At 51.1% G+C, this 223,048-nt stretch carries 237 protein-coding genes, 4 tRNA genes and 1 pseudogene (2 of these 242 running past the window's edge); 139 read left to right on the forward strand and 103 right to left on the reverse strand.

The window, feature by feature from the left end:
• Positions 1–1,652, reverse strand: the 5' portion of a protein-coding gene (locus tag TON_RS07680) for a Piwi domain-containing protein (RefSeq protein WP_012572468.1). The gene continues 649 nt to the left of window position 1, outside the view; the window shows 1,652 of its 2,301 coding nt (coding positions 1–1,652); it begins with the start codon at positions 1,650–1,652; its stop codon lies off the left edge, out of view.
• Positions 1,653–1,750: 98 nt separating this feature from the next.
• On the opposite strand from TON_RS07680, the gene TON_RS07685 reads away from it, so the two are divergent.
• Positions 1,751–2,047: a DUF2103 domain-containing protein gene (locus TON_RS07685; RefSeq protein ID WP_012572469.1), complete on the forward strand. Its 297-nt coding sequence runs from the start codon at positions 1,751–1,753 to the stop codon at positions 2,045–2,047.
• A 16-nt stretch (positions 2,048–2,063) separates the two neighbouring features.
• Here the strand turns inward: TON_RS07685 and TON_RS07690 are convergent, their stop codons facing one another.
• Entirely contained in the window at positions 2,064–2,504 is a 441-nt protein-coding gene (locus tag TON_RS07690; protein WP_048055101.1) for an emp24/gp25L/p24 family protein, read from the reverse strand.
• 121 nt (positions 2,505–2,625) lie between these two features.
• Positions 2,626–3,261 (reverse strand): hypothetical protein, encoded by a 636-nt coding sequence (locus tag TON_RS07695; protein WP_012572470.1) that lies wholly within the window; start codon positions 3,259–3,261, stop codon positions 2,626–2,628.
• Positions 3,262–3,361: 100 nt separating this feature from the next.
• Here TON_RS07695 and TON_RS07700 point away from each other — a divergent pair, with 100 nt between their 5' ends.
• Together TON_RS07700 and TON_RS07705 are read left to right on the forward strand one after the other, a co-directional pair.
• Positions 3,362–3,997: a class I SAM-dependent methyltransferase gene (locus TON_RS07700; protein WP_048055102.1), complete on the forward strand. Its 636-nt coding sequence runs from the start codon at positions 3,362–3,364 to the stop codon at positions 3,995–3,997.
• A 10-nt stretch (positions 3,998–4,007) separates the two neighbouring features.
• A tRNA-Gly gene (locus TON_RS07705) sits at positions 4,008–4,085 on the forward strand.
• Positions 4,086–4,701: 616 nt separating this feature from the next.
• Here the strand turns inward: TON_RS07705 and lrpA are convergent.
• Positions 4,702–5,127 (reverse strand): HTH-type transcriptional regulator LrpA, encoded by a 426-nt coding sequence (gene lrpA / locus TON_RS07710; protein WP_012572472.1) that lies wholly within the window; start codon positions 5,125–5,127, stop codon positions 4,702–4,704.
• Between the two features lie 63 nt (positions 5,128–5,190).
• A complete protein-coding gene (gene rlmD / locus TON_RS07715; RefSeq protein ID WP_012572473.1) occupies positions 5,191–6,450 on the reverse strand; it encodes a 23S rRNA (uracil(1939)-C(5))-methyltransferase RlmD in 1,260 nt (419 codons plus the stop codon).
• 107 nt (positions 6,451–6,557) lie between these two features.
• On the opposite strand from rlmD, the gene TON_RS07720 reads away from it, so the two are divergent.
• Together TON_RS07720 and TON_RS07725 are read left to right on the forward strand one after the other, a co-directional pair.
• The gene (locus TON_RS07720) at positions 6,558–6,773 is read left to right on the forward strand and encodes a helix-turn-helix domain-containing protein (protein ID WP_012572474.1); all 216 of its coding nucleotides are present in this window, start codon (positions 6,558–6,560) and stop codon (positions 6,771–6,773) included.
• Between the two features lie 48 nt (positions 6,774–6,821).
• Complete coding sequence (locus TON_RS07725) at positions 6,822–7,655, forward strand: MinD/ParA family ATP-binding protein (protein WP_048055103.1); 834 nt, start codon at positions 6,822–6,824, stop codon at positions 7,653–7,655.
• On the opposite strand, the gene pyrE is transcribed toward TON_RS07725, so the two are convergent.
• Positions 7,605–8,162, reverse strand: coding sequence for an orotate phosphoribosyltransferase (pyrE, locus tag TON_RS07730; RefSeq protein WP_012572475.1), 558 nt, complete (start codon positions 8,160–8,162; stop codon positions 7,605–7,607). The genes TON_RS07725 and pyrE overlap by 51 nt on opposite strands.
• Before the next feature lie 107 nt (positions 8,163–8,269).
• Between pyrE and TON_RS07735 the strand changes: the two genes are divergently transcribed.
• Positions 8,270–8,977, forward strand: coding sequence for a membrane protein (locus TON_RS07735; RefSeq protein WP_012572476.1), 708 nt, complete (start codon positions 8,270–8,272; stop codon positions 8,975–8,977).
• Here TON_RS07735 and TON_RS07740 read toward each other — a convergent pair.
• From TON_RS07740 to TON_RS07760, 5 genes are all read right to left on the reverse strand, one after another.
• Positions 8,967–10,646 (reverse strand): ATP-dependent DNA ligase, encoded by a 1,680-nt coding sequence (locus TON_RS07740; protein ID WP_048055182.1) that lies wholly within the window; start codon positions 10,644–10,646, stop codon positions 8,967–8,969. The genes TON_RS07735 and TON_RS07740 overlap by 11 nt on opposite strands.
• 49 nt (positions 10,647–10,695) lie before the next feature.
• The gene (locus TON_RS07745; protein ID WP_012572478.1) at positions 10,696–11,598 is read right to left on the reverse strand and encodes a pantoate kinase; all 903 of its coding nucleotides are present in this window, start codon (positions 11,596–11,598) and stop codon (positions 10,696–10,698) included.
• Between the two features lie 73 nt (positions 11,599–11,671).
• Positions 11,672–13,330 carry a Na+/H+ antiporter NhaC family protein gene (locus TON_RS07750; protein ID WP_012572479.1) on the reverse strand — a complete coding sequence of 553 codons (1,659 nt, stop codon included), beginning with the start codon at positions 13,328–13,330 and terminating at the stop codon, positions 11,672–11,674.
• Between the two features lie 310 nt (positions 13,331–13,640).
• A complete protein-coding gene (udg, locus tag TON_RS07755; RefSeq protein WP_012572480.1) occupies positions 13,641–14,228 on the reverse strand; it encodes a type-4 uracil-DNA glycosylase in 588 nt (195 codons plus the stop codon).
• Positions 14,229–14,237: 9 nt separating this feature from the next.
• On the reverse strand, positions 14,238–14,597 hold the full coding sequence (locus TON_RS07760) for a hypothetical protein (protein ID WP_012572481.1): 360 nt from the start codon (positions 14,595–14,597) through the stop codon (positions 14,238–14,240).
• Positions 14,598–14,758: 161 nt separating this feature from the next.
• On the opposite strand from TON_RS07760, the gene tes reads away from it, so the two are divergent.
• Together tes and TON_RS07770 are read left to right on the forward strand one after the other, a co-directional pair.
• Positions 14,759–16,531: a tetraether lipid synthase Tes gene (tes, locus tag TON_RS07765; RefSeq protein WP_012572482.1), complete on the forward strand. Its 1,773-nt coding sequence runs from the start codon at positions 14,759–14,761 to the stop codon at positions 16,529–16,531.
• 10 nt (positions 16,532–16,541) lie between these two features.
• The gene (locus TON_RS07770; RefSeq protein ID WP_012572483.1) at positions 16,542–16,847 is read left to right on the forward strand and encodes a DUF3213 domain-containing protein; all 306 of its coding nucleotides are present in this window, start codon (positions 16,542–16,544) and stop codon (positions 16,845–16,847) included.
• Between the two features lie 14 nt (positions 16,848–16,861).
• Here the strand turns inward: TON_RS07770 and TON_RS07775 are convergent, their stop codons facing one another.
• Positions 16,862–18,310, reverse strand: a complete 1,449-nt coding sequence (locus tag TON_RS07775) for a DUF2139 domain-containing protein (RefSeq protein ID WP_012572484.1) — start codon at positions 18,308–18,310, stop codon at positions 16,862–16,864.
• A gap of 80 nt (positions 18,311–18,390) precedes the next feature.
• Between TON_RS07775 and TON_RS07780 the strand changes: the two genes are divergently transcribed.
• The gene (locus TON_RS07780) at positions 18,391–18,744 is read left to right on the forward strand and encodes a CidA/LrgA family protein (RefSeq protein WP_012572485.1); all 354 of its coding nucleotides are present in this window, start codon (positions 18,391–18,393) and stop codon (positions 18,742–18,744) included.
• Entirely contained in the window at positions 18,741–19,415 is a 675-nt protein-coding gene (locus TON_RS07785) for a CidB/LrgB family autolysis modulator (protein ID WP_012572486.1), read from the forward strand. Before TON_RS07780 ends, TON_RS07785 begins: the two co-directional genes overlap by 4 nt.
• Here TON_RS07785 and TON_RS07790 read toward each other — a convergent pair.
• Together TON_RS07790 and TON_RS07795 are read right to left on the reverse strand one after the other, a co-directional pair.
• Positions 19,380–19,820: a Tfx family DNA-binding protein gene (locus TON_RS07790; RefSeq protein ID WP_012572487.1), complete on the reverse strand. Its 441-nt coding sequence runs from the start codon at positions 19,818–19,820 to the stop codon at positions 19,380–19,382. The genes TON_RS07785 and TON_RS07790 overlap by 36 nt on opposite strands.
• Before the next feature lie 134 nt (positions 19,821–19,954).
• Positions 19,955–20,032: transfer RNA gene (locus tag TON_RS07795), tRNA-Tyr, on the reverse strand.
• 77 nt (positions 20,033–20,109) lie between these two features.
• Between TON_RS07795 and TON_RS07800 the strand changes: the two genes are divergently transcribed.
• Entirely contained in the window at positions 20,110–20,691 is a 582-nt protein-coding gene (locus tag TON_RS07800) for an FYVE zinc finger domain-containing protein (RefSeq protein WP_012572488.1), read from the forward strand.
• Positions 20,688–21,245: an aldolase gene (locus TON_RS07805; RefSeq protein ID WP_012572489.1), complete on the forward strand. Its 558-nt coding sequence runs from the start codon at positions 20,688–20,690 to the stop codon at positions 21,243–21,245. The genes TON_RS07800 and TON_RS07805 overlap by 4 nt, the downstream gene beginning before the upstream one ends.
• A 64-nt stretch (positions 21,246–21,309) precedes the next feature.
• Here the strand turns inward: TON_RS07805 and TON_RS07810 are convergent, their stop codons facing one another.
• Both TON_RS07810 and cobO read right to left on the reverse strand, forming a co-directional pair.
• Positions 21,310–21,561 carry a UPF0147 family protein gene (locus TON_RS07810; protein ID WP_012572490.1) on the reverse strand — a complete coding sequence of 84 codons (252 nt, stop codon included), beginning with the start codon at positions 21,559–21,561 and terminating at the stop codon, positions 21,310–21,312.
• A gap of 107 nt (positions 21,562–21,668) precedes the next feature.
• The gene (gene cobO, locus TON_RS07815) at positions 21,669–22,196 is read right to left on the reverse strand and encodes a cob(I)yrinic acid a,c-diamide adenosyltransferase (protein ID WP_012572491.1); all 528 of its coding nucleotides are present in this window, start codon (positions 22,194–22,196) and stop codon (positions 21,669–21,671) included.
• A gap of 95 nt (positions 22,197–22,291) precedes the next feature.
• Here cobO and TON_RS07820 point away from each other — a divergent pair, with 95 nt between their 5' ends.
• Positions 22,292–23,179 (forward strand): PDDEXK family nuclease, encoded by an 888-nt coding sequence (locus TON_RS07820; RefSeq protein ID WP_012572492.1) that lies wholly within the window; start codon positions 22,292–22,294, stop codon positions 23,177–23,179.
• An 85-nt stretch (positions 23,180–23,264) separates the two neighbouring features.
• Positions 23,265–23,552 (forward strand): hypothetical protein, encoded by a 288-nt coding sequence (locus TON_RS07825; RefSeq protein ID WP_048055104.1) that lies wholly within the window; start codon positions 23,265–23,267, stop codon positions 23,550–23,552.
• Between the two features lie 292 nt (positions 23,553–23,844).
• Here the strand turns inward: TON_RS07825 and TON_RS07830 are convergent.
• Positions 23,845–23,921, reverse strand: a tRNA-His gene (locus TON_RS07830).
• Between the two features lie 142 nt (positions 23,922–24,063).
• On the opposite strand from TON_RS07830, the gene taw3 reads away from it, so the two are divergent.
• Complete coding sequence (gene taw3 / locus TON_RS07835; protein ID WP_012572493.1) at positions 24,064–24,711, forward strand: tRNA(Phe) 7-((3-amino-3-carboxypropyl)-4-demethylwyosine(37)-N(4))-methyltransferase Taw3; 648 nt, start codon at positions 24,064–24,066, stop codon at positions 24,709–24,711.
• A 54-nt stretch (positions 24,712–24,765) separates the two neighbouring features.
• Here taw3 and TON_RS07840 read toward each other — a convergent pair whose 3' ends face one another.
• From TON_RS07840 to TON_RS07850, 3 genes are all read right to left on the reverse strand, one after another.
• Positions 24,766–25,515: a lipoate--protein ligase family protein gene (locus TON_RS07840; protein WP_012572494.1), complete on the reverse strand. Its 750-nt coding sequence runs from the start codon at positions 25,513–25,515 to the stop codon at positions 24,766–24,768.
• Positions 25,516–26,365: 850 nt separating this feature from the next.
• Positions 26,366–26,842, reverse strand: a complete 477-nt coding sequence (locus TON_RS07845) for a signal peptidase I (protein ID WP_012572495.1) — start codon at positions 26,840–26,842, stop codon at positions 26,366–26,368.
• A complete protein-coding gene (locus tag TON_RS07850) occupies positions 26,815–27,366 on the reverse strand; it encodes a DUF531 domain-containing protein (RefSeq protein WP_012572496.1) in 552 nt (183 codons plus the stop codon). Before TON_RS07850 ends, TON_RS07845 begins: the two co-directional genes overlap by 28 nt.
• Positions 27,367–27,430: 64 nt before the next feature.
• Here TON_RS07850 and TON_RS07855 point away from each other — a divergent pair, with 64 nt between their 5' ends.
• The 5 genes from TON_RS07855 to TON_RS07875 are packed head-to-tail and all read left to right on the forward strand — an operon-like array spanning position 27,431 to position 31,018.
• Positions 27,431–28,510 carry a hypothetical protein gene (locus TON_RS07855; RefSeq protein WP_012572497.1) on the forward strand — a complete coding sequence of 360 codons (1,080 nt, stop codon included), beginning with the start codon at positions 27,431–27,433 and terminating at the stop codon, positions 28,508–28,510.
• A 9-nt stretch (positions 28,511–28,519) separates the two neighbouring features.
• Complete coding sequence (locus TON_RS07860; RefSeq protein ID WP_012572498.1) at positions 28,520–29,455, forward strand: dipeptidase; 936 nt, start codon at positions 28,520–28,522, stop codon at positions 29,453–29,455.
• Between the two features lie 41 nt (positions 29,456–29,496).
• The gene (locus TON_RS07865) at positions 29,497–29,697 is read left to right on the forward strand and encodes an antitoxin family protein (protein WP_012572499.1); all 201 of its coding nucleotides are present in this window, start codon (positions 29,497–29,499) and stop codon (positions 29,695–29,697) included.
• Positions 29,688–30,164, forward strand: a complete 477-nt coding sequence (locus tag TON_RS07870) for a type II toxin-antitoxin system VapC family toxin (protein WP_012572500.1) — start codon at positions 29,688–29,690, stop codon at positions 30,162–30,164. Before TON_RS07865 ends, TON_RS07870 begins: the two co-directional genes overlap by 10 nt.
• 5 nt (positions 30,165–30,169) lie before the next feature.
• A complete protein-coding gene (locus TON_RS07875) occupies positions 30,170–31,018 on the forward strand; it encodes a class I SAM-dependent methyltransferase (protein ID WP_012572501.1) in 849 nt (282 codons plus the stop codon).
• Positions 31,019–31,023: 5 nt separating this feature from the next.
• Here the strand turns inward: TON_RS07875 and TON_RS07880 are convergent, their stop codons facing one another.
• From TON_RS07880 to TON_RS07895, 4 genes are all read right to left on the reverse strand, one after another.
• Positions 31,024–32,421 carry a metal-dependent hydrolase gene (locus tag TON_RS07880; RefSeq protein WP_012572502.1) on the reverse strand — a complete coding sequence of 466 codons (1,398 nt, stop codon included), beginning with the start codon at positions 32,419–32,421 and terminating at the stop codon, positions 31,024–31,026.
• A 6-nt stretch (positions 32,422–32,427) separates the two neighbouring features.
• Positions 32,428–33,750, reverse strand: a complete 1,323-nt coding sequence (locus TON_RS07885) for a tripartite tricarboxylate transporter permease (RefSeq protein ID WP_012572503.1) — start codon at positions 33,748–33,750, stop codon at positions 32,428–32,430.
• A gap of 10 nt (positions 33,751–33,760) precedes the next feature.
• On the reverse strand, positions 33,761–36,736 hold the full coding sequence (locus TON_RS07890; protein ID WP_012572504.1) for an OB-fold nucleic acid binding domain-containing protein: 2,976 nt from the start codon (positions 36,734–36,736) through the stop codon (positions 33,761–33,763).
• 201 nt (positions 36,737–36,937) lie between these two features.
• Entirely contained in the window at positions 36,938–38,809 is a 1,872-nt protein-coding gene (locus tag TON_RS07895; RefSeq protein WP_012572505.1) for a S9 family peptidase, read from the reverse strand.
• A 68-nt stretch (positions 38,810–38,877) separates the two neighbouring features.
• Between TON_RS07895 and TON_RS07900 the strand changes: the two genes are divergently transcribed.
• Positions 38,878–39,204, forward strand: a complete 327-nt coding sequence (locus TON_RS07900; RefSeq protein ID WP_012572506.1) for a hypothetical protein — start codon at positions 38,878–38,880, stop codon at positions 39,202–39,204.
• Here the strand turns inward: TON_RS07900 and TON_RS07905 are convergent.
• Entirely contained in the window at positions 39,172–39,819 is a 648-nt protein-coding gene (locus TON_RS07905) for a phosphotransferase (protein ID WP_012572507.1), read from the reverse strand. The genes TON_RS07900 and TON_RS07905 overlap by 33 nt on opposite strands.
• 52 nt (positions 39,820–39,871) lie before the next feature.
• Here TON_RS07905 and TON_RS07910 point away from each other — a divergent pair, with 52 nt between their 5' ends.
• Positions 39,872–40,099 carry an Lrp/AsnC family transcriptional regulator gene (locus TON_RS07910; RefSeq protein WP_012572508.1) on the forward strand — a complete coding sequence of 76 codons (228 nt, stop codon included), beginning with the start codon at positions 39,872–39,874 and terminating at the stop codon, positions 40,097–40,099.
• A 43-nt stretch (positions 40,100–40,142) separates the two neighbouring features.
• On the opposite strand, the gene TON_RS10135 is transcribed toward TON_RS07910, so the two are convergent.
• Together TON_RS10135 and TON_RS10140 are read right to left on the reverse strand one after the other, a co-directional pair.
• Positions 40,143–40,997, reverse strand: a complete 855-nt coding sequence (locus tag TON_RS10135; RefSeq protein ID WP_012572509.1) for an ABC transporter permease — start codon at positions 40,995–40,997, stop codon at positions 40,143–40,145.
• Positions 40,997–41,659, reverse strand: a complete 663-nt coding sequence (locus tag TON_RS10140) for a hypothetical protein (protein WP_012572510.1) — start codon at positions 41,657–41,659, stop codon at positions 40,997–40,999. The genes TON_RS10135 and TON_RS10140 overlap by 1 nt, the downstream gene beginning before the upstream one ends.
• A gap of 41 nt (positions 41,660–41,700) precedes the next feature.
• Between TON_RS10140 and TON_RS10655 the strand changes: the two genes are divergently transcribed.
• A complete protein-coding gene (locus tag TON_RS10655) occupies positions 41,701–41,850 on the forward strand; it encodes a hypothetical protein (RefSeq protein WP_012572511.1) in 150 nt (49 codons plus the stop codon).
• Positions 41,851–41,923: 73 nt separating this feature from the next.
• Here TON_RS10655 and TON_RS07920 read toward each other — a convergent pair whose 3' ends face one another.
• The 4 genes from TON_RS07920 to TON_RS07935 form a co-directional block, all read right to left on the reverse strand.
• Positions 41,924–42,271, reverse strand: a complete 348-nt coding sequence (locus TON_RS07920; protein WP_012572512.1) for a hypothetical protein — start codon at positions 42,269–42,271, stop codon at positions 41,924–41,926.
• Positions 42,272–42,393: 122 nt separating this feature from the next.
• A complete protein-coding gene (locus TON_RS07925) occupies positions 42,394–43,068 on the reverse strand; it encodes a TIGR00153 family protein (RefSeq protein WP_012572513.1) in 675 nt (224 codons plus the stop codon).
• 4 nt (positions 43,069–43,072) lie between these two features.
• Positions 43,073–44,293, reverse strand: a complete 1,221-nt coding sequence (locus tag TON_RS07930) for an inorganic phosphate transporter (protein WP_012572514.1) — start codon at positions 44,291–44,293, stop codon at positions 43,073–43,075.
• A 96-nt stretch (positions 44,294–44,389) separates the two neighbouring features.
• On the reverse strand, positions 44,390–46,027 hold the full coding sequence (locus TON_RS07935) for a metallophosphoesterase family protein (protein WP_012572515.1): 1,638 nt from the start codon (positions 46,025–46,027) through the stop codon (positions 44,390–44,392).
• A gap of 108 nt (positions 46,028–46,135) precedes the next feature.
• On the opposite strand from TON_RS07935, the gene TON_RS07940 reads away from it, so the two are divergent.
• Positions 46,136–46,492 (forward strand): cupin domain-containing protein, encoded by a 357-nt coding sequence (locus tag TON_RS07940; protein ID WP_012572516.1) that lies wholly within the window; start codon positions 46,136–46,138, stop codon positions 46,490–46,492.
• Here TON_RS07940 and TON_RS07945 read toward each other — a convergent pair.
• The 4 genes from TON_RS07945 to TON_RS07960 all read right to left on the reverse strand — a co-directional run bounded on the left by TON_RS07945 (position 46,489) and on the right by TON_RS07960 (position 49,253).
• Positions 46,489–47,055, reverse strand: a complete 567-nt coding sequence (locus tag TON_RS07945) for a signal peptidase I (protein ID WP_012572517.1) — start codon at positions 47,053–47,055, stop codon at positions 46,489–46,491. The two genes, TON_RS07940 and TON_RS07945, sit on opposite strands and share 4 nt — an antisense overlap.
• 19 nt (positions 47,056–47,074) lie before the next feature.
• The gene (locus tag TON_RS07950) at positions 47,075–47,476 is read right to left on the reverse strand and encodes a hypothetical protein (RefSeq protein ID WP_012572518.1); all 402 of its coding nucleotides are present in this window, start codon (positions 47,474–47,476) and stop codon (positions 47,075–47,077) included.
• Positions 47,477–47,649: 173 nt separating this feature from the next.
• The gene (locus TON_RS07955) at positions 47,650–48,927 is read right to left on the reverse strand and encodes a tRNA (N(6)-L-threonylcarbamoyladenosine(37)-C(2))-methylthiotransferase (protein ID WP_012572519.1); all 1,278 of its coding nucleotides are present in this window, start codon (positions 48,925–48,927) and stop codon (positions 47,650–47,652) included.
• 113 nt (positions 48,928–49,040) lie between these two features.
• Positions 49,041–49,253: a TRAM domain-containing protein gene (locus TON_RS07960; RefSeq protein WP_012572520.1), complete on the reverse strand. Its 213-nt coding sequence runs from the start codon at positions 49,251–49,253 to the stop codon at positions 49,041–49,043.
• A gap of 275 nt (positions 49,254–49,528) precedes the next feature.
• Here TON_RS07960 and TON_RS07965 point away from each other — a divergent pair, with 275 nt between their 5' ends.
• The 37 genes from TON_RS07965 (at position 49,529) to TON_RS08145 (ending at position 79,229) form a co-directional block, all read left to right on the forward strand.
• Complete coding sequence (locus TON_RS07965) at positions 49,529–50,707, forward strand: nickel-dependent hydrogenase large subunit (protein ID WP_012572521.1); 1,179 nt, start codon at positions 49,529–49,531, stop codon at positions 50,705–50,707.
• Positions 50,704–51,387 carry an NADH-quinone oxidoreductase subunit B family protein gene (locus TON_RS07970; protein WP_238516391.1) on the forward strand — a complete coding sequence of 228 codons (684 nt, stop codon included), beginning with the start codon at positions 50,704–50,706 and terminating at the stop codon, positions 51,385–51,387. The genes TON_RS07965 and TON_RS07970 overlap by 4 nt, the downstream gene beginning before the upstream one ends.
• Complete coding sequence (locus TON_RS07975; RefSeq protein ID WP_012572523.1) at positions 51,384–52,214, forward strand: Coenzyme F420 hydrogenase/dehydrogenase, beta subunit C-terminal domain; 831 nt, start codon at positions 51,384–51,386, stop codon at positions 52,212–52,214. Before TON_RS07970 ends, TON_RS07975 begins: the two co-directional genes overlap by 4 nt.
• 37 nt (positions 52,215–52,251) lie before the next feature.
• Positions 52,252–53,019 carry a formate dehydrogenase accessory sulfurtransferase FdhD gene (fdhD, locus tag TON_RS07980; protein ID WP_238516393.1) on the forward strand — a complete coding sequence of 256 codons (768 nt, stop codon included), beginning with the start codon at positions 52,252–52,254 and terminating at the stop codon, positions 53,017–53,019.
• A 350-nt stretch (positions 53,020–53,369) separates the two neighbouring features.
• On the forward strand, positions 53,370–55,505 hold the full coding sequence (gene fdhF, locus TON_RS07985; protein ID WP_012572525.1) for a formate dehydrogenase subunit alpha: 2,136 nt from the start codon (positions 53,370–53,372) through the stop codon (positions 55,503–55,505).
• A gap of 5 nt (positions 55,506–55,510) precedes the next feature.
• Positions 55,511–56,011 carry a 4Fe-4S dicluster domain-containing protein gene (locus TON_RS07990; protein ID WP_012572526.1) on the forward strand — a complete coding sequence of 167 codons (501 nt, stop codon included), beginning with the start codon at positions 55,511–55,513 and terminating at the stop codon, positions 56,009–56,011.
• Positions 56,012–56,015: 4 nt separating this feature from the next.
• Complete coding sequence (locus TON_RS07995) at positions 56,016–57,458, forward strand: hydrogenase 4 subunit D (protein WP_012572527.1); 1,443 nt, start codon at positions 56,016–56,018, stop codon at positions 57,456–57,458.
• Between the two features lie 3 nt (positions 57,459–57,461).
• Complete coding sequence (locus TON_RS08000) at positions 57,462–58,676, forward strand: complex I subunit 5 family protein (RefSeq protein WP_012572528.1); 1,215 nt, start codon at positions 57,462–57,464, stop codon at positions 58,674–58,676.
• Positions 58,677–58,678: 2 nt separating this feature from the next.
• Positions 58,679–60,751, forward strand: a complete 2,073-nt coding sequence (locus TON_RS08005; RefSeq protein ID WP_012572529.1) for a proton-conducting transporter transmembrane domain-containing protein — start codon at positions 58,679–58,681, stop codon at positions 60,749–60,751.
• Positions 60,752–60,761: 10 nt separating this feature from the next.
• Positions 60,762–61,685: a respiratory chain complex I subunit 1 family protein gene (locus tag TON_RS08010; protein WP_012572530.1), complete on the forward strand. Its 924-nt coding sequence runs from the start codon at positions 60,762–60,764 to the stop codon at positions 61,683–61,685.
• 10 nt (positions 61,686–61,695) lie between these two features.
• Positions 61,696–63,450, forward strand: a complete 1,755-nt coding sequence (locus TON_RS08015; RefSeq protein ID WP_012572531.1) for a hydrogenase large subunit — start codon at positions 61,696–61,698, stop codon at positions 63,448–63,450.
• 1 nt (position 63,451) lies between these two features.
• On the forward strand, positions 63,452–63,949 hold the full coding sequence (locus tag TON_RS08020; protein WP_012572532.1) for a 4Fe-4S dicluster domain-containing protein: 498 nt from the start codon (positions 63,452–63,454) through the stop codon (positions 63,947–63,949).
• Complete coding sequence (locus tag TON_RS08025) at positions 63,946–64,767, forward strand: NADH-quinone oxidoreductase subunit B family protein (RefSeq protein WP_012572533.1); 822 nt, start codon at positions 63,946–63,948, stop codon at positions 64,765–64,767. Before TON_RS08020 ends, TON_RS08025 begins: the two co-directional genes overlap by 4 nt.
• Positions 64,727–65,008 (forward strand): hypothetical protein, encoded by a 282-nt coding sequence (locus tag TON_RS08030; RefSeq protein WP_012572534.1) that lies wholly within the window; start codon positions 64,727–64,729, stop codon positions 65,006–65,008. Before TON_RS08025 ends, TON_RS08030 begins: the two co-directional genes overlap by 41 nt.
• Positions 65,009–65,013: 5 nt before the next feature.
• Positions 65,014–66,042, forward strand: a complete 1,029-nt coding sequence (locus TON_RS08035) for a formate/nitrite transporter family protein (protein ID WP_012572535.1) — start codon at positions 65,014–65,016, stop codon at positions 66,040–66,042.
• Positions 66,043–66,084: 42 nt separating this feature from the next.
• Positions 66,085–66,366: a monovalent cation/H+ antiporter complex subunit F gene (locus TON_RS08040; protein WP_012572536.1), complete on the forward strand. Its 282-nt coding sequence runs from the start codon at positions 66,085–66,087 to the stop codon at positions 66,364–66,366.
• On the forward strand, positions 66,363–66,722 hold the full coding sequence (gene mnhG, locus TON_RS08045) for a monovalent cation/H(+) antiporter subunit G (RefSeq protein WP_012572537.1): 360 nt from the start codon (positions 66,363–66,365) through the stop codon (positions 66,720–66,722). The genes TON_RS08040 and mnhG (TON_RS08045) overlap by 4 nt, the downstream gene beginning before the upstream one ends.
• Complete coding sequence (locus tag TON_RS08050; protein WP_012572538.1) at positions 66,715–66,969, forward strand: hydrogenase subunit MbhD domain-containing protein; 255 nt, start codon at positions 66,715–66,717, stop codon at positions 66,967–66,969. Before mnhG (TON_RS08045) ends, TON_RS08050 begins: the two co-directional genes overlap by 8 nt.
• Positions 66,970–67,725, forward strand: a complete 756-nt coding sequence (locus TON_RS08055; RefSeq protein WP_012572539.1) for an MnhB domain-containing protein — start codon at positions 66,970–66,972, stop codon at positions 67,723–67,725.
• Positions 67,722–68,126 (forward strand): Na+/H+ antiporter subunit C, encoded by a 405-nt coding sequence (locus tag TON_RS08060; protein ID WP_012572540.1) that lies wholly within the window; start codon positions 67,722–67,724, stop codon positions 68,124–68,126. Before TON_RS08055 ends, TON_RS08060 begins: the two co-directional genes overlap by 4 nt.
• Positions 68,123–68,608 carry a Na+/H+ antiporter subunit E gene (locus TON_RS08065; RefSeq protein ID WP_012572541.1) on the forward strand — a complete coding sequence of 162 codons (486 nt, stop codon included), beginning with the start codon at positions 68,123–68,125 and terminating at the stop codon, positions 68,606–68,608. The genes TON_RS08060 and TON_RS08065 overlap by 4 nt, the downstream gene beginning before the upstream one ends.
• Before the next feature lie 11 nt (positions 68,609–68,619).
• Entirely contained in the window at positions 68,620–70,188 is a 1,569-nt protein-coding gene (locus tag TON_RS08070; protein ID WP_012572542.1) for a proton-conducting transporter transmembrane domain-containing protein, read from the forward strand.
• Between the two features lie 51 nt (positions 70,189–70,239).
• Positions 70,240–70,827, forward strand: a complete 588-nt coding sequence (gene mobA / locus TON_RS08075) for a molybdenum cofactor guanylyltransferase MobA (protein WP_012572543.1) — start codon at positions 70,240–70,242, stop codon at positions 70,825–70,827.
• Positions 70,828–70,964: 137 nt separating this feature from the next.
• On the forward strand, positions 70,965–71,471 hold the full coding sequence (locus TON_RS08080) for a monovalent cation/H+ antiporter subunit E (RefSeq protein ID WP_012572544.1): 507 nt from the start codon (positions 70,965–70,967) through the stop codon (positions 71,469–71,471).
• Positions 71,468–71,731, forward strand: a complete 264-nt coding sequence (locus TON_RS08085; RefSeq protein WP_012572545.1) for a cation:proton antiporter — start codon at positions 71,468–71,470, stop codon at positions 71,729–71,731. Before TON_RS08080 ends, TON_RS08085 begins: the two co-directional genes overlap by 4 nt.
• The gene (gene mnhG / locus TON_RS08090; RefSeq protein ID WP_012572546.1) at positions 71,728–72,099 is read left to right on the forward strand and encodes a monovalent cation/H(+) antiporter subunit G; all 372 of its coding nucleotides are present in this window, start codon (positions 71,728–71,730) and stop codon (positions 72,097–72,099) included. Before TON_RS08085 ends, mnhG (TON_RS08090) begins: the two co-directional genes overlap by 4 nt.
• Positions 72,096–72,362, forward strand: a complete 267-nt coding sequence (locus TON_RS08095) for a DUF4040 domain-containing protein (protein ID WP_012572547.1) — start codon at positions 72,096–72,098, stop codon at positions 72,360–72,362. Before mnhG (TON_RS08090) ends, TON_RS08095 begins: the two co-directional genes overlap by 4 nt.
• The gene (gene mbhE / locus TON_RS08100) at positions 72,359–72,655 is read left to right on the forward strand and encodes a hydrogen gas-evolving membrane-bound hydrogenase subunit E (RefSeq protein ID WP_012572548.1); all 297 of its coding nucleotides are present in this window, start codon (positions 72,359–72,361) and stop codon (positions 72,653–72,655) included. The genes TON_RS08095 and mbhE overlap by 4 nt, the downstream gene beginning before the upstream one ends.
• On the forward strand, positions 72,652–73,098 hold the full coding sequence (locus TON_RS08105; RefSeq protein ID WP_012572549.1) for a Na(+)/H(+) antiporter subunit B: 447 nt from the start codon (positions 72,652–72,654) through the stop codon (positions 73,096–73,098). Before mbhE ends, TON_RS08105 begins: the two co-directional genes overlap by 4 nt.
• Entirely contained in the window at positions 73,095–73,454 is a 360-nt protein-coding gene (locus TON_RS08110) for an NADH-quinone oxidoreductase subunit K (protein WP_012572550.1), read from the forward strand. Before TON_RS08105 ends, TON_RS08110 begins: the two co-directional genes overlap by 4 nt.
• Entirely contained in the window at positions 73,451–75,049 is a 1,599-nt protein-coding gene (locus TON_RS08115; RefSeq protein ID WP_012572551.1) for a proton-conducting transporter transmembrane domain-containing protein, read from the forward strand. The genes TON_RS08110 and TON_RS08115 overlap by 4 nt, the downstream gene beginning before the upstream one ends.
• Before the next feature lies 1 nt (position 75,050).
• A complete protein-coding gene (locus tag TON_RS08120; protein ID WP_012572552.1) occupies positions 75,051–75,398 on the forward strand; it encodes a hypothetical protein in 348 nt (115 codons plus the stop codon).
• 4 nt (positions 75,399–75,402) lie between these two features.
• On the forward strand, positions 75,403–75,930 hold the full coding sequence (locus TON_RS08125; protein WP_012572553.1) for an NADH-quinone oxidoreductase subunit B family protein: 528 nt from the start codon (positions 75,403–75,405) through the stop codon (positions 75,928–75,930).
• Positions 75,930–76,499, forward strand: coding sequence for an NADH-quinone oxidoreductase subunit C (locus TON_RS08130; RefSeq protein ID WP_012572554.1), 570 nt, complete (start codon positions 75,930–75,932; stop codon positions 76,497–76,499). The genes TON_RS08125 and TON_RS08130 overlap by 1 nt, the downstream gene beginning before the upstream one ends.
• Positions 76,496–77,776, forward strand: a complete 1,281-nt coding sequence (locus tag TON_RS08135; RefSeq protein WP_012572555.1) for a hydrogenase large subunit — start codon at positions 76,496–76,498, stop codon at positions 77,774–77,776. Before TON_RS08130 ends, TON_RS08135 begins: the two co-directional genes overlap by 4 nt.
• A 5-nt stretch (positions 77,777–77,781) precedes the next feature.
• Complete coding sequence (locus tag TON_RS08140; protein WP_012572556.1) at positions 77,782–78,774, forward strand: respiratory chain complex I subunit 1 family protein; 993 nt, start codon at positions 77,782–77,784, stop codon at positions 78,772–78,774.
• On the forward strand, positions 78,771–79,229 hold the full coding sequence (locus tag TON_RS08145) for a 4Fe-4S dicluster domain-containing protein (RefSeq protein ID WP_012572557.1): 459 nt from the start codon (positions 78,771–78,773) through the stop codon (positions 79,227–79,229). The genes TON_RS08140 and TON_RS08145 overlap by 4 nt, the downstream gene beginning before the upstream one ends.
• Before the next feature lie 273 nt (positions 79,230–79,502).
• On the opposite strand, the gene TON_RS08150 is transcribed toward TON_RS08145, so the two are convergent.
• From TON_RS08150 to TON_RS08165, 4 genes are read right to left on the reverse strand one after another with little or no spacing between them, the layout of a single operon-like run.
• Positions 79,503–79,991 carry a ferritin-like domain-containing protein gene (locus TON_RS08150; protein ID WP_012572558.1) on the reverse strand — a complete coding sequence of 163 codons (489 nt, stop codon included), beginning with the start codon at positions 79,989–79,991 and terminating at the stop codon, positions 79,503–79,505.
• Positions 79,992–80,037: 46 nt separating this feature from the next.
• Entirely contained in the window at positions 80,038–80,211 is a 174-nt protein-coding gene (locus TON_RS10490; protein ID WP_012572559.1) for a hypothetical protein, read from the reverse strand.
• The gene (locus TON_RS08160; RefSeq protein ID WP_012572560.1) at positions 80,208–80,906 is read right to left on the reverse strand and encodes a SagB/ThcOx family dehydrogenase; all 699 of its coding nucleotides are present in this window, start codon (positions 80,904–80,906) and stop codon (positions 80,208–80,210) included. Before TON_RS08160 ends, TON_RS10490 begins: the two co-directional genes overlap by 4 nt.
• Before the next feature lie 37 nt (positions 80,907–80,943).
• Entirely contained in the window at positions 80,944–81,429 is a 486-nt protein-coding gene (locus TON_RS08165; RefSeq protein WP_012572561.1) for a THUMP domain-containing protein, read from the reverse strand.
• 61 nt (positions 81,430–81,490) lie between these two features.
• Between TON_RS08165 and TON_RS08170 the strand changes: the two genes are divergently transcribed.
• Genes TON_RS08170 through trxB form a run of 5 tightly spaced genes read left to right on the forward strand, consistent with a single transcriptional unit; the run spans position 81,491 to position 85,168 of the window.
• Positions 81,491–82,696: an AAA family ATPase gene (locus TON_RS08170; RefSeq protein WP_012572562.1), complete on the forward strand. Its 1,206-nt coding sequence runs from the start codon at positions 81,491–81,493 to the stop codon at positions 82,694–82,696.
• On the forward strand, positions 82,693–83,220 hold the full coding sequence (locus TON_RS08175; protein ID WP_012572563.1) for a metal-dependent hydrolase: 528 nt from the start codon (positions 82,693–82,695) through the stop codon (positions 83,218–83,220). Before TON_RS08170 ends, TON_RS08175 begins: the two co-directional genes overlap by 4 nt.
• Positions 83,221–83,257: 37 nt before the next feature.
• Positions 83,258–83,743 (forward strand): hypothetical protein, encoded by a 486-nt coding sequence (locus tag TON_RS08180; protein ID WP_148202381.1) that lies wholly within the window; start codon positions 83,258–83,260, stop codon positions 83,741–83,743.
• A gap of 59 nt (positions 83,744–83,802) precedes the next feature.
• Entirely contained in the window at positions 83,803–84,144 is a 342-nt protein-coding gene (locus tag TON_RS10385; protein ID WP_148202382.1) for a hypothetical protein, read from the forward strand.
• 31 nt (positions 84,145–84,175) lie between these two features.
• Complete coding sequence (gene trxB / locus TON_RS08185; protein ID WP_012572565.1) at positions 84,176–85,168, forward strand: thioredoxin-disulfide reductase; 993 nt, start codon at positions 84,176–84,178, stop codon at positions 85,166–85,168.
• A gap of 19 nt (positions 85,169–85,187) precedes the next feature.
• On the opposite strand, the gene TON_RS08190 is transcribed toward trxB, so the two are convergent.
• A complete protein-coding gene (locus TON_RS08190) occupies positions 85,188–85,394 on the reverse strand; it encodes a hypothetical protein (RefSeq protein ID WP_148202383.1) in 207 nt (68 codons plus the stop codon).
• A 265-nt stretch (positions 85,395–85,659) separates the two neighbouring features.
• On the opposite strand from TON_RS08190, the gene TON_RS08195 reads away from it, so the two are divergent.
• Both TON_RS08195 and TON_RS08200 read left to right on the forward strand, forming a co-directional pair.
• Positions 85,660–86,997 (forward strand): ornithine aminotransferase, encoded by a 1,338-nt coding sequence (locus tag TON_RS08195; protein WP_012572567.1) that lies wholly within the window; start codon positions 85,660–85,662, stop codon positions 86,995–86,997.
• Positions 86,998–87,071: 74 nt separating this feature from the next.
• Positions 87,072–87,671, forward strand: coding sequence for an ECF transporter S component (locus TON_RS08200; protein ID WP_012572568.1), 600 nt, complete (start codon positions 87,072–87,074; stop codon positions 87,669–87,671).
• On the opposite strand, the gene TON_RS08205 is transcribed toward TON_RS08200, so the two are convergent.
• The 6 genes from TON_RS08205 to TON_RS10145 form a co-directional block, all read right to left on the reverse strand.
• On the reverse strand, positions 87,668–87,952 hold the full coding sequence (locus TON_RS08205; protein WP_012572569.1) for a family 4B encapsulin nanocompartment shell protein: 285 nt from the start codon (positions 87,950–87,952) through the stop codon (positions 87,668–87,670). The genes TON_RS08200 and TON_RS08205 overlap by 4 nt on opposite strands.
• Positions 87,939–88,616, reverse strand: coding sequence for a deoxyribose-phosphate aldolase (gene deoC / locus TON_RS08210; RefSeq protein ID WP_048055106.1), 678 nt, complete (start codon positions 88,614–88,616; stop codon positions 87,939–87,941). The genes TON_RS08205 and deoC overlap by 14 nt, the downstream gene beginning before the upstream one ends.
• A gap of 172 nt (positions 88,617–88,788) precedes the next feature.
• Entirely contained in the window at positions 88,789–89,094 is a 306-nt protein-coding gene (locus tag TON_RS08215; RefSeq protein WP_012572571.1) for a hypothetical protein, read from the reverse strand.
• A gap of 31 nt (positions 89,095–89,125) precedes the next feature.
• Positions 89,126–90,343: a CGP-CTERM-anchored Cys-rich protein gene (locus TON_RS08220; RefSeq protein ID WP_012572572.1), complete on the reverse strand. Its 1,218-nt coding sequence runs from the start codon at positions 90,341–90,343 to the stop codon at positions 89,126–89,128.
• Positions 90,344–90,504: 161 nt separating this feature from the next.
• A complete protein-coding gene (locus tag TON_RS08225; RefSeq protein ID WP_012572573.1) occupies positions 90,505–91,722 on the reverse strand; it encodes an MFS transporter in 1,218 nt (405 codons plus the stop codon).
• 62 nt (positions 91,723–91,784) lie between these two features.
• On the reverse strand, positions 91,785–92,699 hold the full coding sequence (locus TON_RS10145) for a radical SAM protein (RefSeq protein WP_083757806.1): 915 nt from the start codon (positions 92,697–92,699) through the stop codon (positions 91,785–91,787).
• 166 nt (positions 92,700–92,865) lie between these two features.
• Between TON_RS10145 and eno the strand changes: the two genes are divergently transcribed.
• Both eno and TON_RS08240 read left to right on the forward strand, forming a co-directional pair.
• Positions 92,866–94,158, forward strand: a complete 1,293-nt coding sequence (gene eno, locus TON_RS08235; protein WP_012572575.1) for a phosphopyruvate hydratase — start codon at positions 92,866–92,868, stop codon at positions 94,156–94,158.
• Between the two features lie 181 nt (positions 94,159–94,339).
• The gene (locus tag TON_RS08240; protein WP_012572576.1) at positions 94,340–95,170 is read left to right on the forward strand and encodes a radical SAM protein; all 831 of its coding nucleotides are present in this window, start codon (positions 94,340–94,342) and stop codon (positions 95,168–95,170) included.
• A gap of 79 nt (positions 95,171–95,249) precedes the next feature.
• Here TON_RS08240 and TON_RS08245 read toward each other — a convergent pair whose 3' ends face one another.
• Genes TON_RS08245 through TON_RS08255 form a run of 3 tightly spaced genes read right to left on the reverse strand, consistent with a single transcriptional unit; the run spans position 95,250 to position 96,843 of the window.
• Complete coding sequence (locus tag TON_RS08245) at positions 95,250–95,702, reverse strand: Lrp/AsnC family transcriptional regulator (RefSeq protein ID WP_012572577.1); 453 nt, start codon at positions 95,700–95,702, stop codon at positions 95,250–95,252.
• 55 nt (positions 95,703–95,757) lie between these two features.
• Positions 95,758–96,312 (reverse strand): XTP/dITP diphosphatase, encoded by a 555-nt coding sequence (locus TON_RS08250; protein ID WP_012572578.1) that lies wholly within the window; start codon positions 96,310–96,312, stop codon positions 95,758–95,760.
• 42 nt (positions 96,313–96,354) lie between these two features.
• Positions 96,355–96,843: an adenosine-specific kinase gene (locus tag TON_RS08255; protein WP_012572579.1), complete on the reverse strand. Its 489-nt coding sequence runs from the start codon at positions 96,841–96,843 to the stop codon at positions 96,355–96,357.
• 57 nt (positions 96,844–96,900) lie between these two features.
• On the opposite strand from TON_RS08255, the gene TON_RS08260 reads away from it, so the two are divergent.
• Complete coding sequence (locus tag TON_RS08260; protein WP_012572580.1) at positions 96,901–97,818, forward strand: Lrp/AsnC family transcriptional regulator; 918 nt, start codon at positions 96,901–96,903, stop codon at positions 97,816–97,818.
• Here TON_RS08260 and TON_RS08265 read toward each other — a convergent pair.
• Together TON_RS08265 and TON_RS08270 are read right to left on the reverse strand one after the other, a co-directional pair.
• Positions 97,815–98,747, reverse strand: coding sequence for an SPASM domain-containing protein (locus TON_RS08265; RefSeq protein WP_012572581.1), 933 nt, complete (start codon positions 98,745–98,747; stop codon positions 97,815–97,817). The genes TON_RS08260 and TON_RS08265 overlap by 4 nt on opposite strands.
• Positions 98,748–98,854: 107 nt before the next feature.
• Entirely contained in the window at positions 98,855–99,283 is a 429-nt protein-coding gene (locus TON_RS08270) for a molybdenum cofactor biosynthesis protein MoaE (protein WP_012572582.1), read from the reverse strand.
• Between the two features lie 99 nt (positions 99,284–99,382).
• On the opposite strand from TON_RS08270, the gene TON_RS08275 reads away from it, so the two are divergent.
• Positions 99,383–100,255 (forward strand): hypothetical protein, encoded by an 873-nt coding sequence (locus tag TON_RS08275; RefSeq protein WP_012572583.1) that lies wholly within the window; start codon positions 99,383–99,385, stop codon positions 100,253–100,255.
• On the opposite strand, the gene TON_RS08280 is transcribed toward TON_RS08275, so the two are convergent.
• The 4 genes from TON_RS08280 to TON_RS08295 all read right to left on the reverse strand — a co-directional run bounded on the left by TON_RS08280 (position 100,248) and on the right by TON_RS08295 (position 102,360).
• The gene (locus tag TON_RS08280) at positions 100,248–100,946 is read right to left on the reverse strand and encodes a ThiF family adenylyltransferase (protein ID WP_012572584.1); all 699 of its coding nucleotides are present in this window, start codon (positions 100,944–100,946) and stop codon (positions 100,248–100,250) included. The two genes, TON_RS08275 and TON_RS08280, sit on opposite strands and share 8 nt — an antisense overlap.
• 1 nt (position 100,947) lies before the next feature.
• Positions 100,948–101,214 carry a ubiquitin-like small modifier protein 1 gene (locus TON_RS08285; protein ID WP_012572585.1) on the reverse strand — a complete coding sequence of 89 codons (267 nt, stop codon included), beginning with the start codon at positions 101,212–101,214 and terminating at the stop codon, positions 100,948–100,950.
• Between the two features lie 71 nt (positions 101,215–101,285).
• The gene (locus TON_RS08290; RefSeq protein ID WP_012572586.1) at positions 101,286–101,798 is read right to left on the reverse strand and encodes a CDP-2,3-bis-(O-geranylgeranyl)-sn-glycerol synthase; all 513 of its coding nucleotides are present in this window, start codon (positions 101,796–101,798) and stop codon (positions 101,286–101,288) included.
• Positions 101,799–101,838: 40 nt separating this feature from the next.
• On the reverse strand, positions 101,839–102,360 hold the full coding sequence (locus tag TON_RS08295) for a GbsR/MarR family transcriptional regulator (protein ID WP_012572587.1): 522 nt from the start codon (positions 102,358–102,360) through the stop codon (positions 101,839–101,841).
• Positions 102,361–102,465: 105 nt separating this feature from the next.
• Here TON_RS08295 and TON_RS08300 point away from each other — a divergent pair, with 105 nt between their 5' ends.
• Genes TON_RS08300 through TON_RS08330 form a run of 7 tightly spaced genes read left to right on the forward strand, consistent with a single transcriptional unit; the run spans position 102,466 to position 111,660 of the window.
• Entirely contained in the window at positions 102,466–104,724 is a 2,259-nt protein-coding gene (locus TON_RS08300) for a hydrophobe/amphiphile efflux-3 (HAE3) family transporter (protein ID WP_012572588.1), read from the forward strand.
• Positions 104,721–107,093 carry a COG1361 S-layer family protein gene (locus TON_RS08305; RefSeq protein WP_012572589.1) on the forward strand — a complete coding sequence of 791 codons (2,373 nt, stop codon included), beginning with the start codon at positions 104,721–104,723 and terminating at the stop codon, positions 107,091–107,093. The genes TON_RS08300 and TON_RS08305 overlap by 4 nt, the downstream gene beginning before the upstream one ends.
• A gap of 54 nt (positions 107,094–107,147) precedes the next feature.
• Entirely contained in the window at positions 107,148–108,047 is a 900-nt protein-coding gene (locus TON_RS08310) for an LEA type 2 family protein (protein ID WP_012572590.1), read from the forward strand.
• A gap of 45 nt (positions 108,048–108,092) precedes the next feature.
• Positions 108,093–108,611, forward strand: coding sequence for a DUF3201 domain-containing protein (locus TON_RS08315; RefSeq protein WP_012572591.1), 519 nt, complete (start codon positions 108,093–108,095; stop codon positions 108,609–108,611).
• A 9-nt stretch (positions 108,612–108,620) separates the two neighbouring features.
• Entirely contained in the window at positions 108,621–109,772 is a 1,152-nt protein-coding gene (locus TON_RS08320) for an RsmB/NOP family class I SAM-dependent RNA methyltransferase (RefSeq protein ID WP_012572592.1), read from the forward strand.
• Between the two features lie 2 nt (positions 109,773–109,774).
• On the forward strand, positions 109,775–110,821 hold the full coding sequence (locus tag TON_RS08325) for a lysylphosphatidylglycerol synthase transmembrane domain-containing protein (protein ID WP_012572593.1): 1,047 nt from the start codon (positions 109,775–109,777) through the stop codon (positions 110,819–110,821).
• 2 nt (positions 110,822–110,823) lie between these two features.
• The gene (locus tag TON_RS08330; protein WP_012572594.1) at positions 110,824–111,660 is read left to right on the forward strand and encodes an NAD(+) kinase; all 837 of its coding nucleotides are present in this window, start codon (positions 110,824–110,826) and stop codon (positions 111,658–111,660) included.
• Here the strand turns inward: TON_RS08330 and TON_RS08335 are convergent.
• From TON_RS08335 to TON_RS08355, 5 genes are read right to left on the reverse strand one after another with little or no spacing between them, the layout of a single operon-like run.
• A complete protein-coding gene (locus TON_RS08335) occupies positions 111,644–112,435 on the reverse strand; it encodes a DUF835 domain-containing protein (RefSeq protein ID WP_012572595.1) in 792 nt (263 codons plus the stop codon). The two genes, TON_RS08330 and TON_RS08335, sit on opposite strands and share 17 nt — an antisense overlap.
• Complete coding sequence (locus TON_RS08340) at positions 112,426–113,403, reverse strand: bifunctional N(6)-L-threonylcarbamoyladenine synthase/serine/threonine protein kinase (RefSeq protein WP_012572596.1); 978 nt, start codon at positions 113,401–113,403, stop codon at positions 112,426–112,428. The genes TON_RS08335 and TON_RS08340 overlap by 10 nt, the downstream gene beginning before the upstream one ends.
• Before the next feature lie 31 nt (positions 113,404–113,434).
• A complete protein-coding gene (locus TON_RS08345) occupies positions 113,435–113,968 on the reverse strand; it encodes a flavin reductase family protein (RefSeq protein WP_012572597.1) in 534 nt (177 codons plus the stop codon).
• Between the two features lie 48 nt (positions 113,969–114,016).
• On the reverse strand, positions 114,017–115,333 hold the full coding sequence (locus TON_RS08350; protein WP_012572598.1) for an acetate--CoA ligase family protein: 1,317 nt from the start codon (positions 115,331–115,333) through the stop codon (positions 114,017–114,019).
• Positions 115,334–116,539: a hypothetical protein gene (locus TON_RS08355; protein ID WP_012572599.1), complete on the reverse strand. Its 1,206-nt coding sequence runs from the start codon at positions 116,537–116,539 to the stop codon at positions 115,334–115,336. It abuts the gene before it with no gap.
• Positions 116,540–116,611: 72 nt separating this feature from the next.
• Here TON_RS08355 and coaD point away from each other — a divergent pair, with 72 nt between their 5' ends.
• On the forward strand, positions 116,612–117,094 hold the full coding sequence (gene coaD, locus TON_RS08360) for a phosphopantetheine adenylyltransferase (protein ID WP_012572600.1): 483 nt from the start codon (positions 116,612–116,614) through the stop codon (positions 117,092–117,094).
• Here coaD and TON_RS10390 read toward each other — a convergent pair.
• The gene (locus tag TON_RS10390; protein WP_012572601.1) at positions 117,072–117,299 is read right to left on the reverse strand and encodes a hypothetical protein; all 228 of its coding nucleotides are present in this window, start codon (positions 117,297–117,299) and stop codon (positions 117,072–117,074) included. The two genes, coaD and TON_RS10390, sit on opposite strands and share 23 nt — an antisense overlap.
• A gap of 113 nt (positions 117,300–117,412) precedes the next feature.
• On the opposite strand from TON_RS10390, the gene tpiA reads away from it, so the two are divergent.
• Both tpiA and TON_RS08370 read left to right on the forward strand, forming a co-directional pair.
• Complete coding sequence (tpiA, locus tag TON_RS08365) at positions 117,413–118,093, forward strand: triose-phosphate isomerase (RefSeq protein ID WP_012572602.1); 681 nt, start codon at positions 117,413–117,415, stop codon at positions 118,091–118,093.
• Positions 118,094–118,168: 75 nt separating this feature from the next.
• Positions 118,169–118,244: transfer RNA gene (locus tag TON_RS08370), tRNA-Gln, on the forward strand.
• Positions 118,245–118,794: 550 nt separating this feature from the next.
• On the opposite strand, the gene TON_RS08375 is transcribed toward TON_RS08370, so the two are convergent.
• The 6 genes from TON_RS08375 to TON_RS10395 form a co-directional block, all read right to left on the reverse strand.
• Complete coding sequence (locus tag TON_RS08375; RefSeq protein WP_012572603.1) at positions 118,795–119,481, reverse strand: hypothetical protein; 687 nt, start codon at positions 119,479–119,481, stop codon at positions 118,795–118,797.
• A 38-nt stretch (positions 119,482–119,519) separates the two neighbouring features.
• Positions 119,520–124,835: a DNA-directed DNA polymerase II large subunit gene (locus TON_RS08380; protein ID WP_012572604.1), complete on the reverse strand. Its 5,316-nt coding sequence runs from the start codon at positions 124,833–124,835 to the stop codon at positions 119,520–119,522.
• Positions 124,836–124,837: 2 nt separating this feature from the next.
• Complete coding sequence (locus TON_RS08385) at positions 124,838–126,943, reverse strand: DNA-directed DNA polymerase II small subunit (RefSeq protein WP_012572605.1); 2,106 nt, start codon at positions 126,941–126,943, stop codon at positions 124,838–124,840.
• Positions 126,943–128,190: an ORC1-type DNA replication protein gene (locus tag TON_RS08390; protein ID WP_012572606.1), complete on the reverse strand. Its 1,248-nt coding sequence runs from the start codon at positions 128,188–128,190 to the stop codon at positions 126,943–126,945. Before TON_RS08390 ends, TON_RS08385 begins: the two co-directional genes overlap by 1 nt.
• Positions 128,191–128,449: 259 nt before the next feature.
• Complete coding sequence (locus tag TON_RS08395; protein ID WP_012572607.1) at positions 128,450–129,076, reverse strand: hypothetical protein; 627 nt, start codon at positions 129,074–129,076, stop codon at positions 128,450–128,452.
• Positions 129,077–129,505: 429 nt separating this feature from the next.
• A complete protein-coding gene (locus TON_RS10395) occupies positions 129,506–129,703 on the reverse strand; it encodes a hypothetical protein (RefSeq protein WP_148202385.1) in 198 nt (65 codons plus the stop codon).
• A gap of 50 nt (positions 129,704–129,753) precedes the next feature.
• On the opposite strand from TON_RS10395, the gene TON_RS08400 reads away from it, so the two are divergent.
• The 3 genes from TON_RS08400 to nucS all read left to right on the forward strand — a co-directional run bounded on the left by TON_RS08400 (position 129,754) and on the right by nucS (position 132,796).
• A complete protein-coding gene (locus TON_RS08400) occupies positions 129,754–130,770 on the forward strand; it encodes a potassium channel family protein (RefSeq protein WP_012572608.1) in 1,017 nt (338 codons plus the stop codon).
• Between the two features lie 176 nt (positions 130,771–130,946).
• On the forward strand, positions 130,947–132,008 hold the full coding sequence (gene radA, locus TON_RS08405; protein ID WP_012572609.1) for a DNA repair and recombination protein RadA: 1,062 nt from the start codon (positions 130,947–130,949) through the stop codon (positions 132,006–132,008).
• A gap of 35 nt (positions 132,009–132,043) precedes the next feature.
• Positions 132,044–132,796: an endonuclease NucS gene (gene nucS / locus TON_RS08410; protein ID WP_012572610.1), complete on the forward strand. Its 753-nt coding sequence runs from the start codon at positions 132,044–132,046 to the stop codon at positions 132,794–132,796.
• Here nucS and TON_RS08415 read toward each other — a convergent pair.
• A complete protein-coding gene (locus TON_RS08415) occupies positions 132,793–133,173 on the reverse strand; it encodes a DUF473 domain-containing protein (RefSeq protein ID WP_012572611.1) in 381 nt (126 codons plus the stop codon). The two genes, nucS and TON_RS08415, sit on opposite strands and share 4 nt — an antisense overlap.
• A gap of 9 nt (positions 133,174–133,182) precedes the next feature.
• On the reverse strand, positions 133,183–133,911 hold the full coding sequence (locus TON_RS08420) for a proteasome assembly chaperone family protein (protein WP_012572612.1): 729 nt from the start codon (positions 133,909–133,911) through the stop codon (positions 133,183–133,185).
• 117 nt (positions 133,912–134,028) lie between these two features.
• On the opposite strand from TON_RS08420, the gene TON_RS08425 reads away from it, so the two are divergent.
• The 9 genes and pseudogenes from TON_RS08425 to TON_RS08465 all read left to right on the forward strand — a co-directional run bounded on the left by TON_RS08425 (position 134,029) and on the right by TON_RS08465 (position 143,335).
• On the forward strand, positions 134,029–134,802 hold the full coding sequence (locus tag TON_RS08425) for an S-methyl-5'-thioadenosine phosphorylase (RefSeq protein WP_012572613.1): 774 nt from the start codon (positions 134,029–134,031) through the stop codon (positions 134,800–134,802).
• Positions 134,803–134,948: 146 nt separating this feature from the next.
• Entirely contained in the window at positions 134,949–135,407 is a 459-nt protein-coding gene (locus tag TON_RS08430; RefSeq protein ID WP_012572614.1) for a thermonuclease family protein, read from the forward strand.
• 72 nt (positions 135,408–135,479) lie between these two features.
• Positions 135,480–136,754, forward strand: a complete 1,275-nt coding sequence (locus TON_RS08435; protein ID WP_012572615.1) for an amidohydrolase family protein — start codon at positions 135,480–135,482, stop codon at positions 136,752–136,754.
• Entirely contained in the window at positions 136,751–137,710 is a 960-nt protein-coding gene (locus tag TON_RS08440; protein WP_012572616.1) for a DUF835 domain-containing protein, read from the forward strand. The genes TON_RS08435 and TON_RS08440 overlap by 4 nt, the downstream gene beginning before the upstream one ends.
• Positions 137,711–137,720: 10 nt before the next feature.
• The gene (locus tag TON_RS08445; protein ID WP_012572617.1) at positions 137,721–138,278 is read left to right on the forward strand and encodes a [protein ADP-ribosylglutamate] hydrolase; all 558 of its coding nucleotides are present in this window, start codon (positions 137,721–137,723) and stop codon (positions 138,276–138,278) included.
• Between the two features lie 35 nt (positions 138,279–138,313).
• A pseudogene (locus TON_RS08450) lies at positions 138,314–138,946 on the forward strand (AAA family ATPase); the annotation flags it as partial.
• Positions 138,939–139,646, forward strand: a complete 708-nt coding sequence (locus tag TON_RS08455; RefSeq protein WP_012572619.1) for a hypothetical protein — start codon at positions 138,939–138,941, stop codon at positions 139,644–139,646. The pseudogene TON_RS08450 and the gene TON_RS08455, both read left to right, overlap by 8 nt.
• Before the next feature lie 170 nt (positions 139,647–139,816).
• Entirely contained in the window at positions 139,817–141,850 is a 2,034-nt protein-coding gene (locus TON_RS08460; RefSeq protein WP_012572620.1) for a PEGA domain-containing protein, read from the forward strand.
• A gap of 42 nt (positions 141,851–141,892) precedes the next feature.
• Complete coding sequence (locus tag TON_RS08465; protein WP_012572621.1) at positions 141,893–143,335, forward strand: bifunctional ADP-dependent NAD(P)H-hydrate dehydratase/NAD(P)H-hydrate epimerase; 1,443 nt, start codon at positions 141,893–141,895, stop codon at positions 143,333–143,335.
• 38 nt (positions 143,336–143,373) lie between these two features.
• Here the strand turns inward: TON_RS08465 and TON_RS08470 are convergent, their stop codons facing one another.
• From TON_RS08470 to TON_RS08485, 4 genes are all read right to left on the reverse strand, one after another.
• On the reverse strand, positions 143,374–144,750 hold the full coding sequence (locus TON_RS08470) for an alpha-amylase (RefSeq protein WP_012572622.1): 1,377 nt from the start codon (positions 144,748–144,750) through the stop codon (positions 143,374–143,376).
• Between the two features lie 149 nt (positions 144,751–144,899).
• Positions 144,900–145,457: an ArsR/SmtB family transcription factor gene (locus TON_RS08475; protein ID WP_012572623.1), complete on the reverse strand. Its 558-nt coding sequence runs from the start codon at positions 145,455–145,457 to the stop codon at positions 144,900–144,902.
• Positions 145,458–145,763 carry a DUF211 domain-containing protein gene (locus TON_RS08480; protein WP_012572624.1) on the reverse strand — a complete coding sequence of 102 codons (306 nt, stop codon included), beginning with the start codon at positions 145,761–145,763 and terminating at the stop codon, positions 145,458–145,460.
• A gap of 24 nt (positions 145,764–145,787) precedes the next feature.
• Positions 145,788–146,363, reverse strand: a complete 576-nt coding sequence (locus TON_RS08485) for a winged helix-turn-helix domain-containing protein (protein ID WP_012572625.1) — start codon at positions 146,361–146,363, stop codon at positions 145,788–145,790.
• A 144-nt stretch (positions 146,364–146,507) separates the two neighbouring features.
• On the opposite strand from TON_RS08485, the gene TON_RS08490 reads away from it, so the two are divergent.
• From TON_RS08490 to TON_RS08520, 7 genes are all read left to right on the forward strand, one after another.
• The gene (locus TON_RS08490; protein ID WP_012572626.1) at positions 146,508–147,824 is read left to right on the forward strand and encodes an SLC13 family permease; all 1,317 of its coding nucleotides are present in this window, start codon (positions 146,508–146,510) and stop codon (positions 147,822–147,824) included.
• Between the two features lie 58 nt (positions 147,825–147,882).
• The gene (locus tag TON_RS08495; protein WP_012572627.1) at positions 147,883–149,292 is read left to right on the forward strand and encodes an acetate--CoA ligase family protein; all 1,410 of its coding nucleotides are present in this window, start codon (positions 147,883–147,885) and stop codon (positions 149,290–149,292) included.
• Between the two features lie 120 nt (positions 149,293–149,412).
• Entirely contained in the window at positions 149,413–150,567 is a 1,155-nt protein-coding gene (locus TON_RS08500; protein ID WP_012572628.1) for a tryptophan--tRNA ligase, read from the forward strand.
• Between the two features lie 12 nt (positions 150,568–150,579).
• Complete coding sequence (locus tag TON_RS08505; protein WP_012572629.1) at positions 150,580–151,257, forward strand: fumarylacetoacetate hydrolase family protein; 678 nt, start codon at positions 150,580–150,582, stop codon at positions 151,255–151,257.
• Between the two features lie 34 nt (positions 151,258–151,291).
• Positions 151,292–151,618 carry a hypothetical protein gene (locus TON_RS08510; protein ID WP_048055107.1) on the forward strand — a complete coding sequence of 109 codons (327 nt, stop codon included), beginning with the start codon at positions 151,292–151,294 and terminating at the stop codon, positions 151,616–151,618.
• A 357-nt stretch (positions 151,619–151,975) separates the two neighbouring features.
• A complete protein-coding gene (locus TON_RS08515; protein WP_012572631.1) occupies positions 151,976–153,688 on the forward strand; it encodes an OPT family oligopeptide transporter in 1,713 nt (570 codons plus the stop codon).
• 4 nt (positions 153,689–153,692) lie between these two features.
• Positions 153,693–154,211, forward strand: coding sequence for a cell division protein (locus TON_RS08520; protein WP_238516395.1), 519 nt, complete (start codon positions 153,693–153,695; stop codon positions 154,209–154,211).
• Positions 154,212–154,304: 93 nt separating this feature from the next.
• On the opposite strand, the gene trm14 is transcribed toward TON_RS08520, so the two are convergent.
• From trm14 to TON_RS08535, 3 genes are read right to left on the reverse strand one after another with little or no spacing between them, the layout of a single operon-like run.
• Entirely contained in the window at positions 154,305–155,402 is a 1,098-nt protein-coding gene (trm14, locus tag TON_RS08525; RefSeq protein ID WP_012572633.1) for a tRNA (guanine(6)-N2)-methyltransferase, read from the reverse strand.
• Positions 155,403–155,408: 6 nt separating this feature from the next.
• Complete coding sequence (locus tag TON_RS08530) at positions 155,409–156,482, reverse strand: GTPase (RefSeq protein ID WP_012572634.1); 1,074 nt, start codon at positions 156,480–156,482, stop codon at positions 155,409–155,411.
• Positions 156,439–156,771 (reverse strand): TIGR04076 family protein, encoded by a 333-nt coding sequence (locus TON_RS08535; RefSeq protein WP_048055108.1) that lies wholly within the window; start codon positions 156,769–156,771, stop codon positions 156,439–156,441. Before TON_RS08535 ends, TON_RS08530 begins: the two co-directional genes overlap by 44 nt.
• A 76-nt stretch (positions 156,772–156,847) precedes the next feature.
• Here TON_RS08535 and TON_RS08540 point away from each other — a divergent pair, with 76 nt between their 5' ends.
• Genes TON_RS08540 through TON_RS08560 form a run of 5 tightly spaced genes read left to right on the forward strand, consistent with a single transcriptional unit; the run spans position 156,848 to position 163,144 of the window.
• Positions 156,848–158,293 carry a DUF515 domain-containing protein gene (locus TON_RS08540; RefSeq protein ID WP_148202387.1) on the forward strand — a complete coding sequence of 482 codons (1,446 nt, stop codon included), beginning with the start codon at positions 156,848–156,850 and terminating at the stop codon, positions 158,291–158,293.
• Between the two features lie 11 nt (positions 158,294–158,304).
• Positions 158,305–159,288, forward strand: a complete 984-nt coding sequence (locus TON_RS08545; RefSeq protein ID WP_012572636.1) for a hypothetical protein — start codon at positions 158,305–158,307, stop codon at positions 159,286–159,288.
• A gap of 6 nt (positions 159,289–159,294) precedes the next feature.
• The gene (locus TON_RS08550) at positions 159,295–161,154 is read left to right on the forward strand and encodes a CpaF family protein (protein WP_012572637.1); all 1,860 of its coding nucleotides are present in this window, start codon (positions 159,295–159,297) and stop codon (positions 161,152–161,154) included.
• An 11-nt stretch (positions 161,155–161,165) separates the two neighbouring features.
• Positions 161,166–162,233 carry a type II secretion system F family protein gene (locus TON_RS08555; RefSeq protein ID WP_012572638.1) on the forward strand — a complete coding sequence of 356 codons (1,068 nt, stop codon included), beginning with the start codon at positions 161,166–161,168 and terminating at the stop codon, positions 162,231–162,233.
• Positions 162,234–162,238: 5 nt separating this feature from the next.
• A complete protein-coding gene (locus tag TON_RS08560) occupies positions 162,239–163,144 on the forward strand; it encodes a type II secretion system F family protein (RefSeq protein ID WP_048055109.1) in 906 nt (301 codons plus the stop codon).
• Here TON_RS08560 and TON_RS08565 read toward each other — a convergent pair.
• Positions 163,118–163,609 (reverse strand): FKBP-type peptidyl-prolyl cis-trans isomerase, encoded by a 492-nt coding sequence (locus TON_RS08565; RefSeq protein WP_012572640.1) that lies wholly within the window; start codon positions 163,607–163,609, stop codon positions 163,118–163,120. The genes TON_RS08560 and TON_RS08565 overlap by 27 nt on opposite strands.
• Positions 163,610–163,731: 122 nt before the next feature.
• On the opposite strand from TON_RS08565, the gene TON_RS08570 reads away from it, so the two are divergent.
• Positions 163,732–164,025 carry a hypothetical protein gene (locus tag TON_RS08570; protein ID WP_012572641.1) on the forward strand — a complete coding sequence of 98 codons (294 nt, stop codon included), beginning with the start codon at positions 163,732–163,734 and terminating at the stop codon, positions 164,023–164,025.
• A 39-nt stretch (positions 164,026–164,064) separates the two neighbouring features.
• Here TON_RS08570 and TON_RS08575 read toward each other — a convergent pair whose 3' ends face one another.
• Entirely contained in the window at positions 164,065–164,559 is a 495-nt protein-coding gene (locus TON_RS08575; RefSeq protein WP_012572642.1) for a DUF2118 family protein, read from the reverse strand.
• Between the two features lie 69 nt (positions 164,560–164,628).
• Here TON_RS08575 and TON_RS08580 point away from each other — a divergent pair, with 69 nt between their 5' ends.
• The 5 genes from TON_RS08580 to TON_RS08600 all read left to right on the forward strand — a co-directional run bounded on the left by TON_RS08580 (position 164,629) and on the right by TON_RS08600 (position 168,589).
• Entirely contained in the window at positions 164,629–165,489 is an 861-nt protein-coding gene (locus TON_RS08580; protein WP_012572643.1) for a DUF4129 domain-containing protein, read from the forward strand.
• Positions 165,476–165,928, forward strand: a complete 453-nt coding sequence (locus TON_RS08585; protein WP_012572644.1) for a hypothetical protein — start codon at positions 165,476–165,478, stop codon at positions 165,926–165,928. Before TON_RS08580 ends, TON_RS08585 begins: the two co-directional genes overlap by 14 nt.
• Positions 165,897–166,850 (forward strand): AAA family ATPase, encoded by a 954-nt coding sequence (locus tag TON_RS08590; RefSeq protein ID WP_012572645.1) that lies wholly within the window; start codon positions 165,897–165,899, stop codon positions 166,848–166,850. Before TON_RS08585 ends, TON_RS08590 begins: the two co-directional genes overlap by 32 nt.
• 90 nt (positions 166,851–166,940) lie before the next feature.
• Complete coding sequence (locus TON_RS08595) at positions 166,941–168,167, forward strand: DUF58 domain-containing protein (protein ID WP_048055188.1); 1,227 nt, start codon at positions 166,941–166,943, stop codon at positions 168,165–168,167.
• Positions 168,164–168,589, forward strand: a complete 426-nt coding sequence (locus TON_RS08600; RefSeq protein WP_012572647.1) for a hypothetical protein — start codon at positions 168,164–168,166, stop codon at positions 168,587–168,589. The genes TON_RS08595 and TON_RS08600 overlap by 4 nt, the downstream gene beginning before the upstream one ends.
• On the opposite strand, the gene TON_RS08605 is transcribed toward TON_RS08600, so the two are convergent.
• Entirely contained in the window at positions 168,586–169,425 is an 840-nt protein-coding gene (locus TON_RS08605) for a carbohydrate kinase family protein (RefSeq protein ID WP_048055110.1), read from the reverse strand. The two genes, TON_RS08600 and TON_RS08605, sit on opposite strands and share 4 nt — an antisense overlap.
• A gap of 150 nt (positions 169,426–169,575) precedes the next feature.
• Between TON_RS08605 and TON_RS08610 the strand changes: the two genes are divergently transcribed.
• Positions 169,576–171,075, forward strand: a complete 1,500-nt coding sequence (locus TON_RS08610; RefSeq protein WP_012572649.1) for a carboxypeptidase M32 — start codon at positions 169,576–169,578, stop codon at positions 171,073–171,075.
• A gap of 68 nt (positions 171,076–171,143) precedes the next feature.
• Here TON_RS08610 and TON_RS08615 read toward each other — a convergent pair whose 3' ends face one another.
• Together TON_RS08615 and TON_RS08620 are read right to left on the reverse strand one after the other, a co-directional pair.
• Positions 171,144–171,494: an ASCH domain-containing protein gene (locus tag TON_RS08615; protein WP_012572650.1), complete on the reverse strand. Its 351-nt coding sequence runs from the start codon at positions 171,492–171,494 to the stop codon at positions 171,144–171,146.
• Between the two features lie 9 nt (positions 171,495–171,503).
• Positions 171,504–172,616 (reverse strand): geranylgeranyl reductase family protein, encoded by a 1,113-nt coding sequence (locus TON_RS08620; RefSeq protein ID WP_012572651.1) that lies wholly within the window; start codon positions 172,614–172,616, stop codon positions 171,504–171,506.
• 61 nt (positions 172,617–172,677) lie between these two features.
• Between TON_RS08620 and pcp the strand changes: the two genes are divergently transcribed.
• Both pcp and TON_RS08630 read left to right on the forward strand, forming a co-directional pair.
• Positions 172,678–173,280, forward strand: a complete 603-nt coding sequence (pcp, locus tag TON_RS08625) for a pyroglutamyl-peptidase I (protein WP_012572652.1) — start codon at positions 172,678–172,680, stop codon at positions 173,278–173,280.
• A gap of 50 nt (positions 173,281–173,330) precedes the next feature.
• On the forward strand, positions 173,331–175,325 hold the full coding sequence (locus TON_RS08630) for a DUF460 domain-containing protein (RefSeq protein ID WP_048055111.1): 1,995 nt from the start codon (positions 173,331–173,333) through the stop codon (positions 175,323–175,325).
• A gap of 138 nt (positions 175,326–175,463) precedes the next feature.
• Here the strand turns inward: TON_RS08630 and TON_RS08635 are convergent, their stop codons facing one another.
• A complete protein-coding gene (locus tag TON_RS08635; protein ID WP_012572654.1) occupies positions 175,464–176,435 on the reverse strand; it encodes a TIGR00269 family protein in 972 nt (323 codons plus the stop codon).
• A gap of 106 nt (positions 176,436–176,541) precedes the next feature.
• Between TON_RS08635 and TON_RS08640 the strand changes: the two genes are divergently transcribed.
• Positions 176,542–177,270, forward strand: a complete 729-nt coding sequence (locus TON_RS08640; protein WP_012572655.1) for a hypothetical protein — start codon at positions 176,542–176,544, stop codon at positions 177,268–177,270.
• Here TON_RS08640 and TON_RS08645 read toward each other — a convergent pair.
• From TON_RS08645 to TON_RS08655, 3 genes are read right to left on the reverse strand one after another with little or no spacing between them, the layout of a single operon-like run.
• Positions 177,267–178,406, reverse strand: coding sequence for a site-2 protease family protein (locus tag TON_RS08645; RefSeq protein WP_012572656.1), 1,140 nt, complete (start codon positions 178,404–178,406; stop codon positions 177,267–177,269). The genes TON_RS08640 and TON_RS08645 overlap by 4 nt on opposite strands.
• Before the next feature lie 51 nt (positions 178,407–178,457).
• A complete protein-coding gene (locus TON_RS08650; RefSeq protein WP_012572657.1) occupies positions 178,458–179,342 on the reverse strand; it encodes a glycosyltransferase in 885 nt (294 codons plus the stop codon).
• Positions 179,339–180,616: a sulfatase-like hydrolase/transferase gene (locus TON_RS08655; RefSeq protein WP_052289029.1), complete on the reverse strand. Its 1,278-nt coding sequence runs from the start codon at positions 180,614–180,616 to the stop codon at positions 179,339–179,341. Before TON_RS08655 ends, TON_RS08650 begins: the two co-directional genes overlap by 4 nt.
• Before the next feature lie 147 nt (positions 180,617–180,763).
• Between TON_RS08655 and TON_RS10150 the strand changes: the two genes are divergently transcribed.
• From TON_RS10150 to TON_RS08685, 6 genes are all read left to right on the forward strand, one after another.
• The gene (locus TON_RS10150) at positions 180,764–181,855 is read left to right on the forward strand and encodes a glycosyltransferase family 4 protein (protein ID WP_012572659.1); all 1,092 of its coding nucleotides are present in this window, start codon (positions 180,764–180,766) and stop codon (positions 181,853–181,855) included.
• An 85-nt stretch (positions 181,856–181,940) separates the two neighbouring features.
• Positions 181,941–183,143, forward strand: a complete 1,203-nt coding sequence (locus TON_RS08665; RefSeq protein WP_012572660.1) for a glycosyltransferase — start codon at positions 181,941–181,943, stop codon at positions 183,141–183,143.
• A complete protein-coding gene (locus TON_RS08670) occupies positions 183,094–183,531 on the forward strand; it encodes an acyltransferase (protein ID WP_012572661.1) in 438 nt (145 codons plus the stop codon). The genes TON_RS08665 and TON_RS08670 overlap by 50 nt, the downstream gene beginning before the upstream one ends.
• Positions 183,528–184,661, forward strand: coding sequence for a DegT/DnrJ/EryC1/StrS family aminotransferase (locus TON_RS08675; protein WP_012572662.1), 1,134 nt, complete (start codon positions 183,528–183,530; stop codon positions 184,659–184,661). Before TON_RS08670 ends, TON_RS08675 begins: the two co-directional genes overlap by 4 nt.
• On the forward strand, positions 184,661–185,686 hold the full coding sequence (locus tag TON_RS08680) for an SDR family NAD(P)-dependent oxidoreductase (RefSeq protein WP_012572663.1): 1,026 nt from the start codon (positions 184,661–184,663) through the stop codon (positions 185,684–185,686). The genes TON_RS08675 and TON_RS08680 overlap by 1 nt, the downstream gene beginning before the upstream one ends.
• Positions 185,673–186,635, forward strand: coding sequence for a sulfotransferase domain-containing protein (locus TON_RS08685; protein WP_048055112.1), 963 nt, complete (start codon positions 185,673–185,675; stop codon positions 186,633–186,635). Before TON_RS08680 ends, TON_RS08685 begins: the two co-directional genes overlap by 14 nt.
• Positions 186,636–186,677: 42 nt before the next feature.
• Here TON_RS08685 and TON_RS08690 read toward each other — a convergent pair whose 3' ends face one another.
• The 7 genes from TON_RS08690 to TON_RS08720 are packed head-to-tail and all read right to left on the reverse strand — an operon-like array spanning position 186,678 to position 193,389.
• Positions 186,678–188,228 carry a flippase gene (locus TON_RS08690; protein WP_012572664.1) on the reverse strand — a complete coding sequence of 517 codons (1,551 nt, stop codon included), beginning with the start codon at positions 188,226–188,228 and terminating at the stop codon, positions 186,678–186,680.
• Between the two features lie 20 nt (positions 188,229–188,248).
• Positions 188,249–188,992: a sulfite exporter TauE/SafE family protein gene (locus TON_RS08695; RefSeq protein WP_012572665.1), complete on the reverse strand. Its 744-nt coding sequence runs from the start codon at positions 188,990–188,992 to the stop codon at positions 188,249–188,251.
• A gap of 18 nt (positions 188,993–189,010) precedes the next feature.
• Positions 189,011–189,556, reverse strand: a complete 546-nt coding sequence (gene cysC, locus TON_RS08700; RefSeq protein WP_012572666.1) for an adenylyl-sulfate kinase — start codon at positions 189,554–189,556, stop codon at positions 189,011–189,013.
• Between the two features lie 39 nt (positions 189,557–189,595).
• Positions 189,596–191,026, reverse strand: coding sequence for an alkaline phosphatase family protein (locus tag TON_RS08705; protein WP_012572667.1), 1,431 nt, complete (start codon positions 191,024–191,026; stop codon positions 189,596–189,598).
• A gap of 5 nt (positions 191,027–191,031) precedes the next feature.
• Positions 191,032–191,967 carry a DHH family phosphoesterase gene (locus TON_RS08710; protein ID WP_012572668.1) on the reverse strand — a complete coding sequence of 312 codons (936 nt, stop codon included), beginning with the start codon at positions 191,965–191,967 and terminating at the stop codon, positions 191,032–191,034.
• Between the two features lie 29 nt (positions 191,968–191,996).
• The gene (sat, locus tag TON_RS08715) at positions 191,997–193,136 is read right to left on the reverse strand and encodes a sulfate adenylyltransferase (RefSeq protein ID WP_012572669.1); all 1,140 of its coding nucleotides are present in this window, start codon (positions 193,134–193,136) and stop codon (positions 191,997–191,999) included.
• A 25-nt stretch (positions 193,137–193,161) separates the two neighbouring features.
• Positions 193,162–193,389, reverse strand: coding sequence for a ribbon-helix-helix domain-containing protein (locus TON_RS08720; protein WP_012572670.1), 228 nt, complete (start codon positions 193,387–193,389; stop codon positions 193,162–193,164).
• 426 nt (positions 193,390–193,815) lie between these two features.
• Here TON_RS08720 and TON_RS08725 point away from each other — a divergent pair, with 426 nt between their 5' ends.
• Positions 193,816–194,676, forward strand: coding sequence for a cation diffusion facilitator family transporter (locus TON_RS08725; protein ID WP_048055113.1), 861 nt, complete (start codon positions 193,816–193,818; stop codon positions 194,674–194,676).
• Here TON_RS08725 and mfnA read toward each other — a convergent pair.
• From mfnA to TON_RS08740, 3 genes are read right to left on the reverse strand one after another with little or no spacing between them, the layout of a single operon-like run.
• On the reverse strand, positions 194,666–195,817 hold the full coding sequence (mfnA, locus tag TON_RS08730; protein ID WP_012572672.1) for a tyrosine decarboxylase MfnA: 1,152 nt from the start codon (positions 195,815–195,817) through the stop codon (positions 194,666–194,668). The two genes, TON_RS08725 and mfnA, sit on opposite strands and share 11 nt — an antisense overlap.
• A gap of 37 nt (positions 195,818–195,854) precedes the next feature.
• Complete coding sequence (locus TON_RS08735; RefSeq protein WP_012572673.1) at positions 195,855–197,030, reverse strand: cation:proton antiporter; 1,176 nt, start codon at positions 197,028–197,030, stop codon at positions 195,855–195,857.
• 1 nt (position 197,031) lies between these two features.
• Entirely contained in the window at positions 197,032–197,280 is a 249-nt protein-coding gene (locus tag TON_RS08740; RefSeq protein ID WP_012572674.1) for a TIGR00304 family membrane protein, read from the reverse strand.
• 73 nt (positions 197,281–197,353) lie between these two features.
• Between TON_RS08740 and TON_RS08745 the strand changes: the two genes are divergently transcribed.
• Positions 197,354–198,052 (forward strand): HAD family hydrolase, encoded by a 699-nt coding sequence (locus TON_RS08745; RefSeq protein ID WP_012572675.1) that lies wholly within the window; start codon positions 197,354–197,356, stop codon positions 198,050–198,052.
• Positions 198,024–198,653 carry a diacylglycerol/polyprenol kinase family protein gene (locus TON_RS08750; RefSeq protein WP_012572676.1) on the forward strand — a complete coding sequence of 210 codons (630 nt, stop codon included), beginning with the start codon at positions 198,024–198,026 and terminating at the stop codon, positions 198,651–198,653. Before TON_RS08745 ends, TON_RS08750 begins: the two co-directional genes overlap by 29 nt.
• Positions 198,654–198,693: 40 nt before the next feature.
• Here TON_RS08750 and TON_RS08755 read toward each other — a convergent pair whose 3' ends face one another.
• Positions 198,694–202,107, reverse strand: a complete 3,414-nt coding sequence (locus TON_RS08755) for a CARDB domain-containing protein (protein ID WP_012572677.1) — start codon at positions 202,105–202,107, stop codon at positions 198,694–198,696.
• Between the two features lie 110 nt (positions 202,108–202,217).
• On the opposite strand from TON_RS08755, the gene TON_RS08760 reads away from it, so the two are divergent.
• The gene (locus TON_RS08760; RefSeq protein ID WP_012572678.1) at positions 202,218–204,176 is read left to right on the forward strand and encodes an alpha-amylase/4-alpha-glucanotransferase domain-containing protein; all 1,959 of its coding nucleotides are present in this window, start codon (positions 202,218–202,220) and stop codon (positions 204,174–204,176) included.
• 69 nt (positions 204,177–204,245) lie between these two features.
• Here the strand turns inward: TON_RS08760 and ttuA are convergent, their stop codons facing one another.
• On the reverse strand, positions 204,246–205,157 hold the full coding sequence (ttuA, locus tag TON_RS08765) for a tRNA-5-methyluridine(54) 2-sulfurtransferase (RefSeq protein WP_048055190.1): 912 nt from the start codon (positions 205,155–205,157) through the stop codon (positions 204,246–204,248).
• A 47-nt stretch (positions 205,158–205,204) separates the two neighbouring features.
• Complete coding sequence (locus tag TON_RS08770; RefSeq protein WP_012572680.1) at positions 205,205–206,659, reverse strand: NAD(P)/FAD-dependent oxidoreductase; 1,455 nt, start codon at positions 206,657–206,659, stop codon at positions 205,205–205,207.
• Positions 206,660–206,815: 156 nt separating this feature from the next.
• Here TON_RS08770 and TON_RS08775 point away from each other — a divergent pair, with 156 nt between their 5' ends.
• The 4 genes from TON_RS08775 (at position 206,816) to hisS (ending at position 210,656) form a co-directional block, all read left to right on the forward strand.
• The gene (locus tag TON_RS08775; protein WP_012572681.1) at positions 206,816–207,361 is read left to right on the forward strand and encodes a CBS domain-containing protein; all 546 of its coding nucleotides are present in this window, start codon (positions 206,816–206,818) and stop codon (positions 207,359–207,361) included.
• 19 nt (positions 207,362–207,380) lie between these two features.
• Complete coding sequence (locus TON_RS08780) at positions 207,381–208,523, forward strand: cation:proton antiporter (RefSeq protein ID WP_012572682.1); 1,143 nt, start codon at positions 207,381–207,383, stop codon at positions 208,521–208,523.
• A 139-nt stretch (positions 208,524–208,662) separates the two neighbouring features.
• Positions 208,663–209,280 carry a MarC family protein gene (locus TON_RS08785; RefSeq protein WP_012572683.1) on the forward strand — a complete coding sequence of 206 codons (618 nt, stop codon included), beginning with the start codon at positions 208,663–208,665 and terminating at the stop codon, positions 209,278–209,280.
• Positions 209,281–209,342: 62 nt separating this feature from the next.
• Positions 209,343–210,656 (forward strand): histidine--tRNA ligase, encoded by a 1,314-nt coding sequence (hisS, locus tag TON_RS08790; protein ID WP_012572684.1) that lies wholly within the window; start codon positions 209,343–209,345, stop codon positions 210,654–210,656.
• A 4-nt stretch (positions 210,657–210,660) separates the two neighbouring features.
• On the opposite strand, the gene TON_RS10685 is transcribed toward hisS, so the two are convergent.
• The 3 genes from TON_RS10685 to TON_RS08805 all read right to left on the reverse strand — a co-directional run bounded on the left by TON_RS10685 (position 210,661) and on the right by TON_RS08805 (position 213,721).
• Complete coding sequence (locus TON_RS10685; RefSeq protein WP_274378405.1) at positions 210,661–210,786, reverse strand: hypothetical protein; 126 nt, start codon at positions 210,784–210,786, stop codon at positions 210,661–210,663.
• Positions 210,787–210,819: 33 nt separating this feature from the next.
• On the reverse strand, positions 210,820–211,584 hold the full coding sequence (locus tag TON_RS08795; RefSeq protein ID WP_012572686.1) for a phospholipase D-like domain-containing protein: 765 nt from the start codon (positions 211,582–211,584) through the stop codon (positions 210,820–210,822).
• Positions 211,585–212,092: 508 nt separating this feature from the next.
• Positions 212,093–213,721, reverse strand: coding sequence for a hypothetical protein (locus TON_RS08805; RefSeq protein ID WP_012572688.1), 1,629 nt, complete (start codon positions 213,719–213,721; stop codon positions 212,093–212,095).
• Positions 213,722–213,942: 221 nt separating this feature from the next.
• Between TON_RS08805 and TON_RS10495 the strand changes: the two genes are divergently transcribed.
• Genes TON_RS10495 through TON_RS08820 form a run of 4 tightly spaced genes read left to right on the forward strand, consistent with a single transcriptional unit; the run spans position 213,943 to position 217,599 of the window.
• Positions 213,943–214,083, forward strand: a complete 141-nt coding sequence (locus tag TON_RS10495) for a hypothetical protein (RefSeq protein ID WP_187146224.1) — start codon at positions 213,943–213,945, stop codon at positions 214,081–214,083.
• A gap of 24 nt (positions 214,084–214,107) precedes the next feature.
• Positions 214,108–214,404, forward strand: coding sequence for an initiation control protein YabA (locus TON_RS08810; RefSeq protein WP_012572690.1), 297 nt, complete (start codon positions 214,108–214,110; stop codon positions 214,402–214,404).
• 58 nt (positions 214,405–214,462) lie between these two features.
• Positions 214,463–217,192: an alanine--tRNA ligase gene (gene alaS / locus TON_RS08815; protein WP_012572691.1), complete on the forward strand. Its 2,730-nt coding sequence runs from the start codon at positions 214,463–214,465 to the stop codon at positions 217,190–217,192.
• A gap of 17 nt (positions 217,193–217,209) precedes the next feature.
• Positions 217,210–217,599, forward strand: a complete 390-nt coding sequence (locus TON_RS08820; RefSeq protein WP_012572692.1) for a hypothetical protein — start codon at positions 217,210–217,212, stop codon at positions 217,597–217,599.
• On the opposite strand, the gene TON_RS08825 is transcribed toward TON_RS08820, so the two are convergent.
• Positions 217,563–218,030 carry a hypothetical protein gene (locus TON_RS08825; RefSeq protein ID WP_012572693.1) on the reverse strand — a complete coding sequence of 156 codons (468 nt, stop codon included), beginning with the start codon at positions 218,028–218,030 and terminating at the stop codon, positions 217,563–217,565. The genes TON_RS08820 and TON_RS08825 overlap by 37 nt on opposite strands.
• 81 nt (positions 218,031–218,111) lie before the next feature.
• Positions 218,112–218,867, reverse strand: a complete 756-nt coding sequence (locus tag TON_RS08830) for a Nif3-like dinuclear metal center hexameric protein (RefSeq protein WP_012572694.1) — start codon at positions 218,865–218,867, stop codon at positions 218,112–218,114.
• Positions 218,868–218,999: 132 nt separating this feature from the next.
• On the opposite strand from TON_RS08830, the gene TON_RS08835 reads away from it, so the two are divergent.
• The 5 genes from TON_RS08835 to TON_RS08855 form a co-directional block, all read left to right on the forward strand.
• A complete protein-coding gene (locus tag TON_RS08835; RefSeq protein ID WP_012572695.1) occupies positions 219,000–220,778 on the forward strand; it encodes a tRNA uridine(34) 5-carboxymethylaminomethyl modification radical SAM/GNAT enzyme Elp3 in 1,779 nt (592 codons plus the stop codon).
• 276 nt (positions 220,779–221,054) lie between these two features.
• A complete protein-coding gene (locus TON_RS08840) occupies positions 221,055–221,630 on the forward strand; it encodes a hypothetical protein (RefSeq protein WP_012572696.1) in 576 nt (191 codons plus the stop codon).
• Between the two features lie 21 nt (positions 221,631–221,651).
• A complete protein-coding gene (locus tag TON_RS08845) occupies positions 221,652–222,179 on the forward strand; it encodes a hypothetical protein (protein ID WP_012572697.1) in 528 nt (175 codons plus the stop codon).
• A 31-nt stretch (positions 222,180–222,210) separates the two neighbouring features.
• Positions 222,211–222,732, forward strand: a complete 522-nt coding sequence (locus tag TON_RS08850; protein ID WP_012572698.1) for a YkgJ family cysteine cluster protein — start codon at positions 222,211–222,213, stop codon at positions 222,730–222,732.
• Between the two features lie 32 nt (positions 222,733–222,764).
• Positions 222,765–223,048, forward strand: the 5' portion of a protein-coding gene (locus TON_RS08855; protein WP_012572699.1) for a PUA domain-containing protein. 226 nt of this gene lie beyond the right edge of the window; 284 of the gene's 510 nt are visible here — the first part of the coding sequence; the start codon lies at positions 222,765–222,767; the stop codon falls past the right edge of the window.

The following is a 223,048-nucleotide window of genomic DNA, read 5'->3' on the forward strand; positions in this document are numbered from 1 at the left end:
TAGTATCGCCCACTTTTATCCATTTCCCGGGTTACATCCAGTCCAATTATAAAGTCATAGTTAAGATTATCGAGAGAATAGAAATAAATGCCAAATGCATAAAGTGCTTGTAGTATCATGCTTTCAATGAGTTTCTTTTGGTCTTTAGATGGATCACGCAAATTGTTTATGTTAATTGCTTTATGGAGAATTCCATTGTTAAAAAAGAAGCCCTTAATTTTATCGAATTGCTCTTGCCTCATATCCGGGATTAGCGTTATTGCAAGGTGGTAGTCATATTCAACTCCCTTTTTGGAATGTATCCTTGTAAATGCGCTCTCGATTAAGTTCTCATAGTTTACAGGTATTCTACTAATAATGTCAATGGCTGAGGGAAGACTAAGACCTTCATTAACTTTCCTGAGGAATGTAAAATATTCTGAGAGCCTTTTTATTGTGCTGTCCACACTCTTTATTAAGTTCTGGATAACCTTAAGACTTTCAGAGTTCTCCCGATATTTTGCTGGGTATAAAATGTACACTCCAATAGTTTTATCTCGCAGAAATTCTGGTGATTGGATAGGAATTATTAATTCAGAAATATCATCGAAAGGGGTGTTAGTGAACAGCCAATTAAAAGTCCCCTTAATATTGTAATATGGTTGGATCGTCTTTTCTGTAATTGTTTTGTTTTTAAGGAATACTGCCTTGTAACTAATTGTTCGTTCATCAATTTTAAATGCTGGAAAAATTGCTCGCCCGGGGTATTTTGTAGAGTCGTATATTATATCGGCAACCAACTTTTTTGCGATGTTAAGGGCTTTTATGAATTCGTTTGATCTATAGATCTCTCTCAAAATTTCTTTGTTTATCGGCCGAATTAATTTTGTCCTTGCAGAATGGTATGATAAATATTTTCCCCGTGTTTGACTCCTGAAAATGATATTATAGTCATCTGGATACTTAGAGTCATCAATGGGACCAAGTTCTGTTTTCTTAGTGAAATATTCGTTAATCCGCTCCAGTTCTTGCTGGTATCTATCTGGATCCTTAGTTTTCAATATAATTTCCACAACCCTATGTCCCGGAGGTAGAGGGACGTCTTTTCTGGAGGTTTGTATTTTCCATTTAGGGTCTTTTAAGAGATTGTGTACTAGCTCCTTAACAGTTATCTTTCCCTCGATCAGCAGTTCCATAATTGTATGATTTTCAATTATCTTGTACTTTGGTAGAGTGACGAGATAAAAATGCTGCCCGTCATACTCAACTGTCACTAAAAATTTACGTATGATACTTCTTTCGGAATTAATGCTTTTCACGACCTCTCTATGCCCACGAATGTCACGCAGATATCCTTCTGCGTTAAGGATATTGAGTACTAATTTAGTTTTGTTTTCTTTCGACAGTTCAGAAAAACTAAATGCTCTGACTTCTTTCATATCATCTGGATAATGATTTTGCAGCAGACTTTCCTTTCCCACTACCCATGCACTGTTAGTCATCTCATCGTAGTTTAGAATGATACCCCCAATCTTTTGTATCTCACTATACGCTTCTTCGGGGTTAGAAGGCATATTGGTGACTCGAGCAACGATAATATCGGATAATATGTCTTGGATTAACTCATCTTTTAGGCGGTACATATTACCTTGATAAAAAGTCTGTTTCTCCATAGCATCACCATATGAATTCCCTTAATGTGAAGTTTAATAATTTTTGTCTTAGATAATAAGGCATAACTCCTAAAAACCCTCTTTTCTATCTTCCCCACATGCCCAGACACTTCAAGCGTGGTGTCAAGAGGGAGCACCACTTTCTCAAAGGCCTTGAAAAGCCCCTCGAAGAGATAGCCCAAATTCCAGGAGTTAAGAAGGTAATTCCCGGGAGGATCTACGCGAGCGACTCAAGGGGCTTCGAGATAAAGGTCTCGCGGGAGACCCCAACGGGGCTGAAGCTTATAGCGAAGAGCGATGGCTCAGTTCAGGATGTCTTTCTTGTCGTCGACAAGGCTGACAGGGAGAGAGTCTGGGGGGAAATCGAGAAGCTGAGTGATGAATGGAAAAATTAAAAATAACGGCTTCAACTCATCCAATGTACACCAGCTTGGCATTTATAGTAACATCCTTAGATGAAATCAGCGAGAATGTGTTGTCGAGCACTAGATAGTAGGTACCACCACCATAGAGATTAACAGTAGTATACACCTTTGTCACTTGACCACTATTGTACACTACTCTTCCATTCGAATCGACAATTTTGACAATAATGTCATCTCCGGAGCCTCCTTTAGCCTCAAACTCCAATTTAACCCTGACATCACTGGCATCATAAGGGACACTAAAACTGAATTTCCGTGTAGTTCCAGGATCCACAGTATATGTGCCACTAGCTATAGTTATAGTCCTCTCATGAGGCACAGCTTCTTGAACCGTCTCTGGAGCAAAAGCCATCAAACCCAAAAGTACTATCACTATAATGCCTATCACAGCTCCTACTCCAATTAGGAGTTTTTTCGTCTGCACCATGGTACCACCCACATTACTATGACTATTTAGTTTTAAAAAAGTTTCCACAATAATACAAAAATGATCTAGTGACAGAGAACAAAAGAACATACAAGCGGACAGAAAAATAGTCCAAAGCCTATTAAATCTCTCCCTTCCCCTCGAAAAACGCCTCCAGTTCCTCGTCGCTAATGTCCCCAGCGTCATCGATGTATCCAAGATTTCTCTTCTGAAGGTCTATGAGACCCGGTGTTAAGAGCAGCTTTCCGTCCAGCTTCGGTACCGCATAGTGCAGCGTTATCTCGCTGAATTCGTCGAGCTTTATCGTTGGATTCTCCTCGTACTCAATCTCCTCCAGCTTTTTACCGTCTGCTATGAGCTTGGCAACTATCGAAGCGCCATCTATGGAGTACTGCGGCTTTCCTATGTGGCGAACCTTCACTCCCTCCATACGCGATGTTATGAATTCCTTCGTTCTGCCGCGCGGCACAGCGTCGCCGAGAATTCCACCGACTACTATCATGGTGTCCCCGTCGATGTCCTCGGGCTTGAGCTCCTCCTCGGCCTGGAGGTCGAGGACGATGATTTTCGAGCGGTCAAAGGGAAACGTTGTGACGCTCTCAGTGATGACACTCCCGAGCTTTGCCAATCTCTCGCGCTCGTCCTCGCGAACGTTGGTGAATATCAGCCTGTCTCCCCACCACTCCGCAACGTGGCTGTACTCCAGCCAGAGCCAGTCACTTATCTCCTCGAGATGCTCAATGATCAGGTACGGCATTTTTCTCACCGATGGGGCTAAGGCCGAGCCTCTTAAAAGCCTTGCTTGTAGGCAAGAATGTCCAGCAACGGTTTTAAGCACAAAAACTCCAGCAAATCCCATGAGCTTTCGGGAGAAGTACGCCAAGCTTGGTGAACGCTATAACTTCCTCGAAAAACCTCTCGAGAGGTTCTTCTGTCCGCTGAGACAAAAGGCTATAAGCTTTGTTAAGGGAAGAACTCTTGAGATAGGCGTCGGCGTTGGCAAGACCCTTCCCTATTACCCTCCAGACGTTGAGCTCCATGCAGTTGATGCTGTGCCTGAGATGGTCAAGATAGCAGAGAAGAAGGCCAGAGAACTCGATCTGAACGCCCGATTTTATATTATGGACGCTGAAAAACTGGAGTTTCCAAGCGAAAGTTTCGATACCGTGATTTCATCCTTCGTCTTCTGCACTGTGCCAAATCCAGAGAAGGCTATGAAAGAGATTTACCGAGTCTTAAAGCCCGGCGGCAGGGCAATATTCCTGGAACACACGAAGAGCGAGTGTGAGCTCCTGAACTGGCTGTTTTTAAAGCCTCTGGACCTCTTCCTTGGTTGGCTCATAGAGGACAACACTCTAAGGGAGACGCACGATCTCGTTAGAAAATACTTCAAAATTGAGCACGAGGAGAGCCACTATCAGGGGGTTATAAGACTAATCATTGCAAGGAAGCCAGAAAACCAAAGTAAAGCTTTTAAGCCAAGGGGAACTTAGTATTAAACGCGCGGTGGTAGTCTAGCCTGGTCTAGGACACCGGCCTCCCAAGCCGGTGACCCGGGTTCAAATCCCGGCCACCGCACCATTCTCACAAACTTCGCCTTTGCGACGTTGATGCCTTCCTCGCCGCACGAGACAACATCTCCGTTGAGCTTGATCGGGGTTTGCATGTCGTTTTTAACTGTTTTAAGGGATTTGTCTTTATACAGGCAGTTTTTAGTGTTTCACGATAAATTTAGCGCCCAAAGGAAGTTAGGAGAAAGTGAGACTTGTTTTATTGGCTTGTTTTGAGTCAAGTCCATACTGGACTTGCAATCTTTAAAGGACATGCAAACTCTTCTCTGACAATTGGGAAGTTGCTTCTTTGATTAAACTTTGCAAAGCAAAATTTGCTTTGTTTCAAATGTTGAAACTTCGTCTCAACACATCGGGAAGCTTCGCCTCTCACGAAGCGTTGACGGAAAACTTGAGTGCGATTCTAAAATGCTTGTTTTCAAGAGGGTTTACTCTTCAATTATCGATTTGTGATGTTTCACTCTCCAAAAGGCGTCCGAAGGACGCCAGAATAAGGCGTGAAACTGCTTTAAAGACGCACCTTTTCAAAATTAACCCCTACTTCCAGGAAGTTCTAAGAGTGCACGCTCTAAATCTACGACACCAAAAATGAGAAAGAAAATTTTCGCGAGCCTTTCTTAAAGGCTCTACTTCAGCTTCTCGAGGATTATGGCAGGGCAAACCTTGGTGACGCCGTTAAGTTTACCTATCTTGTTGGAGATTATGTCTGAAAGGTCCTCTCCGTCCTTGGCCCAGATCTCGGCCATTATCATGTGGTCACCGCTCGTGAGGTAGACGTTCCTCACGAACTCGAACTCCTTGAGCTTGTTTGCGACCTCGAATATCTTCTCAGGGAGTGTGTCAACCCCAGTAAGGCTGACAAGGTTGTAACCGAGCTTTGACGGATCAACCACGATGGTGTACTGCCGTATAACCCCAGCCTCCTCGAGAGCCTTGACCCTTTTCCTGACGGCCGTCTCGCTGATGCCCAATACCTTCGCTATCTCCGTGAACGGAGTGCGGGCATCTCTGGTGAGCATATCGATTATAATCCTGTCCCTTTCATCAAGCATTTTTCATCACCTCTATCTTATGTTATGCAGACCAAGTATATTAAGTTTTTGAACTTGTCGGTTCTAAAGCCAAACCTTGTGTTTAAGTTTGACAACCACTTCGATGTGGGGAGTGTGAGGGAACATGTCGAGACCAACTGCCTCTTCCACAGAGTACTTTCCAGATAGCTCGTTCAAGTTCAGTTTAAGGGTCTTTGGGTTGCAGGAGACGTAAACGATGGTCTGCGGTTCATCTTTTAAGATTTTCTTGACCAACTTTGGATGCAAGCCCGCTCTCGGCGGATCGAGGATTATCGTGTCGTATTTCGCCAAGTTCTTGACGTCTTTGTCCTCTCCAACCGAAAAGACTGCATCAATCCCGTTTAGTTCGGCATTTCTGTTGGCCATCTCAACCGCGAAGGGGTTAATCTCGATGCCCTCAACGGTAAAGCCCCTCTTCGCAAGGTAAACGCCGAAGGTTCCGACGCCAGAATACAGATCGAGAACTTTTTCACCCTCCACGAGTCTGGAAACTTCCCTGACTAAGTTAACCGCTTGGTAGCTGTTAGTCTGGAAAAAGCTGTTGGGGTGGATAAGGTAAGCAACGTCATCGAGCCTCTCGCGTATGAACTCTTTCTTCCAAACCCTTTCCACATCGCCATAGGAGACATCGCTTGGTGTCCTGTTCACGCTCCAGTAGATAGAGTCAGCGTAGTCGAAGTAGTCCGGGAACTCCTCGGGAAGTTCCCCCTCGGCAGTTACAAGGTTCACCATCAGTTCATCCGTGAACTTGCCCTCACGAATGACTACATACCTCAAAAAGCCCCTGTTTTTGCCTATCTCATAGAGGCTCGGCTTGTGATCCTCTATAAACTCCCTGAGCGAACGGAGAACCTTTCCACTGGCTTTTCCGAAGACGGGACACTCCTCGATGTCCACGACGTCCCACCAAGTGCCCCTCCTTCTGAAGCCAATCCCATTTGTCGAAATGACAACATCAATACGATTTCTATGGCCATATATCTTCGGTGAAGGAATAACCTCGACATCAAAACCAAGAATCTCCGAAAGCTTGTCAGATTTGAACTTCAGCTGCTCATCGTAGGGAAGGTGCTGTAAGAGACAGCCGCCGCAGGTTCCAAAATATGGACACTTTGGTTCGGTTCGAATCTCAGAAGGCCCAACTACTTCATACTCAGTTGCTATGAGCGTTCTCTTCTTTTTCCGCCATCTTTTAATCTCGACGATATCGCCAGGGGCTGTAAATGGGACGTGAATTTCCCGTTTATCCAGCCTGACTATGCCCAGTCCTTCCAAATCCAGTCTCTCAACGACTCCCCTCATGATTCTTCCTTCAGAGGGTGCCTTATAAATCTGCCCTTGAACGAGTGTCAAATGTAGTTTCGGAAGGTTTATTTAGGTGGAGAGAGTAGTAAATAACGGTGCCGTTGATGTTCGGCAGGCGTAAGGATGTTGTTTACAAAGTCCTCGCCACCAAAAAGAGGGCCGTGGCCCTTCAGAGCCTGAGCGCCGAGCTCGAGACTCCCATGCCCGCGGTTCTTAAAACTGTAAAACAATTAGAATCAGACGGTCTCGTAGAGGTTTTCTACGGCCAGGATAAAGCCTCAATCATGGTGAAAGCAAAGACCATTGAGGATTACATCTGAGGCTTTTTCAATCATTTTTTAGAATAAAACACTAAGGGGGCCTAGCCAGTGGTATCAGTAGTCATAACCGGTAGGGGTGGGGCAGGAAAGACCACCATGACAACTAATTTGAGCACTTACTTCTCCAAGAACAACTACAGAACTCTGGTCATAGATGGCGACCTCTATCTTCCAAAGCTCGCATTCCACTTCGGCATATACAATCCGGTTTACAACCTCCATACCCTGCTAAAGGATCCCGAGATGAGGGTCCCGGATGCAGTCTACCATGACATCAAAACGGGTGTCGATGTGCTCCCAGGAAGTTCAAAGCTCTACGACGTCCTTGACCTAGATCAGAGAAGGCTTAAGGACATTGTGAGAGAGATTCAAACGAGATACCAGATTACATTCATAGATTCACCGGTCGGAATACCCTTCGATACTATTTCAACCTTCAGGCTTGCCCAGTACCAGCTAATCATAGTAGAAATAGAGCGCTGTCCGATACACTCGGTTCACAGAATGATAGAAAACGAAGTTGTCAAACTGAAGGCCCTCGGGGAGGCCTACGGCCTGAAAGTTGGGGTCATACTTAACAAGGTCCGGGAATCCTCGCAGAACATCGACGAAATAGTGGAGTTCCTCGAGTATAGCGTCGATGTTCCGGTTGTGGGAATAGTTCCCTATGACTATCAGGTTCCAGAAGCAACCAACGAGGGAAGGCCAGTTGTTGACTACGCACCTCACTCAAAAGCCTCAAAAGCCATCGTCGAGGCGGGCGACATCATGGGTGAATGGATATTCGGGGAAAAGAAAAAGGAAGGGTCTCTCCACAGGCTCTACAAATCATTATTCTCTCATTTGCGAGGGGGCAGAATCCCTGCGGGCAAAAAGCTCTGAGACCGTAACGAGCGGAAGAAAAGTGTACTTCTCCGTCATTTTTTCTTTGGCCCCCTCTTCCCTGTCCACAACAACGCTTATAGCAACAACCACCGCGCCCTCTTTCTCAAGAATCTCAGCTGCCCTGAGGACGCTGCCTCCTGTGGTTGTGACGTCCTCGACCAGGAGTATCCTGTCGCCAGGCGTCACTTCACCTTCTATCTGCTTTCCTGTTCCGTACTCCTTCTTTTTTTTCCTGACTATGATGAGGGATTTATCCGTTTCGAGAGCCAATGCAGTGGCTATTGGAACCGCCCCAAGCTCAGGGCCGGCCACTTTATCAAACTCGATGCCAAGTTCCTCGACCCTTGATTTCATCAGCTTTGCAATAAGCTTCAGCGCCCGGGGATTCGTGATGAGCTTTTTGACGTTGATGTAGTAGTCGCTCTCCTTTCCGGAGGTGAGAACAAAGCGCCCGAAGAGTATAGCCCCTTCCCGAAAGATCATCTCGATGAGCTCGTCCTTCATTTTGGACACCTTAATGTTAATAGTCGCGTAAATTCTGGGAGAAATAGACACGAAACTTAAAAATCTTAGCGTCAGGTTAATAAGAGATAAAGGCTGAGGAAAATATTATGCTGACCGTCGAAAGGGTTATTGAGCACTACTTTGCCGTCGTGATCATCGTTGGGGGTCTCAGCCTCCCCTTGGGGATAAAACATACACTGAGAGCCTGGCGGACACTTCCAGAAGTCGGGTGGAGGGGCAGAAGCTTTGGAATGGGACTTCTGGCATTGGTACTTGCATCATTCCTCGAGCTCCCCATTCTTCTCCTTGAGAGCTGGCTGGCTCTGGCTTTTACAGCAGGCCTCGTCGAGGAGACTATCAAACTCCTCCCGCTGGGATTCTTCAGAGACTCCCCTGGATGGGAGAAGTGGAAACTCGTGATTGGAACTGGCCTCTTCCTCGGTCTTATGGAGGGCATTCTCTACACCGCTGGGATAATCGTACTTGAGGAGGATGTATACCTGATCGGTGTTAGGGCGGTTCTCATCGGACTCCACACCGTCTGGGCAGCGATCTCGATAGGCTTCCTGCTGGGTGGAAGTGGCTGGGAAAGGTTCTACGGACTGGCCTTTTCAATGGCGGCACACACGCTCTACGACCTGCCTCCGCTGGCGGTCGTCCAAGGGCTGTCTGCCGGGGCGGTGGCAGTTCTGGGAGCGGTCTCGACAGCCTTCATGCTCGCAACTCCCATAATGGCGAAGAGAGCGGCCGAGCTGGCGCTGAAACTCGCCCCTGAAGAAGAAAGGGAGGAGCTAGCTTCAGAATTCACTTTTTAGCCTTGAACCTCTCCTGGAACTCGTAGAGCTGGGCGATGCGCTCTATCGTGTCGGCCTCTTCAGGACTTTTATCCTCTCTCAGAGCCACGTAGCGCGGGAACCTCAGCGCAAACCCGCTCCTGTACTTCGGACTCTTCTGTATCTCCTGGTAGGTGACCTGGATGACCACCTTCGGCTCAATCTCCACGAATTTGCCCTCACCACCGATGATGAGGGGCTTGAGCATCTTGGTGAACTCAACGAGGTCTTCATCGGTGAAGCCGCTGCCAACCTTCCCGACCGGCACAAACTCACCGCTGTGCGGGTCATAGGCCGCAACCAGGAAGGAGCCGAGCAGGTGTGCCCTCCTTCCCTCGCCCCACTCCGCCCCAATTATGACAAGGTCGAGATCTTCCATGGTGGGCTTTATCTTGAGCCACTTCTTGCCCCTGTTTCCGGGCTCGTAGACGGAATCGAGTCTCTTCGCCATGAGACCCTCATGGCCAAGTTCAAGGGCCTTCTTGTAGAACTCCTCGGCCTCCTCGACCTTCTTCGTGACCAGTTGCTGGGCAAGCTTGAGCTTTTCGCCCTCCTCGACGATTTCTTCAAGCTTAGCTCTCCTCTCGCGGAAGGGGGTGTCGATCAGGGGTTCTCCATCGACGTAGAGGACGTCGAAAAGGTTGAGCTCCAGCGGGATCTTCTCTATCATCTCTTCGATGTTGTATTTCCTCCTGAAGCGCCTGAGGACATACTGGAAGGGTCTTGGCCTTCCACCCTCACCCACAGCGACAAGCTCACCCTCAACTATCGCTTTTTCGGACTTTATGCTCGCCTTTATGGCATCAACGACCTCGGGGATAGAGCGCGTGACGTTCTCCAGCCGCCTGGAGTAGATTACAACCCTGTCGCCGTCCTTGTGAACCTGAACTCTCGCTCCATCGTACTTTATCTCGAATGCCGCCTCGGCGCCCATCTCGAGGAGGGCCTCCTTGACGCTCGCCGCGTTCTGGGCGAGCATCGGCCTTATCGGCTTCCCAATCTGAATGTGAACCTTCCCTAGGCCATCGTTGCCTTCGAGCTTCGCCACCTTTGCAACGTAGCCGAAGTCGCTCGTGAGCATGTAGGCACGCTCAACGAGCTCGGCTTTGACTTTGAAGGCCTCGGCTATGGCATCGCGAAGTATGCCCTCGGCAACGCCCGTTCTCATCATGCCGAGAACGGTTCTTGCTATGTATTTACCCTCTTCCGGCTGGGCGTCCATGAAGATGTTTGCGAGGTACTTCAGCTTCCTGTCCTGGCTTCCCTCGCCACTCGCTTCGGCTATCTTAATGAAAGTCTGATAAACGCGCTTTATCGTGAGCGGCTGGCTGAAGAAGCTCTTCTGCTTCTTTTTCTTTAATGCCAAGGCAACGCTCTCGCCCAGATCTCCCGTGTCCTTGACTGAGTTCTCTATTTCCCTCTCCTGAACACCGGTTGCCATAGATACGGCCTTTATGAGGAGCTTCTCACCAACACCAAGCTCCCTCTCGTCCCAATCGGGAAAGACCTTACCAAGAATCAGGTATGGGACCACCTCGAGAAGCTCATCTGGAGTTTTCTTCAGAAAGTCGGCCACGAACTTAGTCTTGAGCGTTTTGAGGGTAGTCTTCTCGAGCCTGCGGTAAAGGTCAGAGAGTTCAGTGTATTTCATGTCTCCCATGCTCACCACCAAGAAGAATAGGAAGTAAGGGGATAAAAGACTATCCTACCCACCTGCCAACCTCGGGCTTGCCCATGAAAACATCGACGACGTCGAACGGAACTTCCAGGTCAGCGAGGATATCCCGAGCTTTTTCAACTTCTTCCGGTTTAAGGAGGGCAAAGAGACCCCTACCAAGCATTATCATCGAGCTTGGGTTTGAGATCACTTTGTCCAGCTCTCTGGCTAGTTCAAGGAGCTCGCCGTCCAGCAAACCGGTCCTTTCGGCGAACTCCCTCGCGAGGATCATCATGCGCTCGGGTTTAGGCTCTGCCAGAAGCTTCTCCAGGGCCTTAGAACCCTCGGCTTCTATGGCTTTGATGACGTCTCCGTCGAGAACCTCCTTGGTAGAGAGCCTCCCGAGTGGAACAACGAGAACCTTATAGTCCTCGAAGAACAGGTTATCGACCAGACCTATTCCCGGACCTCCTGCCTTAACCCGAATCTCTATCCCACCGGCGAGCTGTGCAATGACATCACCCAGGCCACCCTTGTTGATCACCTCGTGTCTGTGCGCCGTCTGCGCAGCCCTGAGCCACGTCCCACCGAAGGAGTAGCTCAGAGCCAGAGCCGTGCCCAGGGCCCCGCCGGCACTGTTGCCAAAGCCGTAGCCGTTGGGAAAGTCGAAGTACTGCCATATCTCAACCTCACCTGTGAAATCCATTGGAACGAGCTCTTCAGCGACGGAGTGGCTTATCACGGCCTCGTCCTTCTTCACAGGCTCGCCGTTGAAGGCCACGTGAATGTGCCTCTCCAGCGTTCCGGTTTCAACACTGAGAAAGACGTTCGTGCCCTTGGAGAGGTTCACACCGGCCCCCAGAGAGCCTGCTTTGAGCGGATCATCGTGAAAGCGCGGGACGAAAAAGGCTGTGATGTGGGCGGGAACGAAAGCTCTAATCAGCATCACCATCACCTCCAAGAAGAGTGCTCTCTCATGTTTTTAAAATTGGTGAAGGAAAGGATGGAAAAAGAGGAAATCACTCCTCGGCAACGTAGATGGGCACCTTGCCGTGCGGTATGCCGTACTTCTTGCCGTACCACTCGCTGAGGACGTACCACGCACCGACGAGGAGGGCTATACCCAGCGGCAGGAGTATAACCCAGCTCGTGACTCCCAGGGCGAACAGGAGGTACAGCACGCTGCCAATTGTCGCAACCGTGAAGGCATAGGGTATTTGGGTTGTGACGTGGTCTATGTGGTCAGAACCACTGAACATGGAGCTCATGATGGTGGTATCACTGATGGGTGAGCAGTGGTCGCCGAAGATGCTTCCGGTAAACGTGGCTCCGATGGTGGCGAAGACTATCTCATTAACCTGACCGTTGGTGAAGGCCAGGCTGAGCTGGACTCCAAGCGGAACCATTATGGCGAAAGTTCCCCAGCTAGTTCCCGTGGTAAACGCAACGAACATCGCAGAGAGGAACATTATCAGCGGCATCCATGGTCCGAGGTTCGCCCCAGAGCTGGTCGCAAGGCTGATGACGTAGTCGCCGGTTCCAACGCTTTCAGCGGCGGTTCCGAGGCTCCAAGCAAGGACGAGGATGGTGTTGGCGAAGAGCATCTGCTTCATTCCCCTGACTACTGTGTCTTCCCACTCCTCCACCGTCATTTTCCTCCTGCCCAAAAGCATTATGCTGGCAACGACGACCATTGCGAAGGAGCCCCAGAGAAGCGCGGTGGCAGCGTCGGCCTCACGGAAGGACTCAATGAAGCTGTAGTTGAGGAAGTTGACACCGAACGGGTTCTCCAACTCGGTCCACCAGCCGAGATCCTGACTATATGCCTCAAGGTTGGCCGCTCCGGTGTACCAGAGGCCAAGCATGGAGACGCCAACGAGGACAAGGAGCGGAATAACGAAGTCCCAGAGACTTCCGCCCTCATTGGGCGTGCCTAGGTCAACCTCGGTGGTCATGAGGGGCTTCGCACCGTCGCGGAGGACTTTGCCCTCAGTCCTAGCGCGATATTCTGCCTTCAGCATGGGGCCGTAGTGCCTGTGGGTGTATGCAACGATGAAAACGAGTATTATTGCCAGTATCGAATAGAACCTATAGGGCACGCTAGACAGCCAGGCGTCATAAGTTCCATAAACGATGTTGGCGTTATCAAAGCCCTTGCCTATCATGAGAAGTTCATAGCCTATCCACGTTGAGACGAGCGCAAGACCAGCCACGGGTGCCGCGGTAGAGTCGTCTATGTAAGCGAGCATCTCCCTGGAAACCCTCATCCTGTCGGTGATGGGCCTCATGGTGTTTCCGACGACTATGGTGTTGGTGTAGTCATCGAAGAACACCAGTATACCGAGGATCCATCCGAGGATCGAGGCCCCTCTGCTGCTTTTGACCCTCCTTACCAGGGAAGCCGCCAGCGCGTGGACTGCGCCGGACTTGTAGATAAGTCCGACACCCGCACCTATCAGGAAGTTAAATATGAGTATCCTGGCGTTCCAGTCGCTTGTAACGCTACTGACAATCCACTCCAGCGTCTGGGTGGTCCCGACTACCGGATTACCGCCGGCGACCATCACTCCACCAATCCAGACGCCCGCAAACAGCGCCAGGATGACCCTCTTTGTCCAGATGGCTAAGATAATGGCAACCAATGGGGGCAGCAATGCCAACACACCAAAGTCCGACACATTTTCACCTCCTGAGGTGTTTCATGCAAAGGAACACGGAGAGAATATAAAGCTTTCTGTATATCCTTTGTCGTATTGCCTTATTCTCGAAAAATTTTCTGGAACGATTCCATCCATTAAAGGCCTAGTTACTGCATTCAGGGCAAATTTTATGAATTTCTGCATTAATGAAGACTTTCAAGTACATTAATGCTCACTAATACCATAAAAACCTTTCCCAAAAAAAAGCTTCAGAAAAGCACAACTAAACCTTAAAAGAAGGCAGAAAGGAGAAGTCACTCAGAAGAGTAATTGAGAAGTTAAGAAATTTTCACAAAGATTCTCCAGTCAGCTCCCTCAGCTTTTGGAAATCCTTTCTAAGCTCTTCCTTCAGCGCTGGGCGGTAAAGAGCCACGGCCGGATGGTACATTGGCATTATGACGATTTTTCCAAACAGCGTGTGGGCTTCGAAGGCCTTTCCGTGGATTTTACTTATGGGTTCGACCTCGAAGCCGAACTTCTCGAGTATGTAACGCATCGAGTGCCTCCCAAGTGGAACGATGACCTTCGGCCTTATGATGTCTATCTGCCTGTCGAGGTATGGTGAGCAGGCCTTTATTTCATCCTCCGTAGGGTCGCGGTTGTCAGGCGGACGGCATTTGACTATGTTCGTGATGTAAACCTCATCCCTGTCCAGGCCTATTTCAGCCAGGAGTTCGTCGAGAACCTTTCCTGCCCTCCCAACAAAAGGAAGCCCCTTCTGATCCTCCCAGTAGCCAGGTGCCTCACCGACGAACATGACCTTGGCGTTATAACTTCCCGAACCGGGTACGGCGTTAGTTCTGAGCTCGCCAAGGGGACACTTCCGACAGGATTTTATTTTCTCCTCGAGCTTATTCATCAGCTCTTCCTTGCCCATGAAAACACCTCAACGCTTCAGTGCGAGCGTCTTCTGGGCTAGATAAGCCTTGAGGAACTCGACCCAGGCAGTGTAGTAGCCCTTCTCATACTCGTCGCGGAACTCGTGCTCAAGGATTCCCTCAAAGTGCTCGAGCAGTTTCTCGGCCTTCTCCCGGTCATGGTCTCTTATAAGTTGGACTATCAGTGCATCAGGGTCGTTGTCTTTTATGGCGCTCATGAAACCGTTTATGGCCTTGCCATAACCCCTTCCCCACTCGTCGCTCCCGGCCATCTTCTGGAGCTTCTCAAGGTGAGCCCTGGCCTTGGTGAAGTCCCTCTTGAGGAGCGCGCGGAGGAACATCTCCATCCTCATCTCTCTCGCCGGCATTCTACCACCGCATTAAGTTTGAGCCTTGGCTTTTAACGCCTTCGCCTGCTGCCCAGACACATGCCATACCTATGAAGGAAAATCTGCATATTTACGCAAAAGTTTTTATACCTGCGGATTGGAGAAATGACTAGAAGTTGGAGTTGAAGAGGTGAACACATATGGCCGAGAGCATTGATGAAGTACCCAGCGGCGAAAAAGAGTTCGAGCAACTCACGAAGAGGGTCAGGGACGTACTGGAGTTTCCAGAGATAACCCCTGAGGAGTTTGAGGATATGTTGAAGAATGCGAGCAGGGCCTACGGTGGGCCGCTGCCGCACAAGACGTACTCCCTCTGTCCCGAGACGAGGAAGGTTGTTCCCGCTTTGATCTGGGAGAAGGATGGAAAGGTTTGGATAACAAAGCGCTGTCCCGAGGGCCTGATCACCGATGTTTATTATGAGAGCGTTGAGCAGTACTATCGCTTCCAGAAGTGGAGGTACGATTTCAATCTCATGAGTTTCAACGTTGAGAATTCAGGTGTCAACTGTCCCTTCGATTGTGGACTCTGCGCCAGGCACCGCTCCCACACTAGCCTGTTGAACATAGTCCTGACAAACAGATGTAATTTATCGTGCTGGTACTGCTTCTTCTATGCCAAGGAAGGCCAGCCCATCTACGAACCGACACTTGAGCAGATCCGCATGATGCTCCGCAATGCGAAGAAGGAGCATCCCATCGGGGCCAACGCCGTTCAGCTCACGGGCGGAGAGCCAACGTTAAGGAACGACCTCATCGAGATCATCAGGATAGCCAAGGAAGAGGGCTACGACCACGTCCAGCTCAACACCGATGGAATCAAGCTCGCATTTGAGCCAGAACTCGTCAAGAAGATCAGAGAAGCTGGAGTCAACACACTCTACCTGAGCTACGATGGAATGACGCCCCAGACCAACTGGAAGAATCACTGGGAGATCCCGCTCATCTTTGAAAACGTTAGGAAGGCCGGCGGACCGGGAATAGTCCTCGTCCCGACCACCATAAGGAACGTCAACGACCACGAACTCGGTGCCATAATCAACTTCGGCCTCAACCATCTCGATATCGTCCGCGGCGTCAACTTCCAGCCAATTTCCCTCGTTGGAAGGGTTCCCAAGAAGGAGCGCCAGCGCTTCAGGATAACCATCCCAGGGGCAATAAAGCGCATAGAGGAGCAGACCAACGGCACAATAGCCATGGAGGACTGGTACCCAATACCAATTGCCGGTCACATAGCAAGGTTCTTTGAAGCCTTCACGGGAAGCAAGTACTACATGACGAGCCACTACTGCTGCGGAGCGGCAACCTACATCTTCCTCGACAGGAAAAAGAAGAGGGTGGTGCCGATAAGCAGGTTCCTCGACGTTGAGGGCTTCGTTGAGTACCTCGAGACCAAGACTGAGGAGATAGAGAACTGGAAGCATCTTGGAAAGCTCCAGAAGCTCAAGCTCGGAGCTGAGATATTCATCAAGTTCAAGAGCTTCTACGATGAGAAGTACGCGCCAGAGGGACTCGACGTCCTCGACCTCATAAAGAACGCCTTCATGCACGGCAACTACGACGCCCTGGGCAAGTTCCACAAAAACGCGCTCTTCCTCGGAATGATGCATTTCATGGACGAGTACAATTACGACGTTGAGAGGGTTGAGCGCTGTGTCATCCACTACGCCATGCCCGACGGAAGGATAGTGCCGTTCTGTACATTCAACGTGATTCCGGAACTCTACAGGGACAAGGTGCAGGCACAGTTCAGCTACACCTGGGAGGAGTGGAAGACTCTACACCCGGACTGGGACTACAAGAAGGACAAGTACGTTAGAACCAAAGAGTTCGTCGAAAAGATGAAGAACAGCGAGCTCTACAGGAAGACCTACCTCGAGATAGAGGACTACTTCGGGGTGAACACCAAGGCCTGAGGTGATAGGAATGACCGTGAACGGGGAAAAGAGGCTCACCAAGCTCAGCTTCAAATTCGGCAACATAGACTGGGAGATGGCAGTGGTCAAGCAGTATGAACTCCTGAAAAACGCGGGTGTGTGGAGAGCGTTCATCAACGGCTACGCCAAGAACGGCTTTGTAGTCTTCGACGAGGAGAAGCTGAGCAGGGAGAAACTCCTTGAAAAGCTCAAGGAGCTCGAGCCAGAAGTCGTCAGGGAGGAACACCTAACGGTTGCGGAGCTCCTGGAGTCCAGCCACTCCTGGGGCAATATACTCGGCAGGATGGAGTCCTGAGAGGATAAAAGAAATCAGCGGAGCTCTATTCTCACTTTTCCCTTCATGTCCTCTTTTTCAAGCTCGAAGGACACTATCCCGCTGAAGGAGCTTAAGTCCAAGACGTTCTTTCCGCGTCTCAGCTCGAAGGTCTCTGCGTAAGCCCCAGATGGGGGGAGCGAGAGGTCGTACTCGTAAACGGTGAGCTTGTTGTCAGAGCTGGCGTAGAAGACTGCCCTCGGCTCAGTGTAGCCATAAAGCGGAATTCCTCCAAAAGTTCCTGCGCCGAAGTTCCTTGCCATGCTCGGAAGGGCGAGGGGTATGGAGAAGCTCACCGCCGGGGGCCTGTCCTGGAGAATCTTCTCGTCGAGCACGACTATGTCCCTGTTCCCCGTGTCAAATGGGGTGGCCTCGGTTGCCCCGGTATTGGGCGCGGTGTTGGTACCAAGGAGTATTTTTCCATCCACCTTCTCGATGCTCGTTATCCGTGCCCCGAAGGCCCCAACGATTTTCACCATCGGCGGGGCTATGTAAACCAGGACGCTAGGGCCGGCCACCGTGTTGGTGGTGATCCAGTTGAACTCGTCAGATGGCAGATAAGCCGCGTCGTGATAGGCGTTGAAAGCAGTCAGTATTCCACCGCCCACGTTTATCGCGTTCACCCTGAAGGGCGCGTAGAAGGTGCAGAAGTCAAAGAGCCTGAAGAATGTGAGGTCCTCTCCCATGAGCGGGTTGCCGGCAAAGAGACCCCCACGAACAAAGGCGAAGACCCTGTTGTAAGCGGAAGCCATGGCTCCAAGCTCTGCCTTTATATAGGGCCTCCCGTCGACGCTGCTTCCGGGCTTGAAGGTATTCCATTTCCCGGTTATCAAATCAAGAGCCCTTAACTCCCTCAACCCCTCCGTAAAGTTGTTGCCGATTCCAAAGAACGCCACATCATGGACGAGGGTTCCCTTCGGCGAAGGATCACCTATCAGTTCTTCCGCCCTGCCGGTTCTCCTATCCAGAGAGTAAACGCCGAGGTTGGCGTGACCGTCCTCCCTCGCGAGCAGAAGTCTATCACCGTATGGGTCGTAGATGATATCGCTTATCTCCCCGGCCCAGTCGGTCTCATGGTGGATTGAATCCTTCCAGAGGAGCCGTATAGAGTCGTTTTCCGTATCGTAAACGTGGACGTGGGAGTATTTGTTGACGAAGCTTATGGTACGGTTCTTGTAAACGGCCGGAGCGTGAACCCAGCCGCCGAAGTAGATGAACTCATCGACTCCCGTTACGGCGTTGTAGGTATCCCCTCCGCTCGTGGGGCCTTCCCCGACTAGGGTAAAGTCGTAGGTTTTTTCCTCGCCGTCCCTCACGAAGTGAGCCTCGGCCTCGAAGGCCAAGGTGTAGTAGAGCACGCCGTTGTAATATTTAAGGCCAAATATTCCACCACTGCCCCATTCGGGGCCGTAACGCGGGGGAAAGCGATAGTTCTTCAGCTCCATAATATCACCGGGATTGAATATAGCTTCCCTCTTATTGAACTTTCGGGAGACTTTTATACCCCAGCGCCGTAGGGGAAACCATGTATCGCGGGCTGGCGATAATCTTCGGCTTCTTCCTCATGGGCGAATGGCTGAGCGAAACCCTCAGTCTTTCAATCCCGGGAAGCGTTCTCGGGATGCTCCTGCTGCTCGGCGCACTTCTCAGCGGGGTGATAAAGTTAGAATGGGTCGAGAACGAAGCGGAGATCTTCGTCAGGAACATGAGCGTCCTCTTCATTCCGCCGGGAGTCGGCATAGTGACATACCTTGGCCTGATAAAGAGCCAAGTGGTGCCGATATTCGGGGCGCTTCTCATCAGCTTCATTGTAACGCTCCTGGCAACGGCGAAAACGGTTGAGTTGATAAGGGGAAGAAAAGGGGGCGATGCCGGATGAGCCCCTTCGGGATAACGCTCACTCTGGTTGTATTCTGCATCTTCTCGGAGCTTCACAACAGAAAGAGGGCATTCTATACGAACCCTGTCTTTCTGTCGATACTCACGATAGCGCTCATCCTCAAAGCTGGAAGGATTTCTTACGACTACTACATGGACAGCGCCAGGATACTCATCTTCCTCCTTGGGCCGGCTGTTGTCAGCCTTGCAATCCCTGTTTACAAGGGCCGAAACATGATAAAGGCATACGCAAAGGAGATAACCATAGGGATTGTAGCCGGAGGAACAATAGCTATACTCAGCGCCTTCTACATGGCGAAGCTCCTCGGGGGGAGCGAGGAGGTTCTGCTCAGCATAGCGCCGAAGAGCGTCACGACTGCAATAGCCATCGGAATAAGCGAGAAGATAGGTGGCCTCCCAGCTTTAACGGCCGTTCTGGTGATCCTGACGGGGATCCTTGGCAATGCCCTTGGGGTCGAGCTGCTGAACCTCGTCCGCGTGAAGGACAGAATAGCGAGAGGGTTAGCCATGGGCGTTACTTCCCATGGCCTCGGGACGGCTAGGATAATCCTCGACGACGAGCTGGCCGGGGCGGTGAGCGGATTGGCTATGGCCCTTAACGGCGTCTTCACGTCTCTATTGCTTCCCTATCTCATCGAACTCCTCAAGTAGGCACTCGCTTATCCTCAACCTGTCCCTGGCGTCCAGGAACAGCGTGAAGTCACGCTTGGCTATTCTGTCGCTTATTGGCGCGTGCTCGACGAGGAAGGCTATTATCTCCGCCGTGCTGTAAGGAACCTTGATCTGAAGCTCGTCCGCCTTCTTGAAGAGTTTGTCAGGGACTGTGAAGATGTCCTCCCCCTTCCTGACCTCAACACTTATCTTGGAGTTTATCTGCTCCCAGATGGTGATGGTGTTCCTAGCTTTCTCAATCTTTTCAAGGGCCCTTCTCTCAAGAATGCTTATGTTAGCCCTGCTCGTGCCTAAAAGCTCGGCTATCTCGCTCTGTTTCAAACCCCTAGCGCGCAGACGGAGGATCTTAATCTGCTGCTCCGTTAGGAAGCTCTTACTTCCCATTTTAAACACCAGAGTTTAACATGTATCAATGGGTTAAAACTTTTTCCATACCAAAGGCAAGACTTCAACGTAATCTAGGAAGAGAGGGCAAGAATTCCAGCCAAGGTATCCCAAGAAAACCGCGAGAATTTTGGTGGTCCCGCGGCCCGGATTTGAACCGGGGACCTGCGGATCTACAGTCCGCCGCCGCTCCCAGGCTAGGCTACCGCGGGACCCTACAGCCAGCCCGTTCCATAATGCCCTGGGTAGGTTTATAAATTTTTCTCCCAAACCTAACTTCGGTGAGAGCATGAAGCTTTATGAACCCATAACGCTCGCAATGCCACTCGCGAAATGGATAGGGAACTTCATAATGGAGAGGGGCCACCTGCCAAGTGGCGAAGACGTTAGAGAAACAATGAAGAGTTTGGGCCTCGAGGAGATCTGTCTGGACAAAGGTCTAGCCGTTTTTAGGGGCCGCTTTTTAATTGCGCTGGTCTTCCCGAGGAACGGGAATCTCGTCATCGACGTAATATCGTCCAGCGGGGAGCTGAGCGACGCGCTTGAAGTGGTAGCCTACCACGACAAAAAGATAGAGGCATTCGTGGTGGAGATACTGCCGACCAACGATCTTGAATACGAGGGCAACATCGGTATCGAGCCGATAATCATAGACGAGGAGAGCCTAGAGCTCGAGAGCAGCCCGGTTCTGGGCTACTTTGAGGAGGACGAGGAAGGGATGTTCCTGGTGATAGACGATGAGACCTATGAGCGCTGGAATGAGGCGGACGATATTCACACCTGCCCGATATGCGGCGGCGAGCTGGCCTGGCGCAAGGAGAAGGCCTACTGTGCAGACTGCGGTTATGGGGTTAAGGTGGTGAGAAAATGAGCCGTATTGTTAAAGCCCAGCTTGTTAAGTACTCTCATCTCGCCCACGAGAGGGGACTTACGGCGGCCTTCGGCGGGAATCTGAGCATCAGACAGGGAAATCTGATCTTCATCAAAGCGACCGGGGCCATCATGGACGACATGGCGAGGGAACAGGTGGCGGTAATCGACATGAACGGAAAGCAGCTGTCAGCTATTAGGCCCTCCTCCGAGTACAGGCTCCACCTGGCGATCTACCGCGAGAGACCGGACGTCAAGGCTATAGCCCACCTCCACCCACCGTATTCAATAATTGCAGCGACCATGCTCGAGATGGAACTCCCGATAATAACTCCAGAGGCGGAGCTGTACCTAAGAAGGATACCGATTGTACCCTTTAGGCCCGCCGGAACGAAGGAGCTGGCAGAGGCTGTCGCAGGGGTTATATGTCAGTCAGACGCCGTCCTGATGGAAAAGCATGGCATCGTCACCGTCGGGAAGAGCCTGAGGGAAGCATTCTACAAGGCCGAACTGGTTGAGGAGAGCGCAAAGCTGTGGTATCTGCTCAGAAAATGATTATCAAACACACGGAAGAAGAGAACCATCAAACGCAGGAAATGAGCGGGAAAAGTAAAAGCGCTCACTTAACCTGCTCAAGGGCTCCGAGGACCTCCCAGATGATGGTCCTCGTGTGCATAGGCATGTTCGGATCCTCGCTAATCTCCTCGAGGATGGCTATCGCGTCGGCGGCCCTGACGGCCGGCTCCTTGCTCTCGTCGAGGAGGACCTCTATGGCCTGCTCGGCGGCTCTCCTAATGTTCCTCGGAACGACAGTGTCCTGGACGACCTGCTCCTTGAGAACCTGCACAATCTGGTGAATCAGCTCGCTCATTCTATCACCCCCTTTTCTAAAGAATTGTTACTAAAATCTCCTCGGGTTATCTTAAGCTTTCCTAACTAAAAAACTTTTCGGTTAACGTCGAAACTAAAGAAGGAAAATCAGTACTCGACCCCCCTCCTCGCAAGGATGCCCCTCTGATAAGGGTGCTTTATCTCCCTCATCTCGGTGACGTAGTCGGCCAACTCGAAGAGCTCCTCCGGGCAGTAGCGGCCGGTGATGACGAGCTCGGTGTGGGGTGCCTTGCTCTTGATGAGCTCCTTGACTTCCTCGACGTCGAGCATGCCGAAGCCCAAAGCGACGCAGAGCTCATCGAGGATTACCAAGTCCCACTCTCCGCTCGAGACAACTTCCTTCGCGCGCTGAAGGGCTTTCTTGGCAGCTTCTATGTCGTCGGGCTCGGGTTTGCCGTGGACGAACTTCGGTAACCCAAAGGACTCTATGACCGCCCCGCACTCTGCTATCTTCTTCTGCTCTCCGTAAACGTTCCCGGCCTTCATGAACTGGAGTATTATCACCTTCCCACCGGAGCCGAGCATTCTCACCGCAAGACCGAAGGCTGCGGTGGTTTTTCCCTTCCCGTTGCCGGTGTAGATGTGAACCAAGCCGAGCTTGTCTTTCCAAGGCATGTGAATTCACCAGGGTGGATATAATCGCCAGGGTTTTTAGGAGTTTGGCATGAAATTAAAGAAAGGGTTAAATTCTTGCTCATATAACCTTCCAGGTGGTGAACCAAGATGCCAGATTACTTCTTAATATCCCTTTCAAACAGAAGAACAGAAGAAATCTAGAACTCTGCATAGAATACGCCCTTGCTGGTTTTACAAACAGTATAAATGGTCTCTGGACATTTTTCGACATAAACGTTGGAGATTATGTCTCTTTTCTGTACGGAGCAAGAGTCAGAAACCTGTACCAGGTTGTTAGAAAAGTTGCCTACAAAAACGGGGAGAATCTTTCTCCTTGGCCGCCGATAACCTTCAGATCAAAAAGGACATATTATTTTCCTTTCAGGCTGTTCTTAAAACAGGAGAGAGAATTTAATGAGCCAATGGTCAGGCCCGAATTTTCTTACGTAGCTGAGAACTTGCTTTTGAGAGGTGGCTATAGAAAGACACATTTTCAAGCTGATACAATAACCTTTTACAATGTCTCTGAGATGGAAAGCGCATTTAATGGCGAAACCAAGTATATAGAGTTCGAGGCCGAGCCTTTTGAACCCAAAATTGTTTTCAACGAGAAAACCAAAAAAATTCTGGAAAAGTTCTACTTTAAAGAACTTATACTCCAGTCTCTCGTGAGAAGAAAAATCCAGAGTTCCGTTCTCGATGATGCTTTGGAATTTTTTGGTATTGATAAGTCTCCAGATGAATTTGAAGTGCTTGGTGAAAAAGCCCTTCCTGAGGGATACGTCGATATATTCATCAAGCTAAGACATCCAGCTGGAACAAATAAGTATCTGCTCGTGGAAGTTAAGACTGGAAATGCGCAAAGAAAAGACATAGAACAATTAATAGGACACATAAGCGAATTTAGCAATGAAACTGTTGGGGGAATACTAATCGCCAGAGATTTTTCAAAATCTGCCCTTGATAATCCAAAATCCTGCTAGTTAGATACTATTTTGATGGCTTAGACAAATCGGCAGAGTATAGTTACGAAGAACTGCTGAGAATGCTAACCTTAGAGGTGATAATATGAGAAAAAGATTGTTTATATTCATGACACCGGATGGAGCTACATATTTGTCCCCTAACGAGATATATCCTGATGTGGAAAACTTTCAAGTGCTTGGATTTGGTGAAGGATTGAATGAAGAAGAAGCGTTTGAGGACTTTATTAAGAATAATAAATGGGTGTTAGAGACGCAGTTTAACGAGGTGATCTGCATAGAGGTAAAGTCGAGAATTTACCAAGGCAAAAGATTTTATCTCAACAACAGAAGCTCGACGAGCTCGACTTCAAACCGCTCATTCCGAAGCTAAGGTTGACCACAGTTTGTGACCACTTTGAGATGTTGCTTGCTAAAGAGTGCATACCCCAAATTCATACCTTCTAATGCTGGGATTTCTCATAGAAATTACCGTATATTTAAGTCCACTTTTCTTTTTTGACGCCCGTAGGGCGTCGGTTTAAAAGTGAACTCCTCACGAAAGGGCGTGCTCTAGCAGATTCCAACACTCTGGAGGTTAAATTTAACGGCAATCACACTTTAGAAGCGAGCTTCAAGAAGGAGCCACAAACTTTGATGAAACTTTGCGAAGGCAAAGTTTCTTCTGGGGCCGGGGCCGGGATTTGAACCCGGGCTAGGGGATCCACAGTCCCCTGTGCTGACCAGGCTACACCACCCCGGCCATGTCCAGCTAAACCTTTTGAGTTAGCTTTATAAAGTTTTCGTCAGAACGGGCTGAAAGAGGGAGCTGAGACCTTTTACATTCAATAACCGAACTCAGAGGAGAGATTGAAAACCGTCAAACCACACGGGGAGGTTTCGAGATGAAAGCCAAGAGAGAAGCGCTCGCGAGCCTCTTCACGGCCATAAATGAGGGTAAAGTCGACGAAGACATAATAGACCTCCTCCTTCTCATCAACTCAATAAAGGGCATCTACACCACATCCTCCTGCTCGGGGAGGATTGGAATCATCGAGGAGCCGGCCCTGGGGGCAAAGCCCCTCTCCCGCTGGCTGATAAAGGCTCACAGACTCATAGAATTTGAAGAAGCGAAAGAAGCCCTGGAAAATGCCAAAGAGGGAATCATCTTCCTCAAGAGCCAGCCGCCTATCTTTCACGTCGTTGCCGAAGACCTTGAGAAGGCAAAGAAGCTCCACGAGCTAGGATTAGCTTCAGGCTTCAAGTACACCACCTTCAAGGTCATCTCCAAGCGTTACCTCGTTGAGATAAACGCCACCGAATACCTTACCGCTCCCCTTGGAAAGGATGGAAAGGTCCTGGTGGACGATGAATACCTCCGCTTCGCCATCGAGATCGGCAACGAGATGCTGAAGCGCTCGAAGGGCAGGCTCTCCCGCCTTGAGGAAAACTTCAGAAAGCTGAGGAAAGAGCTTGGCGAAGACGAGCTGTTCTACGAGATGGCCTCCAAGTACATGATAGACTACTCCAAATCATTACACTCTGGACGATGAATCGGAAGGTGAAAAGGCTGAGAAGGGGGATAGAATCTCTGGGAAAATAGCCTCTTACCTCATCTCGTTCCACTCCGGGTTTCCGTACCTCTCCTCTATCAGTTTCTCTGCAAGCTCGAGCTCGTAGTCCGTCAGCTGGCCTTCTTCCAGCTCAAACGCAGCAAAGAACTTGTCTCTCAGCAGCTCGTAGGTCTCCCAGCGGTTCAGCTTTATTCCCTCGCGCTCCAGCGTCGTAACCCTCTCCCAGATGCTCGAAACTCCTTTATCGGAAAGCTTTGCCTTCGAGACCCTCAGAACCTTAGCGAGTACATCCACCCTCGTCGCGTACATGAACGTGCCGTGCTGGAGGATTACCCCCTTTCTCCTCGTCTGGGCAGAGCCGCTTATCTTCTTGCCGTTGGCAACGATGTCGTTAAGGCCGGAGAAGCCGGCGTCGAGGCCAAGCTCCTTCAGAGCATCGACGAGCGGACCAGCCAGGTAGCGGTAGCTCTCCTCGACGTTCCTCAGGGCGGGATGGTAGTCCTCGCCGACGACCACAGAATAGGTTATCTCACCGAACTCGTCGTGGAAGACGCTTCCGCCGCCGGTTATGCGCCTTACAACAGGGATTCCGAGCTTCCCGGCAACATCGAGGTCAACATCGTGCCTAACGCTCTGGAAGCGGCCTATAGTTACCGAGCTGGGACTGAAAGCGTAGAGCCTCACCGTGTCGGGGACCTTGCCCTCGATTCTAGCGCGCATTATTGCCTCGTCTATCGCCATCTGAACCTCGGGTCGGGCAACTATGAGCGGAATGAACCTCATGCTATCACCAAGGTTAAAAAATCAAGAGCGTTTTTAAGCCCAGCGATGATGACGCCCAAGCCCTCCTGACGGGTGATGAAAGCGGTCACCACTGAGCAGATAGAAACTTTGCCTTCGCAAAGTTTCATCAAAGTTCGTGATTCCTTCGTTGGGAGCCTTTTTAGAATGGGTTTTCTTTTTTATGAACTTGCGTGATTTGTGGAACCTCTGCAAACGCTCATTTTTGATGGGGTTTGCTTTTTGGATAAGCGCCCTTCGGGCGCTGAGGAGAGAAAACCTTCTAACGGGCCCTTATGAGGTAGTTCCTCGCAAAAGCCCCAAGTCAAGTAAAAACCAACTTAGTTGGGTAAACTCACTGAGAATCACAAAAACTTGGTCAAGAGTGAAGGGAAGGAACCTCCAGTGGATTAAGAGAAAAAGAGATGTGAGAAAACGTAGTTTTCCAGATTTTAGAGAAGAACAGGACGTGGCTTCGCCCCATATCGGGGGTTTGAGAGTACAGGAAGCTTTTGGAAAAAGCTTCACCAAAAGTTCGTAGCTCTTTTCAAGGCCGCTGGATAGCAGTGGATTTCGCTAAGTTCTAAAGTTAAATTGGGGAGCCTCCTGAGGACTTTTCGATATCGCTTAGGGGTTTTCTTTCGGACGCCCTTCGGGCGTCTATTCAGGTAACCACCTTATTAAAGAGAGCATTTTTCGAGAGGCTCAGAGATAAATTGGCCAAGAGCAATGAAATCAACCCCCAAAAGAAGGTAAAAGGAGCTACGAACTTTGATCAAACTTTGCACCAGCAAAGTTTGATGGTCAGGGGCCGATTAGCTCCTCATCGGTCTCTCGGCCACCTACCCTCACATCATCCCAGGCCGAGGCGCTCCCTTATCTCGAGCGGGATGAGGCCTATCTTCGGGAAAACTAGCAGGGCCTTGTCCTCGACGGCATAAGCTGGAACGCAAGGGACCGGCCCGTAAGGCGTTGGATAATCGGGGTCGGGAGCCCAGTTGTTGTCGCCCCATGTGACGAAGCACTTCTCAGTTTTCCCTCCAAGGCTTACCTCCTTTATCTCCCTGACGCGGTGAATTATCGGGTATTCATAACCGGGGCGCTTATAGACGATCACGTCGCCAACGTGAACTTCATCCATGTTGTTCTCACTTATCCCCTTCAGGAGGACGACATCCCCCCTGTAAAAGACGGGTTCCATGGAGCCGCTCACCACTATGACCAGCGGCGAGTCCGTGTGAAGGGCCATCTTAAGCCCGAATTGGAGTGCAAAAACTGCTATGAACGCGATTAGGATCCATGCTATGTCCTTTTTCCACGACTCATCCATCTCAGCGCCTCCATCAGAGTGCTTATTCTAGCGGGTATGGCACCTATCGCGGTGCATGTTTCAAGGCTGACCCTTTTCCCTGTTATATCCATATGATAGCGCGCCATCTTAAATATTTCCTTTGGAAGGCCATGCCTTCCAAGGCCTATCAGGAGCAGAAAACTCTCGCCTTTCAAAGCCCTCTCTGAGAGCTCAAGTGGGGTTATCTCCTTCTCCTCGCTCGGCTTTCTAGTGGTCGCAACCGGCGTGCCGAACTGAGGGGGAAAGCCCTTCTTCGGAAACTCAAGGAGGTGGAAGCGGTTTCTCTGGGCGAGCTCGAGGAGATACTTCCCTCCCTCGCCTATGGTCGTGTGACTGGCTATTTCCTCGGCAACATCAACCGGTCTGCCCTCGAAGGGGAATCCTACCAGAGCCAGGTGAAAGCCGTAGGCATAAGCTATTGGCCCGGCTCTGGCTATGGCTCTCAGGTGGGCCTCGTGCAGCTTCCTTGGGTCGTAGGTGTTGTAGAGCGCAACCGTCAGCATGGTTCCTCGGAAAAAAGTGTCCAACAAAGGTTTATAAGGATTTATAGCAGACTAAACATTTAGTATGACCACGCTAGAGGAAATAAACCTGCTTGTTGAAAGGGGCTACTACGAGGAGGCCCTTGCAAAGGTTTACGAGATTGAAGATCCCATAGAGCAGGTGCAGGTTCTCACCAAGATAGTAGTGACCATATACCAGCACGATGGCCCGATGGAGTGGATTCCGAGCATCATGGAGGATGCCATGTACATCGCGAAGAAACTCAGAGACCCTGCTAACAAGGCCGTTGCGTATTCCATAATAGCATCCACCCTCGCGATAATGGAGTACGAAGAGGACGCGATGGACTTCTTCAACCGGGCGATAGATGAGGCGAACGAAATAGAGAGTCCCATAGAGAAGGGCATGGTTCTCTCGACCCTCGCCTATCACCTCGCCATTGCAGGCTATCCCGACAACGCCCTCGAGATCTTCAACATCGCCTTCGATACGATAATCGGGGCCGAAACCAGCTACACCCACAAGGTGGACGGCATACTGAGGATAGGGGATCTTCTTGAGAAGGCTGGAGATACCCTGCCCTCAAACGAGGCCATGGACTTTTATAAAATGGCATTTGACATATTTGACAAACTTCACGTCAATCAGCGTGCGGCGATTGTCGAGAAGAAGATAGAGCTTGCGAAAACGGTTTACGATGTTGGACTTCCACAGATACGTGCAGCCCTGCTCAAAGGGAAAAACCACTACGCACTGGCCATTATAAAGAAGAAGTACAGCGGCGTTATGAGGCTCATTGGAGAGCTCGAAGTTGCCCTGTGGATGAAAAGAGTGAACAACATGGAATACCTTGACGTTGTGGACAAGGCTTTTGAGTGCTGCGAGAGCCCGAGATTCACCGACGTCAACGTCCAGCACATAGCGAGGCTCCTAACCGAGCTTGGAAACCTGAGAAGGGCACTGAAATTCGCAAAAGAAATCCAGAATATCCACAAGAGAAGCGAGGCACTAAAGGCGATAGCCCTTGAGTTGGTCAGAAGGAAAAAGTTCGAAGAGGTAAAAAAGATCATTGAAAGCATCCCAGATCCAAAGATAAGGGAGGAGGCACTCAACGAGATTGGGACCATAGAAGAAAGCCAGTGAGGGGTTCGCATGATATTTGATGCCCATTCAGACCTGCCTGCTTTTGTCTATGACGAGAGGAAGAAGGGAAAAACTCTTGTCCTCGAGGAAAGTTTTAACCAATTCTTTGCCCCGGGCGTAGCCGCTCGAGTGATGGCCATCTGGACAAAACCGGACAGGAGAAGCTCGGCCCTAAGATACGGGCTGGAGGTTCTCAACGCCCTTCAGAAAGACGTCGCGGAGAGCGAGCGCTTCGAGCTTGTGAAAAGCGTCAAAGATATGAGAAAGGCCATCGAGGAAGGAAGGGTTGCCCTCTGGTTGGGCCTTGAGGGAGGAGAGCCGATAGGGGACAGTCTGGATTTGCTGGAGGTTTTCCACCACCTCGGCCTGAGGGTTCTAACGCTCACATGGAGCCTTCGCAATGCCATAGGCGATGGTGTCTTCGAGAGGACAAACGGTGGCCTGACCAACTTCGGCGTTGAAGTCGTCGGAAAGGCTGAGGAACTGGGAATCATCATAGATCTCAGCCACATAAACGAAGCCGGCTTCTGGGACGCCCTAGACGTTACCGCATTCCCCGTTATGGCCTCGCACTCCAATGCGAGAGCGCTATGCGATCACCCGAGGAACCTCACGGACGAGCAGATAAAGGCCATAGCAGAGCGGGATGGAGTTATCGGGGCGGTTGCCATTCCGAGCTTTGTAGACAGGGAAAAGCCAACGCTGGAGAAGTACGTTGATCACATCGCTTATATGGCCGAGCTGGCGGGATACAAGCACGTAGGACTCGGCTTCGACTTCGTGTATTACCTGTCCGGCTGGAGCGGGAGGAGCGTTGAGGGCTTTGAGGACGAGTCGAAGATTCCGGCGCTGCTCGAGAGGCTGAACGAGAACTTCAGCGCGAAAGAAGTTAGAGCGATAACTTTCAGGAACCTCGAGCGCCTTTTTGAGAAGGTCGTGGGATAGGTTTTTAACAGAGTTTTTCAAAAATCCTCTGGGGGAGAAGCATGGGAACCAAGATAGTTGCTGTTTATGAAAACGGAGTCCTAAAACCAAAGGAAGGGCTCAACCTTCCCCGAGGAACCGAGGTAGAGATCATCATAAAGCCCTCGCTTAAGGGCCTGATGAACCTGTTCAAAGACATTGAAACCGAGAAGGGAGTGGAGGAAACCCTTAGAGAGAGCAGGGAGAGAAGACTATGGGAGTAGTTCTTGATTCTTCGGTCATTCTCAAAGCCCTCCTTCCACCCCCCAAGAATCTGAAGAAGGAGGTATACCAGCGAGAAGTGGAAACCCACAAAAAGTGCCAGCGTATATTGGAAATCGTAGAGGACAAAGACATAGAAATACATGTTCCTGCGGTAGTAACGGTCGAAGTCGCTGGGGTTATTAAACGGATTACCGGAGACAAGTCCAGAGCTTCACTGGTAAGTGAGACTATAGCCGAAACATTCAGACTTCACTACGATGCTGAGCTTCTGGAAAAAGCCACAGAAATAGCTGCCTTGACGGGCGCCAGTGGGTTTGATGCATATTTTATAGCCACTGCTTATCTTCTGGATATTCCACTACTAACGGATGATAAGGGCATGCATTTGAGGGCTCAAGAACTTGGGATAAATTCAACACTCATCAGAGAGACCCTGTTGGAAAAGATAGAAGAGATTCTCCGGTGAATGCAATGGAGGAGGTCTACTTCTTAACCGCAGGAGACGCGAGAAGGCTGCTCTTCGCTAGAGGCGGAGCGAGGCTTAACCTGGATTTGAGAAAAACCGGGCGCTCATGGCTCATCACCATTGAGGGAGACGAGTTCATATTTCCAGACGGCACGCGCGTTGAGAGGAGCGTAATCGAAAGGGTCGCGAGGGACGAGGGGAGCGTTTACTTCGTCAAAAACGGGGGCGTTTACAAGGCGGCAATAGCCGGAGAGCACTACTACAAGCTCGTGCCAACGGTTCCGCCCACGATAGAGATAAACGGCATCAGGATGCACCGGACGAAGGACGTAAACCCCCTCCAAGACACCCTCAACAAAGTGAATACCGTCAAACCCAAGGAGGGTGAAACTGTTCTAGATACCTGCATGGGGCTCGGATACACAGCGATAGAGGCCGCGAAGCGCGGTGCTTACGTGATAACGGTAGAAAAGGATAAGAGCGTCATAGAACTGGCAAGAATAAATCCCTGGAGCAGGGAGCTCTTCCAGGGCGGGAAGATTCAGATCATCCACGGGGATGCCTTCGAGGTCGTAAAGAGGTTCAACGACGGGAGCTTCGATGTGATAATCCACGACCCTCCGCGCTTTTCTCTGGCGGGCCATCTCTACAGCGGAGAGTTTTATGAGGAGCTCTTTAGAATTCTCAAGCCCGGTGGGAGGCTTTTCCACTACGTTGGGAACCCTGGGAAGAAGTACCGGAGAAGAGACCTCCAGAAGGGCGTGATGGAGCGCCTAAGAAAGGCAGGCTTCGTTGGTGTTAGAAGGGCCGAGGAAGCGCTCGGTGTAGTGGCGAAGAAGCCAGAGAAAAGATAAAAATCTCAGATGCCTCCAACCTCTTCCATCTCCTCGAAGGCCTCCAAGTTGGTGTAGTAGTCCATTAGCTGGGATATCTCCTTCCTCAGCCTGAAGCTCTTGACTATCGCTATGGCAAATCCTATTATCGATGGCCATGCTAAGAGTAGCAGCAGCTTCCAGTCGGCTATTGGAATCGGCCTCGGGTCTGTGAAGCGGTTGAAGTTCCATATCATGAAGGCTATCATGAGCCAGGCTGTGGAGAAGTTGGTCAGACCACTTCCGCTCTCACCGAGCTTGAAGCCAGGGATGACGTCCTTGGTTATCGGCGGGAGCAGGTTGCTGCCCATGAAGCCAAGCTGATCCTCGAAGACGTGGAGCCACTGGCCTATCATCGCCGCGAGGGCAAGCTCGGTCGCGTGGGCGTAGCCGATGAGCTTGAAGAAGGCAAAGACGACGATACCGATTATTATGCCCATCGTGAGGGAGTGGCTGAAGCCGTGGTGCCATGGCAGGAAGCGATCCTTGACTACGGTCTTGCCCTTAAACTCCGCCTTTCTGAAGGCTATCTCCGGGCCCGAGAAGGAATCCACACGGGTAGGCTTGGGATATGTCTTGATGAAGGGGACACTGACCTTCGCTATCCCTACGCGCCTGTAATCTGGAACTTCACCGCCGATGGCAACACCGCCGGGAGTTACAATCGGGCCCATCTCAACGCGGACTTCCCTCTTCGGCGGGTCGAGGTGTATGAAGAACCGCCTGTAGACATCTCCAGGCAGGCGAATGTTGTGTATCTTGACTATAGTTTCACCTTTCTCGTAGGCTTCCTCTATGGCCTTGGCTATGGTCTCGGCTATGCCCTGTGGATGGGGAGCGTCGGAGACAACAAGCTTTATTCCGTCATCATCAACGTCGACATAGCCAAAGACCAGCATCTCCTTCCCAAAGGCTATCTCACCGAACTCCTCTTCAAAGAACTCGTAGTCTTCCCCGAAGGCCTCTACCGTTATGGTGCCGGTCTCATCTGTAAGCTTGAAGATTATGCTCTTGTATGGCTTCTCGACTGTTTTGACGTTTCCGTTCTCATCAACCATCTTAAAGACCAGCGTATCCTCGCCCCTCTCGACTATTTCGCTGACCTTGCCCTGAACTGCAAAGAACTGGTAGCGGTTTTTCTCATTCAGTTCAGCAACCTTAACGAGTTTTGGTGCGTAGTGCTTCTTGTCGTCCCATGGAGCCGGATCTATTTCGTAGTCCCTCCTGCTGAAGAACTTGCCGAATTTAAAGTCGACGAAGTCGGGGAAATATGCCGCAGCTGCAGCTATGACTGGAATGAGGATGCCCATCCGCAAGTCCGCGACCAGAGCAGGGAAGAAGGTCGCCGCCGCCAGACCGGATATGTAGTGAGTGAAGCCCCTCATTTTACATCACCCCAGGCCAAGCAGGTGCATAACTTCGCCCGTGTGTCCCGTCATACTTATGAGCACCGGAAGAATAAGGCCTCCGAGGCAGTAACTCCTTCTGGTGTTGAAGGCCGCCGCCATCATGCCTATTGCCGTTGAGACGAGAAGCACCACTATCCCCATCGGTCCGGTGAGGACGTATGAGATGATAACCAGCGTTATTGCTACGAAGTAAGAGAGTTTCCTAATATGGACGATGTTGAAGCCCCTCGCAAGGAACTTGGAGATGTAGTAGGTGAAAACGAAGCTTATTCCCGCGCTGAGTAGTATGACGCCTACGGCCGCCAAGTATTCGGAGTAGCTCTTCGGAGTGTATATCGAGCTAACGAGCCATGCCGCCGCTCCCCTCGTGAGCCTGAGGTTGGGCAGGAAGAGCAGCGTGAAGGCCCCGACGTAGTAGATGACCCTGTTAACTCCTTGACTGATTATGAAGGCATCGTCACCGCGCTGGCTCGTCATGTGACCCGCTATGAGCGCTCCCATACCTCCAGTGATTATCGGGTAAACGGCAGCTATTGTTCCTCCAAGAGCACCGCCAAAACTGGCCTTAGCGATGTTGTAGGGACTGCTCTCAATTCTATCGTCCGGCACCTGTTCCAGCATGGGTGGATTGGAGAGTATGTTCAGCAGCACCCAGGACATCCCAAAGAAGCCTATGAACATGGGCGTAAGCCTCGTGTAGGCGCTCGTTGTCGGTAGGAGGTTGGTGTTCATGACGATGAAGCCAAGGATTCCGGAGAGTAAGAAGACGAGTAATCCACCCAGTATCTGCCTCCAAGCCATCCAGAGCCTCTGGAACGGCGTCTTGCCCCTGTCACCTTCCTTGGGCCACTCGCTCATGAACATGAAAAGAACTATGGCGGTGAGGAAGTAGGTGATGTACGGACTGGTCGCCTGGTATATCGGCGGAAGTACCTTCGGGAAGATGAAGAGGGCGCCTATGACCAGTATAAGCGTTCCAGCAACCGCGCCAATGAGGTACAGCAGTACCGCCTCATGTCCTCTGCCAAGGAGGAGGTACCTCTGCGTGGGGAAGAGCAGGAAGACGGCGCTTTCGTCAGCAACGCTGAAGTAGACGCTCGATATTGCACTGACGTAGGCGTAAGCTACTATGGCCCCTATAGCAAAGAATGGAAAGGCCTGGACGGGCATGAGCTCGCCGACCCCGAAGACTGCCACGAGCAGGGCCATGATGTTGAAGATATGGAATCCCGGAATCCATGATATAAGCGAGCCGAAGAGCACTCCGGCCAGCGACCAAATTAAAATATCCGAGAGGGGGAGCATGGTCATCACCTCACTCGACGATTATTGCGTCACTCATGTAGGGGACGACCTCTATGGTACCCTTGTACTCGGTAACGTAGCCTGCTATCCTGACAACCTGGCCCTTACTGAACGTCTTATCGCCCGCGGCGCTCTTCGGTATGAAGATAACGAGCTCGCCGCTACCGTCATCAATGGTGAGCTTGAAGAAGGTACTTCCTTCATAGAGGTCAACGATAGTTCCACTGACGATCACCGTCCTGCCCATGATGTCCGCGCTCACGTCTCCGGTTTTAACCTCGGGGGAAGGCTCTGCCCTGATAACTTTGAGTGAAACCACCATTCCGCTGTCCGTGTCGTAGGTAAGCTCAAGGACGCTCCCAGTTCCGGCATCAAAGGGGTTGGGGAGCAGGTCCTTGCTTACAAGGAGGGAGGCACTTCCCGTATCGTCGCTGACGTTCATGATATACTCGGGCCCCTTGTAGGCAAGGGCATCCCACGTGACCGTCAGGTTGACAAGGCCGCTGGCCCCCTCGAGCTCAGATAAGGTAACGGTTTGAATTTCTCCTTGGGATGATTCAGCCACGCGGATCGCATCGGCGGTGTATACCACTATCTCGGGCTCTCCGTTGTACTCCTCAACGTAGCCCGCAATTAGGACTTTGTTCCCCTTCCTAACTTCGACGCTTCCGGCAGTAGAGGGTATGAACACCGCCACCTCTCCGCTTCCGTCATCGACCATCAGCTTAAGACTCGTGCCGAGCTGGACTACCGATATTACTGTACCGTTGACGGCAACGGTCTTTCCAGAGAGGCTCAGGCTCACTGAACCGGTACTGATAAGCTCCGCGGGAACGGCCTTCACGACTTCTAGGGTGGTTATCTCCATTGTCGTGGGATCAACGGTGACCTTCAGTTCACTACCTGTTCCTGCCTCTAGAGGATTGGGAAGTAATGTTCTATCAACCACGAGGGAGGCCTTTCCGGTTTCGTCTCTGATGCTCATGATGTAGTTCGGCTTCTCGTAGGCCAAAGTGTCCCACTTCACCACGAGCCAGACTAGCCCCTGTGCAGTCTTAAGGTCCGAGACCGTGACGAACTGGGCCTCTCCGCCGAGTTCGGCTTTCACAACGGCATTCGGAGTGAAGACAACCACCTCTGGCTCTCCTCTGTACTCCTCGACGTAGCCACCGACCTTAACTACGTCGCCGACCTCTGGGACGTAGGAAAGCTCGTTCGCAGTGGAGCGCGGCACGAAGACCGGCAAGTCGCCGACGACTATCTTGAGGTTGCCGCTGAGGTTGGCGACATCGGTCACCTTGCCGATCACGAGCACGAGCTGGCCTCTCATCTCAAGGGTTATCTCCGATGGAGACATCGGTGTTGGCTCCACTGGCTTCACGATTGTCAAGTCCTTGCCCCTCACCTCGGTAGCGCTAACAACGAGTCCCATGACCTTAACCTCGCTGCCTGTTCCCACCTCCAACGGGTTGAGGTTCATGAGTGCTTCTTTCGGAATTGAGACAGTTACACCATCAATCTTGAGGTAGTAAGTGTAGTTCTCGTAGGTGATGCCCTCGAGCGAGCCTGTGAAGTCTACGAGAGAGCCAACATAGCTGTCCAGCTCATCCGCGGTGACCTGCGGGAGTTCGATCTCCGATTCCTCCAGAGGCCTTCCAAGGGCATGTACCCCGTTTCCGGTGTAAACAACAACTTCGAGCTCATTGCGGTACTGGTCGAGGTAGCCGGCGACCTCAACGCCAAGGCCGGTCTGGAGGTTGTCCTTCGTCATGTTGGAAAACTCGGCAACGCTCGCTGAAGGTATGAAGACTACCAGCTTTCCGGTTCCATCGTCTATGTAGAGCTTGAGGTTCGAGCCGATGGTGGTTATCTCCTCGATGTTACCCCTGACGATCACTATCTGGCCCCTCATATCCTCAGTCAGAGCCCCTATTGGGATAACTTTCGGAGCATTGGGCTCGATGACCTCGACGTAGGCACCGACCAGCCTGCCATCATCCCCTATCCTTCCAGCAACCTTAACGACGCTTTCAGTGCCAACCTCAAACGGATCAAGCTTCGCCAACACATCCCTCGGAAGGAGTGCATCGAAGTAATTGGTTCCATCCGTGAGGGTCAGGACGTATCTGCCGCTCTCATAGGAGATTCCGGCAAGCTCACCCTTAACGCTGAGAACCATTCCGATGTAGTTTGACGCTTCAGCAAGCGGAACCTCGGGAGCCTCCTCTATGGGCGTAATGTGGAACTTGTCAATGTCCCTTACGACTATTTCCGGAGAAGAACCCTTGTAGAGGTAGACGATTCCTGGAGCATAGACGGTGTCACCCGTTTTGAGTGTGACGTTGTTCTCCACAAGGAGAACTCGCGGCACGAGGACTGCAACCTCGGACTCGCCAGTATCAACGGTAAGCAGAAGTCCAGAGCTGACGTTTGAAACCTGTGTGACGATTCCCTCGACGGCGACGTAGAGATTGGCCATCTCCGGGGTAAGGGAACTGACTTTTTCAGGACTATCTGAGTAAACCTTCGAGACGAACTCCAGGCCGTCAAGGTACTGGAGAATCGCGTAGGTGTAGGTCTCCCTTACCCTGAGCTGAACCTCGGCAGTTACGTTGTCCCCAGGGAACGGCACGAGGTTTTTGGCTATCATCTCCTCCGCCAAAGGAGAATAAACCCTGACGTCTATCTGCCCAGTCCCATCATCTACGGTGAACGTTATGGATATTCTCCCCCCAGTATCAGAGACGTAGGGAACACTGACGACGGTTCCGTTTATCCTCACGACGGCGTAGTTCATCAAGTAGCTTCCGTAGACATCATTCACCTTTATTAGCGGTGCCTGAGCTGTTTGAGCAGCCACTAAAAGAACCGCAACGCCAATAATCGAAATCAACAGCGACAGGTATTTAAGTCGAGAGACGTCCAGCTTCTTTTGCTCCTTCAGACCATGATAGTAAAGCCTCTTCTCACTTTCCATTCCAGCCATACCCAGACCTCCGGTTTATTTAACGTAGCAACGTACTACAACGCGTGAATTTTTAACAGTTTCGTGTCAAAGAAATACAGAAATGGGCATGTGTGGATAAAGAGGAACATAAAATGTAAGGGACTTCTCAAAAAATCCGAACGCCAACAAGTTCCGAGTTGAATTCAGGACAAATGAGACAAAGATAAAAATACCAAGACTTCACTCTAAGCCCTTCAGAATCTTCTCCACATCGAAACCTTCCTCGTACTTCTTGAGCTTCCTCTCGAAGAACTCCACGAAGAGCTTGTAGCGCTTGGCCCTGTGCTTTGGAGAACCCCTTATGCTGTGGCCGTGAGCACCGCGCTTGAATATCGCTATGTAGGCCTCCTTGCCGAGGTCCTTGAGGGCGTGGTAGAACATGACGCTCTGGTCGAGCGGGCAGCGGTAGTCCTCCAGCGAATGGATGAGCAGTATCGGTGCCTTGACGTTCTCGACGTAGAAGAGCGGGCTGAGCTTTCTGTAGTTCTCGTTGTTCAGCGGGTCGTCCCCGATTACCTCCTTGTCGAACCAGAGACCTATATCGGAGAAAGCGTAGCTCGTCAGCCAGTAGCTTATGCCGTTCTCACTTATTCCAGCCTTGAAGAGCTCGTTCTGCGTCAGCGCCCAGTTGGTCATGAATCCACCGTAGCTGATGCCCGTTATTCCAACTCTCTCGCGGTCGGCCTGCGGTTCAAGCCTGAAGAACGCCTCGATTCCGTTGAGTATATCCTGAAAGTCTTCTAAGCCAGTCCTTTCAAGGACGCGGAGCGCAAAGTCCTCGTCATAGCCGTTGCTTCCCCTCGGATTGACAAAGACGATGTAGTAGCCCTTACTCGCCATCAGCTGCATCTCGTACTTGAAGTAGTGGCCGTACATTCCCTTCGGCCCGCCGTGGACGAAGACTATGACCGGGGCCTTCTCGTCCTCCTTCAGCTCTGGCCTGATGTACCAGCCGTCTATCTCGAGGTCGAGGGACTTAAACCTGAAGTGCCTCGGCTCAAAGGTCCTGAGCCTCTCAAAGAGCGGCCCGTTGTAGTCGGTGAGCTGCTTAAGTTCGCCGTCGTAGAGGTAGAGCTCCCTCAAGCGCGTTGCCGTCTCGATGAGCATCGCAACCTTTCCACCGTCGACGTCGAAGCCCATGACCCAGTGCTCGCCAACGGTTATCGGCTCAACATCACCATCCCACAGGTAGAGGTTGATACTGCCAGCCTCGTAGAGGGTGAAGTAGACTCTGCCACCGTCTAGCTTAGCCTGGCCTGTATTCCTGCCGAGGTGTTCATTTATAGCCTTCAGCTCGCCGTCGTAGAGGTAGAGGAAGTCGTGCTCGCTGAGCTTTTTCTTCTCGGGCTTGCCGCGAAGGAGGATGGTTTTGCCGTCGGAATCAACCGCCTGGAAGGAAACCTTCTCGAAGAGTTTCTCCTCATCTCCATCGCGCCAGAGGTAGATATCGGTGAACTTGAAGAAGGCGGGCTTGCCCTCCTCGCGGTGAGGAACGTTGACGACTATGGCGTTGCCGTGCCAGATACCCGAACTGAAGCGAGGCTTCTCAAACTCCTCGAGTATCTCCTCGCTCTCGGTGTCGAGAACCCAGAAGGTGGTCTTCTCGCCGTCGAAGAAGCCCATGTTGTCGAACCACACAGGGACATCGTCCTCGAAGATGAAGTCCTCATCGTCCCTGCGCTTGAAGCCTACAACAAGGAGACGCCGGGAATCGTCGTTCCACTGGATGAAGCGGACGTTTTTAGCCTCTAGAACCTTCTTGGCGCTAAGCGTTTCAACGTCGGCAACCCATATCTCGGAAGTCCTCTTCTCCCCGTTGGGCCTCATGAAGGCGAGCTTCCTGCCATCCGGAGAAAAGCGAGGCATGGAAGCGTTCTCGATGAAGCGCCTTGTTCCAGTTTCGATGTCCTCAACCACCACAGTATTCTCGTACCTGTTGTCCTTCATGTTGGCCTTGGTCAGAACGTAGGCGACCCTATCTCCCTTGATCTGGGGGTCGCCCAGGTAAGCAAACCTAGAAAAGGTCTTTTCGTTCCATTCGATGCTGCTCATAACGGTATCACCAATTTAGTAGAGAGCCTTAAAAGTATATAAGCCTAACCCAGTGGACAGGTGGAAACATGAAAGATGAGTACGCCGTTGGAATAATTCTCATAGCGGGACTCGCCGTATCACTGGCCTTCAGGACGTACCTTGGAGTAGTCCTCGCTGCAATAGGGATACCGCTCTACTTGGCCTACGTAGCCAGAGAACAGAATATACTGGCGAAGTCGAGGCTCTTCGACAGGGATCTCTTCCTCATGATAGCCATAGCGATAGTAGTGATACTCGTCTTCAACTACCTATGGGATCCGAGGATGGGCCTTATAGCGATGGCAGTGGTGATCCCAGTCCTGGCTCTCTACGCGGACAGACTAAAGGCGAGAAAGAAGTCCCAGAAGGCCTGAGAGGTTTCCGGTTCTTTTGTAGTTCCTCAGTTCTTTCTTCATTTCGTCTAGAAAAGATTCCCCAACGCTGAACTTTTCCCTTATCCTGCGCGAGATGTAGTTGTCGTTGATGAAGAGCATGGCCATCGCCGATGTGAGGTTCTTGGGCTTCCTGAAGCCGGCCTTCTCGAAGTCTATAAGCCAGACGCGCTCCCCAACTATTATGTGCTTTCCGCCCTGTATCTGGCCGTGGTCGAGGCCGAGCCTGTCAAGGAGGGCCGTTTTATGGACTATCTCGAAGAGATGGCGCTTTTCAACCTCGGCATAGAAGATTATCTCACCCTCTGCAAACTCGCGGATGAGATATTCGAGGCCCTCAAAGGTTCCGTAGTCTACAAGCCGGGGCGTTATCTCGTATGGCTCGAGTATCTTGATGATCTCTGCCTCTCTCTTGAAGTTCATCCTAGGGGAATCCGGACGCTGGAGCTTAACTATGACGCTTTTTTCCCCTAACCTGGCTCTGAAAATAAGGCTCGTCGTCCCTTTGGCGTAAGGCTTTATTTCGGCCAATCCTAACCCTTCCAGGTGAGAGTAAAAGCGCTCCAGCTGAGCTCTGCTTATCAGGTGGTCGAACATAGGCCTCGATAAGCTTAAATACTCCGCCGATAAAATACTTTTGGTGATAACCATGGTGACGGCTTTTATTTTGATGGTTACGGCCGCTGGAAAGGAAAGGGAAGTTATGGAGAAGCTTCTCGCCATGCCGGAGGTTAAAGAAGCATACGTCGTCTACGGCGAGTACGACCTCGTAGTTAAGGTTGAGACCGACACGCTCAAGGATCTGGACCAGTTCATCACTGAGAAGATAAGGAAAATGTCCGAGATACAGATGACCTCGACGATGATAGCCATCTGAACTTCTCGTTATTTTCTATGCTTCTTCCCAGACTTTGGTTGAATCACCTCAGATCTGCTTTTCTGAACCTCAGCCAGGAGAGGGCGAGGTAAAGGAGCGTCGGTAGGAGGAGCATAGCGAGGTTTCCGGGCAAGTTCAAAACTTCTCCAACCGACTTTGGTGGAAGTCCCCTATTTGGGGCAACGGCCATCGAGATAACCATGTTCTGGAGGGACGGGCTTGGAATGTAGTGGGCAACGCTGAAGAGGTTATCCCGCCACGAAGTCACTATAAGGAGGGGCACCGCAAAGTCAAGGAGAAACGCCAGGAACAGTGCCGTTAGGAGGGAAACTTTTCCCTTTGAGAGTGTGGAAAGGAGGTAGCCCAGGGCAAGGTACTGGAGGAGGGAAAAGTAAAGAAGCGCCCCAAAAACAATCGTGAGTTCGAAGGTCTTGGAAACGGGGGCGCCGATGTGTACCGAATATGTAGCTATGAAGGAAGCGTACAGGGCCGTTCCGAGGAACAGGGCAAGAGAGTCCCCCAGAAAGCTCCCGGCGAAGAAGTCCCTCCTCCTCAAAGGCTTGCTCAGCAAAACCCTTACCGTACCGTTTTCCACGGCGGAGTTTACGGCCATCGCACCTAAGGGGAGCACCACCAATGGAACCATGAAACCACACATTGCGTGGGGCATTCTGGACAGAAGTCCCGGAATGCCATAGTAGGTGAAGTACTTGTCGAGGCTTCCCTTCTGAAGAAAGGCCATAAAACCCGTGAAGACCACAAAGGCCAGGAAACGCTTGCTATGCACGCTGATCTTAAGGAAGAGACCGGTGATGCCGCGGGACGGGACGGGGGCTGCCAGGGAGACGTTGAGTCGAGCGTTCCTAAGCTCCGTTCTCCGGAAAATCTCGGAACCCACTAGAGTGGAGAGCAGGGAGAAGGACAGGATGGTGATGACTGCCCCGGGGAGGTGTCTATTCCAGTTCTGGTAAATGAGAGGGCATTTTGGAGATAGTTGAAGGGTAGAAAGTCAAGCGAAATGCCCAAGTCAAGATTTGAGGCCAGAAGGAGGGTTATAAAAGCTCCAATCCCAAGGAAAACGCCGGTGTCCCCGCTTCTCACGGCCGGAATAATTAGGAGGGCCACTCCCACAACACCGATGAGAGCTACCGAAAGGCCGATTGCGCCCAATATGTAGTCTTCAGGATCGAGGCCGTAGTAGAGCATCGCCAGACTTCCGGAGAGGACCATGCCAAGGGCAGGGATTAAAGCAAGCTCTACACCTTGCGTTATCCATCCCATAAAGTAGCGCCTCTTCGTGAGGGACTTGCTGAGCATCAACGCTGCTCTTCCACTCTCGAACTCGGAGCCGAAGATGAATAGAAGGTATATTAAAACAAACGGGGCCAGGAGGTATTTGATAAACGGCGGAACCCAATTGGAGAGGACGTCGGCGGTTATTACTGCACTCAACGCTTCCTCTTGGAGCTTTGAGGGAAGCTTTCCAAAGTCGTAGCTAACGGCGAAGGCCGGAAAGAGCGAGAGTGCGAAGAGTGCAAGGGACACTTTACGGTGCTTCATCCCGCAGCCCTCCACGAGTTTAGTTCAAGCCTTGTAACTTGATGGGAGAGCACGAAGCCGACAAAAGGAAACAGGGAGCCAAGGGCAAAGTAGGGAACGAGGGTAAGACATCCTCATTAGAGAGTCCGGTGAGGAGTGTTAAAAGGGCAGAGATTCCAAGAGAACGGACAAGCCTTTTCAGCTCAAAATGAAAAAGCCACATGATAGCTCTCTCCAATTGCTAGCGCGTGTTAACGTTGAACATTATGTCGCTATCACGGGTGTTCACTTCCCGCGGAGGCTTATGTCGAGGCTTATGGAGCTATCACCCTCGTTTCTGATGATGACCCTCCAGGAACCCTCCGGAAGCTCCACCGTCTCTTTGACCTCGGTTACGTTTGTTCGCTTGAACAGTTCCTTCGAGCCATCGGACGATATTATGAGCAGGGTGAACGGCCCGTTTCCTGAGACCCCTATCTCCAAAGTCGCAGGCCCCTTAAAGGAATAATCAAGCTCTCTATGCGGCCCAATAATCTTGCCCTTCGAGTAAACAAAGTTCCCTCCCTCAATGCACCCCGCGACCAAGACGATGAGGAACATACCAACCAGCAAGAGGCCAACGTTCCGACCCATCTACAGCCCCCCGATTTTGAATTTAACAAATCCCGTCACAAAAATGACCACTAGCTATATAAATTTTTACCCGCTTACAAACAGTATGAGAACCAATCAAAACAAAAAGAAAAAATAACAGCTCACTTGTTCATCATGAGCCTTATTCTTTCCGCCGAATCCTTGGCCTTGTCGGATATATTGCTGAGAGTTCTTGCTATGTTGAGGATGTAGAAACCGTCGCCCCAGCTCAGCTCGTTCTCCTTCTCGAAGACGAGCTGCATGAGCCTCGTATCGAGTCCGTCTATCTTACTCTCGACGCTCTCTATCTCCCTGATTATCTCGTACTCCCTCTCGATTTCCTTCTCGGTGAAGCCGCTCTCTATGACGCGATCCATCTGGACTATAGCCTCATGGACAAGCTTAGCAGCTTTGATGCTCTCCGTCCCCATCTGGAGGATTATATCCTTAATATCGGCCGGGATTTCATTCGGTCTCTTGATGAGGAGCCACTTGGCGGTGTCTTCAGCAGCGTCGGCAACCTTGTCCTGCATGTGGAGGTATACGAGAACATCCTCCCTCGCGACGGCCATGAGAAGCTTGGAGCTGAGGGAGTCCCTTATTTCCTCCTTTATCCTGTCGGCGACGTCCTCGAGGCGGTCGACCTCGATGGCCACCCTCTCCATCTCCTCGAAGTTCCCCTCGTACCAGAGGCGAAGGGCCTTCTCGAGGGTCTCAACCGTCTGGAGAACCACATCAGCGTGCTTAATTAGAGGCTTGAACGGGCTCTTCGCGAAGAGTTTGGTCCACACCTGCATGATATCACCCCACCACCATAAGCACCTTGAATATAATGGCGCTCACAACGGCCGCTATCGGAACCGTCACGAACCAGGAGATTATTATATCCCTCACGATGTTTTTGTTTATTGCCTTTACTCCCCTAGCCAAGCCTATACCTATGACGGCACCGACCACCGTGTGGGTCGTTGAGATCGGCATTCCGAGCCAGGAAGCCACGAGAACCACCGTTGCAGCGGAGAAGTCTATGGTGAAGCCCCTTGTATTGGTAAGCTCTGTTATTTTCTTGCCGACCGTCTCCATGACGCGGTAGCCGTAGGTTGCGACGCCAACCGCTATGCCTACTCCACCGAGGACGAGAATCCACCTCGGAACGGGCACCTGCATTCCAGCCAGACCCATCGTTGCGACGGCGTAAACGGCGGCAACAGGGCCTATTGCGTTGGCGACGTCATTGGCTCCATGAGCTAAAGCCACGTAGGCAGAGGTGACCACCTGCACCTTCTTGAATATGCTCTCAACGCCAATGTACGGGTCGCTCGAGGGGAAGCGGACCTTTATGAGGAAGTAGCTGAGGATGAAAACGATTATGCCAAGAGGTATTCCATAGAAAATGACCCCCGTCTTGAGGTCACTCCCGTGGAGAACCTTGATGTAGAACATGGCCCCGATGACCACGAAGGCCATGCCTATCCAGAAGGGAGACCATATCCTCGCACTTCTCACAGGATTTCCGCTTTCGAAAATGCTCTTGGTAAGGGCCTTGAAGATGAAGTAAGCCATTAGGGCACCTATTACCGGGGACAGTATCCAGCTAAGGACGACCTGCGCCATCTTGTCCCAGTTGACGATGCCCAGGCCGGCGTAGGCTATCCCGTAGCCCGCTATGCCACCTATGATCGAGTGCGTCGTTGAAACCGGGAGTCCGAATTTGGTAGCCGCTACCAGCCAAATCGTTGCAGCAAGCAGGGCCGCTATTGAGCCGTATATAAGAACCGTTGGATCTGTGATTTTGTCGGGGTAGAGTATGCCCTTCCTTATCGTCTCTGTGACGCTCTTGCCGAAGAAGTAGGCTCCGGTGAACTCGAGGATACCCGCTATGATCACGGCCTGCTTCGGAGTTATCGCCTTCGCACCGACAGCAGTGCTCATAGAATTTGCGGCATCATTGGCACCGATGGCCCATGCCATCGCAAATCCAAGAACGATGGTTATCAGCAGCCATGGATCCACGCTTATCACCGAGAGAACGCTTCCCCCGAAGATATAAATATCTTGCCGCAGTAGAATATAGTGCACCGCAAAGTTCTATATAGACATAAATAGAATAAAGAGAAATCAGGGTTCAACCTTGACGGGCTCAACCCCAATGCTTCCATCGGTTGCCATGAACAGCCTCGTGTAGTGGTCAAAGCCGCCCTCGTCAGGTGAAGCGTAGAGCGGGGCCCCTGCAGCGCCGGCTACTACGAACTCAGCACCATCCTTCTCGCCGTACCAGAACATATGGATGTGGCCAAAGATTCCAAAGGCATTGTACTCCTTCATAAGCTGAAGGAGCCTCTTTCCATCGGTTGGGTTCATGCCGTGGTCTCCCTCAGGCCTGGGATCAACGGGCGGTGCATGCATTACTATGACGGGCCTCTTACCCATCTCCTCGGCCTTCTCAAGCTCATCCTGGAGCCAGACCCACTGTTCGTCGCTCAGGCTGTAGTCGTTCTCGATGTTGTTCATGAAGATGTAGTAGTAATCCCCGAGAACAAAGGAGTAATCTGTCGGACCGAAGAGCATATGATAAATGTTTATTCCCTCTCCCCTGTACTCGTGGTTACCCGGGGCAATGAATATCGGCTTCTCCCACTCCCACTCATCAAGCAGGGCCGCCCACTGGTCAACCGTTCCCGAATAGATAAGGTCACCGCTGTCTATGATGAACACGGCATCTTCTTCATTATTGTTTATCTCCTCCATTATTTTAAGGAACACCTCAGGGACCTCCGTGCCGCCGTCCGATCTGTGGTCACCGAAGGCTATAATCTTATAGTCGCCAAGCTCCTTGGGAGCTATGTTGAATGAATCTGCGCTCGTGGTGAACTTTACCCATGTGTTTTCCGCTTCGGTACCCTCCGGAAGCTGGAGGACTTCCGGATTGGTGTTTTCAATGATGTACGTTAGCTCAATGCCCTTGGCATTCTTTACCTCAACAGTGATGTTAAAGCTCAAAGCGTGAATGTAGACGGTAGAGCCGTTCACGTTGCTTATGAAACCACCCTTGACCGTCACGTTTTCTCCCTCAACGACGCGCCAATAGTAGATGAACGGCTCCTTGATCTTGAAGGAGTCAAGATACCAGTGTTCGCCCTCGTCCGGGATTCCGTTCCAATTGTTGTCGCCTATGACCTTAACCAAAACTCCCTCAAAGTCACCCATCCTGACAACATCGTCCGTGCTAACGCTTCCGCCGTTCTTAAGTTCCAGCGCGTATTCAACGGCAGCACCTGCCCCCGCCTTACTCGTTCCGGTGAAGACGTAGTAGGCTTTTCCATCCTGGTTAAAGACAGCGAAGATACCCTTATCCTTGCCAACGAACTTGACGCCGAGCTTGTAGATGATGTAACCGAAATAGTCGTTGACTGTGATGAGAATCGGCTTACCCTTAAGGAGAGCCCTTGCGTCAGCGGGAGAGAGGATCGCGACGCCACCAGTGTAGTCCTTAGCTGGAAGAATCTGAGCGTCCGGGAAGTAGTGCTTGGCCAAATCCTCGTAGCCTTCACTCACGTAGACCTTTGAGACGTCCGCAAGGTTGTACCACCCTGTCAGAACCTGACCCTTCTCATAGCTATCGAAGTCTATGCCCTCTGAAGGCGTAGAAGTTGGAGACGTCGACGTTCCCGTTGTCTCGGTGGTTCCGCTGGAGCCGATACATCCCGAGACCAGCACAACGAAGACGAGCAGGATTGCAAAAGTGGCTTTCTTCATGGACTTCACCTAAGAGGAGATTGACACACGGCCTTAAAGCCCTTTTGATTCGCCTTTCTGACCCACCATATTTAAATATCCGTTCACCCAAGAGAATGGGGTGATACCATGTTTGTCGGACACTACACCGAGGTGCCCGAGAAAGACACCGGTTTTGAGGGAGTGACCATCAGATGGCTCGTTTCCCCGAAGCTCGGGGCCAAGAACTTCGCGATGAGGTATTTCGTCCTCAAGAAGGGTGCTGAGATACCCCTCCACAGTCATGACTGGGAGCACGAGATATTCATCATGAAGGGCGAAGGAATAATAACTAACGGGAATGAAGAGCACCACGTTAAGGCTGGAAACTTCCTCTACGTCCCGCCCAATGAGCCCCACGGCTACAAGGCACTGAGCGAAACCTTCGAGTTTCTCTGTCTGATTCCGGTCAAACGGGAAGCCATTCCAGACGACGAATGGGCCTAGCGGCGCTTGTAGTGATAGACCTTTATTTTCTTTCTCCTAAGGAGTTGAAAATAAGCTTTTCTGGATTTGGGGGGGATTGGGGGTTCTTCAAGAAACGCCCATGCGAGGTCATATGCAAGGGAGGCTACGAATATCATAATGAGACCGAGGATTATCAGAGGGGTGTGGTACCAGATGACGCCGATTTTGGGGATGACGAGGAGAGGTTTGCCGATGACCTGCTCGGGATATACCACCCATGGATCAGGTCTCTCACGGTTGTCTCCCTTAGTAATGTAATAGATCTGTCCGTTTTCATCCGTGCGGATTTCGGCAACCCTGTGAAGGATTCTATAAGTGGAGTTTCCAATCTCGATGTTGTATAGGATAACATCACCAACGTGAACATTGTGAGAGGGATACGTAACAACGAGGTCGTTGGGATTGATGTTTGGCTTCATTGAGTCAGTAAGGATGACAACGTACTGAAAGCCGAAGATGAACTTAAGGACAACTACTAGGATGACGAAGAACAGGAGAAGGTAAGTCAAAATGGAAAGGATATCACGGTGCTTAACATTCATTCAGAGCCTCCTAGAGAGTTCATGAACCCTGGTAGACCACATAAACAGTGTCAAAGCTGCTGAGGGGAACACCATCAGCGCTGGCTCCGTTGGTGAATGTCACAGTATAAGTACCGCTTCCATCAAGAGTAACCTGGCCCCATGCAACTAGAGTCGTGCCGCTGTAGAGCTTGACGTAGAGGGTTCCAGCTCCGGGATCAGTGGTTATGGTAACCGTTGCACTGACTACGTAGTCCGGATTGTTGGCGTTAAGGTTCCAGGTGACATCGGCCGTGGTGACAGTGCTAGTGATCGTCTTGCTTCCCTGACCAAGCTCCTGAACGTTAACTGTAATAACAGGCACAGCAAGCGCGGCACCAACCAGCGTCAGGACAAGCGCCAGCGCGAGTGGGATTAACCTCTTCTTATTGTTCCTCCTCATGGGACTTCACCCCTACTGACTATAGCCTTGTGGCTTTTGGTTGAATGAGATATATAAATAGTTTTCTAAAACAAACCATGTTGGTTCACTGTAGGATATTGTAGGTTCCACAAATGAACCACAAATTTATCGTATGCACAACAATTAATATTGTAGAATCTGCAAAAAATACCTCAGTGTAAAACAGTGCCTTTAAGATATGTGGAACCTGCCCAAGTGACCCTGGCGTTTATCAGTTCTCCTGGTGCCCCACCATCAAGTATTATGTCTTTGTAGTTGAAAGTCCTGCCCTCCACTCCGCCCTTTTTGCCCTCACCGTGGATGAGAACCTCAATCTCCCTTCCAACGTAGTTCTGGTTTATCTCGTAGGCGATCTGGAGTCTGAGCCTGTGGAGCAAGCGAGAGCGCTCCTTGACCTTCCAGCCGGGCAGCTGCTTCCATTTGGCAGCTATCGTTCCAGGTCTCGGCGAATAGCGGGAAACGTTTATCTTATCAGGCCTCACCCTCTTAACCAGTTCCACTGTGTTCTGGAATGCTTCCTCGGTCTCTCCAGGGAAGCCGACTATGATGTCCGTGTTAAGGTTCAGCCCGGGAATCTTCCTTCTGAATTCGTTAACTATCTCCTCGAACTCCTCAACGGTGTAAGTGCGCCCCATTCTCCTCAGCACTTCGTTGTCCCCGCTCTGAACAGGCAGGTGGAGGAACTTGTAGACTTTCTCGTCCTGATAGGCCTCAATCAGCTCGTCAAGGAACTTTATTGCATGGTTCGGGTTCATCATGCCGACCCTTATCCTGAACTCTCCTTCTATGGACGTTATCTCATCGAGAAGCTCCGCCAAGTTGGTCCCAATATCGAAGCCGTAGCAGCCAGTGTCCTCGCTGGAAAGCTGTATCTCCCTGTATCCGCGCGCCAAAGCCTCCTTGACCCACTTAACCACGAGTTCAGGTTTGTAACTCTTGAGAACCCCACGAGCGAAGCGCGTTGCACAGTAGGTGCACGCGTTGAGGCAGCCCTCGCTTATCGGAACCACGAAGGCAACGCCACTTCTCCAAAGGCGGGGAAGCCCAAGCTTGTCAAGACTTCTCTCGCGCCAGCCTTCAACACTCACCAGCTTTCCGTCGCGCTCGGCAAGGTCTATTGCCTCAGCTATTCTGTCTATGCTCTTTACTCCAAGTATTCCAGAAACGCGAGGGTCTATTATATCAGGGTTGACGTGTGTGAGGCAACCCGTAACGATGACTCTTTTACCAGAATCAAGGAGCTCTTTTATGCGCTCCCTCATGTGCTTCTCGGTAGGGTCCTTTACGGCGCAGGTGTTCACAACAACGTAGTCAGCACTTTCCGGAGTCTCCACTAACTCATAGCCCGCTCTAAGGAGGATTGCCTCCATTATTTCGGCGTCCGCTTTATTCCTGGTGCAGCCGTAGGTCTCAACGTGAACCTTTATCATCGCACTCGCCTGGGCTTGGGGGTTTAAAAAGCATGCTGGTCAGGTCTGTGGATACAAAATCAAAAAGCATGAATAATGAGTTCCAAAAGTATAATAGTAAGAGGGAAAGGAAATCAAATAACCTCTCCAAAAGCGAACTTTCTCTTGACTGAGTTTATGACGATCTCAACCTCGTCGCCGACCTGAGTGTTCGGGACGAAGATAACGAAGCCCTTTATCTTGGCGATACCATCGCCACCTTTTCCAAGGCCCTCGATCTTAACTCTATACCTTTCTCCAACCTTAACAGGGGCTTCGTAGCCACCGTCAAATCCATTTCCATACATATCTAACACCAACTCTTTCAACTTTTGGTACCCTTTGGATGGCTCCAGAAGAGCACCAGGTCTATTTAGTTTGATACTTTATAAACCTTTGGGCAGTTCCAGCGAGTTACCTTTGCCAAAAAAGTAAACAAAAATGTTTGAGACACCAAAACAAGCTGAAAAAAGTGAGATTTCGACCGAAGATTCCGTTTTAAACCTCAGGTTCAGAAAACGCTTTTATCCATAAACCCATTAGTTTAGATTAGGTGGAGTGGATTTCATCTGGAGGTGATAATTTGAGTGAGATTACCCTCAACAAAGTGTGCCGAATCGCCGGTGAGGCGAAGCTCGTGCTGTATGAGGAAAACGGAACAGTTCAAGATGCACTCTTCATCGCCACTGCCCCAATTAGGGGATTTGAGAAGCTTGTAGTAGGCAAAAATCCACTTTTCGCGGTCGAAGCTGTCATGAGAATCTGCGGTCTCTGTCATGCGTCCCACGGTATAGCGATGAGCGAGGCCATAGAAAATGCCATTGGAATAATACCACCAAGAAACGGAATACTGATGAGAGAAGCCCTCGGCCTCGTGAACAGGATTCAGAGCCACATGCTCGAGTTCCTCATGGTTGCTGGGGACCTGCTAATCGAGGAGAAAAGGGAAGAAGTTCTGTTCCAGCTCATGGACTTCCACGCCAAGATCAGCGACTACCTTCTCAAGATGGGAGGCGCAGCAACACATCCCCCAAACCTCACCGTGGGAGGAATGTTCTCTGTCCCCAAGTGGAGCGTCTTCAACAACCTCAAGGCACGCCTTCCAAAGCTGACCGGGCAGTGGGAAGAGATAGCACATTTGCTGACCGATGAGGACATCCAGACAGAAGTTGCTGATGAACTCAGGGAGAAGAAAGCGGAAAACAACTACCTGGTAAGCAGCCTGTTCTACGGGGACAGGTTCAACATAAACGCCGAGAGAATTGAGACAATGCCCTATTATGAATACAGAAAGGACAACCCCCACTCAAAGGAGTCCACCACACTCATAGCCTTCTACGGTGGGGAAAAGGTTGAAGCTGGCCCAAGGGCAAGGATGAAAGTTTACCGGGAGTTTACAGATTCTTCCCTCTATGGCCTTCACACCGCGAGGGTTCAGGATACAACGCTGGCACTCATTAGGCTTGAAGAAATCCTTGACAGCATAAAGATGGACGAGCCGTTCAGAACGAAGAACATAGTTTTCGGGCCAGGCAAGGGTGTTGGAGTCTACGAGGCACCAAGGGGAACACTCATCCACTTGATCGAACTTGGAGACGAGGGCAGGGTGGTTTCCTCCAAGATAATCGTCCCCACAATGTTCAACATTCCCGTGATGGAGGAGATGGCAAAAGGTCTGAGCGTTAAAGCGGCCGAGGCCGTTATGCGCCTATATGACCCATGTATTCCATGTACGACCCACGTTGTGAGGTTGGGGGGATGATTATGGAGAAGCTTAAGGTTCTTCATGTTGATGTAGGGGGTTGTGAGGGATGCAACGTCAGTATCATTCGCGCATATCCAAAGCTCATGGACTTGATAGAGCTCGACATATCATACCTGCGGAAGGATGAGTGTAAGCTCGACGAGTACGACGTGGCGATAATAACCGGTGGAGCATGTATGAACGAACCAAGGATTCTTGAAGAGCTAAAGGAGATAAGGGAAAAAGCTCACACTGTGGTGGCCTTCGGTTCGTGTGCAACCTTCAGCGGGATATTGCGCTTCTGCCGCGGCGGGCAGGAGCCAAGGCCCGACCACAGGAACTTCCAGCCCATAAACAGCGTGATTAAAGTTGATTACTCCATCCCGGGCTGCCCGCCAACACCACAGATGCTCCAGTCCTTCTTCAAGTTCTACATCAACGGTGACGAGAGAAGGCTGAGGCTCTTCAAGGTGAGTGCCGACATAAAGAAGCTGAGCGGCTTTGACCTGATAGACGATATAGTGCTTACGGGCCTCTGCATAGGTTGTGGTGCCTGTGAGCTGTCGTGCCCGACCAACGCAATCAAGCTGATAGACAAGAGGCCTAACCTCGTTCAGGAGAAGTGTATCCGCTGCGGCACCTGCTATATAAGGTGTCCGCGCGCCTCACAGATTCTGTCCATGGGTGGTGCGAGATGATGAGCGTTTCAGAAAATCTTTTGGGAAACGTCTTTGGAATTTATCTTGCGCGGGCAACCGATGAGGAAATACTCAAAAGAAAGGTTGCCAGCGGCGGTGCGGTTACAGCCCTCTTAGCCTACGCCCTGGAGAAGGGCCTCATAGATGGCGTTGTAACGGCCAAAAGGACAGAGGGGTTGGAGGGTCAGGCTGTAGTTGCGAGGACAAGGGAGGAGCTCCTTGAAACTGCCGGAAACAAGTGGAGCATAGTGCCCTTCGCCTCCAGGATGAAGGCCAAGATAGAGGAGGAAGACCTAAAGAACGTTGCCGTGGTCTGCCTCCCCTGCCAGGCCCAGTTCTTCGGCCAGATGAGGGACTTCCCACTCCTGGAAAGCGATTTCGGAGAGAGGATAAAGTACATCGTTAGTCTCTTCTGCATAGGAACATTCGCATTCGAGGCATTCCTCAACTACCTCAGGATGAAGCACGGCATAATGGCCCAGGATATCAAGGACATAGTCCTTAAGGGGGACTTCCTCGAGATATACCACGGCGATTCAGTGCTCTCACTGCCGATAAAAGAGGTTTACTCATACCTCCAAGCCGGCTGTCTGGTCTGTACTGACTACACCGGAACCTGGAGCGACATCTCGGCCGGCTTCGTGGAGAGCGAGAGGGGATGGACTGTCCTCATAACGCGCAACCTTAAGGCAGAAGAGCTCGTTAAGAGCGCCGAGAAGGACGGATACATAGAGCTGCGCGACGGCTCCCACGTGATGGGAGAAGTCCTCAAAGCGGCCAGGGAAAAGCTTGCGAGAGCGCAGAAGAACATGATGTATCTGCTCTGAGGACAACTTTTCCATTTTCTCGCTATCCTTTTGGAAGGTGGTTGAGTTGATAAAGAAAGTGAAAATTCTCAAGTGGCAAGATGGGCTCGTTCCCACCGAGGACTATATCTGCGTCGAGGAGACCTTTGAAATCTTCGCAGTACACGAAAAGGACGAAGAGTTTCTCGCCGAACTTCCTGCTTCACCCAACCAGCTGAAGGAACTTGGAGCCGGATTCGTCGTGTGCGGAGGCTATGAAAGACCGGAGGACATAGTTGACGTATGGGTTGAGGGCAAGGAGATTTACGTGAAGTTGAAGGATACCCCCGCCACGGGCGAGCTGGTTGTGAAACACACCCCCTGCGGCGACCCCTACAGAATGAAGGAGGGCAGAATTCTCAGCAGGAAGGGCGAGGAAGTCAAAATAACCCCCGGCCTCGTATTGAAGATATCCTCCACGATGACAACGCTGGCTGAGACGTGGAGAAAGACAGGGGGCACCCACTGGGCGGCCCTCTTCGATTTGAACGCCAATGTCGTTGCCTTCAGCGAGGACATAGGCAGGCACAACGCCGTCGATAAGGTCGTAGGATACGCCGTCCTCAACGGACTCGACCTTGAAAGGCTTATCCTGGCATCGAGCGGCAGGATGCCATACGGCATGGTAAGAAAGGCAGTCAACGCGGGCATTCCAGTAGTGGTGACGAAATCACCGCCGACGGACAAGGGCGTGGAGCTCGCCAGGGAGCACGGGGTAACCCTAATAGGCTTCGCGAGGGGAAGGCGCTTCAACGTGTACTCCGGGGAGCATCGATTATTGTTCTAAGACTTATTCCTATTTTGTCCTAACTTCCCTCGCCCTAAGGGACAATACCTGATGAACGGCCAAACATGTCTATTAAGGGCATTCTTAATTCAATGTTCTACGTTCATAAATGACCTTAAGTGATTTTGTTTACCCCAGTATTTGGCAGTATACAAACAGACTTAAAAAAAGCCTTCTGAGGGCTTTATTTCGCTGTTTCTCAATGGACATAACCTTTTGTTAAAAACCAAGCTATTTAAAAAGTGTTTTAAGCCAAATAGAGAACTATTATTGAAAATCAAATAGCGTACAGTACACCATATAGAGTACATTGGCGACCAAAAATGTCCCCCAATGTGGAGGTGTGGAGAATGAGTGAAAGGCTCGTCCCCGTGGTCTGCCCCTACTGTGGTGTAGGGTGCAGGCTATACATCAGGAGTGTTGATGGCTATCCCGTAGGCATAGAATACGCCAAGGACATCCCCAACATCTCAAACGAACTCGGAAAGCTCTGCCCTAAAGGCAACGCCGTCGTTGAGTACCTCCTCGCAAAGGACAGGCTCAAGAGACCCCTCAAGGCCAAGGAACAGGGCAAGTTCGTTGAGATAAGCTGGAGCGAGGCAATAAAGGAGGTTGCCGAGAGGCTCAAGGCTTATGCCAAGGACGACCCGAACCAGCTCATGTTCTTCGGCTCTGCGAGAACATTCAACGAGCCCAACTACCTCGTCCAGAAGCTGGCCAGGATGCTCGGCACCAACAACGTTGATCACTGTGCAAGGCTCTGTCATGCACCGACCGTCACGGGTCTCAAGGCTGTTTTCGGTGCCGGCGCAATGACCAACACCTACAAGGACATTGAAGAGGCAAACGTCATCTTCATTATCGGCCACAACTACGCTGAGACCCACCCGGTTGGCTTCCGCTACGTCCTTAAGGCCAAGGAGAGGGGCGCTAAGGTCATAGTCGCTGACCCGAGGTTCACCAGGACGGCCTGGTTCGCCGACATATTCCTACAGCACTACCCGGGAAGCGACATTGCGCTGATAAACGGTCTCATCCACGTCATCATCAAGGAGCGGCTCTACGACGAGAAGTTCGTGAGGGAGAGATGCGTTGGCTTCGATGAAGTTGTGGCAGCCGTCGAGAAGTTCACACCCGAGTTCGTCGAGAAGGTAACCGGTGTCCCGGCGGAACTCATCATTGAAGCTGCAAGAACCTTCGCGACCGCAGGAAAGGGTGTCATAACCTGGGCCATGGGTCTAACCCAGCACACCCACGGAACTGAAAACGTCAAGCTCCTTGGAACGCTCGCGGCCATTTGCGGTTATCAGGGCAAAGAAGGTGCCGGCTGTTCCCCAATGCGCGGTCAGAACAACGTTCAGGGAGCATGTGACATGGCAGCCCTGCCGAACGTCTTCCCAGGCTATCAGGCCGTCACTGATCCTGAAAAGAGGAAGTTCTTTGAGGAGTTCTGGGGTGTTGAGCTGAGCGGCGAAGTTGGACTGACAACTGTGGAGGCTGCCTACGCGGCCGACAAGGGCAAGGTAAAGGCCTACTATGTCATGGGTGAGAACCCAGTCATAAGCGAGGCCAACGCCAACCACGTGATGCACACCCTCGAGAAGCTCGAGTTCATGGTCGTCCAGGATATCGTCCCGACCCCAACTATGGAGTATGCAGATATAGTTCTGCCGGCCGCGGCCATGCTCGAGAACGAGGGTTCTCTGACCAATACAGAGAGGCGCGTGCAGTGGAGCTTCCAGGCGGTAAAACCACCCGGAGAAGCAAGGCCCGACTGGTGGATTCTTAGCGAGGTCGGTAAGGCCATCGGTTTTGACAAGACCGGATCCGGTGGATTCGTCTACAATGATGCAGCCGACGTTCTCAGGGAAATCAACGCCTGTACTCCGCAGTATCGCGGTATAACTCCAGAGAGGCTCAAGGAGAACCTTGCAGGACTCCACTGGCCGTGCCCAAGCGAGGACCATCCAGGAACGAGGGTCCTCTACAAGGAGAAGTTCCTCACTCCCAGCGGAAAGGCCAACCTCGCGGCCGTTCCGGAGTACAAGGGACCAGTCGAAATGCCGGACGAAGAGTATCCGTTCCTCCTTACGACCCACAGATACGTCGGAATGTACCACACCGCAACCATGACCATGAGGAGCTGCGCACTCAAGAAGCGCTGGCCAGAACCCCTCGCCGAGATACACCCGGATGACGCAGTGAAGCTCGGAATAAAGAGTGGAGACTGGGTTAAGGTCGTCACAAGGAGAGGAGCATATCCGATTAAGGCAAAGGTCACCCGGGCTGTCAAGAAGGGCGTAATAGCTGTCCCGTGGCACTGGGGAGCAAACGTCCTCACCAACGATGCCCTCGACCCGGTAGCAAAGATACCGGAAACCAAAGCCTGTGCCTGTAATGTCGCCAAGATCACAGAAGAAGAGGCCAGGAAGCTCATGGAGAAACTCCCACCACTCATACCCAAGATTGAGGTCGTTAGGGGGTGAATTAAATGGCTAGAAAGACCGTCTTTATTGACTTTTCAAAGTGCATCGAGTGCCGCGCCTGTGAGGTAGCTTGCGAGCGCGAACACAGTGGAATGTCATTCATCAGCGTCTTTGAGTGGCAGGAAATGGCCGCTATGGCCCTCAACTGCCGCCACTGTGAGAAGGCTCCCTGTGTTGAGGTCTGTCCAACCAACGCCCTCTACCGCGACAAGGATGGAGCAGTCCTGCTCGCTCCACAGAAGTGTATCGGCTGTCTCATGTGCGGCATAGTCTGTCCCTTTGGAATACCCGAGCTCGATCTCATCAACAAGATAATGGGCAAATGTGACCTCTGCGCCCACAGGAGAGCCGAAGGAAAGCTTCCAGCCTGTGTTGAGACCTGTCCAACAGATGCTCTCATCTACGGCGACTTCAACGAGATAGTCAAGAAGAGAAGGGAGAAGTTTACGGAGAAAACCATAGAACTCGCCAAAACTGCAGAGCGCATCCCGCTGACGGGGGTGTGATAGCATGGAAGAGCTTTTTATTCTTTCCTTTTCAATTCCGCTGGTTGGAGGCCTTTTACTGTTCAAACTCGACGGTAAAAGAGCGGATTACTTCATGCTCATCACTGTCATCCTTGCCACAATACTCAATCTCGCGGGAGTTTATGAGTTCTATTCCTCTGGGATGCCTACTATACACAAAACTCTCGTGAGCTCCACAACCCTCGGTGAGGTCTACGGTCTCTTGATAGACCCAATGAGTGTGTGCGTTGGCCTGGTTGTGATAACAGCCGGACTGCTTTTTATGATCTATGCAAAAGACTATATGAGCCCGGAGAACAAAGAGCACCCAGTCTATGAGGATAAGGGTAGGTTTTACGCTTGGATGGTGCTCTTTATCGGAGCAACACTCGCATTCATTTACTCCTCGTCGGTTCTCCAGCTGCTGATATTCTTCGAAATTATGAGCCTCGCCTGTTGGGGTGTAGCAGGCTATTATGGAAGTAAAAAGGCCAAAAGGGCAGCATATAAAGCGTTGCTTGTTACCAACTTTGGAGCGGTGATAGGTCTATACACCGCGGTAGGTATAGGAATCACACACCTTCACGACCTGAGCATATTTGCATATTCTGGCCTCAATGACAGCCTTAAACTCGTCGTTTTTATCGGGGTCATGATAGCTGCTTTTACCAAGAGTGCCCAGTTTCCGCTTTATTCATGGCTCCCAGATGCAATGGTCGCCCCAACACCTGCTTCAGCCTTCCTCCACGGTGCAGCGATGGTTGAGATGGGTGTCTACCTGCTGGCCAGATTCATCCAGTTCATGAATCCCATACCCAAAGAAGGATTTTACGTCATGGCAGCCCTCATCATCGCCACTCAGATAATCTGCATCCTGATGTATCCTCTCCAGAAGAGCGCGAAGAGGCTGCTCGCCTACTCAACAATAGCAGAGTCTGGACTGATGTACGTGGCCCTTGCGACGGCAGTCCTCGGGTTGCAGGGGGGACTTCAGGCTTCAATGTTCCAGCTATTCAACCATGCCTACATCAAAGGTCTCGCTTTCCTGACGGCTGGAACGTTCAGCTACGCCCTGGGAACCCTTGAGATGGACAGGATAAAGGGCCTCATTAAATCCCCTGTGGTCGGCTACAGCTGGACCTTTGCCCTGCTTGGTTTAGCTGGCGTTCCACCATTCGGCGTGTTCTTCGGAAAGCTGGGAATACTCAGCAATGCCAAGGCAATGGAAGAGAGCGTCCTCATCATTGCCATGTTTGTTTTACTTCTCCTCGACTCAGCAGTGTTCCTCATGGTGTCTCTGAAGAGGATACACGGCATGGTCTTCAGCGAGGGCGGAGAAGAAGTCGAGATTACACCACTGATGAAGGCTGTGATGGTTATCCTGCTCGTCCTGGCCATGCTGGCCCCGTACATAGCGTATCCACTGATCGTCAAAGTGGGGTGGTGAAAAATGTTCGACGTAACGCTCACTCTTTCACTCGATAGAACTGCAGTGTTCTTCGTACTCAACGTCGCGATACTCGGCATAGCGGCGCTAGTTGCATCGTTCAGATACATGAGGATATACGAGTTCAAACCAAAGATACCCTACTACCCAACGCTCGCCATCTTCATAGTCTCGATGCTTCTCATCCCAATGGTCCAGGACTGGCTCAGTTTCCTCTTCCTCTGGGAGATAATGACTCTCGCCTCATACTTCCTGATAATCTACGACTGGCCGGAGGAGAGCGTCAAGAAGGCCGGCTGGAAGTACTTCGTGACCATGCACCTCTTCGACACATCTCCCCTCATGCTGGCAGTGACTATGTACTACGCCTTCCATGGAACGTTCAACTTTGGGGCCATAACGGAGTACAGCAATGCCATAGTCGCTCTCTTTCTCCTGGGATTTGCGGCCAAGGCCGGCCTCTTCCCGCTCCACTTCTGGTTACCGGACGCCCACCCGGCCGCACCGAGCCCGGTCTCAGCCTTGATGAGTGGTGCCATGGTCGAACTCGGCCTCTACGGAACCATCAGGGTTCTCAATGCTGTGGGATGGAGCGTCGCAACCTGGATAGTCTATCTCATCGGCGCTATGGCAGTGCTCAGCATGCTGGCTGCCATATTCAGCTACGCCCTCCAGGACGACGTCAAGAGGCTCTTCGCATGGTCCACCATCGACAACATGGGCTGGATGTATCTGCTCATCCTGGCAGGCCTCCTTGGCGTTTCAGGAGTGGAGAAGGGCGTTGACTACTACGTCGTGGCACATGGACTCGCGAAGGCGGCGGCGTTCATATCAACGGGTGCCCTCCTCTACGTTTTCGGTACGAGGAGCCTGAAGAAGGCAAAAGGTATGATGAACACTGACAGCCTCACCGCGGGACTCATGATGGCCTCAATATTCGCCCTCGAAGGTGTTCCGCCCTTCAACCTCTTCATGAACAAGCTCAATGTGATAAAGACTCTCCTGACGGTCAGCCCGGCCCTGGCATACTTCACGGCCCTTGAGTGGGTGATAGCGTTCATACTGTTCCTCAGAGTGGTTCACGCCTACATCCTCAGCGAAGGTGAACCAGAGGCCAAGAGAAAGCTTGCTGGAAGCATAGCCCTCTCCGTGATAGTCCTGCTCATCCTCTCCATGGTAAGCCAGTTCGTCTGCGACTACATATGGGTGAGGTGGTGAAGATGGAGGGACTCTTTACGCTCGCCGTCATCCTGTATTTCCTCTCCATACCCGCAGCGTTAGCCCTCAAAAGGAGCTTCAAGGCTTCAATCAGCATTGGCCACATACTCACGGCTCTAGCCTCCATAGCTCTGTTAGCATTTACCTTTGTGTCAATACCAGATATCCTCAGCGGGAAGGCCATAGAATTCACATATGACTTAGGAGTGGCCCAGATTCCGTTCCAGATTGATGGGCTCTCGCTGATAATGTGCTTCATCTTCGGCGCCCTCGGACTTGCAGCGTCAATATATTCCCCGAGATACATGGCAATCTACGAGAAGTCAGGCAGAGGCTGGATGTACATAACCATATATTCAGTGTTTATGCTCTCCATGATACTCATAGTAACAATAGCCAACATGTTCTGGTTCATTTTCCTCTGGGAGGTCATGACGTTTACATCGTACCTCCTGACGATCTGGGAAAGCGACAAAGAGGATGTCAGAAAAGCCGGCTGGAAGTACTTCGTGACCATGCACATAGTGAGCACACTGCCACTGATAATCGCCCTCGCCCTGCTGTATGCAGACGTTAGCTCAATCGAGGGACTTAACTTTGAGAGTCTAGCGGCCTTAAAACTAAGCCCAGTATTCTACGCCCTCTTCCTGATAGGCTTTGGAAGCAAGTCAGGCGTTGTCCCGCTGCACTTCTGGGCCCCGGAGGCCTATACGGTCGCCCCGAGCAACGTCTCCGCTCTAATGGCTGGAGCACTGGAGAAGGTCGCGGTCTATGCCCTGATAAGGACTACATGCTTTATCATGAAGCCAAACGAGACTTTCGGATATGCAGTTGCCCTGCTTGGAACAGTAACCCTGACAGTTGGAACCCTCTACGCGTTGAAGCAGACCGATGCCAAGAGACTTTTGGCCTACCACAGTATCGGCCAGATAGGCTACATCTGGCTCGGCATGGGCGTTGGGATAGTTTTCATAGCCAGGGGAGATATGTACTCAGCCTTCGGAGCCATAGCCCTAGCATCAAGTCTGTACCACCTCGTTAACCACACGTTCTTCAAGGGACTGCTCTTCCTGTCGACGGGCTCAATATTCTACAGAACCCGCAGCAGGGATCTCAACCAGCTGAGAGGTCTGGCTAAACTGATGCCCTTTACGGCGCTCTTCACATTCATAGCCGCAATGTCAATAGCTGGAACTCCTCCGTTCAACGGCTTTATGAGCAAGTGGATGATTTATCAGTCAACGTTCCTCTCGGGCAACGGCCTGATAGTGTTCTTTGGAGTGATGGCCCTCTTCATAAGCGCAGCAACGCTGGCTTCATTCATCAAGTTCTACACAACCGCATTTGGAGGAGAACCTACTGAGTTTACGAAGGATGCTGAGGAAGTTCCATCCCCTATGCTCATCGCCAAGGGCTTCCTGGCTTCACTCTGCATCCTCCTTGGACTGGTTCCAAGCCTCATCCTGCCGATACTGCTTTCGCCAGGGGCAGCCCTAGCCGGTATAGATGTCTCAGGACTGATGGACACAAACTACTGGCTTGTCACGATTAAAGCTCCGCTTATGCCGACAGGGGCAGAGAGCTACTTCAAACCGCTACTCTTTGCGACACTCTTCGGCGTGATCTTCCTCGGCATGTACCTGCTCTTCCCAATCTCAAAGAAAACCTACAGACCCTGGACCCTCGGTGAGCCCGTGGCGATGGAGCACTACAAGTTCAAGGCGATAAACTACTACGAACCCTTCGAGGAGTACATCCACCCGCTCTACCACACCGGCCACGTTCTCAGCGAGTTCGGATCTGCCCTGATTGGCGCAGTCGCCAATGCGTACGTCTCAACAACAAGGGCTCTCCACAGAGTATGCGATTCTATAAGCAAGAGTGTGGCCGGGATCGGAAAAGAGTACGAGAAGAAGTGCCCCGAAGTCTACCTTGACGAATACTTCCTTGCCCCACTGGTCAAGATAGTGAGGGTCTCAGGAGTGCTTCTAGATGAGGGATTCATGAGGCCAAATGCAGCGTTCACAATAGCCCTGGTAACTCTGGCGGTTATACTTGCCCTGATGGTGCTGTGAGGTGGTGAAGATGACGCTCGAAAAAATTGCATTCGCGGCCCTTTCACTGATGATAATCATCCTCCTTCCGCCCCTCCTCGACGGAATAAGCAGAAAGATCAAGGCTACCGTCCAAGAGAGGCAGGGGCCCCCCGTCTTCCAGACCTACTATGACCTCTCAAGCCTGCTCTCAATGGAGCCGATCCTTCCAACGGACAGACTGGGCTTCCTCATAGCTCCCTATGTGGCCTTTGCTTCAGCAGTCTCAGCCGCCCTGCTCCTCCCCTTCGGGAACTTCGTCCCAGTGGCCTTCACAGGGGACATCTTCGTCTTCCTCTACGTGCTGGCGATATTCTCGATATCGATGATGATGGCAGGCTTCCTCGTGAACAACACCTACTCAAACGCGGGTGCCAACAGGGAGATGATGCTCATCCTCAGCGTGGAGCCGATACTGGGAATAGCGATAGGCATACTCGCGCTTAAGACCCACTCGCTCAGCGTGAGCGGAATTCCACTCAACCTCAGCCTCACACCCTCCGTTGTCCTCGCTTTCATCTTCCTCGCCTACGCCGTCTATACTGAGTGCGCCTTCATACCCTTCGACATAGCCGAGGCCGAAACGGAGATACTTGAGGGTCCACTCGTCGAGTACAGCGGGAAGCTGCTTGGAATCTTCAAGTGGGCCATGCTGATAAAGCGCGTAGCCCTGATATGGCTGTTCGCGAGCTTCATAGTCATTCCAGTCATGAAGGGGTTCGTCGACATCACGACGCCCTACGGTGGTGCAGTAACGCTCGCGGCACAGCTGGTACTCCTGGTGGTCTTCTACGTCATGTCGGCCATCATAGAGTCAACGACGGCCCGTATGAAGGTAATCCAGGCCATCAGGCAGAACACGGTGATATTCCTTGCGGGAATAGTCGCGCTGGTGATAGCTTCCCTGGGATGGTGAGGTGGTGCTCATGTCTGAAGTTATCAAGTTTAACGAGGCTCTGAAAAAGAAGCGCGTACACAGGGGAGATGAAAAAGCCAAAGTAACGCGGGAGTACTTGGATGAGATTATCGAGAAGTTCGGGGAGAAGATAAGGGACGTCAAGCAGGCCGCTTACAACCAGTGGATTATAACCGTCGAGAGGGAAGACCTTCCGGAGATAGTCCTCTACTTCCTCAACCACCCGGAGTGGAAGGAGACCCAGCTCTCATCGATGGTGGCCACCGACGAGAGGCCCCTAAACGGCAAGTTCAGCATCACCTACTGGCTCAGCGTTAACGGAAAGGCGGGTGACTTCTATCTCGGCGTCAGGGCTTACCTGCCGGAGGACGACCCGAGGTTCACCTCGATAGCGGCCAAGCACAGGGGCGCGAACTGGTACGAGAGGGAAGCCATGGAGATGCTCGGCCTCACTGCCGAAGGCCACCCCGACCCGAGGCGGCTCGTCCTTCCGGACGACTGGCCGTCCTGCGTCTACCCGCTCAGGAAGGACTTCCACTACTCGAACAGCCCGCCGGGGGAGAAGTTCTACCCCTACAAGGAACCGAAGAAGGACGAGATAGTCGTCCCCTACGGACCGTATCATGTGGCCCTTGAAGAGGCAGCACACTTCAGGCTCTATGTTAAGGGAGAAACCATAACAGACGTTGACTATCGCGGCTTCTACGCCCACAGGGGCATAGAGAAGATATCCGAGGGAAGGCTAACCTACGACCAGGTCTGCTTCATAGCGGAGAGAATATGTGGAATCTGCGGCTGCACACACTCCACAGCCTACTGCCAGGCGGTTGAGAACGCCGGAGGTATAGAGGTTCCCGAGAGAGCCGAGTACATCAGGACGATAGTCCTCGAGATAGAGAGACTCCACAGCCACCTGCTCAACTTTGGAATAGTCTCCCACCTCGTTGGCTACGACTACGGCTTCATGAAAGCCTGGAGGATAAGGGAGCACGTGATGTGGCTCGCGGAAAGGCTAACGGGCAACAGAAAGACCTACGGAATGCTCCTTGTCGGCGGCGTTAGGAGAGACCTTCTGGAGTACAGAAAATCCCTGATAGAAGACGTCCTCAAGAAGATAAAGACCGAGTTCAGTGAGCTCGTCGATGAGGCAATCTCAACGAGCACCTTCGTGAAGCGCCTTGAAGGCGTTGGGGTTCTGCCCTACAAGGTCGCCAAGGAGTGGGACGTTGATGGACCCCTTGGCAGGGGCTCCGGAAGGGACTTCGACGTGAGAAGGGACCACCCGTACGCGGCCTACAAGTACCTCGACTTCAAGGTCCCAGTCTACAAGGAGGGTGACGTTCTGGCAAGGGCCCTCGTCAGAATAGAGGAAGTTTTCGAGAGCATCTGGATAATAGAGCAGGCCCTCGACCAGATGCCCGGAGGAGACATTCTGGCGGAGTACAAGGAGATACCCCCGTACTCGGAAGCGATAGGCATGACTGAGGCACCGAGGGGCGAGAACATTCACTACGTCATGACCGGCGAGAACAACAAGGTCTACAGGTACAGGGCCAGGGCGGCAACCTACAACAACCTGCCGGCTGTTCCCGACATGATGCGCGGCTACACCATAGCCGACGCCCCGCTCATAGTGGCGAGCATAGACCCCTGCTACTCCTGTACGGAGAGAGTTCAGGTAGTCGACGTCGAAAGCGGGAAGGTTAGGGTTCTCAGCGAGACGGAGTTCAACAAGCTCTCCATAAAGGCCTCAAGGAGGGTCTGAGATGGCCGTGACGCTGAAGTACCCCTTCGTGAAGCTTGAAGCCCCTCCGGAGTACAGAGGAATTCCACAGATAGACGCGACCCTCTGCATAGGCTGCGGTGCCTGCGTTAACGCCTGTCCGCCAGATGCACTCCTCAGGATAGACGACTACAACAGAGGAGTTAGAGAAATTGTCCTCGATGTGGGAAGGTGCATCCGCTGTGCTCGCTGTGAGGAGGTCTGTCCCACCGGAGCGATCAAGCTCACGAACCTCTTCGAGGCCGCTTCGCCCGACAGGATGGACCACGTGGAGGTTGTTAGGCTCAGGCTCGTGAAATGCAAAAACTGCGGCAGGTACGCCGACTTCACTGAGAGGCAGGTGAGAAAGGCCCTCCAGATTCTCCCCGAGGAGATCATCGAAAGGGAAGCTCTGGAAGAGAAGGTCTGGATCTGCAGGGACTGCAGGAGGAAAGGGACAGTTGATGGAACCATAGAAGCCAGCAAGGAGGTGGTTCTATGAGCGGAAAGCCGAAGCTCCGCTCCATATGGGTCTTCCACCTCAACACCGGCTCGTGCAACGGCTGTGACATCGAGATAATCGACGTGCTCACACCGTTCTACGACGTCGAGCGCTTTGGAATCAAGCTAGTTGGCTCGCCGAGACACGCTCATGCACTCCTCGTCTCGGGTCCGCTCACGAGACAGGCCTACTACGGCGCCAAAGAGACCATAAAGGCGATGCCTCCGGAGCCAAGGGTAATAGTCGCCATCGGAACGTGCACCTGTAGCGGAGGGATATTCTACAACGGCTATCCAGTCTACAGAAGGCCCGAGAGCGGTAGGGAGGGAAGCGAGTATCCACGGAGGGGAGGTATAGCGGAGCTCATCGCTGACTTGAGGGACGAGGGCGAGAAGGTCGGTCCGGTCATCTACATCCCCGGCTGTCCACCGAGACCGGAGGAGATAATCTACGGCATAGCACAGCTCGTGGGACTCGTCGAGAAGAAGCTCAGCTATCAGGAGTACAGCGACGAGCTGGTTCCCTTCAAGCTCCCAGAGGGGCCGCTGGAGGAGCGCATCAGGCTGACCCTTATGGAGAGGCTCAGGCACCTCGTGGGATACCTCGACAGGGAAAAGATCCTCGAGGATTTCATGGGGCTCGTTAAAGAGGCCGAGAAGAGCGAGAATCCCAGGGAGGAGCTGGCCAGGCTCGTCAAGGACTACGCCGCCAAATGCGGGGACGTTAGACTGGGCTTCTGTATGATGCTTCTCGAAAGAGAGTACTGGAGGGTCAAAGATGCCCTGGATGCTGGTAAAGAGTTCGTATATTGGGTTTAAGACCTACCTCGCGGGTGCTCTCTCCCACACGGAGGGAGACTTCGAGGTGGAAGAAATAGTCGGGGAGATAAGCCCCAGAGCAGCCCACCTGCTTAGAAAATCCTTCGAACGGTCATACTTCACGCTCGCCGATGCTCCCCTGATTCCCTTCGAAGAACTGGATGAGGGGGATAGGCGGCTAATCTTGAAGGCCCTCAGGGGCCTTAGGGAGAATGAAAGGCTCAAAATAGAGAGGAGGTGAATTGGATGGCTGAAACAAAGGAAAAAATCCTGTATGGGGTAGATACAACCTTTGAGGCCGTAGCAAAGAAGGCCACACCAAAGTTCAAGACAACCCCAGGTAGGCTGCTCTTCGCCGGCTTCATGGCTGGTGCCTTTATCGCCTTTGGTTTCCTCCTGGCGGTGGTTGCAGCGGCTGGCTACAGCCCGAAGCTCTTCCCAGACACAGGCAACATATCCACCTTTAAGATACTCCTCGGTGCGGTCTTCCCGGTCGGCCTCATAGCGGTTATCTTAGCGGGAGCCGACCTCTGGACAGGAAACGTCCAGTTCCTCAGCTCGGCTAAGGCAAAGGGCTACGCCGACTTTAAGTGCGTCCTCTACAACTGGTTCGGAAGCTACGGTGGAAACTTCATAGGCTCGATATTCCTCGCGCTCCTGGCCGTTCCGCTGACCGGACTCTTCGGCCACGTTGGAGACCCGAACACCTTCGGCCAGGTCACGGTAGGCATAGCCACCGGCAAGGTCTCGAAGGACATACTGGCATTGTTCTTCCTCGGTATCGGCTGTAACTGGCTCGTCAACGTCGCAATATGGCAGTCGGCCAGGGTTCAGGACGGTGCCGGCAAGATACTCGCCATATGGTTCCCGATCTTCGCCTTCGTTGCCATAGGCTTCGAGCACGCCATAGCCAACATGTGGGCCATTCCAGCGGGCATACTCCTCAGTGACTACGCCATAACCTGGACCCAGTTCTTCCACAACGTAATCCCAGTAACCTTCGGTAACGCCATTGGCGGTTTCCTCTTCGTGACCTTCTACTACTGGTACCTCAGCCACCCCGAGCTGACCACTGACCGCCTCATCAAAGAGATCATTGACTTCCTTATCGTTTTCATAGCCTTCTGGGCCGTCGCGGCGCTCATCCCAGCGGGAATCGGCATAGCCCTCGATCAGGCCCTTGGCAAGGGTGCCATGTACCTCGTCCCGCTGGTGCTCTCGGCCTACTACATCGTCGGTGCCTTCGTCCTCTACAAGAAGGCCAGGCCGGCCTGACTGCTCTTTCCTTTTTTCCATCCATCGTGAGAGGTGAGAAAAATGCTCGAAAGCACGTTCATGACGCTCATGAAGCTCATCATTCCCCTCTACATAGCCGCGTTCGTCATCTATGCCGTTAGGGCCTTTAAAGGGCCGAGTATTCCGGATGTTATCCTCGCAGTAGACTGTATGAGCTTTGATATCGCAGCCTTTATGGCCATCCTGGCAGTCTACTTCAAGTCCACCTTCCTCGTGAGTGCGGCCATAATACTCGCCCTCTGGGCGTACCTGCTGGACATCTACGTCGCAAAGTACCTGGCGAACGGGGAGGTGGGAGCATGAGCGAGATACTCTTCTACCTTGGAGCAGTCATGATAATCATCGGCGGCATCTGCGACCTCTTTGGAGCCATAGGCTTACTCCGCTTCCCCAACTTCTACGTCAGGCTACACGCTGCAACAGTTGGAACGATTGGTGGGGCGGTGGTTCCCCTCTTCGGTGTTGCCCTGCTTGCCCTCGGTGCGGACTTCCTACCCCATAGGTACGCCATCGCTGGGGCCAGCTTCATCACGGGGATAATCGTCCTCCTCGCAGCGCCAGCGGGAGCTACTGCACTAGCCTACGCCGCCCATAAGGCCCGGCTCGTGGAGTGGAAGCCAAAGGTCGACCACCTGGCAGAGGTGAGGGGCGATGATTGAAATCCACCTGCTAATCTTAGCTACCGTCACAGTCCTCGGCATGGTCTTCTCCTACCTGGCCATCACAGAGAAGGACCTGCTCAAGGCGGTCGGATTTTCCGCCGTACAAGCCATAGCCTACGCCATAGCCTTCTACATCTTGATGGCGCCTGACATTGTCCTGGCATACGTTGCCATAGCAGTAGGAATCTACTCTGCCCTGCTCGTCTTCGTGATAAGCAAGACCGAAAGGTACGAGGTGGTGTGAATGAAGCGCTGGGTCACGCTCATCCTCCTGCTCACCGCGGTCATCACGCTGGCCTACGTCTTCCAAGTCCCCCAGCCAGAGGACGTCAAACCCCTCGGTGAGTTCTACCTTGAAAACAGCTATTTCGGGGATTACTCGGCCAAGAGCCCGGAGGTTATCACCTCAATCCTCTGGGACTACCGTGGCATTGACACGCTCTTCGAGACTGCAGTGTTCTTCCTCGCAATAATAGGCAGCCTGACCGTCTTCAGGCTCACCAAGGAGCAGGAGAAGGAGGTTAAAACGGAGCCAACGCAGGTGGAACCACTCCCCCTGCCGATTAGGACGGTTACAAAGGTTATCGTTGCGATGATCCTTGCGGTTTCGGCTTCGATAGCCCTGCACGGTCACTTAACGCCCGGTGGTGGCTTCCAGGGTGGTTCGGCTTTAGCAGTTGCCCCATTGCTGATAATCGCAGCTTACTCTAAGTATGCCCTCGAAAAGAATGGCTTGGACAAGACCAGGGCGTTAATCCTGCGTTCTATTGGACTCCTGGGAATAGCGTTAGTGGCGTTAGTTCCACTCCTCAGCGGGAGCTACATAATGCAGAACCAACCAGTATTTCCCGCAGAGATCAACGGCCAGCTCATTGGCGGCTCACTGATTTACTACAACTTCTTCGAATTCCTAGCAGTTGGAGCCGGCTTTACAGCAGTATTCCTCCTCCTGGCGATTCCAGAGGAGAAATTCAAGAAAATCCTGGGGGTGAGGAGATGATAGGCTTCCTCTGGAGCCTCGTGGTAATTTCACTCATGACGACACTGCTCATCGGCCTCTACGGAATTGCCAGAAGGCCCAACCTCGTCAAGAAGCTCATAGCACTGACTATCATCGGTGACACCGCGAACCTGCTCGTGGTCATGCTCGGCTACCGCCTGACCTATCCGACGGCTCCCCCGATCCTCCCGAGCCTTGAGAAGAGCGCACTAGGGAGCTTCCTGAGCGCCGCGGTTGACCCTCTCCCCCAGGCGCTGGTGATCACCGCCGTCGTCATTGGAATGGCTGTCAACGTGCTGATAGCCTTCGCAATCGTTCAGATTTACAGGCTCTATGGCACGCTCGACGCGAGGGAAATAGGTGTAAAACGCTCATCGCCGCTGGAGGGTGAGAAGATATGAGGGGTGTGATTCCCACCGCACTGCTCGCGTTCATTACCTACATCCTGTTCACTGGCTCCGCAACGCCCTACGATTTGGCAACTGGAGCCATCGTCGCAATCGCCGTAGGACTGCTAGCGGGCAAGTTCCTCGTGAAGAACGACGCTAAAGCGCTGAATCCGGCCAGGTGGCTCTGGCTTGGCGCTTACTTCCTCTGGTACATGCTGGTCGCCGAAGTCAAAAGCCACATTGACGTGATGCTCAGAATCATTACAGGAAACGTCAAGCCCGGAATAGTCAAAGTGCCTATCGACGTGAAGACCGAGTACGCCAAGACCCTCGTGGCGAACTCCATAACCAACACGCCCGGAACGGTCGTGGTGGACATGGACGAGAACTACATCTACGTGAACTGGATTGACACTAGCACGGAAGACCCAGAAGAAGCTAGAAGTGAGATCTCCGCCGACTTTGAGAAATACGCGAAGAAAATATTCGAGTGAGGTGATGAAAGATGGACATCGTGGGACTCACCCCCGTGATACCAATACTCTTCGCCTTTGCTCTCCCTCTCACGTCAATAATAGTCAGGGGCAACAGGAAGATAATCCAAGCATATGCTCTAATAGGCACGGGCTTGACTCTACTCGCCTCCTACGAGCTTTTCAGACAGGTTTATAACTCCAGCAAGCCCTTAATCTATACCTTCGGCGGTTGGACTGCCCCGGTTGGAATAATCTACGAAGTCGACAGGATGAGCGCTCTCTTCGCCCTAGTTACTGCCGCGCTGATGTTCCTGATTGCGATTTACAGCTACCGCTACCTGGAGCACGAGGAGGGCTTGGAGTGGTACTATACCCTCTACCTCGGCCTTGAGGCAGGTTTACTCGGCGTTCTCCTCACAGGCGACGCCTTCAACCTCTTCGTCATGATAGAAGTCACCAGCATCGCAGCATACGCCCTCGTCATGTTCTACAGGGACAGGGGCGATTCAATCTGCGCCGGCCTGAAGTACGCCTTTATCGGCGCTCTCGGAACGACCATGTACTTCCTCGCGCTTGGGACACTCTACGGGGCGTTTGGAACATTGAACATGGCCAACTTGAGCGCATTAATCCACGGATTGAGCTTCCCGATAGCGGGCACCACTTACGGCAATATCGCGATAGCTTCAGGCGTTGCCCTGGCCTTGGCCACCTGGGCGTTCCTCATAAAGGCCGCAATAGTCCCGAACCACTTCTGGCTCCCAGAAGCACACCCAGCAGCACCAAGCCCAATCTCAGCCATACTCTCAGGACTAGTCGTCAACGTCGGTGTCTACTCACTCATCAGATTCCTCTACACCGTCTACGGCGGCGAAGTCAGCGGTTCGCTCGGTGGGGTTATCCACGCCCTCAGCGTTATCCTGATAGTCCTGGGTGCGGTTTCGGCACTTTTCGGTGCACTCATGATGAACGCCCAGCGCGACGTCAAGAAGCTCATCGCCTACTCCACGATAATGCACATGGGCTATCTGGCGATGGCGGTTGGCGTTGGAACCCAGCTGGCACTTCAGGCAGCGGCTTTCCACATCATTAACCACGCAATCGCCAAGGCCCTCCTCTTCCTCGCGGCGGGTGCCTTTATCCACGCGGTCGGCTCAAGGGACATCTCAGACCTGGCAGGCCTCGGCAGGCAGATGCCCGTTGCCACCTTCGGCCTGGCCATAGCAACCCTCAGCCTCGTCGGAATCCCACCATTCAACGTCTTCTTCAGCAAGTTACTGCTCTTCAACGCCTTCATGGAGGAGAGCCCTGCCCTGGCCCTGGTCCTCGTGCTGAGCTCTGTGATTGCACTGGTGGCTTACGTTAGAGTGTTCCAGGAGATCTGGCTCGGCAAGCCCAGGGAGAATACTACCATCAGGGAGCATGGCAGCATGAGCGGGGTTCTGCTGATACTGGCAGTCATCTGCCTGCTGCTTGGACTCTTCGCACCATACATCATCGAACACTACATTAACCCCGCTGTAAGCCAGGCCATGGACTACAGGCTCTACATCCAGACGGCACTGGAATACGCGGCAAAGCTGAAGATGGGCCTTTAATCCTTTTTATATTCTTCAGGCACACTAAAGCACCAACGTGGAGGGAAGGGATTGATTGGAGCGGTTCTAGCGGGAGGCAGGTCAAAGCGCTTTGGTGGAAACAAACTTCTGTACAGAATCGACGGAAAGCCGTTAATCCTTCATACAATTGAGAGACTTGAATCAGCGAATGAAATAGAAGAGGTCGTCATCGTTGCCTCTCCTGAAAACGCTGAAAAGCTGAAAACCTTTGGCTATCAGGTTCTTGTTGATGAGCTTCTCGTTGGCCCAATTGGAGGAATATATACTGCTCTAGGCTTAGGGGACGCTTTCGTCACGGCAGGGGACATGCCCCGTATAGTGCCTGAGTTTGTAGATTATATAATCAAGTACTTCCACAAGAGTAGGAAGGCTGTCTGCGTTCCGCGCTGGATTAATGGGCACATAGAACCCCTGCATGCAGCATATTCTATGGGATTCTTGGACATTATCGAGGAGCAACTAGCTTTGGAAGAATACATGATAAAGAGAGCCATAGAAAAAGCCAATGTCTGCTACTTAACAATAGAAAAAGTCCCCTTTGAATGGAGAGAAAGCTTTTTCAACGTGAACAGAAAAGATGATCTGCGAAAACTCGGAATTCCTGAACCTTTGGTTTAAAACAGGGTGTTACATACTTTTATTTTCAATTCTAAGCTTCAAAAAACTCTTTTAAAAGTGAACATCCAATTAGGTTTGGGAAATGGTAAACAAAATTGTAAAAGGGTGTTTTGAACCAAACGTGGGGTGATAGAAAGATGGCATTTATTGCCGCCTTCATCTGGTGCTACATCCTCTGGCTGGGGCTGACGGCAGGCAGCAGCGGACTATTATGGAGCAGCGAGGAACTAATTGCCGGTCTGGTGTTCTCGGCGGTAATAGCATACACTACCAAAGGCCTCATTGGTGAAAAGGCTAGCCGCTTCCTAAACCCAATAAAATGGTTTGAGTTCATAGTTTACTCCATCGGCCCGCTCTTCTGGGGCATGGTCAAGGCCAACTTCCACGTCGCTTGGCTCGTTATAACCGGCAAGATAAGGCCAGGCATAGTGCGCGTTCCTGTTGACCTCGAAAACGACGCCCAGTACACAATCCTGAGCAACTCAATAACACTCACACCTGGAACGCTCACCATCGATGCCTGTCCTGAGGAGAAGGCCCTCTACGTCCACTGGATTGACATTCCCGAGGGACTTGAGAAGCCTGAAAGCTCCGAGCCTGTGGCTGGATCTTTCGAGAAGTGGGCGAGGAGGTTGGGAAGATGATAGAACCAGTGTTCTTCTACTCAGCACTGATAATAATGGTCGGCGCATTCATAGCCGTGTTGAGGGTTCTTCTCGGACCAACCGTGCCAGATAGGGTCGTGGGAGTTGATACCCTCAACACGCTGGTAGTGGCCGGCATGGTTCTCCTGGGGGCGGCCTATGACAGGACGATATACATCGACATCGCGATAGTCTACGCCCTTCTGAGCTACATAGGAACCCTCGCTATAGCCCGCTACATGCAGGGGGGATTGAAATGAACACCGTTGATTACGTTATCTACGCCTTCCTCGCGATAAACATAACGTTCAACCTCCTGGGAAGCATTGCATTACACAGATTTCCCGACGTATACACAAGGCTTCACGGGGCAACAAAGTGCACAACCTTCGGGACTATATTCGCCGTCCTAGCGGTCGTTGTCCATTCCCTCTACCGGCTCGACGTTACCGGCGATCCAAAGTACCTCCAGATGACACTCCACAGCGTTGTAGCTCTCATAGCGCTCTTACTCACCAACCCGACCGGCGCACACGCCATAGCTAAGGCCGCTCACCTGAGCGGCGTTAAACCTGTCAAAGCTGTCATCGACGCCTACGAAGGGAAGCTCGGGGGTGGTGAGGAATGAACCCCATCACAATTGACCAGATCATTCAGTTTGGGATTCTTATCAGCGTTCTCATTACCGCATATCTCACGATACGCCTCAGGGACTTGCTCAGTGCGGCTCTCGCATCTGCAGCCATGAGCCTGCTCCTAAGTTTGGAGTTCTACATGCTCCATGCGCCAGACGTTGCGATAGCTGAAGCGGCTGTTGGTGCAGGCGTTGTTACGGCCATAGTTGTGTATGGAATCGCTAAAACAGAGAGATGGGAGCGTGAGGGATCATGAAGAGAACCCTCGCTTTCCTTTCGCTGCTGTTCATTCTCGGAGCGCTGCTTTACATAGCCAACCCTGACTACGGCCTCAAATTTGGGCTGGGTGGGGATGACTGGAAAAACCTCCGCTACACTGACGACTACTATATCACCCACGGCGTGGAAGAAGTCGGTGGTACAAACATCGTTACAGACATAGTCTTTGACTACCGTGGCTACGATACCCTTGGAGAGGCCACCGTCCTGTTCACGGCCATCGCTGGAGCCGTTGTGCTTCTCAGGCCCTGGAGGAGGGATGAGGAATGACCGATGATATGGGACTCATCGTTAAAACCATGGCGAGGACAACCATTCCACTCATCGGGATATTCGGAGCCTACGTGGTTTCCCACGGTCATCTGACGCCAGGTGGTGGCTTCCAGGGAGGCGCCACCATAGCGGGAGCGGGCATACTTTTCCTCATAGCATTCGGCCTGAAAGAGATGAAGAAGGCATACAACAAGCACCTCTACTCAGCCCTTGAGGGAATCGGCGGACTTGTCTTCCTAGGCGCAGCAATGCTTGGCATAGGCACGGCGTTCTTCTACAACATACTCTGGAACAACGGCCCAATCCTCAATGGTGAGCCCGGAACGCTTCTTTCAGCTGGGTTCCTCCCAATAATGAACCTAGCCGTTGGTTTGAAGGTTTTCACTGGCCTCGTCAGCGCGATGGCTGCCATAGCACTCTACAGGAGGTGGAAGTCATGATACCCTTCCAGTTCATCACTGCCTTCCTAATGATAGCTCTGGGAATATACGCCTTCCTGTACAAGAGAAACCTCATCAAGCTCATTCTCGCATTGGACATTATAGACTCCGGCATCCACTTGCTCCTCGTAAGCCTCGGATACCGCATGGAGCTTAACGAGCTCCCCACCGCGCCAATTTACACAGGCTACGAGACGCTCAAGAGCCCTATGGTTGGCCCACTTCCACAGGCCCTCGTGCTCACGAGCATCGTCATTGGCGTCTGTGTTCTGGCTCTTGCGATGGCCCTCACGATAAACGCCTACCGCCACTACGGTACCCTCGACGTTAACGCCCTCAGGAGGTTGAGAGGATGAACGGGGAAGCGATACTCCCCTACCTCATAATCATCCCGCTCTTCGGAGCGTTTGCGATGCCCATAGTGAACCTTGCAGGAAAAAAAGCGAGAGAGGCCTGGGCAGTCCTCATAAGTGCGCTGACGTTTATCGTAAGTTCGGTGATATTCTACCACATCTGGAACACTGGAGAAATTATAGTCTACACCCTCGGTGCAGAGACACCATTCGGCCAGGGGGTTGATTTCCCGATTAGGATAGTGTGGGAAGTCGACCTTTTCGGCGCAATAATGGTGTTCATTGTGGCGTTTGTCTCTCTAATGGCAGTAATCTACTCCATCGGCTACATGAAGCACGACACCGGACTCGACAAATACTACACACTCATACTCATCCTTGAGCTGGGAATGCTCGGCATAGCCATAACCGGCGACCTGTTCAACTTCTACGTCTTCCTCGAAATCATGAGCATAGCCAGCTATGCCCTCGTTGCCTTCAGGAATGACACATGGGAGGGCATCGAAGCGGGCATAAAGTACATGTTCGTTGGCTCGATAGCCAGTGCTTTCGTGCTCCTCGGCATAGCCCTCCTCTACGGCCAGTACGGAACCCTCACAATGGGGTACCTCGCAGTTAAAATCGTGCAGAATCCCACTGTCACCGCCAAGGTCGCATTGGCCCTCTTCATAGCGGGGCTGCTCTTTAAGAGCGGTGCCTCCCCAGTCCACATGTGGCTCGCCGATGCACACCCCGCGGCACCTAGCAGCATCTCGGCAATGCTCTCGGGTCTAGTCATTAAGATCGGTGGAATCTATGCGATAGCGAGAATACTCTTCAGCATCTACACTCCAATGGCCCACAGTATAGTGCTTGAAGCATATCTCCAACCCCACATTAATATGAGCGCGATAGGATGGATCATTATCATTTTTGCGTGCTTAACGCTGATAATTGGCAATGCAATGGCAGTCATCCAAACGGATATGAAGAGACTGTTGGCCTACTCTTCCGTCGGACAGATAGGTTACATACTCCTTGGCCTCGGAATAAGTATAGCCGCCTACGGGACTCAGACAGGCGAGATAGCCCTGGCAGGTGCAATCTACCACACTGTAAACCACGCGCTCATGAAGGCCCTCTTGTTCCTCGTTGCGGGTGTCGTAATCCACCAGCTTGGCACGAGGAATCTGAACGAGCTGAGTGGATTAGCGAAAACCATGCCCAAAACAACGTTTGCATTTCTTATAGGTGCAGCCGCTATAGTAGGAATGCCCCCATTGAACGGCTTTGCCAGCAAGTGGCTCATCTATGAGAGTTCGGCCATCTTCAATCCAATCCTTGGTGCAATAGCCATCATTGGAACGGCATTCTGTACGGCAGCCTACGTCAGGGTGCTCTACACGTTCTTTGGTAGGCCGAGCGAGAAGGTGATGGCCGCCAAAGACCCAGAAACCTCAATGATGCTTCCAATGCTCCTGCTCGTGCTTGCAATAATCATCATGGGGCTCCTCCCGTGGCAGATAAGCGACAAGGTCATGATACCTGCAGCTAGGATGCTGGAGCAGTTCAGATTTGAGTACATAAACGCTCTAATGAGCCTTGTTGGGGGTGCGTGAAATGTTTGGCTACTGGGACGCTCTTTACTTTGTCTTTATCTTTATTATCGGCCTCATCATAGCATGGATGTTGAACGAATGGGCCAAGAAGTCTGGAATGGGTACGAGAGAAGCTGGTGATGGCACGAAAGTCTTCATCAGTGGTGAGGACCCGGACAAGGTAATCCCCGGCTTCGAGCATTACGAAGGTTACTACACTGGCAAGAACGTCATGTGGGGTCTCACATACGCCCTCAAAAGGTTCTTCGCCCTCCTCAGGAACGAGCACACAGGTCTGCTCACCGATTACGTAAGCTACCTGCTCATAACGACGGCTTTCGTGCTCGGAGTGATACTGATTTGGGGGTGATTGAATGAGCATCAAGGTTCCCGCTGACCAGAATAGAACAAACGGAACCACGAGTGAGCGCGAGATGCTGGAGAAGAGAATAGCCCAGTTGTGCCGCTTCATAGGAAGATCACCCTGGGTATTTCACGTAAACAGTGGAAGCTGCAACGGCTGTGACATCGAAATCATAGCCGCCCTGACCCCGCGCTATGATGCCGAGCGCTTTGGCGTCAAGCTCGTGGGAAGCCCCAGGCACGCTGATGTTCTCTTAGTAACAGGGCCAGTCACAGACCAGAGCCTTGAAAGGGTCAAGCTTGTCTACGAGCAGACACCAGACCCGAAGATAGTCATAGCAGTGGGATCGTGCCCCACTGGCGGTAGCGTGTTCTATGAGAGCCCATTCACCAATGCACCGCTGAGCAACATCATTCCGGTTGACGTCTACGTGCCAGGCTGTCCACCAAGGCCCGAGGCCATACTCTACGGCGTCGTTTTGGCCCTTGAAAAGCTGGCTAAAATCCTGAAAGGCGAAGTTCCGGAGGGTGAAGAGTGATGGCTGATGATAACAGAATCATGGAGAATGTTGATAATGTTAGAGAACCAACCAAGGAAGATACTGTCGCTGAGACCATAAAGAGCCGTTTCCCCAATGCTCACGTGGAGATACGGGAGAACAAGTGGGGAAGAAAGCGCGTCTGGGTGATCGTTCCACGAGAAGACTACAAAGCGCTCATGAAGTTCCTCCTTGAACTCGACCCAGAGGCCCACTATTCGATAGGAATAGAGCAGGACTACGGGGAAGAGATAGGCTATATGAGCCACATCCTGCTGCACTACGACAATGCTCCAGCAGTCTCACTGCTCGTTGATGTTAGAGTACCCAAAGACGATCCAGTAATTCCCGATATCAGCGACATCTTCCCGATAGCACTCCAGTACGAAAGGGAAGCCGCTGAGATGATGGGCATAGTCTTCGAAGGTATCCCCGACAGTAGAAGGCTTTTCCTTCCGGACGACTTCCCAGAGGGTATCTACCCGCTCAGACTCGACGAAAAAGGCATACCAGAAGAGATTGTCAAGAACGCCGGACACCCGTACTACCTGAAGGGGGGAGATAAATGACCAAGAAGGTCGAGTACTGGATAAAGATACCGTTCGGCCCAATTCATCCCGGCTTAGAGGAACCTGAGAAGTTCATACTTACGCTCGATGGCGAAAGGATAGTCAACGTTGATGTTAAGCTTGGCTACAATCTACGTGGCCTGCAGTGGATAGCATACAGGAGAAATTACGTCCAGATAATGTACCTCGCGGAGAGGATATGTGGTATCTGTTCGTTCTCCCACAACCACACCTACACCAGAGCCGTTGAGGAAGCGGCCGGAATAGAAGTGCCAGAGAGGGCTGAGTACATCCGTGCCATAATAGGCGAGCTCGAGAGGGTTCACTCCCACCTGCTTAACCTTGGTGTCCTCGGCCACGACATAGGCTACGACACGGTCCTTCACCTCACATGGCTGGCACGCGAGAGGGTCATGGATGTTCTTGAAGCCATCTCAGGGAACCGCGTGAACTACTCGATGGTAACCATAGGCGGTGTGAGAAGAGACATCGATGAAAAAGGGAAGCGGCTCATTCTTGATATGATAAAGTACTACAGGAGCATAATGCCTCAGATAGAAGAGGTTTTCCTCCACGACCCAACCATAGAAGCCCGTTTGAGGGACTGTGCGGTGATAAGCAAGCGCGTCGCCCTTGAGCAGGGTGCAGTGGGACCGACTGCCAGAGCTTCCGGTCTAAAGGTCGATGCCAGGTGGAGTGAGAGGCTTGGTGTTTACCCTGACCTAGGAGTTAAGCCAGTGATGCCACAGGACGTTACGGGAGAAAAACCGCACGGTGATGTATTCGACAGGGCAGCCGTAAGAATAGGAGAAATATACCAGAGCCTCGACATGCTCGAACACGCACTAGACCAGATGCCAGAGGGTAAGATAAAGACATTCCCAAAGGACAACATCTTGGTTGCCAAGCTCAAGATTATGGTTGACGGAGAGGGAATCGGAAGGTACGAGGCTCCACGTGGCGAGCTGGTACACTATGTTCGCGGAAAGAAAGGCTCCGATAAACCGCTCCGCTGGAAACCAAGGGAGCCAACTTTCCCGAACCTCTTCGCAGTTGCCAAGGGTGTGACAGGTGATCAGGTGGCAGACTTCGTGCTGGCAGTGGCCTCGATAGATCCGTGCCTGAGCTGTACAGACAGGGTTGCCGTAGTACAGGATGGAAAGAAGAGAATTCTTACTGAAACCGACCTGCTGAGACTCTCAATAAAGAAGACACGCGAGATAAACCCCGAAGTTAAAGGCGACCCAACACCGGTCGGCTTCGGCTGCTCGAGGTGATGGGGATGGACGTAATGGCGAACATCATTTATCCGGTAGCAGGTTTAATAGGCCTTTACGCTTTCGTCTCACTGGCATCGCTCGTCTGGGAAGGTATAGACAGAAAGCTCGTCGCAAGGATGCAGAGAAGGGTAGGACCGCCGCTTCTCCAGCCCCTCTATGACTTCTTCAAGCTAGCGAGCAAGGAAACAATAATCCCCAACACGGCTAACTTTATGTTTAGAGCCGCACCTGTACTCGCCCTGGCAACGGCCATAGCACTCCTCGCTTACACCCCGATGGGCTTTGCTCCACTACTCGCGAGCAAGGGAGACGTCATCGTTTTCATATATCTCCTCACCCTCATTGGCTTCTTCAAGATACTCGGTGGCATAAGCTCAGGAAGCCCCTACGCAAAGATAGGAGCTGCAAGGGAAGCAGCAATAATGGTTTCCAGAGAGCCTGCCATGATGCTGGCCCTATTCGCTATAATATGGCGTCTTGGAAAACTCGGAGTCAACAAGCCATTCAGCATGGAGGTCTTCTACCAGTACAACATTTGGGAAATAGGTACCCCGCTCAGCCTTATAGGTGCCGTAATCCTCCTTTACGTCTTCGTCATTTGGCTGGCAAGTGAAATAGAAGTCGGATATTTCAACATACCCGATGCAGAGGAGGAGATAGCCGAGGGACTGCTCGCCGAGTACAGCGGGCGCTACCTGGCCCTGTTAAAGCTCACGAAGGCACTGAAAACTTACATAGCAGCATCGCTCGTCGTAGCAATATTCTTCCCCTGGGGAATAGCAGATTACTTCAACCTCACCGGACTTCCAGCAAACGTCGTAAACCTGCTCTTCCATACACTCAAGGTATTCATACTGCTCTTTGCTGTGCAGAGTGTCTTCAGGGCCACTACAGGCAGACTCAAAATAACGCAGGCGGTTGACTTCCTCTGGAAGAACGTCTTCTTAGCTTCGCTCATCGGCACACTCCTTATCGCCATGGAGGTGATAATGTGAGGCTCTCCCCACTCATCCCCACCGTGCTCAGAAACATGTTCAAAAAGCCTGCCACCAACCTCTTTCCTGCGACTGAACCAGTGCCGGTTCCAGATAACTTCAGGGGCCAGCTGAAGTACAACGTGGACAAGTGTGTCGGCTGCAGGATGTGCGTCACAGTCTGTCCAGCCGGCGTCTTCGTCTTCCTACCTGAGATAAGGAAGGTCGCTCTGTGGACCGCTAGATGTGTCTACTGCTCGCAGTGTGTTGACGTTTGTCCGACCGCAGCCCTCCAGATGAGCGATGAGTTCCTGCTGGCAAGCTACAACAACTACGACGACAAGTTCATCCCGCTCAAGCCCGAAAAGGTTGAAGAGATAAAGAAGAAACTGGAGGAGCAAAAGAAAGCGAAGGCAGCTGCAGCTGCCAAGAAAGCCATGGAGAAAAAGGAAGCAGGGAAAGAGGCCAAAAAGTGAAGGCAGTACGGAAGTCCGAAGACGAGTGTGAAGTTATTCCTTCATACCTCTTTTATTCTGTTCTAGTAAGAGTAGTCATTTATGGAGGATTAACGACATTTAGTAGAGCTTCTCAGTAGAGCAGGAGAATGAAAACATCACTTATGGAACATACGCCGCGATCTTTTATGAACGCTTTGACACAGCTACCTATAACAAGGCATTTGAAGACAAAAAACGGAACAACAACGGACATCTAAAAATATAAGAAGGATTTTCTACTATATTTTGACGTTAGATGGCTCTGACTTTCAGTTCTTCGTACCTCTTTTTGAGAAGCTCGTAGTGGCCCCACTCTACTTCGGCCAGCTTTGCATAGAGTTTCTTTAGCTCTTCATCCCTAACCCTTTCAGCTAGGAGCTTGTAGGACTCGTGGGCTATCAGCTCGCTCTCCATCGCAGCCTTGAGTATTTCCTCGAGCTGGTCAGCTCTCTCAAACTTATCGAGAAGGGGCAGAACTTCAAGCGGTGGAACTTCACTCCTCGGCTTTCTGCCGTACTTTACTCTGAACTGTCCCTCTAGGTCTTTTGCGTGTTCCAGGGAATCCTCAGCAAGCTTCTCAAAAGTCTTCACAAGCCCCTCACCGAGTCCAAGGTCCCAGGCTCTTTTTGCTAGTTCTTTGTAAAATTTTGCCTCCTCCTTTTCACTTTCTATCCAGTAAGCCAGAACCTCCTCGTAGTTCAATTTTTGGAGGGTCTCAATTATCTCGTCAACGTCATACATGGTCAATCACAATAACACTACTCTCATAGGACTAAAAATCTTGAGTTCACCTCACAAACCATATGAGAATGACTATAATAAGGTACGTCACGACGCTGAGGACTACGTGAACCTTGATCCAGAAGTTCTTTCGTTCCAAGAGGAAAATGAAAGCTCCACTGAGCATCGTCAAGCTTATGAGGGCAAAGGTAAGATAGCCGAGCGTGTGGTGGTCTATCATCCTGGAACACCCACTGGAAAAATGTAAAGAGGAACACCTTCTGTCCCAAGTATTTCGGCTATCTGATCATCATAGAAGGCCCCAACAGCGACGGTTCCAAGTCCGAGGGCGGTGGCCTGAAGGTATATGTTCTGCCCGATGTGTCCGGCCTCCATGTGGACATACCTTATTCCCCTGTCGCCGTAATAGGAGGTCGTTCTCCCATAGAAGGCCACGAGGACTATGTCAACAGAAGCGTTTCCGACCCACTTCTGGTCGAGGGCGGCCTTCTGCAGTGCCCTCCTGTAGTCGCCCTCCTTTACCAGCGTCAGGCTGTGCTTAAAGGGATCGTAGTGGTAGATACCCGGCTTAAGGCCCTCGACGTTTCCAACGACAATATAGACCTCAAAGGGATAGGTGGCTCCAGCGCTTGGGGCACTTCGTTTGTTCTCGTGCGTTATACCCTGAGCAGCCCAGAGAAGCTGAGAGAGCTGTTCTAGGGTTAGAGGCTCGTTCCTATAGGAGCGTACACTCTTTCTCATCGCTATGGCCTCTTCAAGGCTCATCTCGCCTGTTAATCTGGGCTCCGGGAGTAGAACGACTTTGCCCGAGATGGTCTCACCCCCTCCACGCCCAAGGTAGGGCTTTACAAGTATCAGAAGCGAAGAGACTATGACGAGCAGAATCACCATATACGAGACGTGTCGGTAGTCCATGTTATGAATTGGTCTTTAATCGTATTTTAGGTTTCCACTAGTCCTTAACCTCGAACCTGAGCATCTCATCGGGCTTGAGAACCCCCACTCCAGCCTTCTTCCCAATAACCTCGACGACTAGGGTGTACTCCGGCTCGCTCAGATCCACTTTGAGTCCGTAGCGCTCGACGATTAGAGAGCCGAGGTCAATCTCAAGCTCCCTCGCCTTGAGTGTCCTGTTTCCCCTAACCTTTGCCCGAACGGCGAAGGTTCCATCGATTTTTTCTGCAAGCTTAAGGGCAGCTTCCTCTATCTCCTCCATTCTGGCAGGAACAAGAAGTTCCAGCGGGATGACCCTCTGTATTGTCTGCGTTTCGAAGCGCTTAAGCCTTTCAAGGACTTCTTCACGGGACAGAGGTGTCTCGGCCAGGAGAACACCCTTCCAGTCCGTTCCCTTGACCTTAACCTTCTCCAGCGCCCATTCCAGCTCGAGGATTGCATCCCCCTCACGGCCCTGAGGTGCCGTAACGATCAGAACTGTCATTTTTGCTCACCGATGGACAAGCTTTTATATTTTACAATCCTAAACTATGCGGTGAGTTAAAATGGAAACCGGCGGCCTTAAGCTTTACCCCTACCAGTCATACGAGGTTTATGGCCTTTCTCGGAACCCCTTCGAGCAGCTCGCAAGTGAGGGAATAGCCGACGTCGAGGGCATTCACGTCTATCAGGAAATCGACATGCGCCTGCAGATGATACTCTCCGAGGTCATAGGAAATAAAAGCTCCATAGCCCTCTCCATAGTCGGTCCCCTCGGAATGGGCAAAACCCAGAGGCTGAAAACTATAGCAAAGGCCATTGAAGAAAATAAAGGAAAAGCCATCTACGTCAAGGTTGATACCAATGACATCCTCAAACTTACGCGCGACATATTCTACGCACTGAAGCCGCCAAAGAGCAGGACGAATATCTTCCTTGAGAACCTGAGCAAAAAGCTTGGCTTTATTGACAGACTGGAAAAGATGCTAAGCGATACCAAGGAATACAAGAGCAGGGACATAGCCGAGCTTTTGACGGAGCAGATGAGCAAGTACCCCTACTGTGCCCTTCTCCTCGACGAGCTCGAGAACATGCAGACCGCGAGTGAGCAGGAGAAGATACAGTTCTTCGAGATGTTGAGACACTTCATAAGCAACATGCCCAAGGGTTGTATAGTGGCCTTTGCCTGTGTGCCCGAGGCCTACGAAGAATACAGCAAGATATTTCCCGCATTCTTCATGCGCCTGCATTATGAGTTCAAGCTGAGGCCGATGAGCCTCGACGAGGCTTACGAGCTCGTCAAGAAGAGGCTCAACATGGTCAGGACAAGGGACACCGACGACCCGCTTTATCCGTTCACGGAGGAGGCCATAAAGCTCATCCACGAGCTCGGAAAGGGCAACCCGAGACAGATTCTTCGCTTACTTCACTACGTTCTGAGCGAAGCTGCCAAGCACAAGTTCGATCCGATAGACGACTACGTGGTCACGACTATCCTCGAGGAGCCCAAGAGCCTTGAGGAATACCTCACGAGGATCCCGAAGGACTACAAGGACCTCGTCGAAGCTATAGTCTTCGAGTTCAACGGCGGACCGATCAGCTACATACAGGTCGCGAAACACGTCAAGAGGCCCGGAATACAGGTCTACGATCAGCTCAACGAGCTAATAAGGCTCGGCTTCCTCGTCGGTGATCCAAAAGGCAACTACAAGATTCCAGACTACGTCAGAAAGTTCCTCGAGGAGGCTTCGAATAGGGAGGAGACAGAATGAACTACGAGGAGCACGTGCTAGCCGGGATAATAACGTATCCCCTGGCTATCGCGGTGGCTTCCATCCTCAAAAACTTTGGTCTTCCGGTTGAGCTCAGCACAATGGCAATGGTGCTCGGTTACGCCCTCTACGTTTTGGGAAGCGACCTGCCGGACATGGATCATCCCAACGCCCTCATCCACCGCGGAACGAAGCCGCTAGTCTCAGTTGCAGTCGGCAGCGTCGTCTACCTCAGGAGCGTAGACATTGTAAACATCGGGACTGAGTGGAAGAACATCACCCTCGCATGGATTATTGGGGCCATAGCAGGAGTCATAGCATGGTATGGCTTCACGGCCATAATGCCGAAGCACAGGGGCATAATTCACTCCCTGCTATTTGCCTTCGTTTACGGTCTGCTCGCATTCACACTCGGAAACTTTGGTATTGGACTGTCATTTGAAGAATCCGTCTTCCTCGGCTTTGCGGCCTTCAGCGGCTACACACTCCACTTAATACTCGACAGGGACGTCTCGCTGGTGTGAGGGAAAGGTTTATCGTTCCATGAGGCAACATTCGTCGGTGGTACTATGGATCCGGGAGTTTTCTTTTTCTTCTTTTATCTTGTTCATTATCTTGGCGATCATCCTCTGGGGCCATCGCCAGCGAGAGAGTGCTAGGCAGAAAGCCGAGAGGTTCAGGGGAGAGGTAAGGATCGAGGGAAACGAGCTGGTTTTCCCCAGGAGAATGAGGCTCGTTAAGGGAAGACTCCCCCTTAGGGGGTACTGGTCTAGCTCCGGGAGGAGTAGGCATTACCATATCGACAGGAAGTTCACTCAGAGTGAGGAATTAGAAACAGACAGAATAGAACTGAAGCCGGAGATGTTCTCCCTGATCATGAATAAGAGCGAAGAGACTTTAATAGAAGTTCCAGCGTATCTCCCCATGGAGCCAGAGCTCGAGAACATCCTGCTGATACCCATAATTCCGTCCTACAGGTTCGAGATCGACAAGCAATCGCTGGAGGCCTTAAAGGGGACAGAGTTCGCCCATGCAAGGATTGACTAATCGAGTGGTGCTTTTCCGGAAGGCTCTACGTCACCGTTCAGAAGTACAGGGGAGCGAGGGTGAAGCTGAAGAGGGAAAGCCCTAGATTACTGAGAAGCTTGCTGAAACAAGGGAAAGCACTGAATTCAGCAGGAGTTCATGAGGAAAAAGCTTATGACAATTTCCAACAAGAACGTTATCGATCCGAGGGAGTTCAAGAAGCTCCTTGGAAAGAGTGTCTTCTTAGAAGGACACGTGAGTACATCATAGAGCTCACTCTCGACGTTCCCCTTGGAAGCGACATCCACGACAGGACAACTTTAAGGGTCAAACCAGGGAAAGGGTACCTGATGGAGAGGTCGAGGTGGAGGTCGTCGTGTGAATATATTTACACATTTGTGGGCAATAATGCTTTTAAATAGCCCATGTTAGAAAATCCTGGAGGTGGGAGAGATGTTTAGTCTGGGAGGATTTTCACGCGGAGGCGAGTACGAGAAGAAGGCCTGGGACGTGCTCATCATAGGCGCGGGACCGGCTGGCTTCACCGCAGCGATATACGCGGCACGCTTCGGACTGGAGACCCTGATAATCAGCAAGGACCTCGGCGGAAACATGGCACTGACGGACCTCATAGAGAACTACCCCGGCTTCCCGGAGGGCATCAGCGGCTCGGAGCTCACCACCCGGATGCACGAGCACGTCAAAAAGCTTGGCGTTGACATCGTCTTTGACGAGGTCGAGAGGATCGACCCGACCGAGTGCGCCTATTACGAGGGCCCGTGCAAGTTCGTCGTCAGAACGAAGAACGGCAAGGAGTACAAGGGCAAGACCATAATCATAGCCGTCGGCGCCGCCCCAAGGAAGCTCAACGTTCCAGGCGAGGCCGAGTTCACAGGCAGGGGAGTCAGCTACTGCGCCACCTGCGACGGCCCGCTCTTCAAAGGCAAGAAGGTCATAGTTGTTGGAGGCGGAAACACCGCCCTTCAGGAGGCCCTCTACCTCAAAAGCATAGGCGTCGATGTCACCCTCGTCCACAGGCGTGACCAGTTCAGGGCCGACAAGATACTCCAGGACAGGTTCAAGGCCAGCGGAATTCCGATGATACTCAACACCGTCGTCACCGAGATTAAGGGAACCAACAAAGTCGAGGCGGTGAAGCTCAAGAACGTCAAGACCGGCGAGGAGACGGAGATGGCCGTTGACGGCGTCTTCATCTTCATAGGATACGAGCCGAAGACGGACTTCGTCAAGCACCTCGGCATAACCGACGAGTACGGTTACATTCCGGTTGATATGCACATGCGCACCAAGGTCAAGGGCATCTTCGCTGCTGGAGACATCACCAACGTCTTCAAGCAGATAGCCGTTGCAGTCGGTCAGGGTGCCATCGCTGCCAACTCAGCGAAGGAGCTCCTCGAGGAGTGGGGCGAGAAGAACGGGGAGTGAGCTTCAGAGTCATCTCTTTTCATTTCTTGCTTTCAGCCGTCTCTGACACATCATAAGGAAAGGCCGAACTGCTTTTATCTTCTTCGTCAAAGAGAAAACCCCTGTCAAAGAGCGATATTAAGACAAAATCCCACAAAGCCATGAACGGGATTACCTCAACTGCCATGTCAAGGGCGGCTATTAAATCCCGCTCACCCATAAGAACCCCCATGGCAACAATCACCATTATCGAGGCGATGGAACTAGCCAGAAAGGCTTTACCAAAATCCCCCTCTCTTTCGCTCCTTCCGTTTGATGCTCCAGTAAAACTTCACCACCACAATACCGAAAATCGAAACTCTTATAAGTTTATTAACTTTGCGTCCCCACGGGTGATGGTCTTTACGGGCTCACGCTTTTCGGCGTTCTCCCGAAGATTTTTCGACCAAAAGTGTTCATTGATGAACATAGAATTATATAGGAGGAGTTCCTTTTCCCATCGGTGATGCACAATGGTGGTTAGGCCAAACGTTAAGGAGCTTCCCGGGCCGAAGGCTCAGGAGATAATAAAGAAGAACTTCGAGGCTCTGGCAGTTACCACCCAGGATCCCGATACCCTCCCCATAGTCATCGACCACGGTGATGGCATACTCGTCTACGACGTCGACGGAAACGTCTTCTACGACTTCGGAAGCGGTGTCGGTGTTCTCAACGTCGGCCACGCCCACCCGAGGGTCGTTGAGGCCGTCAAAAAGCAGGCTGAGAAGTTCACTCACTTCGCGCTGAACGACTTCTTCTACGAGAACGCCATAATACTAGCCAACAAGCTTGCAGAGCTGGCTCCAGGCGACTTCCCGAAGAAGGTCGTTTACCAGAACAGCGGTGCCGAGGCCAACGAGGCCATGATGAAGCTCGTCAAGTACGGCACCGGCAGGAAGAGGTTCATAGCCTTCTACCACGCCTTCCACGGCAGGACCCAGGCCGTTCTCAGCCTCACCGCGAGCAAGTGGGTCCAGCAGGAGCGCTTCTTCCCGACCATGCCGGGCGTCGAGCACATTCCCTATCCTAACCCCTACAGGAACCCCTGGCACATTGATGGCTACGCCGAGCCGGACGAGCTCGTTAACAGGGTCATTGAGTTCATCGAAGAGTACGTCTTCCGCCACGTTCCGCCCGAAGAGGTTGGTGCCATAGTCTTCGAGCCGATACAGGGTGAGGGTGGATACGTCGTTCCACCGAAGAACTTCTTTAAGGAGCTGAAGAAGTTAGCGGACAACTACGGAATACTCCTCGCGGATGACGAGGTTCAGATGGGTGTTGGCAGAACGGGCAAGTTCTGGGCCATTGAGCACTTTGGCATTGCCCCGGACACCATCCAGTTCGGTAAGGCCATAGGTGGCGGCATTCCGCTCGCCGGTGTCGTCCACAGGGCCGACATAGCGTTCGACAAGCCGGGCAGGCACGCTTCGACCTTCGGCGGCAATCCAGTGGCAATAGCGGCTGGAATAGAGGTCGTAGAGATCGTCAAGGAGCTCCTGCCGCACGTCCAGGATGTCGGTGACTACCTCCACAAGCGCCTCAAGGAGCTTGAGGAGAAGTACGAGGTCATCGGAGATGCCAGAGGTCTTGGACTGGCTCAAGCCGTTGAGATTGTCAAGAGCAAGGACACCAAGGAGAAGCACCCAGAGCTCAGGAACGAAATCGTCAAGGAAGCCGTCAAGCGCGGCCTTATACTCCTCGGCTGCGGCGACAACAGCATAAGGTTCATCCCACCACTGACCATCAGCAAGGAAGAGATCGACGTGGCTATGGAAATATTCGAGGAGAGCCTCAAGGCCGCTCTCCAGTGATCCATTCTTTTCTTCTCGCTTTTCCTGGGCCAAGTTTTTTAAAGTTGAAACTTGAAATTCTTCAGGTGGTGAACATGGGAGATCTAACTGAAATGCTAAAACCCTACGTGCCCTATGTACTTGGAGGGGCGATCATAGTCTACCTCGCCTACCTCTGGGCCAACAGAGAGAAGTTCAGAAGCGCCAATGTTATGGCAATATCTGCAATGATGGCGGCCGTAGTGGGTGTCACCACTGCATTCGTCACGATAACTATTCCGGCGACCGGCGGCTACCTCAACTTCGGCGACACGATGGTGATGTTCACAGCTATGGTCTTCGGACCCGTTATTGGTGTCTTCGCAGGTGGTGTCGGCTCTGCCCTTGGCGATGTTATAGCAGGATATCCTGGATGGGCGCCAATAACGCTCGTCGTCAAGGGACTGGAAGGCCTCGCTGTTGGTTATCTGGCAAGGAGAAGCGACAATGTCTCGACGCTCATCATAGCCGGAATAGTCGGCGGAGTAATAATGATAACCGGCTACTTCCTGTTCGAGGCGTACATGTTTGGAATTCCGGCGGCGGCCCAGGAAGTCCCACCCAACATCGTCCAGGCGGTCACAGGTGTTTTAGTCGGCACCGGGCTAGCACAGGCGATAAAGAAGAGGTATCCCGAGGTCGAGGACCTCATCTAAACGTCCAGCTTCTTTATTTCTTCCCACATTTCACTTTCCTTGAGGAGAGGCTCGACAGAAATCCTTCTGGAGGCGCGCTTTATCTGGCCGAGGTACTTGGAGTCAGCAACCACCGCGTCGTAGCCGAGCTCATCAATCTTGTATATCTTAAGCTTGCACTCCCTAAGCACCTGGATGGTGTACTCCAAGAAACCTGGACCAACGAGGAGGATGTCCGGCTCAAGACCCTCCACCCTGAGCTCCTGAATGGCCCGATCAAGGATGTCCTTAATCTCCCGCATCCATCGCCCCCTCCACAATCTTCACGCCACTCGAGGTCCCTATCCTCGTCGCGCCAGCCTCTATCATAGCCATTGCCTGCTCGTATGTCCTGACTCCTCCAGATGCTTTGACACCCATGTCTGGACCAACGACCTTTCTCATCAGCCTGACGTCCTCGACTGTTGCGCCACCGGTTCCGAAGCCGGTCGAGGTCTTCACAAAGTCCGCTCCAGCCTCCTTAGCCAGCTCGCAGGCCTTGATTTTCTCCTCCTCCGTTAGATAGCAGGTCTCGATAATGACCTTGACTATTGCCCCCTTTTCATGGGCGACCTTAACGACCTCCTCTATGTCTCGCCTAACGTACTCATAATCGCCGTCCTTCAGCGCGCCGATGTTTATCACCATATCCAGCTCATCAGCGCCGTCTTCAAGTGCTTTCTTCGCCTCGAAGACCTTAACTTCTGTGGGAGTTGCACCGAGTGGAAATCCTATGACAGTGGCCACTTTTACGTTCGAGCCTTTGAGCTGCTCCTTGGCGAGTTTGACGCGGTAGGGATTGACGCAGACGGCGTAGAAGTTGTAGCGCTTGGCCTCATCACAGAGCTTGATTATGTCATCAGCGGTAGCGTAAGGTTTGAGATTCGTATGGTCGATATACCTGGCGACATCGATGTGATCGCTCATACCCATCACCGGTTACTACTCCATCTAAATGTATTTAGAATTTTCCCTCAAAAATGGGCACTCAATCAGAAAATCTGCAGGCCCCCTTTGGATTTTTAACAATTTTTGAGCTTTTTTCTAAAAGGCAGAGGAAGTTCTAATGAAGATTCAAACGAACGTTAGAAAGGCAACCTTACACCCCCAGGAATTTCAAATCCTTTAAAAACCTCTCCTTAACACCCCTCTCACCAAACTGTGGCTCCTCTTCACCTCTGACTATCCGCTCAAAAACCCTCACTGCGTTGTCCCAGTTCTCCTCGAGTGTCCTTCCCTTCGGTACGGCGTTTCTCAGAACATGCCATTTCTCGTTCTCATAGTCGTAGACGATTATCCTCGGTATGTAGTCCAAGTCCATGAAAGTGTCGTCTAAGGTAAGCTCCACCCTAAAGCCGTCCAGCTCGAGAAAACCCTCTTCGCGAAGCCCTCTTTTCCAGTCCATGGTGAAAAGTTGGAGAGAGAGGTTTAAAAGTTCACCTCCTCCGCAGGAAGGCAAACAGCGACAGCCCAACGACTAAGGCAGGACCGCATATTCCACCATTTGGTGAACTCTCCGTCGACGTGGTGGCATCTGTGGATGGGGACTGGGTTACTGTTGGGCCAACATAGGCAGTTCCGTTCGGGAGGTTGTAGGTGGGCACCTCATCGGTGGTGCACCTGACCAGCATTGGATTAAGGCTCTCCTCGTAGGGTATCCACGCATAAGTGCCGTCTTTTGTCTCGTACCAGCCGATGTGGGAGTTAGGTCCCGCCTTTCCAGGCCCGGCAACTTTAGCTATCGCTTCGATGTCTTCGTCGCTTATTTGGAGCACCCCGACATCCCTCAGCCACTCGAGCTCGACTTTTACCGCCTCCGAGAAGTTCACCTCGGAGGAATCAACCACAGGAACGAGCCTTCCACTCATGGGTTCCACGAAGGTCAACGCCGGGTTGCAGTCAACACCAAAGGCCGAGAGAAAGTCCTTAACGGCAGCCTCAACCTCTCCAGGCTCCATGTTGTAAGCTTCAACCTCCACCCTCACGAGACCCGCCCGGATAACTTTCTCAGGATCAATCCCGTGCTCCCTCAGGCAGGACTCAAAGGCATCGTTTGGCTTCCAGGTGCAGATCCCGTTTACGCAGCCGCAGCTCGTCAGGCCAAGGCAGGTGTACCACTCGCGATAGACGCAAGGGGTTACTATCCTGGTGGCCTCTTCCCTTGGAGCGCATACTTCCCCGGAGCAGCCGCCAGTAGCGCAGTCCCCATCCAAAGTGCACTCTTCCCCAGCCACCGGCGTCAGGGTTATCGTGACGTTGTCCCTGGTAAAAGTTAGATTGTCCCTCGTTTTCCATCCATCAGCCTTCAACTTTTCAAGTGCGTCAGTTGTTATCAGGAGCGAGGCGTTGAAGGCTGTTTTAGTCAACCCAGTCTCTCTCCACTCTGCCGGAATCTCTATCCTCAGGTGGGGACCGTCGCTGGCGTTCCACAGTACAACTACAAGCCTTTTGTCGTAGTGGGAGCGAAAGATGAAGGTATCATTCTCGACTATTGCGTTGTGAAGAGCATTGAAAGCGGGATACGGCTTGTAAATTATCCCTGGCTTGTTCAGAACGACCTCGACCGCATAGACATCGGTGGGGCTCATGCAGGCCTCGGACAGGGGTGTTAGAGCGAACATCAAAAACACAATCAGCACCATAACCCTCTTCATGATCTCCACCGTAGGAAATAAGGAGAGGAAATATATACCCCTTCCCATCGCTTCAATCCAGCTTGAACTGACCTCCTCCCGGCTAAGGGCGAGGCTTGAGAAAAGAAAAGTCAAAGGCCATCCAATTCCCAAATTTGCCATTGTATTGTTTAGGATACGGCCTACCGCTCATTTGGGATAGCCTCCGCGTGCCTGAGCCGTAGGGTCTCCCCGAGGGGCCCCACGATTTCACCGGCCTTCAGGAAGATTCCAGCAACCAGCAACGCTATGGCAAACACCAGTCTCGCCCCCCCAAGCCCAAGCCAATCAACGGCAAACCCGTAGATGAAGTAGAAAACGCTCATGACCAGTGCCGAGACCATGGAGTAAACGGACAGTATGGTGGCCCTCTTCTCGCTCGGAATCCTGTACTGGATCTCTATCCCAAGGTTAAAGGAGAAGGCCGTGTGAATCACCGTAACGAAAATCCCAATGGCAATAATCCAAAGCGGATTCTGGTAAACGACCGACAATGCCGTCAATACTGGAATGACAACCGGGGCAAGGGAGTAGGCCTTAACGCTCCACGAGTCCCTTAAGCGAACGCCTATGAGCCTTGGGATAATCTTCACGATGGATTCAACAATTCCAAGGAGTCCAAGGGTTCCCATTAAGGTCGTTCCAAGGCTTTTTGCGAGTATCTCACCGAGGTAGGGCTCGAAGAACTTCCGGAACTGGTTCGTGGCCATGACGACGGTTATCGAGAGAACCACCAGCCAGAAGAGCTGGGGCTGGAGGATGTCCTTGAATGAATGGAGAGTGTGTGAGAGGTATGAGCGCTCTGGTTTTTTGAATTCATATTCTGGAATCGTGTAGGCCACGATAAGGGTAGCTATTTCAAGGATTAACGTAAGAAGAAGGGGAAGCCAGAAGCCGTAGAGCTGGGCGAGGATTCCTCCGATCGCTATGGCTAGTGCCGAGAGTGGAATCGTAAGGGTTTTAATGTCCCTCATTAGGCTCCGGTATTCTCTTTCCATCCCAAGGTGTTTGAGGTTGTCAAAGAGCCACGCTTGGAGGCTTCCGCTCACGAACGTTGCGCCGAACGAAGCAACAATGGCATAAATGAGTAACATAGGGAATCCCCTAAGGAATATCAGGAATATCATGGCCGTTATATTTATCGCAAAGCCCACCAGAACGCTGAGCTTCCTGCTCATCTTGTCCGCGACCACACCTGTCGGGACCTCAAACAGGAAGAATCCCACAGTCAGTATCGATGTCGCGATGCCTATCTGGGCATATGTAAGGCCCTTTGAGAGGTAGTAGACGATGAGGAGGTTCCCAATGAAGCCTGTATTCATGAAGATGTAAAGTAAGGTATAGCGCTTTACTATATCCATATTCCATCACCTGTCTCCCGATTACAGCGCAGACAAAAATAAAAATGTTAGAAGAATTCAGGTTATCTCCTTTCCAGGTAAGTATCAATGTGTCCCTTGGTTACTACGCTGTCCGAGAGGGTGGCTAATTCAACCCCGACGTTGAGGACTCCAAATTCTGTCTTGATGTGGTGGTAGATGTCATAAACTCTATTAAGCTGTTCCGGGAGAACAGTTGCTCTCACAGAAATCTTGTGGAGCTTTCCTCTTTTTTTAGCTTCTTCAACGAGGTGCTTGAGGTTTTTAGCTACAACATTGTAGGTGGGGGAGTTGTCCGCAAAGGGTCTGTTATGGTCGTGGATTTCTTTAGGTCCATCCATGCTCACTATCACGTTGAAGGGGTGGTTTAGTACGAATTCAGCCACCTCTGGGGTGAGAAGGTATCCGTTGGTTGTAACGTTGAAAAAGACGGGTTTCTTTGTTTCCCTGGCCTTCTGCTCTGCATAGAGGACGCCTTCTTTTATTGCAGGAAAGTTTAGTAGGGGTTCCCCTCCAAAGAAGACTATGCTCACTCCATAGGGAGATTTTTCAAATAGGAAGTCTATGGCCTTTCGGATTGTCTCTTTATCCATAAGTTTTGGCTTTTCGAGGGTATAGGTTCCTTTATTTGCGTAGCAGTAAACGCAGGAGAAATTACAGGCCTGGGAAACGTTGATGCTCCCCCCAAGGAGGAAACCGTAATCTTCGTTGTATTCAAGGTTTAGGGGCGGGAGCTGGTTCAAATAGTTCTGAAGTTCCCTAAGTTTTGCTCGCTCTTCCGAGGTTAGTTTGTTCCCTTCCCCTTCTTTGATTTTCTGAAGGCCGGAGTAGGTTTCGGGCTCTACCTCCACCACGTATCCCGAGCTCTCGTGTATCACGAAAAACTTTGGAAAACCAGCTATTTCAGACTTTATACAGTTTAAATCTCTATTTGTATCATCTATATCCATTAATACCATCCTCAATAGGTTAAATGCATAAAATAATTTAAAAAATTTTGACTTTTTTTGTTCTGCAAAACATGGCAACAACCTCGTTATAATAACAGCCAAAAACCCCACAACAAGCCCAGAGAGACTAAAAGCTTTATATGCTGCTTGAAGAATATCACCCGAGGTGATTGAGATGGAGAACCCCTTTGAGATAACCGCGGTCGTTGCCAGGGAGATACTTGACAGCAGAGGGAACCCGACTGTCGAGGTCGAGGTCTACACGCCGATAAGCATGGGGAGGGCAGCGGTTCCGAGCGGAGCGAGCACTGGAACCCACGAGGCCCTTGAGCTCCGCGACGGAGGAAAGCGCTACCACGGAAAAGGTGTTAGAAGGGCTGTTGAGAACGTCAACAAGATAATCGCGCCCGAGCTCATCGGCATGGACGTAACCTGGCAGAGGGACATTGACACCCTGATGCTCGAGCTCGACGGCACCGAGAACAAGAGCAACCTCGGTGCAAACGCTATCCTCGGCGTTTCCCTGGCCGTTGCAAAGGCTGCCGCCAACGCCCTCGGACTTCCGCTCTATCAGTACATCGGGGGGACCAACGCCTACGTCATGCCCGTTCCGATGAGCAACGTCATCAACGGCGGTGTTCACGCCGGCAACGAGCTTGACTTTCAGGAGTTCATGATAATGCCCGTTGGTGCTGACTCCTTCAGAGAAGCTATAAGGTGGGTGAGCGAGACCTACCACGTTCTTAAGAAAGTCATTGCTGAAAAGTACGGCAAGGACGCAATAAACGTAGGAGACGAGGGTGGCTTCGCACCGCCAATGAAAGAGGTCACCGAGCCACTCGAGACCCTCATCAAGGCCATTGAGGAGGCCGGCTACAAGCCGGGCGACGAGATTGCCCTCGCTATTGATGCAGCCTCCAGCGAGTTCTACCACCCGGACATCGGCAAGTACGTCGTTGCCGGCAAGGAGTACACGAGGGAAGAGCTCGTTGACCTCTACAAGGAGCTTGTCTCGGCTTATCCGATAGTCTCCATCGAGGACCCGTTTCAGGAGGAGGACTGGGAGGGCTTCAAGCTCATCACCAGGGAGCTCGGCGGCAAGATACAGATAGTCGGCGACGACCTCTTCGTCACCAACCCGAAGAGGATAAGGAAGGGCATCGAGATGGGTGCCGCCAACGCACTTCTCCTCAAGGTCAACCAGATTGGAACGCTGAGCGAGGCCATAGATGCCGCATACACAGCCTTTAGGGCTGGCTACGGCGTCGTCGTCTCCCACAGGAGCGGAGAGACCGAGGATGCCACCATAGCAGACCTTGCGGTTGCACTCAACGCCGGCCAGATAAAGACCGGTGCCCCGGCAAGGAGTGACAGGAACGCCAAGTACAACCAGCTCATCCGCATTGAGGAGGAGCTCGAGGGCATCGCGCACTATCCGGGCAGGAAGTTCAGGAACCCGTTCTTCTGAGCCCTTCTCTTTCTTTTCCACATTATTGGCCAGCAAGAGTTTTTAACTTCGGCTTCAACGTTTTTTGAACTCGCAAGAACCAGCAGGGTGTGCTCATCCTAGGAGGCCTCAACCGATGAAGAATGACTATCAAACTCTCCGAGTAGACTCTGCCACCTACACCCCTCAGGGAGGGAACTGAATGCCCAAAAAACTCAAAATCTACATCCCTGGCATCAAATTTCCCTCAATCTCGCTCACGGGCAACTACTGTGCCCTCAATTGCGCCCACTGTGGGAGGCACTACCTGGAGAGGATGAGAAAACCCACGCGAAGGGAGCTCCTCAACTACTGTATGAATCTGGAAAAGGAAGGCTATACCGGCTGCCTCCTCAGCGGTGGCATGGATTCCAGGTTGAAGGTACCACTGGATAAGTACGCAGACGAGCTGAGGAAAATAAAGAGGGGGACGAGCTTAAAGCTCAACGCCCACGTTGGGTTCATAGACGAGAGCGATTTGGAGTGGGTCAAATACGTTGACGTCGTTTCCCTCGACTTCGTCGGCGATAACGACGTGATAAAGCGCGTGTACAAGATAAACAAGACCGTCAAAGACTATCTCAGAATCCTCGATCTGCTCACCGAAGCCGGTGTTAGGGTCGCACCCCACATAACAATCGGCCTTGACTTCGGCAGGATTCACTGGGAGTACAAGGCAATAGACATGCTCCTTCAGTACCCAATAGACGTGCTCGTCCTTGACGTGCTCATTCCAACAGCCGGCACTGAGATGGAGAGCCTTCAAAAGCCAAGCGTGGAGGAGAGCCTCAACGTTGTCAGGTACGCCAGGGAAAAGTTTGATGGCGAGCTCAGCATAGGCTGCATGAGGCCGCTTGGGAAATGGCGCCTTGATTTTGATAAGGGGGCCGTCTTAGCGGGCGTTGACAGACTGACGAACCCACCAAGAAAAGTTATAGAATGGGCAAAAACTGTGAGGGAAGTTGAGATAATCTACGAGTGCTGCGTTATGTAGGGCGCCACGGTAGTGGGCTCAGTAAACCTCGCATCATCATAAAATCAGAAAGGAGAACGCCAATCATCGCCCCAAAGCTTTACAGCTCCTCCTTCACGGTGACGAATGACACCATAGTTACAGTCTGGCCGACGCCCTTGATTTCTCTGAGCCTATCAACGACTATCTTGCCAACCTCCTCCGATGAGGGGGCGCGCACCTTTATGAGGAGATCCCACTCGCCTGCTATGATGTGGACCTCGTAAACCCCTTCGAGGGCGGCTATTCTTTCAGCGACCTCCCGCTGGCTCAGGCCGGAATCTGGCTCGTATCTGGCAAGTATGAAAGCGGTAGTGCCAAGGTTGAGCTTCTTGTAGTTTGGCTTAACAGTGAACTTCTCGATCACGCCCTCCTCAACGAGCTTTTTGATGCGGTAGTGGACGGTGGTCCTCGGGATGCCCAGCTTCTTACTGAGCGAGGCTATGTTCTCCCTGGCGTTTTCCTTAAGTTCCTTCAACAGCTTCATATCAGTGGCATCGAGTGAAGTTACCATCGCGACCCCCTTCGTCACTTGTACAACTGCAATCATAATTTTTGGGAGGATGAGCTTATTTAAGGTTTTCCTTTAGCCACTCTGAAAAAGCTTTAAGAGCCAGACCTCTGTGTGATATTTTGTTCTTTTCGGTGGTTGTCATTTCGGCAAAAGTTCTGTCGAAACCCGAAGGCTTGAATACCGGGTCGAAGCCGAAGCCCATGTTTCCGCGCTTCTCGTGGATTATCTCGCCTTCCACAATACCGGTAAAGATGTGAGCTTCGCCGTCCCAGTAAGCTATGACACTCTTGAAGTACGCCCTCCTGTTCTCAACGCCCTCCATGAGCTTCAGAAGGCCGTCAACGCCGAGGGTCTTGTAGACGTAGGCAGAGTAAACACCAGGGAATCCCTTCAGAGCTTCAACGAAGAGACCAGAATCGTCGAGGAAAAACGGTTCATCGATTTTCCTGCTCAGCCACTCCAAGCCGAAGAGGGCAACTTCTTCGAGCGTATCTGCCTGTATCTCTGGATACTCAACCTTGAGCTGATAAACTTCAACGCCCAAGGGTTCAAAGTACTTTCGCGCTTCCTCAACCTTCCCCGGGTTAGAAGTGATGAACGCCAGCCTCATATAACCACCGGAGGATAGGGAAGAAAAGACGATAAAAAACTTTCAGTCTATTTTGTAACCAATCTTCTCGACGAGTTCACGCCTCTCAGCTTTCTGTTCCTCGGTCTCTATCTTGTTTGCCGCTTTGCCGTCAACGACGCCAAGTACAGACCTTCCAAGATCGGTCTCGGCAACGATAACCTGGAACGGGTTCTCGCTGGCACCGTAGACCATGGCAACGGCAGGGTGGTTCTTGACGGCGTTGAGGACGTTTATCGGGAAGGCGTTCTTCATGAGAATCACAAAGACGTGGCCGGCTCCTATCTTCACTGCGTTCTTGGCGGCAAGCTTCTCAAGCTCCTCATCGTTGCCGGTGAAGCGCGTAAGCTGGGGTTTTGCCTCATTCATGGCCACACCAAACTTTATACCCGGGACAGTTGTGAGAAGTGTCTTTGCGAGGTCATCAACCGTGAATATGGAAAAGTTGCCCTGCCCGATTATTACCTCAACGCCCTCCGGCTTCTCGATGTCCACAACCTCTATCTTCACCATAGTCATCACCGGAAGGATTTAATATCAGGAACGATATAACCTTTTCCGTGAGGTCAAATGAGCGAACTCAACATGGAGGAGATAGAATTCCTCGTCGAGCTTCTGAACAAATACCCTACCGAAAGCCTCCGAAAGATTGCCGAGCTCGAGGGTATTGATTACTACCGGCTCAAGCGCTTGTACGATAAGTACTATGGTGAATATGTTCAGGTCAACGCCATGTACCGAATAGAGAAAGTTGGCCTGAGGAGTTACATCGCTTTTCTCTCTGTTCCCAGGAGCGAACTCCGCTCTGTAGCGGCTCGAATACAACAGAATCCATTTATGATTGACCAGACCGCGATGTTTGGTTTTAAAAACGGGATAAGCTCGATCCTCCACATACCCAAAGAGCAGGTTAAATACATCGACGAGATGCTCTCCAAGTACTCCGAGGACTACGAGTACTACGAGGTCACAAGGTATCCTCCGAAGAAGAAGAGGAGAGAGTTCGGAGAGTGGAAGTACAGCTACGACTACGCCGTGCTCATGGACATATTGAAGTGGGACGCCAGAACACCAATGAAGGAAATATCCCGGATGCTTGGAAAGACTAGGCCGACGATTAGGTATATGATAAACAAGCTGAGGGAGGACGGCATACTGAGGGGCTTCATCGCTACTATAGACATGGACGCTCACGACAGGGGAGTCCTGGGAATAACCTCCCGGCTCGACGAGGCCGTCCTTGAATACTTCAAAGACTACGAGATAATGGTCGGGGTTCTTGATGGCAATAAATACATCCTCGAGTGGTTCTTCAACTCAAAGGAAGACCTTGGAACAAAGCTCTTCGAGTTCAGCACCTATGTAGAGAAGGTCGCCATAGAATACTTCGATCTGCTGGTGGATTTCAACAAAAACCGCAAATTCCAGAGGTTCTCCCAGATGATTAAAAAAGATGGGAGCGGCTATCGCTCCATACTGGAGTTTTAGCGGTTTATAAGGCAGTACTCGATCCCCTTTATCTCCCCGGTTGCCTGATATTCCAGAGCCCTGCAGTCGTGGCAGATGTACTTGAAGGGACAGGTGCTGCAGGCCTCTATCTTATCCTTCGTCATCTTCCAGAACTCCTTGAGGCGCTTCTTCCTGAGGGCCTTCCTCAGTCCGACCTCCTTAACGTCAGCCACGATGTAATTTCTGAGGAGCGGGCACGGAAGAGCATATCCCTCGGCGGTTATTGCAAGGGTTCCTGCAAGGCAGTCATGATACGTCTCGGCGCTCTGATTAAGAACCCTCTTCATCTCTATGACGTTAAAGTCGAGCTTCCTGGCGGAGCCAGGGTAGAGTATATCAACGTAAATTTCCCCGCGGAAGCTGATTTTGAGACCCTTGAGTTCATCGTACTGCTTCGCGGTGGCCATTACGAGAGCTCCGTGGAGCCAGTCCTGAGCCCCAAGCTTCTGAATGTTCTCTTTGGAGTATTCTAGTTCGGCTATGAAACGAACCCCCTCAACTGGATGAACTGATTCGAGGTCCTCGAGCTTAACGACGGCGTACACCTCGGGGACGCCTATCTCAACGGCATATGCAGCGATGCTGGTGAGGTATTCGATGCGATCGTAGTTTGTGAGCCAGAGCTCCTTTCCACCGATATCCATGAAATCCTTTATTATTTCCCTCACCCTCTCGGGGCTGAGGGGTTCCCGCCGGAGCAGAAATGAGTTGTTACCGATGCAGCCTATCGAACGGGGGATACCTGTAATCTCAGAGAACCTCCCACTTCCAGCGCCGAGCTGGATGATGAGTCTCTCCAGCTCCCCGCTATGGGACTGACTGCTCCATGGAGGCTTTCCAACGGAGACAATGTTTGTGGACGTTCCGACATCAACTGAATTAGCGACACTGTATACAACCTTCTCCATTGACCCCCACCGACCGAGAATGGGACAAAATTGTATATATACTTTTTCTATTCCGATTTTGCATACTACTAATAATAGTTAGCAAAAAATGGAGAGAACATAAATGTTCATTCGTCAGGTATAAGCTTATCACCCTCAATCCAGAAGATACCCTCATCAGTCACCTCACGTTTCCAAACCGGGACGCGCCTCTTGACCTCGTCGATTGCCCACATACAGGCCTCAAATGCCTCCTTCCTGTGCTTGCCACTGGCAATAATGAGTATCGTGTCCTCGCCCACGTTGAGCTCGCCGTAGCGGTGCCATATCAGGATGTCCAATATGGGAAACTTTTCAAGTGCTTCTCCCCGTATCCTCTCCATCTCTTCAATGGCCATCTCTTCATAGGCCTCGTAGATGAGTTTTCTGACTTTTCTGCCATGGTTTTCGTTCCTGACCTTCCCCAAGAAGAAAACGTAGCCACCGGCCTCTGGAACGAGAAGATAACTCAACGCCTCATTGAGATCGAAGGGTTCTTTAGTAATCTTAACCTTCATATCCATCCCCCATGGAACTTAAAGCTTCACCCAATTAAATCTGTCGGGCTAATAAAAAGGTTTAAGTGGTTTCAAGCTCAGGGGTTGTCGGTGAATGGAATGAGAAAATACGCGCTTGTGCTTATCCTCATTTTGCTCACTGGACTCATGGCGGGTTGCATATCCTCCAGTGGCTCAACCACGACATCGAGCGAGTCCCTTCCATCTGAAACTCAGACGTTGAGCCCAACAACCACGAGTACCTCCACAACCACCACCCCCACTGAAACCCCAACCTCAACGGAAACTTCGAAGAGGTATGACATTCTCGAGCTCCTACAGGCAGTCTCAGAGATAAAGCAGTTTACCTACGTGAGCAACGCCACGATTTCAATGGTAGTAACAGTGGAGCAGGAAGGAATCACCCAGAAAGACCACGTGAACCTCAGCATAGTCGAGGAAGGTTACATGGACTTTGAATCGTGGAGCGCGTGGATAAATTCCACCACCGTCAGCATGCCGGATGGGGCTTCCACCAACTTCTCACAGGTAATTGTGGGCAACGTGACATACATCCGGACGATTGCCGGATGGATAAAGACGGACGATAGTACCACCAGCAAATTCCTCTGGGAATACAATCTCGTGAGCCTCGCCAGGAAGTATCTAACCAGAGACCCCGACGAACGCGAAGAGGGTGACGTTCTAACGCTCATATACTACCTCAGAAGCTCCGATCTCGAGCCACTGGCAAGGATGTACTTCGCAACCACTCCAGACACGGAGATAAGCGTTGACAACGGCATTTTAGAACTCTACTTCAAGGACGGAGAGCTTGTTGGCGGAAAGATAAGCTACACCGTTAGTTCCAAGACAGTGATAGACGACCCAATGCTCGGCACCATGACGATAACCCAGGAGGGATCCTGGAACGAGGTCATCGAGATAAAGAGCATCAACGAAAAGAAAAGCGTGAAGGAGCCCTCTACTTAAGCTCCACGACATCAAAGGTGTTGAAGGCCAGATCAACTATGAGAAGCTTGTTCAATAGCGGCTCGCCGATGCCTGTGAGTAGCTTAACGACCTCCATTGCCTGAAGCGTGCCGATGACCCCCGCGGTAGCTCCTAAAATCGGGAACTTCTCCTTCTTTCTCCCTACGTTTGGAAAGATTTCGCGCAGGCTTTTGGTGAAGCCCGGAACTATCGTCGTCACCTGACCGTAGGTTCCTTCGACCGCGCCATGGACGAGGGGGATTTTCTTCCTCTGCGCATAGTCATCGAGAAGGAAGCGCGTCTCGAAGTTGTCGAGGCAGTCAACGATTACCTCAACGCCTTCGAGAATCTCATCGATGTTCTCCTCACTTAGACGTCCCACGAAGGTCTCGATTTTTATGTCGGAGTTGAAGCGTTCCAGCTTCCATTTGGCGGAGATCGGTTTGGAGTTCTTATCCAAATCCTCCTCCCAGTGGAGTACCTGCCTGTTGAGGTTGCTGAGCTCGGGTGTCTGCTCGTCTATGAGGAGGAGCGTCCCTATTCCAGCGGCAGCAAGGTAGTAGGCGACCGGACTTCCAAGACCGCCTACTCCTACCACAGCCACCTTGGAGTTCTTGAGCTTTTCCTGACCTTCCTTTCCGAAAATCATGATCTGTCTGTCGTAGCGCTCCAGTTCCCTCTCGCTCAGCATATCAACCACCACTTACCGGGGGGAACAGCGCTATCGTGTCACCGTCATTCAAAACCTCGTCGAAGCTCACATAGCGCCCGTTCCGCGAAACGTTGACGTCGGCCAAATCGTCGTCCTCCGCGAAGACCTCGTTTTTGAGAATTGGGTGCCTTTCTTTGATGATATCGATAAGTTCTCTGACCTTTATCCCATCCGGAACCTCCAGCTCCTCCTCGCCAGTGCCAACGAGGGAGCGGAAGCGGGCAAAGTACCTGACCTTTACCTTCATCTTTACACCACCGAAGGAGTTGGGAAACGGAAGTTAAAAAGGGTTGCTGGATGATAGTGGGTAAAGAAAAATCACCACGGCACGCTCTTCCAGCCCATTTTGTAGGCGAAGTAGTTGGCCCCCCAGTGAACGAAGGGCGAGACGACGAGGAGGAAGATTATCTGACCAGAATCGAGTGTTTTGACCGGATAAGCAAAAGCCAGCGCTGAAATAAGGAAGCCGAGCTGGTCGAGACCTATCGCCGGAGAGCCACGCGGAAGATCTATCCTCCTCTTGAAGAAGCTCCCGACCAAGTCGCCAAAGAGGGCACCAAATGACAGCAGGAACGCAAGAAGAAGAGCCTTCCCAAGTGAGCCGTAGAACTCAGGGGTAATGAAGTACTGGAGAGCGCCAACTGCAGTTCCAATTGCAACTCCTCCGATTAAGCCGCGCCAGGTTTTACCATCCCCAAAGACCCTCCGCCCGTCTTTCCAGTACCTGCCGCCGTCTATCGGCCTTCCACCACCGACCAGGACGGGCGATGCATTGGCGAAGTAAGCGGGAAGAATATACCAGAATGCCCACAGCAGCGACGACAGCGACATTCCTCCACCCCAATTTGACTACCAACAGCTGGTTTTAAAGCTACCGCTTCTCTTCGCCCTCAAGGCACTTAAGGAGCCTCTCAAGAACCTCCTTATCGTCGTGGTTCATGAGAAAGCGGAGTATCCTTTCGGCAAGATCGTTCCTCTTCATGGCTAACTCGATGCTTTCCCTGATGAACTCCGCCTCGGGGCCGGTCTCACCTTCAAGCTCCTCCAAAGCACGCATGAGGTTCTCCTTCATCTGCTGAATGTCTTCAAGAATCCTGCTGTAGTAGGCAGCCTGTCTCCAGTCCTTGAGGAGCTTTGTCGCTTTGTAGTAGGCCTTCTTATCGCCAGGCTTCTTGATTCTAACCACCAAGCCGAGGCTCTCCATAGACTTCAGGGCAGTACTCACGTGAGAGAGCGAATAGCCCGTCCTCTCGGCTATTTCACTCAGGCTCATTGGTTCCTTAGCCAGGAAGAGAGCACCGTAGATGTAGCCATAAAGCTCACTAAAGCCGAATCTTCTCGCGGCGTTTGCGAAGTGTTCCATAACTATTCGACGGGCTTCCTCGATTCCCATGCCCAGCACCTCGATTCCAGTGATAATAGTAATCTCGGGAAAAGGTTTTTAAGGCTTCACATATTTAAAACTTTCGGAAATTTCCGAAAGTTCGGAGGGAAAATAATGGAAGCGCTGCGCAGTACCGCTAGGATAATCGTGAGGTACAGGGTCGCTTTTGCCCTGATAGCGATATTCCTGTTAGTGGTTTCCATCTACGGAATTCAGAACCTCCGCTTTGAGAGCGACCTGAGAAGCATGCTTCCCGAAGGACACCCTGCCATAGATGACTATACCACACTTCAGAATGAGTTCCAGAGCGGCGACAGCACCATCATAGTGGTCAAAGTGAGCTCCATCGAGCCGGGTGGAGTTTACGACGTGAGGGATCCCCAGGTAATTCAAGCCATTTATGAACTCGAACAGAGGCTCCTCCAGAGGGAGTACGTCACGGACACGATAAGTATCGCCGACATCTACATGCAGGTTCTTGGCAGGCTCCCGGAAAATGAGGAAGAGGCAAAGTTCGTCCTTGACGTGCTCCCACCGGAAACGAGGAATCAGCTCGTGAGCAGGGATTACACGACGACGATGATAGTGGTGACCATAAGCAGGGAGAAGAACTCCAAAACCCTCGTCAGAGTCTATGAGGGAATTCAGGAGGACATAAACGACGTGAAGTTCCCGAAGAACGTCGAGGTTATCCAGACAGGCAACATAGGCATAACCTACCGCATACTGGAACTCCTCCAGAGCGACCTCAACAAGACCATGGCGATATCGTTCATAATCGTTCTCGCCCTGCTCCTCTACTTCTACCGCTCGCCGGTCAAGGCGCTGATACCCCTAACGCCGCTCGTTTTTGGTGTAGCCATGACCCTGGGTGCAATGGGGCTCCTCGGCATTCCCCTCGACCTTGCGACGACCACCATAGGTGCGATGCTCATAGGAATGGGCATAGACTACGGAATCCACGTAACGAACCGCTATTACGAGGAGCGCAAAAGGGGAAGGACAATCGAGGAGGCCGCTGAGGAGGCCATAGCCGAGACGGGAAAGGCCCTGCTCGGAGCGGCGCTGACGACCGTTGCCGGCTTTGCTGCCATGTACCTCTCGAGCCTTCCGATGCTCCACAACCTGGCGACGACCTTGATCCTAGGACTGAGTCTGGCGGCACTGAACGCGGTCGTGATAACTCCCTCGGTGATAATCCTTGAGGAAGACGTCATGAAGAAGCTCAAGGGGCACTACGAGGTTCCGGAGATACGCTCCCATTCAGGCTTCGTTGGGAAAGCCTTCCGCTCCCTGGGCGAGGCCGTGAGGAGGAAGCCCTTTGCGTTTCTCGGTGCAGTCTTTCTGATAACACTCATCTTCGGCTATGGTGTGACACAGGTAACTACCGAGGTCAGACTCGAGAAGTTCGTTCCCAAGGGAATGCCCGAGATAGAAGCTTTGATGGACATACGCAGCGATTTCGGCGGCCAGGATGAGCTCTACATTCTCGTAAAAGCGGATGACGTTAGGGATCCCACCGTAGTAAGGAGCATCTACCGCTTCGAGAACCAGATAAAGGCAGACACCTACTACAACAACGTCTTTGACTCCGAGAGTATAGCCGACATCGTTGTTCAGAAGTACGGCTACATCCCCGACGACAGGGAGAAGATAAAGGAAGCTCTGAAGGACTACCAGGGGGTTCAGCTCGTTTCATCGGACTACTCCATGACGGTAATCAAATTCACCGGCGACTTCAGCGGCTCGAGTATAGACGACTTCAGGAAGATAATACGCTATTTTGAAGAAGAAGTTCAAAACGCCGTCTTCCCACCTGGAGTGAGCCTCTCCCTGACGGGTGACATTTACCTCAACTACGTCCTCGACCAGCTCACAAACGAGGAAATAAACCGCATCTCCATGTATGGAACGGTTTTCGTCGTCGTGATAGTCCTGCTCCTCTTCAGGCGCCCAAAGGTCTCCCTGGCAATGATAACGCCGATGTTCCTCGGTGCCCTCTGGACGGTCGGCTTCATGGGTCTCGCTGGCATTCCTTTCACCCAGACACTGGCTGGTGTTATCTCGATGATAGTCGGCCTGGGCGTCGATTACGGGATGCACCTGACCCACCGCTTCCTCGAGGAGATGAACGAAGGGAACCCGCGCCCGATAGTCACTTCGATCGAGAGCGTGGGGCCGGGCATACTCGCCGGCGCCCTGACGACTGCCGGAGGCTTTCTGGCGCTCCTGGCTGGAGAGCTGCCAACGATACACGACTTTGGATTGACACTCGCGTTCGGAATATTTGCCTCTATGTTTGCCGCTTACCTTGTAACGCCTGCACTGCTGCAGGTCTTCTACGGAAAGAAAATTGGAGGTGATGCGGAATGAAAAAGATAAAGGTTGTCCTGCTCGGATTGATGCTCATCACGGGTCTGCTCGGAAGTGCGGTGAGCGCCTCGACGGGAAGCCCACTTTTCGAGGGCTACTTAAGCAGGGGCGAGGCCATACTGGTTGGGCCGCTCATAATCTCGCTGACAGATACGCAGAAGGACTATGGGAACGGCGAGTACTACGCCTTCCTGGTGATAATGAAGGATGGAAAGATACTCAACGCCGAGTATAAGACGATATACGTACCCGACCCTGAAAAGATTCAGAGGCTCCTCCTCGACCCGGAGTTCCTGCTGGCCCTCGCCGAAACCCAGGGCTACGATGTAAGCTCGTGTTCCCAGTACGTCAACGACACTACAGCGTTCAACGCATGCCTGATGGCCAACGCCTTCGGCTTCTACCAGTGGCTCAACACGGCATCGCCGAAGGAGATAGCCAACGCGGTCGTGAAAACCATTGAGGAGCACCCAGAGCTCGGGATAAACAAGGAAGACATCTTAATGCCCATAACGTATCCAGACATAACTCCCGTGCGGGAGGGAGAGACGGTAGAAGTTGATGTGGATGATCAGACAGTTTACGTGACCGTCCTCGAAGTATATCCGAACGGGATAAAGATAAGCATCAGCGGGCCACCCGAGTGGAGAGCATCAACCGCCCCAGGAGTGGTGATCTCAAGCGTTGAAATACCAGAAACTGTCCAGCCAGGCGATACAGTCACGATAAAAGTCCACCTGAGGAACGAAGGAGCGCTGAAGGTTCGCTATCTGAACGTCTTCGTTTCACCAGCGCCGGTGAGCTTCAACGACAGCTCCTCCATAGCGAGCGCGGTATCGATGGCACTGAGTCAGAGCGGATTATCCCAGAGTGTATTCTATCCCGAAGGAAGCGCGATCCAGTACGTAGAGTATCTCGATGGCAAGGAGAACACAACACTGACGTTCAGGATAAAGATAAACCCCAACGCTGACGTCGGCACCTATCCGCTCTACGTTGGGGTGGTTTACTTTACGGGTCTGGGGGCTAACATGAAAATGATTCAGGGCTACAACTTCGTCGCCCTTACCGTCAAAAAGAGCAGGGAGGGCTTCGTCGAGATAACGAAGGTCGAGACGATTCCAGGGGAGATAAGTCCCGGCGATACCTTCACAGTGAGGTTTACGGTGGAAAACACCGGAGCCGAGCCCATCAAGGCCCTCAGCTTGAAGATAACCTCCTACCAGGTCCCGGTCCAAGGAGAAATCAAAAACGTTGACCTTTCAGCCCTTTCACAGTTGCCAATCCAGGGGAGCGAGGCTCTAAGCGAGAACCTTCAGACAGCGCTCAACCAGATAATGCGCGAGCTGGCGAAGCAGAACATTGACGCATTCCTACCCATCGGCGAGGACAACGTAAAGTACGTGGCCGAGCTCCAACCGGGACAGAGCACGACGCTGGAGTTTAAGATTAAGGCCAACGACAGGCTCGAGAACGGCATATACCCTCTCAGGATAGAGCTCAAGTACCTCAGCGAGCCGGATGAGAAGGAGATAACCGATGAGAGGCTGGTGGGAATAGACGTCACAGGAAGGGCCGAGCTGATCCTCTCAAAGGTCTCCACCTCGCCGAGCAAGATTTTGCCGGGAACCGACAATGTGGAGGTAGATATTCAGATAGACAACGTCGGAACCGGAACCGCAAGGACGGTCATAATAAAGCCCCACCCAACTTGGCCATTTGAGCTCAGCGAAACGAGCCAGCAGGTCATAGGTCTGGGAAGCCTAAACAAGGGCGACTCGGCTCAGACATCTTTCAGAGTTAACGTTGCAGAGAACGCGAGCTCCGGAACCTACGAGATACCGCTCCTAATTATGTACACCAACAGCCTTGGGGTACAGAAGAACGTCACGTTGAAGGTTCCCATCATTATAGGCGCCAAGCCGAATATAGAGGTCGTTGACATCAGGTTTGAACCCGATCCCCTCCAGGGAGAGAGCGTCAAGGTTTACATCACCCTGAAGAACACGGGCGGAGAAAAGGCCACGAGCGTGCTCATCGAGGGTGTGGTTAAGGCGGACCAGCCCTTCAGCCTCGACAAAAGGACGGACTACGTCGGTGATCTAGCACCCGGGGCAACCGGTGAGGGCGTGATAATCCTCAGGATAGACCGCGATGCCATACCCAAGGACTACAGGATCCAGCTCAGGATAAGGGCCGTCGGAGACCCCAACCAGGGTGACGACAACGTCTACGTCTTCGAAAGGACCGTAGATGTAACGGTGAAGGAGAACACCAAGACCTCAACCAATCTGAGGAACCTCGCCGTGATCGTGGGAGTACTGGTGGTGATCGTGGTAATCTACATCCACAGGGGAAGGGCCAGCTGAGAAAATAGGAAACATTTAAACGCCCCACAGATAACAAATAGGAAGGTGAGAGAAATGAACTGGAAAATAGCGGTCTTAGCAGTACTCCTCGCGTTCATACTGTGGGGCAGTTACGTCGGCTATGCCATCCTCACGCTTCAGCCTAGTATCAACGCCCAGTGGGGCTACGTGGACGAAAGCACCACAGAGATCTGGATAAATGCCCACCTCAATAAGCCCCTGCTCGTTCCGGCATCCATAGAGAACGTTAGCCTCGAGTTCGCTGATGTCCCTATGGCAAGGGTGGAGAGGTTCGATTACGGGGCAACTAAAAAAGACGTGACGCTCGCGATATCCATAGACAACAGAAACCTCGTGAAGGCCATGATAAACTACTTGAACAACGGGCAAAGAGGCGCCTTCACCGTCCACCTCAAAGGTAAGCTCCTCGGAGTGGTGCCGGTGGAGGGAAGCATCAGCGAAGAGGTAAACGAGGATATACTGAGCTATCTCGATGTAAAAGCCGAGAGCAGAGATCTTGGCATAGCCAAAACTCCCGCCCTCGTCGAAACAAAGGCAGAGTGGGCTGGAGTGCGGGGGAACAAGGCGATAATAATTAACCATCTAAAGCTCTACAACCCCAATCCCTTCCCCCTCCCGGTCACCGGGGTCAGCTACACTCTCTACGTGAACGGGGTCAAGATAAGTGAAGGCACCATAGTCGAGAGCGTCGTCCTTCCGGCGAAGAGCTACGGAACGGTTGATGTTGAAACGCTCATAGACACAAACGCCCTCCCAGAGGCCTGGGCCAGGCACATAAAGAACAAAGAGACCAGCTACGTGAAAGCAGAGATATACCTCGACGTCACGGTGCTTGGCAAGGAGTTCAAGATGGAACTGGCGACGGTGGACGAGACCGTCAGGACGGACATGATGGGAGACCTCAACAGGATGCTGGAGGGGCTTGTGAGGTAACCAAAGTTTTTAAGCCCTCCATCTTTTTCCTTTCTGGTGGGAGAAATGAACGTGAGAGAGGTTCATGAGTTTCTCAACGAGATGTGGGAGAGCATTTTCAGGCTCAACGAGGAACTTAAGGCCGAGCTTCCCGAGAAGGGCTTCAAAGTGGAGGACGTGGAGGAGGTCTTTGGCGCTTACATCTTCCTTGACGGCGAATGGAGGCTCATGAAGTACCCACACCCGGCCTTCGAGATAAAGCCCCAGATAGAAGTTGGGGCAACACCAGAGGCTTACTACTTCGTGGTCGCGGTTCCAAAGGAAAGGATAAGCGAGAACTTCGTTGGCCTCTTCGTGGAGCTCTTCCCGAGGAGCTTCATCTACGGGGCGGAGGACTTCCTGAGCGACGTATACAACTGGAGGCGCGACGGGAGGATTTCTCCGAGCGAGATAATGGCGCGCATAGAGAAAAGCGATGAGAAGATTTTCCAGTTCGAGGCCAACTTCGAGAGCGTGGAGACCCTCAGAGAGGGCATTGAGAGGCTCATTGATATCGGGAAGCGCTTTGAAATCTTCGATCTCTGAGGTGTCGGGATGAGCTACGAGGAGGCCTTTCCAGCGGAGCTGAAGGAGTACTACAGGCGGCTCTTTGGCGAAGAGGCCGAGGAGATAATGGCCTCCCTCAGGACGCCGGTTGAGAAGTACTACATCCGCGTTAACACACTCAAGACGAGCCGCTCAAAGCTGATGAGAATTCTCCGAAAGGAAGGTCTGAAGCCAAAGAGGAGTCCCTATCTGGAGGAGGGCATCTACTTCGAGCGCGAAGGCCCAAACTTTCCTGATGACTATGAGCCCGGCCTTCCCGTTGTAAGAGCAAACAAGTTCGCCAGCGAGAGCGTCTATCAGGGGGCAATGCTCTACGCACCCGGTGTCCTCCAGGCGGACAAGAAAATCAAGCCCGGCGACGAGGTCGAGATTCGCGATCCACGGGGCCTCCTCGTTGGAATTGGAATAGCGAGGATGAGCGCCAAAGAGATGATCGTCTCGACGAGGGGTATAGCGGTGGAGGTCACCCTGCCCAAGTTCAGACTTCCCAGCCTGAGCGAACTGGAGAGCTTTAAGGAGGGGCTCTTCTACGCCCAGAGCCTGCCTTCAATGGTCGTTGCGAGGATTTTAGAGCCGAGCGAGGAGGAGCTGATAATCGACATGGCGGCCGCTCCAGGAGGAAAAACGAGCCACATCGCGCAGCTCATGCAGAACAGGGGTGAGATAATAGCCATCGACAAATCAAAGAACCGGCTGAGGAAAATGGAGGAGGAGCTCAAGAGACTCGGGGTCAAAAATGTCAAACTGATCCACATGGACTCAAGGAAGCTGCCCGAGCTCGGAATAGAGGCCGATAAGATACTCCTCGATGCTCCCTGTACAGCCTTGGGAATTAGGCCAAAGCTCTGGGAGAGCAGGACGCCAAAGGACATCGAGGCGACGGCGCGCTACCAGAGACACTTCATCAACGCGGCAATCAAATCCCTCAGGAAGGGTGGCGTTCTGGTTTACTCCACATGCACGCTCAGCTATGAGGAAAACGAGGCGAACGTTAAGTACATGCTGAGCAAAGGTTTAAAGCTCGAGGAGCAGAGCCTATTCATAGGCTCCCACGGCATAGGTCTCGACGGAGTGCAGAGGTTTTATCCGAACAGACATCTAACTCAGGGCTTCTTCATAGCGAAGCTCAGGAAGGTGTGAGAATGGACTGGAAAAAAATAGCATTCCTCACCCTCGGACTGCTCATAATTGCCCTCCTTATTGAATGGGCAGGGGTAGAGGAGGTATTGGACGTTTTAAAAAAGGCCAGATTGGACTACTTCCTGCTCGCCGTTCTCGCTTATATAGCTGGAGTTTTCATCTGGGCCCTTCGCTGGCGTGTACTTCTTAAGAGCCTCGGCATAAACGCACCCTTCAAGGCCATCCTTGGGGCAATATTCGTCGGTATCTTTGTAAACAACGTTACGCCAGGAGCGAGAGGCGGTGGTGAGCCCATTAGAATGTATTACCTCTCTAAACGCTCCAACGGGGCCTACGGTCCAGTCTTTGCCACAGTCATGGCAGACAGGATACTCGACCTCATTCCCGTGGTGATAATGCTTATGACCTCCACCATCTATGTTTACCTTCTCGGTTCGAGGTCCCTAACGATAATGCTCCTCATACTCGACTTCCTCCTTGCCCTCCTCATCGTCATAACCCTCGCCATACTCCTCAACGAGAGGAGGACGAAGAAGATACTCTACTGGTTCTTTAACTTGGTCTCCAGAATCATGCCCAAAAGGGCACAGAAGTACGATGAGAAATTCATTCACAACATAGAGGTCAGCGTTCCCAAGTTTCAGGAGGGCTTCAGGCTCCTGCTGAAGGATAAGAAGACCTTCTTTTTGGCCCTGGCTTATTCCTTCGTTTTCTGGTTTCTGACCATCCTCCGCGCATATTTCATCTTTCTGAGCATAAACTATCCCATAGGACTGATGGACGTAATGGTCGTTCAGATGATAAGCATAGTTGTCGGGCTGCTTAGCATAATTCCCGGTGGAGCAGGCTTCATCGAGGCTATTAATTCAGGTGTTTATGTCCTTCTTGGCATAGACAAGAACTTCGCGGTAACGGCAACACTCATCGAGAGGGTCGTATCTTACTGGGCCCCAACGATTTTCGGAGGATTCATAACAACTCACTTCGGCATTAAGGTCAGTGAGGAGAAGAAAAAGAAAAGTTTAACTGATGAAGGGGAGAAGAAGTAACTATGAAGTTCGGGATAGTGGCCAGAAGGGATAAAGAGGCCGCCCTCAAGCTCGCATACAGGGTCTACGACTTCCTCAAGGTCAGCGGTTATGAGGTGTACGTGGATACCGATACATACAAATATCTTCCCGAGTTCCATGAGGAGGACGTTCTCCCGCTGGAGGACTTCGACGTCGATTTCATCATCGTTATCGGGGGAGATGGAACGATTCTCAGAGTGGAGCACAAGACCAAAAAGGAAATACCCCTGCTGGGCATCAACATGGGGACGCTCGGTTTTCTCACGGAGGTTGAACCACACGAGGCCTTTTTTGCCCTCAGCAAGCTGATTGAAGGTGATTACCACATAGATGAGCGCATAAAGCTGAGGACATATCTAAACGGCGAGAACGTAGTTCCCGATGCCCTCAACGAGGTTGCCATCCTGACCGGTATACCAGGCAAGATAATCCATCTGCGCTACTACATAGACGAAGGCCTCGCCGATGAAATCCGGGCGGATGGGCTCATAGTATCGACTCCGACGGGCTCGACTGGCTACGCCATGAGCGCAGGAGGTCCCTTTGTAGACCCAAGGCTCGACGTAATAGTGATAGCCCCTCTTGCACCGATAGCTTTGAGCTCAAGGCCGATGATAGTACCCTCCTACACCAAAATAGATGTTAGGAACTTAGCCGTAACTAGAGAGATAATCCTGGCGATAGACGGCCAGTTCTACACCTACCTCGAGCCTGAAACGGAGATAACGATAAGACTCTCCCCGAGAAAGACAAAATTCGTAAGATTCACGAATGAGGTCTACCCAAAGTACACAATGAAGATCAAGAGGAAGTTTTGAGGAGGTTCTTAGGACTCTTGACCGGAGTAAACTCTCTCATGAGTATCTTCAGCTCTTTCTCCCCAATGGTTCCTTTAATGACAACCAGGAGCAGGGTGGACTTTGCCTCAACGGCGTAGTCTTTTAGAGACGAAAGGAATCTAAAGGTGGCCGTAAAGTCGTTGTACAGGATAAAGGCCTCCAAGCAGTCCACCACTATCAATCTGCCTCCTCCCCGGAGAAACTTCACTGCACTCTCCATGATCACATGAAGTTTCGTTGGCCCTATCCCCCTGTCAATGGCAGGGGTTATCCAGAGCGTCTGAACGTGCTCTCCGATATTTTCGTATATCCAAGGACTCCTGGTGATTACAAGCACTGGAGCGTCAATTGAAGAAATAAACTCTACAAGATCTCCTGTGTCTTCTCCCGTGTAGAGATAACCCCCCGGGGAGAGCCTTGCGTTCCCAGCGGCATTTGCAGGAATCGGAAGAATAGTTTTTTCAACATGGCTTATATAGCTCAACAGTCCATATGCTATACCGATTATCGAAAGAAAGTAGAGAATCTGCTCTAGAGATATAATAATGGGCACTTCTCCAGTGAAATCGTCAACGATATCAAGTGCCCTTCCTGCCGCAGCCGTGAACATGGAAACTGCCACTATAACGATGAACCTGTTAAGGGGTTCACCGTAACGTGATATCCTTCTGAGGGCGTAGAGCGCGGAATATCCGATAACGATGAACAGTACGATATCAATAAAAAAGATCCAGATTGAAACCTTTAACTCCATACAACCTCCACCTCATCCGTCCTAAACTTCTGCTTTACCACAGTTTCCTCGAGATTGAACTTAACACCGCCAAGATACATCCTCAATCCAGTGTAAGCTATCATGGCCCCGTTGTCTCTGCAGAGATCGTAGGGCGGAACGAAGAACTTTATCCCCCTGTCCTCGGTCATTATTCTAAGCATCTCCCTCAATCTGTTGTTCGCGGCGACGCCTCCAACGAGAACGACCTCATCCTTGCCGGTGTGGGCAACGGCCCTCTCGGTGACCTCAACGAGCGCTGCAAATGCAGTCTCCTGAAAAGAATAGGCAAGATCCTCAACCCGATACCGGCCCGTGCGGTACTTCCGGACGGCCTCAGTGAGTATTCCGGAGAAGCTCAAATCCATACCTTTAACCGCATAGGGGAGCTCAATGTATTTCTCTCCCTCCAGGGCAAGCTTCTCTATCTTGGGTCCTCCAGGGAAACCTATCCCAATCTCGCGCGCAAAGGTGTCTATAGCGTTACCTATGCCAATATCAAGCGTTTCACCGAAGACTCGGTAGCGGCCTCCCTCCAACGCCAGAACCTGGGTGTTTCCACCGCTCACGTAGAGACCAACGGGGTCTTTAACACCGAACATCTTAGCTATCTCAACGTGAGCTATGCAGTGATTCACACCGATTATCGGTTTGTTATGCTTTATGGCAAGAGCTCGTGCAGCCGTGGCAACAACTCGCAAAGAAGGCCCAAGACCTGGTCCCTGGGAGAAGGCTATCATGTCAACGTCCTCGATAGTTATTCCCGCCTCGTCAAGGGCCTTTCTCAGAAGAGGCTTCAAAAGCCTTGCATGGTGTTCGGCGGCTTCCTTTGGGTGGATTCCACCCTTTTCAGTAGTGAGAGTATCGAATACGTTGGCGAGAACTTTCTTCTCGGTGACTATACCTATGCCAAGAGTGTGTGCCGTCCCCTCTATGCCAAGAGCTATCATCAAGGGTGGAGTGTAAAAATAGTATAAAAGGTTATCGAGAGTGGACTTGAGGAGGACGATGGACGTGCTTCTCGAAGGTCACAAAATCCGTCCATGCAGTATGAGCAAGGAATTTGGCGTCAAGATTTGGCCTGTCGTTTTCGAAGGCATCCTTTCGGTATGAGCTATCTACAACCTCCCCAACGAACCATGTGTGATCGCCATAGTCCCTCTCATCCACGAGCCTGCACTCAACGTTCGCAAGGGCCTCTTTTATGCTGGGGGTTTCAAGAGCCTTCGATGGAACAAGGGTTATTTTCATCTCTTTCAGCTTCTCAGGGCCGTGTCTAGTGCCGGCTATCCAGACGTCCCGGAGCATATCGAGACTCGGCACGCTGATGACAAACTCGCGGTACTTCTTTATCAGCCCCCATGTATACCTCTCAGGAGCAATGGCAACACCAACCATGAAGGGCCTGAACGAGACTATCGTGACCCAGTCGGCGGCCATTACGTTTGTCTCCTCACCATTTCCTGCCACGATGAGGTAAGTCCTCAAAGGATAGAGGAGTCGGTACGGCTTCATGAGAACCACCAAAAATGAATTGGGCTTCACCTTAAAAAGTTAAAAGCCTCAGCGACGGGAGAGCCACGCCAAAGCTTTGGCTGCCCTCTCCGGTGTAGGGAAGTTCTTTATTCCACCTTCCTCCAGCAGCTTAACCCCATCCCTAACGAGCTCTCCAGCCATGAAGTTCACTATCACCGGTTTGTCGCACTCGGCGTCAATTACAGCCTTCGCTATCTCCTCGCTCGGGACAAATATCGGCGGGACGCAGATTACCAGCAAAGCATCGACGTTCCCGTCCCTGCAGACGATCTCAATCGTTTTCTTGTAGCGCTCGTAGTCCGCATCAGCTATGAGATCTATCGGGTTCTTAACCGAGCACTGCGGTGGAAGGAACGAGCGGAGTTCTTCAACGGTTTCATCGCTTAGCTGAGCTATTTCGAGGCCAAGACTCTCGAGCTTGTCGGTAGCGAGAACACCGGGCCCGCCAGAATTGGTAATCACGGCAACGCGCCTCCCGGCTTTCTCGTACATCTCAAAGGCCTTCGCTGCGTCGAATAGCCCCTCCATCTCCTCAACCTCTATGGCGCCGGCCTGCTTGAAGGCCGCCCTGTAAATCTCATAGCTTCCGGCGAGCGAACCGGTGTGAGAAGCGGCTGCCCTTGCACCACTCTTGCTCTTTCCAGCCTTGAGGATTATCACAGGCTTTTTGCCAGCTGCATAGCGGAGGGCCTCCATGAAGCGCCTCCCGTCCCTAACGCCCTCAATGTAGAGTGCTATGGCCTTCGTGTTTTTGTCATCTGCAAAATACCTCAGAAAGTCGCTCTCGTTCAGGTCAGCCGCGTTTCCATAAGAAACGAAGGCCGAGAAGCCTATCCTCTCGTCGTTGCCCATCGCTAAAGCGGCACCGCCGAAGGCGCCGCTCTGACTTATGAGCGCCAGACCACCCGGCTTAACGCGAACCTCGAAGGAGCCGAAAAACTTGCCGTGGACGCCGAAGATGCCGGCGCAGTTAGGGCCGATGATTCTAATGCCATGCTTTCTGGCTTTCTCGACGAGCTCGCGCTCAAGCTCAACGTTTCCGACTTCGGAAAAGCCGGCACTTATGACGACGGCACCCTTGATGAGTTCACCAATCTCGTCTATGAGCGATGGAACGAACTTCGCAGGAATGGCAATTATGGCAGCATCAACGGGCTCCTCCAGCTTCGGACGAATTTCAAAGGCTTTCCCCGCGATCTCAACGGTTCCACCCTTTGGGTTAACTGGAACTATCCTCCCATCAAAGCCACCTTCGACGATGTTCCTGAGAATCTCGTAGGCTATCGCACCCTCCTTGAAGGAGCCAAAGATCGCGACGCTCTTGGGATAAAAGAAGAAGTCCATTCACTCACCTCCCGGTTCGGAGGTCTCATCACTTAACTCCTCGACTTCTTCATTTTCAGTGCGTCCTTCTTCAACAGCCCCACTCTCTTCCCCAGTTGGCTGCTCTGGCTCCTCTGAAGATGTCCCACGCCTCTTGATCCAGAGTATTCCGAGAACGACAACCAGAATCAGGCCCGCCCAGATGTAAGGCAGACGGCTCGTCTTTTTCTCAGTCACAGTGATTACGATGGTGTTGTCGGGAGCCATCTTGTAGGTGCCGCCCACCACTGAAACCCTGTCAAACGACCCGGGCAGTTTAAGAAGGGCCTCCCATATCTTTTCGGAGGAGGTCTCCCTGTAGGCCACCTTGGGTTTTGCCACACCGATGACAACCAAGGTGCCGTTCTCCTCGCGGGTGTCCAGACTTATTATGTCCATCGTGGCCTTGAAGCTCGAGAGGAGCTGATCGATAACTACCGGCGTTGCGTTGGCACCGGTAAATGTGGCATTGAACTGGACGTAGCCCTCGTGGGGGTCGTACTGGAGCGATATCTCCTTCCTGGTCGAGTTCAGAAATATCACATAAGAATACACGGGTGTATAAAGCTCTATCAGGGGTATGAAGTCGCCGTTGGTCCAGACGGCAACGTTGTTACTGAAGTCGTCAGGAGCAGGAGCAAGGTTTCTCACCTCGTAGTCCTTCGGAAGCACGACCGTCAGCTTGTCCCAGCTGTAGTCGAAAACGTGGCCCTTAAAGACGAAGTCCATCGGGCCGCTAAGAGGACAGCTGATGATTTTTCCATCGCTGACAAGGAAGTTTGAGAGAGCAAAGGTAACGACAGCAGACCAGTTGTCGAGAACTTTAACCGGACCTCCTGAGGGAAGGTAAATTGTGCTGTTAATGCCTTTGGCCTCAAAACGATCCTTGAAGTTGTTCTTCAGGTTATCGTAAATCAGCTGTTTGACGAATGACCTGAACTCCTCGTTTGCCTTCGTCGTGTTGTTTGCCGCGAGATGGTCAAAATAGGCCCTGTAACCCGGATCCTTGAGGGTGGCATATATCCTGAACTGGCCCATCCAGGTGGAAGAGCCGTTTATGACCACCGGCGAGACCCGAATCATGATCTCGATCTTGAAAAGGGGCTGTGAGTTCCCGGCGGCATTGACCTCACTGACCAAGGGCGTGAGAAGAAGGATCGTCAGAATGAACGCGATGAGCTTCTTCATTCTACCACCTCCAGGAAAAATCTCTGGAAGTTGATAAAAAAGCTTATTGGTCCCTCAGCCTAATTTCAGCCCATGAGGAAAAAGTACCGCAAAGTGGTCGTCGGAGGAACCTTTGACAGGCTCCACCTCGGACATAAGGCGTTGCTGAGGAAGGCCTTCGAGGTGGGAAAGTACGTCTATGTTGGACTGACTGCCGACGAGATGGTGAGAAACAAGCCCCACGCAGATAAAATCCTTCCCTACAAGCTCCGCCTGAGGGATCTGCTCAAGTTCTTCGAGGTTAACGGCTACTCCAACTACAGGATCATCAAGATACACACGGCCATAGGCTTCGCGGATAAGATGAAAAGCCTTGACGCCATAGTCGTCAGTGAGGAGACCTACAAAGGGGCACTCATAGTGAACAGAGCCAGAGAAGAGAGGGGCCTGAAGCCCCTCGAGATAGTGACCATCGGGATCGTAAGGAGCAGCCTCGGGGCGAAGATAAGCTCCTCCCTGATCAGAGCAGGCCTCATCGACCCGCTCGGAAACCCTAGGAAGAGAGATTCACCGTAATGCTCCCCATGTTATTGATACATACTCCATCTGACCTCCTCCCCCTCCTGAGGGTGAGGGCTCCAACGGGGAACCCCATATCCGGCGGGCAGAAAGGGTGGTGGGCTTCAATAAGGCCCCTTAGGATTGGCATCTTGACTCTCAGGAGAGTCTTCCCTATTACCCCCAACCTGAAATAGAATAATCCCTCCGGATTCAGGAGCATCTTTCCAGCAACCTTTTTTTCAAAATATTAAAAGTCCCAACCGGGTCCGAGGAAAAGTTCCTCACCAGGAAAGAATTTAAGAGTTGAGCGTTAATTCACTCCTGGTGATATCTATGACGAAGCTGAAGGAGCCGATAATAGCGATAAACTTCAAGACGTACATCGAGGCCACGGGCGAGAGAGCCCTTGAGATCGCCAAGGCCGCCGAGAAGGTCTGGAAGGAGACTGGAATAACCATAGTGGTCGCGCCGCAGCTGGCTGACCTTTACAGAATTGCCCAGGAGGTCGAGATTCCGGTCTTTGCTCAGCATATAGACCCGATTAAACCGGGAAGCCACACCGGTCACGTCCTCCCGGAGGCAGTTAAAGAAGCTGGGGCCGTCGGAACTCTCCTCAATCATTCGGAGAACAGAATGATTTTAGCGGACCTCGAAGCTGCCATAAGGCGCGCCGAGGAAGTTGGATTGATGACAATGGTCTGCTCCAACAATCCAGCAGTCAGTGCCGCTGTCGCCGCTCTGGGGCCAGATTACGTCGCAGTTGAACCGCCTGAGCTGATAGGAACGGGCATTCCAGTCAGCAAGGCCAAACCGGAAGTCATAACCGACACCGTCGAGCTCGTCAAGAGGGTAAACCCAGAGGTCAAGGTTCTTACCGGCGCGGGCATTTCCACTGGAGAGGACGTCAAGAAGGCTTTGGAGCTCGGAAGCGTTGGCGTTCTCCTCGCGAGCGGCGTTACCAAGGCAAAAGACCCGGAGAAGGCGATAAGGGATCTGGTATCGCTGATTGTTTGAGCTTTCCTTTTTCAACTATTTCTGACATCGACCAGCTTAAGATTTATAAGTCCTGGGGAACTCTTTTTATCGGGCAGCCCCGTGGTGTAGCGGCCAAGCATGCGGGACTTTGGATCCCGCGACCCGGGTTCGAATCCCGGCGGGGCTACCATAGAAACTTTGCCTTCGCAAAGTTTCATCAAAGTTTGTAGTCCATTTAAAAGGCTAATTCTGCGTGATTTTCTTTTTGAGTAGTCGTTTTTAAAGTGAGAACTCCCCAAATTATCCCCATTGGCTCCGGTTTAACTAAAAATCAACGCCCCGAGGGCGTCAAGGAAGGGTTAAACCCTTTAAAAGCTTTTTCAGGGAATTCTCGCTTAGAAAATGAGCACTCTCGGATAGAAAATCCTGCATTAGGGCCTTTTCTAAGAGAGACTACATGCTTTTGGCGAAGCTTTTTCTAAAAGCTTCCTTCGCAAGCGCTGGCGGAAGATTATGTGCCTTTTCTAAAGGTTTGATTTTGAAAAGGGTTTACGCTCAAATTGCCCTTCTGCGAGTGTTTCACTCTACAAACGGCGTCCGAAGGACACCAGTAACAAATTGAAACTACGTAGAAGGCTTCATTTAGTGTTAAACCCCAGCCAAAGTTGCCCTTGAATAGTGCACGACTAATTTTTCTGCCAGTTTGATGAGGAGGGTATTCTTTTCGCCAGAAAAGTTTGCTAGAAGGCAAACTCGTCCACGCTGAAGCTCTCCATGACACGCTCGAAGTCGTTTTCCGGAGCGTAAACGAAGCCGCAACGGGTGCACTTAAGAACGCCGTTCTCCTCACTCAGCGGAGAGAAGCAGACCGGACAGCGGTACTCCTCGCGCTGGAGGGAATCATAGACCTCATCCTTCATCACAAGGAGGTTGAGTTCTGCCTCCCAGTCCTCGTGGAGCATGCCCCAGTAGGGCGTTTCGATGGGATAAAAGTCCTCCAAAATCAGGGCGTTTATTCCGATGCTCTTAACACCAGGCGGGAGCTTTCCTGTCGGTTCTATACTGACCACGTACTGATCGTAGAACTCGATGTGCTCCGCGCGGATCGTTAAGCCGCGGGAGAGCCTTGAGCGGAGGGGAATAATCTGAAGGAAGAGATTTTCCCGCTCGACGTCCCAGCTCGCGCTTATCGAGACGCTACCCTTCGTAAAGAATTGAGTGATATAACCGTCGTCCCTTTCTTCACCCGCCAGAGAAAAGCCCAGCTTGGCCATTGCACGGTTTAGGAAGTTCGGCCGCGGGAGCTTCTGGTAATTTATCAGATACTCCCCCACCCATCCGGCCAGGGGCATGGAATAGCCGAGGAAGACCTGCCTCTGCACGCGGAGGTAGGCGACGCTGGGGAGCAGTTTGAACTGGTCGTACATCAAAAAAAAGGGCGACATAATAATATATATGATTAACGCTAGGAACCAAAAAACTCGTCCAGGCTTATGCCCTTCTTGGGCTTCTTCATCTTGGACTTCTCCTTCCTAATGTCATTCTCAAGACCTTCAGAAGGCTTGGTCTTTTTCTCAGCTTTTTTAGACTTCTTTTCAGCTTTCGTCTCGGCTTTTGACTTCTCAGCCTTTTTCTTGAGCTTCCCGTTGGCCTTAAGCTCGTCAAGGTAGCCGTTCCTGCCGTTGGACTTGCCGGTTCTGGCCTTTATCATCTTCTCGCAGATGTCAGCGGAGAAGCCCATCAAAGTCCTCTGCCTCTCCGGGAAGACGTTCTCAAAGAGGCTCTTGATGTCCTTTTCTGTCATGCATATCCTCTGCCTCGTGTAGTCCAGCACGTTGTACCGCGTAACCAACATCTTGGCCGTCGGCAGGTACTTCTCAATTGCACCTTTACTGACGGTCAGGACGATTTTGCCGCCGCACTTGGGGCACTTGCCGGTGAGCGGTGGTCTCCGGTACTTCGTGTTGCACTTGACGCAGCGGAACTCCTGTCTGGTGAAGCTCCTGAGGTTGCCCCTCAGGTCTGGAACGAGGTGGGAGTTGATTATCGTCTCGGCAACGTGGTGCTCGTCAACCGCACGAATACGCTCCGCCAAAGCCAGCTGACGGGCGACCTTCTCCTCCATGTCGCCGAGCTGTTTGTACAGGCTCATCTTCGGGCCGAGGCCGATGTCATCAGTGTCGTGGGTGAACTTTATGCCCTCGTACATCTCGGGCTTTCCTAGGCGGTCCTCAACGCGCTCGATGAACTTTATCTCCTTGGGCGATTTCATCTCGTAAGTCGCCGCGTAGAACTCGAGCGGATAATACCTGACAACGTCCATGTTATGGACCTCACTGTCCACCTCGCGCGGGTCAAGGCGGGTGGTAACAACCAGCGGCGCGTCCATCTTCCCACCGCGCTTCTCAGGGAGGTAATACTTGCTGAAGTTCAGGAGGGCATCGAGGAGGAGCATTACTGCATCTTCGTCGCCGTCGCATTGGTGCGTTACCAAATTTTCATTAATCAGAACATTGTGGTAATCTTTGGCGTTTAGTGAGAAGACGAATTCCTCTCTGGGCCTGACGTATTCAACACGCCTAACTTTCACGAGCCAGCCATTTTCGGAGAGGTATTTGTCATGATGCCTCTTTTTATCAGAGTGCAGTGAATACACAGAATTCTTCCGGTCACTCACAAAGCCTATTTTCTCAAAGAATCTGTCATAGTACTCACCGGCTATGTTCAAGGCATAGACTTTCGAAACCGGAGGCTCACCTCCACGTTCAACATGGTAGAGCCTGCCGCGGGCATTGCCACGATTGGCGTTCTTGTCAAGGGTGTAGTAACCACGGATTCCAAATTTGGCGAGGAGTAACGTTTCGATATCCTCAAGCAGAACCTTGTTAACGCTGTAGACGACCACCCTTGGCACGGTTTTGAGAGCGCTCCCATCTCCCTCAAAGTAGGCCCTCAGCATCTCGGCCACAAGTTCAGGAGTTAGCTTGAAAACAAAGGCAGGAACTCTCTTCGTGTGTGCGTTTCTTCCAGCTTTCAGCACCTCCGTGAAGAGGAGGTACAGGATGCGTGAGCCGACAGTAACCTTCTCGCCCCTCTCATGAATTCCAAAGCCCTCGCCGAAGGCCTCCCTTAAAGCTTTCTTGAGGTCTTCCCTGGCCTCTTCGTCCGCTATCGAGAAGCCTATCTGGTAAACGCTATTGCTCTTGCGGGCATAGCCTTCTGCCAAGTAGTAGCCAAGGACGCGGAGGAATGGTCCAACCGGAACGAAGCGCTTTATCCTAACCTTGTCCCGCTTGAAGCCTAAGTAGCAGTCTGGAACGTCTTTAATCGAGAGTCCCTTCTCCTTCAGAACATTGAGTAGAACATCCAGAGGCATGGAGTCCCTGCGGAGGTAATCTTCCTTCACTCCAGCACCTATTGACATAAACCATCCAGAGAGACCACGAACCATTATCCTGTCCCACAGCTCTTTAAACTCCTCGCGAGAGAATTCCTCAAGCAAGTCAATGGACTCAACGTCCGCCTCTGGAAGCTCTAGCTTGGGAACGAGTATCCTGTCGCCCTCCTTGACCTCAAATGCCCTCTTCTCTATGAATTTCCCGTTTTCGTAGACAAGAACCGGATGGTCAACGGTTGTCTCAAAGGCCCTTCCCAACTCAAGCTCGAAGCGAATGGTGTGGTCAGTGCTTGGAGCTTTGATGACATCCTCGATATCTGTCAGAACGACCTTTCCGCTCTCTGGGTCGAAGGAGTAAACTTTGACATCAACCTTCGGCTTCCTTCTGACGTAAACCATGTTCTCGTAGTGTTCATCCTCGAAGAGCTCGTAGAGCTCTCTAAGCGTTATCCTCATTGGCATTCCGTCAATCTGGACGAGTATCCTCGTGTCACCAGGGAAGCAGTTCCTTCTCTTCGCGGCATGATAATACGGGTGGGCATAACCAACCAGCACGTCGGAAAAGCCTATTATCCTGCCAATAATTCCGGCAGACGTGTGGGGAGCAAGACCGATGACGAGGTGGCCTATCAAATCCTCCATCTTCTCGGCGTTGTAGAACCTTGGCAGTCCGTAGAACTTCTCAAGCAGGTCATCTATGAAGCGTGCGACTTTGAGGAGGTATCTGCCAGCCTCGTAGGAGAGGATTACGTCCTGCACCTTGAGCTCGACTATCTGATCGTCCCGCTCTAACGGTTTACCCTCGAAGTCGTGGGTGTAGCCAAGCTCGCGGAGCTTCTCAACGCTTACGCCTATCTCCCGCGGCTTGAAGTGGGTTATCGGGGCATCGGTGGCGTCGAAACGGATTGTACCATCTTTAAATACGTAGACGTCGTTCTTGGCCCGGAGGAGGCCTTTCTCTAAAGGCTCGGCCATCTTGTAGCCGGAGGTCATTCCCTGGACACCCTTGAGCTTGTCTATGCCGTAGACCTTAACGTTCTCCATAGCGGCGCGGAGAAGCTCAGAGGGTTTTATCCTCCGCCTGGCGTAGGGCTTGAGCTCGATCCCACACTTCGGACACCGGAAGTCGAAGTTATCGGCCTCACCCTCAAGATAATCAGTGCTGCACTTCGGGCAGTGCCAGAGAAGCTCTTTCCTCGTTCCGCAGCTCGGACATATATGTTCTGGCCCAACGTGGCCGCATTTTGGACACTTGAAGAAGGCTATCTCCACCTCCGTAGTCTTGCCTTCTTCGGCGGCCTTCTTTATGTCACGGGAGCTTCCACCGGCGAGACCGATCGGGAAGAGCACCTGAACGGGTGGCTTCATCTTCCTCTCTTTGGCCTTCTCGGGCCTGCCCATTCTCGCGCCGATCCAGCTTATACCCCGATCGCGGAGCTTAATCCTATTGCCCTTGTTGATGATGTCAATTACTGTGTGGAAGGGCTTGGCCTTGAATTCCCACTCGAGGTTGCCGAGGGGAGTCAGTAATGCGGCACTCCAGGGATATTCGATTACGATAACCTTCTTCCGATCTTCCGTCCGCTCCAATCGGTGCGGAAGGCCCAAAAGCTCGAGGTAGCGCTTTATCTTCGAGTCGTTGTCGAGGACGACTTTTCTCGCGAACTTGTTTTTCATGTGCTCGTCCCACTCGATTTGAGCGCCGAGAAGGGCCTTCTGGAGATCCTCAACTTCCTCCGGCTTTAGTGTGTTCCAGTAGAGGGTGTAGTGGGGGTGGAAGGGAATGTCGAGAACCTTGGAGATGTGTATGGCTTCTTCAATGCTCGGCCTGACGCGGAGAGGGTCTTTAAGGAGCCTTTCAAGGAAGTCAGGATCAAGCTCGACGTATTCAGCGGCCTCTTCTACCGCCTCGCGTGGGTTGTCCTCGAAGGGCTTCAGCTCGACCTCGTAGATATCCGCGATAGCTTTAGCAAACTCCTGAATCCACCATTCTTCAGCGTAGTTGGCAGGCAAGAGAGTCTGATTGTTCTCAACAAAGTCGCCGAAGTTGACAAGGGCGTCGCCGACGTAGAGTATCTCCTCGATTTTGTCGCGGATTTTGAGGGCGGTTTGATAGTCGTCAACTCGGATAACCGAGCCATCCTTGAGCTTGACTATCGGGCCTTCGACGGTGGTTGCGGGGGTTACGATACAGCCCTTTCCGGGGCGTTCAGTCTTCATCTGCGTGCCTATGGCTATGAACTCGTCGAGGATGAGCATGGTTGCAGGATTGACGCTCCAGGTTGCGAAGCCACTAACCCTCGAACGGCCGTATCTAAGCCTGAAGCCACCGTTAGTGGAGGGTTCGGCGAAGAGCGGCCTGCCACCGATTATCTCCTTCGTGTACTTCTTGTTGGGGGCGATATTGGCCCTGAACTTCTCGTAGAGTTCGTAGTAGAAGCCCTTCTCAATTTTCTCCTCAACTTTCTCAGTGGGAGCTTCTTCACCGGCGCTCTCGACCTTCTCTTCCTTGACCTCAGCCTTGCCTTTCTCCTTCGCCTCGACGAACTCCTTTATCCAGTCCCAGCCCTCTATGCCCATCTTGTCAATGTACTTGACGAGCTTCTTGGCCTTCTGGAGGACACCTTCAGCAAGAACGAGGATTGCACCGCCGCGCAGGTGGTTGGTCTCCACTCCAGGGACATCGCGGTGGGAAACTTCAACCTTGTCGGTCTCTTCGCCGGTTATCTCTATGGGGATGTTCTTCATGGCAAGTCTTACTTCGTCTGCCTCCGGATGATACTGGAGCCTCGTAACTGCCCGGTGGTAGAGGTCTATCTCCTCAACCATTCTCTCAATGTGCTTCTCGCTCGGCTTGAACCTGTCGAGGCCGAGCTTTTTTCTCACGTAATCACCAACGAGAACACTCAAAGCCTGAGCCGTTCCACCAGAGCTTCTTATTGGCCCGGCATAGTAGAGGGCTAAGTACTCACTCCCATCAGCCCACTCGTTGCGCTTGATTTTAACGTCGGCTATTCCTTCCAGCGGGGCGGAGACGATGCCCTCAGTGAGAATAGCAAGGGCCGTCCTTACCGCCTGCTCTGCGTATTTCTCCTTGCTCCCAAGGTCACCGAATTTGCCGTCTATTATCTCGTCAACGACCTTAAGGGCGGCCAGTTCCTTTCCATACTCTTTGACGAGCGCCCTAATCCTCTCGGCAACGCCTGGAGGGCCAACGAGGCTTTCGACACGACCGGCCATGTCAGTAGCTTGAGGAACCTCAACATCGGTGCTCGGGTCCTTACCCTGAGCGCGGGCCTTTCTCGCTATCTCGTAGGCCCTGTCAATCTCGCGCTGGAGAGATTCAAAGTAAGCTTTCATTTTTTCAGAATACAGCTCGGCCATTGTCAAACACCCTCACAGTACTGGTCAAAGTGCACAACGGCCCTCAAACGGGCGGTTTCCACATCGATTATTGGAACCCTTGCAGGGGTAGGAACGATGTTCACCATCTTCTGGAACTCCGTCTGGGCCTGCCATGTGCCGGTGTTTATCAAAAAGACGCCGTTGTAAATCTTATACTGCATAACGTGGACGTGGCCGGCCTGGAAGAGGTCTGGAACGCTCTCTATGACAAGGGTATCCTCCGGATCCGGAGCTATTGGCACCTTCTCACCGAAGGTTGGTGCAAGGTGGCGGAGCTTGAGGAGGTCGAGCATTGCCTCCGCAGGCCTGTGATGGGTTCTGTTCGGGATAAAGCTGACGACGTCCTCTATCCCCCTTCCGTGAGCTATGAGAAAGTCCCTGCCATGAAGCTTTACCACCGCAGGATTGCTTATTATGACCGCGTTCTTGAGCTTAAGGAGAGGTCTGGCATATTCTTCGTAAAAGCCCGGCTGAGGAAGGGCCGTTCTGGCCGCATCGTGGTTGCCCGGGCCAATAAACATTGTTATATGGTCCGGGACGTTGGAGAGGAGGTTCGCCAAAGCCTCGTACTGATCGAAAATGTCAGGAATAGCAAGCTCGTTGTACTGGCCGGGATAGATGCCTATGCCATCAACGACGTCGCCAGCGATTATCATGTACTTAATCCGGCTCACGAGCTCCTCCTCGGCCCTGTTGTTGACATCTCCGTTGAGCCACTCGAGGAAGCGCATAAAGGCTTTCTCGCAGAACTTATTGCTTCCGACGTGGACGTCACTGAGCAGAACAGCGTAGACCTTTTCCTCAAGGGGCGGCTTTTCGCGCTTGAACTTTGGAACGTCCGGCAGGTAAATCTTATCCGCGAAGAAGATGCCCCTTCCAGAGTAGCGACCCTTGAAGGCCACCACAGCGTCGGGCATTATCTCGAAGAACTTCTTCGAGTCCTCGTTGTTGCGGTTTATGAAGACCTTGATTATTCCCGTGTTGTCCTCAACCTCGAACATGAAACCCTTAGCAGTCTCCCTTTTAGAGTTCACGAGGCCGATTATCGTGACGTCATCATCGGTTCTAACGTAACTTAGCTTGGCTATGTCTATCACACTGCCTATCTCCGGATTCTCGCGAAGAATACGGCGCATCTTCTTGAGCCTGCTCCTGAAGTAGTCCGCATAGACCTTGATTATTATCTCCCCCTCCTTGCCCCGGGCGTCCTTGGCCTTCGGAATGGTGAACTTGACGTCCTTGACATCGAAGGCAATTTCATAATCCTCTGGAATCTCTTTGGCCCTGTAGTAGAAGCCTTCCTTTGGAGATATCCTAAAGTCAGAATAGACTGAATAGCTCTTCTCTTCTTCAGGAACCTCCTCGACGTAGGCTATCGGAACACCATAGTCACCGTAGACTATCCTCGGCTTGACGCCGTTATCGGCCTCCTCACTGCTCACGTAGCTGGGGACATTGCCATTGTCGTTTCCAGTCGGAGCCTCTTCGACTGAAAGCCCCCCTTCCACTGGAAGGGTTTCATCAGCAACCTCAGAAATGGAGGCCTCCATGACTTCGGTTTCAGATTCAGAGTCACCTATAAGGGGGGATTCCTCCAGAGTTCCAGTGGAAATATAACTCTCCCCCCCAGAAAAGTTGGGCTCTTCTTGCCCCAACGGGCCCATTTCAGACATATCACCCCCGCTTTCAGAGGAGGTTCCAGTGGAAATAGACGTTCCTTCGTCAGCACTATGAACAGCAGCCACAGTTGTCAGTTCGAGTATTTCTCCATCCACAGCAGACGATTCGACAGTTCCAGGCGTTTCAACAAGCATTTCAGCTTCAGAAGCCATATCTTCTGAAGTTTGCTCTTCAACATGGGGGTGGAATTCTGCAGAAGAAGAGATCGAACTTTCCAATGGAGCCATGCCCTTCTCCATGAGAAACTCCCTGGCGACGGTGGAGTCTATTACAAAGGTACCCCTTGCCTTGGCGAACTTGATGAGCTCAGCGAGAGTAAAGTCCTTCTTATAGCCATCAACAAGGAGGTAATAGGCCGACGGAGTGATTAGATAGTTGTTAGCCATTAAATCCTCAATCAGACCCATCAGAGCAGCCTCCTCTGGCGGGACATGCTTATAGTGAGCACCGTCTGGAGCTGGTGATCATGACGGTATATGTTCTTGACCTTATAAGGAGTTACGTTGAGCCTTATCTCCTTGGTTCTACCATAGCGGCCCTTGCTGACGACCTTGGCGTTTATGATGCCGAGCATATCTAGTTCATTTATTAAATCACTCACGCGCCTCTGAGTTAGCGGTTCAAGGTCTATGTGGTCGCAGAGGGACTTGTAGACAGAATAGACGTCGCCAGTGTTTGCGGGCAGCTCGCCGTTCTCGTCCAGGAGAACGATAGCATAGAGGAGAACCTTTGAGTGGAGCGGAAGGGTCTTTATGACCTCCTCCATGGTGTCCTGCTCTATCTTCTCTTGGGCCTTCCAGACGTGGCGCTCGGTTACCTTGCTCGCCCCTTCGCGCTCGGCTATTTCTCCAGCGACGCGGAGCAGGTCGAGGGCGCGCCTTGCATCACCGTGCTCGCGGGCTGCCAAGGCAGCACAGAGGGGAACTACACCGTCATCGAGAACACCTTCGTTAAAGGCATCCTTAGCACGCTGCATGAGTATATCCCGCAGCTGATTGGCGTCGTAAGGTGGGAAGACAACCTCCTCCTCGCTTAGACTTGAAAGAACGCGCGGGTCCAGGTAGTCCTTGAACTTGAGGTCGTTGGATATGCCAATTATGCTAACCTTCGCCCGGTGAAGTTCGGTGTTTATCCTCGTGAGAGAGTAAAGAATATCGTCACCGCTCTTTTTGATGAGTTTGTCAATCTCATCGAGGACTATGATGACGAAGCGCTCTTTGGCATCTATGACCGCCTTGAGCTTGGAGTACACCTCATCGGTCGGCCATCCTACGAGCGGAACTTCAACGCCACTCTCCTCGCGGAAGTGGTTCACTATGTTGGCAAGAACACGGTACTGTGTGTCGACTATCTCACAGTTGACATAGATAACATCAACGGGAACGTTGTACTTTTGGGATATCTTCTTCAGCTCCTCTGTGACGAACTTTATGGTGACGGTCTTACCAGTACCGGTTTTGCCGTAGACGAAAACGTTGGAAGGAGTTTCACCTCTAAGAACCGGAACGAGAATGTGCGCAAGGTTCTCAATCTGTTCACGCCTGTGAGGAAGCTCTCTGGGCGTATAGCTATGCCTTAAAACCTCCTTATTCTTGAAAATCTTCTTGGCATGAAGATACTTCTCGAAGATTGAATCAAGGTAATTGTCGTCCATCAGCACCACCCATTCCACTGGAAATCCAGCTCCAGCCGTGATTATTGTACAGAGCTCCGAATCACAGTTGGAACGTATGACAATTTTAAAGACAATAACTGTAAATCATACGACTTCATCATTGTGATCATGAACGCTAAACATGTGCTCCACAGGAAGCACCGGATACAGAGGAAAGCGTAGGTAGTGAGCTTCAGGGGTTTATATGCCTTGTTGAACAGAGGGATGTAAAAAGAATAGAGGGCCAACAGAAAAATCGTCAGAGATATATTGTGTTGTCCTGTTCACGAGAGTTAGCCTCTTCCTGGGCCTCGAATATCTCTTTGAGCAGCCGTTTGGCATCGGCTTCAGGCATTCCGACTTTAACCACCAGGAAGCGGAGAAGTTCTTCCCGTGTAGCCCCTTTCTGAAGCCTCTCGAAGATCATCCAGACAATGCGATCAAACACATCCCGGGCAAAGGCCTCCTCTAAGCCAAGGGCCTCGACGGCCGATTGAAGACCTACCAGAAGTGACGTCAGGGCATCATTGAACTCGGCCTTACCCAGGGATTTCTTGTCGAGGTCCACACGGAGGTATATCTCATCGTTCATCCCGGAGAGTGTGAATTTCATGAGGTTGACTCTATCATTGAGCAGGAGAAGTGTGTGGTAAATCTTCAAGCGCTCGTCTTTCGTCATGGAAATGGTCTCCAGACGAAGAGGAACTATCAGATGGACAAAGTCATTAGAGAACATCACGATAAGGCCAAATGGCATACGGGGATGCTCAGCAACGTAAGCGTTCTGACCGACGTTTTTTATGACCCAAGGAAGATCCACAATGTCCTTAGCGTTGTCGTCACCATCCCTAAGCCAGCTGAGAACTTGATTCTCAATATCTTCCACTGAAATCACCAAGGGAACTTTCGATTCGAAACTTAATAACGGTATCGTTCCAGCGGAAACTGAAGGGGTCAAAGAACATAATAGTGCATCAAACATTTACATTCGAAAATGAACAATAGCATCCAGATGGGCATTTCCACTGAAAGAAGAATGAACATTTTTGGACAGAAAATCATGTACACTAATGCTCCAAATCGTACTATTTTGGTAAACATATGTACTAAACACAAGACAGAACATTAAACGGTTTCGTAGTCCCCCAGAGTTCTGTTTCCGGTGGAGGCGGGCTTTGGCTACTCCCATATTGTCCTTTGGTTTTTGGTGAAACTCTCCCGCTTTCTTTACAATTCCCAATATTTATATTTTTTCATGAACAATGTTCATAAAAAATCTCAAACTCATAAAGATCATGAAAATTAGTCTAAATATTCAAAGAGTAGATTTAAAATCTGTTGATTTTATGTTTGTAATGTCCTTTATAAATGGAGCTTTCTGTTTTTTCTGGCATGTAATCCATCCATTCTCCGAAATTGGGTTCCAGTGGAAATGAAACTCTGGGGGGTCTTTCAAATAATCATCGAAAAAGACCTTTGTTTCCAGTGGAAATCTAACTCCATTACTGGACACCACAAAGCATTAATGATACTTTTTTAAACCTGCTAACGATAGTGTACAACATGATTCCAGTACCCCTCGTTAGAAGACTCTTGAAGCTCAAGATCCGGGTGAGCAGGAACAAGCTTCTCCTAATTGCTACTGTGGTTCTGGGACTGGCGTTAGCTTTTGCGGGTCTGTTCATGTATTTGGAGGGCGTGGACTTCTTTACCGCGTTCTACTGGGCAATAATAACCATGGCCACGATCGGCTATGGGGACATAATCCCCCAAACCGAAGCCGGCCGGATAGTGGCTATGATAGCCGCTGTCGCTGGAATCTCGACTTTCACCGCCCTGGTTTCCATTCTAGCTGAATATTTCATTTCATCGTCTTTGAGGAGGATGACGGGCATGCATCGCGTAAGGTATTCTAGACATTACGTTATCATAGGTCAGGGAAGTAGCGTTCCCAGCTGTGTGAGTGAGCTCATGTCGGCGATTTCCTCTGGAGATGCTGATGCAAGGCCGATAGTCGTTGTTCTCCCCAGTGAAGAGGAGCGCAAAAAACTGGAACTTCCGGAAGAGGTGGAGGTTCTCATCGGGGATCCCACGAATAGAGAGACTCTTGAGAGGGCCAAGGTAGGGGATGCGTCCTATGTGATACTTTCCCTCGAGGACGACTCGAAGTCTGTCTTCACAACCCTAATGATAAAGCGCATATCTGATGCAAAAGTCTTCGTGGAAGCACTGAAGCCAGAGAGCGTCGAGCTGCTTAAGCAGGCAGGTGCCGACAGGGTTATAACAAGCAGGAGCCTCGCGGGCAGACTTTTAGCGAGTTCAGTCTTCGAACCCGAAGTCGTTGATGTCATAGATGACCTGACGACCACCTCCCGGGGCTATGACATATCCACTATTGTAAGGAAGAACCTCTGGGGTGTTCCCTACATCGAGGCGTTTCAGAAGCTTTATTCGGAGGGCTACTTCCTCGTCGGTTACTACACTGATAGGGCTATCCTCGGACCAAATCTCAATGAACCCATCCCGGAAGGGGCAAAACTGCTCGTGATAAGGAGTGTTGTTTCCACTGGAAAAGGCTGAACTCCTGGGATTTCTGGGCTTTTGCTTTATTGTCCTGTGCTTACTCCACTAAATTTGGCCAATTTGATGGTCTTTTGGCTTTAGAACCAAAATCTTAAAAGTTCCTTTCCCTGAGAAAAGTATATAACCCTCCAGTTTTTTACCCCTATGGAAGGTAGTCGTAGCGGGTGAGTGGGATGCCGAAGAAAAAGAAGGCTGAGGATGAAATAAAAGAGCTCGAGGAGTTTGAGGAGCTCGACGTTGTTGAGGAGTCATCATCAAGCTCAACCAAGAAGAAGCAGAAAGAGATTAAGACGTTAGAGGATCTTCCGGGCGTTGGTCCCGCCACTGCCGAGAAGCTCCGCGAGGCTGGCTACGACAGCATTGAGGCTATAGCCGTTGCATCTCCGATGGAGCTTAAGGAGATAGCCGGTATAAGCGAGGGGGCGGCACTCAAGATAATCCAAGCTGCCAGAGAGGCAGCTAACATAGGAACCTTCATGCGCGCCGACGAGTACATGGAAAAGCGGAGGACCATAGGCAAGATATCCACCGGAAGCAAGAGCCTCGATAAGCTGGTCGGCGGTGGTATAGAAACCCAGGCCATAACCGAGGTCTTTGGTGAGTTTGGAAGCGGTAAGACCCAGCTGGCCCACACTCTGGCAGTAATGGTTCAGCTTCCGCCAGAAGAAGGTGGACTTCAAGGTTCGGTCATCTGGATAGACACGGAGAACACTTTCAGGCCCGAGAGAATACGGCAGATTGCTGAAAACCGCGGTCTCGATCCGGAGGAGGTCCTCAAGAACATCTATGTTGCAAGGGCATTCAACAGCAACCACCAGATGCTTCTTGTCGAGAGGGCAGAGGAGATAATCAAGGAGAAAGCCGAGACTGAGAGGCCCGTCAAGCTGATCGTCATAGATTCGCTTATGGCCCACTTCAGAAGTGAGTACGTTGGAAGGGGAACTCTTGCCGAGAGGCAGCAGAAGCTGGCAAAGCACTTAGCAGACCTTCACCGCATCGCTGACCTCTACGACATAGCAGTCTTCGTCACCAACCAGGTCCAGGCGAAACCTGACGCCTTTTTCGGCGATCCGACGAGGCCCGTTGGAGGTCATATACTCGCACACTCCGCGACGCTGAGGATATACCTCAGGAAGGGCAAGGCTGGAAAGCGCGTCGCCAGGCTCATAGACAGCCCGCACCTGCCCGAGGGAGAGGCTATATTCCGCATCACCGACAAGGGCGTCGAGGACTGAGTTAGCTTTTTAACCCCTCTTCTTTACCTCTTCCCATGTCAAAAGTTGAGGCAGTGACGAACCCCTCCCGCGAGGAGCTTCTAGGGATAATCGATTCCGCGCTATCAAAGGAGGCCATGCTGACGATTTTTGCCCGGTGTAAGGTTCACTACGACGGCAGGGCTAAGAGCGAGCTCGGTTCTGGCGACAGGGTTATACTTGTCAAGCCCGACGGTGCTTTTCTCATTCACCAGAGCAAGAAGCGTGAGCCTGTCAACTGGCAACCGCCCGGAAGCTTCGTAACCGTCGAGGAGCGCGATGGGATTATCGTCCTCCGATCCGTAAGAAGGAAGCCCAAAGAAATCCTTGAAGTCGAGCTGGAGGAGGTTTACCTCGCCTCCCTCTTTAAGGCCGAGGACTACGAGGAGCTGGCATTAACCGGCAGCGAGGCTGAGATGGCGGAGATGATATTCAAAAACCCCGAGCTAATTGAGCCTGGCTTCAGGCCCCTCTTCCGCGAGAAGTCCATTGGCCACGGCATAGTGGACATCCTTGGAAGGGATAGGGAGGGCAACCTCGTGGTTCTGGAGCTCAAGCGCAGGAGGGCAGACCTCCACGCGGTGAGTCAGCTCAAGCGCTACGTTGAGGCTTTGAGGGCTGAGCACCCAGCCGTCAGGGGAATTCTCGTCGCACCTTCGCTTACCTCTGGCGCTAAGAAGCTCCTTGAAAAAGAAGGTCTGGAATTCAGAAGGGTTCAGCCGCCCAAGAGGGAAAGCGTGACTAAAGGCAGGCAAACGACGCTGTTTTAGCCAATGTCCATCTCCTGCGGGAACATCTCCCTGACTCTGACGAACAAAATTGTATTCTTCTTCCTTATCTCGACGATTCTTCCCAGTCCCAGCAGCCTCAATTGCGCCCTGCAGACTGTGATTTCTCTTTCATCGCTCTCCTCCCATGGAATGCGCTGCTCCATGCTCTCGAGTTTTAGCAACTCGGCGAGGAGTCCTTCCGTTCCGATGGTTATGTCCTGGTAGGTTTCGTATGTGAGAAAGACCCTTCCCAGCTCGCGCGCCCTTTCGAGGGCTACGACGTTCCTCGCGCTTCTGATTTCCAGCGTCTTGTAGGGGCTTCTGAGGAGCTCATCCAGAACGCGTCTTGCGATTCCAGCTAAGGTCACCGCCTCCATGCTCTCACCTCACAGGTAGATGCTCTCGTACTGCTTCTCGGTCTTTCTCCTCGCCTGCTCCATCTGCTCGTGCATTTTTCTGAGCTGTTCCTCTATCATCTCTGCCTCCTTGATAAGAGGCTCCGTGGAGACCTCTATGGGCGTCAGCTTCTTGAGAACCTCAACAACGTTGGCTGCTGCCCTCGGGTCTGGTCTGTCCCCAAAGGTCTCGCCGAGGAGAACGTAGGCGTCCAAACCTTCTTTGCTTGCCTCCCATAGGAGCTTGCCACTCATGCCCATTATTGAGCCGTACTGGAGTATCTTGACGCCGAAGTTTTCCAGCTCCTTGTTGAGCTCCTCGCGCGCACCGACGCCCCAGACATCCATTTTCTCCTTGAATAGGCCAATACCAATGCCTCCAAGAGAAATTACCTTCGCTGCGTTCATATCTTTCAGATACCTCACTAGTTCCTTGGCTATTTCGCTTACTAGAGTTGGAGGCACGTAGATATCGGCAACGGCGAGGATTATGTTGTCTTTTCCGTAGAACCTGAGTGGTGGGTTGGGCTTCCCCTCAAGGATGAGCGCCATCGGAGGAATGAATGGACTCTCCACGTAGCCTACCATCTCCATTCCGAGTTCCTTCGCTAAGAAGTTGGCCGCTATGTGGCCGACCAGGCCTATTCCGGGATATCCCTCGATGAGAATGGGGTCCTTTATCTCTGGCAGAACTATCTTGACTGGCTTCCCGTTCTCCATGTTCTCACCCAAGGAAATTTTTAGTTTCTAAAGGTTATTAAAGTTTCGGAGCTCTATTTCCACTGGAAAGGCAAGTCTTAAATAACTCAAGCCTGATTTTTACAGGGTGATGTCCAAATGCCGAGGATAGGTATCATAGGCGGTTCCGGTGTTTACGGCGTTTTTGATCCAGAAGAGACCGTCAAGGTTCACACTCCCTACGGCAGGCCTTCGGCTCCAGTGGAAATCGGGAAGATTGGGGGCGTCGAGGTCGCCTTCATACCGCGCCACGGCAAGCACCACGAGTTCCCGCCGCACGAGGTTCCATATAGGGCGAACATCTGGGCTCTCAAGGAGCTTGGCGTCGAGCGCGTCATCGGCGTAACAGCCGTCGGCTCGCTCCGCGAGGAGTACAAGCCGGGAGACATCGTCATAACCGACCAGTTCATTGACTTCACGAAAAAGCGCGACTACACCTTCTACAACGGGCCAAGAGTTGCCCACGTCAGCATGGCCGACCCCTTCTGCCCCGAGATGAGGAAAATATTCTACGAGACGGCTAAAGAGCTCGGCTTCCCTGTCCATGAGAAGGGCACCTACGTCTGTATAGAGGGTCCGAGGTTCTCAACGAGGGCCGAGAGCTTTATGTTCAGACAGTACGCTCACATCATCGGCATGACGCTTGTTCCGGAGATAAACCTCGCCAGGGAGCTTGGCATGTGCTACGTAAACATCGCAACCGTTACCGACTACGACGTCTGGGCCGACAAGCCCGTCGATGCTCAGGAGGTCATGAAGGTCATGGCTGAGAACAACTATAAAGTTCAGGAGCTTCTCAAGAAGGGAATTCCACGCATACCGGAGGAGAGGAAGTGCGGTTGCGCCGAGGTGCTGAAGAGCATGTTTGTTTGAGCTTTCATTTTTATTCTATGTTGTCCTTTGTGCGACTATCTAGTTCTGGTGTTTTGAGATAATATAATATTTCTATTTTTTGTGGAATTTTAACATATATGCGAAATCTTTTTATGTTTCTTTTGTATTTTTCTCCGGTGATTCCCATGGGGCGGAGTGCATTGTTCCTTACATCCGTGATCCTTATGGTGGTTTTTGTCTCTGGTTTTGCCAGTGCCTACGAGTTTGAGGCCTATGGGAAGGTGATTGATGTTGTTGACGGCGATACTATCTGGTTCCAGTCTTACAGTGGCTACCATGCTGGAGAGACGTTCAAGATACGCCTTGCGGACATAAACGCGCCGGAAATTTACACAAGCGATGGCAAAAAGGCATGGCGTGCCCTTACCAGGTTGATACTTGGAGAGTACGTTTACATCGATGTCGACGATATATACGAAACCGACCCATACGACCGTGTTGTCGCTGTTGTTTATCTTCCCTACTGGGACGACGGTTATGCTCTCAACGTCAATGAGTGGCTGGTTGAGAACGGCTACGCCTACATTTGGGATCACTATAACGAGTTCAATCCCTACGAATGGGCTCTTTGGGTTCCCCTTTGACTTTTCTCTCTTTCCCGACATCTTTTTAACTTATCTTCTAAATATCCCCTCTTAAAAAAGAGGGTGGTAGTTATGAGCATCCTAATCAAGAACGGCTACGTGGTTTACGGCGAGAACCTTGAAGTTATCAAAGCGGACGTCCTCATCGAGAGTAATAAAATAGTGGAGGTTGCCAAAAACATCAACAAGAGCGCCGACACTGTCATAGACGCCAAGGGAAAAGTTGTTTCTCCAGGCTTCGTCAACCTGCATACCCACTCTCCAATGGGGCTCTTCCGCGGCCTCGCCGACGATCTGCCGTTGATGGACTGGCTCCAGGACCACATCTGGCCGAAAGAGGCTAAGCTGACAAGGGAGTACACCAAAGTCGGCGCTTACCTTGGCGCGCTGGAGATGATAAAAAGCGGAACAACGACGTTTTTGGATATGTACTTCTTCATGGACGCGGTCGCCGAGGTGACCCTCGAAAGCGGTCTGAGGGGATATCTGAGCTACGGCATGATCGACCTGGGCGACCCTGAGAAGACGGAGAAGGAGGTAAATGAAGCTCTCAGGATAATGAAATTCATAGAGGGACTTGACTCAGATAGAGTTCACTTCGTCTTCGGGCCGCACGCCCCGTATACCTGCTCGATAGCCCTCCTTAAAGAGGTCAGGAGACTCGCGAATGAACACGGCAAGCTCATAACCATCCACGTCAGCGAAACAATGGCCGAGATAGGTCAGATCTCCGAACGCTATGGCAAGAGCCCGGTGGTTCTGCTTGACGACATCGGTTTCTTTGGAAGGGATGTCATAATAGCTCATGGCGTCTGGCTAGACAGCAGAGACATACAGATTCTGGCGAGACACGGCGTTACCGTCGCCCACAACCCTGCGAGCAACATGAAGCTCGCCAGCGGCGTTATGCCCCTTCAGAGGCTTCTTAATGCGGGCGTTAACGTCGGCCTTGGTACTGACGGTTCAGCGAGCAACAACAACCTCGACATGCTTGACGAGATGAAGCTTGCGGCTCTCCTCCATAAGGTTCACAACCTCGACCCCACCGTTGCCGATGCAGAGACCGTCTTCAGAATGGCGACCGTTAACGGTGCGAGGGCACTCGGGCTCAAGGCAGGCATAATCAAGGAGGGCTACTTGGCCGACATCGCGATAATCGACTTCAACAAGCCTCACCTGAGGCCGATTAATAACGTCATCAGCCACTTGGTTTACTCCGCCAACGGCAATGACGTCGAGACAACTATAGTGGACGGAAAAGTTTTAATGCTGGATCGGGAATTATTCACTTTGGATGAGGAGAAAATCCTTAATGATGCCGAACGGGTGATCGGTGAGCTAACATGATGGAGCTCGTCTTTGGGGTTGCTCTTATCGTTTCATATGTTCTCCTTTTCTATAATTACCACGTTACTGGGCGGAAGGCATTAGCTTACTACGCGCTCGCATGGTTCAGCCTTTCTGTTCACTTCTTCGTCCCGAGGGAATCTGTGTACATCGTAGGTCTGGCATTTTTTGCGTTCCTCGTTTGGCTTGGGAATCTCCGCGCCTCGGAAGAGCTCCTCTGTAATATCTCCTATGTCCGTGAGCTAAGATATTTTTCTGCTGTCCCTCTAGCAGGGCTGATATTCCTGTTTCCTGAGCATATGACGTACTCCATGGTTGTTTTGGCGGGAAGTGTGGCTTTTTCAGGGGTTTACCTCCTCCTTACCAGAAACGAATCTCTCAGACTAATGGGTATCTTGGAGATGGCTTTTGCCGCCATCGTCTTTTTGAGGGGCTACTACTTTACTAACCAGTATATAGGTCTCGTTACCGCTGTCTTTGCTGTTGTTCTAGCGTACGTTTCAATAAAGACGTTCCTCGATAGTTCTTTTATCGGTGAATTTGAGCTCTCTGATGTTAAACTCGAGCTCAAAAACGGCCTTACAATGATGCCTTCTGTTCCCGATGACATCTTGGAAGGAGCACTCGTATTTTCTAGGGTACATAAGGACGGATCGAACTGGTTCTGGATAACCAAGTTGTCAGAAGAGCGTGCAATAAGTCCTACGAACCTGGCCAAGATGCTTGATATGGCCGTTAAGTTCATGAAAAGTGCATCTGATCTGGGAAAGAATGCTGTCATCGTCATAGACGGGCTTGAGTACCTAATCTTAGAGAATGGTTTTGCTCCGGTGATGAAGTTTTTGTCCGCGCTGAGGGATTACTCACTTCTGAATGGGGCAACGGTAATATTGATTGGTGACGACTCTTTTCTTGGTGAGAGGGAGAGACGGATTCTTAGGAAGCTTTTTGACTGAGGTGGGGGGTATGGTCTCCTTTGGGGTTGTTATGGGGGACATTACCCGCTTTCCTGCTGAGGCGATAGTTAATGCAGCCAACCGCTATCTGGAGCACGGTGGCGGCGTTGCTTACGCAATAGCCAAAGCGGCCGCCGGTGATGTTCGTGAGTATATACGGATAAGTAAGGAAGCGATGCATGAACAGCTCGGGAAGGACTCCATCGAGCACGGCGAGGTCGTTGTAACACCGGCGTTGGGGTTGGAGCGATACGGGATTAAGTACGTCATTCACGCGGTTGGTCCCTACTGCGGCGGTCGCTGGGATGAGGATAAAAAGGAAAAGCTGAGGAAGGCTATACTCGGCGCTCTGAGGAAGGCAGAGGAACTTGGCGTCAAAACGATAGCCTTTCCGGCGATAAGTGCGGGAATCTACGGCTGTCCCCTTGAGGGAGTCGTGAGAACCTTCCAGGAGACAGTGGAAGAGTTCTCACAGGAAGCGAAGAGTCTGGAGAAAGTCTACCTTGTGCTCTATTCGGAGAGGGACTATGATAGGGCCAGAGCGGTGCTCGAAAATGGCGATCATTGAAGTTGAACGCCTGACGAAGCGCTCTCCTACCCCAGGAGGTCAGAGCGCACTTCTACACCCTCACGCCGAGGGAGTACATATACCACTACCTCAGAATGCGCGGCCTTCCGGGGGGCGAAGCGAGGGCAAAGGCCAGCGAGTGGTTGGAAAAGCTTAACATCTATTACGCGGACAGGCCGATGGTCGAGCTCTCCGGTGGGATGGCTAGGAAGGCCCTACTCGCGATGGTTCTGGCCTATGACGCCGAGCTCTACTTTCTCGACGAGCCGACGGTTGGTCTCGACCCCTCTGCGAGATTCGAGCTCTGGGACGTTCTGAGGGAGAAGTCCGAAAACGCCACGATTTTTCTAACAAGCCACTACGTGGACGGGATCTCCAGGGTATGCGATGAGGTGATACTCCTCAAGAGGCGGGTTCTCCTGAAGGGGAGGCCAGAGGAAATAGCCAGGCTCTACCTTCCGCACTTCAGGAAGAAGGTGGTGCTCTTTGAGAGCTTTGAGCTGGAGGGCTTCACATCGAAGCGCGCCGGGAGGTACACCTTCGTCTACCCTGCGAGCGAGACCGAGCTGAGGGAGCTTGAAGGCCTTCTCCTTGATAGGGGCGTTCCCTTCAGGGTGGAGGAACTAACAATCGAGGATCTCTTCTTACTGGGGTGGGAGCATGATTAGCATGCTGGAATACTACGCGAGGGCCTTAACTAAAAACCGCTCCTCTCTCATCAGCTTCGCGATTCAGCCGCTCTCGTTTATCTTCCTCTTGACAGTCATCAGCGGTGGACGGCCCCTTCCGAACGCTCTAATCGGTGCGATGGTGAGCTTTATCGCCGGCGTCGGAATAGCTGACCTGGCCATAGAGTTGGCAGGTCTTAAAACCCGCTCGAAGTTCTACGACATTCTCATGACTCTCCCAGTGCATCCACTCAAACTGGGACTCGGCATCTCCATTGGAATGAGCCTTCCCGCGCTACCTTACCTGGTTCTGCTGGTTCTATCCTTGGCTTACCTCGAAGGTCTGTCGTTCCCCAAAGTCCTCTCGCTCCTCGCGGCTCTCGCCCTGCTATGGCTCTGGAGCGTCTTCGTAGGTCTTTACCTCGGGGTGAAGCTGAAGGAGCCCATCGTTATTATACGCGCCTCAAACATAGCGCTAACGCTCCTCACGGTCTTCCTGCCCGTTTACTATCCCGTCGAGGTCTTGCCGAGCGTTCTCCAAAAGCCTTTACTACTGTTCCCCACGAGTGCCGCTGCCTACCTCATAAGGTCACTCTACGAGCCCCTGCCTTACTGGAAGCTCTCCCTCGCCGCTCTGCTCATGTGGGCTGCCCTCTCTGGAATGATGGCTTTTTGGGAGGGGATTTTCAGGGAGGAGTAGTTGTCCTAACTCTGGAATTGGAATTGTTGAATGGACACTTAAGAAGAATCTTTAAAGTGTCTATTCTGTTCTATGCTCGGAAAATTATAAAAAGCCTCGATACTTTTGTACTTCCTTTTATGAGATACTTTTTTAAGTATTTTTGGAGTATTAATTGAGAGGTGTTTGCTATGAGACGGATAGTGATTGTTTCTCTAATTATTGCGTTTATAATTCCGGGTGTCTTCGCTGGCTTATTGTCACAGGTTTTTCAGATGGAATTAGAAAATGGTGGAAAAATGGAGGCAATTGTAATGCATGATAGATATCTAGTGTTTCATGTTGACAATGGAGCATCTCCCTCTTATTTGGAAATACTGGATCTTGAGACCAACAGGACTGTTTTTGAGGATATATATCTCGGTTATGGGTTTGGTAGCTTCTTGATAACTCCTGATAGTCGGTATGTAGTATTTGATATCAACAATAGAGTGTACGTTTATGAAAACGACCCCTGGGGATATTCAGTCAGGTCCACTTTTTCTCTTGAGGGTGTTCGTCTAAATTCTTTTAGTAATTATTTATTCTTTATCCCAGACACTAAAGAACTAATTGTGTTCGTTTCTGAGTGGGTTAACTCAAGCATTGGATACAAATCCTGGTTGTTTGTTACAGATATTAATGGCAATATTGCCTTCAAAAAGAATGTTTATTGGGTGAGATGGGCCTATACTGACGGTGAGAACGTGTATTTCATTGATACGGATGTTCGAACGGAGGAGTCCCGTTTTGTAGTGCTGTCTCTTAATGGCTACAACAATTACTCTATTTCTTTGGGTAAATTGATAGTTCCCCAAGTCCTCCCTGTGAATGATTCCTGTGAGTCAGTTCAGAGTGCTGGTGAAAGTAATACTCCTTATTTTGTAATCTATGGAGTGCCATTCAACACTGGGTTGGGAAATTATATAACCTGCATTCGCGTTGATCAAGAGGGCATCGATGTGGTTTACAATTCGAAGTATATTGATTGGGAAATTCGCGATCTCGTTTTTACCAATGGTTCGTTCTATGCTCTTGCACGGGAGAGTGGGGTCTCTTTGGGACAACTTCGAGTGGTTAGGTTCAATTGGGATTTTTCTAGTCCAGGAATTCTCTTAAGTGTTCCAGTTCATACTATGAAAGGGTATAGTCCGTCGAGGTATGATATTGCCGTTCTTGATGGATATCTTGTTATTGCACTAGGTTTGATAAACTGGGGGACAAGGGAAGGAGTTGGATGGATAGGGGTTGTTGATCCATCCAGTGGTGTTTTACTTTGGGATCAGTATTTGGAATCTCTAAATGGTATTGTAGAACCGAAGATTTATGGCCATTATGTGGTATGGAATCCTCCTAGCATAGTGGGTATTCCAGATAATAGGTTCTATGTTTACTCTATTGATTTGTCTAATTTGCCCTCTTTTGTTGAGGTCTGGGCTCCAGTTACTTCTAGGGTGTATCTTGATGGTGTCTTTGTAGGTGAGACACCTTTGAGGCTTAATGTGTCGCCTGGAATTCACACGTTTAGGATTGTTGAGGAGCTGTACTACCCATATAACATCACTTTGAATGTTGAATCTGGCAGAGGCTATCTCTTGGATGCTGACCTCCGACCTCTTGAGGGGGTTTTATCGGTGCTATCTTCACCAGAGGCAATCGTTATCATTGATGGACATGGGAATTTCACAGCACCGTTTAACCTAACACTTGCTCCTGGAAAATACTTGCTGAAGTTTCAATCTGCAGAGTATCCAGAGCAGTATATGACTATTACAAAAATAGTTCAAGTTTTTTCAAATCGGACGACAGTTGTTTCAGTAAGTTTGCCACTTGTCTATTCAAATCTTACAATAATGAGCTCACCACAAGGTGCTAGAATTATCCTAAATGGCTCTGAGGTTGGGATTACACCGATGAGTGTTCTCCTTAAGCCCGGATTATATAACATATCACTTCAGCTTGAAGGATACAAACCCTTTAGTACTGCTATTGATCTCAGGAGCAGAGAGTTCACGATTAACGCGACTCTTGAAAGGCTTCTTTTAAACAATACTGCTCATCAAGAACTCGCAGATCGAGAACACAATACATCTTCAAAAGAGACGCCCTCTGGGAACACAATATGTGGGCCTGCCTTTCTAGTATCTCTCTTGTTAATAATGACTTTCCTTGGACGTCGTTTCTAAAATCCTTTTAAGTTTTGTTTTCTATTTCATTAAGGTGAGACCATGAGAATCGAGGACGTTTACATCTGGGACATCAACGCCAAGTGGCTTGGAATCTCACCCTTCCAGCTCATGGAAAATGCTGGCGCTGGAGTTGCCAGAACGATTGAGGAAAAGTTTGGGAAAGGCCTCAAGGTAGCCGTCTTCTCTGGAACTGGCAACAACGGCGGCGACGGCTTTGTTGCCGCTCGGCATCTCAGCTTCGAGAACGATGTTACTCTCTTTCTCATAGGCGATGAGGCTAAGATACGGAGTGAGGAAGCTAAGCATAACTGGGAAATCCTGAAGGGCCTCGACTTCGTGAGAATCAAGATCCTCAAGGACTCGACATACATTAAGGCCCTCGATTTGTCTGGCTTCGATGTCATAGTAGATGCCCTTCTTGGAGCCGGCACAAAGGGCGAGCCGCGCGAGCCGATACGCTCGGCCATCGAGAAGATAAACGAATACGCCGGAAAGGCCAAGATAGTCAGTGTTGACCTGCCAAGCGGCTACCCATCTGCGGTTCGCGTTAAGGCCGACTTCGCCGTAACATTCCAGTGGGACAAGGAGGAGTATGATGGCTTCGAGCGCGTTGTGGTTAAGATAGGCTATCCCAAGGAACTCTACCACCTCGTTGGCCCCGGTGATGCGAAGTTCGCACTCAGAAAGAAGGGCGAGCACAAGGGTCAGAACGGAAGGCTGTTAATAATCGGCGGAAGCGAGGACTACTTCGGCGCGCCCTACTTGGCGGCAAAAGCTGCTTCATATCTTGTGGACTTGGTTTATTTAGTGATGCCGGAATATCCTGCGAAGCGCATAGCCGACCCGGATATTATTCTAAGGCCAGTCGAAGGAAAGAACTTCACAAAAGAGCATCTTGAAGAAGTCTTGGCACTGGCAGAAAAGTCTGATGCCGTCATCATAGGGCCTGGCATAGGATTAAGGGAAGAAACTAAGGAGTTCGTCAGGGAATTTGTAAAGCGCTGCGAAAAGCCTTTAGTCATAGACGCCGACGGCCTAAAGGGCATAGCTGAGGACTTGAGCGTTCTCAAGGGCAAGACCTTCGTCCTAACTCCCCACGGTGGCGAGTTCAAGGTCCTCTTTGGCGTCAAGCCTGAGGGTTCCTTTCAGGAAAAAGCAGAGCTCGTGAGGGCAAAGGCAAGGGAAATTGGTGGCGTTATCCTGCTCAAGGGTGCTTACGACGTCATAAGCGACGGAAAAACCTGGAAGTACAACAGAACCGGCAACAGGGGAATGACCACCGGAGGAACTGGAGATGTGTTGGCTGGCCTCGTTGGGGCCCTGCTGGCTCTGGGCAACGAGCCGCTAAGGGCCGCTTCCGTTGGCGCCTTCATCAACGGCCTCGCTGGGGATATGGTGAAGGACGAGCTCGGCGAGAACTTCACCGCTTTGGAGGTTGCCAAAAAGGTGCCGCACGCGGTTAAATGGGTGGTGGAGTTCTAATCTTCTTCGTCTTTTTAAATAGGAAAAGAAAACAGAGTTCAGCCAACACCACAGTAGCTCCAGACGGAGTAGCCGTACTGGCCGTTGGCCGGGTCGTGGGCCGGGGCTTCAAGGTAGACCCAGCCGCTTGAGTCCACCCACTTGTCAATCCAGCCGCCGAGGTTGCCGGTGTACTCGTGTATGCACGACCCGGCAAACTTCGGAACGTAGACCCACCTTCCGGCTTTGCTTGAGCCGAGGTTGATATAGGTTATCAGTCCCGGTTTGCTTCCGTAGCCGCTTCTGACGAATATCAGCTCGTCGCTGTCGTAGTAGACTATGTCGGTGCTCCCCCCCGCGAGGTTGTCGTGTATCCAGATGAGGTTTATCAGCTTGTCCTTGTTGAGCCACTCCTCGTAGTCGCGGTAGAATATCATGGGCTGACCCTCGTAGGTGAGGATGAACGCATAAGCTGGATACTTGTTCCAGATTATGTCCGTGTCGTGGTTGGCGACGAAGGTCACTGCCTTGAACGGGTCGCGGCTAACTACGGTCTGGCCGTATCTGAGGGCATCGACGAGGGCGGGGATGTTGTTGTTATCGAAGGCCTCGTCCATCTTGTAGTAGAGCGGGAAGTCAAAGACTTTGGCACCACTGGAGTAAGCCCAGTTGAGAAGGGCGTCGACGTTAGTGTCCCAGTATTCTCCAACGGCCCAGCCTCCCCAGTAGCTCAGCCACGAGTTAACCACCCACGCCGGGTAGCCCTTGACGTAGTCAAAGCGCCAGGCGTCAATTCCAATGCTCCTGAGGTAAGCAGCGTAGCTCTCGTTGCTCTTCCACAGCCAGTACTGGTTCCACTCTTTGTCGTGGTCTATGTCGGGGAAACCTCCGAAGGTGCCTTCATCGGCGTAGCTGACGTCATTGGGATGGAAGTCGAGGTAGCAGGCGGTGTATTTGCCTGAGGCAACACCAGAAAAGTCCGTCCAGGTGTAGTCGTTGACGAAGGGGTTCCACTCTAAATCGCCGCCCGCCCTGTGGTTTATGACTATGTCCGCTACCACCTTCATGTTGTAGGCGTGTGCCGTGTTGATTAGGGATATGAGCTCGTCCTTTGAGCCGAACCTCGTTTCTACCGTTCCCTTCTGGTCATACTCGCCGAGGTCGAAGTAGTCGTATGGATCGTAGCCCATGGAGTAGTTGCCGCTCATGCCTTTACTCGCCGGAGGTAGCCATATTGCGGCTATGCCCGCTTGTGACCACTCCGGCACCTTGGCTCTTATTGTATCCCACCAAATTCCACCCATTGGCACATCCCAGTAGAAGGCCTGCATTATGACTCCGCCGTTTTCCAGTGTTTCCGCCCTGGCTGGAACTGCAAACAGGCTCATGGAAATCAGAATGGCCATCAAAACTGCAACGGCTGCTTTTCTGGCCATGTTACCACCCGGGTAAGCTGCTCACAATATATCACCGATGGTGAAATATTTAAACTTTGCCGCCAATGTGCATTGGAGAACCTAATCGTTCATCCACTGGGCGATGAAAATGAAACTTCACGTTTTATCGGGAATGATAAAAAGAAGCCTCAGAATTCCACGAGCTTCTTTACTTCTTTGGCTTTCTCGCAGAGCTCGCAGCTCTGGAGGAAAACGAGCATGTTGAAAAGGTGGAAGAGCTCTACCTCCGTCAGATCCACTTTGGCTTGGGATATTCTCTTGAGTATAGGCTGGGAGTTGAGTTCAATTTCGTTGAGCACCGTCTTGGTGAGATGCTTTAGTTTTTCTCGGTCTTTTATTTTGGCGCCTGCTTTTTCAAGGATTTGGATGAGCTTTTCAGCCTCTACCTGGAGATAGGCCTGTCTGAACTCTTCTATGACCTCGTCAGGGTCTGCTTTTATGAGGAAGAGCCTCGCTGTCCTGGTGTATATCCTCTCGTTACCGTCATTGTCGAGCTCCTTGATGAGTCCCGCGTTCTCGAGAATCTTCACGTGTCGATAGACGGTTGTTCTGTCCTTTCCAAGTGCGCTGCTAAGCTCGATAATTGTCATTGGACGCTCTCTTAGTAATTGGAGGATTTTGAATCGTGTCTCCTCTGATAGGACTTTTACCTTCTCGGGTTCTGTTATTATCAAAACGCCTTTCACTCAGTACTCCTCCAACTTGTCTTGAGGGGTTTCTCCTTCCTCAACGATTTTCTTCCCGGCTGCGACCATATCGATGCTGTGAACAACTCCGCCGAACTCCTCGATAGTCCTAACTATCTCCTCGTAATCCAGATTGTCTCCGACCATGGTTATCTTGACGTTCTCCGTCTCCTTATCTATCTCTACGAGGGTTATGTTAACTCCATCTACCCCCTCGAGCTCGCTCAGTCCCAAAGCCAGCTCTGTCACTATCGGCTGGTGCGGCTTAAGCACGTCTAGAACTAGAAGCCTTATCCCCTTTGCCATAGTCCATCGCTTCTCCTTTCACTCTCACTTTTTAAGTATTTTCCCGAGCTTCCGGAGGAGCTCCATCGCTTCCTCATCGCGGCCCATCTTGGCCATTGCCAGCCATTCTATGGCGTGGATTATGTCTTCGTTGGAGAAGTCCTTAAGCTTCTCCTCGTTTACCTCTATCTCCTTGGATATCTCGGTCTTGTATTCGTGCTCCTTCTCGAGGATGTTGTCCATCACGTCAAGGAGCTCATCGTCGTCGAATTCATATCCCAGGGCCTTGAATATCTCGAGTTTGGTCTTGAGCCTCGAGCGGGCAAGGTAGCGGAGTTCTTCATCGCCGAGATAGAGGTTGATGTAAAAGGCATCTGCCGTTCTTCCATAGTACTTCTCGACGAGGTTGCCTTTCATCTCCGTCCTCTTGACCTCAACGAGACCGGCCTCCTTGAGCTTCTCTATGTGGTGGTATATTGTCTGTGGCGTCTTACCGAGAATCTCGCTGAGCTGGGAAATTGTCATCTCCTTGTTGCGGAGCAGCTGAAGTATCTTCCTCCTCGTATCTTCGAGCATCAATTTTATTATCTCTGGGTCAGTTATGACTTTAATCTTTGCCATCGCTCCCACCCAATTTAAACGTTCTAACGGTTCTTTGAACGTTATGGCATATAACCCTTTTGCTTTCGGCGGTAGGTTTATATATGTCAAGGCTGCCCTCCACTTGATAAGATTTGCGGATAAAATATCCAATGGGTGAGTGGCATGGAGCGCAAGGAACTTGTCCATGGGATCATAATTTCGGCGGTTGTTTTGGGTTTTTATGTTCTCTCGAAGGTTTTAACGTCTGCTCAAATGTCTCTCCTTCTACTTGGTGTGGCTTTTGTTCTGTTCTTCACTGAGATAATCCCTATTGCATTTACCGCCGTCCTCGTCCCCGTGGTGCTCTCCGTAACAGGAATTCTTGACGCAAATACGGCCTTCTCCTATTTCGGTTACAAATGGGTCATAGTGTTCCTCTTCATGTTCATGGTAGGGGAAGGCCTCTTCAGGACAGGCGCGGCTCAAAAAATCGGTGAGCTTGTCGTCAGAATCTCCGGAACAAGCGAGGTTCGTCTTATGCTCTTCATTATGATAGTTACGGCAATCCTCAGCGGTTTTCTCAGCAACACCGCAACCACCGTCGCCTTACTGCCAATTGTCGTTGCTGCCTCTCGCTCGGCTGGAATAAGTCCCAAGCGAATGCTTCTTCCGCTGGCCTGGGCTGCTTCGCTAGGCGGAACTCTCACGGTCATTGGAACACCACCCAACGGAATAGTCAATAGCGTTTTAGAAGAGATGAGCCTTCAGCCTTTTGGCTTCTTTGAGTTTGGAAAAATAGGACTTCCTCTGACGATACTCGGTATAGCCCTGGCGGTAACAGTTGGAAGGAGGTTTCTGCCGAGTTCAGAAGCGTCATTCAGTGGGAGGGCTATCTCAGAACTCGAAGAGGTCCGGGATGACAGAATGTGGCTGGCGATAGTCATCTTCGTACTGACCATACTTGCCATGATGCTCAAGCTCCTTCCGTATCAGACGGCTGCAGCACTTGGGGCCGTCCTCATGGTGGCCTTTGGTATAATCTCTGCTAAAGAGGCCTTCAACTCCGTCAGTTGGACAACTGTCTTCCTCTTCGCTGGAATGCTCCCGCTGAGTAAGGCGATGGAAGTAACTGGGGCAGCGGAGATGGTAGGAAAGGCCGTCACCGGCTATATTCACTCTCCTTATATTCTCCTGCTGGCGATAATGGTTATAGCCTTCCTTCTCGGCAACAGCATGTCCCACACGGCTACAACAGCCATACTATCACCTTTAGCTGTGAGCATTTCCCAGTCTGCTGGTATAAGCCCCTACCCGCTCCTAATGGCGATAGCGATGACCTCATCAATAGGGTTCTGGACGCCGGTTTCAACACCACCCAACACAATAGTCTTCGGTCCTGGGGAATATAGCTTCATGGACTACATAAGGGCGGGAGCAATAATAGAAATTCCCCTCTTCATAGCGCTCTACCTCCTGATAATCCTCCTCTATCCATTTTGATTTTTAGGGAGGGAAAACTTAAATAGAACTGACCGAAAAAATTTCGGAGGTGAATGAGATGGGGGCACCAAAACTGGACTTCATGTTTTACCCGAAAAGCGTGGCTGTCATAGGCGCTTCAAATGTTCCAGGAAAGGTTGGAAACGCGATAATGCGCTCGATAACGCTCAAGTATGAGGGTAAGGTCTACGCTGTCAACGTCAAGGGTGGCGAAGTAGAGGTCAATGGAAAGAAGTTCCCAGTTTATAGGAGCATTAAGGAAATTTCCGATGAGATTGATGTGGCAGTTATCGCCGTTCCGGCCAAGTTTGTTCCTGATGTTATCGATGAGTGTGGCGAGAAGGGTGTTAAGGGCGCAGTCGTCATTTCTGCTGGCTTCAAGGAAGCCGGAAGGGCAGACCTTGAGGAGGAAATTGTTAAGAGAGCCAGAAAGTGGGGCATTCGCTTGGTTGGTCCGAACTGTCTCGGCGTCACAAACCTTGAGAACGGCTTTGACTGCAACTTCAATCCTCCAGAAAGACAGGCTAGGCCACCCGCTGGCAAGATAGCCTTCATGAGCCAGAGTGGTGCTTTTGGGGCTGCCATTCTTGATTGGGCGGCAAGTCACAAGATAGGGATGAGCAAGTTCATCAGCCTCGGCAACATGGCTGACCTTGACGAGAGCGACTTCATGGCCTATCTCGGTGAGGATCCGAAAACGGGCGTCATAACCGGCTACATCGAGGGGGTCAAGGACGGAAGGAAGTTCTTTAACACTGCCAAAGAGGTCACCCTCAAGAAGCCTGTCATAATCCTCAAGAGTGGAAGAACCGAGGCCGGAGCTAAGGCGGCAGCGAGCCACACAGGCTCACTTGCCGGCTCTTACGCCATATACCAGGCAGCTTTCAAACAAGCCGGTGTTCTCGAGGCGAAGAGCATGCGCCAGCTCTTCAACTACGCCAAGGCTCTGGCAATGCAGAAGCCTGCAATGGGCAATCGCGTTGCCATAGTCACAAACGGTGGTGGCGCTGGAGTCATGATGAGCGATGGCCTGCTTGAGCGTGGAATGGAGCTTGCCGAGTTCACCGAGCAGACTAATGAGCGCTTTAGGAAGGACATAGAGGAGGGCAAGCTCCCGCACCACATGAGCTACAAGAACCCGATAGACGTCATTGGCGACGCCCCATCCAACAGATACGAGAGGGCCATGCGCTACGCCCTTGAGGATCCGAACGTTGACGTTCTTGTCGTTATCGCACTCTTCCAGAGCCCCGCTCTCGACGAGGGAATCGTTGATGCTGTTGCAAAGATGCAGGAATACGGCAAGCCTATAGTCTTCGTCGCCCCGGGAGGAGACTATCCGCACAAGATGGCAAGGAATATCGAGCTCAAAGGCGTTCCGGTCTACGAGACTGTTGAGGACGGCGTCGATGCCGTCTATGCCCTCGTCAGATACGGCGAGTGGCTTAGGGAGAATGGAAAACTTTAAATCCTCTTCCTTCCTTTTTCTTCCCATGCTTGGTGATTGTTTTTGGCCTTGGTGAAGCCTTCCTCTTCTGCCCCCGCTTAGTCTGGAGTTTCGTTTCCACTGGAAATGGAGGTGCTTTGAATGGACGAGTTTAAGGTTACCCCATGGGACGTTGAGGGTTTGGTGGACTACAACAAGCTGATAGAGGAATTTGGAACGAGTCCTTTGACGGACGAGCTGCTTGAGAAGACCGCCCAGCTGACCAAGAGCGAGCTACCGCTCTACTTCAGGAGGAGGTTCTTCTTCTCCCACAGGGACTACGATAAGGTTCTTCAGGACTACGAGAGTGGAAAAGGTTTCTTCCTCTACACCGGGAGGGGTCCGAGCGGGCCGATGCACATAGGCCACATCATACCCTTCTTCGCGACGAAGTGGCTCCAGGAGAAGTTCGGCGTGAACCTCTACATCCAGATAACCGACGACGAGAAGTTCCTGTTCAAGGACAAGCTCACCTTTGAGGACACCAAGTATTGGGCCTATCAGAACATCCTTGATATAATAGCGGTCGGCTTCGACCCGGACAGGACATTCATCTTCCAGGACAGCGAGTTCACCAAGATTTACGAGATGGCCATTCCGATAGCCAAGAAGATAAACTTCTCGATGGCGAAAGCCGTTTTCGGCTTTACCGAGCAGAGCAAGATTGGAATGATTTTCTATCCGGCTATTCAGGCTGCACCGACCTTCTTTGAGAAGAAGCGCTGTCTCATTCCGGCGGCCATAGACCAGGATCCCTACTGGAGGCTCCAGCGCGACTTTGCCGAGAGCCTTGGCTACTACAAGACCGCAGCCATCCACAGCAAGTTCGTGCCGGGACTTATGGGCCTCGAAGGGAAGATGAGCGCCAGCAAGCCCGAGACGGCCATCTACCTGACCGACGATCCGGAAGAGGTCGGCAGGAAGATATGGAAGTACGCCCTCACCGGAGGGAGGGCGACAGCAAAGGAGCAACGCGAGAAGGGAGGGGAGCCCGAGAAGTGCGTCGTCTTCAAGTGGCTGGAGATATTCTTCGAAGAGGACGACAAGAAGCTCATGGAGCGCTACCACGCCTGTAAAAACGGCGAGCTTCTCTGCGGCCAGTGCAAGCGCTACCTCATAAAGAAGGTGCAGGAGTTCCTGAAGGAGCACCAGAAGAAGCGCAAGGAGGCCGAGAAGAAGGTCGAAAAGTTCAAGTACACGGGCGAGCTGGCGAGGGAACAGTGGGATAAAGCCGTTCCGGAGGCGCTGAAGGGCTGAGGGGGTGCGCCCTTGCTCCGTCTCCCCTTCCGTGACACCTATTACGAGATCAGGCCGACCAAGATAATAGCGCTCGCCAAGAACTACGCAGAGCACGCTAAGGAAATGGAGAGCGACGTCCCCGAAAGGCCGGTCTTCTTCCTAAAGCCGCCCTCGGCTCTAATCGGTCCCAACTCAACGATAGTCCTCCCACGGATGAGCAAGCGCGTTGACCACGAGGTCGAGCTTGCTGTGATAATCGGCAAGCGCGCGAGAAACGTTCCTGCGAAGAAGGCCCTCGACTACGTCCTCGGTTACACAATACTGCTCGACATTACGGCGAGAGATTTGCAGGCGGAAGCGAGGAAAAGCGGCATGCCATGGACCCTCTCGAAGGGCTTCGATACATTCGCACCTATCGGGCCCAGAGTTGTGGATAAGCGCGAGCTTGACATCAGCGACCTTGAAATCGGTCTGAAGGTAAACGGCGAGCTCAGACAACTCGGCAGAACGAGCGAGATGGTCTTTAAAGTTCCCGAGCTGATAGAGTACATCTCAAGCGTGATGACCCTTGAGCCTGGCGATATAATAGCCACTGGAACGCCCGCTGGTGTCGGTCCGCTCAGGCACGGCGACAGGATTGAGGCGTGGATAGAGGGTATTGGGACTTTAGAGGAGGACGTTATTGCGGAGGACTCGATACTTTGCTGAGAAACTTTTTTCTTTCATAACTCTTTCCGGTTGTGTGGATGAGTGCCTTGCTGTTTTCCTCGTTGTGCTTTTGGTTCTCTCTGCCGGCTGCGTTGAGACCAAGTTCGTTTACATCAAAGCGAAGTTCTTAGGTTCTGGAGAAACTCTGGAGTACGTCTTCGCTGGCCCCTCTAACCTAACGGTGAAGATTGACTCCAACATTCCTGCAGATGTGAAGATATTATCAAACGACGGTGAAGTTTTGACGGACTTTGGAGAAACCCAGCGCATAGACATGGTGATTGAGCTGCCCAAAGGAAAGTGGAAGCTCATCATACACAATCCGGGCAACAAAAAAGCCGTTTTAAATATATGGCACTGAGGGGTTAATAAGTCGACTTTCATTCGTTTTCTTTTGAATTTCTTCTAAGTTGCTTTGAGTTCTCTTCTCCGACGGGTCATCGTTCGTTTTGTTCTATCTGTCCTCAAAGATTCTTCGATACTGTAATAACGTAATGTGCGCTGGTGCCCATTTGAACATGCTGCTGATGAGTCCTTATTCATGAAATATCAAAAACCGTCATAAAGGCTTAATTCGGCTGTTCATTGGTTTTAAATTCTCGTTCTTGAATTTTAGCGTTCTAACAAACTTTATATTTCAAAAAAAGCAATATCTATGCCTTAAACTCTTCGTACCAATGCGAACATGAATGTTCATAACTGTGCAGGAGGTTTGGAAATGGGTGGAGAAAAGGGAACCTATCGCGAAGTCACGCCCGCTGCGATAATACTCGGTGTGATCTGGGGCGCCTTCATGGCTGCGAGCTTCACCTACGCCGGAATGATTATGGGATTCACCTCCGGCGGCTCTGCAATAGCCGCTATAGTCGGCTGGGGAATCCTTAGGGGACTGCTCAAGAAGGGAACCATCGTTGAGAACAACATCGTCCAGACAATAGCCTCTGCAGTCAACATCTCGGTCTCCGGAGTCATATTCACCATACCGGCGCTCTATATAATGGGTCTCAACGAGGAAATCAACATGCCATACTTCTTCATCGCGACGGCTGCTGGAGCCATACTGGGAATCACCTTCATAATCCCCCTGAGGAAGCAGATGATCGAGATAGACCGCCTTAGGTTCCCGACGGGAACTGCAGTCGCTACCGTTCTCAAGACCCCAGGAAGCGGAATCGAGAAGGCCAGATTGCTCTTCCTTGGAATGATAGTCAGTGCCGGAGTCTATCTCGTCCAGCAGTTCCCCATCCTCGGCCTTCCGGAGATAATCCCGGAGTACGTTGACCTCGGCTCTGTCCTCCACCTGCCCTCTTGGATCAACCTCACGATAGCGCTCTCTCTCATGGTCTTCGGAATGGGACTCATAACCGGAAGGAACGGTCTCATAGTCCTTGCCGGTGGAGTGCTCTCGTACTACATCATAACCCCACTCGTCAAGGCCCTTGGATGGCTTCCGAGTGATGTCACCGACGGTGCGATAAGCTCCTTCGTCTACGCCAACATGACAAGGCCCCTCGGTATCGGAATGCTCCTTGGAGGCTCCATAGCTGGTCTCATACTCTCGCTTCCAGTCATAGTCGTTGCCATCAAGAGCATTGCGGGAGCCAGCAAGCTGGGCTCAAGGGCTAGGAACGAGGAGCTGCCGATAAGCTACCTCTACGCTGGAATCGTCCTGGCGTTCCTCCTCCTGCTGGTGACGACCTACCAGCTTGGAGACCTCGGCCTGGGCAGGAGCCTGCTCACGGCACTCGTCGGCGTCGCGTGGATTTTCATCGCCTCGCTCCTCGTTGCAATGTCCACTGGAATGACCGACTGGAGCCCAGTCTCGGGTCTCTCACTCGTCTCGGTCATGATACTCCTCTACCTGACTAACAAGAACGTCCCGCTCACCATACTCCTTGGCGCCACCGTCGGAGTCGCTATCTCTGGAGCGGCCGATATGATGCAGGACCTCAAAACGGGCCACCTCGTCGGAGGCATTCCATCAAAGCAGCAGAAGGTCGAGCTCCTCACAGCCTGGATAGGACCGATAATAGCCCTGACCGTCGTCGGTCTCATCTGGAAGGCCTACGGAATAGGAAACGAGATGGTTCCGGCGCCGCAGGCAATGGCCCTCAAGTCGATGGTCGAGGCTATCCTCGGAGGAAACGTCCCGGTAGACAAGTTCATCGCCGGTGGAATCCTCGGCTTCGCCCTCTCGATGAGCGGCATTCCAGGACTTGGAGTTCTCGTTGGACTCTCAATGTACCTGCCGATGCTCTACATCATCCCCTACGGAATCGGCTGTATAGTCCACGAGGTCGCCAAGAGGAAGAAGGGACACGAGTTCATTACGGAGAAGGTCCTCCCGGTTGCAGCAGGTCTGATGGTGGGAGAGGCCGCGATGACCCTCCTGTTCGCGGTCCTCACCGTGCTGGGAGTCCTTCACCCATGAGGTGATGGAAATGAAGAAGCTCATAGGCAACGTCATACTCACCATTGGTCTCGTTGGGGGAGCTATCACGGCCGCCAGGATACCGCCGATGTGGGGTGGCCTGGCGGTTTCGCTCGGCGTCATGGCCGTTGGCATAGTCCTGAGAAGGCAGGGTGCCAAAGAGGAGCTCCACAGAGCTGCCCAGAGCGGAACCGGCGGCGTCAAGGAGCTTGAAAGGCTCCTCACCGAGAGTCTCGCAAGGTTAGAGGCCATAATGGACGCCCCGAAGGATAGGGTTCTCAGTGAACTCACCGCCGTACTGGAGGAGCTCGAAGAGTTCGCAGAGAAGGCCCAGCCTCTCAGGATAGAGGGTCTCATGACCTATGGAACTATAATGACGGTCTTCAGCAGGGGCGAGAGGGCCCTTAACAGAGCCTGGAGCGCCTTCGCCGACGGCTGTGAGGATGAGGGAAGGAAGTATCTGCGCTTTGGTTATGAAGATCTGAAGGAGACCCTCAAGGCCATCAAGAGCCTGAGGGTCTGACTCTCTTTCCTCTTCTTCTTAGCTGTTATTTATGCCCTTTTGGGAGCGAGAAGCTGTGGACTGGCTTTAGCTCTTTAGGAAGATTGGGGGTAGTTATTCGATAACGTATGTGTGAACCATTAATCCACCGTGTCCGATGAGCCTGTGGTGGATTATCTTGAAACCGCTATCCTCTATAGCCTTCTCTATTGCCCTCTTCTCCGTCGTTATGAAAACGCCGCGTTTTTCAAGAACTTTGGCCAGCTCAGCAAAGAACTGCATGTAGAGCTTTGGTATCATGCTCTTCCTCCCGATTTTGAGGCCGTAGGGCAAGTTACTCACCGCGAAATCAGCGCTCTCAACGTATTCGCTCAGCCTCGTCGCATCGCCGAGGATAAAGTCTATCCTGTCGTAAACTCCAGCGGCCAGGGCGTTCATCTCGGCTCCACGGAGGTGCTTTCTGTACTTCTCAAGACCAATTATTTTGCCTCCGTAGCCTCCCAAAGCCAGCTCTATTGGAATTGTTCCACTTCCACAGAAGGGGTCGATGAACGATCCGCCGTCGGGTTCTGCAAGCTCTATGAGCGCGTTGGCTATGCTAGCCTTGAGGTGTGCTGGGTGGTCGTAAACTCTCCAAGGCCTCTTGTGGAGGGAAGAATCGCCGGTGGTGTCTATCCCGAGGAAGAATACATCGCCAATCAGCTCCGCCCGGAAGATAACCGTTGGATGGTCAAGGTTAACCTTTGGAGTCGCATATCTACTCAGTCTGTCAAAAATAGCCTTTCCGACGGTTTTTGCTATATCAACACTGGTTATTTTGTGTTCTCCTTTCCTGAAGGAGCGAACCGCGAAGCTCTCACTGACCTTGATGTATTTTTCCACTGGAATGGAAGCCACGAAGTCTTCTATTCTCTTCAACGCCCTCTCTGATTCGTCTTCACTTATTCCCTCGAATCTCTCGCTCGCTATCTCAACTATAACTCTGTGGAGGAGTCTTGAGCGTTCGTTTAAATACGTCGCAACGCTCAGCTCCCTCTTTCTGCCCTTCTTATCGGTATAGAATGCCTCGCCTACTTCGGCTAGGACTCTACCCTCTACGTCCAGCGGCTTTTCCTCCACCAGAAACGAAACTCCAAGCTGGCTGAGAAGGCTCTCTACCTCGGCCTTTGCTAAATCTTCGATTCCCTGAGAAGTCGTGAGTAGCAGTCTCATCCTTCATCACTCCATTATCACAACGACACCCTTCCACTTCTTCCCAAAGCACTCACTCGCAAGGGCGTGCTTTCCGGTGAGCTTTTCGAGGAGCTTTATTCCGCCGTCGCACTTCTTGAAGCCCGTCGCGATGCCAACGGTGAACCCCTCAATTTCCCTTATTCCAACCCGCTTCGTGTTGTCAAGCTTTTCCCTCAGCTCTTCGCCGTATTTCCAGAGTATCCTCCTTGGGTCGAGGAGCAAATCCTTCTCGATGCCATCAAGAACATCCTCGAAGTCCCAGACGAACTCTTGGCCTTTCTCTTCCTCCTTTCCAAAGAGGGTGAACCTTCCGGTCTGCCACTCGCGGAGAAGCCAGCGAGCCGTTTCCTCAAGGTCAACCTCACCGCCCTTCCTGATTATGCCCTTTCGCTTTCCTATCTCCCTGAGGATATCTTCCTCGCTGGAAAAGTCTTCAATGCCAAACTTCTCCGTTAGCGCCTCCTTTCTCGTCTCCAGGATTCTGCCGATGAGCTTCAGTGCCGGCTTAACTGGCTCCTCTATCTTGTCTGCAGGAAAACCTCCTTTGATGACTAGCTCGTCGAAGTCATCTATGGGAACAACTCCAGGACTGTCGAGAAGCCATATCTTTTTGCTCAGCCTTATGAGCTGCTTCCCCTTTGTGTAGCCTGGAATAGGGGCTGTTCCTACGGCCTTCTTGCCCTTCAGCGTGTTGATTATCGTGCTCTTGCCGACGTTGGGATAGCCTATGAGGGCCACCTTAACTTTATCCTGATAGTCCAGCAGGCCCTTTGCGAGCTTTTTGATTTCCCTCCTTAAAATTCCAGTTCCCTTCCTCTCGCGGGCGGAGATAAAAACGACCGGAATCTCGCTCTTTCTCTTATACTCCTCGGCCCACTCCTTGGGCACGAGGTCAGCCTTGTTCATGACTATAAGGAGCGGCTTTCCCTCCTCCTTAACGAGCCTCTCCAGTTTTCTGTTCCTCGTTCCTATAGGGTCTCGCGCGTCAACTACCTCGACGATGATATCGGCCTCGTCAATTACCTCTCTCACAACCCGCCAAGCTTTTCTCTGCTTCATCTCGCACCACCGTTATCTCAAAGATTACCGTCCCTCCGTCTGTGTAGGGCGGTCCAGGATCAAGGCACTGCACGTAGGCTTTCTCTCCCCTACCAAGCCCAAGTTCTTTTGGCTTAATACCCTTTCGCAGTGCAACTATGTACGGCAGTAGCGAGGCAAGAGCATGGGTGCACAGTGCGTCTGTCTCCTTTAGGTTGATGGTTGGGCCGTCAATCACAATTTTGTCCCCGGAACGAAAAACGGGACATTTCCCCCGAATTTCCACTACTCGAATCTCTAACCGCTCCATACCACCACCGAAATCTAAATAAAGCTTGAGGTTCAAAAAACTATTTGATATGAGAAGCTGATTATGATAACAGTTGATGGTGGTGCTCAACGTGTCCGAAGATATCGAGGCGAAGATTCGCCGTTTGAGGGAACTAGGTAAGGCCAGTGTGGAATCTGATGTTCCTAAAATGGCCAAACCCCCAGTCAAAAAACCCCCTAAAAAACCCCGTTCAGTGGGGAGCATTAGGGAAAGGGAGAGACGAAAGAGAATTCTTACTGGTGCTGCGATTCTCATCGTTATCATTCTTGTAATCTCTGTTGGAGCATATGTCTATCTTCAAAATCGTGCGGCAGAGCAGCTATCGCAGGCTAAGGCCAAAAAGCTGGCCGAGGTAAACCAGTACTTCCAAGGAGAGATAATGAACAGTACCATTGGTCAGCAGACTAAGCAAGAGCTCATAAACGAGATTAACTCTGCTCAGTCCGTTGATGAAGTCAACGCAATAGACGTTAAGGCCGCCTATGCAAAGGCTTGGCAGGAATATCAGGCATACCTCGCGGAGCAGAAGCGTCTCGAATACGAGAGGCAGCTTAACCAGACCAAACAGGAAAAGATAAAGAGTATAGAGATGGAGTTCCAGCCGCTTCTCTCGATGCCTCTGCCTGACGACCTCAAAAAGAAGGTTATTGACTCTATGAAGAGTCTCGAAGATCAGATTGCGAGCGCAACCACGATAGAGGAGGTCAACTCTATCACAACCTCACCGTACCTTCTCGAGCTCTGGAGGGATTATTACTACTACCTAATCGATACCATGCCAACTCAAAACGTTATACTGCAGAAGGGTGACTCTAAGAGAATCGTCACAAAGACTGAGGCTAAGTCCATCCTTGGGGGAATAATGGATTACGGGGAGCTCATCCAGTACAGGATTTACAAGGTTGAGTTCGTTGACATTGCCCTTGTTCTCTCGAGGGACAAGATAAACGGTGCCTTCCTTGTTCCGGGAGATAAGATAATGATATTCGCCAAGAACGCCACCAACGCCCAGTTCAAGGAGATAGTGAACGAGGGCTACGTCCAGCTCGTCCTCCTACCGACTGAGGTCGGAGCCATATCGGTCAACGAGGCCCAGAGCCAGACCAGCTCTTCAAGCAGCTCCTCTTCAACCCAGTACACCGAGGATCACACGACCACATACACGCCGGGAGACACTTCAATAACCAACGGTCAGGCCATCAGCGATATCTACACGAACACTCAGACGGCCACCCAGAGCGCCTCGGCGAGCTACACCTACACCGTCGACCTCACTGAGATACTCAAGGCGATAGCAGCTGGAAAGATACAGGCCAGCGAGGATGTTAAAGAGCAGCTCAGGGCATATGGATGGGAGATAGTCGACCTGGAGAAGGAGTCGGGCATGCTCGTGCTCGATCCGAACACCCAGTTCCTCGTCATCGTTAGAGTTCCGTCAATCTTCGTACCAGACATACTCTCCAACCAGCAGTACCTCTACATAGCGAAGGTCGCGAGCTGAGGTGATTAACCATGAAGCGCCTTGCAGTATCTCTCTTTATTCTTTTGTTAGCTTCGTCTCTAGTTAGTGCAGCGACCTACACTCTTCCCGGGGACACCTACAACAACATCGGTATAATGGGACAGGTAATGATAGACCTGAATGTCACCATAGTCAACACGGCCTCTTTCCCGAAGTTTATAGTGGTCAATCCGCGCTATGACTTCACAGTTTACAGGCTCGACAACAGTGAGGCGATGAAGGCATTTTTCCTTGGGGATAGTGTAATTCATAACCTCTCAAACATCCAGAGGACGACCCTCAACTATTACACTGGCTTTTGGATAATGCCCTATGAAACGGTTGTTGTGAACTTCAGGATAACCTCCCACTACTCCTACATCGTCCCAACTGTGAATTATCAAACTGTCTGTGGTGATCAGGCTAAGATAACTTCTGTTGAGTACAATGGAAGTCAGGTTAGTGGCGTTATAGGGGATCTTGATGATATCTCAGTAATAAGCTGTGGTGTTATATACCCACAGCTCATAAACACTCCCAAGGTCGTATATCTGAAAAGTATGTTTCCAATAGTTGATGGTCACATTAAAATCCTTAAGTACGACGGAACGGTCACCTTCCGCCTCACTAACGTTCCCAACGAAGGCGGACTTTTCAACACGTTCTTCGCAGCATCGATACCTGTCATCTTCGATGGTGCCAAGACCTACGACTTCGTACCTAACTATACCATGACCTACAAAGAGTACATGGAGGACTTTGTCTGGAGATACAAAGGTCTCACCTCACCGCAGAAGACTCCTCAGCCGCAACCGGCTCCGTCCCTCCCGGGAATGTTCCAGCTCTCGAACACGCTGATAAGTGGTATCTCAGTAGGAACACCTGAAATCACTCCCCCCCAGCAGGCGGGATTCGACTTCCCGGTCTGGATAATCTTCATGGGGAGAAGTGTGGATATAACCTATCACGTTAGCTGGACGAAAGAGGGGCGGTGAGAGTTGGTGTTGGATGGGAAGAAAAAGAAGAAGGAAGGCCTCTCATGGATAGATGAGATACTTAACGGAGAGGATGATCTCCTTGAGAGCATGCTTAGGGATGAAAAGAAAAAAGAAAAAGAGGAGTCGCTTCCTTTTGTGGATAGGAAAGGTGGAATTGATCTAGATGAAATCCTTAGTAAGCCTTCTTCCGAGGATACCCTGAATAGCAGACCAACTGGCGCTGATATCCTCGGGGAGATACTCACCAAGGATACCCTGGAGAAAAAACCCACACCTGTTGAAAAGCCAAAACCCAAGCCTCCTTCAACACTTCAGGACATACTTGGCTCATCCGCCAGTAAAGAGGAGACAACCTATGCCGGAAGGGCTGAGGTCCTCGATGCCTATGGCAACGTCCGTATTCTCAAGGTTAAGGGAGAGCCAGTTCCAATATATGAGATTCGTCTTCCCAAACTCACCCGCGATGAGGAGGAGCTTTTTAGGAGGATCAAGGAGAGGGCAATAACAGAGCTTCAGATCGATCCTACGGCATTTCCAGACCCCGAAGAGCGCCGGCGGGTGTTCATGAACGCCATCAGAAAGATGATAAAGGAGGATGCACCACACTTCTCGGAGGGTAGGATCGAGATACTCACTGAGATGATCGTCCAGTCAATGATAGGCTACGGTAAACTCGACCCGCTTGTCCGCGACGACAACCTTGAGGAGATTATGGTAATCGGAACCAAAAGACCCGTTTATGTCTGGCATCGGCGCTTTAATATGTGTAAGACTAACATAATTTTCCCCGAAGACAGGGAGATACTCAACATAATCGAGCGCATAGCTAGAGAGGTCGGCAGGAGGATAGACCAGCAAAGTCCTCTTCTCGATGCCCGTTTGCCTGATGGAAGCCGTGTGAACGCTACCATACCTCCGATAAGTCTTGATGGACCCACCATAACCATCCGTAAGTTTAAGAAAGATCCGCTCACGATTATAGACCTCATCAAGTACGGAACTATGAGCACTGACATAGCATCTCTGCTGTGGATATTCGTTGATGGTCTTGGAGTCAAGCCTGCCAACGTACTCGTCGCCGGTGGAACTGGCTCGGGTAAGACCACTACCCTGAACGCCATTGGAATGTTCATCCCCCCGAGCGAGCGTGTCATCACTATTGAGGATACTGCGGAACTCCAGCTTCCAGTTGAACACTGGGTGCGTCTTGAAACGAGGCCCCCTAACCTTGAAGGTAAGGGAGAAATAACCATGGATGATCTCGTTAAGAACACCCTGCGTATGCGTCCTGATAGAATCATCGTTGGTGAGGTCCGTGGCCCAGAGGCAAGAACAATGTTCACTGCAATGAACACGGGTCACGATGGCTGTATGGGCACAATCCATGCTAACTCTGCTAGGGAAACTATAGTCCGTCTCGAGAGTCCACCGATGAACGTCCCTAAGATAATGATTCCGGCCCTCGACATTATCATAATGCAGGTCAGGTTCCACAGCAGGAAGAAGGGAACCATCAGAAGGATAACAGAGATAGCAGAGATTTCGGGTGTAGAAGGGGAAAATATTCAGCTGAACAAGTTGTACAAGTATGATCCTGCCAAGGATGAGCTCGTTCCTACGGGTGTTCCGAGCAAGACCCTCAACGCACTCGCCCACCACACTGGAATGAGCATGGCAGAGCTGGAGTTGGAAAAAGAAAAGAGGAAAATAATCCTTGACTGGATGGTTGAACAGGGCATCAGGGGCATTGAGAAGGTTGGATACTACATAAGGCAGTTCTATGTTGATGAAGAGGCGTTATTCAAGAAGATTGAGGCTGAGAGCGACGTTGAAACCAGCAGGCAGATTAGGAATCTGATTTAAGGGTGATAATCGTGGACATCGTTAAAGCGTTCTCAGACTTTTTGGAGCGACTAGGTGGAAAGACCATTGAAGTAACTGAAAAGCCTATTAGAAGAATCCCAAAAGGTAAAAGCGTTCAGGAAAGGTTGAGGGCCCTTAAGGAGCTTCAAAAAGAGATTGAAAAGGAAAGGACAGAGGCAGTAGACAAGGAAAAAGAAATAGAAGAAATTCTCGAATGGAGAAAACAGGAGATCCAAAAACCATTCTCGGAGAGGCTCGCAGAAACAATGCTCCGCTATTTTAGAGGCCCAATAGAGTCGCTCACAGGCTTCTTTAAAGGCCTTGATCAGGATCTATACAGGGCCAGCATTTTGATGCCCAAGGATAAGTACGTTGCCCTCATGCTTAGTGTTGCAATATTCTCGGGTATTTTTGGGTTCCTCTTCTCATACCTCATTTACATGCCGATAGATACATCCATTTTAATTGGCATTCTTGGTTTCATTGGTGGCTTCATATACATGAGGCAGTATCCTAAAATGATGTGGAAACGCAGGGTCGTCGAGGTTGAGAGAGCGATGCCGTATGCGCTTAGACACATGGCATCACTCCTTAGTGCGGGAGTTGGTATATCCGAGGCAATACTATCAGTTGCACGTGCCGATTACGGTGTCATCTCTGAGGAGTTTGAGCTCATACTCAGAGACATGAGAACAGGTTCCTCCTTTGAAGAGGCTTTAACGAAGTTCGACGAGAAGATGAGTTCAGAAAATGTGAGCAGGGTTGTTAAACAGATCCTTAGAGCTGTGAAGTTTGGTGGAAACCTATCGGAAGTCCTCTACAAGATGGCAGAAGATTTCGCCTTTGAGTACAGGATGAAGCTGATAGAGTATGTTCAGAGGGTCAACGGTATAGCCTTCATTTACATGTTCATAACCATAGTCATGCCAACGATGTTCGTCGTCGGAATCCTAGCGGGGTCAGTAATGGCACAGTCGCTCATAATGCCGCCTGAGACCCTTGCAGTGATTTTGCTGTTTGCATTTCCGGCACTGTCGTTCATCATAGTCAATATGATTAAGAAGGGAGAGCCGAGGTGAAAAAGATGCCCCGAAGACTGTCATCACTTTCAACACGACTTATTGAACGGCTTATTCCAAAGATGTGGTTAAAGCGCTATGAAGTTTTCATATACTCCGCTGGAATAAACTTTCTGGCTGTCGAGTATCTCGTTGTGTCTTTCCTTGTAGGGATAATTGGAGCCCTCGTGGTTGATTTGTTCCTTACTAAACTCTATGCACTCGCCGCGTTCTTGGCGCTGTTTCTTGGCATGGCCTTTGGCTATCCCTACTGGAAAATAACCAAGCGTATTGAGGAAATGGAGAAGATGCTTCCGGATGCATTTTTCTATCTGGCAAGCTCCCTCAGGGCGGGTATATCCTTCTCTGAGGCACTTGAAGAGCTCACTACGGCCAAGTTTGGTGCACTAACAGAGGAGTTCAAGAAAACTGTTGCCGAGATAAAGAAGGGCCGTTCAACTGTCGAAGCCCTCAGAGCGTTTGCCATAAGGAACAGGAAGTCTACTGTTATCTACAGATCCATGATGATTATCATTGAGGCCATTGAAAGGGGTGCCCCTATGAGTGATATCCTTGTCTTCGTTGGAAACGACGTCAGAGAAATACTCAGAATCAAAAAGGAGCGCAAGGCCTCAACAGGGATGCAGGTGATGTTTTTCATAGTCACGAGTGGATTCATAGGCCCCCTAATCCTTGGCATAGTCTCTCAGGTCATGGGAGCCATGAGCACTGGAGAAATTACATTCCCAATAGACACTATAAAAACAATACTTCTTGGCTTTGTCGTTCTACAGGCGATAGTCTCTGGCCTTGGAATTGGCGTTATAAGAGAAGGAAAGTTCTCAGCAGGCCTTAAATACAGCCTGCTGCTTGTGGTAATGGGCGTTGTAATATTCCAAGGAGCATCAAACTTCCAGATCGGAGGCCTCTGATTCTTTAACCTTTTGTATGTCCACTATCTCGACCTCAAAGACAAGGGTCTTGCCCGCGAGCGGGTGGTTGAAGTCGAGGGTAACGTTATCCGATCCAACCTTTGCTATCTTGGCTATTCCTGAATCGGTCATTACGTACATACCCTCGATGGGCTCTATGCCAACGCTTGAGAAGTCGGCTATGGGTACCTCAATGATTAGTTCCGGGTTTGGCATGCCGTAGCCTTTTTCGGGTGGTATGGTGATGGTCTTCTTCTCACCAATCCCCATTCCGATAAGTGCCTCGTCAAGACCGGGTATTATCTCACCAACGCCAACGTTAACTCCGAGGGGCCCGTATTCCCTCTCCTCCACGTATATCTCGTTCTCCTTTGCGATATCCTCGTAACTCGTGTCAAAAATTTCTCCATCCTCAAATCTTCCGATGTAGTTGAACACCACAAAATCTCCAACTTCTACTTTCATTTCCTTCAACTCCAAAAGTGTTTCAGTAGGAGTGGACGCACGCCCTTATAACGATTTCTATTAACGAAGCGAGGTAATATATAGAAGAATAACAAGCTAATTCTAAGGTTGAGGTATACGAAATGGGATGTCTTTCAGATAGACTCCGGGAGGAGTATAAGGACCTCCAGATCAAGGAGGTTTACGCCACAAAGCTCGGAGACACAGACATTGAGATCCTTGAGGTCTCGAAGGATGGGCAGAAGTTTATAGCCATGTTTCAGAGCCGGCTCCTCAAAGATGGTATCTTCCAGTGGTCTCTCATAATAACAAGCGCAAACAATACGAGAACCATCAAAGGTCTGGATCCAATGGACGGCATAAAACTTGCCCTTAAGTCGAGCATAGACGCCATGATAGCTGGGATGAAAGAGTGAATCCCTACCAACGTCTAAAAATTTAGACAAAGGTGGGGACTACTCTTCCGGAAGAATGTAGTAGACGTAGTGCGGTCTATTGGTTATTTCGTCAATGAAGACAACCGTTCCTGTCTTGGGAGGCTTGAGATAGTGGACTTCGCCCTTCTTTGTCGTTACCGCTGCGAAGGCGTCACCGGTTCTGACGCGATTGCCCACGTTGGCTATGAGGGTTTTAGTGTAGCCCTCGACCGGGAGAAGGAGAAGCTCGTCGCCTTTCCTTAGGTATATTCTTGTCCTCCCGTCTGGGAGCACAAGGACGGCATCCACCTCCATCCTGCCCTTGAGTCTGTCCACGTGAAGGTAGAACCTGTCGTAGACTTCTTTGGCGAGGAACTTGGCCTTCTCGACGTCGATGAACTCTGGAACACTCTCACCTTTCCTCAGCCATACCTCAACGTTGTTCATTATGATGAGACAGTCCCTCGAAGCCTTGTTGTTTTCGATACACCCCTCTTTGGGGACTTCAACGTAAAGCTTTGGCATCTTCTCCATACATATCACCTGACCTTTACCTGGGGGTAAAAGTTTTTAAACCTGCCCTCCATACTACACCCGATAAAAATGTCCACTAGGGTAAAATTTCTAACCCTCTTTGGACTGCTATTTTCATTGATGACACTTCTGTTGAGCTACGATACTAAAACCGGAGAGCTGAAAAAAAGCCCCGCCCCGTTCACAGGCTTTCTGGTAATTGCCGCCGCTATAGTTTCGGCGGTAATTCTCTTCCTTCTCTTTCTCAGCTGGCGCGATTCAACTTCCAGGAGAGAGTTTGAGGTCGACAAGCTCCGGTACGTGATTTCCTGGATCGTGATGGGGATTGGGGCCCTGGGGTACGTATACTTCGGTAGAAACCAAAAAACGCTGCCCTTGTTTCCTAACATATCCTTCAACGAGACCCTCAACAACACCTCCATCGGTGAGACAGTAACCCCACCGTCTCCCCTTTACTACAACAACACCTTCGCAAACACAACCCCAACGGTTTCTCCTCAGACTAACTATCTGCTCTACGCCTTCGTCGCGATCTTCATAGTGGGAGCGGTTTACTTTGCCGTTGTCTACTACCGTGAGGCCCTCAGGAAGAGGAAAAGGAAGAAGATGTGCGAGAGGGCAGAGCTGTTCGATAAAAAGCTCGATGAGCTCGGCCTCGACATGTTCAGCGACCCGAAGGAGGCTGTTGTTGGTATATACAAGAACGCCGTCCTCTGGCTCGAAGTCTTGGGAATACCGTATAGGAAGAGTTGGACCCACTGGGAGCACGCGAGGAACGTGAACGTGTCCCTATTCAAAGAGCCGTTCGTTGGTTTAACGAAGCTCTTTGAAAAGGCAAAGTATGCCCCCGAGAAGGTTACATGGGACGATGCGGAGAAAGCCCTCGAGCTTTACAGAAAGATGCGGGGTGCGTTGAATGGGGCTACATAAAGCCGTGGTCATCGTCGGTGCCGTTCTGTTGCTTATAGCTACAATTGCGGGTTCGTACATGGTCAGATGGTTAGCGGTTCTCTTCCTTGGGATCTTTCTGGCGTTCTTTCTCTTTGGCATAGAGATACGAGTGGCGAGACCCAGGCTGAGACGTTCGATGCAGGTGAAAAGAAAGACAGACGTCGACAGAACCATCGCCCTCATAGACAAGGCCAAAACTGGTAAAGTCGCCCGCTCTCTTGTGGAGGAGAAGATAATAGACATCTACGCGACCCTTTCCGACGATTACAACTCAACCTACCGCTCACTCCTCTCCAAGCCGAACGAGGCATTGAAGGCTCTTCGCTCGGAGCGGGACTTTCTTGACAACCTTGAAAAGGCACTCAAGATTGTGGAGGCTGATCTAAATGAAGGTAGAAGAGGTAAGCCTGAAGGGTAATCTGGTCTTGGAAGAGGTCAAGAGGGCCATAGTAGGAAAGGACGAGGTGCTCAAGTTAATCCTGACAACGATACTCGCTGATGGCCACGTACTGCTCGAGGATCTTCCGGGTCTCGCAAAGACCCTGATGGCGAAGAGCTTCGCCAAGGCTTTGGGTCTTGATTTCAAGCGCGTTCAGTTCACTCCAGATCTACTTCCGAGTGACATTCTTGGCGTGAGCGTCTTCGACCAGAAAACGCTTGAGTTCGAGTTCAAGAAGGGGCCAGTATTCACCAACATCCTTCTCGCTGACGAGATAAACCGTGCCCCACCGAAGACCCAGAGTGCGCTCCTTGAGGCAATGCAGGAGAGACAGGTTACAGTGGAGGGTAAGACCTACGAGCTGTCCAAGCCCTTCATAGTTATAGCCACCCAGAACCCAATAGAGCAGGAGGGAACCTATCCCCTGCCAGAGGCCCAGCTCGACAGGTTTCTGGTTAGGCTCCGCGTCGGTTACCCGAGCAAGGACGAGGAGATCGAGATACTCCGCAGGAGAATGGCCAGAAAGAAGGAGGAAGTAGACATAAACTCCATCCTTACTCCTGAGGAAGTCGTGGAGATGCAGAGGGCAATCGAGGATGTCTACGTCAGCGACGCCATCCTTGAGTACATAACGGATATCGTCATCGCCACCCGGGAGGACAGAAGGGAGATAGAGGTCGGTGCCTCTCCGAGGGGAAGTCTCGCCCTCCTCAAGCTCTCCCGCGCCTATGCCGCACTCGAGGGCAGGGACTACGTGATTCCCGACGATGTTAAAGCGATAGCCGTTCCTGCCCTGAGCCACAGGCTCATCCTCAAGCGCGAGCTCTGGTACACCAAGGTCAGCCAGGAGAGCATCATGGAGAAGCTCCTTGAGCGCGTTCCCGTTCCCAAGTTCGAGTGAGGTGGAAGAGTGGCCGAGAGCGGTGAGGTCATACTCCGGACCCCGACGAACGTTAAGGGAAGGGAAAAGCCTGCAGGACTAGCTGGGAGAATGATGCCCACCGAGAAAGCCGAGGAGATACTGATAGCCCTGTGGCTCATTGTCCTCTTTGCCTTTCTCTTGCTCCGCTGGGAGATGGTTTACCTTACTCTTCCAATCCTCTGGCTGCTCTTCATAGCCGTTTTCTTCTTCAAGCCCAGCCTGAACGTTGAGATAGAGCGTATTATTCCCCACAATCGTTTTCTGGAGGGCACCGAAGTCGAAATCCAGCTCAGGATAAAGTCCCGCGAGAGGATTCCGAGCCTTAAGCTTGTGGAGAACATACCAGAAGGGCTTGAGCTTGTAGAGGGTAGCAAGGAGTATGTGATTTCCCTAAAGAAGGGTGAGGAGAGAATCCTGAGATATAGAGTTAGGGTAAAGAGGGGTATCCACGAGTTCAACTGGGTCGGTCTCAGCTACCGTGATCCCTTCGGCTTTTTCAAGGTTGATAAGAAGATTGAACTCTACACTGAAATCGTTGGCGTCCCCATCATAGAGGACGTCCCCACCCCATACTCCACGAGGGGAACGAAGATAACCGTCGGTCCACTGCCATCGCCAAGGGTCGGCGAAGGTGTCGAGTTCCACGCTATAAGGGAGTACCAGCCCGGTGACCCGCTCAAGATAATCAACTGGAAGGCCACCGCAAGGACTGGAAGGATAATGGCCAACGAGTACGAGAGCGAGAGGAAGGTGGACGTCGTCTTCATCGTCGATTCCTCCTACACGGGAGAGCTCGTCTTTGACTATCTCGTCCGTGCTGCTGCCTCGCTCATGCTCGACGCCCTTAACAACGGCACGAGCTTCGGTTTGCTCTTAGCTGAAGAAGTCCCCCTCTGGGTCCGGATAGACTACGGAAAGAGGCACTTCTTCAAGTGTGTTGATTTTCTCAGCACTGCAAAGCCGGACAAGAACAACCTGATTGCCTACCAGGTTGAGCATCTCATAAAGTCCCGCTTTCCGGCGAGGGCTCAGCTGCTATACTTCTCGCCCCTCCTGGCAGAAGAGAGCAGGGAGGCGCTTAAAACCATGGCGAGGTACGGCTACAACGTCGTTGTCATAAGTCCCAACCCATACACGGCCCTCGAGCCGAAGAGCAGGGAAGAGGAGCTCGCATTAAAGCTTCTCAGCCTTCAGAGAAAGGCCATGCTGAGGAAGATGGCAGCCTATGGAATAATAATCGATTGGGACGTCAGGAAGCCCCTCAAGTCTGCGATAGCAGAGGTGATAAGCCTATGAAGATAAAGAGGCGGCTCTTTTCAGTGATTCCATTGGCTCTCCTCTTTGCGCTGCTGGCGAGGATTGACGGCAGGATCCTCTTCCTGATCCCCCTTGGCCTTATGGGAATCCAGTGGTACTTCATCGGCTCCCTCTTTCTCGTGACCGTTGGGGTATTCCTGATATACACACGCACCGGCGGACTTTACGGCCTCGCGATAATAGCCCTAACCCTTCTGGCCATCGAGATGGGCTACCTCGACAGGGAGAGGGCTCCAAAGGAGCATTACTTCGTCGTCTTAGCTGCGGTGGTGCTGGCTTTTCCAACTTATCTCCTCATGGAGAGCATCTCCCCTGCCCTTCCGAGGCTCGAGGTTACTGCCTTGGCCGCTTTCCTGCTCATAGCACTGTACGTCTTCGCGAAGGCCGTTGCTGAGAGCTAAACCTCTATGCTCCAGCTCCCCATCTTTTTGAGGATCTCGCGGGCTCTCTCGAGACCCGTTCTAACGCACTCCTCGAGCGGTGCTCCCTTAGAGTATCCCGCCAGGAAGCCACCCGCGAATGCATCTCCAGCCCCGGTCGGATCCACTATCTCCTCGGGACTTATTGGGAGTGCCGGGAACTCTTTGAAGGTTCCATCGTAGATTAAAACTCCCCTCTCGCTCCTTGTGATGACCACCAGCTTCGCGCCCCAGTCGTGGAGAATCTTTGCGGCTTCCTCCGCGGTCTCGGCTTTCGTTATCGTTAACGCCTCCCTCTCGTTGGGGAAGATAACCTCAACGCGCGAGACTATCTCCTTCATAAGTTTGGTTTTCCTCTTGTAGTCCTCCATGTAGGTCGGGTTGAAGTCAATGCTTATCCTTTTCCCTTCGAGCCTTTTGATGGCTTTCAGTTGTTCCCCTGGGGGAATGGGAGCTATGTGGAAGAGTTTGGCTTTGAGATATTCTTCGGGAATGGGTGTCTCCCCCATGGCCTGGGCAACTCCCATGTCAACGGGTGCATCCACGCTTCCGTCCTCATGGTATATCATGTAGATATGTATCGTCCTTCCCGGGAGAACCTGAACGCCTCTAACGTCAAGGATCGATGAGAGTTTCTCCAGCCACTCTCCCGGGAAATCCTCGCCCACCTTGGTAACGAGGCCCACCTTGGCCCCTGCTAGAGCCGCAGAAGTCGCCACTGCCGTTGCAGCTCCTCCCGGAAGGAGTATCTCTTCCTTGCCCGGAAACCTGAGATGATCTATTGAGACATGACCGAGCACGACGAGGTCCATCCTCATCACCGTCTTTTATTTTGGCCATCATTATGAACCGGTCTTTAAGCGATTTCCGGTTGAGTAATCGATTTCTACCCCTCCGTTCAGATGTTCATCGAAAAGATTAAAAGAGCCTAATTCCAATGCTGAATCAAAGAGAGTGGGGTGGTTGCTATGGAGGAAGTTTTCCAGAACGAAACCATCAAGCAGATTCTCGCCAAGTATAGGCGCATCTGGGCCATTAGCCACGCCCGGAGCGTCCTTGGCTGGGACATGGAGGTTAACATGCCTAGAGAGGGCATATTCGAGCGCTCCGTTGCCCAGGGTGAGCTGAGCGTTCTCAGCCAGGAGTTCCTCCTCAAGCCCGAGTTCGTCGAGCTCGTCGAGAAGGCGAAGGGAATCGAAGACCTCAACGAGTACGAGCGCGGCGTCGTTCGCGTCCTCGACCGCTCAATCAGGATAAGCAAGTCCTTCCCACCTGAGTTCCTCAGGGAGATGAGCGAGGTAACGAGCCAGGCAACGAAAGCATGGGAAGAGGCTAAAAGAACCAACGACTACTCCAAGTTCGAGCCTTGGCTCGACAGAATCATAGACCTCGCCAAGAGGGCCGCTGACTACCTCGGCTACGAGGACGAGCCTTACGATGCCCTGCTCGATCTCTTTGAGGAGGGGACAACCACAAGAGACGTCGAAAGAATGTTCAAAAAGCTGGAGAAGGAGCTCAAACCGCTCCTCGAAAAGATAATGGACGAGGGAAAGGTTCCGCAGAGCCACCCGCTCGAAAAGGAGAAGTACAAGAGGGAGCAGATGGAGCGCGTTAACCTCTGGATTTTGGAGAAGTTCGGCTTTCCGCTCGGCGTCCGCTCGAGGCTTGACGTCTCGGCCCATCCGTTCACCACGGAGTTTGGCATAAGGGACGTCAGGATAACGACCAGATACGAGGGCTACGACTTTAGGAGGACCATACTGAGCACTGTCCACGAGTTCGGTCATGCCCTCTACGAGCTCCAGCAGGATGAGCGCTTCATGTTCAGTCCGATCGCTGGAGGTGTCTCCCTTGGAATCCATGAGAGCCAGAGCAGGTTCTGGGAGAACGTAATCGGAAGGAGCAGGGAGTTCGCCGAGCTGATTCACCCAGTGCTCAAGGAAAACCTGCCGTTCATGGCCAACTACACGCCCGAGGATGTTTACCTCTACTTCAACATGGTCAGGCCGGACTTCATCAGGACAGAGTCTGATGTTGTAACCTACAACTTCCACATACTCCTTCGCTTCAAGCTCGAGAGGATGATGCTCAACGAGGGCGTCAAGGCGAAAGATCTCCCTGAGCTCTGGAACGAGGAGATGGAGAGGCTCCTCGGCATAAGGCCCAAGACCTACGCCGAGGGAATACTCCAGGACATCCACTGGGCCCACGGGACGGTCGGCTACTTCCCGACCTACAGCATCGGAACGCTCCTTTCAGCGCAGATATACTACCACATGAAGAGGGACATTCCGGACTTCGAGGAGAAGGTTGCCAGAGCCGAGTTCGAGCCCATCAAGGCCTGGCTGAGGGAAAAGATACACCGCTGGGGCAGCATCTACCCACCGAAGGATCTCTTAAAGAAGGCCATCGGAGAGGAGCTGAACCCGGAGTACTTCGTCCGCTGGGTGAAGGAGAGGTACCTCTGAGGTTTCTCCTTTCTTTTCCTGTTTGTGAAGTTCTAAAAGAAATTTTGGATTGATGTGCTCCTCATGGGTTATGGATTCTCTTCCCCAACCCACCCAACAGGCTCTACCTCTATCGCCGCAACACCGTACTTCTTCTCCTTATCCTCGCTGTAGAACTTTCTGTAAACCTTCACACCTTCCTCGATGCTCTTTACCCCTGGTAAGACGTTCTCAAGACCCTCCTTCCCCAGCATCTCTCTGAAGGAGGAGTAAACCCTGATGTCCTTCACGACCACCATGAGCTTGTTCTCGAAGATTATCGTATCGCCCGGCTTTATCCCCTGCCTCTTCTCGTCGTAGAGCCTTCCCTCGACCTTCTTCCTGCCCTCGGCTATCGCCTTGAGGTACTCCTCCTGAAGACCCATTCTCCACGTTACCATACTCCCACCTCACACGAGGTACCTGACGATGCTCGGGCTTATCCTCAGGAGCTTCGCAAGGAGCTTTGGCCTTCTAAGTATGGCTTTGGTGGTCTTAACATGGTCATCGAAGTCAGCTTGACTCTCTATTACCTCCCTTGCTTCCTCACTTCCGAGAACCTCAAAAATCTTTTCGATGTCGTCCTGACTCAGGCCCCTGAAGACTTTCCTGAAGCGAAGCCCAAAGGATATCTGTCTCTTTATGTTCTTGCACAGCTTTTCATATTCCTCGGGCCTGCCTTCGAGAAGGGCGCTTCTAAGGGCGTGGGCGCAGATCATCCCGAAGACTATTCCTCCCGCCGTCGTGGGCTTTATCTGAAGTGCCGCATCGCCTATAAGCGCCACATTCCCCCTTATCCAGGGCTTTCTCACGCCAAAACCGACGCTTCCTGCCTTGAACTCGACCACAGCGTTCGGCTTGAGCATCCGGATCTTGAGGAACTTGTAGAGTGCTTCAAGGCCTCCGAAGGTTCCGACTCTGGCCAGACTCTCGTTTACCGGCGCCACCCAGAAGAAAAACTCCTCGTTGATGTCCTTGTTCACCCATACCTCTACGAAGTCAGGCTTGAACTCACCAACGACCTCGACCTCGTAGCCGCTCAGGAACTCCGCCTTTGTCTGAGCTCTAATGGCTTTTGCCACGGTGCTGCTCACGCCGTCGGCACCAACGTAGAAGCCAGCTTCGATCTCAAACCTCTCGCCAAACCTCTGAAGAACTGCCCTTCCGTTCTTGAAGCCTAAGAAAGTTGTGCTCATGTAATAGTCGGCTCCCCTCCTAACGGCTCTCTCGGCGAGGCTCTTCTCAAGGATTTTCCTGTCGACAAGGTAAGCCTGCGGTGATTTTCTCTCTATCTCGAAGCTCTGTATTCTGGAGTAGAAGACTGCTCCCCTGAGCTTGTTGAGGATGGCCTCCTCCGGGAGACCGAGCCTCTCGAAGTTCTCTGCCCCTATTATCCCGGTGCAGGCCTTTCCCCCGAAGGAGCCCTTCTTCTCCACCACCGCTACTTTGAAGTCCCTCGCGAGCAGGTTAGCGAGATAATTGCCAACGGGTCCGCCACCGATTATAAGAACGTCGTACCTCATTCTCATCCCTCAAGCTGAGTGTGTTTTTAAACCTAAAAACCTAACCTTTTCGGTGGTCATCATGAAGGTGCTGATTACTGGTTTCGAGCCCTTTGGTGGGGAGGAAATAAATCCCTCGTGGGAGGCAGTCAGGAGGCTGCCGGACGAGATCGCCGGTGCAGAGCTGATAAAGCGCCAGCTTCCAGTTACTTTCAGGGGCGTTAGGGAGCTCCTGCCGAGGCTCATAGTGGAGACAAAGCCGGATCTGGTCATTCTGACCGGGCAGGCCGGCGGGAGACCGAACATCACAGTAGAGCGAGTTGCAATAAACGTCATGGACTCGACGATGCCCGACAATGAGGGATACACACCGGAAGACGAGCCGATTTTTGAGGGGGCACCGGATGCATACTTTGCCACACTTCCAATAAAGGCCATCGTGAAGGCTTTGAGGGAAGCAAAGATACCCGCGGCCGTTTCAAACACCGCCGGAACCTACGTCTGCAACACGGCTATGTACACTGTCCTCCATACGATAGCCGTCGCAGGAATGGAAACCAAAGCCGGCTTCATCCACGTGCCTTTCATCCATGAGCAGGCCCTCGATAAGCCGAGGCCTTCAATGGCCTTAGAAACGGTAGTGAAGGCCTATGAGGTTATCATTAAAACCTCGCTGAAAGCCTGATAACCTTTTTAAGACACCCCTCTAACTTTTTACAAAACCCTTTGAGGGTGGTGCCTATTCTAATCCTCGGAATTGACATAATAAGCGAGCATCCAAAGAGGTTTGCCGTCGTGAGCTGGTTCAACGGTAGAGTAGAGAGGAAGGGTGAGTTCACTCTGTACCGCTTAATCCGCTTCATCCAGAGCAAGAGACCGGATATGGTTGCCATGGACAGCGTTACCGAGCTGGGTGACGACCTGAGAAAGTTCCTCCGGGCACTACCCAGCGGAACGAAGCTTGTCCAGGTGACGGGGAGACCTGGGGAACAGCGCTCCCTCTGGGGCCTCGCGAGGGAGCATGGGATAAGGATAACCGACAAGTTCGACCCCTACGAAGAAGCTAAAGTCTGCGCTCTCCTAGCTTCGAAAGGAATAGGTTATGAGGTTTTGGCTTTTGAGGACGAGGTTATAATCAAGGTGACGCGGGGGAGGAGCCATGGGAAAGGCGGCTGGAGCCAGGACCGCTATAGAAAGCGTGTCCACAACCTGGTTAGAGACAAGGTTAGGGAGATAGAGGACAGGCTGAGGAGGGCCGACGTTCCCTTTGATTTAGAAGTTGAAGAGAAGGACTACGGTCTGGCGAAGGGCGAGTTTAAGGTCTACGCGAGCAGGGAAGAGCTGGCTGGCCTAATAAGACCCATGCGCGGCGGCGACGTCGAGGTTAGAATTTACCCTGTCGAGAGGGCCGAGCTGGGTTTTGCTCCTCTGAAGAGTGAGAGGGCCATAGAGGAGCGCAGAAGCATAATAGTCGGCATAGATCCGGGAATAACCGTTGGAATAGCGGCTATCGATTTAAGCGGAAACATAGTAGCTCTCCACAGCGAGAGGAACATGCCTGTCGGCGAGGTCTTCCGCTTCATAAGCGACGTCGGTCATCCGGTAATAGTGGCAACCGATGTTAATCCTGCCCCTGGTTTCGTCGAGAAGATAGCCCGCTCATTTAAGGCCCAGCTCTTCGTCCCGAGGGAGAGCCTCCGCGTGGAGGAGAAAAACGAGCTTTTGAGAAACCTCGGTGTAAGCGTTGAAGACGACCACCAGCGCGACGCCTTGGCTGCAGCCTATAAGGCCTACCTTCGCCTGAAGCCCAAGCTGGAGCATGTAGAGGCGAAGCTGAGGGAAGCCGGGCTGATCAAAAAGGCGGATGAGGTCAAGGCCCTTGTGATTCAGGGCTACAACCTCGGCGAGGCTATGCAGCGCGTAACCATCCGTGAGAGGCCAAAGAGGGAAGAGGAGAAGCCTGAGGAAAAGCCGAGTGTTGATCTCGAACCATACCTGAAGAGAATTCGCGAGCTTGAAAAGAGGATTGAGTTCCTCGAGAGGGAAAACGCTGAGCTGAGGGAAATCATAAAGGAGCAGAGGAAGACGATAGGGCGGCTCGAGCGCAGGCTTGTTGACTATGACGAGGAGGTCAGAAGGAAGGTTCTTCGCGAGAGGGAGCTTGAGGCTAAGGTCAAGCGCATAGAGATGCTTGAGAGGGAACTTAGAGAGGCCAAGGCGATAATTGAAAGGCTGAGCAGAGATTTGGCTCAAGTTAAGCGGATGAACGTCGTTGAGATACGGGGAAGTGCAGTTCCGCTCAAGGTCATGGAGGTTCTCAGTTGGCGCGAACTCGAGAGGCTTGAGAGGGAGATAGGCATAAGGAGGGGTGACGTCCTCTTCGTAGTTAATCCCGCTGGAGCTGGAAAAGCCATAGCGGAGTCCCTGATCGAAAAGAAAATCCGTGCGCTGATAACCGAGAAGCCCCTGCCTCAAGCCGTCGCTGAGATTCTCAGAGAAGCTCACGTACCATTTTTCACCTCTGAAGAGCTGGACGTCAAGAGGGTTGACGAGTTTGCCGTCGTGGAGAGGGAAAGGCTGGAGAAGGCCATCGAGGAACTCTTGGCGAAGTGGGAGGAGGAAGACCGCGAAAGGGAAACTGAAAAGTTCCTCCGCCTTATTGAGGAGTACCGCATTGAGAGGGCCAAAGAGCTGATTAGAAAAGCTGAGGACGAGTCTAAATCTCGCTGAGGACCTTCTTCAACGTCGCTGGGTACTCTGTTATTTCCTTTGCTCCGTTTCCGTTATTTTAACTGTAGTTCTAGGTCTATCGGCGATTACCTTGTAGAACTTCGAGCACATCAAGCAGGCCTCTGAAGGAACCCTCTTCTATTCCATTCTGAAGGTCAGCCCCTTTTCCCTAGCCTTTCTCTCTACCTGTAACCTGAACTGGCAGGCCTTGCATATCTCGCCCGTTGTCGGCTGGCCGCATATCTTGCAGCGGTTAAGCTCGCTCGTCCGTTTGGTATAGGTTTTTGCTATGAGAGGGAAGAGTTTGTCGTAGCTCCTGAGAATCTGGTACTTGGTTCCTGGATGCTTCTCTTCCATCTCGTTGATCCAGTCCCTTATCTCGGCGCGGAAGGCTTCGACAGCGTAGGGGCACTCGCTCAAATCGACTTCAATCTCGTTCAGCACTGCGTAGAGTATTATCTCCTTCTCGGGAATCTCGCGGAGGGGCTTTATTCTTGGAACAAGCTCAGGATGAATCTCTTCGTAGTAAGGCCCGGTTCTGCCCAAGCGGGCAATGTCTCCCCTAAGTATGTTCATTATGAACATCTGAACCTCATCGTCGAGGTTGTGGCCGACGGCTAACTTATCAGCCTCCACCTCTTTGGCCGCGTGGTTGAGAAGCCACCTCCTCCAAACTCCGCAGTAGGAGCAGGCTCCGACTCTTTCACCCTTCTCAAAGCTTCCCATTATCTCAACTGTTTCGTCGAGGGTGAATCCTATGTATTCCTTGAACGAATAAATATGATGCTCTATACCGAGCTTCTCCGCGTTTCTTCTGGCTATCTCCACGCTCGGTGGACGGTAGCCGGCTATTCCCTCGTCTATCGTCACCGCCACCAGCTCGAAGGGGAACTTTTTCTGGAGCTTAGCAAGGAGATGGAGAAGAACAACGCTGTCCTTTCCGCCGCTCACGCCAACGGCTATCCTTTCACCCTTCTCTACGAGTCTGTACTTCTTAACGGTCTCCTTAAACTTCTTCTCTACCATCTCGTTGAAGTGCTTCTTGCAGTAGTACCTTCCCGTGTAGCGTGCATGGTAGACGGCTGGTCTCCCGCATTTAGAGCATCTCATGCTATCCCTAAGTGGGTAATCTAGTGGGCTTAAAAAAATTCACATTGGAATCTATCCTAACGAAATATTAATATTGTTTAAATCGACAAAAGTATTGGTGGGGGGAATGCTGAGCACTGGTATAAAGAAGTTTGACAAACTCATAGGTGGTGGGCTTTTAGAGGACTCTGTCTTGTTGATAGTTTATGATACGTATTCCCTCGGATGGATCCTGGGTGCTAAAATTCTAAAAAATAGAATGGACATGGGTGATTTTGGGGTAATAATAAATACTGTCCTCCCTCTTTCTGCTCTTAACATGGAGCTAAACTTTGCTGGTATCGATATATACCATGAGGGAGAACGCGAAAATTTGGGTGTTATTGATATCTTTGCATCATATAACCAGTTGAGATACCCTTATCGTTACGTGCGTACCTTACCAAATTCGGATGTATCTACCTTCATTCCAAAGTATGTTGCGGCTTACAGGCAGCTGCTCAGGGAATATGTAAAAGACAGAAGGCCGGTGGGTTTAGTAGTAACATCCGACGGATTTGGATTTCTAATGGGGGAACGTACTTCAATCCGCCTAAATCAGAAAATTTTTGCATTAAAAGAAACTGCAAGAATAACTGAAAACAGGAAGCGACCGATAAATATCTGGTTGCTAAACAAAGATCGTGTGTCAAAACGATACATGTCTTGGCTGGCATTGTACAGTCAGTATATTGTCGAGTTTCGTTCTGGTGACCTGAAATACGAAGAGATGATCATAAGAAAATCTCCACTACCTGACTTTGAGCCGGGAGCTTATAAATTCCGGATAAAAGGAGGTAAAATAAGGATATCTTAGCCCATAATACCCCTTAAGGCCGGCCACAGGTTCAGCGCTAGGAGGAACAATCCGACTCCTATCGTGAAGTACCTTACGGGCTTGGCCACATTTTCCGGCAGATACGTCTTGACTACATCATCGAGCATCCTGCCGCCGTCCAATGGAACGAGTGGGAAGAGGTTCATGAGGCCGATTCCAAGGTTGAGCACGTATATCCAGTAGAACGTGAAGAACAGCGGAAAGATTATGTTCTCGTGTCCTACCTTTGAGACGTAGTGTGGTGCTGGATAAATACCAATATAACCTCTTTCCGGGTTATCCGGGTGCGCTCCGAGCTTCAGCTGGAGGTTTATTTCATTCCCGCCCCTCAATACGGTGATTGTCAGCACTTGGCCTGGCTTAGTCGTGTTCATGAAATTAATGAACTGCTCCATGTCCTTGATCTGCTGACCGTCCATTGCGATTATTACATCCCCCTGCTGGAGAACGCCGTAAGCGGGACCGTCTTCAAGGACTCCAGAGACGAGTATTCCTGCCGGCTGGAGAACCGGGGTTATTGCGAAGTTGATTATGAGAACCGCTATCAGAGCCGTCACTATGTTGGCGAGCGAGCCTGCGCCGTAAACCCTCAGCCTCGTTCTCAGTGGGGCTTTCTCAAGGGCCTCCTCGTCGGGCTCAACAAAGGCACCGGGGATTACGGCGAGAAGAACCAAGCCGACTGACTTTAGGGGCAGATTTTCAGCCCTTGCGACTACTCCATGACTCAGCTCGTGGACGACCATGACAACTACAAGGGCTATCAGGCCGTATGAGAGGGGAATCGTAATGCCTGGTATCACAAGCTGGACTCCGGCCTGCTCGCCTCCGGTCTGTATCGTATTCATCGCGGTCTTTAGGAGGGCGTAGAAGACATAGGCCATGCCAAGGAAGCCGAGGGCTATTCCTATATCTCCATAAACCCTCCAGAAGCGCTTCCATCTATGGGCGAGATTGTCTATAAAGCCTAACAGTTTCTTTGTTCGCCACATAGCTATGAAAAGGTCAACAGCCAAGCCCTCTTCATTCTCTTCGTCGTATTTTCTCCCGAAGAGGGCGTAGAGCACGGCCCAAAATGCTAGGATGCCAATGATCATCATGGTGAGCGTGCTGTTCATTTGAGTCACCTAATAAAGCGTTTTCGAGCTGAGTTTAAAAAGTAATCGCACTCACAGTCTGCCCAGGAACTTCAGGATGTATATCTTTGTTCTCACATCGAAAATAGAGCCGAGAACATCTTGGAGATTGCCCGTCATCGCGGGGTTAAGCTTGAAGGCCCTGAGTACATCCTTTTCACCCGTTCTGTCACCGCTGAACAGCTTTAGAATACCTATCTGGAGAAGGTGGTAGCTCAAAACTTGAGGGTCATGCCTTATGTCCCCATGCGCCTCTATCATTCTGTACCTGCCGGCCAGATATTTGGCAAAGGAGAACTGGCCAGAATGGATGGAGTAGTTTACGAGAGGTTCGTCTATTGCCTCGAAGAGACATACTCTTGACATCCTGAGCCACATATCCCAGTCTTCGCACGTTGGGAAGCTCATTCTGAATAGGCCCGCCCGTTTGAAGCACTCCCTTCTCACCATAATCGTTGACGTTCCCGTTATGTTGTCCTTCAGCAGGTGACGGTAAACGTTACCCCTAGCCTTTGGCTTTTTAGTTCCAAGGATTTTGTTTCTCTCGAGATAGTAATAGTTGAATGCCGTGTATATGAGGCCGTATGTGGAGGGTAAGCTCTTAAAAAGCTCCATCTGGAGCCCGAGCTTTTCCGGAAGCCACTGGTCGTCGTCATCCAGAAAGGCTATGTACTCTCCCCGCGCTTTCTTAACGCCGAGGTTCCTCGCGTCGGCTATCCCCTTTCCTCTCTGCGGAATGTAGCGAAGCCTTCCATCCCCGTACGAGCGTACGAGTTCCCTCGTTGAATTGCTTCGCGCACCGTCTATTACGAGAACTTCGAAGTCGTCGAATCCCTGGCTTAGAACGCTTTCAATGGCCCGCGTTAAGAGCTTGTTTCGGTTATATGTGGGGATAACGATGGAAACAGCTGGCCTCACTTGGCCACCCCCTTGCCTGCGAAGAGGCTTAGGTGTTTGACTATGAGCTTTTTGGCGATATTCCTGAACTCTTCTTCGTTTTCCGCGTTTATTTCTTCAAAGCACCAGTCCTCAACGTTGAAGACAGCCGTGCCATCCCTGTGGTAGAGCTTCAGCCTGTACTTCTCAAGCTCTTGGACGAGCTCCTTTTTATCCTTCGCCAGATTTGGATACGGATAGTGGGTGCCAAAGCTCTCCGCTATGGTGTACTCTGAGGTAAGGCTGAACTCCTTGCCTTGAATAATGCTTAAAATTAGGGGCTTTATCCTTGCAAGGCTGATGTATCCGTTCTCCTCCTTGGGGGGCTCTTTATTGGGCAATCTGATGAGAAGGGGAACTCTTAAAAGCTCGTCATGGAGAAAAACGCCGTGCCCAAGCTTTCCCCCATATTCCCCGAGCAGCTGGCCGTGGTCGCTAGTCACTATGGTTATGGAGTTCTCGAGTATCCCCTTTTCCTGAAGGATACCGAGCATCTCCACGAGTCTTTTTTCAAGGTATTTAACCTGTTCTGGATACCCTTTCCTCCACTTCTCCACCAGCTCGGGCTCTTCCCCGAGGAGTCTGTTGACCACGGGGGCATCTGTGAACCCTTCAAAGAGGGAGTATGGCTCGTGGACTTCCATCAGGTTGATGAAGATGTAGGATGGAGCCTTAAAGTTGAGTTCCTTAAGGAGCTCGTTCGTAACTTTTGCACCCTTGTCCTTTGGCCATCCTTCTCCATATCTGCTTATGATTCTCCAAAGGACTTTGAAAGGCAGGACGAACTCCTTATCTTTCATCAAGGCTTTGACAAGCTCCAGCCCATTTTTGGGCTGATACTTTTTGAGCACCTTGTTGAGCGCCTCTCTGTCCCGATCCTCGATGAGGGGTTTTAGCGTGTCGTGGAATTCGGAAAAGCCCTTTATCCCAAAGTCTGGCCCGATGAAGAAGTTTGCAGTGAAGAGGTAGGTCGTATATCCGAGGGAAGCTAAAACCTCTTGCAGGTACGTCCCATCCTCCCTGAACTTCACGTCAGGCACTTTCCTCTTCTTGCCCTCGTGCACACCGTGATAGAGGGGGTAGAGGCCAGTGAACATCGATGCATGACTCGGGATAGTCCATGGTGAGGGGGCTATTGCGTTCTCGTATCCTGTGAATCCGAACTCCTTAACCAGTTTATCCTCTATCCCATTGGAGTAGTCCTTTCTGAGGGTATCAAGGACTATTATGATTACATGGGGTTTATTCATATTCATCCCTCACCTTGGTTAAACTATTCCGATATTTAAATTGTCTGTATTGATATGGCCCTTGAGGCCATATGAAGTTGACCTGAAACATATTGGGTCATGCCAAAAAAACTTAAATTGTAGTGAGCTCTCCAATATCATCGGGGAGAATGTATGAAACGGGTTGTGATGACTCTCAGTAATCCCTTCAAACCGGATCCTCGAGTCTACAAAGAGGCATCCAGCCTCGTGAAAGCTGGATATGATGTTACTATAATTGCCTGGGATAGGGAGGAAAAATACCCCAAGATGGAGACTATGAATGGAATAAAAATCCTCAGGATTCACATTAAATCTTGCTATGGACTTCCACTGTGCTTTACTGTGGGTTTATTCCTGTTTTACCTGCGCTCTCTGTTTTTGTTAATGAAGATGGACTTTGACATTATACACACCCATGACTTTGACACTGCAATTCTGGGATTTATTCTCAAAAAGATGAAAAATAAGGTGTGGGTGTATGATGTGCACGATCTGTATGAGAGCATGGTCAAGCTGGTCTCAGGTGAGAAACTTGCTCGGATTGTGAGATATGTGGATTCATATTTTCAGAAAAATGCAGATTTGGTATTTACTGCGAGTCAGAAAGTTAAACAAGTGGTCCAAAGAAACAACAAGAATGTTTTTGTTATCTTAAACACAGTTAACCCAGATTATCTCAAAAATCTCCCGAAGTATCCTACTTTCACGATTTTTTACGGAGGAGTACTGTCGGGAAACAGATTTCTTCTGGAGATGCTTAAGATTGCGGAACGCCTTGGCGTAACTTACAGGGTTGCGGGAAAGGGATGGGTTGATGTTGAAGAGATTTTGAAGAAACAGCTGGGAAAGAATTTCTTGGGGTTCATACCCCATGAGCAAATATTTGTTGAACTTGAGAGAGCACATCTAACCTTTGCGATCTATGATCCGCGTTTTGAAAACATCCGATTGAGTCTTCCCAACAAGGTATTTGAGGCTGCTAGTGTTAAGACTCCAATTTTGGTATCCCGTGGGACAGCACTGGCTGAGCTTGTTGAAAGCATGAAAATTGGGTGGGCTGTGGAATATGAGGTAAGGGATGTTGAAAATATGGTGTTCTTTTTGTTAGCGAATCCAAAACATCTAAAAAAGGCTGGACATATAGGCCATAAAATTTATCTAAAGAAGTATACGTGGAATTTTGTTGAGCAGATTTTGTTTGGGGTTTATCCTTGGGGTGGGTGAATATTATGACGTGGAATTCTTGGAACATATATTTTAAGAATAAATTCAGACTAAACTGTCTTATAATGATTTAGAGGTGCTGGAAATGGTATCTGCTTCTAGAAAACACCAGAGAAAGGTGAAAATATGCCTTTGGGGTAACAGGGGTTCGTTTTATGAGACCCATATTAGACTCCTTAAATCGTGCAAGGATTACTCTGTAGTTTCAATAGGTTCCTCTGATGCCAAGGAAGTTGATATAGAACTGTTTGAATCATCTGATGAGGGGAATATTCTACGAATATTTATGGGACTACTTGGAAGGCTATTTCGGGTTCCATTCCTCTTTTCAAAGCTCGATGCTTGGTGTGATGTGCATATCGTTCATTATTTGAATATCTGGTATCTTTTTGCATTGGCAGTTTTACCTCTTAAGAAACCTGTGGTGTATGTTCCTTATGGTACTGACTGGAAATTAAGAGAAAAAACTGGGAGAAAGAAGCCACGTATTTATCGGTTAATATTTAATTTTGTAGTAAAAAGAAAGCTCTCTCTGATTTTATTCGAATTCCATTTCAATTCAAAGTATTTTGCTGAAATATGGGAGATGCGTGACTCTCGAAAGATGTTCTTAACAATTATTTTTCCGATTAGGAGTCCCTTCTATTCTTGTAGAATAAACGCTATTCGGAAAAACCCGAGATACACTCTAATCTTCTCCCCAAGGGCGTTGCTACCTTTTTATAACCACCATTTGTTGGTGGATATATTGAGCAAGTCAGAGTTCAAGGAACAACTTGTGTTGCTCTTCATTGATACATTCAATTTAAAGACAGTATATGCTCAGCATGTTGTCTCTAAAGCTAAAGAATATGGTATTAAAACCTCAGTTATTCCACGATTTTTATCTGCTGAGGAAATGGCTAGGATGTTCCTTTTATCTGATTTTAACGTTAATATCCCTATGGATGACCAGTTTGGAATGTCTATAATGGAAGGGGCATTGCTTTGTAGTGTTCCAGTCTTAAATAAAAATATATGGTCATACTATGATATTATGAGTTATAAGAATGCGATATTTGTTGATCCATACTCTCCAGAGGAAGCTGCAAAGACCCTCGATAATGCGTTTTCCGATAAAAAATTTCAAAGAAAAATGTGCAGGATTAACAGAAAGATTTTTGAAAACCGCAGGGAATCAATAGTAATAGATAACCTGAGAACTGTAATCAACAGGATACTGAATGGTGGTGGTTTTGATGTCCACCCGGTTTATAGAATGGAGACCTCCCGAAATACAACATGGTAAATTAACTCGTTGGAACTGGATGGTTCAGTATCCTGAGGGTCTTAAACTGGGCAAATATACAGATATTGGAGCATTTACCTACATAAATGCCAAATATGGTGTCACAATTGAAGATTACGTCCAAATAGGCTCTCACTGTTCGATTTATTCTGAATCGACCATAGATGGGAAGACTGGCCAGGTTATTATCAAAAGAAATGCTAGGATTGGAAGTCATAGTGTGGTAATGCCTGGAGTTACAATCGGAGAAAACTCGATAATTGGTGCGTTCAGCTTTGTGAACAAGGATATTCCACCAAACGTCATAGCATTTGGTGTTCCAGTGAAAGTCTACCGGAGACTGACTGATGAGGAAATAGAGAAACTGATGGAGGGGATTAGTAAATGAAAATTCCCCTATTTAAAATCTATTGGGATAAGAATGACATAGCTGCTGTTGAAAAAGTGATTCGTTCTGGGATGCAATGGTGTATTGGGGAACAAGTAATAGAACTTGAAAGAAGAATCTGTGAGTATATTGGGACTAAGTACTGTGTGACATTCAATTCTGGTGGCTCAGCACTTCATGCACTTATGCTAACCTACAAGTTTGGACCTGGAGATGAAATAATTGTTCCCTCGTTTACGTTCATCGCTACTGCTTATGCCCCTCTGTATGTAGGAGCAAGGCCGGTCTTTGCTGATATTGAAGAGAAAACTATGGGTTTGGATCCAGAGGATGTCAAGGAGAGGATAACTCCTAAAACAAGGGCGATACTAGCAGTTCATTATGGTGGGATGCCATGTAAAATACGGGAGCTCAGGGAGATAGCTGAGGATTATAACCTTATATTGATTGAAGACGCCGCTGAGGCCTTTGGAGCCAGAGTAAAAGATAGACACGTTGGTACCTTTGGGGATGCTGCCATTTTCAGCTTCTGCCAGAATAAGATTTTCACGACAAGCGAGGGTGGGGCAGTGGTTACAAATGACAAAAATGTATACGAACGGCTAAAACTTATTGCTTCTTATGGCAGGATTACCGAGAAAGACTACTTCACTTCTAGAGCAACGGTTGATTATGTGGAAGTTGGGTATAACTGGAGACTCTCAACCATTTTAGCTGCACTGGGATTGTCGCAGCTAGAGAAAGTCGACAGGCTAATTGAATTGAGAAGAAAAAATGCACATTTATTAAACAACGCTCTCAGGAAATTAAAAGGACTTTATGTGCTGGATGAACCTGAGGACTATTTTGCCGTTTACCAGCTGTATACACTAAGAGTTCTGGATAGAAACAAAACAAGGGACGCACTTATGGAATATCTATCAAATAGGGGGGTATCCACTAGGGTTTACTTTGAGCCAGTGCATAAGTACACAGTATTTAGAAGTTTAGGATATCATAATGTTGATCTCCCTGTAACGGAAGAGATTTCCTCTCAAGTTTTGAGCCTACCAATGTATCCCCATATGACCAAGGGAGAAATAGATTACATAATCTCATCGATTAAAGACTTCTTTGAGGGTGAAAACTGATGGAAGAAAACGTATTCAAAAATAAGAATGTTCTTGTCACGGGTGGTACAGGTAGCATTGGTAGGGAGATAGTTAGGCAACTCCTGAGGACTGAGGTTAACAAGGTTGTGGTGATGAGCAGAGATGAAATTAAACACTTCATCATGAGAAAAGAGATACTAGACGATCGCTTGGAATTTGTGGTCGGTGATGTGAGAGACTTTCAAAGTGCCAGTAATGTATTTAAACTATATGACATTAATATCGTGTTCCATGCTGCCGCAATGAAACATGTGGTTATCTCAGAAGAGTTCCCTTTTGAGGCAGTGAAAACAAACATTATAGGAACTCAGAATCTTGTAGAATTGGCCCTCCATCATGGAACTGAAAAATTCGTTACAATAAGCACTGATAAAGCTGCAAACCCCACCACAGTCATGGGGGCTACAAAGTTCATTGCTGAAAGGATAACGTTGAATGCAAACAAGCTTGCCAAGAATGAAAGTGCATTTATGGTAGTGCGATTTGGAAATGTTGCCAACTCAAGGGGTTCAGTAATCCCTATTTTTATTACTACCTTAGTTAACAAAAAAACATTGTTTGTCTCTGACCCTGAGGTTACACGGTTCATTATGAGGATTTCAGATGCTGTACGGCTTGTCTTTAAGGCTACTGAGCTAGCGGAAGGGGGTGAGTTATTCATACTGAAAATGAATGCCTTTAAACTGGGAGATTTAGTAGAGGTTATGAGAAGAGACATTGCCCCATTAGTCGGTATTGATCCTGGAGAGGTCACTGTGAAACTTATTGGCCTATCTCCGGGGGAGAAATTGCATGAGGACTTAATAAACGAAGTGGAAAGTCATTATATAGAGGACTTAGGAAACATGTATAGAATTAAAATTGGTGAACCCTCCTTGGGCGAAGTTCATTCCAATGTTGTAAAATATAGTTCAAAAGAGGCGCCAAAACTGTCAAGAAAAGAATTAAGGGATATAGTTTTGGAATACCTCAGAATAGGGGGTCAGCATAATGGAGAGCAATAAGTCTCTTCCAAATTTTTTCATAGTTGGGGAGCCCAGAAGTGGCACGACTTCCCTATATCACTATCTTAGGCAACATCCTGAGATATTTATGAGCTGGATAAAGGAACCGAATTATTTTTGTAAGGACTTTCATGAGGAAGTCTTACAATTTTTTAAAGATGAAAAGGAACTCCTAGTTCGTTTTCCTTATCATGACTATCGCCGTTATGTTAGCTTATTTCAAAATGCTACTGGATATAAGGTAATTGGAGAAGCATCCGTGATATATCTGTACTCCAAAGTAGCCGCTCAAAATATCTATGAGTTTAATCCTGAGTCAAAAATACTTGCTGTTTTTAGGGAACCTAGTGACTTTTTATATTCCCTGTATCATGTGTTCCTTCGGGAACTTCATGAGACTATTGGGGATTTTAAAAAAGCGCTTGACATGGAGCCTCTTAGGAAACAAGGAAAATACATACCTAAATATGTCCTGTTCCCGTCGATGCTATATTATTCAGAATGGCCCAAATATTCTGAGCAATTAAGCAGGTACTATAAATATTTTGACCCATCACAGGTTAAAGTTATAATATTCGATGACTTAAAATCGAATCTGGAGAAGACGTATCGTGAGATACTTCAATTCCTAGGGGTCAGTACTAATTTCATTCCTAAATTTAAAGTATACAATTCGAATTCCACTTATCGATTCCCAGTTCTAAAGAGGTTCATAATTGAGGTCTCAAAAACATCGCTTCGCGGTGTAATCCCTGAACGGCTTAGGAAGCTCATTTGGCGCGAGTTTATTGTCCCCCTGAACAAGCTCAATATGAAACCTCTTCCACGTGAACCTCTGCCGGAGGATATTCGCTTTAGCCTAATGAAGCAGTTCAAGTCGGAGATCACGAGGCTTGGGGATTTGATTGGACGAGATTTAGAGCTTTTGTGGGGATATGAAAACGTATGAATACATTGTGAGTGATCATTGCACATCTCAGATATGTGCGCTTCAATTGGTAAATGATACGAACCGCTCAATTAATCTGAGAAGTTTGCCCAAAAATGGAATATGGAACTTTTTTTCTATTGTCTTCATCAATTCTATATCTTCTATATCCACGCTTCTGCTCAGCAGGATCAGTATAAAGTAACTTCCCATAAACAGAAGAAGTGTGAAAAAGACATGCAATATATCTCCTGTTTTAGGGTATAGAATTTTAATCAGTCCTAGCAAAACAATGCTGATAATTAATGACTTCATGTAATTCCTGCTGAATGGATGTATTCCTGTTTTTTTGTAGAGCCAGTATGACTTAAGTATATTCACAATAAAATATGAGATTGTCGTGGCAAGTGCCGCGCCGTCCAGTCCATACACAGGAATAAGTATGATGTTCAAGACTATATTAAATACTGCAGCGAATATATTGCTGATCAGATTTGCATTTGTGTCTCCTATGACAATCAAACTGAGTCCATTTAGACCAAGAAACGTGTGGAACATGAAACCCAGAGACAAAATCTGAAGAGCTAGGGCTGCTGGAACGTATCGGTTACCAAACAGGGAACTTATTATTGTTTCGGGGAAAAGTAACATCGCACTGAACAGAGGCAATGTTATTAAAAATGTCCACTTTGTTAAAATTTGGTACACTCTTCTCATGGCCTCTGTTTTCTCTTCAGCATACAATGTGGTTACAATAGGGGTATATATGGTGCTGGTGGAAGCTAGGACTATCGTAATGAGGCGTGCTAGGGGAGTGGCGGCGCTATATATCCCGACAACCTCAGAGGAGATGTAGTATCCCAACATCAGGGTATCAGTCCAGTTCATGATAAATCCCAAGATTCCAGTGAGCATCAGGGGAATTGAGAAATTTATGAGGTCTTTTGCTATCTTTAGACTTATTAAAAATCTAAACTCGAAAAGCTTGACTTTTCTTACGTCAATACTTAGCGCTAAAAATGTAACTGTCTGTGAGAGTACATACGCGAAGAATACGTATGTAAATGGGAATTTCATAAGAATCCCTACCAATATAAGGATTAAAAACGCTACTGGCGGGGCTATATTTTGAAAATATACCTTTTCCCGGACCCTGCCAAATCCGTGGGAAACAGAAATTACTGTTGTAGTTAGGGCAGAAAACGGGAGTGTAAACGCCATTATCTTCAAAGCTAGGTTTAGCCCGTCTTCATTGAAAATTCTAGAAATCCCTTCAGCTCCAAGAATTAAAATTGTCATCCAGACAACACTGTTGAGCGTTACGATAATCATGGCCGTTGAAATTAACTCTTTAATCCTTGAAGGCTTTCTTTTTTTATAAAAAGCAATCTCTCTCGGAAGAGAATTCTGAAAACCAAGAGTGACAATAACAAGGACAACACTCAAAACTGTCAAAGCCAGATTAAACGTTCCATACTCTGAAGTTGAAAAGTACCTTGCTATAATAGCCCTATTGAGGAATCCAAAAAACATCGAAATAACAGTCCCTATGAAAACTATTCCGGTACCTCTCGCGATCCTCTGGAGTGCTTGGCTCACCTCGCTCTTGGTCATGAGTCCCACCAGTTTTGCGTTCACCTATTCAGCAGTGTGAACACTCCTATCAGCAGGATTATGATGTTTATCACCCTTTTAAGCTTCTCCCTATCTGCCATCGTGTTCACGTGGGTCCCAAAATAAACGCCGGGCAGCGTACCGAGGATCAGCGCAGCTGCAAGGTGATAATCCACGCTTCCCATGAGGGCATAGTTGAGGAAGCTGAAGGTCGAAAGGGCTAGCCCATAGACTATCGTAACGCCGACAACTTCTTTCGGATCAAGCCTCGCCACGTTCATCAGTGTGAAGCTCACTATGACGCCAGCTCCGACGGAGGTGAACTGCACGGTAAGTCCAACGATGAAGCCGAGGAGATAAACGTAAGTCCACCTCGGCTTTATTGGAACGTGGAGCTCACCCTTGAGGAGGCCCAGAACCGCGCTGATGACCAGAATAAGGCCGAGGAGAAGTGTTAGGTAGTCGTTGAGGACTTCCTTGTTTATCTCCCTGAGCATCAGTCCACCAAGGGCTATCGCTGGCAGGCTTCCTGCGAAAAGCCTCAGTGATACGTCATACCTTATCCTGCCCCTCCTGTGGTGGAAGAAGACACCAAAAATCCGCGTTACGGTGGCGTAGAGCAGGTCTGTGCCTACCGCTATAAGCGGCTCCACGCCGAGGAATATAAGGGAGGGGGTCATTAGGGCTCCTCCACCTACGCCGGTTAACCCGACGAGGAAGCCCACGAGGAGGCCCAGACCGACGAAGATTATCAGCTCCTCCATGCCCTTCCCCCGTGGGCGTCACGGCAGGTACTCAAGCTCCCTGGCCTTCTGAATAACGAGTTCAACTTCTTCCTCAGGCGTCATCTTTGAGCTGTCCACCTTTACCTCCGGGTTCTCGGGTTCTTCGTAAACGCCATCATAGCCAGTGAGACCCTTTATTTCGCCGCGCAGGGCTTTTGCATAGAGCCCCTTCGGGTCGCGCTGTATTCTGACCTCCAGCGGGGCGTAGACGTAGACCTCTATGAAGTTTCCTATCTCCTTTCTTGCGTGCTCTCTAACTGCTCTATACGGAGAGATCAGTGAGACTATCGCTATAACGCCGTTTCTTGAGAGGAGCTTGGCCATATGGATGACGATTCTGTTGTGCATCTCCCTCGCTTCCTTAGAAAAGCCGAGCTCCGGATAGAGCGTCTTCCTTATTGTGTCGCCGTCGAGTATTTCCACGCGGTAGCCCATTTCTCTGAGTTTCTTGGCAAGTTTGACAGCTAGAGTAGTCTTTCCGGCACCGCTCGGCCCCGTGAGCCAGATTGTAAAGCCCTTCTCTAGGTTCCTTAACCCGGACATTTCAACTCCCCCCGATTTCAGTGGTCAAAATTTGGGAACTCAGAGGATGCTCCTCCCATGCATCCCCACCAGCGGCTCCTCTATTCCAAAGAGCCTGAGCACCGTTGGCGCGAAGTCGTAGATGGTCAGCTGGGTGTGCTTTGACTCGTCCATGCCCGGCAGGTACATGGAAAACACTCCAAGCTCCGAGTGGTTCGCATCATCTGGACCAGTGTCGTTCTCAGGTAAATAGTTGCTCGGGTGGCCGAGGGTCCCTGCTGCTCTCCAGTTGAGGTTGTCGAAGTAGACCATGATGTCTGGCTTGCTTCCCTTTGCGACGGGGTAGATGTCCTCAGGGTAGAAGACCTTCGTGTCCCATTTCTCGCCGTTCGGGCCGCGTATGGACTTTATCATCTCCGCAACCTCATCGCGGACGCTTTCGAACTTTGATAGGGGTATTCTGCCCTCCTTCTCCCTTCCGAGGACGTTGAGGAAGACACGCGAATAGTAGCCGCCCCATCCCCAGGCCGTGCTCTCCTTCCAGTCCACATCCAGCTGCTCGAAGCGGATTACCTTACCGCTGTGGATAACCTCCGGGTTCCTGACCTTCAGCAGGCCCTCTTCGATGAGCCACTGGTTGACGGCGAAGTTGCCGTGCATGCCTTTTATGCCGTGGTCGGAAACTATGAAGACGGCCGTCTCGTCTAGGTCTATGAGCTTGAGCGTCTCGCCTATCTCCTTATCCAGTAGCTTGTAGTAGTCCGGAATGACGTTCTCGTATTTGTTTCCCTTCCCGGGGTAGAGGTGGTGGTTCTCGTCGAAGTAACGCCAGAAGGCGTGGTGAAGCCTGTCGAGGCCTATCTCGACGAAGTGGAAGTAGTCCCACTCCTTCTCCTGAAGGAGGTAGCGGATAACCTCGAAGCGCTTCTCCGTCATCTCCCAGATGTCTTCCTTGACCTCGTCCTTGGCCTCTTTCCTGAAGGGGACGTCGAAGATGTACTCGCCGACGAGCCTCTCTATCTCGCCCTTCAGCTCCTTCGGGTATGTGTAATCAACGCTCGCATCTGGTGTTATGAAGCAGCTAACTAGATGGCCCTTTATCGGCTTTGGCGGGTATGTTGGGGGAACACCAACTATTATCGATCTCTTTCCGCGCTCGCCGAGGTAGTCCCACACGGTCGGCTCCTTAACTTTCTTGCTGTGGGCTATCCAGTAGTCGGTGTAGCTGTAGCCCGTCCTGTGCCTGAAGCCGTAGAGACCGAGCTCACCGGCAGTTTTGCCCGTGACCATGACCATCCACATGGGGATAGTGATCGCTGGGATGCCCGTCTTCATGGGGCCGTAAATTGAGCGCTCAAGGAGCCTCCTGACGTTGGGCATGTCGTCAAGAAAGCGCCCGAAGAGGAGTTCCGGCGGGGCCGAGTCAAGGCCTATCACAAAGACTTTCTTGGTCTCCGTCATACCCTCCCTAACCTTCTTCTCAAACTCCATACTTCTCACCTCAGATATTCCTCAACGATTTTAAGCGCATCTTCGATTTTATCCCTCTCACATACGCAACCGAGGACTTCCCTCTTGCCGCCAGTGTTTGTCCCGAGGGTGCGGAGCCTCTCGATGACTTCTGCCATGTCTATCCTTTCGGCTTCCTCCTTCGAGACCCTAAAGTAGAGCTGAGCCTTCCCGTGGAAGTTCTTATTGACAACGACGGCACCTCTAAAGCCCATTTCCCAGACGAGCCTCCGTGCAACCTTGGAGATTATGTTGAACGGACTCTCGAACTCGACTATTGCGAAGCCGTTCCTCTCAGCTACACTTGAGAGGGTTTCCTCTATTGTGCGTCTTATCTCATCCGCTCTCCTAACCCACGGCTCGTATTCAAGGAGCTCTTTAGTTCCTTGACTGAGCAGAACTGCAACGGCTTTTTCAACGGCTCCTCTGTCCATGGCTATGTAGTTCGAGTCCATCAGCTCGACGAGCCTTAAAGCTTCCTCCCGTGATAGGCCTTCCCTATCGAGGAGCTCATTAACACGAGGAACCTCAAAAGCCCTCTCCCCGATGTCGCCGACTACGCCAAGGGCGCTCCAGGCGTTCCAGAGGCCGAAGTACTCGGAAACTACCAGCGAGGCCGATGGATAATATTCACCGTCGAGTGAGGGGTTAATCTGTTTGACCTTTGGGTTCCTTATCCTCGGCTGCGTGTGATGGTCTATGAAGAGTGTTTCGATATTTACCTTCTCCACCTCACCCGGAACGTTGAAGTCCATCACGTAGAGCTTTTCAGCCCCTTCTATTGCCTTCCGGATCCTCTCATCGAAGCGGAACTCGCCTATTGATGCTGTCATATTTGTGAAGTCTTCTAAACAGAGTGCTCTGACGAGCAAAGCCGCTGAAGTTATTCCGTCCGTGTCCCAGTGATGAACTATTAGATGCACCTAACTCACCCCGCAAAAATAAAAGGAGCTCACTCCACGAAGGGCTTCTCAAAGCTCCTTATGACCTCGTAAACCTCGGGCCTCATCATGTATTCTGGCGGCTGCTCGCCGGCCATTATCATCTTCCTGAGCTTGGTGCCGCTGATTCTGACGTGGAACTCCTTTGGATGGGGACATATCTTGGCGTTGACCATGCCGCCGCACTTCCTGCAGTAGAAGGCCTCTCTGATGAACATCGGGGTTATGCCGAGGTCAGGGAAGTTCTCGAACATATCCCAGGCCTCGTAGGGCCCGTAGTAGTCGCCGACTCCAGCGTGGTCTCTTCCCACGATGAAGTGCGTTGCTCCAAAGTTCTTCCTCATGATGGCGTGGTGGATGGCTTCCCTCGGGCCAGCATACCTCATTTCATAGCGGACGGTCGCTAAGGTCGCGGCGTTCTTTGGGTAGTAGTGCTCAAATAGCGTCTCGTAGGCCTTGATTATGACCTCATCCTTATAATCGCCCTTCTTCTTTTTACCGAGGACGGGGTTGATGAAGAGGCCGTCTACAAAGGTTAGCGCCGCCTTCTGGACGTACTCGTGCCCGACGTGGGGGGCGTTCCTCGTCTGGAAGGCAACGATGGTCCTCCAGCCGCGCTCCTTGAAGAGGACCCTCGTCTCGACGGGTCTGAGGGTGTACTTGGCGAAGGGATTTGGAACTTCATTGAGGAGCTCTATCTCACCGCCGACGAGGTATTTACCCAGGGAATAAACCTTGGCAACGCCCGGATGATTTGGATCGGTGGTCTTGAAGACTTTCTGGGCAAACTCTCTCTTGTCGTAGGTGTATATTTCCTCAACGTGCATCCTTGCAATAGGTATGTCTTCGTAGTAGAGCAAAACCGCGTCTCCCTCATCAAAGGTCTTTTCCACAATGTCGATCACTATCGGAATAGTCCAAGGGGTATCATCGCTCAGACGCATGTGGTCGAGTACACTTTGGAAATCATCACTTGTGAGAAAGCCTTTCAGGGGAGAATAGACACCATGGGCGATGTTCTCGAGGTCTATCGCCCTTCCGTGGTCGATCTTAACGGAGGGATACTCCTTCTGCTCGCTCAGAATTCTCTCGCGGGTTCTCTCTGCGACGAGCCTTCTGACTAACTTGCCTCCATGGGGCTTCGAGACCATGCTACCACCTCAAAAATTTGGGGAATCAGTCGAGGTAGCCCAGAGCCCTGAGCCTCTCTTTGACCTTCTCCTCTTCCTCCTCGGTGAAGACTTCTTCCTTCTCCTCCTCTTCGAGGCTCGCCAGAACCTCACGGAGAACGTAGGTAACGTAATCTGAGACTGAAGTGAAACCAGTACCCTCTATCCTCTTTTTAATCTTGTCATAGAGGGGCTTTGGTATGGAAACTGTCGTGTACTTCTTTTCGTCGGCCATTCCACACACCTCCGTCTTTAATGATATTTAATGACATTTAATTAAGGCGGCTGTTCTAATATTTAAGGATTTCTATTCTCCGTGGGAATACCGTGCGGTGATAGTATACCCTCTTGGAAAGCATTTTAAGCCCTTGGAAGAAATTCAAAGCGCGATGATGATTGATGGGCGAACCGACCGATGAGGAAGGAAAGGTGATCGCTGAGCAACTCTTTTAAGGCCCATCCCCTACCTTTTCTGGGATGATGATTTCAGCCTTGTCTGAGACTCGTGATGATGGAGTGACGGACTGACCGCAGGTCTTATTTTTATGGTTCTTTGATTAGGCTTCCCGAATAAAATTGGAAAACCTAATAAAGTTTGGTGCTAATCCGGAATGGAAATGTTCAAATGTTGTGTTCATATGCGTGACTTTGGGGTGATATGTTGGAGGAAATCTACAAGCCGCTATGGGTCAGCATCATAGGCAATGTTCTTCTTGCCTTCATTAAGCTAATCGCGGGTTTCCTGTACTCGAGCATAGCCCTCATATCGGACGGTGTTCACTCCCTCAGCGACGTGGTGACGAGCGTCATCGGCTACCTCGGCATAAAGATATCATCCAAGCCTCCCGACAGGAGTCACCCCTTCGGCCACTCTCGCTTTGAGCCTCTCGTAGCTTTTCTCATTGGTGAGGCTCTAATAATAGTCGCCTACGAGATCGGGCGGGATGCTGTTGGGAGAATGCTTCGTGGGGAAGTCATCGAGGTCAATTCCGTAATGTTGGCGGTTACGATTCTCTCGATCCTCGTGAAGGAGGCCATGTTCCGCTATTCCGTTCACGTCGGCAGAAAGCTCAACAGCCAGATTATCATTGCCGATGCGTACCATCACAGGAGTGATGCTCTCAGCAGTGTTGCGGTTCTCTTTGGTCTCGGGACGCAAAAACTTGGCTTCCAGTATGGCGATGCACTAGCTGGCTTTATAGTGGCGCTCTTCCTGGTGAAGGTCTCCTTCGATATAATCCTAGAGAACGTGGGTTACTTGACCGGCCAGGCGCCACCATTCGAAGTCTGCGAGGAGATAAAAAGGCGCGCTTTGAGCGTTCCCAACGTCCTCGGCGTCCATGACCTAAGAGCCCACTACGTTGGGAGCAAGCTCCACGTCGAGCTTCATATAGAGGTTCCGCCTGAGCTGACGCTGAAGGAAGCTCATGACATCAGCGAAGAAGTGAGGGAGCGCATCGAGGAGATAGAGGACGTTGACAGGGCCTTCGTTCACGTGGACATAAAGGGAGTCACCGAGTGATGATTTCCTGCAGATCCCTTAGAAACTCCTCTAGGTGTTCTCTTCTAACGTGGGGCATCATGACGATCCTAATGTAACCACGATGGGCGCTTATTCCCCAGCCGCGCCTTTTGAGCTTCTCCTCGACTTCTTCCAGGTTCGTTGTGCCAAAGGAGACTATGTTGAGCATGGGCTCCCTGATGAGGTAAACGCCGGGTATCTTTTTCAGCTCTCCCGCGAACCATCTGCTCAGCTCCATTGCCCCCTTCACTACCTCCTTGTAGCCCTCGAAGCCGAGGTGCTTTATCATGGCCCACACAGCCAGAGCGTTTGCTCCAGGCCGTGTTCCGGTTATTGTTGCCTGCCACACTTTGCCTCCCGCCAAGTAGGGGGCGGGAACACTTATGGCCTCTAGGAACTTCTTCTTCCTGAATATTATCCCACCTGCCGGGATGGGCACCATACCCATCTTGTGGGGGTCTATGGTTATGCTCTGAACGCCTTTAAGCCTGAAGTCGAAGTCGGGTAGGTCATAACCCAGCTCCTTTGCGAAGGGTATGACGAAGCCTCCAAAAGCTGCATCAACGTGCAGAGGAAGACCGTAGTCAATGGCTAGGTCACTCAAGGCAGGAATGTCGTCAACTACTCCTAGACCAGTGGTTCCGGCTATACCAACGATGCCTATCGTGTTGTCCGTTATCTTTCTTTCGACATCATTGACATCGACGGAGTAGTCCTCTTTAAGCTCGGCCCAGACAAGCTTGACGCTGAGCATCTCGCTCGCCTTGAGGAAGGAGAAGTGGGCGCTCCTTGGGAGGATTAGCTCCGGCTTTTCGACGTCGGCGAGGTTGCGGAAGGCTCTAACGGCCAAGATGTTGGCCTCAGTTCCTCCGGAGACTATGTTCCCGTAGCCCTTCTCAAGGCCGAGAAGGTTGGAGAGCATCTGGATGGCTTCTTCCTCAATCTTCTGACTGCCGACGTGAAGGCCGGGGTCGCCGAGGTTTCTGTCGATGTAGAGGGAGATTACCTTCCGAGCGAAGGGATGGGGATATGTGCACATTGAACCTAAAATCCGTCCGGAATCGAAGGTTAAATCCTCCGCCGTTTTCTCCTCCAGCTCTGCTAAAACTTCTTCCTCGCTCGCGCCTTTCCTCGGGAACATGGTCTCACCAGCCTGGCACTACTCCACACCCCTCAATTTAAGCTTTTGCCCTTTTGATGTAGGTCTTAAAGAACAGCGGCGTCGTTAAGGCTGTCATCATGGAGACGACTATGACGCTCGCGAAGATGGTCTGATCGATGAGCCCGGTGTTGAGGCCAAAGGTGAGTATCGCCAGCTCCAGGCTTCCCCTGCCACCCATGCCTATACCAACGAGGATTGAATCCTTCCAGCTCAGGCCGAAGAGCCTGCTCCCCAGCCCACAGCCGAGAAGCTTTCCAAGCACTGCCGCGAGGTAGAGGGTTCCTATCAGAGCAAGGCTTATTCTAGCCAGCGGTGGGTTGAACATCAATCCGACGTAGATGAAGAACAGCGGAATGAAGAACTCCGTAAGAACGACCTGGAGGTCTTCGATGAGTTCGTTGAGCTTTATCCTGGTCACAACGAGAGGATCTTTTCTCTCACGCAGTCTGCTTATCGTCAGTCCCGCAAGGTAGGCGCCGATTATCTGGTTGAGACCGACCTTTTCGGCTATTATTGCCAGGGCGAAAGTTAATATTAGCGTGAAGGTGAAGAAGACGTTTAGGTTCTTGACTATTGAGTAGAACCAGCGGGAGCGCTTGAAGACGAACTCCGAGATTAATAAGGTGGCTCCTATGAAAAGGAATATCTTGACGGTCAGTATTCCCAGGGAAAGCGCGTCGAGACTCCCCTTGGCCATTGCGGTGATTATACCTATCAGGTAAACCGCCAGTATGTCGTCAACGAATGCAGCTCCCATGAGAATGGATGAAATCTCTCTTTTAACGCGCTCCTTAACGAGGACGCCGCTCGTCACCTCTATTGCGGTGTTTCCGAGGGTAACGCCGACGAAGATCGCCGCCGAAGTGCCTTTGTCGAAGAACTCTACCGTGGTAAAGCCGAGAATGAACGAGAAAGCCACTCCAAGGACGGCAACGACCACAGCTTTTTTCGTGTTCTGGGCTATGGCTGAAAAGTTGCTGGTGAGTCCCATGTAGAGCATCATCATTATGAGCCCGAACTCGGCCAGGACGCCGAGCTGATCGGTTGGTTCGATGGCTCCAAGAACAAAGGGTCCCAGCACGATTCCTGTGAGCACGTGGGCAATAATCGGGTGTATCCCAACTCTCTCGAAGAGCCACTCGATGCTCTTGGCAGTCACGAGCAGAATCGCGAGCGCCGCTAGAAAGTCCACGTCATCCCCTCCTTGCGAGCAGAGCTCCTATTATCCAGAATGCCATCATAATTATCGCAAGAATCATCGCGAGCGTTGCACCTCGACCGGTGCCAAAGACTATTGGGAAGGGGCCTATCATTATCACCCCGCCGCTTTCGACTTCTGCCTCTCCGCCCATAGCCGAGAAGAGAGTTCCAATAAAGACTAGGAGGAATCCGAGGAATATCATTCCCATGCCGAGTGCTATGAGCAGGGTTCCTTTGTCCATACATTAGGAGCTTTCTTTTCCTCTTTTAAACCTTAACCCAAAGAATTAAAATATCGCCTTCCAATCCGCTAACATGCTTGTGCTCGTTGATCTCGACGATACCCTCTGCAACACCTGGGATGCCGGAAAGTACACGCTCCTCCGTCTTATACCCTTCCTTCTCAGAAGGAGGAAGTTCAAGTCTTTCTTCTACATAATCACTGCCCGCTACAGGGAGCTCGAGCAGTCGCGGGAGTTCCACATGATGGATCTTGACAAAATCGTTGAGAAGCTTCTCGGAAAAGTTTACGCCAAGATAACCCCTGAGGAGTTTGAGGAGATAATGGACCTAGTTGATAGAGTCTTCTTCTCGAACCTCAAGCTCTATCCTGACGCCCTTCCGTTTCTTCAGGGACTCAAAGAAATGGGGGCAAAGATAGTGCTCATAACGGACTCCTCGAGCCACTGGCAGAGGAAGAAGCTCGAGTATCTCGGGATAAAGGACTACTTCGATGCGCTCATAATCAGCGGCGAGACCGGCCACAGCAAGCTTGATCCCCACAACTTCCGCCTGGCAACGAGTATGTTTCCCCACGAAGAGGAGATCTATATGGTCGGTGACAGGGACGACACTGATATGAGGGGTGGCAAAGATATTGGGGCTACAACCATCCTCGTGAAGCGGGGTTATTTCAAGGGAAGGCGCCCAAAACACGCCGATTACATTGTCAATGATCTGCTGGAGGCCTTGGAGGTGATTAAAAATGAGCATGAAAAGCGAGCTAAAGCGTAAGTCCCTCCACATCGTGGGATTGTCGGTTCCAGTCTCGTACCTCATCTTCGGGAGAGATGTAACGCTTGCTCTTATCGGATTGGCCTTCTTCATCTTCGTGGTTCTGGAGCCCTTCAGGATAATTGAGGCTTTGAGGGATAAAATCAAGGAAAAACTCCGGCTCTACGTTTACGATGACGTCATTGAGCGCGTGGAGATGCTGGAAAAGCAGATAGACGAGATAACCCGCGAGCACGAGCGCTACCGCGTCGCGGCGCACATATACTTCTCAGCGGCAGCATTCATCGTGGTGTACTTCTTTCCTGAGGAAATAGCCATTGGAGCAATTGCCGTTGCTACCATTGGTGATGCCCTCGCGGCCATAATCGGGAAGTCGTTCGGAAGACACCGCTTTAAGAATGGCAAAAGTGTTGAGGGGAGTCTGGCTTACTTCATTTCAGGCCTGCTGATTCTGTGGCCTCTTGTGGGGCTTCCCTTAGCAGTCCTCGGTTCCCTTGCAGGTATGCTGGCCGAATTCTACAACCTTCCGCCAGATGACAACTTCTCGAACCAGCTGGCGATAGCGACGGTGCTGTATTTGGCCGATATTCTCGTCTTTTGAAGCCCCAAATAGATAAAGAAGGACAGAAAAGGGGAGAGGCTCACTCTATCGTAACCTTTACGAAGGTGGTGAAGTTATCTGCGTCGGTCCACTCCTCTCCCGGCGCTCTGTCGTGAATGCTCGGGTCGTCTGGGAGGCTGTCAACTGCTGAGTCTCCAGCTCCCTGACCGGTCACGTAGGCGACGATGTATATCTCAGAGGGCTTTCCTCCGAGGGCCTTCCACGGAATGGCTATCTCGAGAGTCTGTAGTCCGTTCTCAGCGCCGCCGATGTAGGCGTAAAAGCCTGTCCACTTGAGATCGTTGTATATCCAGGAGCTTCCGTTCCAGAGCACGAGCTGGGCGCTGGAGATATTATTTGTTCCCTTGTCTTGGTCGAACGGCCCGTTCCAGTAGAAGTAGAGCTGGGCATCAATGCCCCTGCTGAAGCTGACCTTCCTGGCCCAGCTGTCCTGGCCAGTGGTGTAGCCGCCCTCCTTGTAGTCGAGGGAAATACCGTAGGCAACTCTCCATGAAGCCTTGTTCTCCGTGGTGAGTGCTATGTAGAGGAACTGGTCGTCGTAGTCAACGTAGAGCGCCTTGAGGTTCGCACCATCCTGGCCGAAGCCGGTGGTGTCCTCAGCAACTGGCTCGACGCTCCAGTCGTCAAGGTTGCCGTCTATGGTCTTGGTGAGATTCTTGGCGAGCTCCTCCATCTCTCTCTTCTTCTCCAGCTCACCGCTCTTGGCCTTCTCGATCATAGCCTCAAGGTCTCTCACCATTTTCTTGAGGCCCGTGTAGGAGCGGTATATCTTGAGCGAGGCACTGAAGGCGTAGTTCGGCAGGTCTATCATGGACTTGCCCTCATTGTAAAGCTTCAGCAGATCCATCAGCTCGGAATCGTACTGCTCGAGCTTCTTCCTTATGTCATCCGTTAGCGGCATGTTCCTGAGCTCGCTGGCGAGCTCCTGGTAGCGGGCGTAGTCCTTCTCGAAGTTTCTTATGCCGTAGAACTTGTTGATCATGACGAAGGTGTTCTGGTACTGGATGAGTCTCTGCACCTTGACACTAACAAGGCCAGCGCTCTCGATGATGTTGTCCATGGTTACGCGAACGTAGTAGTCCGGGATGTTGTCCACCAGCTCCTGGGTGGTGGTTGGCTCAATGGTAATGGTGTCAACGATATCGCTGTTACCGTCGTTGGCGAATGGGTCTCCGAAGTTCCAGACGGCCGGGCCATAGCTGAAGCCGGTGGCAACTTGGAAGTTGAAGTTCCTCGCACCATCAAAGACGCTCAGGGGAACTCTCACTTCGACGGTGTTCTTGGTGAGGTCAACTCCAACGAGAGCCCCGTCCACGGGGATAACGTTTCCTTCGGGGTCAACGAAGTAGAGCAGTGATGTGACGCTGTTGCCGGCTGAAGCCACGGCCTGCTCCTGGCCAACGTATTCGCTTCCGCCAAGGTTCACCGCCATCTGAATGTCCCACGCTATGACAGTGTTGGTGTCCATTTCACCGGCGAACCAGTATGCCCCGCCATCCTTGTAGTCTATCGGAACCGCTATGAAGGTCGCGCCGTTGTCCCCTATCTTGATGTTGCTCATATCCGCGAACTTGAAGAGGAAGTAAACGTACCTATCGTCTTTGGTTACGCCAACCTCTGTGAGATCGGCGTGCGATGAGCTTCTTCCCGGCAGGTATGGGTCTTTATCATGCCTCTGGTCATCGACGGGGTCGCTCCAGATGAAGAATCCGTTCTGGACGGTGTATGAATTGGGTTCAATGGTAATTGCCAACCAGTCGTTGGGGTTTCCGTCAACGTCGATGTTGCCGACCCACACAACGTCAACGTTCATAACGAATTCGTTGTTGTCCTCGTTGGCTTCGGCTATGGTGTTCTCCTCGTCAACGACGGCCCTTATGGTGTAAGTTCCGGTAGCGTTGGGCGTCCAGTTGAAGAGGAACCACTTCTCCTCTCCTGCTCCAAGGTCCGCCGTCCAGTTGGTGTAGAGGTTGCCGTCGATGTAGACCTTGACCGTTGCTCCAGTCACGGGCAGGGAGCCCTTGTTCTTGACAGTAACATTGTAGTTGCCCACCCTGTTGAGGCCAACTACGCCGGGTCCGGTGATGCTGACGGTCAGGTCTGGCATGAGGAACCATTCGCCGACGAGCAGGTTAGTGAAGGTGTCGGTGTCGCCCCATTCGTTCCCGATGTTGGTGTAGTCTATTGCCGGGTCAACGGGGAGAGAATCAACCGCGCTTCCACCACTTCCAGTAACCCAGGCCATTATTGCGAACTTTGAGCGCTTTCCTCCGAGGGCGCTCCATGGTATTGCTATCTCAAGCGTCTGGAGACCAGTTGATGTGTTCCCTGTGTAAGCGAAGCTTCCACCAACGCTGCTTATGCTGTTGTAAGTCCAACCACTTCCAGTCCATGTGTTAAAGTTGTCGGTACCCATTCCGGTGTCCCAGCCCCACCAGAAGTAGATTTCGTAATCAATCGCGTACCCGGCTCCAAACTCCACGCTCCTACCCCAGGAGTCCCCACCAGTAGTGTAGCCGTTTCCGGTTCCTGGATCAACGTCAATACCAATACCATAAGCAACATCCCAGCTTGCGGTGTTGTTGGTATTAATGGCTATGTAGAGATAGGTGTCATCCCAGGAAACGTACATCCTGCCAAGATTGGCTCCGGCTTGGCCGTTGTCCTGACCAATGACCAGGAGGTCCGACGGGCCCCAGTCGCTGAGGTTGCCGTCTATGGTCTTGGGGGCGACGTAGATTTCGGCGAGGTTGGTGAATGTATCGGCATCTCCCCATTCGTTCCCGATGTTGGTGTAGTCTATCGCAGGATCCACCGGGAGACTGTCAACTGCCGAACCGCCGCTTCCAGTCACCCAAGCGATAATTGCTACCTTGTCCGGCCTTCCTCCGAGTGCCTCCCAAGGCACCTTGATTTCAAGGGTTTGTAATCCAGTTGATGTGTTCCCTGTGTAAGCGAAGCTTCCACCAACGCTGCTTATGCTGTTGTAAGTCCAACCACTTCCGGTCCATACGTTGAAGTTGTCGGTACCCATTCCAGTGTCCCAGCCCCACCAGAAGTAAATCTCATAATCAACGGCATAACTGTTTCCGAAGCTTATGCTCCTCCCCCAGGAATCGCTGGTTCCAGTGTAGCCGTTTCCAGTTCCTGGATCAACGTCAATACCAATACCATAAGCAACATCCCAGCTCTGAGTGTTGCCTGTTGTTATTGCTATGTAGAGGTAGTTATCGTCCCAGGCAATGTACATCCTGCTCAAATTTGCACCTGCCAGCCCGTTGTCCCATCCGGCGGTTATGAGGTCCGAGGACGTCCAGTCGCTTAAATCTCCGTCGATTATCTTGGTTCCGTACATAGCGCTTACCATTTTAGTCGCTGGAACCAAACTTAAAAAAAGCAAAACCACCATCAAAATTCCAAGGCCTTTCCTCATAGGATTCACCTCTGGTGATACCTGTTCACCATTGATGATACCTGTGCATAAAATATTTATATACCTTTTCCAATATCACCGGTAGTGATAATAGTTTTGGGGGTGCATCGATGGTCAATTTCATCTTTGGAATACACAACCATCAGCCTCTTGGCAACTTTGGATGGGTGTTTGAGGATGCTTACAACCGTTCTTACCGTCCTTTCATGGAGATTCTGGAGGAATACCCCAATATGAAGGTCGCAGTTCACATAAGCGGGCCTTTGCTGGAGTGGCTTGATGAGAACAAGCCTGACTACATCGACCTCCTCCGCTCGCTGGTGAGTAAGGGTCAGCTTGAGATAGTCGTGGCAGGTTTTTACGAACCAGTCCTGGCTGCCATCCCAAAAGAAGACCGTATAGAGCAGATCAAGCTTTTGAAGGACTTTGCCAAAAAGCTGGGCTACGATGCCAAGGGCGTCTGGCTCACCGAGCGTGTCTGGCAGCCGGAGCTGGTTAAGAGCCTCCGCGAGGCGGGGATAGATTACGTCATAGTTGACGACTACCACTTCATGAGCGCGGGTCTGTCAAAGGAAGAACTTTTCTGGCCCTACTACACCGAGGACGGTGGTGAGGTTATAGCAGTCTTTCCGATAGACGAGAAGCTTCGCTACCTCATCCCATTCAGGCCGGTGGAGAAAACGCTGGAGTACCTTCACAGCCTTGATGACGGCGATGAGAGCAAGGTTGCGGTCTTCCACGACGACGGCGAGAAGTTCGGCGTCTGGCCTGGAACCTACGATTGGGTATATAAGAAGGGCTGGCTTAAGGAGTTCTTCGACAGGGTTTCGAGCGACGAGAGGATAAACCTCATGCTCTACTCGGAGTACCTCCAGCGCTTCAGGCCTAAGGGCCTTGTTTACCTCCCAATCGCTTCATACTTCGAGATGAGCGAGTGGTCACTGCCAGCTAAGCAGGCAAAGCTCTTCGTGGAGTTCGTTGAGAAGCTGAAGGAGCACGGCCAGTTCGAGAAGTACCGCGTCTTCGTCCGCGGCGGCATCTGGAAGAACTTCTTCTTCAAGTATCCTGAGAGCAACTACATGCACAAGCGCATGCTGATGGTGAGCGGACTCGTTAGGGACAACCCTGAGGCGAGGCACTTCATCCTTAAAGCCCAGTGCAACGACGCTTACTGGCACGGCATCTTTGGTGGTGTTTACCTCCCCCATCTGAGGAGGACCATCTGGGAGAACATCATTAAGGCGAACAGCTACGTTTTCACTGGAAGTTTCGTCAGAGATATAGACTTCGATGGCCGTGAGGAGGTCTTCATTGAGAGTGAGAACTTCTTCGCCGTATTCAAGCCCGCCTACGGTGGGGCGCTCTTTGAGCTCAGCTCCAAGAGGAAAGCGGTGAACTACAACGACGTTTTGGCGAGGAGATGGGAGCACTACCACGAAGTCCCAGAGGCGGCAACCCCTGAGGAAGGGGATGGCGAAGGAGTTGCCAGCATTCACGAGATTGGAAAGAAAATACCCGAGGAGATAAGGCGCGAGCTTGCCTACGACAGTCACCCAAGGGCTATCCTCCAGGATCATTTCCTGTCCCCTGAAACGGGCCTCGACGACTACCGACTCGCGCGCTATGAGGAGCTCGGTGACTTTCTGACCGGCGCATATGACTACAGCCCCCTCGAGGGCGGCATAACCCTCTGGAGGGACGGGAGCGTTTCAGGAAAACCGGCGCGCGTGGAGAAATCCCTTCGCCTGACTGATGATGGCTTTATCGTGGACTACACGGTCAAGAGCGGGGCTAAGGTGCTCTTCGGCGCTGAGCTGAACCTAGCGGTTCACAGCGTCATGGAGGAGCCGGATGAATTCGAAGCTACGGCGATAGAAGTGAACGATCCATACGGCATCGGAAAGGTGGAGATAAAGCTCGACAGAAAAGCTAAAGTCTGGAAGTTCCCGATAAAGACCCTTTCCCAGAGCGAGGCCGGCTGGGACTTCATCCAGCAGGGCGTCAGCTATACGGTGCTCTTCCCGGTTGATGGAGAGCTGAAGTTCAGGCTCCGCTTTAAGGAGTTGTGAGAGGCCTCAGCTAGGGAGGCCCTCATCACCCATCAGAGCCCGAAAGGCTCACCTCATCGGCCCTTGCCGTTAATCTTTTCTTACCCTGAAGTCCAGCGGCTCCTCAAGGCGCCAGAAGCGGCAGAAGGAACATACCTCACCGCTCGACGGCATGCCGCAGACTTTGCACTCCCTCAGCTCTACCTCTTCAAGCTCGGCCTCGAAGATGTGCTTCTTCCTCAGGTAGCCCTTCACGAAGTTTATCTTGGTTCCCGGTCTCTTCTCCTCCATCTCGTTGAGGACTTCCTTGAACTCAAGTGTTGTTGCTCCGCGAGCGTGCGGGCACTCCTCAATATGATACTCTATGCCGTTGGCAAGTGCATAGGCAACAACTTCTCTCTCGGTGAGCTCGTAGAGGGGCTTAATTTTCTTCACGAATTTGCCCTCGCCGGGGGTTAGCGGTCCCTGTTTGGCCAGATACTGCGTATTCCAGTGCATCAGGTTGGAGAATATGAAGCTTGCCTCGTCGTCGAGGTTGTGGCCGGTGGCGACTGCATCGAAGCCGTTGTCGTAGGCGAACTTGTTGAAGATGTAGCGCTTCGTTAAGCCGCAGTAGGAGCATGTGGGTCTTCTCGTCCTTACTTCACCAATTCCGTGACCCAAGAGCTCCTTAACGCGGACTATGTGGAGCGGAACTCCCAAAGCCTCGCACTGCCTCTTTGCATATTCTTCGCTCTTCTCCGAGTACTCCCCTATGCCGAGGTTTATGTGGAGGCACTCTATATCGTAGCCAAGCTTCTTGAGGACGTAAGCAGTAACGGCTGAATCCTTTCCCCCGCTCACAACGACTAGAACTCTCTCGTCGGGCTTCAGCAGCTTGTATCTCTCTATTGTGCGCTTGACCTTCCTCTCGAAGTATTCCGTGAAGTGCTCGGGGCAGAGGTACATTCTTGGGTAGTGAAGCTTAATGAAAGCTGGTTTCTCGCAGAACTTGCATCTCATAGGCATTCTCTCTCACCAAAGGCTGAAAAGAGGAAGAGGTTAAAAAGCTAATCCTCCATAGTTTCTATCATGTGCCTCCAGTTGCCGGGCTTCCTGAAGTCCTTCTCCGTGTAGAGGCCCTCCTTCTTGAGTATGCCCCTCGCGGCCAGAAGACCCGTCGCGGCGGCATTGACTATGTCCCTGCTGAGGCCCGCACCATCTCCAGCGGCGAAGATTCCCTCTATACTTGTTTCGAGGTTCTCATCAACCTCGGCGCGCATGGCGTAGTACTTGATCTCAGGTGCGTAGAGCAAAGTATGGTCACTGGCAACCCCGGGCAGAACCTTGTCGAGCTTCTCCAAGCCTTCTAAGATGTTAGTGACGACCCTGTGAGGTAGGGCCATCGCGATGTCTCCTGGAGTAACGTGCTTGAGTGTTGGCTCGACATCGCTTCTCTTTATTCTGCTCCATGTACTCCTCCTTCCACGCCTTAAATCGCCGAGCCTCTGGAGGAGGGGCTTTCCTCCGCCTATGGTCGTGGCTAACTGCGCTATGCTCTTTCCGTAGGCTGTTGTGTCTTCAACTGGTTCTGTGAGTTCAATCCTGCTCAGGAAGGCGAAGTTGGTGTTGTTGCTCTTCTTCTCATGCATGGAGTGGCCGTTTACTCCAACGTAGCCGTCGTAGCGTTCTTCGACGACGAAGCCGTTTGGGTTGGTGCAGAAGGTTCTCACGAAGTCGTCGTAGGTGTCCGTATAGATGTGAAACTTGGGGTCGTGGTTTATGCTCGTTATGGGCTCCATCACTATGGCAGGAACCTCGACACGGATGCCTACATCGATGGGTCCGTGCTTTGCTTTGAGGCCTATCTTCTTGGCCACGTCGTGGAACCAGTCCGCTCCTCCCCTTCCGGGAGCGACGATGATATAACGGGTGTTTATGATGAAGATGTCCTTCCCGCGCCTGACCTTCACCCATCCCTGGCCGAACTCCAGAGCTTTCGTCCAGAGAAGGAACTCAACGCCTTTGCCCTCCAGGTGCTTTTTTATGTCACCGATGACTTCTGGCGTTCTGTCCGAGCCGATGTGCCTCTGGATGATGGGGATGAACTTGACGCCGGCCTGAGCGGCTCTCTGCTCCCAATACTTTACCTGCTCGGGATTGCCTTTGAACAGATTTTTTGGGGCCTTGTGTTTCAGAAAAATCTGGTCGACTTCCCAGACGAGCTGCCAGGCGTAGTTCTCGTCGTTTGTGAGCTCTCTTAGATCACCGCCTATATCCGGGCGGAGATTGATGGTGCCGTCGCTCAGTCCTCCCGCACCGCCAACGCCGCTCATTATGTGGCAGGGCTGGCAGCCAATGCAGTAGCCGAGCTCATACATGGGACAGACGCGCTGATTAATGTCTCCGCCCTCGTCTATTATTAGAACCTTAAAATCGCTCTTTTCTACCAGTTCATAGGCTGCGAAAAGACCTGCTGGGCCGGCTCCGATGATCACAACGTCGTACCTCTTTCCAGAAACCATATTTCCCTTGTCGGGATTTAAGGTTAATCCCTTAAAAACTTTTTGGCAAATTTTTGGTTAATATCACTAAATTATTGGGAAATTTTGACATTTGAATTTTAAATAATTTCCCGAAACCTTTAAACAGAATTGAGTAGTACAACTTTCAGTGGGAGCATGGCCGGAGAGAAATCGGATAAAGCCAAGGCAAATAAGATAAAGATAATCCACAGCAAGAGAAAGCTTCTCCAGCTCCGGAGAAAGGAGGAGCTGAGCCACAACATTCGCTACATAGAGAAGGTTCCAGTTAGAATAGTGATGGACAAGGACTTTCTCAAGCTCCGTCCTAGTGATTCTCTCGTAACCCTTATCGAAAGTATGAGCGAGGAGGAGAGCTCTGCGGTTGTTGTAGATGACGAGGGCAGGTTGATTGGCTTCGTAACTATGAAGGACATACTTCACTTCTTCGACCCGCCAAGGAGACACTCAATAGTGGGCTTTGGGTTGCTGAAGAGGTACTCCATGACTAGAGCCACAAAAGTTGAGGATATAATGGTAACCAAGCCGATAACGATCAACGTGAACGATGATCTTGGTCACGCAATACGGCTGATGATTGAAACCGGAAAGCATCACCTGCCTGTTGTGGACGAAGAGGGAAAGGTTCATGGTATCCTCGAGGTCAAGGACATAATTCGGCTTATCCGCCTAGTTTCTTTATAGCCGAACGATGGGGATTGAAATGGACGTCTTCCTAGAGCTGGCAGTGATCCTAATAACGGCAAAGCTCGCCGGATACATTAGCTCGCGTCTCGGACTTCCAGCTGCATTGGGTCAGATAGTTGGTGGAATACTTCTTGGCCCTTCACTTCTCAATTTTGTCACGTATGATGAGGGCATTAGGCTGATAGCTGATTTGGGTGTGGTAATGTTGCTCTTTTTGGCAGGACTTGAAACCGACATCGAGGAGTTCAAGCGTGTGGGACTGCCCGCATTTCTCATAGCTGTTCTGGGTGTCGCGATTCCATTCCTCCTCGGCTACGCAATAGCCTTTAAATGGGGCTATCCTCAGATGCAGGCCCTCTTTCTTGGTGGTGTCATGACTGCAACCAGCGTAAGCCTGACCGTTAACGTCCTGATGGAGCTCAAGAAGCTCCGCACAAGGGTCGGAACCACTATCCTTGCAGCCGCCGTTGTTGACGATGTCTTGGGTATAATAATCCTTACAATCCTTGTGGCCATCAATACGAAGGGCACAGTCTATGCGAAAGACATAGAAATAATCCTCATGGAAATAGCAGCATTTTTTGTTTTGAGCTATCTGTTTGGTAAGAGAGCCATTAAAAAGCTCTTGAATACTTCTCATAGGATAAACCTCCCTGAGACTGTCACCACGGTTGCACTTGTCGTGATGCTCTTCTTTGCATATCTGGCAGAATACTTCCAGATAGCAGCCATAACCGGGGCATACTTGGCCGGAATCCTCGTTGCCGGGAGTGGGGATGCCCGTAAGATAACGGACAAAATAATCACCATTGGCTATGCATTCTTTATCCCCATCTTTCTTGTAGGGGTAGGCGCAGAGACCAACGCCAAGGTCATTTTCACTGCGGGAACTTTCGCTTTCGTTTATTCCCTCCTGGCAGTCATCGGCAAGGTTCTTGGCTGCGGTGTTGGAGCGCTTCTTTCAAAATTCAAGCCGGAAGAAGCCCTCCAGATTGGAATTGGTATGATTCCACGCATGGAGGTTGGTCTGATCATGGCCAACATAGGTTTGGTGGAGGGGGTTCTCGATAGAGCAGCCTTTTCAATGGCAATAGCAATGGTAATGGCAACGACTCTCGTGACGCCGCCCCTACTCAAGTGGGCCTTTACGAGGGACTAGATAGCCAACCGAATGCTCTTCATCCTCCAGTCAGCGCCGGTTGTTCAAAGAGAGTGTAGTGGTTCTAAGAGAGCGCAGCGCATCATCGCGTGCACACTTTAGGGCATAGATTTATAAAATCCCTGCCGGAGGAAAGGCTATGAGTGAGTTCACGGCGATACTGAGTTCGGCCCTCTTCATGCTCATAATGATAGACCCAAGCGATAAGATCCTCCTGGTTAGCCTGCTGCGTGAAGACTTCCACATAGAGGATATAAGGGCGCTCATCGTGAGGGCAAACCTCATAGGGTTTCTTCTCCTCTTCCTATTCGCGGTTTCCGGCCAGATAATCCTCCAGGAGATTTTCCACATAGACCTCAATGCCCTCCGTGTTGCGGGTGGATTTGTCCTCTTCAAGATAGGTCTTGAGGCCCTCGAAAGCGGCGGCATGATAACCCTCAAGAAGGAGAAAAACATCCTTGCTCTGGCTGCCGTACCGGTGGCTACTCCGTTGATAGCCGGCCCGGCGGCAATAACAACGGCAATAACCCTCACAGCCGAGAAGGGAATCTACCACGCCACCGCTGCTATATTCCTTGCTATACTCCTTACAGCCCTCGTGATGTTCCTTACTCTATACGTTATCAAGAACATCAGCAAAACAACGCTTGGTGTCTTCATAAGGATAATCGGTATGTTCACGATGGCCATTGGAGCGCAGATGATGGTTCAGGGAGTTGTTGGCATCTATCTGCTCATGACTTCGGTTTCGCCATAACGAAAAATTTTTTGGGCTAACCTTTTAACCCCATATTCTTTTTCCAGAGCGGAGGGTTGAGGATGAATGTTAGACTCGAGAAGGTAAAGGGAACGCGAGACCTCTTGCCAGAGGAGATGGCGAAGAGGAGATGGGTCTTCGAGAGAATAAGGGACGTCTTCGAGCGCTACAACTTTCATGAGATACTCACACCGACCTTCGAATACACCGCCCTCTTTCAGCTGAGGAGCGGTGAGGAGGTTGTGGAGCAGCTCTATGCCTTCGAGGACAAGGGCGGGAGGAACCTCTCACTGAGGCCTGACATGACGTCGAGCGTAGCACGCCTGTTCGTCAACCAGTTCCAGAACGCACCAAAGCCAGTGAAGTGGTACTACATTGCCAACATGTTCAGATATGAAGAACCTCAGAGCGGCCGTTATAGAGAGTTCTGGCAGGCTGGAGTCGAGCTCATCGGTAGCGACAAGGTCGAGGCCGACGCTGAGGTCATAGCCCTCCTCGTTGAGAGTTACCTTGCAACTGGCCTGAAGGAATTCACTGTGAACATTGGCGACCGCGTTCTGCTTGACGAGTTCGCGAAGATGCTTGGCGTTAGTGATGACATTGGTTTGATGAGGCTCATCGACAAGAAGGACAAAATGAGCAGGGAAGACTTTATAGGATCTCTGAAAGAGTTTGGTCTAAGCGACGAGGGCATCGGGAAGGTTCTGGCGCTGATAGAGATAAAAGGGAAGCCTGACGATGTTCTCCCGAAGGCGGAGGAGCTCTTCACGAGTGAGAAGGCAAGGGAGGAAATAAAACGCCTCTACGAACTTGTGGAGCTCCTCAAGGCTTACGGCGTCTACGACTTCATACTCATAGATCTCGGCATAGCCAGGGGCTTCGACTACTACACGAGCGTTGTCTTTGAAGCGATAGCGCCAAACGACCTTGGGATAGGCTCGATAGGTGGAGGTGGCCGCTACGACAACCTCATAGAGGTCTTCGGCGGAAAGCCAACTCCGGCGACGGGCTTTGCCATAGGAATAGAGCGCCTCATCCCGATCCTTGAGTGGAGGGGCCTGATTCCAGAGCCGAAGCTCAGGCCAGACGTCTACGTGATTCCAATCGGTAAAGAGCTTGAGCTCAGGGCGAAGGCCATTGAAATAGCTCAGAGCCTTAGGAAGAAAGGCATCACGGCCGACTACGACCTCATGGGCAGGAAACTCAAGAAGGCCTTAGATTATGCAGGAAGGCTTGGCGTGCCCTACGTCATCTTAGTCGGCAAGAAGGATCTGGCTGAGGGCAAGGTCACGATAAGGGACATGGAGAGCGGTGAACAGATAGCCGTTAAAATTGAAAGGGTCTCGGAAGAGCTCTCGCGGCTTCTCAGGGGATAACTCCTCATCTTCTCTTTACCTCGAATTTATTCGCCTTTCTTTTCATCCTCCACTCTTCGAGCTTTCTGACGAAGGGGCAGCGGGAGCGCCACTTCCAGTAAATCTTCTTCAGTGACTCAAACATCTTCAACACCGAAAAAAGTTGAGAGCAGGGCTTAAAGCCTTAGCGGATGCTCCAGAAGTAGTTAATCAGGCTCTGGGCGAGATCTTCGGAGACTATTTTGATGCTGACCTCGTGGTTCCAGTAGAGGGCGCTCTCGCTCCAGTTGTGACTCCCGAGGAAGACTGTCTTCCCGTCTATCACCACCACCTTAGCGTGAAGCGTCGTTTCGGGCGAGTCAAAAGAAACATCCACGCCGTTGGCTTTCAGGTAATCGTAGGCGGCCTGATTGATGTCCGAGGAGTCCTCGAGGAGGACATGAACGCTGACTCCCCTCTTTTCGGCCTCCGCCAGGGCTCTTATGAGATCGTTTGCCCAGTCGAAGCTGTCCGCGGGGTCGTACTTCATGGAGAACATCATTACATAGATGCTCTCACCGGCGTTGTTTATGGTGTTGAGAACCTCATAGTAGTATTCATTATCGAGGAGTATTTCAAAACCTGCCTCATTTCCAAGGGCCTGCTGAATCAGACAGCTCTGGTATTTGGCCTTCAACGAGCTGAGCTCTCCTTCCTCTTCGGCCAATGTGGAGTTGAGCTCGGAGAGCTTTGAGACGCACAGGCTAAGATTCTCGGTCAGCTCGGTGACGTTGATTCCAGGCTCTATCACTTTCACCTCGGTATGGGTTTCGGTTACGGTTTCGGTGAGTGTGTGGTTCTGGATTTCAGTTACGGTGGTTGTCACGGTTTGAGTTCCACCAAGACAGCCCGCTGATAGAACAGTTATGATGAGCAGAAATACCAGAGCTTTCTTCACGCGTACCACCATCCAATGGTGTACATCCAACTTGTGAATTTAACCTTAACGTAGGGCAACCGTTAAGACTCTCATATTTTTGAGACTGAAATCGCATAATAGTGGGTTCCGTTGTTGAATAAGATTATTTCCAATTCATCCTCTGGCTCCATTAGTATACATCCATGATTTGCCCATCAATTATCGCCATATAATTAAACGTGGCAAGTAACTTAGGGCATCTGAGAATTAAAAGTACTCCATACCTTACTAATCAACAACAGCACTTACAGTTAACCTCATGCTGACCTTTGAAAGAACTTGGGACAACAGGCTTACCACTGCTAACATACTCTTAACCATCAGTTTGAGCCTGACCATAATCATCCTTGGCTTGAAACCCACCACCCCAGACCTGGTGACCAAAATAGTCACCTACTCCTTCCCAGCACTATACTCACTCATAATCACCACTTACAACCTAATGCACAACAAGAACTTTGTAAAAGCTATAAAAAAGAAAGGGTTCAACCCCCAAACCTCACCCACTGAGTAACCTCTTAAAACCCCTAATCAAAAGGTCAATGATACTCTCCCCACCACTGCCATTATCATTTTCCTTTTCCAATCTAGTCATATACTTCACAATCCTCTCTTTAAGCCAAGGAGGTGCATTCTCCAAAGTAAACACAGGCTGAGGATTCTTGAGGATTTCAGGAGGCTCACCCTTATCAATAATGAAATTAATCTCCCTGTACTGCCCCTTCTTAATCAAATCCTCCTTGAGACCCTCCACAGTGACAGTCCTCCCATACCACTCCTTAACCCTGTACACATAAGGGTCTTCAGGAGTGGGGAGCTTGCTCAAATACACCTTAATTGGAAAATCCTTGTACTCCTCATATATCTCCTCATCAGTGGGAGTATGCCCAAGCCCCAGAGAGGAACTACCCCACTTCCCAGCAAGGAATATGTATATGAAACCACCATGTTCTAGGTTGCTGTGCAAGTACCAGTAAAGTGCTTCTTCAAAACTGTTGAACTGGAGCTTGCCAGCTGGCAGGTACACTTGTGGGGGCTTCAGCCTCCCCCAGTCCACTGCAAATGTGAGACCAATTTTGAAGTAGGTGCTAAGCTTTTTATCCCCTTCAGAGTAGCCAACTATGGCTTCTTTAGTTTGACTAAACCTCTTGTAAGCTTCAAGGTTAATGTCCTTGCTAGTGTACCTGTAAAAGTACTCTGTCACTGCACTTGCACTGTAAATTTCCCATTTACCAGTTTCTGGGTAGTAGACAAACAGTTCAGCATGACCCACTGGGTTCACTTTACCATTAATCACACCATTTAAACCCACTAAATAATACTCTGCCTCAATCCCCATGAGCTTATTCAAGTGATAAAGAAAGGCATACCTGTACAGCACTATACCATCACAGTCAATTCCTTCTTCCCCCTTGATAACCTTGGAAGGAAGCTGAGGGTCATTATTAAAACCTGAACCTAATTTCATAAACATGTCAATGTTTGATTCTAAATAGTGCCTCATGACTTCTGGAGTGTAGGGAAGTCCCAGCTCACCAATGTCTACAAGCTTATTAAATGCTCCAACTGGGTTGAAGTCCTCACACCAACCATTATCACACTCTCCTTGCATTTTTGTGTACTTGATGAAGATTTCCCTGTCCTCCTCATCAAACTTACCATACATTGCATCCAGGCTCAGCTTGAACACTTCAAGCACTGGTTCACTGTACAGGTCTTTCACAAGGTCTTTGGCATCAAAACCATACCAGCCTTCTGCAACTGAGTAGCCTCCCTTAAAGGTGAAGTTTTCCACCACTGGGGACTTCTCAGGGTTCAGGGGCTTGTAGTACTTGTACTTCTCACCCTGGAATTCAAAGTAGCTCTCAACATACCCAGGAGGCACTTGGGGAGCAGAGTAATCATAACTCTCCCCACCAGTCTCATCAAGACCAGCATCACTCCTGTCCAGCCTGTACTTCAAGTTCTCAAAAGGCACTACTATAAACTTACCAATGTGGTAGAATGTTCCCATGACTCCATCAACTTGGACATCATCCTCAGTAAGCTCAGCAGGAGCAGTAAGATTACCCACTATGAGGAAGAGAATGAACATGAGGGCAAAGAGTTTGAGAATGTACCTGAACATGCCCCTATTACCTCCTCAACTTAGTATTACCTGTGAAAAGTTTATTAAGCCTTTCTGTGGGATTGGGTAAGGATATATAAATATGCATCTGCATCAGTATGCATACTAGGTGATTTCTATGACAGAGAAAGTGAGAACAACTGTACTTACATCTATAAGAACTTCACCAAAGGACAAAGGAAAAGGGCATAAATTTGAGCAGGCTTCTTGAAAGGGCCTTAATGATAGAGCTAGAACTTCTAGAAAGCATTGACTTGAAAATAGAAGAGCTTCTGAGACAAAGACTCTTAGAGGATAAAGTTAAGAGTGGGGATGAAAAACCCACTGGTGGGATGATGAGTCTGGAGCCCCCTGATTGGTGAGGAGGTTTCGCGGGGCTGACCGCTATGGTAAAGCGCTGGCTGTGTAAAGACCTTTATGATGAGATTGAGAGGCTTGAGCGTTCCATCATTGAACTGGAGGAGCAGATAGTCGAGCTTCGAATGCAGCTCAACATGAAGGTCGACGAGGCTAATAGGCTCGCCATAGAGAACACCAGTCTGAGACACAAGGTTGAGATAATGGAGCGTCGCGAGAAGCGCCTTAAGGAGCTCCTTGCAAAGCTCAAAGTCCCTCTTGTTGTCGTTGATGAGGAGCAGTTTGAGGATGTGGACGTTGACCTCGAAGCTGATTTGAAAGACTAACAAAAACCTTAATTAGGCTCCGGCTCTTTTTACTTCAGCTTAAAAAGAGGTGATGCTCATGAGCATGGACATGACCACGCGCATGTTTAAAGAGGAAGGGTGGATGAGAAAACAGTGCCCTAAGTGCGGAAAGTTCTTCTGGACGCTCGACCCAGAGAGGAAAACCTGCGGGGACCCTCCGTGTGATGAGTATGGATTCATCGGTAAGCCTGGCATTCCAAAGAAGTACACCCTCGACGAGATGCGCGAGAAGTTCCTGAGCTTCTTTGAAAAGCACGGCCACGGAAGGGTGAAGCGCTATCCTGTTCTGCCAAGATGGAGGGACGACGTTCTCCTCGTTGGTGCTTCAATCATGGACTTCCAGCCGTGGGTAATCAGCGGTGAAGCCGATCCTCCAGCCAATCCGCTCACCATCTCACAGCCCTCGATTCGCTTTACCGACATAGACAACGTTGGAATAACCGGCAGGCACTTCACGATATTTGAGATGATGGCGCACCACGCCTTCAATTACCCCGGCAAGCCGATATACTGGATGGACGAGACGGTTGAGCTCGCTTTCGAGTTCTTCACCAAGGAGCTCGGTATGAAGGCCGAGGACATAACCTTCAAGGAGAACCCCTGGGCTGGCGGTGGAAACGCCGGACCTGCCTTCGAGGTCCTTTACAGGGGTCTTGAGGTTGCAACGCTAGTTTTCATGCAGTACAAGAAAGCTCCTGAAAACGCTGACCCAAGTCAGGTCGTTGAGATAAAGGGCGACAAGTATGTCCCGATGGAAACGATGGTCGTTGATACCGGTTACGGCCTTGAAAGGCTTGTCTGGATGAGCCAGGGTACTCCCACAGCCTACGATGCCGTCCTCGGCTACGTCATAGAGCCACTCAAGAGGATGGCTGGAATAGAGAAAATAGACGAGAGAATCCTGATGGAGAACTCTAAACTGGCCGGAATGTTTGACATCGAGGACATGGGAGATTTGAGAGTTCTCCGCCAGGAAGTTGCCAAACGCGTCGGCATAAGCGTTGAGGAGCTGGAGAAGCTGGTAAGGCCCTACGAGCTTATCTATGCGATAGCCGACCACACCAAGGCCCTAACATTCATGCTCGCTGATGGAGTCATCCCGTCCAACGTCAAGGCGGGCTACCTTGCAAGACTCCTCATAAGGAAGAGCATAAGGCACCTCCGTGAGCTTGGTCTGGAAATGCCGCTGGCGGAGATCGTTGCCATGCACATCAAGGAGCTTTCGCCGAGCTTCCCTGAGTTTAAGGAGATGGAGGATGTAATCCTTGACATCATCAACGTTGAAGAGAAGCGCTATCAGGAAACCCTCCGGCGCGGAAGCGACTTGGTGAAGCGCGAGATAGCCAAACTCAAGAAGAAGGGTGAAAACGAGATTCCGCTTGAAAAGCTCATCCTATTCTACGAGAGCCACGGACTGACGCCGGAGATAGTGGCGGAAATAGCTCAGAAGGAGGGTGTTAAGGTCCACATACCCGACAACTTCTACACTCTCGTCGCCAAGGAGGCCGAGAAGGAAGAAAAGAAGGAGGCCGCCCAGTACGTCGTTGACTTCGAACTCGTGAAGGACTTGCCCGACACGAGGACACTCTACTACGAGGATCCGTTTATGAAGGAGTTCGACGCGGAGGTTCTCAGGGTAATCGATGACTGGGTCGTTCTTGACCGGACCGCATTCTACCCCGAGGGCGGCGGTCAGCCCTACGACACGGGCGAGCTGAACGGAGTTAAAGTTACCAACGTCCAGAAGGTCGGAAAGGTTATCCTCCACAGGGTTGAGGAGCCCGAGAAGTTCAAGGAGGGCATGACCGTCCACGGAAGGATCAATTGGGACAGGAGAATCCAGCACATGCGCCACCACACGGGAACCCACGTCCTCATGGGTGCCCTGGTTAGGGTTCTCGGAAAGCACGTCTGGCAGGCTGGTTCTCAGCTTCATACCGACTGGGCCAGGCTGGACATATCCCACTACAAGCGCATAACCGAGGAGGAGCTCAGGGAGATAGAGAGGCTCGCCAACAGGATAGTTATGGAGAACAGAAGGGTAGCCTGGGAGTGGCTTCCAAGGACTGAAGCCGAGATGAAGTACGGCTTCAGGCTCTATCAGGGCGGAGTTGTGCCGGGCAGGATTATCAGGGTGCTCAGGATAGAGGACTGGGATGTCCAGGCCTGTGGTGGAACCCACCTGCCGAACACCGGCCTTGTAGGTCCGATTAAAATCCTGAGAACCGAGCGCATACAGGACGGTGTTGAGAGGATAATCTTCGCCGCGGGAGAGGCCGCCGTAAACTGGATGCAAGAAACTGAGAGAATCCTCAAGAGAACAAGTGAGGTCTTCCGCGTCCCGCCCGAGAAGTTGCCAGAGACTGCCGGGAGATTCTTCAACGAGTGGAAGGAGGCAAGGAAGGAAGTTGAGAGGCTCAGGAAGGAGCTGGCGAAGCTCCTCGTTTACGAACTTGAGGACAGAATCGAGAGGGTCGGGGAAGTCGAGTTCATTGGCGCAGTCGTTGAGGGAACCATGGACGACCTCCGCGAGGCGGCAAACAAGCTCAGGAAGGATAAGAGAGTTGTCCTCCTCATCAGCAGGGAGGGCCACTTCGTCGTTGCCGTTGGCGATGGCCTCGACCTTAAGGCCGGCGAGCTTGCGAAGGTGATAACAAGCGTTGCCGGCGGTGGCGGGGGTGGAAGAAAGGAGCTCGCCCAGGGCAGGATAAAGAACCCCCTGAAGGCCGAGGAGGCTATAGCCGAGGTGAAGAAGCGCCTCGGCTGATTTTTAAACTTTTCTTGGTGGTCAAAATCAAGGTCAAGACCCTGACCAGGCAGGTTGTAGAGTTCTGCTCTGAACTCGGGCTAACTGCTATCCCTGAGTACAGGACTCCAGACGGGACGAGGATAGACGTGGCGATTCTGAATGGCGGACAAAAGCTCCTCGCCATCGAGCTTGAGGCTTCCTTCAAGTGGTTTCCTCAAAGGCTCCTCTACGACGTTGTCAAGGCCCATAGGGCGGGGTTTCCGGAGCTTTGGGTTGTAACGCCTTTTAGAAACGTGAAGCCGGGTTGGGTTCTGAACTACGCTGAGGAGTTAGGTGTGAGACTTAAGGTGCTCCCCCCCAGAAGAGCTGGAAAAGGAAATAGCTGGAATCAGGGCTTCCTCTCTTCTTTCCAATACTTGACGTAGATTACGTCTTCAGCGTGCCAGACTGGTATCTTGTCTCCCTTTATGGTTATCTCCACCTCCCCGTTCTCATAGATGAGTTTCTTTGTTACGTCTTGTGGGAGCTGAAACTGGATGTAGACTTCATCGGGCACGGTGTCTTTGTCTATGGTGACTTTGAACTCGTTGGTGCCTTTGTAGTTTTCATTCCCGTATCTGATGAGGTATGAGGTCCCCTCTGGGAACTTTATTGTCAGCTCGAAGGAGTTCACGTGGGGACTAATCTTCATAGTAAAGAGCCCGACGCCGTCCTTTGTGATGAACGTAACGCTTTGGTTGTTGGTGTAGAAGACTTCCCTGTACTCTATGCTCGCAGGGGGAATTTGTGACGTACTGAGGGCGTAGGCCGCGAGCGCTATTGTAATTATTGCCATTATTGTGAGCGCCTTGTTCATGGTATCACCCCAGAATATTTTGCTCCTGCCGTTATTAACCCTTTTGTGTAAGTGTTTACAATAGAGAAAAAACAGGCGGGCTCAAAGTCCAGTTGGCTCGTCGATGAAGAAAACCTCAACGTCGAACTTCTCTTTAACGAGCGGCATCAGCGCCTTTACGCCGAGCGTTTCTGTCTTGTAGTGGCCGGCAACCGCGACGCTTATCCCAAGATCCAAGGCGGTTAAATAGTTGGCGTGTGTAAACTCTCCGAGAACGAATAGGTCAACGTTCTTTCTCTTTGCTTCCTCCAGTGCAAAGCCGCCAGCGCCTGTTATGGCTCCAACGCGTCTTATCTCCCTCACCCCGAACTCGTAGGTCTTAACTGTCGTGTCCAGCTTCTCCGCGAGAACCTGTGCCACTTCCTCCACCGGCTTTGTCTCCTCAAACTCCCCGATATAACCTATCGTGACCCCTCCGTACTCGCCGAAGGGCTCCTTCGGTTCAAGCCCGAGAAGTTTGAGTAGTTGGACGTTGTTTCCGACCTCAGGGTGGGCATCTAAAGGCACGTGGGCGACGTAGAGGTTTATGCCAGCATCGAAGAGCGCCTTAAGCCTGCGGTATGTCACTCCAGTCACGTAGTCTATGCCACCCCATATCATGCCGTGGTGGACTATCATCATGTCAGCTTTGGCCCTGGCGGCTCTCTTTATCGTTCTGAGCGTCGTGTCAACGGCAAAGGCTATCCTCTCAACTTCCTCCTTTCCCTCTACCTGGAGACCGTTCTTTGACTTGTCAGGGAAGGCATTAATGTTGAGGTATTCGTTGAGAAATGCGACTATCTCGTCTCGCGCGACCATTTCGACCACCAAACTTAATCCCCGCGAGAGCTTTTAACGTCTCCGTATTCACTATACTGAATATCTCGGGCAACATCTCCGACCAGCTAACCTTTTAAAAGGCCTGCCCAACTCGCTCCGAGAGGTGTTGGTATGGGTGGGAGTGACAACTTCAGGCGAGCGGTTGAGGAGCTTGCGAGGGCAGTTTTGGCGGGCGAGATTAAAACGCGGGACGAGCTTAACCGCTACAAGATAATCGTCTCTAGGAAGTATCACCTCTCCAAAATTCCCGGCAACTCGGACATCTTGAAGGCTATACCTGAGGAAGAGCGCGACCGCTTTAGGGATCTGCTCCGGAGGAAGCCAACCAGAACGATAAGCGGCGTTGCAGTCGTTGCCATGATGACCAAGCCTTTCCCCTGTCCCCACGGACGCTGCATCTACTGCCCGGGCGGTCCGAGCGTTGGCTCTCCTCAGAGCTATACTGGAAAAGAACCTTCCGCTCTGAGGGCCGTCCAGAGCGCTTACCACCCCTATATCATCATGATGCGCAGGCTAAAGCAGCTCACTGACATAGGCCACGACGTGGACAAGGTCGAGGTCATAATCCAGGGTGGAACTTTTCCAGCGGTTGATCTGGATTACCAGGAATGGTTCATCAAGTGCGCCTTCAAGGCCATGAACGACTTCCCGCACTTCAGGGACATAGAAAACCTCGAGGAGAAGCTTGTCCGCCTGATAGTCCACGGAGATAAGTCCGTCCTTGACGAGGATCCGAAGTTCAAGGAGGCCTGGGAGAAGACGCACAGAAAGCCCTACTATTATCTCGAAGATGAGCAGAGGAAGAACGAGAAGGCTAATGTGAGGATGGTCGGATTAACGATAGAGACCCGCCCGGACTGGGCCTTCGAAAGGCAGATTGACAGGATGCTCAAGCTGGGAACGACGCGCGTTGAGCTCGGTGTTCAGACGATTTTCAACTTCATCCACGAGAGGACCAAGCGCGGCCACGGTGTTGAGGAGATAGTTAAGGCTACCCAGCTCCTCCGCGACGCTGGGTTGAAGATAAACTACCACATAATGCCTGGTCTGCCCGGGAGCAACTTCGAGAGGGATTTGTACACCTTCAGAGCAATATTCGAGGATGCTCGCTTCAGGCCGGACATGCTGAAGGTATACCCGACCCTTATTACCGCCGACGCTCCTCTCTACCGCTGGTGGAAGGAAGGTAAATACCGGCCATACCGCACGGAGGAAGCCGTTGAGCTTCTCGTCGAGGCCTACAAGCTCTTCCCCAAGTGGGTTCGCGTCATGAGAATCCAGCGCGACATCCCGGCAAAGCTCATCGTCGACGGCGTCAAGCACTCCAACCTTGGACAGCTTGTCTTCAACGAGCTGATTAAGAGAGGAATTCGTCCGAGGGAGATTAGGTTTAGAGAGGTTGGCCATATGATGCAGAAGTTCGGTGTGGAGCCCGAGATGGAGCACATCGAGCTTCTTAGGGAGGACTACGATGCAGCTGGCGGTAAAGAGATATTCCTCAGTTTTGAGGATACGAAGAATGACATCCTCATAGGCTTCCTCCGCCTGAGGATTCCGAGTGAAAAAGCCCATCGGAAGGAGATAAACTGCTGTCCTTCGGCCATTGTCAGGGAGCTCCATGTCTACGGTCCGCTCGTGCCGATTGGCGGGAAACCGAAGTACGAGTGGCAGCACCGCGGCTATGGACGGGAGCTTCTTGCTGAGGCGGAGAGGATTGCCCGCGAGGAGTTTGACGTCAAGAAAATGCTTGTCATAAGCGGCGTAGGTGTGAGGGAGTATTACCGTAAGTTTGGCTATCGGAAGAACGGTCCGTACGTTGCCAAAAGGCTTGACAAAAGCTACGCAGACTTTGGCAAGAGCAAAAGCTTCGATGCACACTTAAACACTTAAAGGAACAGATAAAAAGGCTTATGTGGCTGGGGCATCCCTTCCCCAGGACTTTTATAATACTCCTTTGAGCATCATGAACAGCCAGCCGTTGTGAGTGTTGCAAATATCAGCTCAATCGCCGGTATACCCAGTTTCTCCTGACGTCTTCCTGCTCCATCGTATCGTCTTCATTTGGTATTTAAAATTACTCTAATGCATTTGAAGACTTTGTCCAAACTTTTTCAAGACCGTAAATCTTTTGAACATTGATAATCTACTTTGGGCAGGTGGTTCAAAATGGAAAAGAAAAGGAAGATACGCATTCCCTACGAAATATCTTTCAGGGTAAAAGTGCTCTTCATGACCTTGCTGTTTGGAATAGCAATATTCTTCATCGTGTACTACCCGCTTATCTCTCATCAGGTTAATCCGTTTGATGTTGTTGCCCCAAAGGGCCAGATAGTCCTTGCTCAAAACTTCACGTTTGGATCTGTGAACTACACAAACGCCATCGCAATGACGTCCCAGAACAACATTCTGGTCTTAAAGGGAAACGATAACATGGGCGATACGCTTACGATGAAGATGGTTACCTCTGACTGGTGCCTCGATCTCTGGGTCTGGGGTGGTTCGAACAACGGCTGGCAGCTGAAGTACAACTGTTCTCGGGAAATCCAGATAAGCGAGTACGCTTTCAGAAGAGTCCCGGCTCATGAGGCACGGGAAATATTATACTGGTACCTTGAGTCTGGCTATATAATCGTGCTCCACAAGACAGGGCCAGTGCAGAACTATGAACTTGTGAACTTTACGGTAACGTACGGGGATACGACCGGAAACGGCTCCCTGAAGGTTGCCCTTGGTAAATCCTGATCCATGTTTGGAGGTGATCCTGTGAGGATTTCCTACGAGACCGAGTCGGCCATTAAGATCCTCGCCGCTGTTGCGATCATTGCAGTGGTTGTCCTTTACTATCTTCTTGCTCCCATAGTTACCTATAAGCCCGTGCCCTACGGTGTCGCTGCCCCAAAGGGTCAAATAGTGCTGCTTGAAAACATAACCATTGGTGATTACGCTTGGAATAACGCTGTTAACCTCCAGAGGTATCTCCTCATAAAGGGCAGCGAGGACTATGGGGACTCCGTAACGCTGAGGCTCCAGGACCCTGACTGGTGCCTTGACGTCGTCATCTGGGAGGGGCAGAAGTACGTGAGGACCGAGGAGTGTATCCGGGAACTTGTCATACCTAAATATTTGTTCGAGATAAGTAGAGCTTTTTACTGGTACGTGGGGAGTGGCTACTATATAATAATCTATAAACCTGAAGGCGCTCCGGAAAACTACGAACTGGTGAACTTTACTGTCACCTACGGCGAAGAAACCGATTGGGGTGCTTTTAAGGTCGCATATCCCAGGGACTAAACCCTTTTAAGGGTTCCCCATAACTTTTTTCATGCGCTTTAAACCAAAACCCTTCAAGGAGCCCGTAAAGTTCAGGTGTCTCTACTGCTTGGACTGCTGCAGGGGGAGGTTCATCTATCTAACCCTTAAGGATATACAGAAAATAGCCGAGGCTGGCTACGACCCGCAAGACTTCGTTCTTATGGTTCCCGGCGGTGATAAGGTTCGCTTCGTCATGGCCTACCGTGAATGGGACCTCGGCTGCGTCTTTCACGACCCTGAGACGGGCAAGTGCAGAATCCATGACAGAAATCCCGTAATCTGCCGCATATACCCGTTCATGGTCTCCAGAAAGCCCCTGGGAGTTGAGGGGGAGGAGCCCTTCGAGTATAAAGGCGAAAGGTTTTGGCTCTACTACGATGAGAGCTGCCCCGGAATAAACTCGGAGGAACCTGAGATGGTCATAACCCCGGAGGAGATAGCTGGGCTTGGCATCGAGTTTGAGCATGAATTAGAGACGACGGATATGGAGGGTTTTCTCAAACTGCTTGAGGAACTCGACCGAGAAGATTAACCCTTATAAACGGCTTCTCCGAGTTATGACCGATGTCGATGAGTGAACTCCGCTACAGGCGAGCCTCCGCATGGGAGTATGACCTGATCCTCCGCGAGGCGGAGAAGTACGGTGAACTTAAGCACCACACCTTCGCGATAGTCGAAGGAAAATTTCGGGACGTTTATGCGGTAAATGAGAGAGTTTGGCGGGAGATAGAGAATCTCAAGATCAGGCCCTACGCCTACGGCACCTTTGTCGGCACTATCAAGGTTGACAAAAACCTCGTTGAGAAGTTCTATCCCAACGTCGAGTTCTTTTATTTTGTCGACATCCA

It is taken from the genome of Thermococcus onnurineus NA1 (genome assembly GCF_000018365.1).
GTDB classification, from domain to species: Archaea; Methanobacteriota_B; Thermococci; order Thermococcales; family Thermococcaceae; genus Thermococcus; species Thermococcus onnurineus.

Bases quoted from the DNA above. Each gene is read 5' to 3' on its own strand.
- TON_RS07685 (WP_012572469.1), top strand. From the start codon at position 1,751: ATGCCCAGACACTTCAAGCGTGGTGTCAAGAGGGAGCACCACTTTCTC.
- TON_RS07690 (WP_048055101.1), bottom strand. From the start codon at position 2,504: ATGGTGCAGACGAAAAAACTCCTAATTGGAGTAGGAGCTGTGATAGGC.
- TON_RS07695 (WP_012572470.1), bottom strand. From the start codon at position 3,261: ATGCCGTACCTGATCATTGAGCATCTCGAGGAGATAAGTGACTGGCTC.
- TON_RS07700 (WP_048055102.1), top strand. From the start codon at position 3,362: ATGAGCTTTCGGGAGAAGTACGCCAAGCTTGGTGAACGCTATAACTTC.
- lrpA (WP_012572472.1), bottom strand. From the start codon at position 5,127: ATGCTTGATGAAAGGGACAGGATTATAATCGATATGCTCACCAGAGAT.
- rlmD (WP_012572473.1), bottom strand. From the start codon at position 6,450: ATGAGGGGAGTCGTTGAGAGACTGGATTTGGAAGGACTGGGCATAGTC.
- TON_RS07720 (WP_012572474.1), top strand. From the start codon at position 6,558: ATGTTCGGCAGGCGTAAGGATGTTGTTTACAAAGTCCTCGCCACCAAA.
- pyrE (WP_012572475.1), bottom strand. From the start codon at position 8,162: ATGAAGGACGAGCTCATCGAGATGATCTTTCGGGAAGGGGCTATACTC.
- TON_RS07735 (WP_012572476.1), top strand. From the start codon at position 8,270: ATGCTGACCGTCGAAAGGGTTATTGAGCACTACTTTGCCGTCGTGATC.
- TON_RS07740 (WP_048055182.1), bottom strand. From the start codon at position 10,646: ATGAAATACACTGAACTCTCTGACCTTTACCGCAGGCTCGAGAAGACT.
- TON_RS07745 (WP_012572478.1), bottom strand. From the start codon at position 11,598: ATGCTGATTAGAGCTTTCGTTCCCGCCCACATCACAGCCTTTTTCGTC.
- udg (WP_012572480.1), bottom strand. From the start codon at position 14,228: ATGGGCAAGGAAGAGCTGATGAATAAGCTCGAGGAGAAAATAAAATCC.
- TON_RS07760 (WP_012572481.1), bottom strand. From the start codon at position 14,597: ATGCCGGCGAGAGAGATGAGGATGGAGATGTTCCTCCGCGCGCTCCTC.
- tes (WP_012572482.1), top strand. From the start codon at position 14,759: ATGGCCGAGAGCATTGATGAAGTACCCAGCGGCGAAAAAGAGTTCGAG.
- TON_RS07770 (WP_012572483.1), top strand. From the start codon at position 16,542: ATGACCGTGAACGGGGAAAAGAGGCTCACCAAGCTCAGCTTCAAATTC.
- TON_RS07775 (WP_012572484.1), bottom strand. From the start codon at position 18,310: ATGGAGCTGAAGAACTATCGCTTTCCCCCGCGTTACGGCCCCGAATGG.
- TON_RS07780 (WP_012572485.1), top strand. From the start codon at position 18,391: ATGTATCGCGGGCTGGCGATAATCTTCGGCTTCTTCCTCATGGGCGAA.
- TON_RS07785 (WP_012572486.1), top strand. From the start codon at position 18,741: ATGAGCCCCTTCGGGATAACGCTCACTCTGGTTGTATTCTGCATCTTC.
- TON_RS07790 (WP_012572487.1), bottom strand. From the start codon at position 19,820: ATGGGAAGTAAGAGCTTCCTAACGGAGCAGCAGATTAAGATCCTCCGT.
- TON_RS07800 (WP_012572488.1), top strand. From the start codon at position 20,110: ATGAAGCTTTATGAACCCATAACGCTCGCAATGCCACTCGCGAAATGG.
- TON_RS07805 (WP_012572489.1), top strand. From the start codon at position 20,688: ATGAGCCGTATTGTTAAAGCCCAGCTTGTTAAGTACTCTCATCTCGCC.
- TON_RS07810 (WP_012572490.1), bottom strand. From the start codon at position 21,561: ATGAGCGAGCTGATTCACCAGATTGTGCAGGTTCTCAAGGAGCAGGTC.
- cobO (WP_012572491.1), bottom strand. From the start codon at position 22,196: ATGCCTTGGAAAGACAAGCTCGGCTTGGTTCACATCTACACCGGCAAC.
- TON_RS07825 (WP_048055104.1), top strand. From the start codon at position 23,265: ATGAGAAAAAGATTGTTTATATTCATGACACCGGATGGAGCTACATAT.
- taw3 (WP_012572493.1), top strand. From the start codon at position 24,064: ATGAAAGCCAAGAGAGAAGCGCTCGCGAGCCTCTTCACGGCCATAAAT.
- TON_RS07840 (WP_012572494.1), bottom strand. From the start codon at position 25,515: ATGAGGTTCATTCCGCTCATAGTTGCCCGACCCGAGGTTCAGATGGCG.
- TON_RS07845 (WP_012572495.1), bottom strand. From the start codon at position 26,842: ATGGATGAGTCGTGGAAAAAGGACATAGCATGGATCCTAATCGCGTTC.
- TON_RS07850 (WP_012572496.1), bottom strand. From the start codon at position 27,366: ATGCTGACGGTTGCGCTCTACAACACCTACGACCCAAGGAAGCTGCAC.
- TON_RS07855 (WP_012572497.1), top strand. From the start codon at position 27,431: ATGACCACGCTAGAGGAAATAAACCTGCTTGTTGAAAGGGGCTACTAC.
- TON_RS07860 (WP_012572498.1), top strand. From the start codon at position 28,520: ATGATATTTGATGCCCATTCAGACCTGCCTGCTTTTGTCTATGACGAG.
- TON_RS07865 (WP_012572499.1), top strand. From the start codon at position 29,497: ATGGGAACCAAGATAGTTGCTGTTTATGAAAACGGAGTCCTAAAACCA.
- TON_RS07870 (WP_012572500.1), top strand. From the start codon at position 29,688: ATGGGAGTAGTTCTTGATTCTTCGGTCATTCTCAAAGCCCTCCTTCCA.
- TON_RS07875 (WP_012572501.1), top strand. From the start codon at position 30,170: ATGGAGGAGGTCTACTTCTTAACCGCAGGAGACGCGAGAAGGCTGCTC.
- TON_RS07880 (WP_012572502.1), bottom strand. From the start codon at position 32,421: ATGAGGGGCTTCACTCACTACATATCCGGTCTGGCGGCGGCGACCTTC.
- TON_RS07885 (WP_012572503.1), bottom strand. From the start codon at position 33,750: ATGCTCCCCCTCTCGGATATTTTAATTTGGTCGCTGGCCGGAGTGCTC.
- TON_RS07890 (WP_012572504.1), bottom strand. From the start codon at position 36,736: ATGGCTGGAATGGAAAGTGAGAAGAGGCTTTACTATCATGGTCTGAAG.
- TON_RS07895 (WP_012572505.1), bottom strand. From the start codon at position 38,809: ATGAGCAGCATCGAATGGAACGAAAAGACCTTTTCTAGGTTTGCTTAC.
- TON_RS07900 (WP_012572506.1), top strand. From the start codon at position 38,878: ATGAAAGATGAGTACGCCGTTGGAATAATTCTCATAGCGGGACTCGCC.
- TON_RS07905 (WP_012572507.1), bottom strand. From the start codon at position 39,819: ATGTTCGACCACCTGATAAGCAGAGCTCAGCTGGAGCGCTTTTACTCT.
- TON_RS07910 (WP_012572508.1), top strand. From the start codon at position 39,872: ATGGTGACGGCTTTTATTTTGATGGTTACGGCCGCTGGAAAGGAAAGG.
- TON_RS10140 (WP_012572510.1), bottom strand. From the start codon at position 41,659: ATGAAGCACCGTAAAGTGTCCCTTGCACTCTTCGCACTCTCGCTCTTT.
- TON_RS10655 (WP_012572511.1), top strand. From the start codon at position 41,701: ATGGGAGAGCACGAAGCCGACAAAAGGAAACAGGGAGCCAAGGGCAAA.
- TON_RS07920 (WP_012572512.1), bottom strand. From the start codon at position 42,271: ATGGGTCGGAACGTTGGCCTCTTGCTGGTTGGTATGTTCCTCATCGTC.
- TON_RS07925 (WP_012572513.1), bottom strand. From the start codon at position 43,068: ATGCAGGTGTGGACCAAACTCTTCGCGAAGAGCCCGTTCAAGCCTCTA.
- TON_RS07935 (WP_012572515.1), bottom strand. From the start codon at position 46,027: ATGAAGAAAGCCACTTTTGCAATCCTGCTCGTCTTCGTTGTGCTGGTC.
- TON_RS07940 (WP_012572516.1), top strand. From the start codon at position 46,136: ATGTTTGTCGGACACTACACCGAGGTGCCCGAGAAAGACACCGGTTTT.
- TON_RS07945 (WP_012572517.1), bottom strand. From the start codon at position 47,055: ATGAATGTTAAGCACCGTGATATCCTTTCCATTTTGACTTACCTTCTC.
- TON_RS07950 (WP_012572518.1), bottom strand. From the start codon at position 47,476: ATGAGGAGGAACAATAAGAAGAGGTTAATCCCACTCGCGCTGGCGCTT.
- TON_RS07955 (WP_012572519.1), bottom strand. From the start codon at position 48,927: ATGATAAAGGTTCACGTTGAGACCTACGGCTGCACCAGGAATAAAGCG.
- TON_RS07960 (WP_012572520.1), bottom strand. From the start codon at position 49,253: ATGTATGGAAATGGATTTGACGGTGGCTACGAAGCCCCTGTTAAGGTT.
- TON_RS07970 (WP_238516391.1), top strand. From the start codon at position 50,704: ATGATTATGGAGAAGCTTAAGGTTCTTCATGTTGATGTAGGGGGTTGT.
- TON_RS07975 (WP_012572523.1), top strand. From the start codon at position 51,384: ATGATGAGCGTTTCAGAAAATCTTTTGGGAAACGTCTTTGGAATTTAT.
- fdhF (WP_012572525.1), top strand. From the start codon at position 53,370: ATGAGTGAAAGGCTCGTCCCCGTGGTCTGCCCCTACTGTGGTGTAGGG.
- TON_RS07990 (WP_012572526.1), top strand. From the start codon at position 55,511: ATGGCTAGAAAGACCGTCTTTATTGACTTTTCAAAGTGCATCGAGTGC.
- TON_RS07995 (WP_012572527.1), top strand. From the start codon at position 56,016: ATGGAAGAGCTTTTTATTCTTTCCTTTTCAATTCCGCTGGTTGGAGGC.
- TON_RS08000 (WP_012572528.1), top strand. From the start codon at position 57,462: ATGTTCGACGTAACGCTCACTCTTTCACTCGATAGAACTGCAGTGTTC.
- TON_RS08005 (WP_012572529.1), top strand. From the start codon at position 58,679: ATGGAGGGACTCTTTACGCTCGCCGTCATCCTGTATTTCCTCTCCATA.
- TON_RS08010 (WP_012572530.1), top strand. From the start codon at position 60,762: ATGACGCTCGAAAAAATTGCATTCGCGGCCCTTTCACTGATGATAATC.
- TON_RS08015 (WP_012572531.1), top strand. From the start codon at position 61,696: ATGTCTGAAGTTATCAAGTTTAACGAGGCTCTGAAAAAGAAGCGCGTA.
- TON_RS08020 (WP_012572532.1), top strand. From the start codon at position 63,452: ATGGCCGTGACGCTGAAGTACCCCTTCGTGAAGCTTGAAGCCCCTCCG.
- TON_RS08025 (WP_012572533.1), top strand. From the start codon at position 63,946: ATGAGCGGAAAGCCGAAGCTCCGCTCCATATGGGTCTTCCACCTCAAC.
- TON_RS08030 (WP_012572534.1), top strand. From the start codon at position 64,727: ATGCCCTGGATGCTGGTAAAGAGTTCGTATATTGGGTTTAAGACCTAC.
- TON_RS08035 (WP_012572535.1), top strand. From the start codon at position 65,014: ATGGCTGAAACAAAGGAAAAAATCCTGTATGGGGTAGATACAACCTTT.
- TON_RS08040 (WP_012572536.1), top strand. From the start codon at position 66,085: ATGCTCGAAAGCACGTTCATGACGCTCATGAAGCTCATCATTCCCCTC.
- mnhG (WP_012572537.1), top strand. From the start codon at position 66,363: ATGAGCGAGATACTCTTCTACCTTGGAGCAGTCATGATAATCATCGGC.
- TON_RS08050 (WP_012572538.1), top strand. From the start codon at position 66,715: ATGATTGAAATCCACCTGCTAATCTTAGCTACCGTCACAGTCCTCGGC.
- TON_RS08055 (WP_012572539.1), top strand. From the start codon at position 66,970: ATGAAGCGCTGGGTCACGCTCATCCTCCTGCTCACCGCGGTCATCACG.
- TON_RS08060 (WP_012572540.1), top strand. From the start codon at position 67,722: ATGATAGGCTTCCTCTGGAGCCTCGTGGTAATTTCACTCATGACGACA.
- TON_RS08065 (WP_012572541.1), top strand. From the start codon at position 68,123: ATGAGGGGTGTGATTCCCACCGCACTGCTCGCGTTCATTACCTACATC.
- TON_RS08070 (WP_012572542.1), top strand. From the start codon at position 68,620: ATGGACATCGTGGGACTCACCCCCGTGATACCAATACTCTTCGCCTTT.
- TON_RS08080 (WP_012572544.1), top strand. From the start codon at position 70,965: ATGGCATTTATTGCCGCCTTCATCTGGTGCTACATCCTCTGGCTGGGG.
- TON_RS08085 (WP_012572545.1), top strand. From the start codon at position 71,468: ATGATAGAACCAGTGTTCTTCTACTCAGCACTGATAATAATGGTCGGC.
- mnhG (WP_012572546.1), top strand. From the start codon at position 71,728: ATGAACACCGTTGATTACGTTATCTACGCCTTCCTCGCGATAAACATA.
- TON_RS08095 (WP_012572547.1), top strand. From the start codon at position 72,096: ATGAACCCCATCACAATTGACCAGATCATTCAGTTTGGGATTCTTATC.
- mbhE (WP_012572548.1), top strand. From the start codon at position 72,359: ATGAAGAGAACCCTCGCTTTCCTTTCGCTGCTGTTCATTCTCGGAGCG.
- TON_RS08105 (WP_012572549.1), top strand. From the start codon at position 72,652: ATGACCGATGATATGGGACTCATCGTTAAAACCATGGCGAGGACAACC.
- TON_RS08110 (WP_012572550.1), top strand. From the start codon at position 73,095: ATGATACCCTTCCAGTTCATCACTGCCTTCCTAATGATAGCTCTGGGA.
- TON_RS08115 (WP_012572551.1), top strand. From the start codon at position 73,451: ATGAACGGGGAAGCGATACTCCCCTACCTCATAATCATCCCGCTCTTC.
- TON_RS08120 (WP_012572552.1), top strand. From the start codon at position 75,051: ATGTTTGGCTACTGGGACGCTCTTTACTTTGTCTTTATCTTTATTATC.
- TON_RS08125 (WP_012572553.1), top strand. From the start codon at position 75,403: ATGAGCATCAAGGTTCCCGCTGACCAGAATAGAACAAACGGAACCACG.
- TON_RS08130 (WP_012572554.1), top strand. From the start codon at position 75,930: ATGGCTGATGATAACAGAATCATGGAGAATGTTGATAATGTTAGAGAA.
- TON_RS08135 (WP_012572555.1), top strand. From the start codon at position 76,496: ATGACCAAGAAGGTCGAGTACTGGATAAAGATACCGTTCGGCCCAATT.
- TON_RS08140 (WP_012572556.1), top strand. From the start codon at position 77,782: ATGGACGTAATGGCGAACATCATTTATCCGGTAGCAGGTTTAATAGGC.
- TON_RS08150 (WP_012572558.1), bottom strand. From the start codon at position 79,991: ATGTATGACGTTGACGAGATAATTGAGACCCTCCAAAAATTGAACTAC.
- TON_RS10490 (WP_012572559.1), bottom strand. From the start codon at position 80,211: ATGATAGACCACCACACGCTCGGCTATCTTACCTTTGCCCTCATAAGC.
- TON_RS08160 (WP_012572560.1), bottom strand. From the start codon at position 80,906: ATGGACTACCGACACGTCTCGTATATGGTGATTCTGCTCGTCATAGTC.
- TON_RS08165 (WP_012572561.1), bottom strand. From the start codon at position 81,429: ATGACAGTTCTGATCGTTACGGCACCTCAGGGCCGTGAGGGGGATGCA.
- TON_RS08170 (WP_012572562.1), top strand. From the start codon at position 81,491: ATGGAAACCGGCGGCCTTAAGCTTTACCCCTACCAGTCATACGAGGTT.
- TON_RS08175 (WP_012572563.1), top strand. From the start codon at position 82,693: ATGAACTACGAGGAGCACGTGCTAGCCGGGATAATAACGTATCCCCTG.
- trxB (WP_012572565.1), top strand. From the start codon at position 84,176: ATGTTTAGTCTGGGAGGATTTTCACGCGGAGGCGAGTACGAGAAGAAG.
- TON_RS08190 (WP_148202383.1), bottom strand. From the start codon at position 85,394: ATGGTGATTGTTGCCATGGGGGTTCTTATGGGTGAGCGGGATTTAATA.
- TON_RS08195 (WP_012572567.1), top strand. From the start codon at position 85,660: ATGGTGGTTAGGCCAAACGTTAAGGAGCTTCCCGGGCCGAAGGCTCAG.
- TON_RS08200 (WP_012572568.1), top strand. From the start codon at position 87,072: ATGGGAGATCTAACTGAAATGCTAAAACCCTACGTGCCCTATGTACTT.
- TON_RS08205 (WP_012572569.1), bottom strand. From the start codon at position 87,952: ATGCGGGAGATTAAGGACATCCTTGATCGGGCCATTCAGGAGCTCAGG.
- deoC (WP_048055106.1), bottom strand. From the start codon at position 88,616: ATGAGCGATCACATCGATGTCGCCAGGTATATCGACCATACGAATCTC.
- TON_RS08215 (WP_012572571.1), bottom strand. From the start codon at position 89,094: ATGGACTGGAAAAGAGGGCTTCGCGAAGAGGGTTTTCTCGAGCTGGAC.
- TON_RS08220 (WP_012572572.1), bottom strand. From the start codon at position 90,343: ATGAAGAGGGTTATGGTGCTGATTGTGTTTTTGATGTTCGCTCTAACA.
- TON_RS08225 (WP_012572573.1), bottom strand. From the start codon at position 91,722: ATGGATATAGTAAAGCGCTATACCTTACTTTACATCTTCATGAATACA.
- TON_RS10145 (WP_083757806.1), bottom strand. From the start codon at position 92,699: ATGGTATTAATGGATATAGATGATACAAATAGAGATTTAAACTGTATA.
- eno (WP_012572575.1), top strand. From the start codon at position 92,866: ATGGAGAACCCCTTTGAGATAACCGCGGTCGTTGCCAGGGAGATACTT.
- TON_RS08240 (WP_012572576.1), top strand. From the start codon at position 94,340: ATGCCCAAAAAACTCAAAATCTACATCCCTGGCATCAAATTTCCCTCA.
- TON_RS08245 (WP_012572577.1), bottom strand. From the start codon at position 95,702: ATGGTAACTTCACTCGATGCCACTGATATGAAGCTGTTGAAGGAACTT.
- TON_RS08250 (WP_012572578.1), bottom strand. From the start codon at position 96,312: ATGAGGCTGGCGTTCATCACTTCTAACCCGGGGAAGGTTGAGGAAGCG.
- TON_RS08255 (WP_012572579.1), bottom strand. From the start codon at position 96,843: ATGGTGAAGATAGAGGTTGTGGACATCGAGAAGCCGGAGGGCGTTGAG.
- TON_RS08260 (WP_012572580.1), top strand. From the start codon at position 96,901: ATGAGCGAACTCAACATGGAGGAGATAGAATTCCTCGTCGAGCTTCTG.
- TON_RS08265 (WP_012572581.1), bottom strand. From the start codon at position 98,747: ATGGAGAAGGTTGTATACAGTGTCGCTAATTCAGTTGATGTCGGAACG.
- TON_RS08270 (WP_012572582.1), bottom strand. From the start codon at position 99,283: ATGAAGGTTAAGATTACTAAAGAACCCTTCGATCTCAATGAGGCGTTG.
- TON_RS08275 (WP_012572583.1), top strand. From the start codon at position 99,383: ATGAGAAAATACGCGCTTGTGCTTATCCTCATTTTGCTCACTGGACTC.
- TON_RS08280 (WP_012572584.1), bottom strand. From the start codon at position 100,946: ATGCTGAGCGAGAGGGAACTGGAGCGCTACGACAGACAGATCATGATT.
- TON_RS08285 (WP_012572585.1), bottom strand. From the start codon at position 101,214: ATGAAGGTAAAGGTCAGGTACTTTGCCCGCTTCCGCTCCCTCGTTGGC.
- TON_RS08290 (WP_012572586.1), bottom strand. From the start codon at position 101,798: ATGTCGCTGTCGTCGCTGCTGTGGGCATTCTGGTATATTCTTCCCGCT.
- TON_RS08295 (WP_012572587.1), bottom strand. From the start codon at position 102,360: ATGGGAATCGAGGAAGCCCGTCGAATAGTTATGGAACACTTCGCAAAC.
- TON_RS08300 (WP_012572588.1), top strand. From the start codon at position 102,466: ATGGAAGCGCTGCGCAGTACCGCTAGGATAATCGTGAGGTACAGGGTC.
- TON_RS08305 (WP_012572589.1), top strand. From the start codon at position 104,721: ATGAAAAAGATAAAGGTTGTCCTGCTCGGATTGATGCTCATCACGGGT.
- TON_RS08310 (WP_012572590.1), top strand. From the start codon at position 107,148: ATGAACTGGAAAATAGCGGTCTTAGCAGTACTCCTCGCGTTCATACTG.
- TON_RS08315 (WP_012572591.1), top strand. From the start codon at position 108,093: ATGAACGTGAGAGAGGTTCATGAGTTTCTCAACGAGATGTGGGAGAGC.
- TON_RS08320 (WP_012572592.1), top strand. From the start codon at position 108,621: ATGAGCTACGAGGAGGCCTTTCCAGCGGAGCTGAAGGAGTACTACAGG.
- TON_RS08325 (WP_012572593.1), top strand. From the start codon at position 109,775: ATGGACTGGAAAAAAATAGCATTCCTCACCCTCGGACTGCTCATAATT.
- TON_RS08330 (WP_012572594.1), top strand. From the start codon at position 110,824: ATGAAGTTCGGGATAGTGGCCAGAAGGGATAAAGAGGCCGCCCTCAAG.
- TON_RS08335 (WP_012572595.1), bottom strand. From the start codon at position 112,435: ATGGAGTTAAAGGTTTCAATCTGGATCTTTTTTATTGATATCGTACTG.
- TON_RS08340 (WP_012572596.1), bottom strand. From the start codon at position 113,403: ATGATAGCTCTTGGCATAGAGGGGACGGCACACACTCTTGGCATAGGT.
- TON_RS08345 (WP_012572597.1), bottom strand. From the start codon at position 113,968: ATGAAGCCGTACCGACTCCTCTATCCTTTGAGGACTTACCTCATCGTG.
- TON_RS08350 (WP_012572598.1), bottom strand. From the start codon at position 115,333: ATGGACTTCTTCTTTTATCCCAAGAGCGTCGCGATCTTTGGCTCCTTC.
- TON_RS08355 (WP_012572599.1), bottom strand. From the start codon at position 116,539: ATGAAGAAGCTCATCGCGTTCATTCTGACGATCCTTCTTCTCACGCCC.
- coaD (WP_012572600.1), top strand. From the start codon at position 116,612: ATGAGGAAAAAGTACCGCAAAGTGGTCGTCGGAGGAACCTTTGACAGG.
- TON_RS10390 (WP_012572601.1), bottom strand. From the start codon at position 117,299: ATGCTCCTGAATCCGGAGGGATTATTCTATTTCAGGTTGGGGGTAATA.
- tpiA (WP_012572602.1), top strand. From the start codon at position 117,413: ATGACGAAGCTGAAGGAGCCGATAATAGCGATAAACTTCAAGACGTAC.
- TON_RS08375 (WP_012572603.1), bottom strand. From the start codon at position 119,481: ATGTACGACCAGTTCAAACTGCTCCCCAGCGTCGCCTACCTCCGCGTG.
- TON_RS08380 (WP_012572604.1), bottom strand. From the start codon at position 124,835: ATGGCCGAGCTGTATTCTGAAAAAATGAAAGCTTACTTTGAATCTCTC.
- TON_RS08385 (WP_012572605.1), bottom strand. From the start codon at position 126,943: ATGGGTCTGATTGAGGATTTAATGGCTAACAACTATCTAATCACTCCG.
- TON_RS08390 (WP_012572606.1), bottom strand. From the start codon at position 128,190: ATGGACGACAATTACCTTGATTCAATCTTCGAGAAGTATCTTCATGCC.
- TON_RS08400 (WP_012572608.1), top strand. From the start codon at position 129,754: ATGATTCCAGTACCCCTCGTTAGAAGACTCTTGAAGCTCAAGATCCGG.
- radA (WP_012572609.1), top strand. From the start codon at position 130,947: ATGCCGAAGAAAAAGAAGGCTGAGGATGAAATAAAAGAGCTCGAGGAG.
- nucS (WP_012572610.1), top strand. From the start codon at position 132,044: ATGTCAAAAGTTGAGGCAGTGACGAACCCCTCCCGCGAGGAGCTTCTA.
- TON_RS08415 (WP_012572611.1), bottom strand. From the start codon at position 133,173: ATGGAGGCGGTGACCTTAGCTGGAATCGCAAGACGCGTTCTGGATGAG.
- TON_RS08420 (WP_012572612.1), bottom strand. From the start codon at position 133,911: ATGGAGAACGGGAAGCCAGTCAAGATAGTTCTGCCAGAGATAAAGGAC.
- TON_RS08425 (WP_012572613.1), top strand. From the start codon at position 134,029: ATGCCGAGGATAGGTATCATAGGCGGTTCCGGTGTTTACGGCGTTTTT.
- TON_RS08430 (WP_012572614.1), top strand. From the start codon at position 134,949: ATGGGGCGGAGTGCATTGTTCCTTACATCCGTGATCCTTATGGTGGTT.
- TON_RS08435 (WP_012572615.1), top strand. From the start codon at position 135,480: ATGAGCATCCTAATCAAGAACGGCTACGTGGTTTACGGCGAGAACCTT.
- TON_RS08440 (WP_012572616.1), top strand. From the start codon at position 136,751: ATGATGGAGCTCGTCTTTGGGGTTGCTCTTATCGTTTCATATGTTCTC.
- TON_RS08445 (WP_012572617.1), top strand. From the start codon at position 137,721: ATGGTCTCCTTTGGGGTTGTTATGGGGGACATTACCCGCTTTCCTGCT.
- TON_RS08455 (WP_012572619.1), top strand. From the start codon at position 138,939: ATGATTAGCATGCTGGAATACTACGCGAGGGCCTTAACTAAAAACCGC.
- TON_RS08460 (WP_012572620.1), top strand. From the start codon at position 139,817: ATGAGACGGATAGTGATTGTTTCTCTAATTATTGCGTTTATAATTCCG.
- TON_RS08465 (WP_012572621.1), top strand. From the start codon at position 141,893: ATGAGAATCGAGGACGTTTACATCTGGGACATCAACGCCAAGTGGCTT.
- TON_RS08470 (WP_012572622.1), bottom strand. From the start codon at position 144,750: ATGGCCAGAAAAGCAGCCGTTGCAGTTTTGATGGCCATTCTGATTTCC.
- TON_RS08480 (WP_012572624.1), bottom strand. From the start codon at position 145,763: ATGGCAAAGGGGATAAGGCTTCTAGTTCTAGACGTGCTTAAGCCGCAC.
- TON_RS08485 (WP_012572625.1), bottom strand. From the start codon at position 146,363: ATGGCAAAGATTAAAGTCATAACTGACCCAGAGATAATAAAATTGATG.
- TON_RS08490 (WP_012572626.1), top strand. From the start codon at position 146,508: ATGGAGCGCAAGGAACTTGTCCATGGGATCATAATTTCGGCGGTTGTT.
- TON_RS08495 (WP_012572627.1), top strand. From the start codon at position 147,883: ATGGGGGCACCAAAACTGGACTTCATGTTTTACCCGAAAAGCGTGGCT.
- TON_RS08500 (WP_012572628.1), top strand. From the start codon at position 149,413: ATGGACGAGTTTAAGGTTACCCCATGGGACGTTGAGGGTTTGGTGGAC.
- TON_RS08515 (WP_012572631.1), top strand. From the start codon at position 151,976: ATGGGTGGAGAAAAGGGAACCTATCGCGAAGTCACGCCCGCTGCGATA.
- TON_RS08520 (WP_238516395.1), top strand. From the start codon at position 153,693: ATGGAAATGAAGAAGCTCATAGGCAACGTCATACTCACCATTGGTCTC.
- trm14 (WP_012572633.1), bottom strand. From the start codon at position 155,402: ATGAGACTGCTACTCACGACTTCTCAGGGAATCGAAGATTTAGCAAAG.
- TON_RS08530 (WP_012572634.1), bottom strand. From the start codon at position 156,482: ATGAAGCAGAGAAAAGCTTGGCGGGTTGTGAGAGAGGTAATTGACGAG.
- TON_RS08535 (WP_048055108.1), bottom strand. From the start codon at position 156,771: ATGGAGCGGTTAGAGATTCGAGTAGTGGAAATTCGGGGGAAATGTCCC.
- TON_RS08540 (WP_148202387.1), top strand. From the start codon at position 156,848: ATGGTGGTGCTCAACGTGTCCGAAGATATCGAGGCGAAGATTCGCCGT.
- TON_RS08545 (WP_012572636.1), top strand. From the start codon at position 158,305: ATGAAGCGCCTTGCAGTATCTCTCTTTATTCTTTTGTTAGCTTCGTCT.
- TON_RS08560 (WP_048055109.1), top strand. From the start codon at position 162,239: ATGCCCCGAAGACTGTCATCACTTTCAACACGACTTATTGAACGGCTT.
- TON_RS08565 (WP_012572640.1), bottom strand. From the start codon at position 163,609: ATGAAAGTAGAAGTTGGAGATTTTGTGGTGTTCAACTACATCGGAAGA.
- TON_RS08570 (WP_012572641.1), top strand. From the start codon at position 163,732: ATGGGATGTCTTTCAGATAGACTCCGGGAGGAGTATAAGGACCTCCAG.
- TON_RS08575 (WP_012572642.1), bottom strand. From the start codon at position 164,559: ATGGAGAAGATGCCAAAGCTTTACGTTGAAGTCCCCAAAGAGGGGTGT.
- TON_RS08580 (WP_012572643.1), top strand. From the start codon at position 164,629: ATGTCCACTAGGGTAAAATTTCTAACCCTCTTTGGACTGCTATTTTCA.
- TON_RS08585 (WP_012572644.1), top strand. From the start codon at position 165,476: ATGGGGCTACATAAAGCCGTGGTCATCGTCGGTGCCGTTCTGTTGCTT.
- TON_RS08590 (WP_012572645.1), top strand. From the start codon at position 165,897: ATGAAGGTAGAAGAGGTAAGCCTGAAGGGTAATCTGGTCTTGGAAGAG.
- TON_RS08595 (WP_048055188.1), top strand. From the start codon at position 166,941: ATGATGCCCACCGAGAAAGCCGAGGAGATACTGATAGCCCTGTGGCTC.
- TON_RS08600 (WP_012572647.1), top strand. From the start codon at position 168,164: ATGAAGATAAAGAGGCGGCTCTTTTCAGTGATTCCATTGGCTCTCCTC.
- TON_RS08605 (WP_048055110.1), bottom strand. From the start codon at position 169,425: ATGAGGATGGACCTCGTCGTGCTCGGTCATGTCTCAATAGATCATCTC.
- TON_RS08610 (WP_012572649.1), top strand. From the start codon at position 169,576: ATGGAGGAAGTTTTCCAGAACGAAACCATCAAGCAGATTCTCGCCAAG.
- TON_RS08615 (WP_012572650.1), bottom strand. From the start codon at position 171,494: ATGGTAACGTGGAGAATGGGTCTTCAGGAGGAGTACCTCAAGGCGATA.
- TON_RS08620 (WP_012572651.1), bottom strand. From the start codon at position 172,616: ATGAGGTACGACGTTCTTATAATCGGTGGCGGACCCGTTGGCAATTAT.
- pcp (WP_012572652.1), top strand. From the start codon at position 172,678: ATGAAGGTGCTGATTACTGGTTTCGAGCCCTTTGGTGGGGAGGAAATA.
- TON_RS08635 (WP_012572654.1), bottom strand. From the start codon at position 176,435: ATGAGATGCTCTAAATGCGGGAGACCAGCCGTCTACCATGCACGCTAC.
- TON_RS08640 (WP_012572655.1), top strand. From the start codon at position 176,542: ATGCTGAGCACTGGTATAAAGAAGTTTGACAAACTCATAGGTGGTGGG.
- TON_RS08645 (WP_012572656.1), bottom strand. From the start codon at position 178,406: ATGAACAGCACGCTCACCATGATGATCATTGGCATCCTAGCATTTTGG.
- TON_RS08655 (WP_052289029.1), bottom strand. From the start codon at position 180,616: ATGAATATGAATAAACCCCATGTAATCATAATAGTCCTTGATACCCTC.
- TON_RS10150 (WP_012572659.1), top strand. From the start codon at position 180,764: ATGAAACGGGTTGTGATGACTCTCAGTAATCCCTTCAAACCGGATCCT.
- TON_RS08665 (WP_012572660.1), top strand. From the start codon at position 181,941: ATGGTATCTGCTTCTAGAAAACACCAGAGAAAGGTGAAAATATGCCTT.
- TON_RS08670 (WP_012572661.1), top strand. From the start codon at position 183,094: ATGTCCACCCGGTTTATAGAATGGAGACCTCCCGAAATACAACATGGT.
- TON_RS08675 (WP_012572662.1), top strand. From the start codon at position 183,528: ATGAAAATTCCCCTATTTAAAATCTATTGGGATAAGAATGACATAGCT.
- TON_RS08680 (WP_012572663.1), top strand. From the start codon at position 184,661: ATGGAAGAAAACGTATTCAAAAATAAGAATGTTCTTGTCACGGGTGGT.
- TON_RS08685 (WP_048055112.1), top strand. From the start codon at position 185,673: ATGGAGAGCAATAAGTCTCTTCCAAATTTTTTCATAGTTGGGGAGCCC.
- TON_RS08690 (WP_012572664.1), bottom strand. From the start codon at position 188,228: ATGACCAAGAGCGAGGTGAGCCAAGCACTCCAGAGGATCGCGAGAGGT.
- TON_RS08695 (WP_012572665.1), bottom strand. From the start codon at position 188,992: ATGGAGGAGCTGATAATCTTCGTCGGTCTGGGCCTCCTCGTGGGCTTC.
- cysC (WP_012572666.1), bottom strand. From the start codon at position 189,556: ATGTCCGGGTTAAGGAACCTAGAGAAGGGCTTTACAATCTGGCTCACG.
- TON_RS08705 (WP_012572667.1), bottom strand. From the start codon at position 191,026: ATGGAGTTTGAGAAGAAGGTTAGGGAGGGTATGACGGAGACCAAGAAA.
- sat (WP_012572669.1), bottom strand. From the start codon at position 193,136: ATGGTCTCGAAGCCCCATGGAGGCAAGTTAGTCAGAAGGCTCGTCGCA.
- TON_RS08720 (WP_012572670.1), bottom strand. From the start codon at position 193,389: ATGGCCGACGAAAAGAAGTACACGACAGTTTCCATACCAAAGCCCCTC.
- mfnA (WP_012572672.1), bottom strand. From the start codon at position 195,817: ATGTTCCCGAGGAAAGGCGCGAGCGAGGAAGAAGTTTTAGCAGAGCTG.
- TON_RS08740 (WP_012572674.1), bottom strand. From the start codon at position 197,280: ATGGACAAAGGAACCCTGCTCATAGCACTCGGCATGGGAATGATATTC.
- TON_RS08745 (WP_012572675.1), top strand. From the start codon at position 197,354: ATGCTTGTGCTCGTTGATCTCGACGATACCCTCTGCAACACCTGGGAT.
- TON_RS08750 (WP_012572676.1), top strand. From the start codon at position 198,024: ATGAGCATGAAAAGCGAGCTAAAGCGTAAGTCCCTCCACATCGTGGGA.
- TON_RS08755 (WP_012572677.1), bottom strand. From the start codon at position 202,107: ATGAGGAAAGGCCTTGGAATTTTGATGGTGGTTTTGCTTTTTTTAAGT.
- TON_RS08760 (WP_012572678.1), top strand. From the start codon at position 202,218: ATGGTCAATTTCATCTTTGGAATACACAACCATCAGCCTCTTGGCAAC.
- ttuA (WP_048055190.1), bottom strand. From the start codon at position 205,157: ATGAGATGCAAGTTCTGCGAGAAACCAGCTTTCATTAAGCTTCACTAC.
- TON_RS08770 (WP_012572680.1), bottom strand. From the start codon at position 206,659: ATGGTTTCTGGAAAGAGGTACGACGTTGTGATCATCGGAGCCGGCCCA.
- TON_RS08775 (WP_012572681.1), top strand. From the start codon at position 206,816: ATGGCCGGAGAGAAATCGGATAAAGCCAAGGCAAATAAGATAAAGATA.
- TON_RS08780 (WP_012572682.1), top strand. From the start codon at position 207,381: ATGGACGTCTTCCTAGAGCTGGCAGTGATCCTAATAACGGCAAAGCTC.
- TON_RS08785 (WP_012572683.1), top strand. From the start codon at position 208,663: ATGAGTGAGTTCACGGCGATACTGAGTTCGGCCCTCTTCATGCTCATA.
- hisS (WP_012572684.1), top strand. From the start codon at position 209,343: ATGAATGTTAGACTCGAGAAGGTAAAGGGAACGCGAGACCTCTTGCCA.
- TON_RS08795 (WP_012572686.1), bottom strand. From the start codon at position 211,584: ATGGTGGTACGCGTGAAGAAAGCTCTGGTATTTCTGCTCATCATAACT.
- TON_RS08805 (WP_012572688.1), bottom strand. From the start codon at position 213,721: ATGTTCAGGTACATTCTCAAACTCTTTGCCCTCATGTTCATTCTCTTC.
- TON_RS10495 (WP_187146224.1), top strand. From the start codon at position 213,943: ATGATAGAGCTAGAACTTCTAGAAAGCATTGACTTGAAAATAGAAGAG.
- TON_RS08810 (WP_012572690.1), top strand. From the start codon at position 214,108: ATGGTAAAGCGCTGGCTGTGTAAAGACCTTTATGATGAGATTGAGAGG.
- alaS (WP_012572691.1), top strand. From the start codon at position 214,463: ATGAGCATGGACATGACCACGCGCATGTTTAAAGAGGAAGGGTGGATG.
- TON_RS08825 (WP_012572693.1), bottom strand. From the start codon at position 218,030: ATGAACAAGGCGCTCACAATAATGGCAATAATTACAATAGCGCTCGCG.
- TON_RS08830 (WP_012572694.1), bottom strand. From the start codon at position 218,867: ATGGTCGCGCGAGACGAGATAGTCGCATTTCTCAACGAATACCTCAAC.
- TON_RS08835 (WP_012572695.1), top strand. From the start codon at position 219,000: ATGGGTGGGAGTGACAACTTCAGGCGAGCGGTTGAGGAGCTTGCGAGG.
- TON_RS08840 (WP_012572696.1), top strand. From the start codon at position 221,055: ATGGAAAAGAAAAGGAAGATACGCATTCCCTACGAAATATCTTTCAGG.
- TON_RS08850 (WP_012572698.1), top strand. From the start codon at position 222,211: ATGCGCTTTAAACCAAAACCCTTCAAGGAGCCCGTAAAGTTCAGGTGT.